This window comes from Leclercia sp. AS011 (genome assembly GCF_037152535.1).
In the GTDB taxonomy this organism is placed as follows: domain Bacteria; phylum Pseudomonadota; class Gammaproteobacteria; order Enterobacterales; family Enterobacteriaceae; genus Enterobacter.
The window spans coordinates 286,989-517,674 of record NZ_JBBCMA010000001.1; the positions used below are offsets into that span (position 1 = coordinate 286,989).

Sequence of the window (230,686 nt, forward strand, 5' to 3'; positions counted from 1 at the left end):
TTGATTGTTGATCGGGCGCAACCTAACCGGACTCAATCTGTTTCTCTGGATTTAACATTGTTAAAACCTGTAAGTATCAACTCGTTACAATCTAATTTTTTTATTAGGTTACCTCAGCGTTGATCGCAGGCCGACTCACGTTAAAATCACGCGTTTTTGGCGTTTATCTAATAATTGTGCGGATCACGATAATGAAAAAAGTGGCATTACTGGGCCTCGGCGGCCTGATGTTTGTTTCTGCGGCAGCGAACGCAATTTCTATCAGCGGCCAGGCCGGTGAGGATTACACCAACGTTGGCGTCGGTTTCGGCACGGAAACGTCGGGCCTGGCGGCGACCGGCAACTGGACCAATAACGACGATGAAGGTGACGTGGCCAGCATCGGCCTGGGCCTGAACGTACCTCTCGGTCCGTTCCTCGCTACCGTTGGCGGTAAAGGTATCTACACCCACCCGAAAGACAGTGATGAAGGCTATGCCGCAGCGGTAGGCGGTGGTCTGCAATGGAAAATTGGCAGCAGCTTCGGTCTGTTTGGTGAGTACTACTACTCCCCGGATTCCCTCTCCAGCGGCATCGATAGCTATGAAGAGGCCAACGCCGGTGCGCGCTGGACCATCATGCGTCCGATCACCATCGAAGCGGGCTACCGTTACCTGAACCTGGCGGGCAAAGACGGCAACCGCGACAACGCCATTGCCGATGGTCCGTACGTGGGCGTGAGCGCAGGCTTCTGATCACCCGGCGCGGCGTTCTGTCGCGCCTGTTTCTCTCTTCCCCCTACAGCCGATTGCGCTATAGTGTTTTCACCACAAATGCGGGAGAACACAATGATAAACGTGGAGATGCTGTCCACTGGCGATGAAGTGCTGCATGGACAAATCACTGATACCAATGCGGCCTGGCTGGCGGATATTTTCTTTGAACAGGGATTACCGTTAACGCGGCGTAACACGGTGGGCGACTCGCTGGAGGCGCTGGTCAACGTCCTGCGTGAGCGTAGCGAACAGGCGGATGTGCTGATTGTGAACGGTGGCCTCGGCCCCACCAGCGACGACCTGAGCGCACTGGCCGCCGCTACCGCGAAAGGCGAAGAACTGGTGCTGCATACCGAGTGGCTCAGCCAGATGGAGCGTTTCTTCAGCGATCGCGGCAAGGTGATGGCCCCCAGCAATCGCAAACAGGCAGAAATTCCGGCCAGCGCGGAGCTGGTTAATAACCCGGTCGGCACCGCCTGCGGCTTTGCCGTTCAGCTTAATCGCTGCCTGATGTTCTTCACCCCCGGCGTCCCGTCCGAATTTAAGGTGATGGTGGAAAAAGAGATCCTGCCGCGCCTGCGTCAGCGTTTTACCCTGCCGGAACCCCCAGTCTGTTTACGTCTTACCACCTTTGGCCGTTCGGAGAGCGAGCTGGCGCAGAGCCTCGATCACCTGAGCTTGCCGCCAGGCGTGACGATGGGCTATCGCTCCTCCATGCCGATTATCGAACTGAAATTAACCGGCCCGGCGACCGAGAAAGCCGCGATGCTGGCCCTGTGGCCTGAGGTGCAGCGCGTGGCGGGCGAGAACCTGATCTTCGAAGGCACCGAAGGACTCCCGGCGCAAATCGCCCGCAATTTGCAGGCCCGCCAGCTGAGCCTGACCCTGAGCGAGCAATTTACCGGTGGCCTGCTGGCGTTACAGCTCTCACGGGTAAGCGCTCCGCTGCTGGCAAGCGAGGTGGTGCCGTCCCAGGAGGAGACTCTGGCGCAAACCGCCCACTGGGTGGCCGAGCGTCGGGTTAAACATTTTGCCGGTCTGGCGCTGGCGGTATCGGGTGTGGAAGAGGATCACCTCAACTTTGCCCTGGCCACTCCGGAAGGCACCCATGCCCTGCGGGTGAAAATGAGCACAACGCGCTACAGCCTGGCGGTGCGTCAGGAGGTATGTGCGATGATGGCGCTGAACATGCTGCGCCGCTGGCTGAATGGCAAAGAGGTTGCCAGCGAACATGGCTGGATCAACGTCGTCGAGTCGCTGTTCCTGCCGTGATTTTTGCGCGCCGGGCTCCCCGCCCGGCGCGTTGTTGTCCAACCTGTTGTACTCGCTCTGATTTTTTCTGCGCTGTTCGTCACAATTTTATCCTGCTGTTTGTCCAGCTGGCTGGAACCCGCTGGCGATTTGAACTCGCTCACAAATAAACCCGCCCTCAGCCGCAACACTGATTCCAGTATTCAGGACTGGAGTCCAGCATGTTGGAATCAACCAAAGTACCGGCGCTGACCCGCGCCATCGATATTCTCGACACCATTGCCCGTCTGGGGCCCTGCAGCGCCGCGACCCTTATTGATGAGCTGGGGATCCCGAAGAGCACCGCCTACCTCCTGCTGGGCGAACTGCGAAGACAGCGTTTTCTCAGCCTCGACAGCCAGGACAACTACTGCCTGTGGACCCGGCTGGTGGAGCTGGCGGGCCACGCGGTGAGCCGGATGGATCTCCGTGAGATGGCGCGCCCGCGCCTGACGCAGCTGATGGACGAGAGCGGCCTGCTGTGTCATCTCGGCATTATTGATAACGGCAGCGCCTACTACATCCTCAAAATCGAGTCGCCCGCCACCATCAGTGTCCGTTCCCACGAGGGGAAAAGCCTGTCGCTTTCCCGCTCGGGCATTGGCAAATGCCTGCTGGCGTGGCAACCCGACAGGGTGCAGGAGACCATCATCGCCAGCCTGGACTGGGAGCGGGTCACCCCGACCACCCTCACCAGTGCGCAGCAGATGCGCGACGAGCTGGCACGCATTCGCGCCAGAGGCTGGAGTTTTGACAACGGCGAAGACTACCCCGACGTGCGCTGCGTGGCGGCCCCGGTCTTTAACGCCAATAACGATCTCACCGCTGCCATCTCGGTGGTGGGCACCCGACTGCAAATCAACGAAGACAACCGCGACTACCTGGCCGGTAAAGCGATTGCCTGTGCGAAAGATATTTCCCGTTTACTGGGCTGGAAAAGCCCCTTCGAGCAAGCCTCATAATATGGAGAAGATCATGACCCTACCGAAGATTAAACAGATCCGTGCCTGGTTTACCGGCGGCGCAACGGCAGAGAAGGGCGCGGGTGGCGGCGATTATCACGACCAGGGGGCCAACCACTGGATCGACGACCATATCGCCACCCCGATGAGTAAATATCCGCAGTATGAACAGTCGCGCCAGTCGTTCGGCATTAACGTCCTCGGCACGCTGGTAGTCGAAGTGGAGGCCGATAACGGCCAGACCGGTTTTGCGGTCTCCACCGCCGGGGAGATGGGCTGTTTTATCGTTGAGAAACACCTCAGCCGCTTTATCGAGGGCAGGTGCGTTAGCGATATCAAGCTGATCCACGATCAGATGCTCGGGGCGACCATGTATTACGCCGGTTCCGGCGGCCTGGTGCTGAACACCATCTCCTGCATTGACCTGGCGCTGTGGGATCTGTTCGGCAAGGTGGTGGGGCTGCCGGTCTACAAGCTGCTCGGCGGCGCGGTGCGGGATGAGATCCGTTTTTACGCCACCGGTGCCCGCCCGGACCTGGCGAAAGAGATGGGCTTTATCGGTGGCAAAATGCCGACCCACCGGGGGCCGCACGACGGCGACGCCGGGATCCGCCAGGACGCGGCGATGGTGGCGGAGTACCGGGAGAAATGCGGTCCGGACTTCTGGCTGATGCTTGACTGCTGGATGAGCCAGGACGTGAATTACGCCACTAAACTGGCCCACGCCTGCGCGCCGTACAACCTGAAGTGGATTGAGGAGTGTCTGCCGCCGCAGCAGTACGAAGGCTATCGCGAACTGAAGCGCAACGCTCCGCCGGGGATGATGGTCACCAGCGGGGAGCACCACGGTACCCTGCAATCCTTCCGCACGCTGTCCGAAACCGGGATCGACATCATGCAGCCGGACGTCGGCTGGTGCGGCGGTCTGACTACCCTGGTGGAGATTGCGGCCATCGCGAAAGCCCGGGGGCAGCTGGTGGTGCCGCACGGTTCGTCGGTCTACTCCCATCACGCGGTGATCACCTTCACTAACACGCCGTTCAGTGAATTCCTGATGACCAGCCCGGACTGCGCCACGCTGCGTCCGCAGTTTGACCCGATCCTGCTCGATGAGCCGGTGCCGGTGAACGGCCGCATCCACAAATCGGTGCTGGATAAACCCGGCTTTGGCGTCGAGCTGAACCGCGATTGTGCCCTGAAGCGTCCTTACAGCCACTAATCCATCGCGCCGCGCGCTAGCGTGGCGTCACCCTTTACTGAGGATTGTCTATGAATATGACTCTGCTCGACAGCGTGGTCAGGAAAAACCGTGCCCGCCTGATCCCCTTCATGCTGGCGCTCTACGTGCTGGCATTTCTGGATCGCTCTAATATCGGCTTTGCCAAAGAGAGCTACCAGATCGATACCGGGCTCAGTAACGAAGCCTATGCCCTGGGGGCCGGGATCTTCTTTGTGATTTACGCCCTGCTGGGCGTTCCCGCCAACCTGCTGATGCGCAAGTTTGGCGCCCGGACGTGGATTGGCACCACCACGCTGCTGTGGGGATTTCTCTCGGCGGCGATGGCGTGGGCCGATACCGAGAGTAAATTTCTGCTGATCCGCACCCTGCTGGGGGCGGCGGAGGCAGGCTTCTTCCCCGGCATGATCTACCTCACCTCCCAGTGGTTCCCCCAGCGCAACCGCGCCAGCATTATGGGGCTGTTTTACATGGGGGCACCGCTGGCGTTGTCGCTCGGGTCGCCGCTCTCGGGGGCGCTGCTGGAGATGCACGGCTTCATGGGCCATCCCGGCTGGTTCTGGATGTTTATCATCGAGGGGCTTATCGCCGTAGGGGCCGGGGTCTTTACCTTCTTCTGGCTGGACGATACCCCGCAACAGGCACGGTTCCTCACCGCGCAGGAGAAACAGGTACTCATCGACCAGCTGGCAGGGGAGGAGCAGAGCAAAGCCACCTCGCGGCTGAGCGATGCCCTGCGCAATGGCCGGGTCTGGCAGCTGGCGTTTATCTACATGACCATCCAGATCGCCGTCTACGGGCTGATCTTCTTCCTGCCCACCCAGGTGGCGGCTCTCCTCGGCACCAAAGTGGGCTTCACCGCCTCGGTGGTGACGGCGATTCCGTGGGTGGCGGCGCTGTTTGGTACCTGGCTGATCCCGCGCTACTCCGACCGCACCGGCGAGCGGCGTAACATTGCCACGCTGACGCTGCTGGCCGCCGGTATTGGGGTGGGCGTCTCTGGGCTGGTGTCGCCGGTACTGGCGATAGTGGCGCTGTGCGTGGCCGCGGTGGGGTTCATCGCCGTACAGCCGGTCTTCTGGACCATGCCGACGCAGTTGCTCTCCGGCACCGCGCTGGCGGCAGGGATTGGCTTCGTCAATCTGTTTGGCGCGGTGGGCGGTTTTCTCGCCCCGCTTATCCGGGTCAAAGCCCAGACCCTGTTTGGCAGCGATGCGGCCGGGCTGCTGGCGCTGGCCGGGATTGCCGTTCTCGGCGCGCTGGCGATCCTGGTGCTGGGCGTGACCCGCACCACGCCGCAGGCCAACCGCGTACCTCATTAACATCAGGGAGTTTTTATGCAAAACCTTCTTTCCAACCCCTTTAAGCAGGCCCTGCTGAAGGGTGAAGCGCAGATCGGACTGTGGCTCAGCTCCACCTCGTCCTACATGGCGGAGATCGCCGCGACCTCAGGCTATGACTGGCTGTTAATCGACGGGGAACATGCGCCCAATACGCTTCAGGATCTCTACCACCAGCTGCAGGCGATCGCCCCTTATGTCAGCCAGCCGGTGATCCGCCCGGTTGATGGCGACCGCAGTCTGATCAAGCAGGTGCTGGATATTGGTGCCAGGACGCTGCTAATCCCGATGGTCGACAGCGCCGAACAGGCGCGGGAGATCGTCTCCGCCACCCGCTATCCCCCGCTGGGCGTTCGCGGCGTGGGGGCAGGGGTGGCACGGGCGGCACGCTGGGGGCGGGTAGAGAACTACATGGCCCGGGCCAACGACGAGCTGTGCCTGCTCATTCAGGTAGAGAGCAAAGCCGCGCTGGATAACCTCGATGCGATCCTGGACGTTGAAGGAATTGACGGGGTATTTATCGGCCCGGCCGATCTGTCGGCTTCGCTGGGCTATCCGGACAACGCCGGGCACCCGGAAGTCCAGGCGATTATTGAGCGCAGCATTCGCCGCATTTGTGCTGCGGGTAAAGCCGCAGGCTTTCTTGCGGTCGATCCACAGATGGCGCAAAAGGCGCTGCGCTGGGGGGCGACCTTTGTTGCGGTAGGAGTGGACACCATGCTCTACACCGACGCCCTCGACAGGCGACTGGCGATGTTCAAAACGCCGTTATCCGCAGCCAGTAAAACCAGTTATTAATCAGGGAGCAGTCCGGCAGAGACGTTCTGCCGGGCGCTGGCTTAAACCAGCGCCTGTGCCAGCAGGCTAATGGGATGTTCGCAGCGCTTGCTGGTGGACATCTCAATCTGCCACTTGCAGGTTTCGCAGTCCGTTACCACGATATCCGCGCCGCTCTCTTCTATCTGGCGGAACAGCGGGGCGCCAATCGCCTGTGACGTTTCGTAGTTTTCACGCTTGAAGCCGTAGGTTCCCGCAATCCCGCAGCAGCGCGAATCCAGAACCCTCAGCTCCAGCCCCGGAATAAGCCGCAGCAGCTCCAGCGTATAGAGCGACCAGCCCATTTTCTCCATATGACACGGCGTGTGGTACACCACTTTCAGGGGCAGTTCCCCCAGCGGTAACGTCTGCCCGCTATCCAGTTTGCGCCACAGGAAACGCGTCGCCAGCTCGATGTGCTCGCGCAGACCGCTATTATCCACGTCCAGCAGATGCGGGTACTCGTCGCGCAGGGTGAAGGTGCAGGTGGACGAGGTCGCCAGCACCGGAATCCCCTTGTCGACTATGGCTTCGCGCAGCGACGTGACGTTGCTTTTTGCCTGCCTGCGTGCTTTATCGGTAAACCCGTTGGCAATCAGCGGTACGCCGCAGCACTTCTCCTTGTTCAGTAGCTGAACGCCCGTTCCCATGGCGTTGAGCACCTTCAGCAGATCCTTACCCAGCTGCGGGTGGTTGTAGTTCACATAGCAGCCGTGGAAAAAGGCCACCTGCTCGGCATACTTCGCCTGCTCCGCGGCGACGGACTTGTACCAGCGGCGGAAGGTGCCGTGAGAATATTTCGGCAGGCTGCGGTGATGGTCAATTTTAAGCGTGGCATCCAGCAGCTGGCGCACCGGCTTGAGAGAGGTCGCGGCATTCACCAGCGGGGCGAACGGCGTAGAGACGCTGCCCATCAGATCGGTGTGGCTCAGAATGGCGTCCCGCAGCGACGGTTTTTGCGTGCTATAGCGTGCCCGGGCGCGCTGAATAATGTCGCCGATTTTAACATCCGACGGGCAGGCCACCTCGCAGCGTTTACAGTTGATGCAGTATTTCAGCGCCTCGTCGTACAGCCTGCCGTCCTTCAGGCGCAGACGCTCGCCGTCCGGCCCGGCCTGTTTCGGACCAGGGTAGCGGGGATTAACGCCGCTGACCGGGCAGACGGTGGTGCAGACCGTGCATTTGATGCAGCTTTCAAAACGGGTATCGTTCATTGTTCAGCCTCCATGCTCTGGCTAATCTGCTCTGCCACATACAGCGCGGTGACGGCGCAGACGCCACCCCCGCAGCCCTGAGCGATAGGGTCGTACCCGCCCAGCAGCGAGCCGATGGCAAAGAGATTGCTGACGGGCTTACCGGAAAGCTGCGGGTGTAGCTGGTTATCGACAATCACGCCGAACTGTTGCCAGGGCTGCGGCGAGAAGAAATCACTCTGATACCAGTCCGCGCGGGAGGCGTTTTGCCGCACATCCAGCCCCATAATGGCTTCCCGAATGCCCTCCCGGCTGCTCAGCAGTCCGTTACTGAAGAAACTGCCGCTGGCCAGCACCGTATAGCGGGCGCGAAGCGGAATATCATCGTGGTTACGCGTCCAGACTTCGCTGACCGCGCCGTCCGTGAGGGTGATTTTTTTCACCTCGTCACCCGCCATCCAGACGCCGCCCTGCGCAACAAACTGCCGCTGGAGCTGGGTATGCAGGCGAATACCGGGTACGGAAGGGGGCAGCGTTGGCAGCAGGCCGAGCGTGCAGGGCAGACGATCCGAAAGCCAGCACCAGAGCCGGTTGTCGCGTAAGCCAAAGCAGGCGGGCATCAAGAGGGCATCGCATCCTGCCGCAAGCGGGATGAGCGCCTCATACAGCAGCGACCACTTATCTTCGTTATCCAGATAACGGGCGATGTTCACCGCGCGAAACTCACTCGGGTTGTCGCGCAGGACATCAAGCTCGGGCAGCTCTATCTCTGCCGCTTCGGCATTAACCCCCTGGCGGCAGAGCGATGCCGCCGCGAGATGGGGCTGAAAATCAAGAAACCCGCTAATCCCCACGACCCGCACGCGCTCGCCGCTGAAAGGGGCAACGGGCACCTCCTCCGGACTGAGCCAGGCGGAACGCAGGGTGCCGAGCGGCGTGACGCGCTGATGATTTTGCCTGGCGCTCCCCTGCAGACGCGCACCGCAGTCCGCCAGTAGCGCTTCGGTTTCCAGCGCAAAGCGGTCAATGTTATGCGCGCCGATCAGGTGATAAGGATGCTCGGCCGGCAGTTTTTCGCGATACCTGTCATCCACCAGATCCAGCGAGCCCGACGAGAAGTGCAGGGCGCTCTGTCCCCGGGTGATAATGGCGCAGCGCAGCCCCCGCTTTGTGAGTTTGATTCCACAAAGCAGGCCTGCCAGCCCGCCGCCGACAATCACGGTATCAAATTTCATCGCGTTGCTCCTTCTCAAGACCGCAAAGCCCCTGGTAGACCCAGCGGGTAAACTCGTTTTCACGCAGAGCATCTCCCCAGGCAACAGGCTGAATCCCTTTCCAGCGCTCGTTTAAAAACGCGCTGAGCTGATCGAGCGACTGGGTGGCGGTGGTGGTATGAAAACGTTGCAGCAGACCGGCGGCACGGCAGGCGCACAGCTCGCCCTGGCAGGTCCCCATTCCGACGCGGGTGCGGCGGCGGAGATCGAGCAGGCTATTGACCGTCAGGTTTTCCACCGCGTACTGCACCTCACCAGCGGTGACGGCTTCGCATTCGCATACGAGGCTGCGGCTCAGCCGCCCTTCGCCCAGCCACTCCGGCGTCCTGTCGCCATGGCGATAGATGGCCGACCCGCGCAGGGGGGCGGGCAGCGAGATAATTTTTTGCAGCGTCTTTTCGGTGGACTGCCGCGAACCGGGCAGGGGCTGTTCTGCCGTGACGCACGGTTCGGTATTGCCCAGCTTGCGGCAGACGGCATCCGTTGCCCACTCCGCCATCAGACGGTAGGTCATCAGCTTGCCGCCGGTAATGGTGATAAACCCGTCCAGGCCGTCACGCGCGGCATGGTCGAGCAGCACAATGCCGCGGCTGACGTTACGCCCACTTGGATCGTTATCGCTGGCGACCAGCGGACGTACGCCCGCATAGGCGCGCAGGATCCGGGTCTGTGCCATCACCGGGGCCAGTTTTTCCCCTTCGCGCAGCAGGATATCCACCTCTTCGGCGGTAACGCGGTTGTAATCAATCTCGCTGTAGTCCACGTGCGTTGAGGTGGTACCTATTAACGAAATGGTATCGCCGGGGACGAGGATATCGGCGTCGGACGGTTTACGGCAGCGGTTAATCACGTGGTTATTAATGCGGTGGTCGAGGATCAGCAGGGAGCCTTTCGCCGGGAACATGCGCACCGACAGGTCGGCGTACTCTGCAATGCGCTGCCCCCAGATCCCCGCGGCATTGACGACCACGGAGGCAAACAGCTCGCTGTGTTCGTGGTATTGCGTGTCAAACACCCGCACGCCGCAGACGCGGTGGCCTTCGCGGATAAGCCCGGTCACTTCGTGCCCGGTCAGAATGCGCGCGCCATGCTCGCGGGCGTCCAGCATGTTGGCGGCGGTCAGGCGAAAAGGATCAACGGTGCCGTCAGGCACTTTTACCGCGCCCGTCAGGGTTGGGTTGACGGCGGGCTCAATGCGGCGCGCGAGGGCCGGGTCGATGGCCTCGGCCTGAATCCCCGCCGCACGGCAGGCGGTAATAAAGGTTGACTGAAAGGCGAGATCGTCTTCGGGAAGCGTAATAAAAAGGCCGTCGGTGGGTTCAATGCAGTGGCGGGCTATACGCCGCAGGATCTGATTTTCGGCGATACATTCGCGCGCGGATTCACCGTCGGTCACGGCGTAGCGGGCACCGCTGTGAAGCAGTCCATGATTGCGGCCGGTAGCGCCTGTCGCGATGTCATGGCGTTCCAGCAGCGTGACGCTTAATCCCCGCAGGGCGCAATCACGTGCGATACCAGCGCCGGTTGCGCCACCGCCAATGATAATCACATCGCTGTAACGAGGATCGTGAATGGTCATTGCTATCCCTCTGTGTTCGTTTTCTATCATTTAGCCACACTAAAACTGTGGTTTGTTTGATTTCGAGCACAAACGAGCGTAATTCGAAAATGAAACGTGATTTCATGCGCTTTTTTGCGCATTCTGTCATATTTCTGTAACAATCTGTGCGTTGATTCACAGTAACAATCACTCTGATTTCTTAACATCCCCGCCTCTGGAATTCAGGTGCGAGCCACCTGCCCATTCAATACAAGGCCACGGAGGCTGTCATGCTCAGTATCTTCAAACCTGCGCCGCATCAGGCGCGTCTGCCAGAGGCAGAAATTGATCCGCTATACCGTCGTCTGCGTTGGCAAATTTTCCTGGGGATCTTCTTCGGGTACGCGGCGTACTACCTCGTTCGTAAAAACTTTGCGCTCGCCATGCCTTATCTGGTGGAGCAGGGCTTTTCCCGTGGCGATCTGGGGTTCGCGCTGTCGGGGATCTCCATCGCCTACGGTTTTTCAAAATTCATTATGGGTTCGGTGTCCGACCGCTCGAATCCGCGCGTATTCCTGCCCGCCGGTCTGATCCTGGCGGCAGCGGTTATGCTGTTCATGGGCTTTGTGCCCTGGGCAACCTCCAGTATTGCCGTCATGTTCGTGCTGCTGTTCCTCTGCGGCTGGTTCCAGGGCATGGGGTGGCCACCGTGTGGACGTACCATGGTGCACTGGTGGTCGCAGAAAGAGCGCGGCGGCATCGTGTCGGTGTGGAACTGTGCCCATAACGTGGGTGGCGGCATTCCGCCTCTGCTGTTCCTGCTGGGGATGGCCTGGTTCAACGACTGGCACGCGGCGCTCTATATGCCTGCCTTTGGCGCCATCGTGGTGGCGATTATTGCCTTCGCCCTGATGCGCGACACGCCGCAGTCCTGCGGTCTGCCGCCGATCGAAGAGTACAAAAACGACTATCCGGATGATTACAGCAAGGAGCATGAAGAAGAGCTGACCGCAAAACAGATCTTCATGAAGTACGTCCTGCCGAACAAGCTGCTGTGGTACATCGCAGTCGCCAACGTGTTCGTTTACCTGCTGCGCTACGGCATCCTCGACTGGTCACCAACCTACCTGAAAGAGGTGAAGCACTTCGCGCTGGATAAATCCTCCTGGGCCTATTTCCTGTATGAATATGCCGGGATCCCGGGCACGCTGCTTTGTGGCTGGATGTCGGACAAAGTGTTTAAAGGCAACCGCGGTGCGACGGGCGTCTTCTTTATGACTCTGGTGACCATCGCCACCGTCGTTTACTGGCTCAACCCGCCGGGCAACCCGTCAGTAGATATGGCCTGTATGATCGTCATCGGCTTCCTGATTTATGGTCCGGTTATGCTGATCGGTCTGCACGCGCTGGAGCTGGCACCGAAGAAAGCGGCAGGCACGGCGGCAGGCTTTACCGGTCTGTTCGGCTACCTGGGTGGGTCGGTCGCGGCGAGCGCCATCGTGGGCTATACCGTTGACTTCTTCGGCTGGGACGGTGGCTTTATGGTGATGATCGGCGGTAGCGTGCTGGCGGTGCTGCTATTGATTGTCGTGATGATCGGCGAGAAACGTCACCACGCGGAAGTGCAGGCGCGTCGTCAATAAGGAACATGGCCATGAAATTATCTTACTTAACCACCGGCCTGTTGCTGGCGGGCCTGATGACCGGGTCCGCGCTGGCGGCAGATAAAATCGTCATCGCCCACCGCGGCGCGAGCGGCTATCTGCCGGAGCACACGCTGCCGGCGAAAGCGATGGCCTATGCGCAGGGCGCGGATTACCTGGAGCAGGACCTGGTGATGACCAGGGACGACCAACTGGTCGTCCTGCATGACCACTATCTCGATCGCGTGACGGACGTGGCGGAGCGCTTCCCGTACCGCGCCCGCAAAGATGGTCGCTTCTACGCCATTGATTTTACCCTGGATGAGATCCGCTCCCTGAAGTTCACCGAAGGCTTCGAGATTGAAAATGGCAAGAAGGTGCAGGTCTATCCGGGACGCTTCCCGATGGGCAAATCTGACTTCCGGATCCACACCTTCCAGGAAGAGATTGAGTTTGTTCAGGGGCTGAACCACTCCACCGGGAAAAACATCGGTATCTACCCGGAGATCAAAGCGCCGTGGTTCCACCACCAGGAAGGGAAAGACATTGCCGCGAAGACGCTCGACGTGCTGAAGCAGTACGGCTACACCAGCAAGCAGGACAAGGTGTATCTGCAGTGCTTTGACGCCGCCGAGCTGAAGCGCATCAAAACCGAGCTGGAGCCGAAGAGGGGGATGGATCTCAATCTGGTGCAGCTGATTGCCTATACCGACTGGAATGAAACCCAGGAGAAGCAGCCGGACGGCAAGTGGGTAAACTACAACTACGACTGGATGTTTAAGCCGGGCGCGATGAAGCAGATTGCGCAGTACGCCGACGGCCTCGGGCCGGATTACCATATGCTGGTGGCGGAAGGCTCCACGCCGGGCCACGTGACGCTGACGGCGATGGTGAAAGAGGCGCATGCGAGCAAGATGCAGGTGCATCCGTACACGGTGCGTGCAGACCAGCTGCCGCCGTACGCCACGGACGTGAATCAGCTTTATGAGATGTTGTATAACCAGGCGGGTGTGGACGGACTGTTTACGGATTTCCCGGATAAAGCGGTGACGTTCTTAAAGGATAAACGCTGACATTACCGGGTGGCGGCTGCGCCTTACCCGGCCTACGAACTGCGGTTTTGTAGGTCGGGTAAGCAAAGCGCCACCCGGCACAATCACATCTCGATTTCTATATCGCCTTTTGCCCGGCAGCAGCAGGGCAAAATTTCCCCTTCATTAATGAAGGCCAGCGGCTCGGTGATCCAGTCGACCTGGCCCATCACCAGACGGCAGCGGCAGGAGCCGCAGTAGCCTTCACGGCACTGGTATTCGACTTCAATCTGGTGGGATTCCAGCGCAATCAGCAGGGAAGGGTGCTCTTCCTGGCACAGAAGCTCTGTGCCAGAAAGACGAAGCGTCACGCGGCTCATCAGAGCTGGAAGTCGCTCAGGTCGTCGGTGTTGACTTCAGAGTCAATCTGACCGACCAGGTAGGAGCTCACTTCCACTTCCTGCGGCGCAACCTGCACGTTATCGGACACCAGCCAGGTGTTGATCCACGGGATCGGGTTGGAGCGGGTCTGGAACGGCAGATCAAGGCCCACCGCCTGCATGCGGATGTTGGTGATGTACTCCACGTACTGGCAGAGAATATCTTTGTTCAGGCCGATCATGGAGCCGCCCTGGAACAGGTACTCTGCCCACTCTTTCTCCTGCTGTGCCGCCTGGACAAACAGGTCATAGCTTGCCTGCTTGCACTCTTCCGCAATCTCGGCCATCTCCGGATCGTCCACGCCGCTGCGCAGCAGGTTCAGCATATGCTGGGTGCCGGTCAGGTGCAGGGCTTCATCGCGGGCGATCAGACGGATGATTTTAGCGTTGCCTTCCATCAGCTCGCGTTCTGCGAAGGCGAAGGAGCAGGCGAAGCTGACGTAGAAGCGGATCGCTTCCAGCGCGTTGACGCTCATCAGGCACAGGTAGAGCTTTTTCTTCAGCTCACGCAGGTTCACGGTGACGGTTTTACCGTTCACGGTGTGGGTGCCTTCGCCCAGCAGATGCCAGTAGCTGGTCATCTCGATCAGATCGTCATAGAAGTGGGCAATACCCTGCGCACGCTTCAGGATCTGATCGTTGGTGACGATATCATCGAACACAATCGCCGGATCGTTGACGATGTTACGGATGATATGGGTGTAGGAGCGGGAGTGGATCGTCTCAGAGAACGCCCAGGTCTCGACCCAGGTTTCCAGCTCCGGGATGGAGATCAGCGGCAGCAGCGCAACGTTCGGGCTACGACCCTGAATGGAGTCCAGCAGCGTCTGATACTTCAGGTTGCTGAGGAAGATGTGCTTTTCATGCTCCGGCAGGGCCTGGAAGTCGATGCGGTCGCGGGAAACATCCACTTCTTCCGGACGCCAGAAGAAGGAGAGTTGCTTTTCAATCAGCTTTTCGAAGATGTCATATTTTTGCTGATCGTAGCGTGCCACGTTGACCGGCTGGCCGAAGAACATCGGCTCTTTGAGCTGGTCGTTTTTCGTCTGTGAAAAGGTGGTGTATGCCATGAGTGTGTCCTGTGAGAGATTTTGTAGATCGGGCAAACAAAATCGTAGGCCGGGTAAGCGTAGCGCCACCCGGCATTTACATTAAATCTTACAAGCGCCGCTTTCGCAGCCGTCATCCTGAATGTACGGGGCCAGATCGTCCTGCGCATCTTCCGCACCGTCACGGGTGTTTTGATAGTACAGGGTCTTCACGCCAAATTTGTACGCGGTAAGCAGGTCTTTCAGCAGCTGCTGCATCGGCACTTTCCCTGACGGGAAGCGTGACGGATCGTAGTTGGTATTCGCAGAGATCGACTGGTCGATAAACTTCTGCATGATGCCCACCAGCTGCAGATAGCCGTCGTTATTTGGCATCTCCCACAGCAGCTCGTAGTTGTTTTTCAGCAGCTCGTAGTCCGGCACCACCTGGCGCAGGATCCCGTCTTTCGACGCTTTGATGCTGACGTGGCCGCGCGGCGGCTCGATGCCGTTGGTGGCGTTGGAGATCTGCGAGGAGGTCTCGGACGGCATCAGGGCAGAGAGCGTGGAGTTACGCAGGCCGTGGGTCTTGATGGATTCACGCAGGGCTTCCCAGTCAAGGTGCAGCGGCTCGTTGGCGATCGCGTCCAGGTCTTTCTTATAGGTGTCGATCGGCAGAATGCCTTTGGCGTAGGTGGTTTCGTTGAACCACGGGCAGGCACCCTGTTCGATAGCCAGATCGTTAGAGGCTTTCAGCAGGTAATACTGAATGGCTTCAAACGTCTGGTGCGTCAGGTTGTTGGCGCTGCCGTCGGAATAACGCTTGCCGTTTTTCGCCAGCCAGTAGGCATAGTTGATCACGCCAATGCCCAGAGTACGACGACCCATTGCACCGCGTTTTGCCGCCGGGATTGGGTAATCCTGATAATCCAGCAGGGCATCCAGAGCACGTACCGCCAGCACCGCCAGCTCTTCCAGCTCGTCGAGGCTGTTAATCGCACCCAGGTTGAACGCGGAGAGCGTACATAGCGCGATTTCGCCGTTTTCGTCGTTCACATCTTCCAGCGGTTTGGTCGGCAGGGCGATCTCCAGGCACAGGTTGGACTGGCGCACCGGGGCAACGACCGGATCGAACGGGCTGTGGGTGTTGCAGTGGTCAACGTTCTGGATGTAGATACGACCAGTAGAGGCGCGCTCCTGCATCATCAGTGAGAACAGCTCAACCGCTTTAACACGCTGCTTACGGATGCTGTCGTCCTGCTCGTACTGAACGTACAGGCGCTCGAACTCATCCTGATCGGCAAAGAAGGCGTCGTACAGGCCCGGGACGTCGGACGGGCTGAACAGGGTGATGTCGCCGCCTTTCAGCAGACGGGTGTACATCAGCTTGTTGATCTGCACGCCGTAGTCCATATGACGCACGCGGTTACCTTCCACGCCACGGTTGTTTTTCAGTACCAGCAGGCTTTCCACTTCCAGATGCCACATCGGGTAGAACAGGGTCGCTGCACCACCGCGCACGCCGCCCTGAGAGCAGGATTTAACTGCTGTCTGGAAGTGTTTGTAGAACGGGATACAGCCGGTGTGGAACGCTTCACCGCCGCGGATTGGGCTACCCAGCGCACGAATGCGACCGGCGTTAATGCCGATACCGGCGCGCTGGGAAACGTATTTCACAATGGCGCTGGAGGTGGCGTTAATGGAGTCCAGGCTGTCGCCGCACTCGATCAGCACGCAGGAGCTGAACTGGCGGGTAGGGGTACGCACGCCGGACATGATTGGCGTCGGCAGAGAGATCTTGAACGTCGAAACCGCATCGTAGAAACGCTTCACGTACTCCAGACGGGTAGCACGCGGGTAGTTCGAGAACAGGCAGGCGGCGACCAGAATGTAGAGGAACTGGGCGCTCTCGTAGATTTCGCCGGTCACACGGTTCTGGACCAGGTATTTACCTTCGAGCTGCTTCACCGCCGCGTAAGAGAAGTTCATGTCGCGCCAGTGATCGATAAAACCGTTCATCTGCTCGAACTCTTCTTCCGTATAGTCTTCCAGCAGATGCATGTCGTATTTGCCCAGTTCGACCATTTTCACCACGTGATCGTACAGCTTAGGCGGCTCAAACTGGCCGTAGGCTTTTTTACGCAGGTGGAAAATCGCCAGACGTGCAGCGAGGTACTGATAATCCGGCGCTTCGCGGGAGATCAGATCCGCCGCGGCTTTGATGATGGTTTCATGGATATCAGACGTTTTGATGCCGTCATAGAACTGAATGTGGGAACGCAGTTCAACCTGGGAAATGGATACGTTGTTCAGTCCTTCTGCTGCCCAGTCGAGAACTCGATGGATTTTGTCCAGATTGATACGCTCGGTAGTACCGTCGCGCTTTGTCACCAGCAGACTCTGATTCATGTGGGTTTTACCTGTCCGTGAAAAAAGAAAATATCCCCCGCTTATCCACAGACCTCTGTGGATAAATACTACATGTAGGGGTTATATGATAAGGATAACGCAAGATGGTGAGTATTCTAGTAAGGATTCTTTTCAGTACAAGAGTTGATTTTGAGGTTAAATTGAGGTTGTGAAAGAGTAAAAAAGCGTAAGTCCTCGTACCGTAAGGCCTGGACGTCATGTCAATAATCTAGAAAAAAAAATGAAAATTTGATCGACTGCTGATTTCTTCAACGGGTGGTCAAAAATGCGCAACAAAGGGTTGCGCATTCGTTAGAAAAAGAGTGGCTAACCTTAGTCTTTTTTTGCGGTGGTATGGAGCATGTAGTTCACGTCCACGCCCGGCGCCAGTTTGAACTTGTCGGTCAGGGGATTGTAATGCAGACCGGTCATGTGCTGCTCTTTCAGCCATGTGCCATCGACCCAGCTCAGTAATTCGGCTGGCTTGATAAATTTTTTCACGTCGTGGGTACCTTTGGGCACCATCCGCAGCACGTATTCTGCGCCGACAACCGCCATCAGCCACGCCTTGCCGTTGCGGTTGATGGTGGAGAAGAACACCTGGCCGCCCGGTTTAACCAGTTTTGCGCAGGCAGTGACCACCGATTGCGGATCGGGAACGTGCTCCAGCATCTCCATGCAGGTGACGACGTCATACTGATGCGCGTGCTTTGCGGCGTGCTCTTCAACCGTTTCCTGCACGTACTCGACCTGCACGCCGGACTCCAGCGCATGAAGGCGGGCGACCTGCAGAGGTTCAAATCCCATGTCCAGGCCCGTAACGGTTGCCCCTTCGCGCGCCATGCTCTCGGCGAGGATGCCACCTCCGCAGCCGACGTCCAGCACCTTCTTACCGAACAGACCGCCGGAGCGCTCCGCGATATAGCCCAGACGCAGGGGGTTAATGCGGTGCAGGGGTTTAAACTCACCTTCGAGATCCCACCATCGGGACGCCACCGCTTCGAATTTGGCGATCTCTTCATGGTCAACGTTGTGAGCCACCGGGGATTTTTCCGCATTCATGGACGCTTTTACTCCGTAATTTAAAGACGAGGAAGTATATCAGGATAACAAAGCAAATTAGTTTAAACCTAAGCGGGTGTGTTATAATTTCCGACCTTTGAATCCGGGATACAGTAGAGGGATAGCGGTTAGATGAGCGACCTTGCGAGAGAAATTACACCGGTTAACATCGAGGAAGAGCTGAAGAGCTCCTATCTGGATTATGCGATGTCGGTCATTGTTGGCCGTGCGCTGCCGGATGTCCGCGATGGACTTAAGCCGGTACACCGTCGCGTACTATACGCCATGAACGTATTGGGCAATGACTGGAATAAAGCCTACAAAAAATCTGCCCGTGTCGTTGGTGACGTAATCGGTAAATATCACCCGCATGGTGATACAGCAGTTTATGACACCATCGTCCGTATGGCGCAGCCATTCTCACTGCGTTACATGCTGGTTGATGGTCAGGGTAACTTCGGTTCAGTTGACGGCGACTCCGCCGCGGCGATGCGTTATACGGAAATCCGTATGTCGAAAATCGCCCATGAGCTGATGGCCGATCTGGAAAAAGAGACCGTTGATTTCGTCGATAACTACGACGGCACCGAGCGCATTCCGGATGTGATGCCAACCAAGATCCCTAACCTGCTGGTAAACGGTGCCTCCGGTATCGCCGTAGGTATGGCGACCAACATTCCGCCGCACAACATCACGGAAGTGATCAACGGCTGCCTGGCCTATATCGACGATGAAGAGATCAGCATTGAAGGGCTGATGGAACACATCCCGGGTCCGGACTTCCCGACCGCCGCCATTATTAATGGCCGTCGCGGCATTGAAGAAGCGTACCGCACCGGCCGCGGCAAGATCTATATTCGCGCCCGCGCCGAAGTGGAAGCCGACGCCAAAACCGGCCGTGAAACCATCATCGTCCACGAAATTCCGTATCAGGTGAACAAAGCGCGCCTGATCGAGAAGATTGCCGAGCTGGTTAAAGAGAAACGCATTGAAGGTATCAGTGCGCTGCGTGATGAGTCTGATAAAGACGGCATGCGCGTCGTGATTGAGATCAAACGTGACGCGGTAGGGGAAGTGGTGCTTAACAACCTCTACTCCCTGACCCAGCTTCAGGTCTCCTTCGGCATCAACATGGTTGCGCTGCACCATGGTCAGCCGAAGATCATGAACCTGAAAGATATTCTGAGCGCGTTCGTCCGTCACCGCCGTGAAGTGGTGACCCGTCGTACCATTTTCGAACTGCGTAAAGCCCGCGATCGCGCGCACATCCTTGAAGCGCTGGCGGTTGCCCTGGCGAACATCGATCCGATCATCGAGCTGATTCGTCGTGCCCCAACCCCTGCTGAAGCGAAAGCGGCGTTAGTGGCGCAGCCATGGGCGCTGGGGAATGTCTCTGCGATGCTGGAACGTGCGGGCGATGATGCTGCGCGTCCGGAGTGGCTGGAGCCCGAGTTCGGCGTGCGCGACGGTCAGTACTACCTGACCGAGCAGCAGGCTCAGGCGATTCTGGATCTGCGTCTGCAGAAACTGACCGGCCTTGAGCACGAAAAACTGCTCGACGAGTATAAAGAGCTGCTGGAACAGATTGCCGAGCTGCTGCATATCCTTGGCAGCGCCGATCGTCTGATGGAAGTGATCCGCGAAGAGCTGGAGCTGGTCCGCGATCAGTTCGGCGATGAGCGTCGCACCGAAATCACGGCCAACACCGCTGATATCAACATCGAAGACCTGATTAACCAGGAAGACGTTGTTGTGACCCTGTCTCACCAGGGCTACGTGAAGTACCAGCCGTTAACCGACTACGAAGCACAGCGTCGTGGCGGCAAAGGCAAGTCAGCGGCACGTATTAAAGAAGAAGACTTTATCGACCGCCTGCTGGTGGCCAACACCCACGACACCATCCTCTGCTTCTCCAGCCGGGGCCGTCTGTACTGGATGAAGGTTTACCAGCTGCCGGAAGCGAGCCGTGGCGCGCGTGGACGTCCTATCGTCAACCTGCTGCCGCTGGAGCAGAACGAGCGTATCACCGCTATCCTGCCGGTTCGCGAGTACGCTGAAGGCGTGAACGTCTTTATGGCGACCGCCAGCGGTACGGTGAAGAAGACCGCCCTGACCGAGTTCAGCCGTCCACGTTCTGCCGGCATTATCGCCGTCAACCTGAACGAAGGCGACGAACTGATTGGCGTGGATCTGACCTCCGGTTCCGACGAAGTGATGCTGTTCTCTGCCGCCGGTAAAGTGGTGCGCTTTAAAGAGAGCGCAGTGCGCGCCATGGGTCGTACCGCGACCGGCGTGCGCGGCATCAAACTGGCGGGCGAAGACAGCGTGGTCTCCCTGATTGTTCCGCGCGGCGAGGGCGCGATCCTGACCGTGACGCAGAACGGCTACGGTAAACGTACCGCTCAGGACGAGTATCCAACCAAGTCCCGCGGCACCCAGGGCGTTATTTCGATCAAAGTGACCGAGCGCAACGGCTCCGTTGTTGGCGCGGTCCAGGTTGATGATGCTGACCAGATCATGATGATCACCGATGCCGGTACCCTGGTGCGTACCCGCGTATCCGAGATCAGCGTGGTAGGCCGTAACACTCAGGGCGTGATTCTCATCCGTACCGCGGAAGATGAAAACGTAGTGGGGCTGCAGCGCGTCGCTGAGCCGGTGGATGACGAAGAGCTCGACTCTATCGACGGCAGCGTAGCGGAAGGTGACGATGAGATCGCACCGGAAGCGGACACCGACGACGATGCAGCGGATGACGCTGAAGAGTAACGTCTCCTGACGATAAAGGGCCGGTCTCCGGCCCTTTTCTTATGCTGGCACACGCAATTGCAGACAACCGAACATTGCGACCGCGCCCTTTTACCGCTACCTTAAGCCATTCCTTTTGACCCTGATGGCGGAGCCTCGCCCCCTTGAAATACCTCGTCTCCTTCCGAACCACGCTGAAAGTCTCTCGCTATCTATTTCGGGCGCTGGCGCTCCTGATCTGGGTGCTGATCGCCCTGTTTTCGGTGTTCTACATCGTCAACGCGCTGCACCAGAAGGAGTCGGAGATCCGTCAGGAGTTTAACCTCAGCTACGATCAGTCCCAGCGCTACATCCAGCGCACCGCCGACGTCATGAAAGAGCTCAAGTACATCGCAGAGAACCGTCTGACGGCAGAAAACGGCGTGCTGGCTAACCGCGGGCGCGACAGCAAAACTGAGGTGCCTAACTTTGAGCCGCTGTTCCCGGATTCTGACTGCTCGACGATGGGCCCGGCATGGCGGGGGTCGCTGGAGTCGCTGGCCTGGTTTATGCGCTACTGGCGCGATAACTTCTCGGCAGCCTACGATCTCAACCGCGTCTTTTTAATTGGTAGCGAAAACCTCTGTATGGCCAATTTTGGCCTGCGTGACGTGCCGGTAGATCGTGAAAATGCCATGAAAAGCCTGCACGAGCGGATCATGAAATACCGCAATGCGCCGCAGGATGAACGCGGCAACAACCTGTTCTGGATCGGTCAGGGCCCACGTCCGGGAGTGGGGTACTTCTACGCCATGACGCCGGTCTATCTGGCTAACCGCCTGCAGGCGATGCTCGGCACCGAGCAGACTATCCGCATGGAGAACTTTTTCACCCCCGGCAACCTGCCGATGGGCGTGACCATTCTTGATGAAAATGGCCATTCGCTTATCTCGCTGGTGGGGCCGGAAACCCGTCTCAAGGTTGACCCCCGCTGGATGCAGGAGCGTTCGTGGTTTGGTTATACCTCCGGTTTCCGCGAGCTGGTGCTGAAAAAGAGCCTGCCGCCATCGTCCCTGAGCATCGTCTATTCCGTGCCGGTGGACATGGTGCTGGAGCGTATCCGCATGTTGATCCTCAACTCGGTACTGCTCAACGTGCTGGTGGGGATTGCACTCTTTACCCTTGCGCGGATGTACGAGCGCAAAATCTTTATCCCGGCGGAGATCGACGCCCAGCGCCTCGAAGAGCATGAGCAGTTCAACCGCAAGATTGTCGCCTCTGCCCCGGTGGGGATCTGTATTCTGCGTACCCTGGATGGCACTAACATCCTCAGTAACGAGCTGGCGCATAACTATCTGAATATGCTGACTCACGAGGACCGCCAGCGGTTAACGCAGATCATTTGCGGGCAGCAGGTTAACTTTGTCGACGTGCTGACCAGCAACAACACCAACCTGCAGATCAGCTTTGTGCACTCGCGCTATCGCAATGAGAACGTCGCCATCTGCGTGCTGGTGGATGTCTCCGCGCGCGTCAAAATGGAAGAGTCGTTGCAGGATATGGCCCAGTCGGCAGAACAGGCCAGCCAGTCGAAATCGATGTTCCTCGCCACCGTCAGCCACGAGCTGCGCACTCCGCTGTACGGGATTATCGGTAACCTCGATCTGCTCCAGACCAAAGAGCTGCCCCGGGGCGTTGACCGCCTGGTGACGGCGATGAATAACTCCTCGAGCCTGCTGTTAAAAATCATCAGCGATATTCTCGACTTCTCCAAGATTGAGTCCGAGCAGCTGAAAATTGAACCGCGAGAATTCTCCCCGCGGGAGGTGATGAACCATATCAGCGCCAACTACCTGCCGCTGGTGGTGCGTAAGCAGCTGGGGCTGTACTGCTTTATCGAGCCGGACGTGCCGGTCTCGCTGCAGGGCGATCCGATGCGTCTGCAGCAGGTGATCTCCAACCTGCTCAGCAACGCCATTAAATTCACCGACATGGGCTGCATTGTGATGCATGTCGCCAAAGCAGGGGACTACCTGAGCATCCGCGTGCGCGACACCGGGGTGGGTATTCCGGCCAAAGAGGTGGTCAAACTCTTCGACCCGTTCTTCCAGGTGGGGACGGGGGTTCAGCGTAACTTCCAGGGCACCGGGCTGGGGCTGGCGATTTGTGAAAAACTGATCAGCATGATGGACGGCGATATCTCGGTGGATACCGAGCCGGGTATGGGTAGCCAGTTCACCATCCGCATACCTCTCTATGCGGCGCAGTCCCCGACCAACGGGCTGATAGAGGGATTGAGCGATAAACGCTGCTGGCTGGCGGTCAACAACGCCTCGCTGCATGCCTATCTGGAGTCCCTGCTGACGCCGCACGGTATTCGCGTGGCGCGCTACAGGGGGCAAACACCGGACGCGGAAGACATTCTCATCACCGACGATGAGCTGACGCAGCCGTGGCAGGGCAAAGCGGCGGTGATCTTCTGCCGTCGCCATATCGGCATCGCTCAGGAGCGCGCCCATGGCGAGTGGGTGAACAGCGTGGCTGCACCGCACGAACTCATTGCCCTGCTGGCGCGCATCTACCGTATAGAGTTGGACGCAGGCGATGGCTCGACGGCGCTGCCGTCACCGGAATCGGCGCAGTCGCTGAATGAAGACATGATGATCCTGGTGGTGGATGACCATCCAATTAACCGCCGTCTGCTGGCCGACCAGCTGGGCTCGCTGGGCTATCAGTGCAAAACCGCCAACGATGGCGTGGACGCGCTGAACGTGCTCAGTAAAAATCACATTGATATCGTTCTGAGCGACGTGAACATGCCGAACATGGATGGCTATCGCCTGACCCAGCGTATTCGCCAGCTGGGCCTGACGCTGCCGGTAGTGGGCGTCACCGCCAACGCGCTGGCAGAAGAGAAGCAGCGTTGTCTGGAGTCGGGGATGGACAGCTGTCTCTCCAAGCCGGTCACCCTGGACGTGCTGAAACAGACCCTGTCGGTGTACGCAGAGCGGGTGAGGAAGACGCGAGGATAAAAAAAAGCCCAGAAATGGGCTTTTTTATTGCCCGGCGGCGCTTCGCTTGCGCGGGCCTGCGGGCATTTTAGGCCGGGTAAGCGTCAGCTCCACCCGGCGTTTCGCACAATCAATCTTTATCAGCCGGACTCAGGGTCACGGATGAGAGATAGTTCAGCAGGGCGATATCATTTTCCACGCCCAGTTTCATCATCGCCGATTTTTTCTGGCTACTGATGGTCTTGATGCTGCGGTTCAGCTTCTTGGCAATTTCCGTTACCAGGAAACCTTCTGCGAACAGACGCAACACTTCGCTCTCTTTCGGTGACAGGCGTTTGTCACCGTAACCGCCAGCGCTGATTTTTTCCAGCAGACGGGAGACGCTTTCCGGGGTGAATTTCTTCCCTTTCTGCAGCGCAGCCAGCGCTTTAGGCAGATCGGTAGGTGCGCCCTGTTTCAGGACAATCCCTTCGATATCGAGATCCAGAACGGCACTTAAGATGGCCGGGTTATTGTTCATGGTCAGCACGATGATCGAAATGCTTGGGAAGTGACGCTTGATGTATTTGATCAGCGTGATCCCGTCACCGTATTTATCTCCAGGCATGGAAAGGTCGGTGATGAGCACGTGCGCATCAAGTTTTGGCAGGTTATTAATCAGTGCTGTGGAATCTTCAAATTCGCCGACTACATTCACCCACTCGATCTGTTCAAGTGATTTGCGAATACCGAACAGTACAATCGGATGGTCATCGGCAATAATTACGTTCATATTGTTCATGTATAGGGCTACCTTGCTACAGCAAGCTTTTGACATAGTCGTCAATGTCGCTGATGTATTTTTCTATGCTGGCGGCATCTTTCTCACGAATAAGATGTTCCAGCGTTTCACATAATTGCTTGCCTGGAACCAGATTAAGCATGGCAAACACCCCTTTGAGCCGGTGTGCTGTCTGAGCCAGCGCTGCGAAGTCGTTCGCGGCGGCTTCAGTATACAACCTCTTAACATCATCTGGTACTGTGTCTACGAAGAGAGAATAATAGCCGCTGGCCTGCAGTTCGGCATTTTCATTGCCGCCCAGTGGGGATTCCGGGACCGTTTCCTGCGCCAGTTGCTCCTCTATTAGTTGTAGTACAGCTTCCTGCATCGCATTGCTCATATTAAAGTTGACGCGCACCTGGCCGGGGCCAATTTTTCGCACGCCTGGCTCATCATCGCTTAAAAGCAAGCCCGAGGCAGTAAGATTAGACGGATTATCCGTTAAAAAGAGATCATATTCTTGACTTGCCAGCCTTTCGTCCGGGGAGATACAGGTTGCTCCCCAGTTTTCGAGCTGGCGCACCACAATACTGCGGATCTCATTTGACGTTACATCCACCATGATCACCACTTCGTCCAGCAGGCCCTCATCGTCCTCGGTTTCCTGCGGGGTGGCTGGCATTTTTACATGCAATGAATAACGGGTGCCCAGCGATTCACGGGCTTTAATATTCAGGTGACCGCCAAGCTTACGCGCCAGCTGATCGCAGAGCCAGAAGGTGAGGGCGTTGGCTTTGCCGTAATTGTCACCCTGGGTATCGTTGAGGAACGGGAAGTGCAGATTATCGATTTCACTGGCTGTAACCCCTTCACCGGTATCAAGGATACGGAAGGTGAGGCGATCTTCAGCCGATTCATCGCTGCTGACTTCGAGCGTAATTTTGCCGATCTGGGTGGTGGTGACCGCGTACTGGATCAGCATCAGCAGAATGCGACGCAGCGCGTCACGGTCGCCGTGGCGCTCATCATTGGCCCGCAGAGGGTTGTTGATCAGCAGCTGCAGCCCTTTACGTTTGATAACCGGCAGCACTTCCGGCACCACCTCATCGATCAGATCCTGAATTGAGAACTGGGTTGTGGTGCTCTTCCAGCTGTCGTTTTCCAGCATATTGGCGAGCTGGATCTCATCTACCAGCCGCACCAGCGTATCGGCATGACCCGACAGTTGCAGGCTTTCCGGGCTGGTTAACTGAGCGGCTTCGCTGGCCAGCGCCTTCAGCGGCAGTTTGAAAGCATCGCCAATATTCTGCATAAAGGCCGCCCGGCCCTGCTGGTTCTTCTCATACAGCCTTTGCGCCTGTTTGAGCTTTTTATTGACCATCACCTCGCGATCCTGATCGCGAATGATAAAGATCTGCGTGCGCGATGCCACCTGGCTGCGGAACTGGCGGATCTCGTAGAGCTCATTATTAATGGTGGCCTGAATCACGCCCTGATGCTGATCGGCCATGCTGGTGATGTTTTGCAGGTTGAGGTGCGGCAGCAGGTGATCGGCGATTTTGTTGCTGATCACCGTGCGGTTGGCCTCCTGGTCGTGCACCAGCAGGCCGAGCGGCAGCACCGAGACAATCTCTTCATTGAGGGCGCGCAGAACGCGCAGTTCGTTGTTGGTGCCGGCGGCAACCGGGGCATCGCTCTGGCGGCCCGGCTGCGAGCGGAAGGTGCTGTAGCCAAACAGCGCCAGCGCCAGCAGACCGATATTAAGCAGCAGCGGCAGCAGGATGTTTTGCAGGGTGTCCAGCAGCAGCGTACCGAAAGGCACCTGCCAGACCAGACGCATGCCGGTAGTGTTCAGCGAGGAGGCAATCTCGATTTTCGAGCCATTAAAGGAGATAGAGACGCTTTCCGGGCTCTCTTTGTCCGTCGGCGCACGCAGGTTTTGACCCGAGGTGTCCTGCTCCAGGCGGAAGCTCTCGAGCGGCATGTCCGGTGGGATCAGATCGTTGATCGGCAGATCGAAGGCCACCACCGTCGCCAGATGGCCTGGCTGATTGAAGGTCGTGCGCAGGGTAAAATAGTAGCCATTTTGCCAGGCCAGGCGGCGCAGGGAAGAGAAGCTTTCGCGCTCATCCAGCGCATTGGCCTGCTGCAACATCTCCGCGCGGCGGGAATCCACCACGGTGCCCACGGAGGACTCTTTAAAACCGGAGGAGAGATCTTTCAGCGGCAGGGTGGAGATCAGGATCATGCTGTTGTCCTGACCGTTGAGATAGTACATCGACCAGGGAACGGTCTCCGCGCCCCACAGCGTATCGAGATAGGTCGACATTCGCTGGGTCATATCCAGCGTGGCGCTGTCGTGCGAACCAAAAATCAGGGCTTCTGTTTTGCGGCGCGTTTTCTCGAGATAGTAGACATCCTGCTTCAGGCGCGTCTCCTGCAGCCCTTCGGCAGAAGCGGTCGTTGGCGTGGCGGCGATGTTGTCGTATATCTGCCAGGTCGCGTAGCGCCAGGTGTCGATGCGTTTATGCAGGGCGTGGCTGATATCAACAATCTGATAGCTTCTGTCTTTTAACCAGGTGTTCACCGCGCTTTGCACCATTACGCCCATGGTTACCAAAAGCACAACGATCAATAGAAGAAAGTAACGGGTAATACTGCCCGGAAGCAGGGAAAATTTGTTCGCGGCTGTGGTTTCAGACTGACTCATTGATGTGGTTAACCCGTTATGGCTGCGCTTCAGGCGAATAGGGCAGTATAAAGCGTAATAATCGAATTTCCAGCCTCACGCCACTTCCGGGACTGACTTTTTCATCCTGTTGCGCAAGTCGAAATGGATTGTCTTAAATCTGTACGCTTAAAGCATTATTGTACAAATAACTAACAATACAGTGAAAAAATAGCACGAATAAACAAGAAATTGAATTACCCATTAACTTTTCGGGACTAAAAATAGCAGGCTAAGATTTAATTAATAGTCGTTATAGTTTCGGGTGGGTAGCACAAATATTCTGGATTTGCGTAAAGAAAGGTAAAAAAAAACCGAATGCGTTGCACTCGGTTCAATTCGGGATAAACAGACATTCAAATTTGAATGACGGTAATAAATAAAGTTAATGATGATAGCGAGAGATATTTTAGTAGCCGGGTGACTTTTTGTTTTGGCAATCAGTGCTATAATTTATTTTTTCTTAAGTTGTTGATTTTGCTTAATTATATTAAGTTTTTGATTTTTGGTGCTTTATTTTTTAACTAAATGTGCGGCAAAAAAGTTCCCTGAAATTTACAAAATGAAACATCTATACGGCAATATGAAACATCTTAAAAGTTTTCGTATCATATTCTTGTTGGATTATTCTGTATTTTTGCGGAGAATGAACTTGCCGACTGGTTAAGAGGGTTAATCAGTAAGCAGTGGTAATAAAAGACATATAACAGAGGGTTAAAATAATGAAAGTTAAAGTACTGTCCCTCCTGGTACCAGCACTGCTGGTAGCAGGCGCAGCAAATGCGGCTGAAATTTACAACAAAGACGGCAACAAATTAGATCTCTACGGCAAAGTAGACGGTCTGCACTATTTCTCTGATGACGACGGCGCTGATGGCGATCAGACCTACATGCGTCTCGGCTTTAAAGGCGAAACTCAGGTTAACGACCAGATCACTGGCTACGGTCAGTGGGAATACCAGATTCAGGGCAACACCACCGAGAGCGACAACCAGTCCTGGACGCGTGTGGCCTTCGCGGGTCTGAAGTTCGCTGAAGCAGGTTCTTTCGACTACGGTCGTAACTACGGCGTGATCTACGACGTGACCTCCTGGACCGACGTTCTGCCAGAATTCGGCGGCGACACCTACGGTTCTGATAACTTCCTGCAATCCCGTGGTAACGGCGTTGCAACCTACCGTAACCAGGACTTCTTCGGTCTGGTTGATGGCCTGAACTTTGCTCTGCAGTATCAGGGTAAAAACGGTAGCGTCAGCGGTGAAAACGACACCGGTCGTAGCCTGCTGAAACAGAACGGTGACGGCTTCGGCGGCTCCCTGACCTATGATCTGGGCGAAGGCTTCAGCATTGGTGCAGCAGCAGCGTCTTCCAAACGTACCGCAGACCAGAACGGCCCACGCGTTTACGGTCGTGGTGACCACGCTGAAGTATACAGCGGTGGCCTGAAATATGACGCAAACAACCTGTATCTGGCAGCGCAGTACACCCAGACTTACAACGCGACCCGTTTCGGTAACTCTCAGTCCAGCAGCGACAACGCGGTTTATGGCTTTGCTAACAAAGCACAGAACTTCGAAGTGGTTGCACAGTACCAGTTCGACTTCGGTCTGCGTCCATCCGTGGCTTACCTGCAGTCCAAAGGTAAGGACATCGAAGGTAACGGCGACCAGGATCTGCTGAAATATGTTGATGTTGGCGCGACTTACTACTTCAACAAAAACATGTCCACCTATGTTGATTACAAAATCAACCTGCTGGATGAAAATGCCTTCACCGACCGTGCAGGCATCAGCACTGATGACATCGTAGCCCTGGGTCTGGTTTACCAGTTCTAAGTCTTACGCAGTCGTGCAAGAAGGGGCCAATTGGCCCCTTTTTTTGGTCTGACTATCAGGCCCTTACAAAGCCTGCTTTTTAGTGTACTCTTGCCGGTCTCAGGCTTGAGGATAATAACGAATGGAAATTACTTTTCTGCGCGCCGGCTTTCTGGCGACACTGTTTATGCTGTCTGCGTGCGATGCACCCACCCCTGCGGAAAAAAGCGAAACCGCTGCCGCGACGGTGCTGGAAGGCAAAACCATGGGTACCTTCTGGCGCGTTAGCGTGATTGATCTTTCGGCTGCCCGGGCAGAAGAGCTGCGCGGGAAGATCCAGTCCCAGCTGGATGGCGACGACCAGCTGATGTCCACCTATAAAAACGACTCGGCCCTGATGCGCTTTAACCAGTCCCAGAGCACCTCACCCTGGCCGGTGAGTGAAGCCATGGCAGATATTGTCACCGAGGCGCTGCGGGTGGGTTATAAAACCCAGGGCGCAATGGATATCACCGTCGGTCCGCTGGTTAACCTGTGGGGCTTTGGCCCGAACAAGCAGCCGGTGAAAACCCCCGATCAGGCGCAGATCGACGATGCCCGGGCGCAAACGGGCCTGCAGCATCTGACGGTCATCAACCAGTCCGGTCAGCAATACCTCGAAAAAGATATCCCCGATCTGTTTGTCGATCTCTCTACGGTCGGGGAGGGCTATGCCGCCGATCACCTGGCCCAACTGATGGCCGAGGAGGGGATCTCGCGCTATCTGGTATCGGTGGGCGGGGCGCTGGTCAGCCGCGGCATGAACGCCAGCGATAAGCCCTGGCGCGTGGCGATCCAGAAACCGACCGATCGGCAAAACGCCGTTCAGGCCATTGTCGATATTAACGGGCACGGCATCAGCACCTCCGGCAGCTACCGTAACTATTACGAGCTGGATGGAAAACGCATCTCCCATGTGATCGACCCCCAGACCGGGCGTCCGATTACGCATAATCTGGTGTCGGTGACGGTGATCGCTCCTACGGCGCTGGAAGCCGATGCCTGGGATACCGGCCTGATGGTGCTGGGGACCGAGAAAGCGAAAGAGATCGTGCGCGAGCAGGGTCTGGCGGTCTATATGATCATACGCGAAGGAGAGGAGTTCAAAACCTGGATGTCCCCGCAGTTCTCCAGCTTCCTCGTCAACGGGGCAAATTAAAAAGCAAGGTTGCGGGTTTTTGTCGGGTGGCGTTCAGGCAGGCTAGGGGTATGCTTATAGAAGGAGCCGATCATGAAAAAGCCGAACCTGATGAATGACGATCAACGCTGGCTGGCCGTGCTGGCCCGCGATGAGGGTGCCGATGGTCAGTTTGTATTTGCCGTACAGACCACCGGCATCTTCTGCCGCCCCTCCTGCCGCGCGCGCCACGCCCTCCGTGAAAATGTTCGCTTTTATCCCGATGCCCACCAGGCGGCACAGGCGGGGTTTCGTCCCTGTAAACGCTGCCGGCCGGAGCAACAGGATCCTCAGGCGCAGCGGATCGCCACCATCGAAAAAGCCTGCCGGTTACTGGAGCAGGAGCAGCCCCTGACTCTGGAGACGCTGGCCCAGGCGGTAGCGATGAGTCCGTATCACCTTCATCGCCTGTTCAAATCCTTTACCGGCATGACGCCAAAAGCCTGGCAACAGGCGGCCCGGGCGAAACGACTGCGCCATGCCCTGGCGCAGGGTGAAAACATTACCGACTCCGTGCTGGCGGCAGGTTTCCCCGACAGCAGCAGCTACTATCGCAACGCCGACGCCAGCCTGGGAATGACCGCGAAGCAGTACCGCAGCGGCGGGGAAGATATCACCGTGCGCTATGCGTTGAGCGACTGCACGCTGGGCCGGTGCCTGGTGGCGGAAAGCGCGCGGGGGATCTGCGCGATTCTCCCCGGGGATGACGATAGCGCCCTGATTGCCGAACTGGAGACGCTCTTTCCACATGCTCGCCGGGAGCAGGCGGATGCCCACTTCGCCGGGCGCGTCGCCCAGGTGATCGCCAGCGTGGATAACCACACCGTGGCGCTGGCCCTGCCGCTGGATATTCGCGGCACCGCCTTCCAGCGCCAGGTCTGGCAGGCCCTGCGCGCCATTCCTGGCGGCGAGACCGCCAGCTACCAGCAGGTGGCCAACGCCATGGGCCACCCTGGTGCAGTGCGGGCGGTGGCCCGGGCCTGCGCCGCCAACAAACTGGCGATTATTATTCCCTGTCACCGGGTGGTACGCAGCGACGGTGGGCTCTCGGGCTACCGCTGGGGTACAGCCCGCAAAGCAGCGCTGCTGCGTCGGGAAGCCAAAAAAGAGGAGGTGTAATGCTCGATCTATTTGCGGATGCTGAACCCTGGCAGGAGCCGCTGGCTCCCGGAGCGGTGATCCTGCGCCGCTTCGCCCTGGCGCGGGACGCTGCTTTAATGCAGGGCATCGAACAGGTTGCCAGCGCTTCGCCGTTCCGCCAGATGGTCACCCCCGGGGGCTACACCATGTCGGTGGCGATGACCAACTGCGGCGGGCTGGGCTGGACCACTAACCAACGGGGTTACCTCTATTCTCCGGAGGATCCCCTGACCGAGGCTCACTGGCCGCCGATGCCGGACGCTTTTGCCACGATGTGCCACGCCGCTGCCCGGGAAGCGGGTTATCCCGATTTTCAGCCGGATGCCTGTCTGATCAATCGCTACGCGGTGGGGGCCAAACTCTCCCTGCATCAGGATAAGGACGAGGCGGATCTGCGGGCACCCATTGTTTCGGTGTCGCTCGGCCTGCCCGCCATCTTCCAGTTCGGCGGGTTACGCCGCAACGATCCCCTGCAACGCCTGCTGCTGGAGCACGGTGATGTGGTGGTGTGGGGCGGCCCGTCCCGCCTGTTTTATCACGGCATTCAGCCGCTTAAACCGGGGTTACATCCCCTCACCGGGGAGTACCGCTACAACCTGACCTTCCGCCAGGCGGCGAATAACGAATAAAAATAAGAATTATTCTTGATGTAAGTGGCGGGCAGTTTACACTGCTGGCTGTTTTTTCTTGTCTGGATTGCTTTGTATGGAACTCCTGTTACTGGTCTGGCGGCAATACCGCTGGCCGTTTATCGCGGTGATGGCATTAAGCCTGCTGAGCGCCGCGCTGGGCATTGGCCTTATTGCCTTTATTAACCTGCGTTTAATTGAAACGGTCGATACCACCCTGATGGTGCTGCCAGAGTTTCTCGGCCTGCTGGTGCTGCTGATGGCCGTCACCCTGGGGTCGCAGCTGGCGCTCACCACCCTCGGCCACCACTTCGTCTACCGCCTGCGCAGCGAGTTCATCAAGCGTATTCTGGATACCCAGGTTGAACGTGTCGAGCAGCTGGGCAGCGCCTCGCTGCTGGCCGGTTTGACCAGCGATGTCCGCTCCATCACCATCGCCTTTGTGCGTCTGCCGGAGCTGGTGCAGGGGATTATCCTGACCTTCGGTTCGGCGGCGTACCTGGCCTGGCTCTCCACCAAAATGCTGGCGATCACCGCTCTGTGGATTGCGATCACCATCTGGGGCGGCTATCTGCTGGTATCCCGGGTGTACAAGCACATGGCGGTACTGCGTGAAACCGAAGATAAGCTCTATAACGACTACCAGACGGTGCTGGAAGGGCGCAAAGAGCTGACCCTCAACCGCGAGCGCGCCGAGCACATCTTCAATAACCTCTATATCCCGGATGCCCGCGAATATCGCCATCACATTGTGCGTGCCGATACCTTCCACCTGAGCGCGGTCAACTGGTCAAATATCATGATGCTGGGGGCGATTGGCCTGGTCTTCTGGATGGCGAACAGCCTCGGCTGGGCGGATACCAACGTCGCCGCCACCTACTCCCTGACCCTGCTGTTCCTGCGCACGCCGCTGCTCTCCGCCGTGGGCGCGCTGCCGACTCTGCTCAGCGCCCAGGTGGCCTTTAACAAGCTGCGCAAGTTTGCCCTCGCGCCGTACAAAGCCGGGTTCCCGCGCCCCCAGGCCTTCCCGGACTGGCAGACGCTTGAGCTGCGCAACGTCACCTTCAAATATCAGGACAACGACTTCTCCGTCGGGCCGGTGAACCTGACCCTCAACCGCGGCGAGCTGCTGTTCCTGATTGGCGGCAACGGCAGCGGCAAATCGACGCTGGCGATGCTGCTGACCGGCCTGTATCAGCCCCAGTCCGGCGAGATCCTGCTGGACGGTAAACCGTTGAGCGCCGAAAAACCGGAAGACTACCGCAAGCTGTTCTCGGCGGTGTTTACCGACGTCTGGCTGTTCGATCAGCTGCTGGGCCCGGAAGGCAAGCAGGCCGATCCGGCGCTGGTGGAGAAGTGGCTGGCGCATCTGCAGATGTCGCACAAGCTGGAGCTGCAGGATGGCAAGATCCTCAACCTCAAGCTGTCGAAAGGGCAGAAGAAGCGCGTGGCGCTGCTGCTGGCGCTGGCGGAAGAGCGTGACATCATTCTGCTGGATGAGTGGGCCGCCGATCAGGACCCGCATTTCCGCCGCGAGTTTTACCAGGTGCTGCTGCCGCTGATGCAGCAGATGGGCAAAACCATCTTCGCCATCAGCCATGACGATCACTACTTTATCCATGCCGACCGCCTGCTGGAGATGCGCAGCGGCCAGCTGAGCGAGCTGACCGGTGCCGAGCGCGATGCCGCATCGCGGGACGCGGTGGCCCGTACCGCGTAATCTTTCTGCCCGGCGGCACCGCGCCTGCCGGGCAATTTCCACCGCATCGCTGCTTTTTTATCCATCCCCCTCCGCCGTTTATTCTTATTTACATATCGTCACGCTATGCTTAATGCCATCACATTTAATGGATATATGATTGATGGCATTTACTAAGAAACACAGCGCAAGGCTGCGCGATGAAGAGCGTGCCCGTCTGATCTGGCTGCTCACCACCGATAAAGCGGTGGTCTCCACCCTGTTAGGCAAGCTGACCCTGGCTGAGCAATATGACGTTGGCGCCTTATCCGACAATATTGCTGAGGTAGGGGCGCTGGTGGCGCATCTGCCACCGCCCGACCTGGCCGATACCCTGGAAGCCTTACCCTCGGAAGAGCGCCACGCCCTGTGGCGGCTGGTGGAGGATCACGAGCGCGGCCAGGTGCTGCTCGAGGCCTCTGAAAACGTCTGGGACGATCTGATCGACGAGATGAGCGACAGCGCCATCCTCGATGCCCTGCAAACCCTCGATATCGACGATCAGATCTACCTGGTGCAGCATCTGCCCCGCGATCTGACGGGCCGCCTGCTGGCCTCGATGCCGGCCGACGAGCGCGCCCGCGTGCGTCAGGTCATGAACTACGAGAAAAACAGCGTTGGCGCGATTATGGAGTTCGGCGTCATCCTCGTGCGCCCGGACGTTACCCTGGGCACGGTCCAGCGCTACCTGCGTCGGCTCGGCAAAATGCCGAAGAACACCGACAAGCTCTTTGTCACCTCCCGGGATAAAACCCTGCTGGGGGAGCTGGAGCTGCAAACGATTCTGCTCAACGACGCCCACAGCCGGGTGAGCGAGGTGATGGATCCCGAGCCGACGATCTTCCTTCCCGAAGATAATGCCGAAAAAACCGCGCGCACCTTCGAGCGTGACAACCTGCTCAGCGCCGCGGTGGTGGACTCAACCGGCAAAATAATGGGCCGCTTAACCATCGATGAGATTGTCGACGTGGTGTATGAAGAAACGGGGAACGATATGCGCGCTATGGGCGGCGTGAGCGCGGAAGAGGATGTTTACGCCCCGGTCAGCAAGGCAGTGAAAACCCGCTGGGCGTGGCTGGCGATCAACCTCTGCACCGCCTTTATCGCCTCGCGGGTGATTGACGGCTTTGAACACACGATCTCCCAGCTGGTGGCGCTGGCCTCGCTGATGCCCATCGTGGCGGGCATCGGCGGCAATACCGGCAACCAGACCATCACCATGATCGTCCGCGCGCTGGCGCTGCAAAATATTCAGCCGGGCAACTTCCGCTTCCTGATCCTGCGCGAACTGGGGGTGGCGTTAATCAACGGCCTGGTGTGGGGCGGGATTATGGGTGGCATCACCTGGTGGCTGTACGACGACATGGCGCTCGGCGGGGTGATGACCCTGGCGATGGTACTGAACCTGCTGGTGGCGGCGATGATGGGGGTGATCATCCCGATGGTGATGACCCGTCTCGGGCGCGACCCCGCCGTGGGGTCGAGCGTGATGATCACCGCCATCACCGATACCGGTGGTTTCTTTATTTTTCTTGGGCTGGCGACGCTGTTTCTGCTGTAGCGGCGTTCTGGCGTCGCAGGCGGGCAGGGAGGATCGCCATGACGATAATCCCGCCCACCACGCCAATTGCCAGATTGCCGGTTGAGACGGTGGCCGCAACGGTCACCAGCATCACCAGGGTTTCCGCCACGGGCGCGCCTTTCACCGCGGCAGGGCGGATGCTCTGCCAGTTGAAGGTTTTCACCGCCACAATCGCCATGATCCCCGCCAGTACCGCCATCGGAATCCTCGCCATCACTTCACTCAGGGCGGTGACCAGCAACAGCAGCACCAGGCCTGCGGCGAACGTAGAGACGCGGCTGCGCCCTTTGCCCATTTCGACGTTAACGATGGTCTGACCGATCATCGCGCACCCGGCGATCCCGCCAAAGAAGCCCGCCATGATATTGGCCACGCCCAGCCCCATGCTCTCCCGGCGCTTGCTGGATGGAGTGGCTGTCAGCTCATCCACCAGTTTTGCCGTCAGCAGCGACTCCATCAGGCCGACAAAGGCAATGCTCAGCGCGCAGGGCCAGATAATGCTCAGGGTGTGCAGGTTAAGGGGCACCAGCATCTGGCTGATCCCCGGCAGGCCGCCACCGATAGCGCCTTCGTCGCCCACGGTCGGCAGCAGCTGGCCGCTGGTGACGGTAAACAGGGTCAGGACCACGATCGCAATCAGCGGGGAAGGAATACTTTTAATGTAGCGGGGTGCCCACAGCACAATCAGCAGGGTCAGGACAAACAGGCCGACAATCAGCGGGCTTGTGCTCCAGAAGTGCGGCACCTGGGCAAAGAAAATCAAAATCCCCAGCGCGTTCACAAACCCGGTCATTACCGCCTGGGGAATAAAGCGCATCAGGCGCGCCATCCCCAGCGCGCCGAACAGGATCTGAATCAGCCCCGCCAGCAGCACTGCCGGCAGAATATACTGCGCGCCATGCTGATGGACCATCGGCCCAATCACCAGCGCCACCGAGCCCGCGGCGGCGGTCACCATCGCCGGACGTCCGCCCATCACCGACAGCGCCAGACACAGCACCACCGAGGCGAACAGGCTCACTTTCGGATCGACGCCCGCCACCACCGAGAAGGAGATCACCTCGGGAATAAGCGCCAGGGCGGTGATCACACCGGCAAGGATTTCGCGCGTTAACAGCGAGGGCGCGCGCAGGACGGCAAGCGTCGAGGGAGAAGCGTGTGCTGGAGACATAGTTCTTCGCAGGTTAGTGGCGCAAGGCAGGATCTGTGCGCCCGATCACAAAGGGCAGCATAGTAGCGGGAAAACGCGCGCCTTGCCAGCGCAGCAGGGCTATGTCCCTACAAATTCCGCGACATTAATTATCATAATTACAATAATTATTTAACCTTTAAACAATATTTAAATATTGCTACCGTGGCGCCGCACTCGACTTCATCTGCATAAATAGCGAACAACACGCTTATTACGAAGGCATTAATTATGAAAAAAATGACTGCCCTGTTGCTGGCTGCGGCGGCAAGCCTTAGTGCTGCCCCGATGGCGGCGAAGGCTCAGGCATCGCAGGATCAGGAAACGGACGTTCTGTTAATTGGCGGCGGGATCATGAGCGCCACGCTCGGAACCTATCTGCAGGAGCTTCAGCCGGACTGGTCCATGACCATGGTGGAACGCCTGGACGGCGTGGCGCAGGAGAGCTCAAACGGCTGGAACAACGCCGGGACCGGCCACTCGGCCTTAATGGAGCTGAACTACACCCCGCAGAAAAAAGACGGCTCCATCAGTATCGAAAAAGCCGTGGAGATCAACGAAGCGTTCCAGATCTCCCGTCAGTTCTGGTCTCACCAGGTGAACAGCGGCGTGATGCACGATCCGCACAGCTTTATTAACACCGTGCCGCACATGAGCTTTGTCTGGGGCGACGACAACGTCAACTTCCTGCGCGGTCGTTATGCTGCCCTGCAGCAAAGCTCGCTGTTCCGCGGCATGAAGTATTCCGAAGATCACGCCCAGATCAAAGAATGGGCGCCGCTGGTGATGGAAGGGCGTGACCCGAACCAGAAAGTGGCTGCAACCCGCACCGAAATCGGCACCGACGTGAACTACGGTGAAATTACTCGTCAGCTGGTGGGCTCTTTGCAGAAAAAAGAGAACTTCAACCTGTCGCTGAGCACGGAAGTACGCGGCTTTAAGCGTAACGCGGACAACTCCTGGAGCGTGACCGTTGCCGATCTGAAGCACAATGAAGAAGAGCACGTCATCAAGGCGAAGTTCGTCTTTATCGGTGCGGGCGGCGCGGCGCTGAAGCTGCTGCAGGAGACCGGCATCCCGGAAGCGGATAATTATGCCGGCTTCCCGGTTGGCGGCCAGTTCCTGGTGTCGGAAAACCCGGAAGTGGTGAACCGTCATCTGGCGAAAGTGTATGGTCAGGCCTCCGTGGGCGCGCCGCCGATGTCGGTGCCGCATATTGACACCCGTATCCTCGACGGCAAACGCGTGGTGCTCTTTGGGCCGTTCGCCACCTTCTCGACCAAGTTCCTGAAGAACGGTTCCCTGTGGGATCTGCTGAGTGCTACCACCACCTCGAACGTCGGACCGATGATGGATGTGGGTCTGGATAACTTCGACCTGGTGAAGTACCTGATTAGCCAGGTGCTGCTCTCCGATGACGATCGCTTTGAGGCGCTGAAAGAGTACTATCCGGAAGCGAAGAAAGCGGACTGGCGTCTGTGGCAGGCGGGCCAGCGCGTGCAGATCATCAAGCGTGATGAGGACAAAGGCGGCGTCCTGCGTCTGGGCACCGAAGTGGTCAGCGATAAAGAAGGGACCGTGGCTGCGCTGTTAGGGGCATCCCCGGGGGCATCCACCGCGGCACCGATCATGCTGCATCTGATGGAAAAAGTGTTCAAAGATAAAGTCGCCAGCCCGGAATGGCAGGCGAAGCTGAAGACCATTATTCCGTCCTACGGCACGGCGCTGAACGGCAACGTTGATGCCACCGAGCAGGAGCTGGAGTACACCAGCCGCGTGCTGCAGCTGAAGTATGAAAAGCCGCAGGCACCGGATGTTGCGCCTCAGGCGCAGGCGACATCCCAGCCGGAAAGCAAACCGGTGGCGGATATCGCGCTCTGATACAAAAAAGCCGGGTCATCTGACCCGGCTTTTTTATTAACGCGCGACGGCGTTTTCGATTTTCTCATCTGCCTGCCAGACGCGGTATTTCACCTCAACGTTGTCCGGCGTATAAACCACAATCGGCAGCTTGCTGTTGTAGCGCAGCAGACTGTGCTCACCCAGGTTAGCGGTTACAAATTTGGCGGTCTTTTTCCCTTCCGGGCAGGCCATCATGGTGGAGACCGGCGAGGTGACCTTATCAAAGACGTAATAGTCATAGCCCCAGCCTTCCAGCGTCTTGCTGGTTAACTGCCCGCCGAGGCGGTGCACGTTGCAGTCCACTTCCAGCGTCTGGCCGATCAGCAGTTCAACTTTATAATTTGCTTCATCTTTTTGCGCCGGCAGGTCGATAACCTGACGCTTCATGCCGTGCTCCGCCTGCGGATACGGGGCCGTTTTCTCAAGCGGTTGAGCGGCAGGGGCGGCACAGGCACTGGCGGAGGCCAACGCCAGCAGGGCGACGATGCTTTTAGGTGCGTTTTTCACAGTCATTCCTTTTTATGTCAAACGAATCATGCCTACACTACCATAACTGGTGTTTTTTGCCTTTATTTTATTTTTATCTGGTTTATATCACTGATAATTTGCCTTTATTATGGTTTTAAATTCTGAGTTGGTGCTAAGGGAGCGATCGTGGTAGGGTGAGCGGCAAACATTGTTATTCATCTGTGAAGGAATAAATGCATGGTACGCCAAAAACTTAACACCCCGGCGGGGAAAAAATTTCTGCTGGCACTGCTGACGGTATTTCTCATCGCGGTGATTGGGGTGGGGCGTGTAACGATCGTCGGCGTGGTTGAGCAGTACAACATTCCGCTGACGGCGTGGACCACCAGCATGTACGTTCTGCAATCGGCAATGGTGTTGGTTTACAGCACGGTCTTTACCGTTCTGCTGGCTATTCCGCTGGGGATCTTTTTCCTCGGCGGCAGCGATAAGCACTGAGTTTCGGCATGCTCTCCCGGTTCTCTACCCTAAGCCGGATCCCGAAAGGGGTCTGGGTCGTTGGCGGCGTCAGCATGTTGATGGATATCTCCTCTGAGATCATCCATAGCCTGTTACCGCTGTTTATGGTGACCACCCTCGGTGCCAGCGTGATTTTCATCGGCCTTATCGAAGGGCTGGCGGAAGCCACGGCGCTGATTATCAAGGTCTTCTCCGGCGCTATCAGCGACTATCTCGGAAAACGCAAAGGGCTGGCGCTGCTGGGCTACGGGCTGGGTGCTGCCAGCAAGCCGCTGTTTGCCATCGCCTCGTCGTCGGGGATGATCCTCGGGGCACGCTTAATCGACCGGGTTGGGAAGGGGATCCGCGGCGCACCCCGCGATGCGCTGGTGGCTGATGTTACCCCGCCTGAACTGCGTGGAGCGGCCTACGGGCTGCGGCAGTCGATGGATACCGTCGGCGCGTTTCTGGGCCCGCTGCTGGCGGTCGGCATGATGCTGCTGTGGAACGATGATTTCCGCACCATCTTCTGGATCGCCGTTATCCCCGGCGTGCTTGCCGTCGCGCTGCTCTTTTTTGGCCTGCATGAACCCGCCTCGCCCGTCACCCATAAACGCAGCAACCCGATTAAAAAAGAGAACCTGAAACGCCTCGGCAACAGCTGCTGGTGGGTCATTGGCCTCGGTGCGGTCTTTACCCTGGCCCGTTTCAGCGAGGCATTCCTGGTGCTCCGGGCGCAGCAGTCCGGTATTCCGCTGGCGCTGATCCCGCTGGTGATGGTCGCCATGAACCTGCTTTATGCCTTTTCCGCCTATCCGTTCGGCAAACTCTCCGATGCCATGAGCCACACCCGTCTGCTGCAGTGGGGGCTGGCGGTATTGATAGCTGCGGATATCGTGCTGGCCCTGACCACCCACTGGGCGGGGATCATCCTCGGCGTGGCGCTGTGGGGCATCCATATGGGGATGACCCAGGGGTTGCTGACCGCGATGATTGCGAAAACGGCACCTGCCGACCTGCGCGGTACCGCCTTTGGCCTGTTCAGCATGGTGAGCGGCGTGGCGCTGCTGATTGCCAGCCTGGGGGCGGGCATTATCTGGGAGACGTGGGGCGCGGAGTACACCTTCTACGCCGGGGCGGCTATCTGCCTCGTGACCCTGGCTTACCTGCTCAAGCGTCCGGCGGCGTTGTAAAGCAGGCGATAGCGGAAAAGTATTCCGTAAATAATTCGGAGAGTTAGCGCCGTTTTGTTACCAATGTGGTCCTTTCTACCAGGAGATATTTATGAAAAGGACCACAGTGTATACCGCGCTGGCGTCAGCTCTGCTGCTGCCGTCACTTTACGCTCATGCCGGCCCGCAGGCGCACGTCGTCTGCGCCTACAACCACACCCTGGGCGATGATGCCGTGATGATGTTCGGCCAGGCCAACCAGGCAATGTGGCACGACTTTTTTGGCAACACCCGCACCGATGCTTACTCAACCTACGCCTCCCTGCGTCAGCAGCCAGAAACCACCTGCGATAACAAAGCCGACAGTTCGGCCTACTGGGCACCCTCCCTGCGTCTGCCGGACGGCACGGTGGTGAAGCCGGCCTATCAGAAAACCTACTATCAGGCCAGTAATGTCGATCAGTACCCGCTCAGCCCGCTCCCTGCCGGGCTGGCGATGGTGGCGGGGGATCATCACGGCAGTAAACCCAACTCGCGGATCACCTTTTTATGCGCCAACGGCAAAGGCTACAGCAACAAAATCGGTGAAGTGTGCGGCCTGAGAAAAGCCAAAGATGCGGTGCAGTTTAATATCGGCATCCAGTTCCCCAACTGCTGGGACGGCATCAACCTGAAGCCACATCACGGAATAGCCAACGCGGCCTATGATGTGAAAGGGCAGTGTCCTTCCGGCTTCCCGGTGAAGATCCCGACGGTGAATATGAACGTGGCTTACGTACTGCACGGCATTACCTCCCTGGATACCGCTAAAGCGCAGCTGTCGCTTGACCCCACCATGAATGGCGATGTACGTGAGGAGCACTGGGGCAGCCTCTATACCGCCCACGCCGACTTTATCAACGGCTGGACCGAAGACGCTGCCCGCTTTATGACCGGGATGTGCATGAATCAGGGCATGGACTGCGGCAGCAACGTGCCTTACGGCTATTCGAAGGCGCTGGCTAACGTCTGGGTGAGCAGCGAGACGCCGTCCACCCCGGTGCCGACGGCGCAGACCCTGTTAGTCCAGGATAACTGGAAAAACGGTGGCCGCACCCGTAACGTCGAGACCCTGAGCCTGGTGAAATTTAAGATCCCTGCGCTGCCGACCGGTCAGGATGCTTCTCTGTTCAAGTACAAAATCCGCATCTATGGCGGGAAAGTGGAAGCCAACGGCGCGGATCAGATCTTCTTCTATCCAGCCAGCAACGACTGGGATCCCGCTACCCTGACCTGGAGAAAACGGCCATCCTGCAATTACAGCTCAGATGCGATCCTGTATCTCAACAACAAGCGTGAGTACCGGATGGTGGATGTCGACAAGGCGGTGCGTAAAGCGCTGGCTGCAGGGAAGACGGAGATCTCGTGGTATATCGGTGGCGACCGTCAGGGCAACCACTATCAGTTCAGCCCGGCGGACTCAAAAGAGAGCCTGATGCTGATGCTGACCGGGTACAAACATACTCCGGAAATCTGACAGGCATAAAAAAACCAACCCTATGGGTTGGTTTTTTTTGGGATTTTGGTCGGCACGGAGAGATTCGAACTCTCGACCCTCGCCACCCCATGACGATGCGCTACCAGGCTGCGCTACGTGCCGAAACAGAAAATTTATACTACCCATTTCCACGTTTAATGCAAGGCCAGTTCAGGCTAACTGATTAATTTTAAATCAGTTAGCAATAAACCGTTTTTCATCCGTTAACACCTGCAACAGCAGGCTGAGCTGCGGCGTCTGGTCGTTAAGCTTCTCGCCCTGCGGATTATAGGTTTTGTAGCTGCCGTTGCTGTTCAGGACCAGCGTCAGGGTTGGGGTCGTGACGGCCAGCGTGTTGTTGCTGGCAGCGGTCACCCAGTTATGACGACGCGTGGCGCTGAACAGATCCTGCCCCTGGGAATACTCATTCGCTGGCGTGCTGACGTGAAGCAGACGCTGCATCAGGGTGGTCATCACATCTTTATGATCGGTCAGCATGTTGATGCGTTGCGATGGCGTGCCCGGCCAGTGGATTACCAGCGGAACGTGCAGGCGAGGGCGCGACCAGTCGACATCATTGCCTTCGTTGCCCAGCGGCACCCCGTGCCCCCCGGTGATCACCACCACCGTATTCTCCAGCTTGCCGGATTCACGCAGGGCGTCCAGCACCCGGGCGATCTGCGCATCCACATTCCCTGCAGCCTGGGCATAGCGGCGGGCAAAGGTTTTCTGGTTGCTGTCATCCAGGGTGGTGCCGTTGAGGGCAATCCACGAGAACCAGCGGTTATCGTCCTGGGCATAGCGGTTCAGCCAGCTGATCCACTGTCCGGCGGTCTGCGCGTCGGACTGGCTCTGGGTAGCCGGCAGGGAGAAGTCGGACAGCAAGGCCTGGCGGTACAGCGGGCTGCTGAAGCCATCAGAGGAGAACAGCCCCAGCTGATAGCCCTGTTGGTTCAGGCCGGTGATCAGCGCCGCAGGGATACGCGACGACAGGACGCCGTCCATATAGCCCGGCGAAATACCGTAGAACAGGCCGAAGAGCCCGGTATCGGTGGCGTTACCGGAACTCATATGTTGGGTAAAGTTGATGTTCTTATCGGCAAACTCCGCCAGCGCAGGCATCTGCTTCTCAAAGCGGGAGTAGTTCAGCCCGTCAACGGTGATCAGCAGGACGTTCTGACCCTGGCCCATATCACGGTAGCGCAGATCGCTGAGCGGATACTGCACGGATACCGCTTCGGGATTACCTTGCTCAATCAGGCGGCGCTGATACTCCTGCGCATCCAGCAGGCCGTGTTTCTCGAGGAAACGACGGGCGGTCATTGGATAGGAGAGGGGCAGGTTCGCGCGCTGCATGGTGATCGGCCGATAGAAGTTAGCATCAGCCCAGATATACATAAAGTGTGAGCCGATAAAGGCCACAAAAAACAGGGCCGCGACCGGTTTGGCGTAGCGGCGACGGCGCGTCAGGCTGCGCAGTTTTTGCCAGCTCCAGGTGGCAAACAGCATCTCAATCAGCAGAATAATCGGCACGCTGATAAACATCAGCTGCCAGTCGCGTGCCGTTTCGTTCTGGTCGGGGTTAATCACCAGCTCCCAGACGACAGGATTAAGATGCAGGTGGAAACGGGTAAAGACCTCGCTGTCGATGAGCAGAAGCGTCATGCCGACCGTAGCAAGGATGGCGGAGACAAACCGCATCAGCCGCTGGGACATGACGACAAACGTCAGCGGGAACAGGATCAGGAGATAGGTCGAGAACACCAGAAAGCTGAAATGGCCAATGACGCTCATCCAGGAGTAGATACGCCCGGCAAGCGTGGTCGGCCAGTCGGCGACAAACAGATAACGACTGCCAAGCACCATCGCCAACAGAATGTTGAACAGGGCAAACCAGTGCCCCCAGCTAACCATCTGGGAGACTTTTTCGCGGTAGCGCTGACGATTCGTCACCATAAACTGTCGTTCGTTTCCCTTAGTGCGCCTGGTCGTCGTTAACCGAGGACTGTAAAGCCTGAGCGAAAGATTTTGCGATCGCCTGGCGCTGGGCCGGCGCAACGCTGGTATTGATAAGGTTAGTCACCATATTGCCCAGAACCATCAGGGAAAGGTCGGTGGGTGCCTTATGTTTTTCCAGTACGTTGAGCAGCTCACTGAGCATTTGTTCAACGTGTTCATCACTATAGCGGGAGAGTTGTGGCATAAATCGAAATCTGTTTGTGGAGGAAAGGGCAACATATTACCGTAGCAACAGCTTTTTTTCCCCTTTTTTATCTTCGGTTGCATACATGACTGGCGGGTGGTTGAATACGGCCCGGTCTAAAAGGAGAGTTTATCATGAGTCTGGATATCAACCAGATTGCCCTGCACCAGCTTATCAAGCGTGATGAGCAAACCCTTGAGCTGGTGCTGCGCGATTCGTTACTGGAACCTACACCTACCGCCGTCGACATGATCGCGGAGCTGCACCGGGTTTACAGCGCTAAAAACAAAGCCTACGGCCTGTTCAGCGAAGAGAGTGAACTGGCGCAGGCGCTGCGCCTGCAGCGTCAGGGCGAAGAGGATTTTCTCGCCTTCAGCCGGGCCGCTACCGGTCGTCTGCGCGATGAGCTGGCGAAATACCCCTTTGCCGATGGCGGGATCGTCCTGTTCTGTCACTATCGTTACCTGGCGGTGGAGTATCTGCTGGTGGCGGTGCTGAACAACTTAAGCAGCATGCGCGTCAATGAGCAGCTGGATATCAGCTCCACCCACTATCTGGACATCAACCACGCGGATATCGTGGCGCGTATCGATTTGACCGAATGGGAAACCAATCCGGAATCGACCCGCTATCTGACCTTCCTGAAAGGGCGGGTAGGGCGCAAGGTGGCCGACTTCTTTATGGATTTCCTCGGTGCCAGCGAAGGGCTGAACGCCAAAGCGCAGAACAAAGGCCTGCTGCAGGCGGTGGATGACTTCACCGCGGAAGCCGAGCTGGACAAATCCGAGCGCCAGAACGTGCGTCAGCAGGTGTACGCCTACTGCAACGAGCAGCTGCAGGCGGGGGAAGAGATCGAGCTGGAGTCGCTGTCCAAAGAGCTGGCGGGTGTCAGCGAGGTGAGTTTCCAGGACTTTACGGCAGAGAAAGGCTACGAGCTGGAAGAGAGCTTCCCGGCGGATCGCAGCACCCTGCGTCAGCTCACCAAATTTGCCGGTAGCGGCGGCGGGTTAACCATTAACTTTGACGCCATGCTGCTGGGCGAGCGCATTTTCTGGGATCCGGCGACCGACACGCTGACCATTAAAGGCACCCCGCCAAACCTGCGCGACCAGCTGCAGCGTCGTACGTCCGGCGGTAAATAACGGCCATAAAAAAACCCCGCAATGCGGGGTTTTTTCTCAACCTGTAAGCGATTACGCGCGAACGAAGTCGATGTGAGCCAGTTTAGGCTTGAACGGGTGACGCTGAACAGCCTGAACCTTCACTTTTTCTTCTTTACCGTCAACAACCAGGGTCAGAACTTCGCCGTAAAAACCAGGCTTGTCCTGCAGGTTCCACACTTTGTCGTGGTCCAGTTCGATTGCGATCGGAGCAGCTTCGCCGCCATAGATGATGGCCGGGAATTTGTTTGCTGTACGCAGGCGGCGGCTCGCACCCTTGCCCTGCTCTTTACGTGCTTCTACATTGATAGTTAACATTGATTTCTCTCTGTACATATTATTCCTGCTACAGGCGACCCAGCAGCAGGTAAGTGTTCAGCCTCACGGATGTGAAGCGGGCGGCATTTTATACTCAAACGGCCCGCACATCAATGAAAAGTCCCGTTATCCGCGTAATTCATTGGCCCGGCGATAGCGGCCTTCGTAATCAAAAACTTTCTCGCGCACCTGCCAGAACTGCCCTTTTTTGCGCGCCACCACAAAGTCAGGATGGCGCAGCAGCGGCTGCTGATGCACGATGTCCGCCGCGCTGATCCAGCGCAGCGGCACCCCCGGCGTGCGGGTATGGGGGCGGATAAACAGCTGCTCAAAGGCGGTACGCTGGGCGGGCGTCTGTAGACGGAAGCGCTCACTTACATCGGCACCGTCTTCATCGTAATAGGTGATCTTCAGCCATTCGCCTTTCTCATCCGTACCATGAGCCAGCACCATCCCGCTGCAGCGCAGCACCAGCGCGTCTTTCAGCTTCAGGGCCGCTTTCAGCATATCGTCGGGATCCACCAGCACCGTATCGCAGGCGCGGCAGCGGCGGGCGGCAATGTCGTTTTCGGCGTTGCACTGCGGGCAGTTTTTAAAGCGGAAGCGGTAGTCGCACTGCTCGCGATGGCCCTCGTCATCTTCAAACCAGCCCTGACAGCGGCGGCCAAAGTGTTCAATCAGGGTGCCGTCGGCGGTGGTTTTGCCCCAGAAGGTGTTGGCAAAGCCGCAGCCGGGGCAAAACACCTGCACGGGGACGTTGTCACTTTTCCCCTTTGGCGCACCCACTTCCGGGGCGTATAGGTCGTGCGGGTTGCCGGCGTAATCCAGAATCAGGCAGTCGGTTTTGCCAGGGGCCAGACGCAGGCCGCGACCGACAATCTGTTGATACAGGCTGACGGATTCGGTCGGGCGAAGAATGGCAATCAGATCGACGTGCGGGGCGTCAAAGCCAGTAGTAAGCACTGACACATTGACCAGGTAGCGGAACTGCTGCGCCTTAAACGTTTCGATCAGCTGGTCGCGCTCGCTGCCCGGCGTTTCGCCGGTGATAAGCCGGGCCTCGCTGGGGGGCAGCAGGCCGGTGATCTCCCGGGCGTGCTCGACGGTGGCGGCAAAAATCATCACCCCTTTACGTTCGGCAGCAAACTCCATTATCTGGCTGACGATATGCGGGGTAATACGATCCTGCTTTTTCAGCTCGCGGTTGAGATCCGCCTCGCTGAACAGGCCGTTGCTCTGCACCTGTAGCCGGCTGAAATCGTACTGTACCACCGGCATGTCCAGCCGCTCCGGCGGCGTCAGGTAGCCATGTTTGATCATGTAGCGCAGCGGCAGCTCGTAAATGCAGTCGCGGAACAGCGCCTTCTCATTGCCGCGCACCATCCCGTGATAGTGAAAGCGGTAGATCCAGCCTTTACCGAGACGGAACGGGGTGGCGGTCAGCCCCAGCAGACGGATCTGCGGATTCACGCTCTTCAGGTGGGTCAGGATCTGCTGGTACTGGCTGTCGTCGTCATCGCTGATGCGATGGCACTCGTCGACGATCAGCAGCGAGAACTCGCTCTGAAATTTATCCAGATTGCGCGCCACCGACTGCACGCTGCCAAACACCACCTTGCCGTGGCTCTCTTTACGCTGTAACCCAGCGGCAAAAATATCGGCCTCAAGACCCAGCGCCAGATACTTGGCGTGGTTCTGCGCCACCAGCTCTTTGACGTGCGCCAGCACCAGCACGCGACCGCGCGCCAGCCGTGCCAGCTCAGCGATCACCAGGCTTTTGCCTGCCCCCGTGGGCAGGACGATGGCGGCCGGTTCTTTATGCTGACGAAAGTGGGCGAGGGTGGCGTCCACGGCTTCCTGTTGATAGGGGCGAAGTGTAAAGGTCATGGTTACTCAGCTTGGTTATCTCGCATATAGTATGCCACGAAACTTTTTCCCTTGAGTGGCGCACAGAGCCCGTTATACTGGGCTGTTGTTAACTGCTTCTTTTCCGGGCGCCTCGTCCGGCTCCTGGCACCTTTAAGGCTAAAATTATTTCATGCGACTTGATAAGTTTATCGCTCAGCAACTCGGCGTAAGCCGCGCTATTGCTGCGCGTCTGATTCGCGGCAGCCACGTAACCGTGGATGACGATATTGTGCGAGACAGCGCGTTCAAACTCCAGCCTGAGCATCAGGTGGAATATGAAGGCAATTCGCTGACCCAGCAGAACGGCCCGCGTTACTTCATGCTCAATAAGCCGCAAGGCTATGTCTGCTCGACCGACGATCCCGATCATCCGACCGTGCTCTATTTCCTTGATGAGCCTGTGGCGCACAAGCTGCACGCTGCCGGGCGTCTGGATATCGACACCACCGGTCTGGTGCTGATGACCGACGATGGCCAGTGGTCGCATCGTATTACCTCCCCGCGCCACCATTGCGAGAAGACCTATCTGGTGACCCTCGAATCGCCGGTGAGTGACAGCACGGCAGAACAATTTGCCCATGGCGTCCAGCTGCATAATGAAAAAGATCTGACCAAACCCGCCGTGCTGGAAGTGATCACCCCTACCGAAGTGCGTCTGACCATCAGCGAAGGGCGCTACCATCAGGTAAAACGCATGTTTGCGGCCGTGGGTAACCACGTTGTCGGTCTGCATCGCGAACGGATCGGAGAGATCGCTCTCGACCCGGAACTTGCGCCAGGCGAATACCGCCCGTTGACGGATGAAGAAATTGCCAGCGTTGGCCTCTCTTCACGCTAATCTCAGGAGTTCACTGTGACCACCAGGCCACACTCGTCGTTAAGCATTGTCTTTATCCTTGGCCTGCTGGCCATGCTGATGCCGCTGTCTATCGACATGTATCTGCCCGCACTGCCGGTGATCGCTGAGCAATTTGGCGTACCGGCAGGTAGCGCACAAATGACCCTCAGCACCTATATCCTTGGCTTTGCCCTCGGCCAGCTGCTGTACGGGCCGATGGCCGACAGCCTGGGCCGCAAACCGGTGATTCTGGGCGGGACGCTGGTGTTTGCGGCGGCGGCGGCGGCCTGTGCCATGTCGCAGTCCATCGATCACCTGATCGTGATGCGTTTCTTCCACGGCCTGGCGGCAGCGGCGGCCAGCGTGGTCATCAACGCCCTGATGCGTGATATCTACCCAAAAGAAGAGTTCTCCCGCATGATGTCCTTCGTCATGCTGGTCACCACCGTTGCGCCGCTGGTGGCACCGATGGTCGGGGGCGCGGTGCTGGTGTGGTTCAGCTGGCACGCGATTTTCTGGATCCTGGCGCTGGCGGCTCTGCTGGCCTCGGCGATGATCTTCTTCTTTATTAAAGAAACCTTGCCTGCTGAGCATCGGCAGAAGTTTCATATCCGCACTACGCTCGGCAACTTTGCCTCACTGTTTCGCCATAAGCGGGTGCTAAGCTATATGCTGGCCAGCGGCTTCAGCTTTGCCGGGATGTTCTCTTTCCTCAGCGCCGGGCCTTTCGTCTACATCGAGCTTAACCACGTCTCTCCGCAGCACTTTGGCTACTACTTTGCCCTGAACGTGGTCTTCATCTTTGTGCTGACCATGATTAATAGCCGCTTTGTCCGCCGGGTGGGAGCGCTGAACATGTTCCGCATCGGGCTGTGGATCCAGTTTGTGATGGCGATATGGATGGTAGTCACCGCCTTCTTCGACGTCGGCTTCTGGACCCTGGTGGTGGGGATTGCGGCCTTTGTCGGCTGTATTTCGATGGTGTCGTCCAATGCGATGGCGGTGATCCTCGATGAGTTCCCGCATATGGCCGGAACGGCCTCTTCCCTGGCGGGCACTTTCCGTTTCGGGATTGGTGCCATTGTCGGGGCGCTGCTGTCGCTGGCGACCTTTACCACCGCCTGGCCGATGCTCTGGGCCATTGCCCTGTGCGCTACCGGCTCAATTCTTTTCTGCCTCTACGCCAGTCGACCCCGAAAAGCGGTGAAATAACGCACAAAAAAGGGTCCCGGCGGGACCCTTTTTTGATACCGGTCAATCAAAACAGGTTTCATTAAGGCTATGTTTGTTTCTTTTATGTAAAATCTATTTGTGTAAATAGTCACAGCTTTGTAGTTAAAAAGGTTGTGTTAGATCACAGAAACGGGTACATATAGCGCCGCCAACGCGCTAAGACACTGATAAAAAGCCCTGATAAACAAGACGCCAGCGCCCGTGACAACTGGGTGTAAGCGTTTTCTTACTAAAACAGAGCAAGTGTTTAATGATGTGTTACTATAAATGTAAATAGATTGTGAAGTATATTTTCTTCCGGGGAACAAACGTGAATACATTACAGCTCTCGATTATTCATCGCTTGCCGCAGAGCTACCGCTGGTCAGCGGGTTTTGCAGGCTCGAAGGTTGAACCGATTCCGCAAAATGCCGCCAATAGCGATAACTGTCTGGTGGCGCTCAAGCTGCTGGGTCCGGAAGAGGGCAACGCATGGCCGGTAATGGAAAAGCTGAGCCAGGCGCTGACCGATATTGAGCTTTACAGCTCGGTCCTGGAGTGCGAAGGCGAGCCGTGCCTGTTCGTGAAAAGCCAGGACGAGTTCGCGGCAACCTGCCGCCTGAAAAACTTCGGCGTGGCGATCGCTGAATCCGTAGCAGGTCAGGCCCCTGTCTGAGCGTCAGCGTAACGCTAATAGCTGACGCGTGTACTCTTGCGTCGGCGCGGCAAACACGCGCTGACACTCCCCTTGTTCGACCACCTCTCCCTGACGTAACACAATCACCTGGTGACACAGCGCCCTGACCACCTGTAAATCGTGGCTGATGAAGATATAGGCCAGCCGGTGCTTCTCCTGCAGATCCTTCAGCAGCGCCAGAATCTGCGCCTGCACGGTTTTATCCAGCGATGAGGTGGGCTCATCCAGAATAATCAGCTCCGGGCGGAGGATCAGCGCGCGGGCAATGGCGATACGCTGACGCTGGCCACCGGAAAAGGCGGCGGGATAGCGATGCCGGGTCTGCGGATCCAGCCCCACTTCACTCATCACCCGAATCACCTCCTCTTCACGCGCCTGCAGGCTGAGCTCGGGCTGATGCACCCGCAACCCCTCTTCAATAATTTGCTGCACGTTAAGACGTGGATTCAGGGAGGAGTTGGGATCCTGAAACACCACCTGCATCCGGTGGCGGACGGGGAGCATCTGACGGCGATCCCAGCGGTGCAGCGGCTGGCCGTCAAACTCAATTTCCCCCTGCGAGGCGATCAGGCGCAGCAGCGCCAGCCCGGTGGTGCTCTTCCCGGAGCCGGATTCGCCCACCAGCCCCAGGGTTTCACCGGGGCGCAGGCTAAAGCTGACGTTGTTCAGCACCTGCTTGTTGTCCACCACCCGACGCAGAAGGCCCTTACGCACCGGAAACGCCACGGATAACGCTTTTACGCTCAGCAGCGGTTGCGCTGAATCAGGCAGCGGAACGGGATCCCCGGCAGGCTCGCTGTTGAGCAGCCGCTGGGTGTAGGGATGCTGTGGGGCGGCTAACAGCGTCGCGGCGCGGTTCTGTTCCACACAGCGGCCGTTCTGCATCACCGCCACCTGGTCGGCCAGCTTTTTCACGATGCTGAGGTTGTGGGTGATAAACAGCAGGCTCATGTTCAGCTCGTCGCGCAGCTCGCGTAACAGCTGCAGGATCTGCGCCTGTACCGTAACGTCCAGCGCGGTGGTCGGTTCATCGGCGATCAGCAGTTCCGGGCGGGTGAGCAACGCCATGGCAATCATCACCCGCTGGCGTTCACCGCCGGAGAGCTGATGAGGGAAATCACCCAGCCTTTTGGCGGCGTTGCGGATCCCGGTGCGCTCAAGGCAGTCGAGCATCTCCCCGCGCGCCGCCTCTTTGCGCATCCCGCGGTGCAGGGAGAGCACCTCATAGAGCTGTTTTTCGAGGGTGTGCAGTGGGTTCAGCGACACCATCGGCTCCTGGAAAATCATGGCGATTTTGTTACCACGCACCCCGCGCAGGGTGCGCTCGTCTGCATGCAGCAGCGACTGACCGTGAAACAGGATATCGCCCTGCGGGTAGACTACCGGCGGGGCAGGGAGCAGGCGCAGGACCGAAAGGGCAGTAACACTCTTCCCGGAGCCCGATTCCCCCACCAGCGCCAGCGTTTCCCCGGCATCGATTTGCAGGGAGATGTCGTTGACCACGGTGCGCAGCTCGCCCTGCTGGCGAAACGCGATGGAGAGGGCATCGATATGAAGCAGAGGCTGGGTCATCTTACACCGCCTTATTCGGGTCAAAGGCATCGCGCACCGCTTCGCCAATAAAAATCAGCAATGAGAGCAGCACGGCGACGGAGAGAAAGGCGGCGATCCCGAGCCAGGGCGCCTGCAGGTTGTTTTTGCCCTGCAACAGCAGCTCGCCCAGTGAAGGCGACCCCAGCGGCAGGCCGAAACCGAGAAAATCGAGCGAGGTCAGGGTGGTAATGGAGCTGCACAGAATAAACGGCAGGAAGGTCAGGGTCGCCACCATGGCGTTCGGCAGCATGTGGCGGAAGATGATCCCGCGATCGCTCACCCCCAGCGCCTGGGCGGCGCGGATGTAGTCGAAGTTGCGGGTGCGCAGGAACTCGGCCCGCACCACCCCCACCAGCGCCATCCAGCCAAACAACACCGTGATCGCCAGCAGCCACCAGAAGTTAGGCTGAACCACGCTGGAGAGCAGAATGATCAGGAACAGCGTCGGCATCCCGGACCAGACTTCAATGAAGCGCTGCCCCCAGAGGTCAATTTTACCGCCGTAATAGCCCTGAATCGCCCCGGCCAGCACGCCCATCACGCTGGAAAACAGGGTCAGCATCAGGCCAAACAGAATGGAGATCCGCGTCCCGTACAGAATACGCGCCAGCACATCCCCGCCGTTGGCATCGGTGCCAAGCCAGTTTTGCGCCGAGGGAGGAGAGGGGAACGGGGTCGTGGTGGCAAAGTTAATGCTGGTGGCACCAAAGCGAACCGGGGTCCACAGCACCCAGCCGTGTTTGTCGAGCTGGGCCTGCAACCACGGGTCCTGATAATCTGCCGCGGTGGCGAAGGGGCCGCCAAAATCGCTTTCGCTGTACGTTTTCACCACCGGGAAATACCAGCGATCGTTAAAGTGCACCAGCAGCGGCTTGTCGTTGGCAATCAGCTCTGAGCACAGGCTGAGGACGAAGAACAGGGCGAAGATCCACAGCGACCAGTAGCCGCGGCGATTGTGACGAAAGCGAGCCCAGCGGGCCTGATTGATGGGGCTTAAGCGCGGCATCAGCGACCCTCAAAATCAATACGCGGATCGACCAGCGTATAGCAGATATCGCTGAGGATATTCAGCAGCAGGCCAATCAGGGTGAAAATATAGAGCGTGCCAAACATCACCGGATAATCCCGCGAGACGGTGGCCTCGTAGCCGAGCAGCCCCAGCCCGTTGAGGGAGAACATTACCTCAATGAGCAGGGAGCCGGTAAAGAACATGCTGATGAAGGTGGCCGGGAAACCCGCGATCACCAGCAGCATGGCGTTGCGAAAAATGTGTTTCCACAGGATGCGCCGCTCGCTCACCCCTTTGGCGCGGGCGGTGACCACGTACTGCTTGCGGATCTCATCGAGGAAGGCATTTTTAGTCAGCATGGTCAGGGCCGCAAAACCGCCGATCACCGTCGCCAGCACCGGCAGGGTGATGTGCCACAGATAGTCGGTGATCTTCTTGTACCACGGCAGGCTGCTGAAGTCGGTCGACACCAGGCCGCGCAGGGGGAAGAGATCGAAGTAGCTCCCGCCGGCAAAAAAGACGATCAGCAGGACGGCAAACAGAAACGCCGGGATCGCATAGCCAATAATAATGAAGGTACTGCTCCAGATATCGAACCGGCTGCCGTTGTCCATTGCTTTGCGGATGCCGAGCGGGATCGAGACCAGGTAAATAATCAGGGTGCCCCACAGCCCCAGGGTGATGGACACCGGCAGGCTCTCTTTGATCAGATGCAGCACCGAGGCGCTACGGAACAGGCTGTCGCCAAAATCAAAGCGCAGATAGTCACTCAGCATTTTGAAGTAGCGTTCGTGGATCGGTTTATCAAAGCCGTAGCGCTGGGTGATCTCGGCGATCACCTCCGGATCCAAGCCGCGCCCGCCGCGATAGTGGCTCTCATTGATATTGCCCACCCCGGTGCGGGCGTGGCTGGCGCGCATCCCTTCATCGCCCCCGCCCCCGCCGGGCATTGCCCCGCTGTTACCGAACTCGATGGCGGCAATGGCCTGATCCACTGGGCCGCCCGGGGCGATCTGCACGATAAAAAAGTTGATGGTGATGATCGCCCACAGGGTGGGGATCACCAGCAGTAAACGACGAAGTAAATAAGCGCCCATTGCGTATCCTCAACGCCGCTCGGCGGGTAATTTCGCCGCTTTGTTAACGTCATACCACCAGTTTTCAAATCCGAGCGCGTAGACCGGGCGCTGGGCCGGCAGGGCGAATTTATCCCAGCGGGCTACGCGATCCTGGGCCATAAACCACATTGGTAGCATGTAATAGTTCCAGGTCAGCACCCGATCCAGCGCCCGCCCGAGAGGCAGCAGCTTCTCTTTATCGCCCTGAGCAGCCACGATCTGCACAATCAGGGCGTCGACGGCCGGGTTTTTTACCCCCGGCGCATTATAGGTTGAGTCAATATACTGTGAGGCCCAGGAGATCTGCAGGTCGGTGCCTGGCCAGGGCATGGCCCGCCACAGGCGCGGCATCATATCGTAATCGCGGCTGCGCATCCGGTTGGTGATCTGTGAATTATCCACCTGGCGAATGTTCATGGTAATGCCCAGCCGTTCAAGATTGTGCTGGAACGGCAACACCCACTGGTTATTGCCGCCGGAGGGCAGCAGCAGTTCAAAGCTGAGCGGTTTACCGGTTTGCCTGTTGACCCGCTGCCTGTTTTTGATTTCCCACCCGGCCTCGTCCAGCAGCTGGCTGGCCTTCAGCAGGTTATTACGATCGTAGCCGTCGCCCTTTGAGACCGGCGGCTGGAAGATGCTGGTAAACACCTCGGCGGGAACGGCGCTTTTCAGGGGCCCGAGGAGCGTCAGTTCCGCAGCATCCGGATAACCCTTCGCAGCGTACTCCGTGTTCTGGAAATAGCTGTTAACCCGGCTGTAGGCCCCGTAGAACAGCGCCTTATTCATCCACTCGAAATCAAAGGCGAGGGTGATGGCCTGACGCACGCGGCGATCGCTGAATACCGGGCGCTGAATATTAAACGCCAGCCAGCGGGTATCCTGAGCGGAATCGTTTTTCAGCGCCTCTTTTACGATAAAGCCGCGGTCAAAGTTTTTCCCGGTGTAGCGCGTGGCCCAGTTTTTGGCGCTGCTCTCCACCCGCATATCAAAGGCACCCGCTTTAAACGCCTCGAAGGCCACGTTGTCGTCCAGATAGTAGTCGTAGCGCAGGGTGTCAAAATTCCAGCGGCCCCGGTTCACCGGCAGGTTGGCCGCCCAGTAATCTTTCACCCGGGAGTAGATCAGATACTGACCCATCCGCCAGCTGGTGATGCGATACGGCCCGCCTGCCAGCGGTGGAGTGGAGAGCGGATCGCTGAGCTTATGGTCTTTCCAGAACTTTTCGGGCATCACCGGCAGGGTCAGCAGGCTCAGCATGTCCTCTTTATTGGGGTTAGCGAGGGTAATGCGCACCGTCAGCGGGGCGATAGCCGTCACCGTTGCCCCTTTATAGACCAGCCGGAACTGCGGCACCCCTTCGGTCATAAATTTATGGAAGGTGAAGGCCACGTCGCTGGCCTTCACCGGCGTGCCGTCATGGAAGCGCGCCTGCGGGTTAATGGTCAGCTCCATCCAGGAAAAATCATCGGCGTAGCGCGCCATCTCCGCCACCAGCGGATAGTAGCTGCCCGGCTCATCGTCAGAGGTGGTAAAGAGGGTATCGTAGAGGGCGTCGGTACGCTCGGCCGCCACGCCGCGCAGGGCGTAGCGGTTGAAGTTATCGAAGGTGCCAATAGCCGCAAGGGTAAGGCTACCTCCCTTTGGCGCGGCGGGGTTCACATAGTCGTAGTGATCGAAGTTAATGGCATATTTCGGCTCGCCAATCACCGCGAACGCGTAGCTCTCTTTGATGGTTTGCGCCTGGCTGAGTCCACTCATCATCACCAACAGCAGCACTATCATGCGCACAATCATTCCGCTACGTTTTCCTCTTCCAGTCTGGCCGGGCCGAATACCTGAATAATAAGTGACGTAGCGGTGGTTGGGAAATTATTCGCTATCCAGATGGACATCCGGTTTCCAGGTCATCAGCTGCTGCAGGCCCATCGGGCGGCTGATCCAGTAGCCCTGCAGATACCTGACCCCATGCTCGCGCAGCCATTTCGCCTGCTCGGGGGTCTCGACACCTTCGGCGACGGTCACCATATTGAGCCGCCGGGCGAGGGTCAGCACCGCGTCCAGCACCGGGGAGGTGACGGTCTCCATGCCGATAGCGTTGACGAAGCCCCGATCGATTTTGAGATAGTCCATGGTAAAACGCTCAAGATAGATCAGCGCGCTGTGCCCGGTACCAAAATCATCCACCGCGATTTCAAATCCTTCCAGATGCAGCCATTCAAAGAGCTTTGTTGCTTCCCGCTGGTTCAGCATATCGCGCTCGGTAATTTCGAGCACAATCTGGAAGTGATTCGGCGGCAGCGAGGCGGCGAATTTACGCATATCGTCCTTGAAGCTGTCGGCATGCAGATGGCCCGGAGCGATATTAATCCCCAGCTTGGAACCCGGCGGGAGGCATTTTTTCAACGCCGGGGCGTCGCGCAGGATCAGGTCGAAGAGATGCAGCGTCAGGGGCACGATCAGCTTCTGCGCCTCCGCGTAGCCTATAAAGGCATCCGGCGGGATCTCCCCGGCGCCGGGATGGTGCCAGCGCATCAGCACCTCTACACCGCCCGGCTGCAGGGTAGCCGCGTCCACGACCGGCTGATAGACCACGTGAAACTGATTCTGCTTGATGCCGGTGAGGATCTCTTTACGCGGGTTGGCGCGGTTCATCAGCCCGTAGAAGCAGAGCACCCCGATGCTGGAGCCGCACATCAGACCAAACAGCAGCGCAAATTGTAGATCGGCCAGCGTCCAGGTTTCGGCATACAGATTAATGGTCAACGGCAACCCTTCGATCCGGCTTGTGCGCGCAGGGTGGTCTTCCAGGTTCGAAATGTGGATTAAACGATTTGAATAGGTCGAAAAAGAGGTGTTGCCAATGATAAGGGCAATACCGGCAAACTCATCCTGACGGGCGGTATAGAGCAGATAAGGGGTCAGGTTGAGATTGATTGAGGTAAACACTCCGCCGTTATCCAGCAGCGGATTGCGATGCCATAACACAATAGCCGGTTTTTTCGGCATCATCGGCGTGCCGGGCAGCAGGGCCATATCGACCTCTTTAGTGATGTCGATATCCGGCACCAGCTCGCTGAGCGGAACATGCATCGGACCGGTCGCTGACGAGCAGAAGGCCATTTTATCTTTCACCAGCAGAAAGGCACGGACGTTGAGGCTGAATGCGGCGCGGGAGGTTAATTCGGAACTGACCTCGTGGCACTGGCTTAAGGTCAGCGGCTGCAGTTCATCAATAGAGACGCGCAGCTCTTTGAAATAATCCGCCATATAGTCATGGAGGTCAGTAATCAGGTTATCGTATTTCACTTGCCGTTTGTGATAACTGAAAAAAAACTGCATACCGCCGCAGAGCAGGGCGACAATAAGACCGGCAAGCACGCTGAGCATCAGCACTTTGCGACGGGTTGATAAATGGCGGGTAAACATAACTGTTATGGGATCCTGATGCGCCGCCCGCGTTATCATGACGGCAAAACACACGCTACTACCAGACTATAGCCTGGAACGACCAGACCTGAATCTCATGTTGAGATACAAAAAAAAGCACTGCCGTAGCAGTGCTTTTTTACCATGCTGTCAGCCAAGGGAAACGGACAGCACAGGCGGTTAACTGCGAGTCAGTACACGACGCGCTTCATTGTAGCGCTTCTTCCAGTAAGGCTCGTTCATATTGGAGATCGTCACACCACTGCTGGTGGACGCGTGGACAAACTGGTCGTTACCAATATAGATGCCGACATGACGGCCGGTAGAACCCGCACGGAACAGAACTAAATCGCCGGTACGTAAGCTGCTACGCGAGATCGATTTGCCCATTTCCTGTTGTTCATAGGTTGAACGCGGAAGTTCTAAACCAAACTGTTCGCGGAAAGTACGCTGTACGAAGCCGGAACAATCAATCCCTTTACGTGTGTCGCCGCCAAGGCGATAGCGCACGCCTTTCCAGCTAGCATACTGGTCCATTAATCGGGATTTAATATCCAGATTGCTGACCATCTTTTCAAATTCATCCTGAGAAGCTTGCAGTGAAGAGGCGTCTTCTGACCCCACAACACGCGTCTCAGGATGCATATTCTTTGCGGTATTCGATGCGCTACAAGCTGAAAGCAGAACCGCTACTGCAATCGCCGGGATCACCCGTGAGAAGTATCTCAAGATCGGTTGAGATTTGACCATGTTGTTTATTATCCCTTGAAGTCCTTAACGACAAATATCGTTATAAAAAATGCCAAGCGAGACGAGACTAAATACCTGCGCACTATCAGACAATTCTTTATGGTCAAATCTGTGGCGAATCGCACAAATTTATTTACAACGATAATAATTGCAGCGCTGAGGTAAAACGAGTCTGAGAGTACCCGATCGGGGCGGCCATTGCGAGCAAAAATATCCAATTTTTTATAAGAAAATGTGATACCGAAAGATGACAGGCGGGATAGCAATAGGGCGGGCTAATTTAGGTTAAGTATTGTACAACGCGTTAATTTCTAACGTGATTATTATTACAGGAAGATGACGACGGCGATATCTGCAACAAGAAAATCAATCAGGGATCGAAACTAATCCCTGACTGAAACTATTAATTTGTGTTAGTAACTTGTTTTAAGATTGTTGAATTACCCGGGGCAGGTAGCGATCAAAAAAGCCTATTAACCGCTCGCTCAAAGGGGTCATCAGACACCATGGAAGCCCAATCAACGCCACTGAAAGGGATCCAACGGCAATATCGCTGAACCAGTGCGCGCCGATCATTACCCGTGGAAAAGAGAAAACCATAAAAATAATCAGGGCTAATGCGAAAGTCTTATGACCAAAATAGCGCCACATAAAAGCGGTGAAAATAAGCAGCATCATCCCGTGATCGCCCGGGAAACTGTCTTTTGAGGCGTCTTTTGTTGAAATATGCAGCAATTCACTGACGCGGTAGATATCCGGGAAAAAGAGCGTCGGACTGGCGCGTTTCACCGGGATCAGGGCCTGCGCCAGCTGGTTCAGCACCACTGCGGTCAGCAGCATCACCAGGCCAATCATCAGAATGCGACGACGTCCGGCAGCACTCTCGTTGCGCCAGAAGGTCAGCATCAGGTAACCCATCGCCAGCAGGGAGCAGACGTCAAAGGCGCGGTTGTTGGTGATCGCCACCAGCCACAGGAAGGCGCGGCTTTCAACTAACTTGTGGTTGAAAAAGTGGAATATCCCGCTGTCCAGCGGGAACCAGAAACCATGGTTAGCCGGCAGATACCAGGACAAAAACAGGGCCAGGCCAGCAATGTTAAGCAGTAAAATAGGTAATAGTCGGGTTTTCATCATCACGCCGTAAGCAGTTAAAACAGGGCAACGTTAGTTGCCCGAACTTAAACGAAGCTTCAACAAGCTGGACTGTAAGGCGTTCCAGTCGGTGTTAACCGCACTAATTAACTCTATTCGGCTATCCGGGGGGGCCACACCCTGCGTCTCGATGTGAAAATCGGCCCCCTGGCGATTAACCTGCAGCAGCCCCTCAGGAATACGCATCACCCCTTTCACCCGTTCAACCGGTGCCAGCCGCACCCACTCCAGCAAACCGATGGTGTCGAAGCAGGTGTCGGCGTCGAACACCCAGCCGCAGGCCTGATGTCCCTGGCCGCTGTTCAGGCTGCGACGCCAGCGCTGGTGGGCTGGCAGGCTCAGCGCGGCCAGGCCCTGTTTTTCGCCGTGGCTGTGGGCGTGGGCGGCGCTGGCGGGCAGTTCAGCCAGATTACGCCGCGGCAGGTCGAGCAGGGCATTATCAATATTCCCCTGCGTGGTGTACGAAAGCTGGCGTTCGCCGCCGAAGTGCTGCCACCAGACATCCAGCGCGGCGCGGCTTTCCGCGGTGGCGCGGTCCTCTTTATTGGCGATGATGATGTCGGCGGCGGCAAGCTGATCGCGGAAATTCTCGTTCTGGACATATTTTTCGTCCAGCAGCTGGCGCGGGTCGAGCAGGCACAGGGTGGCGCGCAAATCGATCCACGGCTCATAGACCGGGGCGGTCAGCAGGTCGAGGATCTGTTTCGGATGGCCCAGCCCGGTGGGTTCAATCAGCAGCCGGTCGGGCTTGCTCTGACGCAGCAGGGTGTTCAGCCCCACCTGCATCGGCAGGCCGTTCACGCAGCACATGCAGCCCCCCGGGATCTCCTTCACCAGCGCCCCGTTATCGGCCAGCAGCGCGCCATCAATGCCGATCTCGCCAAATTCATTGACCAGCACGGCCCATTTTTCAGCAGGATCTTTATTCGCCAGCAGATGCAGTATCGACGTGGTTTTCCCGCTGCCGAGAAAGCCAGTAATGAGATTGGTTTTAGTCACAGGTGCTCCAGGGGTGATAAATGTAATGCTATAACAATTATCAGTAATCCTGCCGCAAAAGAACAGCCCCGGAAAGGGGGAGGGCGAACGGGAGGCCTCCCGCTCGCCTGAACGCACCGGTTAACCCTGAAGCGTATCGATAATGGCCTGACGCGCGCCCGACTGGCGGATGCGCTGGTAAGCCGCGCTGACGGCCTCCACGAAGGATGGATCCTGCGGCAGGTCGGTGCCGAAAATTTCAGTAAGTGCCAGCAGGGCGACGACGCGCTCCTCTTCGCTGCTGGTTTCGACAATGGCGCGGATTTTATCGCTCAGCGGATCGCGGACATCGATGGCATGACCGGCATCGTCCACGCCGCTGACGTAGCGCATCCAGCCCGCAACCCCGAGGGCCAGCAGCGGCCAGGCGGTGTCGCGCTGGCGGTGAAGACGAATGCTCTCCAGCATTCGCTGGGGCAGCTTCTGACTGCCGTCCATCGCAATCTGCCAGGTGCGGTGTTGCAGCGCCGGGTTAGCGAAGCGCGCGATCAGGCTGTCGGCATAGGCGGTGAGATCCACCCCGGTGATGCGCAGCGTCGGGGCCTGTTCTTCCAGCATCAGGCGACGGGCGGCGTCACGCAGGGCGCTGTCCGCCATGCAGTCGTTGATATGCGCGTAACCGGCCAGATAGCCGAGATACGCCAGGAACGAATGGCTGCCGTTAAGCATGCGCAGCTTCATCTGCTCCCACGGCAGGACGTCCTGCACCATCTGTACCCCGGCCACTTCCCACTCCGGGCGACCGGCGACAAAGTTGTCCTCGATCACCCACTGGATAAAGGGCTCGCAGCTGATGGCGCACGGATCCTCAACGCCCACTTCACGGGCGATCTCCGCAAGGGAGTCGTCGGTGGCGGCGGGCACGATCCGGTCCACCATGGTGCCTGGGAAGCTGACGTTGGCGGCGATCCACTCCGCCAGCTCTGGCGAACGCTTGTGGGCCATGCCCAGCACCGCGTTTTTCACCACGTGGCCATTATCGGGAATGTTATCGCAGGAGAGCACGCTGAACGGTGCCAGGCCCCGTTCGCGACGGCGATGCAGGGCTTCGACGAGGATCCCCGGCGCGGAGTGCGGCGTATCCGGATTTTCCAGATCGTGAATGATGCGTTCATTGCGGGTATCCAGCTTGCCGGTGGCCGGATCGATGCAGTAGCCCTTTTCAGTAATGGTCAGGGAGACAATCGCCACCTGCGGCTCGCAAAATTTCTCAATAATGGCCGCCAGGGAATCCAGCTTCGCGTTCAGGCATTCATGCACCGCGCCGACGATAATCGGCTGATTACCTTCGGCCCCTTTTTCCAGCACCGTAAACAGATGATCCTGCGCGCGTAGCTGGCTCATCAGCGTATCGCCGCTAAACAGGCTAATCTCACATATCCCCCAGTCGCCGCCGTTGGCGTTCAGCACCCGATCGGTCAGGAGCGCCTGATGCGCGCGATGGAAGGCACCAAAGCCGAAATGGACGATACGGGAGCGTAACGCCTGGCGATCGTACTGCGGCTGTAACACGTGAGCGGGTAGCGCGGTGGAGGCAATTGTCTTCATGAAATACACACCTGATTAACCATTAATTAACAATGCCAGTGTAAAGTTATATGACAACAAATTGAATTGGTGAGCCGTAAATATCCGGGATCTGTGAGATGGATCAATCAATATAGCGAGACACATTGACCTCTCCGGGCAGGCATGTATGGTAGTCGTCATCTTTGTAGATAATATTGGTATAACAACTTTAGAGGGTGAATCAATGGAACAAACCTGGCGTTGGTACGGGCCGAAAGACCCGGTTTCTCTTGATGATGTGCGTCAGGCTGGCGCAACGGGCGTTGTCACCGCACTGCACCATATTCCCAACGGCCAGGTGTGGCCGGTAGAGGAGATCAAAGCGCGTCAGGCGCTGCTGGCCGAGAAAGGGCTGACCTGGTCGGTGGTCGAAAGTATTCCGGTTCACGAAGAGATCAAAACCCACTCCGGGGACTACCAGACCTGGATTGCTAACTACCAGCAGAGCATTCGCAACCTGGCGGCCTGCGGCATTGATACCGTGTGCTACAACTTTATGCCGATCCTCGACTGGACGCGTACCGACCTGGAATACGAAATGCCGGACGGCTCAAAAGCGCTGCGCTTTGACCAGATCGCCTTTGCCGCTTTCGAGCTGCACATCCTGAAACGCGACGGCGCGGCGGCAGACTACAGCGCAGAGGAGCAGCAGCAGGCGCAGGCATGGTTCGACAACGCCAGCGATGCTGATATTGAAAAACTGACCCGCAACATTATTGCCGGCCTGCCGGGTGCGGAAGAGGGCTATACCCTCGACCAGTTCCGCGCGCGTCTGGCAGAGTATGGCAACATCGACAAAGCCCAGCTGCGGGAAAACATGGCCGTCTTCCTGCGCGCCATCGTACCGGTAGCGGAAGAGGTGGGCGTGCGGCTGGCGGTCCACCCGGACGATCCGCCGCGTCCGATCCTCGGCCTGCCGCGTATCGTCTCCACCATTGAGGATATGCAGTGGCTGAAAGAGACGGTCGACAGCATTTATAACGGCTTCACCATGTGTACCGGCTCCTACGGCGTGCGTGCTGATAACGACCTGGTGCAGATGATTGAGACCTTCGGCGACCGCATCCACTTCACCCACCTGCGGGCCACCTGCCGGGAAGATAACCCGAAAACCTTCCACGAAGCGGCACATCTTGGCGGTGACGTGAACATGGTGGCGGTAGTCGATGCGATTCTGGGTGAAGAGCAGCGCCGCAAGCGGGCGGGCGATCTGCGTCCGATTCCGTTCCGTCCGGATCACGGGCACCAGATGCTGGACGACCTGCGTAAGAAAACCAACCCGGGTTATTCCGCGATTGGGCGTCTGAAAGGGATGGCGGAAGTACGCGGCGTGGAGCTGGCGCTGAAGATGACGAAGTATCCAGAACTTCTGTAGGTTCAGTTGCCGGATGGCGGCTTCGCCTTACCCGGCCTACAACAGCACGAATAAAAAAACCGGCTCAATGGCCGGTTTTTTTGTAGGCCCGGTAAGCGCAGCGCCACCGGGCAAATGCCAAATTAGTCAGCACGACCCATATAGCGTTTTTCTTCGATATGGATGCGGATTTTCTCGCCTGCGGAGAGGTATTCCGGCACCTGCACTACCAGACCGGTGGTCAGGGTCGCGGGTTTGTTACGTGCGGAAGCAGAGGCACCTTTAATGCCCGGTGCGGTTTCCACGATCTCCAGATCGACGGTCTGCGGCAGCTCCAGCGCCAGCAGGACGCCGTCCCAGGTCAGGACCTGCATATCCGGCATCCCGCCTTCAGGGATAAACAGCAGCTCTTCTTCGATCTGATCTTTGGTGAAGATGTACGGGGTGTAGTCTTCTTTATCCATAAACACGTATTCGTTGCCGTCAACGTAGGAGAAGTCGACATAACGACGGGTCAGGGTAACGGTATCCACGATATCGTCGCCTTTGAAACGCTCTTCAACTTTCAGACCGGTACGCACATCAGCAAAACGCATTTTGTACAGCGTTGCTGCGCCACGGGCGCTTGGTGCCTGAATATCGATGTCTTTCACAATCAGCAGCTTGCCGTTGTAATTCAGCACCATACCTTTCTTAATTTCGTTCGCTCTTGGCATTGCAGTAATCCTGTTCACGGGAAGGTCAAAAATATCGCGTCAAAGTACTCGCGCGCGGCATTTCAGGCAAGAGGATTTCGCGGCTTTTGCTATCAATACGCAAAAGGTGTTACTGTGCGCGTCACGCCCGCGGGAGCGGCTTTCTTACAGGTTAAGTACGAATATGGATTGCCGTCCGGACTGCGGAGCATGTTGCACCGCGCCCTCCATCTCCAGCCCCATTCCCGGGATGCCCAACGGCAAGCCTGCCAACACTCCCTGCGTCCAGCTGGATGCACAACAGCGCTGTAAAATCTTCGGCTCGAGCTTGCGGCCTAAAGTCTGTGCTGGCCTTCAGCCTTCGCCCGAGATGTGCAGCACCTCGCGCGGACAGGCCATGACCTGGCTACTCGAACTCGAGGCGCTCACTGCGCCTTAAATATCTTTGATACGCGTCAGGCAAAGCGTGGTGAGGATGCACATCCCCAGCGCGATCCAGAATACCGCGTGATAGCTCCAGATCTCGGCCACTACCCCGGCCAGCGAACCGGCAATAATCCAGCCCACGCGGGTAGTATTCGTGTAAAGCGTGGTGGCGGCACCCGCCTGGCCCGGCATCAGATCCTGGAAGTAGAGCATGCCAATCCCGGCGAGAATGCCAATATAGATAGCGTTCAGCAGCTGTAACCCCAGCAGCACCGCAGGCGTGTGCGCCGTCAGCATGCCGACATAAAATAGCAGACCCGCGACGGCGGCAACGCGCATCAGGAAGCGTTTACCGAAGCGTTTTGCGTAGTAGCCGGCAATCAGCATCGTCGGGATCTCCAGCCCGGCGGCCGTCCCCATCATCACCCCCGCCAGCTTCTCGGACAGATGCAGCTCATTAATGATAAACAGCGGCATATTGATGATGTACAGGCTGTTGGTGCCCCACATTAAGGTGCAAACCGTAAACAGCAGCAGGGCGTCGCGCCGGTTGCGGCGGGGGGATTCCAGCACGCCGGTCGCCAGCTTCGGCTCTTTGCGCATCGTCGGCAGGAAAAACCACACCATCGCGCCGCAGACCACAAACGCTACGGCGGCGCTGAGATACATCGCCGTGAAACCAAACCCCATCGCCAGAGCGTAGGCCAGCGGCGGGCCGACGACCCAGGCCAGCGACACCTGGGCGCGCAGGATCGAGCTGAACATCACCGCCTCGCGCCCGGTATGGTCGGCATGCTCACGCGCTAAAGCAAAAAGCTGCGGGTTGGCGGTGGAGCCAAAGCTGCTGAGAAACACGCCGATAAACAGCAGCACAAAATAGTTACGGTTCCAGGCGAACAGCACGCAGGCAAACACGCCCATCAGGCAGCAAAAGACGATCAGCGATTTGCGGTCGCCTTTCTTGTCCGAACGCCCGGCCAGAAACTGGCTGACCAGGATGCCGATGATGGCGCTGCCGGTAAAGAAGAAGCCGACCATGGCCGGACGGACGTGCACCTCGTTGGAGAGGAACAGGCTCAGGGTAGGGGTTTGTAACGCCCCGGCAATCCCGGTAAGGAAGGCAACAATTAAAAACGCCGAGGAGGTCAAATCAAATGACTTCGGGGAGGCGGCGGCGGGGGTCGTGTGCATGTTTCTGTATCAGTGATATGAAGAGAGGCGGAGTTTACGCCGCTTGTCAGGAAATAGACAGCTATCCACATCTTCAATCCCACAAAAAATCAAAAGGGTATTTCACCCTGTCGCTGCGCTTGCTGAAGTTGCTGAAGCCGAGCGGTTGCATCCGCCCTGGCAGCGTCCGCCTGAAGCAAAAATGTGCTGTAACTCTAAATTCTGCAAGCTGAAATGACGCATTACTTGCAAGCTGACGGAGAAAGCGCAAGACTTCTTGAAACGTTTCAGCGCTAATTGGTTTATCTAACTCAAACGGATTGGCGCCTTTTTTCACAGTTAAGCTGAAACGATTCAATTTCAGCAGGAGTGGAGAACCATGTTCCAGTTATCCGTGCAGGACATTCATCCCGGCGAACAGGCCGGTAGTAAAGAAGAGGCTATCCGGCAGATCGCCGCTGCGCTGGTGCAGGCGGGCAACGTCGCCAACGGCTACGTTGACGGCATGCTGGCGCGCGAGCTGCAGACCTCAACCTTCCTTGGCAATGGCATCGCCATTCCCCATGGCACCACCGATACCCGCGATCAGGTGCTGAAAACCGGCGTTCAGGTTTATCAGTTCCCGCAGGGCGTGCTCTGGGGCGAAGGCCAGGTGGCCTATGTCGCCATCGGGATTGCCGCCAGCAGCGATGAACACCTCGGCCTGCTGCGTCAGCTGACGCACGTCCTGAGCGACGACGCGGTGGCTGAACAGCTGAAATCCGCGACGACCGCTGAAGAGCTGCGTGCCCTGCTGATGGGTGAAAAGCAGAGCGAAGCCCTGAAGCTGGATAACGACACCCTGACTATGGACGTAGTAGCGTCCGATCTGGTGACCCTGCAGGCGCTCAACGCCGGTCGCCTGAAGGAGGCCGGTGCCGTGGATACCGCCTTCGTGGCGCATGCCGTTAACGATAAACCGCTGAACCTCGGTCAGGGCGTCTGGCTGAACGACAGTGCTGAAGGCAACCTGCGCAGCGCTATCGCCGTCAGCCGTGCGGCCACCGCATTTGATACCGCCGGGGAAACCACCGCCATGCTGGTTACCGTGGCCATGGCCGATGAGCAGCCGGTTGAGGTGCTGAAGCGACTGAGCGACCTGCTGCTGAACAAAAAAGCTGAACAGCTGCTGAAAGCCGATGCCGCAACCCTGCTGGCGCTGCTGACCAGCGACGATGTGAATACCGATGAACTGCTGAGCGCCGAGTTTGTGGTGCGTAACGAACATGGCCTGCACGCCCGTCCGGGCACCATGCTGGTCAATACCATTAAGCAGTTCAACAGCGAGGTGACCGTCACCAACCTCGACGGCAGTGGCAAACCGGCCAACGGTCGCAGCCTGATGAAGGTGGTAGCGCTGGGGGTGAAGAAAGGCCACCGTCTGCGTTTCACCGCGCAGGGTGCAGATGCTGAACAGGCGCTGAAAGCGATTGGCGAGGCCATCGCGGCCGGTCTGGGGGAGGGCGCATAATGAGCAGACGTGTTGCCACTATTACGCTGAACCCGGCTTACGACCTCGTGGGCTTTTGCCCGGAGATTGAACGCGGCGAAGTTAACCTCGTGCGTACCACTGGCCTGCACGCCGCAGGTAAAGGGATCAACGTTGCGAAAGTGCTGAAGGATCTCGGGATCGACGTCACCGTCGGCGGCTTCCTCGGCAAAGATAACCAGGATGGTTTCCAGCAGCTGTTCAGCGAGTTGGGGATCGCCAACCGTTTTCAGGTAGTGCAGGGCCGTACCCGCATCAACGTGAAAATGACCGAGAAAGATGGCGAAGTGACCGACCTGAACTTCTCCGGTTTTGAAGTCACCCAGGCCGACTGGGAGCGTTTTGTGAATGACTCCCTGACCTGGCTGGGCCAGTTCGACATGGTCTGCGTCAGCGGCAGCCTGCCGTCCGGCGTCAGCCCGGAAGCCTTTACCGACTGGATGACGCGCCTGCGCAGCCAGTGCCCGTGCATCATCTTTGACAGCAGCCGCGATGCGCTGGTGGCTGGTCTGAAAGCCGCGCCGTGGCTGGTGAAACCAAATCGTCGCGAACTTGAGATCTGGGCTGGCCGTAAGCTGCCAGAATTAAAGGATGTCATTGAGGCTGCCCATGCCTTACGTGAGCAGGGTATCGCGCACGTCGTGATCTCTCTGGGCGCAGAGGGCGCGCTGTGGGTTAACGCCTCCGGCGAATGGATCGCCAAACCGCCGTCGATGGAAGTGGTCAGCACCGTTGGTGCCGGCGATTCGATGGTGGGCGGGCTGATTTACGGCCTGCTGATGCGTGAATCCAGTGAACACACTTTACGTCTTGCTACCGCCGTTGCTGCCCTGGCCGTCAGCCAGAGCAATGTCGGGATTACCGATCGTACCCAGTTAGCCGCGATGATGGCGCGCGTTGACTTGAAACCCTTTAACTGACAGCAGGAGAGGCATAATGAAAACGCTGCTGATTATTGACTCTGCCCTCGGACAGGCACGCGCCTATATGGCGAAAACCTTGCTGGGTTCGGCAGGACATAAAGCACACCTTGATTTCATCGACAACCCGGGCGATGCCGAACTGGTTATCGTGCTGGGCGACAAAATTCCGGCCGACAGCTCGCTGAACGGCAAAAAAGTGTGGCTGGGCGATATCAATCGTGCCGTTGCTCACCCGGAACTGTTCCTGAGCGAAGCCAAAGGCCATGCGGCGCTGTATACCGCCCCTGTCGCGGCGGCTGCGGCAACGGCGGTAACCAGCGGTCCAAAACGCGTGGTTGCCGTCACTGCCTGCCCGACCGGCGTGGCGCACACCTTTATGGCGGCAGAAGCCATTGAAACCGAAGCCAAAAAACGCGGCTGGTGGGTGAAGGTTGAAACCCGCGGCTCCGTGGGCGCAGGCAATGCTATCACCCCGGAAGAGGTGGCGGCAGCGGACCTGGTGATCGTGGCGGCGGATATCGAAGTGGATCTGGCGAAGTTTGCCGGTAAGCCGATGTACCGCACCTCAACCGGTCTGGCGCTGAAGAAAACTGCTCAGGAGCTGGATAAAGCCCAGGTCGAAGCGAAACCCTTCCAGCCTGCGGGCAACACCGCATCTTCGGCTTCCGAAGGCAAAAAAGAGTCCGCCGGGGCTTACCGTCACCTGCTGACGGGCGTCTCTTACATGCTGCCGATGGTGGTGGCGGGTGGTCTCTGTATCGCGCTCTCCTTCGCCTTTGGTATCGAGGCTTTCAAAGAGCCAGGTACTCTGGCGGCGGCGCTGATGCAGATTGGCGGCGGCTCGGCGTTCGCGCTGATGGTGCCGGTGCTGGCCGGTTATATTGCCTTCTCCATCGCTGACCGTCCGGGTCTGACCCCGGGTCTGATCGGCGGTATGCTGGCCGTAAGCACCGGCTCGGGCTTTATCGGCGGGATCATCGCCGGCTTCCTCGCCGGGTATGTGGCGAAGCTGATCAGCTCGAAGCTGAAACTGCCGCAGAGTATGGAAGCGCTGAAACCGATCCTGATCATTCCGCTGTTCTCCAGCCTGATTGTTGGTCTGGCTATGATCTACCTGATCGGTAAGCCGGTTGCGGGTATCCTCGAAGGCCTGACCCACTGGCTGCAGACCATGGGCACCGCCAACGCGGTCCTGCTGGGTGCTATCCTCGGCGCAATGATGTGTACCGATATGGGTGGTCCGGTGAACAAAGCCGCTTACGCCTTCGGTGTTGGTCTGCTGAGTACCCAGACCTACGCACCAATGGCGGCCATTATGGCGGCAGGTATGGTGCCACCGCTGGCCCTGGGCCTGGCGACTATTGTTGCCCGTCGTAAGTTCGACAAGGCGCAGCAGGAAGGCGGTAAAGCGGCGCTGGTTCTGGGTCTGTGCTTTATCACCGAAGGGGCCATCCCGTTTGCTGCCCGTGACCCGATGCGCGTTCTGCCGTGCTGTATCGTTGGCGGCGCAGTGACCGGTGCCATCTCCATGGCGATTGGCGCAAAACTGATGGCGCCGCACGGCGGTCTGTTTGTCCTGCTGATCCCGGGTGCGATTACGCCGGTGCTGGGTTACCTGTTTGCGATTATCGCCGGTACGCTGGTGGCAGGTCTCTCTTACGCGGTGGTGAAACGCCCGGAAGCAGAAGTGGTTGCCGCGAAAGCTGCATAATCCTTCTTCATCCGAAAAGGGCAGAGGCAACTCTGCCCTTTTTTTGCATTTAAACGTGCCGCCGATCGCACTATTTTGTCGCAGCAAAAACTGTATCTACAAATAACTGTGATTCTGTTCATATTCATTTAACGATCCTCGCTTTGCCCGCTTTACTTCCCCCTTTTACGGCATAACATAAACACATGTTTGTAAGTAAACATGTGCTCTAATAACTTTTAATGTTAACACCTCGCTTAATTATCATTGCGATGGCCAGCGTGCCAGAGGATGTTCTATGCGTGAAAAGGATTATATTGTTGTTATTGGTTCTGCAAATATGGACGTGGCGGGATATTCACATGCCTCATTGAATTACGCCGACTCTAATCCAGGGAAAATTAAATTCACCCCCGGCGGCGTAGGTCGCAATATTGCGCAAAATCTGGCGCTACTGGGTAAACAGGTCTGGCTCCTCTCCGCGGTAGGCGATGATTTTTATGGTCAGTCTCTGCTGTCACAAACCCAGGCCGCCGGGGTGCAGGTCGACAAGTGCCTGGTTATTCCCGGGGAGGGCACCTCCAGCTATTTATCCTTGCTCGACAACACCGGAGAGATGCTGGTAGCCATCAACGATATGGCGATTTCTGATCACATTAATCCGCACTATCTGGCCCAGCATCTGGCGTTTATCCGTGCCGCAAAAGCGGTGGTGGTGGACTGTAACCTCAGCGAATCCGCCCTCGCCTGGATCTTTGAGAATGCAGGCCAGACGCCGGTTTTCGTTGATCCGGTCTCGGCCTGGAAATGCAGCAAGATTAGCGACTGGCTGGGACATATCCACACCCTGAAGCCCAACCGGCTGGAGGCCGAAACCCTGAGTGGCATTCCGCTCTCCTGCGCGGCGGATGCGCCAAAGGTGGCGGCCTGGTTTCACCAGCATGGCCTGTTCCGGCTGGTACTGAGCATGGGCGGCGACGGTGTGTATTACAGCGAGAAGGCGGGCGAAAGCGGCTGGTCAGCGCCGTTTAAAACCCAGGTAGTGAACGTCACCGGTGCGGGAGACGCCATGATGGCGGGGCTCGCCTTTTGCTGGCTGGAAGAGGCCAGATTTAAAGATTCCGTTCGTTTTTCCCAGGGCTGCTCTTCGCTGGCGCTGGCTTCCGTCTTTACCAATAACCCTGATTTATCGTCTGAAAACGTTAACGCATTAATGGAGAGAGAACATGTCTGAATTAAAATTATCTGCCGGGTTCCTGCAAATTTCTCCTGAGGTTCAGGACGCTTTAAATAATAACCAACCGATTGTGGCGCTTGAATCCACTATTATTTCTCACGGCATGCCTTTCCCGCAAAATGCCCAGACGGCGCTGGAAGTTGAAGATGCGATCCGCCAGCAGGGCGTTATTCCGGCCACCATTGCCATTATTCGCGGCGTAATGAAAGTCGGGCTCAGTAAAGAAGAGATTGAATTATTGGGCCGCGAAGGCCATGCGGTGACCAAAGTCAGCCGCCGGGATCTGCCTTTCGTGGTGGCGGCGGGCATCAACGGCGCAACCACAGTGGCCTCGACCATGATCATTGCGGCGATGGCCGGGATTAAGGTCTTTGCCACCGGCGGTATTGGCGGCGTGCACCGTGGCGCAGAGCACACCTTTGATATTTCTGCCGATTTACAGGAGCTGGCGAAAACCAACGTCGCCGTGGTCTGCGCAGGGGCGAAATCCATTCTCGACCTCGGCTTAACCACAGAATATTTAGAAACCAACGGCGTGCCGCTGATTGGCTACCAGACCCAGTCCCTGCCGGCCTTTTTCTGCCGCACCAGCCCGTTTGAGGTCAGCATTCGTCTCGACAGCGCTGAGGCTATCGCCCGGGCAATGGCGGTGAAATGGCAGACCGGCCTCAACGGTGGCCTGGTGGTGGCGAATCCCATCCCGGAACAGTTTGCCATGGCGGAAGAGTCCATCAACGCGGCTATCGACCAGGCGGTGAGAGAAGCAGAAGAGCAGGGCGTGACCGGCAAAGCCAGTACCCCGTTCCTGCTCGCTCGCGTCGCGGAGCTGACCGGCGGCGACAGTCTGAAATCGAATATTCAGCTGGTCTTTAACAACGCCCGTCTGGCCTGCGATATCGCGAAAGCCTATCAGCGTATGGCGTAACCCTTTCACAGGCAGTTTGCGGTCGCCTGTCTACACAGTGGAATCAAGGATACCCGGCCCGTCGCCGGGTTTTCAGGTAAGGAAATCATTATGGACGTAATGAGAAGTCTGCTGGGTATGGCGGTACTGTTGGCGATCGCCTTCCTTCTGTCGGTTAATAAACGCCGTATCAGCCTGCGCACCGTCGGCGCCGCCTTCCTGTTGCAGGTGGCGATCGGCGGCATCATGCTCTATTTCCCACCCGGTAAATGGCTGGTGGAGCAGGCCGCCATCGGGGTGAGTAAGGTCATGTCCTACAGCGATGCCGGCAGCGCCTTTATCTTCGGCGCGCTGGTCGGGCCGAAGATGGACACCCTGTTTGACGGGGCCGGGTTCGTGTTTGCCTTCCGGGTGCTGCCCGCCATTATCTTTGTCACCGCGCTGATCAGCCTGCTGTACTACATCGGGGTGATGGGGCTGCTGATCCGCGTGCTGGGCGGTATTTTCCAGAGAGCGCTGCGCATCAGCAAAATCGAATCCTTTGTGGCGGTGACCACCATCTTCCTCGGGCAAAACGAGATCCCGGCGATCGTGAAACCCTTTGTCGATAAGCTGAACCGCAACGAGCTGTTTACCGCCCTTTGCAGCGGGATGGCGTCCATTGCCGGTTCGATGCTGATTGGCTACGCGGGGATGGGGGTGCCGATTGATTACCTGCTGGCCGCCTCGCTGATGGCGATCCCCGGCGGGATCCTCTTTGCCCGTCTGCTGAGCCCGGCCACTGAAGAATCGCAGGTCACCTTCGATAATCTGTCCTTCAGCGATACCCCGCCAAAAAGCATTATCGAAGCTGCGGCGACCGGGGCGATGACCGGGCTGAAAATTGCCGCCGGGGTCGCGACGGTGGTGATGGCGTTTGTGGCCATCATTGCGTTGTTGAACGGTATGCTGGGCGGTATCGGCGGCTGGTTTGGCATTGAAAGCCTGAGCCTGGAAGGGCTGTTTGGCTATGCCCTTGCGCCGCTGGCGTGGATCATGGGCGTTGAATGGCAGGATGCAACCCTGGCAGGCAGCCTGATTGGGCAGAAGCTGGCGATTAACGAATTCGTCGCCTATCTCAACTTCTCACCTTATCTGCAAACCGCCGGTCAGCTGGACGTGAAGACCATCGCCATTATCTCGTTCGCCTTGTGCGGTTTCGCCAACTTCGGCTCCATTGGCGTGGTGGTCGGGGCCTTTTCGGCGGTATCTCCCCAGCGTGCCCCGGAGATTGCCCAGCTTGGCGTGCGGGCGCTGGTGGCGGCGACACTCTCTAACCTGATGAGCGCCACCATTGCCGGATTCTTTATCGGTTTAGCGGGGTAGAGGGAACAGGCCGGGTAGCGACGCAACCCGGCTTTTTTACTGCGCAGTCTCCAGCAGAGACCAGGCGTTCTCCACCGACAGGGTCGGATTATTAATGCTTTCACTGGCGCGGGAGAGCGCGGCACAGGCGAGGGCAAACCGGGCCGCATCGGCAAAATCGCTCCCGTCGAGGTAGCCGTAGACCAGCCCCGCCATAAAGGCATCATCGGCACCAAAGCGGTCGACCACCGGGTGCGCAGGCGGCGTCAGCTGGAACGGCTCCGCGCCTTGCTCGCTGCACAGCACCGAATCATCTTCCAGACACACCACGATCCGCTGCACCCCTTTGTCATGCAGGACAGCCAGCGCTGCCTGACGATCGTCGCACTCCGCCAGAATCTGCAGCTCTTTCAGCGTTGGCTTGAGGGTATGGATCCGCGACAGCCAGGGCTTGATTCTGTCAGCTTTAAACTCTGACACCGTGTCGACAAACACCGGCACATCCCCGGCGAGGGTAAAGACCCACTCCAGGGATTCCGCGGTGAGATTACAGTCGGCCAGCACCACCCCGGCATGGGCCAGCAGCTCGCGCGACTGATTCAGCAGCTGCGGCGTCAGCCCCTGCAAAATATGCGTGTCGTTGATGGCCAGCACGGTGTCGTCCTGCGGGTTGGCAATCGACAGGTAGGTCGCCGTGCTTTGTCCGTGCAGGCGGATGGTGCTCTGGACGTTCACCCCCGCCAGCCGGGTTTGCTCCAGGAGGGTTTCGCCATAAAAATCGCTGCCGACGGCGGAGATCAAATGCACCTCGCGGCCCAGCAGCGCCAGATTATGGGCAATATTCCGCGCCACGCCGCCCGCGGCGCACTGAATGGCACCCGGATGGGAGGAGGGCTGAGGGAAGCGAATATCGGCCACGCCGCGAATATCCATATTGATGGCACCCAGCGCCACGCAGTAATCCTGTTCGGTAAGGATATAGCCCTTGCCCTTGATCGCCCCCTTGCGCATCAGATCCATGATGTGCGCCGCCACGCGCGAGCGGCTGATATCGAGGATCTGGGCGATTTCATGCTGCTGAATAAGAGGGTTACGCCGCAGGATCTTCAGGATCTGCTTTTCCCTTTCGTTCATCATTATGCGGTGGCCTCGGCGTGCTGTTGTGCTTTCAGCCAGGCGATCTCTTCCGCCCAGATATCCGGGTTGATGGTTTCCAGCACCATCGGAATGCCGTCGAAACGCGGGTCCTGCATGATAAAGCGGAACGCGTCGTGGCCGATGTTGCCTTCCCCCAGGCTGTGGTGACGGTCAACGCGGCTGGCAAAGGCGCTTTTCGCATCGTTAAGGTGCATGCCGCGCAGGTACTTAAAGCCCACGATGCGTTCGAATTCGGCGAAGGTTTTTGCACAGGCTTCAACGCTGCGCAGGTCGTAACCGGCGGCAAAGGCGTGGCAGGTATCAATGCAGACGCCAACGCGGGATTTATCCTCCACGCCGTCGATGATGGCCGCCAGATGCTCAAAGCGGAAACCGAGGTTGCTGCCCTGTCCGGCGGTATTTTCAATCACCGCCGTTACCCCTTGCGTCTGTTCCAGCACGATATTAATCGACTCGGCAATCCGCGCCAGGCAGGCGTCTTCGTCAATCTGCGCTAAATGGCTGCCAGGGTGAAAATTCAGCAGGGTCAGGCCGAGCTGCTCGCAGCGCTGCACTTCATCGAGGAAGGCCTCGCGGGATTTCTCCAGCGCCTCCTGAACCGGATGGCCGAGGTTAATCAGGTAGCTGTCGTGGGGCAGGATCTGGCCGGGAGTGAAATGGTATTTTTCGCAGGCCGCTTTGAACTCATCAATTACCTGAGGGGTTAACGGCGCGGCGCGCCACTGGCGCTGATTTTTGGTGAACAGGGCGAAGGCGGTCGCCTCGATTTTGGCGGCACGAATGGCGGCATTCGCCAGACCGCCAGCAGCGCTGACGTGCGCTCCAACATATTTCATAAAGGGACTCCTGTTAACCCGCAAACGCTTATGATAGCGGGTTAACAGGAGAAGGATGAAGTGGTTTATGCCAGCAGGCTATGAACCGCCAGGTTAATCGCACCCCCGCCAACAATCAGCCAGATGAAGAGCACCAGCGCCATCAGCAGCGGTTTGGCTCCGGCTTTTTTCAGGGCGCTGACGTGGGTGGTTAAGCCCAGCGCCGCCATCGCCATCGCCAGCAGCACCGTGTCCAGGGTCACCAGCATATCGACCACAGCTTTGGGCAGCAGATGGAACGAGTTGAACACCGCCACCACAATAAACAGGATCGCAAACCACGGAATGGTGATTTTGCTCTTCTCGCCGCTGCCCACCGGGGCAAGCTGTTTCACCCGCGCCGCCAGGATCAGCAGGAAGGGGGCCAGCATCATCACCCGCAGCATTTTGGCGATCACCGCCGCATTCTCTGCGTCCGGGCTGATGGCGTGCCCGGCTGCCACCACCTGGGCCACCTCATGCATTGTCGAACCAATGTAAATCCCGTAGGTCTCCGGGCTAAACCAGTGCGCCACCAGCGGATACATCGCCGGATAGAGGAAGATCGCCAGAGTACCGAAGATCACCACCGTCGCCACGGCTACCGTCACCTTGCTGGCTTCGGCCTTCACCACCGGCTCGGTCGCCAGCACTGCCGCCGCGCCGCAAATGCTGCTGCCCGCGCCAATCAGCCAGCTGGTCTGCTTGTCGAGGCCGAACACCTTCTGGCCGATAACGCAGGCCAGCAGGAAGGTACTGGTCAGGGTTAATACGTCGATAGCGATGCCGCTGACGCCTACGTCCGCAATCTGCGCAAAGGTCAGGCGGAAACCGTACAGGATGATCCCGAGGCGCAGCAGATGCTGCTTGGCGAAGATCACCCCGCTGTCGCAAGGCTTGTAGATGTGCGGATAGACCGTATTCCCGACGACCATCCCCAGCAGGATCGCCAGCGTCAGGGCGCTGAAGCCCGCCCCGGCTACCGCCGGAATACTGCCACCCCATAACGCCACGCCGGTGACCAGCGCGCTCAGCGCCAGGCCCGGAATGTAGTGCCACACTGTACGGTGATGCTGCAAAGTGAGTGTTGTCATAACCTTCTCCTTTTCTGTGGCTAAAGGTTACGGCGCTCTGGCTTAAAAATAAAATTGATTATATATTTATAATTAATCTTTATAAGTGGTAAGTGGGGCGCTTACCGTACCGGATGGTGACTATGCACATTACGTTACGCCAGCTTGAGGTCTTCGCTGAAGTGCTGAAAAGCGGGTCGACTACCCAGGCTTCCCAGATGCTGGCCCTGTCCCAGTCTGCGGTCAGCGCCGCGCTGACCGATCTCGAAGGCCAACTGGGGGTTCAGCTCTTTGACAGGGTAGGGAAGCGGCTGGTGGTGAACGAGCACGGGCGCTTGCTCTATCCCCGCGCGCTGGCGCTGCTGGAGCAGACCGTCGAGATCGAACAGCTGTTTCGTGAGGATAACGGCGCCATTCGCGTCTATGCCAGTAGCACTATCGGCAACTACATCCTGCCGGAGGTGATTGCCCGCTACCGCCGCGATTTCCCGGGTTTGCCGCTGGAGATGAGCGTCGGCAACAGCCAGGACGTCATCACCGCGGTCATCGACTTTCGGGTGGATATCGGCCTTATCGAAGGCCCGTGCCACAACGCCGACATCATTGCCGAGCCCTGGCTGGAGGATGAGTTGGTGGTCTTCGCCTCGCCGGCCTCTTCTTTATTACAGCAGGAGGTGACGCTGGAACGACTGGCGCAGGCCCCGTGGATCCTGCGCGAGCAGGGGTCCGGCACGCGCGAGATTGTCGATTATCTGCTGCTGTCACACCTGCCGCAGTTTCATATGGGTATGGAGCTGGGCAATTCGGAGGCGATCAAACATGCGGTGCGCCATGGCCTCGGCATCAGCTGCCTGTCGCGCCGGGTGATTGCCGAACAGCTGGAGAGCGGCACCCTGGTGGAGATCCCTGTTCCCCTGCCGAAGCTGGTGCGTACCCTGTGGCGCATCCATCACCGCCAGAAGCACCTCTCTAACTCCCTGCAGCGTTTTCTGCGTTACTGCGAAATGTAAGCCCGCCCGGTGGCATTTGTCCGCCGGGATCTCTTCCGCACACCAGTATCATTCTCTGCTTTACTTATAATCCTGGCCCGGTCATGAAGCTCTCTTATAACTGGGTATTTCTGCCGGAAGAGCGGACGATCGTCTGCTACAATCGCGCCTCATTTTTTGAATGGACAGCATTTTCATATGGTTTCCGAAAATAAAACCACAGAAGCGCCCGCGCTACGTCGCGAACTCAAGGCGCGTCACCTGACGATGATTGCCATTGGCGGTTCTATTGGTACAGGTCTTTTTGTCGCCTCTGGTGCGACCATTTCTGCAGCGGGTCCTGGCGGCGCGCTCTTTTCCTATATCCTGATCGGTTTGATGGTTTACTTCCTGATGACCAGCCTGGGCGAACTGGCGGCGTACATGCCGGTATCCGGTTCTTTCTCCACCTACGGTCAGAAATACGTGGAAGAAGGCTTCGGCTTCGCGCTGGGCTGGAACTACTGGTACAACTGGGCGGTGACCATCGCCGTGGATCTGGTGGCTTCGCAGCTGGTAATGACCTGGTGGTTCCCGGATACGCCGGGCTGGATCTGGAGCGCGCTCTTCCTCGGGGTGATCTTCCTGCTGAACTACATCTCCGTGCGCGGTTTTGGCGAAGCGGAATACTGGTTCTCGCTGATCAAGGTCGCGACGGTGATCATCTTTATCGTCGTCGGCGTGGCGATGATTGTCGGCATTTTCAAAGGCACCGAACCGGCGGGCTGGAGCAACTGGGCCATTGGCGACGCGCCTTTTGCCGGGGGCTTCTCGGCGATGATTGGCGTGGCGATGATCGTCGGCTTCTCCTTCCAGGGGACGGAGCTTATCGGCATTGCCGCCGGTGAATCCGAAAACCCGGAGAAGAACATTCCGCGCGCGGTGCGGCAGGTCTTCTGGCGTATCCTGCTGTTCTATGTGTTCGCGATCCTGATTATCAGCCTGATCATTCCGTATACCGATCCGAGCCTGCTGCGTAACGATGTGAAAGACATCAGCGTCAGCCCGTTCACTCTGGTATTCCAGCATGCCGGTCTGCTCTCTGCGGCGGCGGTGATGAATGCGGTGATCCTGACGGCGGTGCTGTCGGCGGGTAACTCCGGGATGTATGCCTCCACCCGTATGCTCTACTCGCTGGCCTGCGACGGCAAAGCGCCGCGTATTTTCGCGAAGCTGTCCCGTGGCGGCGTGCCGCGTAACGCGCTCTATGCCACCACCGTGATTGCCTGCCTGTGCTTCCTGACCTCGATGTTCGGCAACCAGACGGTCTACCTGTGGCTGCTGAATACCTCCGGCATGACGGGCTTTATCGCCTGGCTGGGGATCGCCATCAGCCACTACCGTTTCCGCCGCGGCTATGTGAAGCAGGGTTACGACATTAATAACCTGCCGTACCGCTCCGGGTTCTTCCCGCTGGGGCCGATCTTCGCCTTTGTGCTGTGTCTGATCATCACTCTGGGTCAGAACTACGAAGCCTTCCTGGCCGACACCATTGACTGGGGCGGCGTGGCAGCGACCTATATCGGTATCCCGCTGTTCCTGATCATCTGGTTTGGCTACAAGCTGGCGAAGGGCACGAAGTTTGTCAGCTATCGCGACATGGAATTCCCGAATAGCTTCAAAAAATAACCGCAACGCCTCTCTTTAAACCCGCTCATCCGAGCGGGTTTTTTTGTTTCCATAATCTGCACAATTGACATAACTTTTAACAATTGAATTGATAATGGTTATCGTTTGCTTTATCATTAGCGCACTAATAAAAAAGCAATAGTGAGCAGTACCTCTTTGATTTTGTAGTGTGTTTACCTCATGGAGATAGGAAATGTTTAGGTTGAATCCCTTCGTTCGGGGAGGGCTGTGTGCGTCTGCTCTGTCCCTGGCCCTGCCGGTTGTGGCGGCGGAATCTGGCGACACCCTGGTGGTGACCGCCTCGGCCAACGAGCAAAACCTGAAGGATGCCCCGGCCAGTATCAGCGTCATCACCCAGCAGGACCTGCAGCGCAAGCCGGTGCAGAACCTGAAGGATGTGTTAAAAGACGTGCCGGGCGTGCAATTAACTGACGAAGGGGACAACCGTAAGGGCGTCAGTATTCGCGGTCTGGACAGCAGCTACACGCTGATCCTGGTTGACGGCAAACGCGTCAACTCCCGCAACGCCGTTTTCCGCCATAACGACTTCGACCTCAACTGGGTGCCGGTTGACGCCATCGAACGTATCGAAGTGGTGCGCGGGCCGATGTCCTCGCTATACGGCTCCGACGCCCTGGGCGGCGTGGTTAACATCATCACCAAAAAGATCGGCCAGAAATGGACCGGCACCCTCACCGCCGACACCACCCTTCAGGAGCACCGCGACCGCGGCGATACTTACGGCGGCCAGTTCTATACCAGCGGCCCGCTGGTGGATGGCGTCCTCGGCCTGAAGGCCTTTGGCAGCCTGACGAAACGCGATAAGGACGATCCGCAGGAATCATCAACCAGCGCTACCGGGGAAACCCCGCGCATCGAGGGCTTTACCAGCCGCGATGCCAACGTGGAATTTGCCTGGACTCCGAACGAGAACCACGATTTCACCGCGGGCTACGGCTTTGACCGTCAGGATCGTGATTCCGACTCGCTGGATCAGAACCGCCTTGAGCGCCAGAACTACTCCCTGAGCCATAACGGCCGCTGGGGTGTGGGTAACAGCGAGCTGAAATTCTACGGCGAGAAGGTCGATAACAAGAATCCGGGTAACAGCAACCCCATCACCTCTGAGAGCAACTCCGTTGACGGCAAATACGTTTTGCCGCTGGGCGAGATAAATCAGCTCCTGACCTTCGGCGGGGAATGGCGTCACGACAAGCTGAAGGATCCGGTGAACATCACCGGCGGTAGCAGCAGTACGACCTCGGCCAGCCAGTATGCGCTGTTCCTCGAGGACGAATGGCGGATCTTCGAGCCGCTGGCCCTGACCACCGGCGTGCGTATGGATGACCATGAGACCTACGGCGACCACTGGAGCCCGCGTGCTTATCTGGTCTATAACGCCACCGATACCCTGACGGTAAAAGGCGGCTGGGCAACAGCGTTCAAAGCGCCATCCCTGCTGCAGCTCAGCCCGGACTGGACCACCGGCTCCTGCCGTGGTGCCTGCGAAATCGTCGGTAGCCCGGATCTGAAGCCGGAAACCAGCGAAAGTTTCGAGCTGGGCCTCTACTACAACGGGGAGGAGGGCTGGTTAGAGGGCGTGCAGGGCAGCATTACCGCCTTCCAGAACGACGTGGATGACCGCATCAGCATCCTGCGCACGGCGAACGTTAACCAGGCGCAGGGCTATCCGAACTATGTTGGACTGAATGCCGACGGCGAGCCGATTTTCCGCTACTACAACGTCAATAAGGCGCGTATCCGCGGTCTGGAGACCGAGGTTAAGTTCCCGATTGCCGAAGACTGGCGCATGACGCTGAATTACACCTATAACGATGGACGTGATATCAGCAACGGCGGGAACAAGCCGCTCTCCGAGCTGCCGTTCCATACCGCCAACGGTACGCTGGACTGGCAGGCAAGCCAGGCGTGGTCCTTCTATGTGCAGGGGAATTATACCGGTGAGAAACGCACCGTCACCGATGGCGCAGCAACGCCGGGCGGTTACGTGGTGTGGAATACCGGTGGCGCATGGCAGGCCACGAAAAACGTCAAGCTGCGTGCGGGGGTGATGAACCTGCTGGATAAAGATCTCAGCCGTGACGACTACAGCTACACCGAAGAAGGGCGCCGTTACTTTATGGCGGTGGATTACCAGTTCTGATAGTGGGTTTGCCGGGGGCGCTGCGCTTGCCCGGCCTACGGGTTCGGTGCGGTCTGTTGCCCGGCCTACGGACTACCGGCTGGTGGGGTTTTGTAGGCCCGGTAAGCGAAGCGCCACCGGGCATGAAGCTGGCACTTACTTCAACAACTGCTGCGCATGGAAGCGCAGATGATCTTCAATAAACGACGCAATAAAGTAATAGCTGTGATCGTAGCCTGGCTGGATGCGTAACGTCAGCGGCCAGTCCTTCTGGCGTGCGGCTTCCGCCAGTACTGCCGGCTGTAACTGGCTGGCGAGGAACTGGTCCGCATCACCCTGATCGATAAGCGTCGGGATCGCCTGGTCCGGCTGGCTGGCCAGCATCAGCGCGCAGCTGTCCCACGCTTGCCAGGTCCCGGCATCCTCACCCAGGTAATTCGTGAAGGCTTTCTGCCCCCATGGCACCTGGGACGGGTTCACGATTGGCGCAAAGGCCGACACGCTGACGTATTTCCCCGGATTTTTCAGCGCCATCACCAGCGCACCGTGGCCGCCCATGGAGTGGCCGCTGATGGCACAGCGATCGGCTACCGCGAACTCCGCCTGGATCAGCGCCGGTAGCTCATCGCGCAGATAATCGTACATCCGGTAATGCTGCGCCCAGGGTTGCTGGGTGGCATTCAGGTAGAACCCGGCACCTTTGCCCAGGTCGTAACCGGCATCGTCCGCTACCTCATCCCCGCGCGGGCTGGTATCGGGCATCACCAGGGCGATCCCTAACTCTGCCGCCACCCGCTGGGCACCCGCCTTGGTGGTGAAGTTCTCATCGTTGCAGGTCAGGCCGGAGAGCCAGTACAGCACCGGCGGTTTTGCCCCACCGGTAGTCGGGGGCAGAAAGATACTGAACGTCATCGCGCAGTTCAGCACCGCGGAGTCGTGACGCCAGCGCTGCTGTCGACCTTCAAAACAGTGGTGCTCTTCGAGCAGTTCCATGCAGGGCTCCTTCAGGAAGGTTGTATAAAGAGATGAAGGTCATAATACAGATAATTCAATAACGAGTGAGTAACTTTCACTTCCGCATTAACCACATATCCTGCATCATGAATTTACGAAACTTTAACAACTGGAGTGGTCATGGCGCTGCGTATCGCGCTCAGCGGATTTGTGGTTCTGGTGGTGGCGATGGGAATAGGGCGCTTTGCCTTTACCCCGCAGGTGCCGCTGATGATTGCGGCAGGGCAACTGACTCTGACCAGCGCCGGGCTGGTGGCGGCAATGAACTACCTCGGCTATCTGGTGGGGGCCTGGGATGCCATGCGAGCGCACCGGTTTGTCGAGGGCCGTCTGTGGCTGGGGATTGTGGGCGCGGTGGCGCTGACCCTGCTCTCAGCCGTTGCGGATAACGCCATCGTCCACGGGCTGCTGCGGTTTGTGATTGGCTGCATGAGCGGCTGGTCGATGGTGCTGGTGGCCGCCTGGACCAACGAGCGGCTGGCCCATTTCGGCAAGCCGGGCCTGAGCGCTGCGGTCTTCGCCGGGCCGGGGGCGGGGATCACCATCAGCGGTCTGCTGGCGGTGTGGATCCAGGCGCACGGGCTGTCGGCCAGCGCCGCCTGGCAAATCTACGGCGTGCTGGCGCTGGTGCTGATCGCGCTGGTGGCCCGCTACCTGCCGCGTGCCGGGCAGCTGCATCGCCCGGGCACCACCCCGGAGCCGCTGACCCTGACCCGCGATCTGCGGCGTCTGGTCTGGAGCTACAGCCTCGCCGGGTTTGGCTACATCCTCCCGGCGACCTTTTTGTCGCAGATGGCGGCGCTGCGCTTTCCGGGTAGCGCGTTTGCTCAGTTTGTCTGGCCGGTTTTCGGCGTGGCCTCGGTGCTGGGCATTGCCCTGAGTATCGCCCTGCGCCATGTCTCTACTTCAAACCGCAGGCTGGCGCTGGTGCTCTGGCTGCAGGCGGTGGGGGTGATTGCCGCCTGGCTGTTGCCGGGGATGGCCGGTCTGGTGACAGGTGCGCTGCTGGTCGGCGGCGGATTTTTATGTGCGGTGCAGCTCTCGTTGCTCTACGGGCGCGAGCTGGCACCGAATCACACGCGGTACATGGCCGGGTTACTCACTACTGGCTATGCGGTCGGGCAGTTGATTGGCCCGATGACCTCGGCGTTGTCGAGCTGGCTCACCCATCAGCTGGAGCCCGCTCTGGGCCTTGCGGGTATCGCCCTTTTGGTGGCGGGCGGGCTGGTCTGGCAGCGTCAGGTTGAAAGGTAACGGCAATTGGAATAATTATCGCGGTGAATACTGGATTATGCTCGCCGCCTCACGCACAATGAGTGCACATTTTGCCCCACGGAGGGCAGAAGAGCACCGCACCTGCAGGAGAAAAGAATGTCATCAATGAGTAAAGAAGCAGCTCTCGTCCACGAAGCGCTGGTTGCACACGGTCTCGAAACCCCGTTGCGTCCACCGGTTCAGGATCTGGACAACGAAACGCGTAAACGTCTTATTTCCGGGCATATGACCGAAATCATGCAGCTGCTGAATCTCGATTTGAGCGATGACAGTCTGATGGAGACCCCACGCCGCATCGCCAAAATGTATGTCGATGAGATTTTCTCCGGGCTTGATTACGCGAACTTCCCGAAAATCACCGTCATTGAAAACAAAATGAAGGTGGATGAGATGGTGACGGTACGTGATATCACCCTGACCAGCACCTGTGAACACCACTTTGTGACCATCGATGGCAAAGCGACCGTGGCCTATATTCCAAAAGACGCGGTCATTGGTCTGTCGAAGATTAACCGCATCGTGCAGTTCTTTGCCCAGCGTCCGCAGGTGCAGGAGCGTTTAACCCAGCAGATCCTTATCGCGCTGCAAACGCTGCTTGGTACCAACAACGTGGCGGTATCCATTGACGCGGTGCATTACTGCGTGAAAGCGCGCGGCATTCGCGATGCCACCAGCGCCACCACCACCACCTCGCTGGGCGGCCTGTTTAAATCCAGCCAGAACACCCGTCAGGAGTTCCTGCGCGCCGTGCGTCACCACGACTGATCGTCAGGGCAGAATAGACATGGAAAGAAATGTCACGCTGGATTTCGTTCGTGGCGTCGCTATTCTGGGTATTCTGCTACTCAATATAAGCGGCTTCGGTCTGCCGAAAGCCGCTTACCTTAATCCCGCCTGGTATGGCGATATTACCCTCAGCGACGCCTGGACATGGGCGGTGCTGGATCTGTTCGCCCAGGTTAAATTCCTCACCCTGTTTGCTCTGCTGTTCGGAGCCGGTCTTCAGCTGCTGCTGAAACGCGGTAAACGCTGGATCCAGGCCCGCCTGTCGCTGTTGGTCCTGCTCGGGTTTATTCATGGTCTGCTGTTCTGGGACGGCGATATTCTGCTGGCCTACGGGCTGGTGGGGCTCATCTGCTGGCGCATCATCCGCGATGCGCAGGATATCAAAAATCTCTTCAATACTGGCGTGGTGCTGTTCATCATCGGCGTCGCCATCCTGCTGCTGCTGGGCGTGATATCGGGCGGCTCCACCAATCGCTCCTGGGTGCCGGACGCCGCCAACCTGCAGTATGAGCAGTACTGGAAGCTGGGCGGGGGGATGGAGGCCATCAGCAACCGCGCCGATATGATTGGTAACAGCCTGCTGGCGCTTGGGGCGCAATACGGCTGGCAGCTGGCGGGAATGATGCTGATCGGCGCTGCGCTGATGCGTACCGGCTGGCTGAAAGGCGAGTTTAGCCTGCGTCACTACCGGCGTACCGGGCTGTGGCTGGTGCTGCTCGGCCTGGCGATTAATCTCCCGGCGGTGATCGCCCAGTGGTATGTCAGCTGGGACTACCGCTGGTGTGCGTTTCTGTTACAGGCCCCGCGCGAACTGAGCGCACCCTTTCAGACCATCGGCTATGCTGCGCTGATATACGGCTTCTGGCCGCAGCTCTGCCGTTTCCGGCTGGTGATGGCGATAGCCTGCGTCGGGCGCATGGCGCTCAGCAATTACCTTCTCCAGACGCTGATCTGCACTACATTGTTCTACCACCTCGGCCTGTTTATGCATTTTGATCGCCTGCAGCTGTTGGGCTTCGTCCTGCCCATCTGGCTGGTGAATATTCTGTTCTCCGTTTTCTGGCTGCGTCATTTCCGCCAGGGGCCGCTGGAGTGGCTGTGGCGACAATTGACCGCACGTGCTGCAGGGGTTTCATTAAGTAATACATCCGGATAACGATCTGGATCACAATCATTAACAAAACGGATGTAACCGTTTTCATCCTTGTGAGCTTCTTCACGTAGTCCTCCCTCTCTCGCTGCCAGAATAGTCACCTTGCTAAACACAGGGGGTGTCTGTGAGTTGCTGCAATCTAAATAAGGGTGGTGAATATGATCACCATTCGTGACGTCGCGCGTCAGGCGGGCGTTTCTGTCGCCACCGTTTCCCGGGTCCTCAACAACAGCGCGCTGGTCAGTCCGGAGACGCGCGAGAGCGTGATGAAAGCCGTCACCGCGCTGGGCTACCGGCCAAACGCTAACGCTCAGGCGCTGGCAACCCAGGTCAGCGACACCATCGGCGTGGTGGTGATGGACGTGTCGGATGCCTTCTTTGGTGCCCTGGTGAAAGCCGTAGACATGGTCGCCCAGGAGCACCAGAAAAACGTGCTGATCGGCAACAGCTATCACGAGGCGGAAAAAGAGCGTAACGCCATTGAGGTGCTGATTCGTCAGCGCTGTAACGCCCTGATCGTCCACTCAAAAGCCTTAAGCGATGAGGAGCTGTCGGCCCTGATGGAGCAGATCCCCGGCATGGTGCTGATCAACCGCATCGTGCCCGGCTATGCCCACCGCTGCGTCTGCCTTGATAACGTCAGCGGCGCGATGATGGCGACGCGGATGCTGGTGAATAACGGACATCAACGCATCGGCTATCTTGCTTCAAGCCACCGCATTGAAGATGACGAAATGCGGCGTGAAGGCTGGCAGAAAGCGTTACTGGAGCAGGGCATTACCGCCTCGGACAGCTGGATCGGCACCGGCGCGCCGGACATGCAGGGCGGGGAGGCGGCTATGGTGGAGCTGCTTGGCCGCAACCTGCAGCTGACCGCGGTCTTTGCCTATAACGACAGCATGGCCGCAGGCGCGCTGACGGCATTGAAGGACAACGGCATTGCGGTGCCACAGCATCTGTCATTGATTGGTTTCGATGATATTCCGATTGCCCGTTACACGGACCCGCAGCTGACCACGGTGCGCTACCCGATCGCCTCGATGGCCCGGCTGGCCACGGAGCTGGCGTTACAGGGTGCCGCAGGGAAGCTGGATATCTCCGCAACCCACTGTTTCATGCCGACTTTAGTGCGTCGCCATTCGGTTGCCATTCGGCAAATTGTGGCGCCGATCACTAACTAATAATCAGCGGTGATGTAACCGTTTTCAATTTGTGAGTAAATTCACAGTAAGTTAACAATGCGCTGTCTATGATGTCAGCGTTTTAGTGACTGAAACGCTATGTAACGGTGAATAATCACTTTCACTATAGCCAGGGCACGTTAAACATCCAAAAAAACGCATTCTGGAGCGTTACCGACCAAGGAAGATAGAAATTTTATAAGTGGACTTCGGCCGGCATTAACGTTTCCTTAACACTTGCCCGCCGATCGTTATTCACACGAACTACCCTGCATAAAAACCGGAGATATCATGAATAAGAAGGTGTTGACTCTGTCTGCTCTTATGGCAAGCATGCTTTTTGGTGCGACCGCTCACGCTGCAGATAGCCGTATTGGTGTGACTATCTATAAATACGACGACAACTTTATGTCTGTTGTGCGTAAGGCCATCGAAAAAGAGGGTAAATCAGCGCCAGACGTGCAGCTGCTGATGAATGACTCCCAGAATGACCAGTCAAAACAGAACGACCAGATTGACGTTCTGCTGGCAAAAGGCGTGAAAGCGCTGGCTATCAACCTGGTTGACCCGGCGGCTGCAGGCACCGTTATTGAGAAAGCGCGTGGTCAGAATGTGCCAATTGTCTTCTTCAACAAAGAACCTTCCCGTAAGGCGCTGGATAGCTACGACAAAGCCTTCTACGTGGGCACCGACTCTAAAGAATCCGGCATCATTCAGGGCGACCTGATTGCTAAACACTGGGCGGCTAACCCGAACTGGGATCTGAACAAAGACGGTCAGGTGCAGTTCGTTCTGCTGAAAGGCGAGCCAGGCCACCCGGATGCTGAAGCACGTACCACTTACGTGATCAAAGAGCTGAACGACAAGGGTCTGAAAACCCAGCAGCTGGCATTAGATACCGCCATGTGGGATACCGCCCAGGCGAAAGATAAGATGGACGCATGGCTGTCCGGCCCGAACGCTGACAAAATCGAAGTGGTTATCGCCAACAACGATGCGATGGCTATGGGTGCAGTAGAAGCCCTGAAAGCACACAACAAATCCTCTATTCCGGTATTTGGCGTGGATGCGCTGCCAGAAGCGCTGGCACTGGTTAAATCTGGCGCCATGGCCGGTACCGTTCTTAACGATGCCAACAACCAGGCAAAAGCCACCTTCGATCTGGCGAAAAACCTGGCAGAAGGCAAAGGCGCAGCTGACGGCACCAACTGGAAAATCGACAACAAAGTTGTTCGCGTACCTTACGTTGGCGTAGATCAGGAAAACCTGGCGCAGTTCACCGGTAAATAAGTTTTAGCATTCCACTGGGCGCAGTTTCTGCGCCCTTTTATCACGCGACGCGAGGCCGAGAAGGTATAATTATGGTCAGCACAACGACTCAGTCGTCCGGTGAATACTTGTTGGAAATGAGCGGTATCAACAAGTCTTTTCCCGGGGTTAAAGCACTGGATAATGTTAATTTAAAAGTACGGCCTCACTCCATTCACGCCTTAATGGGTGAAAATGGTGCGGGTAAATCAACATTATTGAAATGCTTATTTGGGATCTATCAAAAAGATTCTGGCAGCATTCTTTTTCAGGGGAAAGAGATCGATTTCCATTCTGCCAAAGAGGCACTGGAAAACGGTATTTCGATGGTTCACCAGGAACTTAACCTGGTTCTTCAACGTTCTGTTATGGACAATATGTGGCTGGGTCGTTATCCGACCAAAGGCGTATTTGTCGATCAGGACAAAATGTATCGTGATACCAAAGCGATTTTTGATGAACTGGATATTGATATCGATCCGCGTGCGCGCGTCGGTACGTTATCCGTTTCACAAATGCAGATGATTGAAATTGCCAAGGCCTTCTCCTATAACGCGAAAATCGTGATTATGGATGAGCCTACCTCTTCGTTAACGGAAAAAGAGGTGAATCACCTGTTCACCATTATCCGTAAGCTGAAGGATCGCGGCTGCGGCATCGTCTATATCTCGCACAAAATGGAAGAGATCTTCCAGCTGTGTGATGAGATCACGGTCCTGCGTGACGGCCAGTGGATCGCCACCCAGCCGCTGGAAGGGCTGGACATGGACAAGATCATCGCCATGATGGTCGGTCGCTCCCTGAACCAGCGTTTCCCGAATAAAGAGAACAAGCCGGGCGAAGTGATTCTGGAAGTGCGCAACCTGACGTCGCTGCGTCAGCCCTCCATCCGCGATATCTCCTTCGACCTGCATAAAGGCGAAATCCTTGGGATTGCCGGTCTGGTGGGGGCCAAGCGTACCGATATCGTGGAGACCCTGTTCGGGATCCGTGAGAAATCCGGCGGGACCATCACCCTGCACGGCAAAAAGATCAATAACCATAACGCCAACGAAGCCATTAACCATGGTTTTGCGCTGGTGACGGAAGAGCGTCGCTCGACCGGTATTTACGCTTACCTGGATATTAACTTTAACTCCTTAATTTCTAATATTCATAATTACAAAAACAAAATCGGTCTGTTGGATAATTCCCGCATGAAGAGCGATACCCAGTGGGTAATTGACTCGATGCGCGTAAAAACCCCAGGACACCGCACGCAAATTGGCTCGCTCTCCGGTGGTAACCAGCAAAAGGTTATTATTGGCCGCTGGTTATTAACTCAACCTGAAATTCTGATGCTGGATGAACCCACCCGCGGTATCGACGTTGGTGCAAAGTTTGAAATTTATCAGCTGATTGCTGAATTAGCCAAGAAAGATAAAGGGATTATTATTATTTCGTCCGAAATGCCGGAATTGTTAGGGATCACAGATCGTATTCTGGTCATGAGCAATGGTCTCGTTGCCGGAATTGTTGAAACCAAAACGACAACGCAAAACGAAATTTTGCGTCTTGCGTCTTTGCACCTTTAAGATCAGGGGCTCCTCATGAGTGCGTTAAATAAGAAAAGTTTTCTTACTTATCTGAAAGAAGGCGGTATTTACGTTGTTCTTTTAGTCTTGCTGGCCATTATTATTTTCCAGGATCCAACCTTCTTAAGTCTGCTGAACTTAAGTAACATTCTGACTCAGTCTTCGGTACGTATCATTATCGCGCTGGGCGTGGCGGGTCTGATTGTCACCCAGGGTACTGACCTGTCAGCCGGTCGTCAGGTCGGTCTGGCGGCAGTTGTCGCGGCAACGCTTTTGCAGTCGATGGAAAACGCCAACAAGGTGTTCCCGGAAATGGCGACCATGCCCATTATCCTGGTGGTCCTGATTGTCTGCGTTATCGGTGCGGTCATTGGTCTGATTAACGGCATCATCATCGCCTACCTGAACGTCACACCGTTCATCACTACCCTGGGCACGATGATCATCGTTTACGGTATCAACTCCCTGTACTACGACTTCGTGGGTGCCTCGCCGATTTCTGGTTTCGACAGCGGCTTCTCCACCTTTGCGCAGGGCTTTATCGCGCTGGGCAGCTTCCGTCTCTCTTACATCACCTTCTATGCCCTGATTGCGGTGGCCTTTGTCTGGGTGCTGTGGAACAAAACCCGCTTCGGTAAGAACATCTTCGCTATCGGCGGTAACCCGGAAGCGGCGAAAGTCTCCGGTGTTAACGTGGCGCTGAACCTGCTGGTGATCTATGCCCTGTCCGGCGTGTTCTACGCGTTCGGTGGTTTGCTGGAAGCAGGCCGTATCGGCTCAGCCACCAACAACCTCGGCTTTATGTATGAGCTGGATGCGATTGCCGCGTGCGTCGTGGGTGGCGTGTCGTTCAGCGGGGGTGTAGGTACCGTTCTGGGCGTGGTAACCGGTGTGATCATCTTCACCGTTATCAACTACGGCCTGACCTATATCGGCGTCAACCCGTACTGGCAGTACATCATCAAGGGCGCGATCATTATCTTCGCTGTTGCGCTCGACTCCCTGAAGTACGCGCGTAAGAAGTAATCATCCTATTGCAAAAAAAACCCGCTTATCATAAGCGGGTTTTTTTATGCTAGATAAATCTATGAGTATTTTTGATATCGGCCCACACCTTAACATCTGCTCTTTGGCATGTTTTCACCGATATTCATCCCAGCGAGCGTGAAGGCTAGCAAAAATATTAATGTCACTTATATTACTCATTAGCGAAGATAATAGAGGCTAATGTGTAGTATATCACGCATTAGTTATGGTTAGATTGCTTTCCAGTCCTGATAAAATTAACAAAAATTTTTATGATTTCAAATAGTCTATATTCATATCCTTTACGTCAGTTTAACTAATATGCATGCCACACCATTTAATATTAATTATATCTATTTGATTACGATCAACCGCACACAATGAAAATTCATCCATTCTGCCATTTTAAGATATGGGAATGCTATTTATGTGGCTGATGTTTTGCATTTTTCTAATTGTTATTATCTATTTATGTATCAAATTGACGCCCACCAGGCGTGAGCGGGAAGAAGCCAAAATGGCTAATTCTCGGGCAGAAGCTAGTAGACGCATTCTGGCTGCAGAGAAAAACCTGTACAAAGTTTTCCCTCAAAATAAAACAATCAAACCTCAGTCTGAACCAAGATCTTCTAAGAAAAAAGTCAAAGAAAAACTTTCGGTTAGAGATGCTGAGATCGAGATTTACTATGAAGACGCCAAAGGCGATATAACTCAACGCGAGATTCGAGTGATGACCTACATAGTTCGGACAGGAAGAATTACAGCGTGGTGCCATCTCAGAAACGGGTTGCGGACATTTTATATTGACAGAATAATTAGCGCTGTTGATATGAATACGGGTGAAATCATTAACGATATTGATTTATACCTCGCAGACCACATTGGCTAAAATAGCTGACTTGATAGCAGATACTGTCGTGAATGTCACTTTTCAGCTTGATAGTGCAAAACCCATCTTATTTACATCTAAGATGGGTTATTTCTATATATGTATTGAAAATGTTAAGTTTTGTTTAAATGTACTTTAGGCGGAAATACCTTAATACATACGCCATCATTATCTTCGTAGTTGAGTCAGATTGCCTAAGCATGCGTGCAATGCGGTTTTTTAAGCCCGGCGGCGCTGCGCTTGCACGGGCCTACGGTATTGCGGGTTTTGTAGGCCGGGTAAGGCGAAGCCGCCACCCGGCGGGGTTTATTTCTTCTTCTGCATTTCCAGCAGCTGCTCTGGCGTCACCGCCGGATAGCCTTGGGCGTCTTCCGGTACTTCCAGCATCGCCGGGATCGGCACCAGCGGGCCTAAGAAGCGGGGTTCGCGTTTGAAGACGTAGAGGTCGGCCAGCGCCCCCAGGCGGGCACCAAACTCGCGCACCCGGACGGTGAGCATGTCTTTCGGTGAGGGGACTGCATAGCACTGGGCCTGAATGCCCATATGCAGGGCGATAAACAGCGCGCGCTCGCAGTGGAAGCGCTGGGTGATGATGATGAAATCGTTGGTATCGAACACCTTACGGGTACGGACAATCGAATCGAGAGTTCGGAAACCGGCGTAGTCGAGCACGATATCTGCCGGATCCACGCCGGCGGCAATCAGGTCTTTACGCATGGTAACCGGTTCGTTATAGCTCTGCAGGGCGTTGTCGCCGCTCAGCAGCAGGTAGTTGACCTTGCCGCTGTTGTAGGCGTTGAGCGCCCCCTGAATGCGGTAACGGTAATACTGGTTGATCACCCCGGTGCGGTAGTACTTGGCGGTGCCGAGCACCACGCCCACCTGGCGGTAGGGCAGATCCTGAAGGTCATCAAAGATATAGGGAGCCGTTTTCCAGCTCATCCAGCGGTCGAGGCCCAGCGCAGTCAGCAGCACGATGGCGATCAGGGCAACCAGGCTGTAAAACATGCGCTTTAACATACAGATGACTCGTACCAAAGGTGAAATTTCACTCAGGCTACTTTACCCGTCTGGTAAGCGCAAGAAACGGCGGTTTAATTGGGGGGATTTTCATCAATTGTGCGGGCATTGCTGCCCGCATCAGAGACTTACGCCAGCAGCACGCGGTCGATGCTGGTACAGCCCAGCGCGCGCAGCGTGGCCGCGGTAGCGTCCCACTGGATCAGCGGAGCGTCGGCTTTTTCCGCCAGAATGGCGCGCTGGATATCCGGGTAGTCATAACCGTTGAGGCTGAGCAGGTTCAGTGCGCCCTGCAACGGCGGCAGCGTCGGGTTAAAGGCGGCGTTCTCGGCATAGCTGCCGGTGAAGATGCGGCCATCGCGACACTCCAGCGCCACCCCGCTTGGGGAGTTGCTGTACGGCGCGTGGGACTTGTTCGCAGCAAGGATAGCGGCCTGAGCCAGCGCGTCGCCGCTGACGGCGTAACCATGATCCTGCTCGTCCATCAGCAGGGATTTGATCTCCAGATCCTTCGGTCCGAAGGCGTCCGGCAGGTAATCCGCCAGAGTATGGGGATCGCGGCCCGGCAGGTTGATACGCAGCTGCAACCCGCTGTTAAGCTCGTTCATAAACTGACGACAGTGCCCGCACGGGGTGTAGTTCACGGTAATGGCCTGCAGGGATTTTTCACCGCGCAGCCAGGCGTGGCTGATGGCGCTCTGTTCCGCATGCACGGTCTGCTGCATGGTCGCCCCGAGAAACTCCATATTGCCGCCGAAGTACCAGGTGCCGCTCACGCCGCGCGCGATGGCACCCACGTTGAAATGGGACAGGTCGGCGCGGGCGCAGGCCGCCGCCAGTGGCAGAAGCGCAAAGGCCAGCGCGTCATCATCCAGATCGGTGGCACCTTTCAGTGCGGTGACCTGTTCAGCCGTCAGCAGGGCGGGGAAGTGTGCATCCGCCAGAACCGGAGCCAGGGCTGACTGCAAATTCTCTGCAAGCTGAGCGAAAGCTGATTGAAAACGTGGATGCATGGCGTTGCCTCATAAAGGTTAATGGATCGGTAGTGTACGGAGCCGTTAAGGCTTTATATGTGACTTAGATCTCATTATGTGTGCAACTTATGAAACTCAAATGAAAAATGCGCGACGCGTCGCAAATTTTAGCCCAACACCGCCAGAATAATCGGGAACAGGAACGGCGCTATCAACGAGGTCATGATCCCGCAGATCACCAGCGCCAGGGAGCTGAATGCCCCTTCCTGATAATCCAGCTCCGCGCAGCGGGCGGTACCCAGGGCGTGCGACGCGGTACCCATCGCCAGACCGCGGGCAGATTTGGTGCGAATGCGCATGGCGTTCAGCAGGGTATGGCCTAACACCGCCCCGAGAATACCGACATAAATGACGCACACGGCGCTGATAGCAGGAATGCCGCCAAGACTGCCCCCCACCGCCATTGCAATAGGGGTAGTCACCGATTTAGGTAAAATAGAGGCCGCAATTTCCGGGGTGGCCCCCATCAGCAGCGCCACCGAGGTGCCGGTGATCATTGCCACCACGCTACCCACCAGGCAGATGGTAATGATCGACTTCCAGCGGGCGCGGATCTGGTGCAGTTGCTCATATAAAGGGAAGGCCAGCGCCACCACCGCAGGCTGCAACAGATCGTTCAGCACCTTGCTGCCCTGGAAATATTTTGCGTAGGGAATGCCGGTCAGCAGCAGGAACGGAATAATCACCACCATCGCCACCAGCAGGGGGTTAAGCAGCGGGAACTTCAGGCGCACCGCCAGCTTGCGGGCGGCGAAGAATACCGCCACGCTGAGCGGCAGCGACCACCAGATATTGGCCATCATTTTTTCTGTCCTTTTTGCCCAACCAGGTTACGTTCCCCATGCGCCAGATGCGTGCTCCAGCTCACCACTAAAAATACCACCAGCGTACTGACGGTGCAGGAAACAAATATCGGACCAAACTGGGCGCTCAGCAGGTCGTAATACTGCATCACCCCCACCCCAATCGGCACGAACAGCAGCGCCATGTAGCGGATCAGCACCGAGCAGCCGGGCTTCACCCAGTTTGCCGGGAGGATTTGCAGCGCAAGCAGCACGAACAGGATCAGCATGCCAATAATGCTGCCGGGGATGGTGATGGGCAGCAGGGAGGCGAGAAAGATCCCCGCATACAGGCAGGCATAAATAAGGATGAAGGCGCGAAGGTATTGCCAGACAACGATCAGTGATTTCTTCATGGTGAAAGTCCTTAGTGGAACGCATTCATCATACAATTAAAACTGGAAACGTGCTACGGATCACATCATGACTTTTGAGCATACCAGACATTACTTTCTGGAACCCTGGGCATTTCCCCAAACCAGAAGAGACAATGCGGCGCTGACAGGATACGATCAACAGCTCAAGCTGGTGCTGTTGCAATCCGGCTTCGCCCCTTTACTGGAGATGAACAATGCCCTCAATTCTCATTAAAACCGCCGATGAGCTCGCCCGTCAGCGCCACGCGGGCGAACTGCTGGCCTCGGTGTTTACCATGCTGGACGAATTTATTAAGCCTGGCGTATCAACCATGGAGATCAATAATCGCGCAGAGGCGTTTATTGTCGACCAGCTAAAGTCTCGCCCGGCCAGCAAAGGGCAGTATGATTACCCTTACGTGCTGAACACCTCGGTGAACGACGTGGTCTGCCACGGGATCCCTAAGGAGTCGGAACACCTTAAGTCGGGTGCCATCGTTAACGTCGACATTACCCTCGAGAACGCGGGCATGATCGCCGACTCCAGTAAAATGTATCTTATTGGTGAGGTTTCGCCTCTGGCCCGCCGGCTGGTCAAAGCGACCTACGAGGGGATGTGGAAGGGGATTAAGGCCGTAAAACCGGGCGCGACGCTGGGGGATATCGGCCACGCCATTCAGTCATACGTTGAGAGCCAGGGCTACAGCGTCGTACGCGAGTATTGCGGCCACGGCATTGGCAAAGAGATGCACGAAGAGCCGCAGATCCTGCACTACGGCAAACCCGGCGAAGGCCCGGTGTTGCAGGAAGGGATGGTCTTTACCATCGAACCGATGATCAACCAGGGCGACAGCCGCATTAAAACGAAGAAGGACGGCTGGACGGTGGTCACCCGGGACAAAAAGCTCTCTGCACAGTGGGAACATACCGTCGCCGTGACGGCGGACGGGTTTGAGGTGCTGACCCTGCGCCCGGAAGAGACCCTCCCCGATTAAGACCCTAACCTACCCCTGACGCTTCCCACCTTTGGCGGGAGCGGCTACTATAGCGCGTCTTTTTTTACGGGTACTGATATGCGTGTATTACTGGCACCGATGGAAGGCGTGCTCGATTCGCTGGTGCGTGAGCTGCTGACCGACGTTAACGATTATGACCACTGCATCACCGAGTTCCTGCGGGTGGTGGATATGTTGTTGCCGGTAAAGTCGTTTTACAGGCTCTGCCCGGAGCTGCATCACCAGAGCCGCACCCCCTCCGGCACTCTGGTGCGGGTGCAACTGCTGGGGCAATATCCCGAGTGGCTGGCGGAAAACGCCGCCCGCGCCGTCGAGCTGGGCTCGTGGGGCGTGGATCTGAACTGCGGCTGCCCATCGAAAATGGTCAACGGCAGCGGCGGCGGGGCCACGCTGCTTAAAGATCCCGAGCTGATCTACCGCGGCGCGAAAGCGATGCGCGAGGCGGTGCCCTCCCATCTGCCGGTCACGGTGAAGGTGCGCCTGGGCTGGGACAGCGGCGACAGGCAGTTTGAAATTGCCGATGCGGTCCAGCAGGCGGGTGCCAGCGAGCTGGTGGTTCATGGCCGCACCAAAGAAGATGGCTACAAAGCCGAGCGCATTAACTGGCAGGCCATCGGCCAGATCCGCCAGCGGCTGACCATTCCGGTGGTGGCGAATGGCGAAATCTGGGATCGCGAAAGCGCGCTGGCCTGTATGAAGGAGACCGGCTGCGATTCAGTGATGATTGGGCGCGGGGCGCTGAACGTGCCAAACCTCAGTCGGGTGATCAAATACAACGAGCCGCGCATGCCCTGGCCGGAGGTGGTGACGCTGCTGAAGAAGTACACCCGCCTCGAAAAGCAGGGCGACACCGGCCTGTATCACGTGGCGCGCATCAAGCAGTGGCTGAGCTACCTGCGTAAAGAGTACGACGACGCCCTGGACCTGTTTCAGGAGATCCGCGCCCTGCAATCCTCGGCGGAGATCGCCCGGGTCATTCAGGCGAAATAGGCCAGATTCGATCTGCGTCACGTTTTTCAGCGGGGCGCATTGTGGCGTCGAACGAAACTGGTAAAGTGCGCTAACTGGATTGTTACTGCTGCGGCAGGCAAAACCTGATTTTCTGGCATCTGCCGGAGGTCAGGTTTTTTTGTTTCTGGGGCATGGAATGAAAATCGCCAAAATACTGAATAACAATGTGGTGGTTGTTCTGGATGAGCAGGGGCGCGAGCAGGTGGTGATGGGCCGTGGGCTGGCCTTTCAGAAGAGCCCTGGCGACCTGGTCCTGAAAGAGAACATCGAGAAGGTGTTTGCCCTGCAAAGTGACGAGCTGGTGCAGCGGCTGGGGGAGTTACTCAGCCAGATCCCGCTGGAAGTGATGACCACCTGCGACCGCATTATCGGACTGGCGGCGCAGCGGCTGGGGAAACTGCAGGAGAGTTTGTACATCACCTTAACCGACCACTGCTACTTTGCGATTGAGCGGCAGAAGAAGGGGCTGGCGATCAAAAACGTGCTGCTGTGGGACATTAAGCGGCTCTACCCGAAAGAGTTTGAGCTGGGCCAGCAGGCCCGGGCCATCATCGCTAAACGACTGGAGGTAGAGCTGGGCGAAGATGAAGCCGGGTTTATCGCGCTGCATCTGGTCACCGCCCAGCTGCACAGCGAGATGCCCGAGGTGATGCACGTCACCCGGGTGATGCAGGAGATTTTGCAGCTGGTGAAGTACAGCTTTCAGCTGGAGTATGACGAGGAGTCGCTAAGCTATCAGCGCTTCGTCACCCACCTGAAGTTCTTTGCCCAGCGGATGCTGACCCGCACCGTGGTGGAAGACGATGATGTCTCCCTGCACACGGCGGTAAAAGATAACTACGCCAAAGCGTGGAGATGCGCGGAGAAAATCGCGCAGCATCTGCAAACGCGTTATCAGCGCGAGCTGACCACTGAAGAAATTATGTTTCTCACCATTCATATTGAGCGCGTGAGAAAAGAGGGGCGCTAGGCCTCCCACAAACGGATTGTTACTGCACTGTGCAGGCAAAACCTGAGCGCGGCTCCCGAAAGGGCGTCGTTCTCGGGTTTTTTTATTTTTACGACTCAGTCAAACCCTGCCTGCGGGCAGTGAGGAAGGAAACAGAGATGGAATATCAGGCACTGGCGAAGGATATTCTCAGCCACATCGGCGGCAAAGAGAACATAGTCAGTCTGGTGCATTGCGCCACCCGACTGCGTTTTAAACTCAAAGAGAATCAAAAAGCGGACGCCGAAGGGCTGAAGAAAAACCCGGGCGTGATTATGGTGGTGGAAAGCGGCGGCCAGTTCCAGGTGGTGATTGGCAACCATGTGAACGATGTGTGGCGCGCGGTACGCAGCGAAGCCGGGCTGAGCGACGATACGCCGGTTGTGCAGGAGGGCGGAGACCAGGGCAGTCTGTTTGGCCGCCTGATCGACATCGTTTCTGGCATTTTTACGCCGTTTATTAGCATCCTGGCAGCCTCCGGTATTCTGAAGGGGCTACTGGCGCTGGCCGTCGTCTGCGGCTGGCTGACCCCCGACAGCGGCACGTACAAAATCTGGTTCGCGGCCAGCGATGCGCTGTTCTTCTTCTTCCCGCTGGTGCTGGGCTATACCGCCGGAAAAAAATTTGGCGGCAACCCGTTTATCACCATGGTGATTGGCGGCGCGCTGGTTCATCCGGTGATGATTCAGGCATTTGATGCCAGTCAGCAGGCCGGGGCGGCGGCAGAAACCTTCCTCGGGCTGCCGGTGACCTGGTTTAACTACAGCTCATCGGTCATTCCGATCATCCTCGCCGCCTGGGTCAGCTGCTGGCTGGAGAAACAGAGCGCCAGCCGCCTGCCATCCTCGATGAAAAACTTTTTCACCCCGTTGATCTGTCTGGCGGTGACCGTGCCGCTCACCTTCCTGATCATCGGTCCGGTCGCCACCTGGCTAAGCCAGCTGCTTGCCAACGGCTACCAGTGGATTTACGTGCTCGCCCCGTGGCTGGCGGGGGCTGCCATGGGGGCCTTGTGGCAGGTGTGCGTGATCTTTGGCCTGCACTGGGGGCTGGTGCCCCTGATGATCAACAATCTGGCGGTGCTGGGCCATGACTCAATGCTGCCGATGCTGCTCCCTGCGGTCTTTGGTCAGGTGGGTGCCGCGCTGGGGATCTTCCTGCGCACCCGCGATGCCCGCCAGAAGATGCTGGCGGGCTCCTCTGTGACGGCGGGGATCTTCGGCATCACTGAGCCTGCGGTGTATGGCGTTAACCTGCCGCTGCGCCGTCCGTTTATCTTTGGCTGCGTGGCGGGGGCGATTGGCGGGGCGATTGTCGGCTTCAGCAATACTCACGTTTACTCCTTTGGCTTCGCCAACATCTTCACCGTCGCGCAGATGATCCCGCCGGGCGGCGTGGATGCCACGTTATGGGGCGGCCTCCTCGGCACCCTGGTGGCGCTGGTGATCAGCTGCGGCCTGACGCTGGTGGCCGGTATGCCAGGGCGTGCGACCGCGGCAACGCCGGTGGCGGCGACCGCGGGTGAAAACGATGTCCTGTCACCCATGAGCGGAACCGTTATGGCACTGGAGCAGGTGCCGGATGCCACCTTCGCCAGCGGCCTGCTCGGTCAGGGCACGGCGATTATTCCTGCGGATAACAAAGTGATAGCCCCCTTTGCCGGGGAAGTGGCCTCGATCTTCGCCACCAAACATGCCATCGGCCTGCTCAGCGACAGCGGCATCGAAGTGCTGATCCACGTTGGGATCGACACCGTGAAGCTCGACGGCAAGCCGTTTACCGCCCACGTGAAGGTGGGGGACAAAGTTCAGCCGGGGGATCTGCTGCTGGAGTTCGATCGCCAGGCGATCCTCGATGCCGGATACGATCTGGCGACCCCGATTATTATCAGCAATAGCGACGACTACCGTCATGTGGCGACCCTGGCGGCGTCCGCCGTCCAGGCCGGCGCGCCGTTGCTTTGCGTCAGCCATCAATAACAGGAGAACCGAATGAAAACTTTCCCGGACGATTTCTTATGGGGCGGCGCGGTTGCCGCGAATCAGGTAGAAGGCGCTTACCTGGACGATGGCAAAGGCTTGTCCACCTCTGACGTGCAGCCGCAGGGGGTGTTTGGCCCGGTGGTGGAGCGCGTGGCGGGCGACAGCGGTATTAAAGATGTGGCGATCGATTTCTATCATCGCTACCCGGAGGACATCAAGCTGTTCGCCGAGATGGGCTTCAGCTGCCTGCGCGTCTCCATTGCCTGGACGCGCATCTTTCCGAACGGTGATGAACAGCAGCCGAACGAGGCCGGTCTGGCCTTCTACGACAGGCTGTTTGACGAGCTGGCGGCGCACAACATCACCCCGCTGGTGACCCTCTCACACTACGAGATGCCGTGGGGGCTGGTGAAGCAGTACGGCGGCTGGGGCAGCCGTCAGGTGATTGGCTTCTTCGAGCGCTATGCCCGCACCGTCTTTACCCGCTATCAGCACAAGGTGAAGCTGTGGCTCACCTTCAACGAGATCAACATGTCCCTGCACGCGCCGATGACCGGCGTCGGCCTGCCGGAAACCAGCAGCAAGGCAGAGGTCTATCAGGCGATCCACCATCAGCTGGTGGCGAGCGCCCTGGCGGTGAAAGCCTGCCACGAGATCGTTGCGGAGGCGAAAATCGGCAACATGCTGCTGGGTGGCCTGGTCTACCCACTGACCTGCAAGCCGGACGACGTGCTGGAAGCCCTGCAGGAGAACCGCGCCTGGCAGTTCTTCGGCGATGTGCAGTGCCGCGGGGCGTACCCGGGCTATATGCTGCGCTTCTTCCGCGATAACGGCATTCAGCTTGAGATCACCGATGCCGATCGCGAGGCGCTGAAATCGACCATCGACTTTATCTCCTTCAGCTACTACATGACCGGCTGCGTCACCACCGACGAAGCGCTGAACCAGCAGGCGCGCGGCAACATCCTGAGCATGGTGCCTAACCCGCATCTCGCCAGCTCGGAGTGGGGCTGGCAGATCGACCCGGTGGGCCTGCGCACCCTGCTGAACGTGCTCTGGGATCGCTATCAGAAGCCGCTGTTTATCGTTGAGAACGGGCTGGGGGCGAAGGACAAGCCGGACGCCGACGGCGTGGTGCAGGATGATTACCGCATCAGCTACCTCAACGACCACCTGGTGCAGGTGCGCGAGGCGATTGATGACGGCGTGGAGGTGATGGGCTACACCAGCTGGGGGCCGATCGATCTGGTGAGCGCCTCTAAGGCGGAGCTGTCTAAACGCTACGGCTTTATCTATGTCGATCGCGATGACAGCGGGGCAGGCACCCTGGCGCGCAGTCGTAAGAAGAGTTTTTACTGGTATCAGAAGGTGATTGCTACCAGAGGCGCTTCGCTGAAAGCCTGATGACCGCAGGGGCGCCCGGCAACACGGGCGCCTTTTCTGTCTGTGTAAAGGTATGACAAATTGTGCATTGCCACCGATTCCTAAAAAAATAGAGCGCAGCGGGCGTATTTTGCAGCCTTCTTTTTAATGTGAATAACACGATGAAACCTTCACGTTTTTACTGCCTCTGCCTGCCTGTTTCCCTTTTACTGGTTGCCTGTGCACCTCAACACGACACGGCGGCATCGCTGAATCAACAGATCCCCGCAGCAAAAATAGAGACCGGGCTGGCGTCCGGCCAGTGGCCAAAAAATGCCTGGTGGGAGGATTTCCACGATCCGCAGCTGACGGCCCTGATCGTCAAAGCGCAGGCCGACGCCCCGGATATGCAAATTGCCCGCCAGCGAATTGCCCTCGCTGAGGCGCAGGCCAAAATGGCGATGGCCGCAGACGGGCCCGAAGTGAATTTTTCAGCCGATGCTGAACGGCAGAAAATGTCCGCCGAAGGGCTGATGGGGCCCTTTGCCATCACCGATCCGGCGGCGGGCACCACCGGCCCCTGGTACACCAACGGCACCTTTGGCCTGACCGCCGGCTGGGATCTGGATTTGTGGGGTAAAAACCGCGCCCAGGTGGAGGCCCGCATCGGTAAGGTCAACGCCCAACAGGCGGAGCTGCAGCAGACCCGCCAGCTGCTGGCCAGCAGCGTGGCGCGCCTGTACTGGGAGTGGCAGACGCAGGCGGCCATGGGAAATGTGTTACACGCCATCAAACAGGAGCAGGAGGCGATAATCGGGACGGACCGTGAGCTGTATCAGCACGGGATCACCTCGTCGGTTGAAGGGGTCGAAACCGATATCAATGCCAGTAAAACCGAAGAGCGGCTGGCGGAGGTAAACGGCACCATGAAAGCCATTACGGCCCGTCTGGAAGCCCTGACCAATACCCCGTCGATAACTCTCAAACCGCACGCCTTACCTGCCGTTGAGACAAAACTGCCTTCCTCGCTGGGTTATGACCTGCTGGCCCGCCGTCCCGATCTGCAGGAGGCGCACTGGTATATCGAGGCGTCAATGAGTGAAGTGGAGGCGGCGAAAGCGGCGTTCTATCCCGATGTGAATCTGATGGCTTTTCTGCAACAGGATGCGCTGCACTTAAGCGATCTGTTCCGCTCTTCGGCGCAGCAGATGGGCGTTACCGCCGGTCTGACCCTGCCGATTTTTGACAGCGGACGCCTGAATGCGAACCTTGATATCGCCCAGGCGCAAAGCAACCTGTCGGTGGCTAACTACAACAAAGCGGTGGTGGAGGCGGTGAATCAGGTTGCCCACTGTGCAAGCGACGTTGAAACGCTGATGGCGAAAAACCATCATCAGCAGCAGGTTGAGGCCGATGCCGCGCGCGTTGTCGCCCTGGCGCAGGCGCGTTTCCACGCCGGGATCGTGGCGGGTTCACGCGTCAGCGAGGCCAGAATACCGGCCCTGCAGGAACGGCTCGCCGGACTCACACTCCAGGGACAGTACATTGACGCCTCCCTGCAGCTTACCTCCGCGCTCGGTGGCGGCTATCAGCACGGGTAGAAAACGAGAATTATCTATACTTACCTCTTTGCAGTTTTCTGGAGGTGAGTATGGGTTCAACCAATCGTGTGGCTATTGTGACAGCATCGGATTCGGGGATCGGCAAAACCACGGCTCTGATGCTGGCGGAGCGTGGGTTTGATATTGGCGTGACCTGGCATTCGGATGAGGAAGGGGCGTTAAAAACCTGCCGCGAGATCGAAGCGCGCGGGCAGCGGGCAGAGGCTATTCAGCTGGATCTCAGCCAGCTCCCGGAGGGGGCATCGGCAATAGAGAAGCTGATTGAACGCTTCGGGCGTATCGACGTGCTGGTTAACAACGCCGGGGCGATGGTCAAAGCCTCGTTCCTTGAGATGGAGTACGACCAGTGGCGCTCCATTTTCAGCGTCGATGTGGATGGCGCATTTCTCTGCTCGCAAATTGCCGCCCGGCAGATGGTCAAGCAGGGGGAGGGCGGACGCATCGTCAATATCACCTCGGTGCATGAGCATACCCCGCTGCCGGAGGCCAGCGCCTACACCTCGGCCAAGCATGCCCTCGGGGGCCTGACCAAGTCGATGGCGATGGAGCTGGTGCATCACAATATTCTGGTTAACGCCGTCGCGCCCGGGGCCATCGCCACGCCGATGAACGATATGGACGACAGCGAAGTGAAGCCGGGATCCATGCCGAATATCCCGCTGGCCAGGCCGGGACACACCAAAGAGATCGCCAGCCTGGTGGCCTGGCTGTGCGACAGCGACGCCAGCTATGCCACCGGACAATCCTTTATCGTCGACGGTGGCTTTATGCTCGGCAATCCACAGTTCAAACCCGCAGAGTAGTTAACTGCGATCCCGGCGTTTCAGCCACCAGCGTATCGCGAGGACCAGCACCACCACCAGGATCAGCCAGATCCAGTGGCGCAGGTGCTGGTTGAGCGAATGCAGCCATGGCTCCAGCACTTCACCCCCGACGTAACCTAAGGTGGTGAAGATCAGCGCCCAGGCGATAGCGCCGATAATATTCAGCGGCAGGAAAATTTTCGGCGGCAGGCGGCTGGCACCGATCAGCAGCGGGCCGATGATGCGGAAACCGTACATAAAGCGGGTGCCGATAACGAACAGGTAGGGGTGACGCTGGATCAGCTGCTGGGCGCGGTCGATTTTCTTCTGATGGCGAGCAAAACGGCGCAGGATCGTTGGACCAAAACGCACGCCAGCCAGGTAGAGCAGCTGGTCACCGATCATGCCCCCCAGCGCCACGGCGGCCACCACCAGCGGAAAACGGAGTAATCCCTGATGCGCCGCCACGCCCCCCAGCAGGGTAATGGTTTCGCCTTCCGCTATGCTGCCAATGACCAACGCGGCATAGCCATACTGTGCAATGAGAGTATTGATATCCATGAGGTAAGCGTAGCGCAGGAAACGCTAGTTGCCGAACAGATACCCCACAACCAGCATAATAATGAACACTGCCGCGACAAAGGCAGGCCAGGTCATAAAGGCACGTTCCGTAAGGATTTCTTCTTTTTTGATATCGGCCAGACGGGCCAGGGCATGGTGGCCGTCAGGGGCAATAATCTCTTCAAACAGCTTGTCATAGCCCTGCTCAAGCAACAATCTGGCCCCCTGCACGTCGCGCTTCTCAAGCGCAGTGGTTTTATTGCCTTTTTTGAAAAAAATGAATTCCGGCATCAGCGACTCCTTTCTGTAAGACCCTGTTTAACAGGGATTAACATACCAGAATCTCAACCCATCAGCGGCATTTTTATACTGTACAAAAAATAATCTCAGCCCTGCATTATACTTGAGTTATCGCTAGCGGGCCGACAACAAGGGGGCGTTATGAACCATGTCTGGGGACTCTTTTCCCATCCCGATCGTGAAATGCACGTTATCAGAGGCGAAAACGAAACGGTCAGTCATCACTATACGCACCACGTGTTGCTGATGGCCGCCGTGCCGGTGATTTGCGCGTTTATTGGGACCACGCAAATTGGCTGGGATTTTGACGACGGCAACGTTGTGAAGCTCTCATGGATGACCGGTCTGGCACTGGCCGTGGTGTTTTACGCGCTGATGCTGGCGGGGGTGGCGGCAATGGGGCGGGTGATTTACTGGATGGCGCGTAAATATCCGCAGCGCCCTTCGCTGACGCACTGCATGGTGTTCGGCGGTTACGTGGCGACGCCGCTGTTCCTGAGCGGAATTGTGGCGCTCTATCCGATAGTCTGGCTGTGTGCGCTGGTGGGGACGCTGGCGCTCTGTTACACCGGCTATCTGCTCTATATCGGCATTCCAACCTTCCTGAGTATCAATAAAGAAGAGGGCCGCAGCTTCTCCGGTTCGACGCTCGCCATCGGCGTGCTGTTGCTGGAGGTGCTGCTGGCGCTGACAGTTATTCTTTGGGGTTATGGATACCGTCTCTTCTGAGGTCACTGCATTGCTGGCGTAAATGCCAGCAATGCAGCATCTGTTCATGATTATCTACTGGCAGCAGGGCATCCGGACGGCTATGATGCCTAAGCCAGCCCGCGTTCGCGCCATGACCCGGGCGGTGTACGTTATTACGTGCATGAATAATTATCAGAAATCTCACCATGCTGAAATTCCGCGTTTCTTTACTGAGTCTTGCGCTGTTGCTGGCTGTGCCAGTGGCGACCCCGGCGATCTCCAAACCTGCCGCTGCGGCTACGGCGGCCCAGCCGGAGATTGCCTCCGGCAGCGCCATGATCGTCGATCTGAATACCAACAAAGTGATCTACTCCAGCCACCCGAATCTGGTGCGCCCGATCGCTTCGATTACCAAATTAATGACCGCGATGGTGGTGCTGGATGCACGACTGCCGCTGGATGAAAAACTGCGCGTGGATATCAGCCATACGCCGGAGATGAAAGGGATCTACTCCCGCGTGCGCCTGAACAGTGAAATCAGCCGCAAAAATATGCTGCTGCTGGCGCTGATGTCCTCTGAGAATCGCGCTGCGGCAAGCCTGGCGCACCACTATCCAGGCGGCTATGACGCGTTTATCCGGGCGATGAATGCCAAAGCGAAGGCATTGGGAATGGTTCAGACGCGCTTTGTGGAGCCCACCGGCCTGTCGATTCATAACGTCTCGACGGCGCAGGATCTGACGAGGCTGCTGATTGCCACTAAGCAGTATCCGCTGCTCGGCCAGCTCAGCACCACCCGCGAAGAGATGGCGACCTTCTCGAACCCGGCGTATACCCTGCCGTTTCGTAACACCAACCATCTGGTCTACCGCGATAACTGGAATATCCAGCTGACCAAAACCGGCTTTACCAACGCCGCGGGCCACTGCCTGGTGATGCGCACGGTGATTAATGGCAAGCCGGTCGCGCTGGTGGTGATGGATGCCTTTGGCAAATATACCCACTTTGCCGATGCCAGCCGTCTGCGTACATGGATTGAAACCGGGAAGGCGCAGCCGGTGCCGGCCGCGGCCCTGAGCTATAAAAAGCAAAAAGCCGCCCAGATGGCGACCGCGCAAAACGATTGAGTTTTTATTAATCGCCCGGCGGCGCTTCGCTTGCACGGGCCTACGGTTTTGTAGGCCGGGTAAGCGCAGCGCCACCCGGCAATACCGCTTTACTCAGGTGGCGTCCAGTCACCGTCGTTGAGGGGGCGCTGCAAAATCAGCGTATCGCGCCAGTCCCCTTTCTTGTATCCCACGCTTCTCAGCTGTCCCGCCACTTCGAATCCGTGCTTTTTATGCAGGCGTAACGAACTGGCATTGTTTGGCCCGTCTCCGACGATAGCGATCATCTGCCGCCACGGCCCCTCTTCGCTGCGGGCAATCAGGGCGCTCAGCAGCGCGCTGCCAAAGCCGCGTCCGGGCGTGCTGGCCTCCACGTAAATCGACTCTTCAATGGTGTAACGGTACCCGGGGCGGGGACGATAGTGAGTGGCGTAACAGTAGCCCACGACAATCCCCCGATAGAGCGCCACCAGCCACGGCAAACCCTGGCTGGTCACCGCGTTCATACGCTGGCGCATTTCGTCTACGGTAGGGGGAACCTCTTCAAAGGATGCGCGCCCGTTAAGGACGTGCCAGGCGTAGATGCCCGCAATAGCATGCGCGTCCTCCGCCTCAGCATCGCGAACCTGAACGTCAGTTTCGGAGAAAGTTTCAACAGCCGACATAATATGTCCGCTCCTCATCAAAAAAAGCCAGAGAAACGATTCTCTGGCGACCCGTGGCTACTCTAGTACGATTTGAATGGGCTTAACAGCGGGCCCAATCGGGCTAACTGGTTTGATCAGTGGCTTGCAGGTCATTACTTACTGTTTCAGGTTCCCCTTTCCAGTTTTTCTGCTTGCTTGTTTTGCCAATCCCCGGGTTCATGCTGTTTGTCGGGTCATTTTCGCGATAAAACTGCTTTAATGCGGCCGGGGCTTCGTAAATGTGACCCACATTATGTTCCGCCGGATATTGCGCCCCACGCGCCTGCAATAACGTCAGCATCTGCGCCTTCAGGGCATGGGCATCGACCCCTTTCTTGACGATGTAATCCTGATGGAAGACGTAACACATAAAGTGGCCGTAATAGAGCTTATGCACCAGCTGGCTGTCGATCTCCGGCGGCAGTTTCTCGAACCAGTCGGTATCGTTGCGGCGCAGGGCGATATCCAGCGCCAGAATGTCTTCCACCTCGTCGGCGTGTACCGCCTGATAGCGGATCGCAGCCCCTGCGGCGGCAAAGCGGTGTAAAAAGGCCTTGCTGCCCTCTTCAGGGGTACAGGCAAAGAAGTCGCCCTCGGCGTCTTTAAAGAACTCTGCCAGCCAGGTCTGCGCTTCGGCAATGCCGTCGCCCGCCATCTTCAACAGCAGGTGATGCTCGTACTTGTCCCGCCAGCTTTTCATCCGCGGCGGCAGGTGTGCCGGGAAGGCGTTGCCCAGCTTTTGCATAAAGCGGTCGGTAAAGTGCGGCTTGAACAGCGACACCTTCTCCAGCATCGCATCGGTGCGCCCCTTCATGGTGAAGAAGAAGGGCATCTTGTCGGTGCCGAGCTTGTCGATCATCAGGAAGGTATCTTTGCCGTAGCGTTCGGCGATGTCGTAAATATCCCGGTGCATATACTCACCGGCGACCGGCAGGTGGGTGAACTCCCCGAGGATGTGGCGACGGATCCTGGTCAGCACTTCAGGCTGGTTAGTGCCGATATAAAATACCTGCTGGCGTTTCTCCGCCGGGAAGGTGTCGAGGCGCACGGCGAAGACCGCCAGCTTGCCCGCGCAGCCGGAGGATTCAAACAGGCGATCCGGATCGGCGTTATAGCGCGCCGGGGTATCGGCGTCGATCTCGCGTACCCGGCTGATGTAATCATGATCGTGGGCATGACGCCCGTCGTGCAGCACATCGCTGTCCCTGATGCGATCGTCATCCAGCTTGCTGAGGATCTGCTCCGGCGTGACGCCCAGATCGATTCCCAGGTGGTTCACCAGGGTCAGCTTGCCCTGCTCATCAATACGGGCGAACAGCGACATTTCGGTGTAGGCCGGGCCGCGCTGCACCAGCGAGCCGCCGGAGTTGTTGCAGATCCCGCCGATGACGGAAGCGCCGATACAGGACGAGCCAATCACCGAGTGCGGCTCCCGGCCCAGCGGCTTGAGCGCCTTTTCCAGCGAGTAGAGCGTGGTGCCCGGGAAGGCCAGCACCTGCTCGCCCTTGTCCAGCAGATGCAGCTTGTCGAGGCGCAGGGTGCTGATAATCACAATATCGCGGTCGTAATCATTGCCGTTCGGCGTGGAGCCTTCGGTCAGGCCGGTATTCGCCGCCTGCATCAGAATAATTTTGTCTGCCGCCACGCAGGCGTTCAGCACCCGCCACAGCTCCAGCAGGGTGCCAGGGAACACCACCGCCAGCGCGTCCCCTTGTCCGGAGCGAAAGCCCTTGCGGTAGCGGGCGGTTTTCGCGGCGTCGGTCAGCAGGTGCGCAGAGCCCACCAGTCGCGTCAGGTCATTAATAAAGTCGGTGTTATTGTGCGGTTGTTCAAAAGACATCATCCACCCCTTGTGGTCAGTCGAATACGTCGTCCAAAATCATAGCGCGATTAATGTTTAAGCGAACCAGTATTCACCAGAAAAATCAGAGAATAAACCCTGCAAGGTTCACAGGGTTTATGGCACACTGCGCTTTTCGTAATGTCTGGCCGCGACTATCCGGCGGTTATTGATGAGAGAGTAAACGAGATGAAATGGCTTTGTTCTGTAGGGATAGCTGTAAGTCTGGCGCTGCAACCTGCGCTGGCTGACGACCTGTTTGGCAATCATCCACTGACGCCGGAAGCCCGCGACGCATTTGTCACCGATCTGCTCACGAAGATGTCGGTCGATGAGAAAATCGGCCAGCTGCGCCTGATCAGCGTCGGACCGGACAATCCGAAAGAAGCCATTCGCGAGATGATTAAAAACGGCCAGGTGGGGGCGATTTTTAACACCGTCACCCGCCAGGATATCCGCAAGATGCAGGATCAGGTGATGGAACTCAGCCACCTGAAAATCCCGTTATTCTTCGCCTATGACGTGGTCCACGGCCAGCGTACCGTCTTCCCGATTAGCCTCGGTCTGGCCTCCTCCTTTAACCTCGACGCGGTGAAAACCGTTGGGCGCGTGTCGGCTTATGAAGCCGCGGACGATGGCCTGAACATGACCTGGGCACCGATGGTTGACGTCTCCCGCGATCCGCGCTGGGGCCGCGGCTCAGAAGGCTTCGGGGAAGATACTTACCTGACCGCAACCATGGGCAAAACCATGGTTGAAGCGATGCAGGGCAAAAGCCCGGCCGACCGCTACTCGGTGATGACCAGCGTCAAGCACTTCGCCGCCTATGGCGCCGTAGAGGGCGGGAAAGAGTACAACACCGTCGACATGAGCCCGCAGCGCCTGTTTAACGACTACATGCCGCCGTACAAAGCCGGTCTTGATGCCGGGAGCGGCGCGGTGATGGTGGCCCTGAACTCCCTCAACGGCACGCCGGCCACCTCGGATTCCTGGCTGCTGAAAGACGTGCTGCGCGACCAGTGGGGCTTCAAAGGCATTACCGTTTCCGACCACGGCGCAATTAAAGAGCTGATCAAGCACGGCACGGCATCTGACCCGGAAGACGCGGTGCGCGTGGCGCTGAAGTCCGGCATCAACATGAGCATGAGCGACGAGTATTACAGCAAATACCTGCCGGGGCTGGTGAAGAGCGGCAAAGTCACCATGGCGGAGCTGGACGACGCCACGCGCCACGTGCTGAACGTGAAATATGACATGGGGCTGTTTAACGATCCGTACAGCCACCTGGGGCCAAAAGAGTCCGACCCGACCGACACCAACGCCGAAAGCCGCCTGCACCGTAAGGAAGCCCGCGACGTAGCGCGCGAAAGCCTGGTGCTGCTGAAAAACCGTCTGGACACGCTGCCGCTGGCGAAATCCGGCACCGTGGCAGTGGTGGGGCCGCTGGCTGACAGCAAGCGCGACGTGATGGGCAGCTGGTCTGCGGCAGGGGTGGCCGATCAGTCCGTTACCGTGCTGACCGGCATTAAAGACGCGCTGGGTGACAAGGGCAAGGTGATTTACGCCAAAGGTGCCAACGTCACCAGCGACAAGGATATCGTCACCTTCCTCAACCAGTATGAAGAGGCGGTGAAGGTCGATCCGCGCCCGGCGCAGGAGATGATCGACGAAGCGGTTAATGCGGCGAAGCAATCCGACGTCGTGGTTGCCGTGGTGGGTGAAGCTCAGGGCATGGCCCATGAAGCCTCCAGCCGCACCGATATCACTCTGCCACAGAGCCAGAAGGCGCTGATTACCGCGCTGAAAGCCACCGGCAAACCGCTGGTGCTGGTGCTGATGAACGGCCGTCCGCTGGCACTGGTTGACGAAAACCAGCAGGCTGACGCCATTCTGGAAACCTGGTTCGCCGGTACCGAAGGCGGTAACGCCATCGCCGACGTGCTGTTTGGCGATTACAACCCGTCGGGCAAACTGCCGATGTCCTTCCCGCGCTCCGTCGGGCAGCTCCCGGTGTACTACAGCCACCTGAATACCGGTCGTCCGTACAACGCGGATAAACCGAACAAGTACACCTCGCGCTATTTCGACGAAGCCAATGGCCCGCTCTATCCGTTTGGCTATGGCCTGAGTTACACCACCTTCACCCTTTCCGACGTGAAAATGTCGGCCCCGACGATGAAAGCGGACGCTAGCGTCACCGCCAGCGTCGAGGTGACCAACAGCGGCAAGCGCGAAGGGGATACGGTGATCCAGATGTACGTTCAGGATGTCACCGCCTCCATGAGCCGTCCGGTGAAACAGCTGCGTGGCTTCGAGAAGGTGCACCTGAAACCTGGCGAAACCAAAACCGTCAGCTTCCCGATTGACGTGGATGCGCTCAAGTTCTGGAATCAGCAGATGAAATACGCCGCCGAGCCGGGCAAGTTTAACGTCTTTATCGGCCTCGATTCCGCCCGCGTGAATAAAGGCGAGTTCGAGCTGCTGTAACCTTCCTCCCTTTGCCTCCCCCTCCTGCGGGGGAGGCGTCTTACCTTATGCTAAAAAGGCATTTTGACGGTTAATTCCGCCGTTTTAAGCTACGCTTTTCTCTCAAGCCTCTGAAAAAGGCAGCAAAAAAATGAGGATAGCGGAATGACGATTGCAAAGGGGATGTTGGGATCTGCGGTGTTGCTGGCGGCGGTGAGTCTGCCGTTACAGGCGGCGGAGCCGGTGAAGGTGGGCTCAAAGATCGATACCGAAGGCGCGCTGCTCGGCAATATTATTTTGCAGGTGCTGGAAAGCCACGGCGTGAAAACCGTCAATAAAGTCCAGCTCGGCACCACGCCCGTGGTGCGCGGTGCGATCACCTCCGGCGAGCTGGATATCTATCCGGAATACACCGGCAACGGGGCCTTCTTCTTTAAAGATGAAAAGGATCCGGCGTGGAAAAATGCCCAGGCCGGATATGAAAAAGTCAAAAAGCTGGATGCTGAACAGAACAAACTGGTCTGGCTCACCCCGGCTCCGGCCAACAATACCTGGACCATCGCCGTGCGCAAAGACGTGGCGGAGAAAGGTAAACTCACTACCCTCGACGATCTCAGCCGCTACCTGAAAGAGAATGGCGATTTTAAACTCGCCGCCTCGGCGGAGTTTATAGAGCGCCCGGATGCCCTGCCGGCCTTTGAAAAAGCCTATGACTTCAAGCTGGATCAAAGCCAGCTGCTCTCCCTGGCGGGCGGTGATACGGCAGTCACCATCAAAGCGGCGGCCCAGCAAACCTCCGGCGTGAATGCGGCGATGGCCTACGGCACCGATGGCCCGGTGGCGGCGCTGGGTCTGCAAACCCTCACCGATCCTAAAGGCGTTCAGCCAATCTATGCCCCGACCCCGGTGGTGCGCGAAGCGGTGCTGAAGGCCTACCCGGAGCTGGACGCCTGGCTGAAGCCGGTATTTGAAACGCTGGATGAGAAAACCCTGCAACAGCTGAATGCCAGCATTGCGGTGGAAGGGCTGGATGCCAAAAAAGTGGCGGCAGATTACCTGAAGCAGAAAGGGCTGGTGAAGTAGCCCCCAGGATAGTTCAGTGCCGATAAGATGTCATAACCGCGTCCTGCTGCTGCTGGCGATCGTTGCCCTGGCTGCGGGCGCGTTACCTTTCGTCAATTTCGCCCCTAACCGGCTGGTGTCCGGGGAGGGGCGTGCTCTCTGGCAGGTGTGGTCGTTTTCCCCTGCGTTACTTTTACTTCCGCTGTGCCTGCTGCTGGGGTTATCCGTTGCCCGCGGACGCTGGGCGCTGGTGGCCACACTTGTGGCGTGCGAGCTGCTGTTTGCCGGCCTGATCTGGAGCGTCGGGCTGGCGGCGACCCATCTCGCCACCAGCGAGAGTCCGCTGGCGCGTACCGCGGTGGGTAGCGGCCTGTGGCTGTGGCTGGCGCTCTGCCTGCTGGCCTGCAGCGATGCCATTCGTCGGCTCAGCCTCCAGCCGCTCTGGCGCTGGCTGTTGCAGGCGCAAATCTGGATCCTGCCGCTGCTGTTGTTATTCAGCGGTGAACTCAATGCTCTCTCCCTGTTGAAAGAGTATGCCAACCGCGAGGATGTCTTTGATGCGGCCCTCGCGCAGCATTTGACTCTACTGGTGGGCACCCTGGTGCCAGCGCTGCTGATCGGCGTGCCGCTGGGGATGCTCTGTTATCGCCGTCCGACAACGCAGGGACCGGTGTTTGCGGTGCTCAACGTGATTCAGACCGTGCCCTCTGTGGCGCTGTTTGGCCTGCTGATTGCCCCGCTGGCCGGGCTGACCCGTGCCTGGCCGTGGCTGTCGTCCCTGGGAATTGCCGGAACCGGCCTGACCCCGGCGCTGATCGCCCTGGTGCTCTATGCCCTGCTGCCGCTGGCGCGCGGGGTGCTGGCGGGGCTGAGCCAGGTCCCTGCCGAAGTGCTGGAGAGCGCCGACGCGATGGGGATGAACACCCGCCAGCGCTTCTGGCAGATCCAGCTCCCGCTGGCGCTGCCGGTACTGCTGCGCGGACTCAGGGTCGTCGCAGTACAGACGGTGGGGATGGCGGTGATCGCGGCGTTAATCGGTGCCGGAGGATTTGGGGCGCTGGTGTTCCAGGGGCTGCTGAGCAGCGCCCTGGATCTGGTGCTGCTGGGCGTGATCCCGACCATCGTGCTGGCGGTGGTGGTGGATGCGCTGTTTGCCCTGTGGATCGCCCTGCTGCGAAGGAGAACCAATGATTGAATTTCATGACGTAAACAAAACCTTTGCCGGGGAGCCTGCGGTCAGCGATCTGAACCTGACCTTTGCCGAAGGGGCTTTTACGGTACTGATTGGCACCTCGGGGTCGGGTAAATCCACCACCCTGAAGATGATTAACCGGCTGGTGGAGCACGACAGCGGCCTGATCCGCTTTGCCGGCGAGGAGATCCGCAGCCTGCCGGTGCTGGAGCTGCGCCGCCGGATGGGCTATGCCATTCAGTCCATCGGGCTGTTTCCGCACTGGACGGTGGCGCGCAATATCGCCACCGTGCCGCAGCTGCAAAAATGGTCTCAGCAAAAAATCAACGATCGGGTGGACGAGCTGATGGCCCTGCTGGGGCTGGAGCCCGGGCTGCGCGAGCGCTACCCGCATCAGCTCTCCGGCGGGCAGCAGCAGCGGGTGGGGGTGGCGCGCGCTCTGGCCGCTAACCCGGAGGTGCTGCTGATGGATGAACCCTTTGGCGCTCTCGATCCGGTGACCCGCGGCGCGCTGCAGCTGGAGATGACCCGTATCCACCGCATTCTGGGCCGCACCATTATTCTGGTGACCCACGATATCGACGAGGCCCTGCGGCTGGCGGACCATCTGGTACTGATGGATCACGGCAGAGTGGTGCAGCAGGGGACGCCGCTGACGCTGCTGACCCAGCCCGAGAATGCGTTTGTGCGTGAGTTTTTTGGCCGCAGCGAGCTGGGCGTGCGCCTCCTGTCGCTGCGCACGGTGGGTGAGTCGATGCGCCGGGAGGTCGCCGCCAGTGGAGAAGGTCCGCTGCGGGCCTCCATGAGTCTGCGGGATGCGCTCTCGGCCTTTGTCAGCAGCGGCAGCGAAAGCCTGCCGGTGGTGGACGACCAGGATCGGCCCTGCGGGACGCTGTGGTTTCGCGATCTGCTGGCCCGGGAGGCGTCATGAGTCGCTTACGCGATCCGCTCCTGTGGCTGGTGGCGCTGTTTGTCGCGCTGTTGCTGGTGATGCCTTACAGCGCACCGCTGTTTAGCGCGCTGTTCCCCGAGCTGCCGCGCCCGGTCTATCAGCAAGAGAGCTTTGTCAGCCTGACACTGTCCCACCTCTGGCTGGTGGGGATCTCCAGCCTGATCGCGATTGTGCTGGGGGCAGGGGCCGGGATTGCCGTCACCCGCCCGGCTGGCCGTGAGTTTCGCCCGCTGGTAGAGACCATCGCCGCGGTCGGGCAGACTTTCCCGCCGGTGGCGGTGCTGGCGATTGCGGTGCCGGTTATGGGGTTTGGACAACAGCCTGCGATCATCGCGCTGATCCTGTACGGGGTACTGCCCATTTTGCAGGCGACGCTGGCGGGGCTGGCGTCAGTGCCCGCAGCGGCTATCAGCGTGGCGGAAGGGATGGGGATGAGCGGCTGGCAGCGTCTGCGCAACGTTGAGCTGCCGCTTGCCGCGCCGGTGATGCTGGCAGGGATCCGCACCTCGGTGATTATCAATATCGGTACGGCGGCCATCGCCTCAACGGTAGGGGCCAACACCCTGGGGACGCCGATCATTATCGGCTTAAGCGGGTTTAATACGGCCTATATCATCCAGGGGGCGCTGCTGGTGGCGCTGGCGGCGATTGTGGTGGATCGGGCGTTTGAGCGGCTGGCGCAGAGCCTCAGCCGACACCGCCACGGACAATAAACGAATACCCTGCCAGCATCACGCCGCCAATACCGCTGACGGCCATGAGAATGAACAGGGTGATAACCGCGACTTTGGTTGCCTTCATAATGTGCTCCTGATGTTAACAGGGCGATTATACGGTGAAGCGCGGCTGTTAATGAACCATTAATTGCCTTTCAGCGGGAACACGGGATACCCGTGGGCCTGCCACTGGGTGAGCTGCTGCTGCTGCGCCGCCGTCGGCGATTCGCCGCACCAGACCAGCAGCGTCTGCCCGTCGAACAGCTCCGGACGCAGCTGCACCAGCGAGTGCGCCAGCACGTCGACGCGCCAGCCATCCTGCGCGGCAATCCACGCCTCCAGCCACAGACGGGTGGTGTCCTGCACGTTCCAGCCGACGACCAGCGCATCCTTGCTGTTCTTCTTTCGCGCGGTGGCCAGACAGATGCAGATGTAGTTGATCAGCACCCCGTCGAGCGCACTCAGCAGCGCCTGCAGGGTGGGCTGCTGGGACTGCAGCCGTCGACGTAACGGGATGAACAGATGCGAAATCAAGGTTTGCGCAGGGTATTCGCTGCCGCGATCCTTGAGCCACACCCGCAGGCGATGCAGATGGCCGGACTGCAGGTAACGCAGCAGCACCTCCTGCTGTTCGCGCCAGATGTCCTGCTCCTCCTGACCCTCCGGGCTCAGTAGCGTTTTAACTTTGCCGACCTGAACGCCGTTATCGATCCAGCCCTTGATCTCACGGATGCGGTCGATATCCGCATCGGTAAACAACCGGTGTCCGCCGTCGGTTCGCTGTGGTTTCAGTAATCCATAACGTCGTTGCCATGCGCGTAACGTTACAGGATTGATATCACACAGCAGTGCCACTTCCCCTATCGTGTAGAGCGCCATGTTATCCCCCGGCTTGCACATACCCAGATTAACTGTAGACGCAGATTGACGAACCAGGAAGGATCCCTCTTTTTTTGGATTATTTACGTGAATTTAAGATTACATTGGGCAAAAGGTGTGATGCCTGACACGAAAACACATTTTTATCCTCGCGCTGCCAGGAAAGTTAATGCGCTTCGGTGTATGTTACGCGGTTTTACAGCGTGTGGTTGTGGGCATGTACGAATTTAATCTGGTGTTGCTGCTGCTTCAGCAGATGTGTGTGTTTCTGGTCATCGCCTGGCTGATGAGTAAAACACGCCTGTTCATTCCCCTGATGCAGGTCACGGTTCGCCTGCCGCACAAGCTGCTCTGCTACGTCACCTTCTCCATCTTCTGCATTCTCGGCACCTATCTCGGCCTGCACATTGAAGACTCCATCGCTAACACCCGGGCGATTGGCGCGGTGATGGGGGGCCTGCTCGGCGGCCCGGTGGTCGGCGGACTGGTAGGGCTGACCGGGGGACTGCACCGCTACTCGATGGGCGGCATGACGGCACTGAGCTGTATGATTTCGACCATCGTCGAAGGGCTGCTCGGTGGACTGATCCACAGCGTGATGGTCCGGCGCGGTCGCCCGGATAAGGTCTTCAGCCCGCTTACCGCAGGCATGGTCACCCTGGTGGCCGAGCTGGTACAGATGCTGATCATTTTGCTGATTGCCCGCCCGTTCGAGGATGCCCTGCATCTGGTCAGCAGCATTGCCGCGCCGATGATGGTCACCAACACCCTGGGCGCCGCGCTGTTTATGCGCATTCTGCTCGACAAACGGGCAATGTTTGAAAAATACACCTCCGCTTTTTCGGCGACGGCACTGAAGGTGGCGGCCTCGACGGAGGGGATTCTGCGCCAGGGCTTCAACGAAGAGAACAGCATGAAGGTGGCCCTGGTGCTGCACCAGGAGCTGGATATCAGCGCCGTCGCTATCACCGATCGCGAAAAGCTGCTGGCCTTTACCGGCACCGGCGACGATCACCATCTGCCCGGCAGACCGATTTCGTCCGCTTATACGCTTCGCGCCATTGAGACCGGTGAGGTAGTCTACGCCGACGGTAACGAAGTGCCGTACCGCTGCTCGCTGCATCCGCAGTGCAAGCTGGGCTCGACGCTGGTGATCCCCCTGCGCGGCGAAAATCAGCGGGTGATGGGGACCATCAAACTGTACGAGGCGAAAAACCGCCTGTTCAGCTCCATCAACCGCACCCTGGGGGAGGGGATTGCTCAGCTGCTCTCTGCCCAAATTCTTGCCGGGCAATACGAGCGGCAGAAGGCGCTGCTGACCCAGTCGGAGATCAAGCTGCTGCATGCACAGGTCAACCCGCATTTCCTGTTTAATGCGCTGAATACCCTGAAGGCGGTGATCCGCCGTGACAGCGAGCAGGCGACGCAGCTGGTGCAGTTCCTCTCAACCTTTTTCCGCAAGAACCTGAAGCGGCCATCGGAGATCGTCACCCTGGCCGATGAGATTGAGCATGTGAACGCCTATCTGCAAATTGAGCAGGCCCGGTTCCAGTCGCGCCTGCAGGTGACGCTCTCGGTGCCGGACGAACTGGCCTGGCAGCAGCTGCCGGCCTTTACCCTGCAGCCCATCGTCGAGAATGCGATTAAGCACGGTACCTCGCAGCTGCTGGGTACCGGAGAGATTGCCATCACCGCCAGCCGCTTTAACCGCTATCTGGTGCTGGATATTGAAGATAACGCCGGGCTCTATACCTCCGCCAAAGAGGGCGGCGGCCTGGGGATGGGGCTGGTGGATAAACGCCTGCGCGCCCATTTTGGTGAGGATTGCGGCATCACCGTCGCCTGCGAACCCGACTGCTTTACCCGCATAACCTTGAGACTGCCTCTGGAGGAACACGCATGATGAACGTGCTGATTGTCGATGATGAGCCTTTGGCGCGGGAAAACCTGCGGTTTTTGCTGCAGGAGCAGAGCGATATTGAGATTGTGGGTGAGTGCGCCAACGCCATCGAAGCCATCGGGGCGGTGCACAAGCTGCGCCCGGACGTGCTGTTTCTGGATATCCAGATGCCGCGCATCAGCGGTCTGGAGATGGTTGGGATGCTCGACCCGGAGCATCGGCCCTACATCGTGTTTCTCACCGCCTTTGACGAGTACGCGGTTAAGGCGTTTGAAGAGCACGCCTTTGACTATCTGCTGAAGCCCATTGAAGAGCAGCGGCTGGAAAAGACCCTCAACCGCCTGCGTCAGGAGCGCAACGTGCAGGATGTAACCCTGCTGGCGGAGCATCAGCAGCCGCTGAAGTTTATCCCCTGTACCGGTCACAGCCGCATCTATCTTCTGCAAATGGACGACGTGGCCTTTGTCAGCAGCCGGATGAGCGGGGTGTTTGTCACCAGCGGTGAAGGCAAAGAGGGCTTTACCGAGCTGACGCTGCGCACGCTCGAGAGCCGCACGCCGCTGCTACGCTGTCACCGCCAGTATCTGGTGAACATGGCGCACCTGAAAGAGATCCGCCTCGAAGAAAACGGTCAGGCCGAGCTGGTGCTGCGGGCCGGGCAGACGGTGCCGGTCAGCCGTCGCTATCTGAAAAGTTTGAAAGAGGCGATAGGGCTGTAAAACTGGTACACTGCGCGGCATAGCATCATCGACAGTTAAAGGCACACATGATTAGCAACGACATTCTTCGTAGCCTGCGCTACACCCTGAAAGCCAACAATAACGACATGGTGCGCATTCTTGCGCTCTCCGATATGGAATCCACGTCCGCCGGTTTCGACACCTGGATGACCAAAGAAGATGAAGAGGGCTTTGTTCGCTGTCCGGACATCATTCTGTCGGGTTTCCTGAACGGCCTGATTTACGATAAGCGTGGCAAAGATCCGGCCGCGCCAGAGCTGGCGCTGGAGCGTCGGGTGAATAACAACACGGTGCTGAAGAAGCTGCGTATCGCCTTTTCCCTGAAGACCGACGATATTCTGGCGATCATGACCGAGCAGAAATACCGCGTCTCGATGCCGGAAATCACCGCCATGATGCGCGCCCCGGACCACAAAAATTACCGCGAGTGTGGGGACCAGTTCCTGCGTAATTTCCTGCGCGGGTTGACCCACCGGGTGCATCATCCGAAGGCGTGATTTTTTGCCCGGCGGCGCTGCGCTTGCACGGGCCTACGGGTTGTGTAGGCCGGGTAAGGCGAAGCCGCCACCCGGCAAAAAGGCAAAAAAAAGCCGGAGATTATCTCCGGCTTTTTTGTTATTTCACCTGCTGACCCGGCTTCGCGCCTTCGTCAGGGCTTAACAGGAAGATATCCTTCCCGCCAGGGCCTGCCGCCATCACCATCCCTTCCGAGATGCCGAAGCGCATTTTGCGCGGAGCGAGGTTAGCCACCATCACCGTCTGGCGACCAATCAGCACCTGCGGGTCCGGATATGCAGAACGGATGCCGGAGAAGACGTTGCGCTTCTCGCCGCCCAGATCCAGGGTCAGGCGCAGCAGTTTGTCAGAGCCTTCAACGAATTCCGCGTTCTCAATCAGCGCCACGCGCAGATCGACTTTGGCGAAATCGTCAAAAGTGATGGTCTCCTGAATCGGATCGTCCGCCAGCGGGCCGGTAACCGGTGCGGCTGCGGCTTTCACCTCTTCTTTCGAGGCGTCAACCAGGGCTTCTACCTGCTTCATCTCGATGCGGTTGTACAGCGCCTTGAAGGCGTTCAGCTTATGGCCGAGCAGCGGCTGGTTGATGCTGTCCCAGCTCAGTTCGGTATTCAGGAACGCTTCGGTACGCGCGGCCAGCTGCGGCAGAACCGGCTTCAGATAAGACATCAGTACGCGGAACAGGTTGATGCCCATGGAGCAGATCGCCTGCAGGTCGGCGTCGCGGCCTTCCTGTTTTGCGACAACCCAAGGGGCCTGCTCGTCAACGTAGCGGTTAGCCAGATCGGCCAGGGCCATGATCTCACGCACCGCTTTGCCGAACTCGCGGCTTTCCCAGGCTTCGCCAATCACGGCTGCCGCGTCGGTGAAGGTCTTGTACAGCGCGGGATCCGCCAGTTCAGCCGCCATCACGCCGTCAAAACGCTTAGCGATAAAGCCCGCGTTACGGGAAGCCAGGTTCACCACCTTGTTGACGATGTCGGCGTTCACGCGCTGGACGAAATCTTCCAGGTTCAGGTCGATGTCGTCGATACGGGAAGAGAGCTTCGCCGCGTAGTAGTAGCGCAGGCTGTCGGCGTCAAAGTGGTTCAGCCAGGTGCTGGCCTTGATGAAGGTGCCGCGTGATTTGGACATCTTCGCGCCGTTCACCGTCACATAGCCGTGCACGAACAGGTTGGTAGGCTTGCGGAAGCCGCTGCCTTCCAGCATGGCAGGCCAGAACAGGCTGTGGAAGTAGACGATGTCTTTACCGATGAAGTGATACAGCTCGGCGTCGGAATCTTTTTTCCAGTACTCGTCAAAGCTGGTGGTATCCCCGCGCTTATCGCACAGGTTCTTGAAGGAGCCCATGTAGCCGATTGGTGCGTCCAGCCAGACGTAGAAGTATTTGCCCGGTGCGTTCGGGATTTCAAAGCCAAAGTACGGCGCATCGCGGGAGATATCCCACTGCTGCAGACCGGACTCAAACCACTCCTGCATCTTGTTCGCCACCTGCTCCTGCAGCGCGCCGCTGCGGGTCCACGCCTGCAGCATTTCGCTGAACGACGGCAGATCGAAGAAGAAGTGCTCGGAGTCACGCATCACAGGCGTTGCGCCGGAAACCACGGATTTCGGCTCAATCAGCTCGGTCGGGCTATAGGTCGCGCCGCACACTTCGCAGTTATCGCCGTACTGGTCCGGGGATTTACATTTCGGACAGGTGCCTTTCACAAAACGGTCCGGCAGGAACATGCCTTTTTCCGGATCGTAGAGCTGAGAGATGGTGCGGTTTTTAATAAAACCGTTCTCTTTCAGACGGGTGTAGATCAGCTCCGACAGCTCGCGGTTTTCGTCGCTGTGCGTGGAGTGATAGTTGTCATAGCTGATGTCAAAGCCAGCAAAGTCCGTCTGATGCTCCTGACTCATATCAGCAATCATCTGCTCCGGGCTGATACCGAGCTGCTGTGCTTTCAGCATGATCGGCGTGCCGTGTGCGTCGTCTGCACAGATGAAGTTTACCTGATGGCCGCGCATTCGCTGGTAACGGACCCAGACATCAGCCTGGATATGCTCCAGCATGTGGCCGAGGTGGATTGAGCCGTTAGCGTACGGCAGAGCGCACGTCACCAGAATTTTTTTCGCGACTTGAGTCATAGTGGACATTACTTCTTTTGTAGTGAAAAGGGTTTTGATAGTACCAAAAGGGGCATTATTAAGTAAGCACAAACCATGGCCTTTCAGGTAAACTTGTTCAACAAAGCTCTTATCCACAATAACAAAAGGAGTCGGGATGAGTTCTCAATCCCAGGCCAAATCACCGGAAGCCTTGCGTGCAATGGTCGCCGGGACGCTGGCTAATTTTCAGCACCCCACCCTGAAGCATAATCTCACCGCCCTGAAGGCGTTGCACCACGTGGCGTGGCTGGATGATACCCTGCATGTTGAGCTGCAGATGCCGTTCGTCTGGAACAACGCGTTCGAGACGCTGAAAGAGGAAACCAGCGCTGAGCTGCTGCGCATCACCGGGGCGAAGGCGATTGACTGGAAATTGTCCCACGCCATCGCCACCCTGAAGCGGGTGAAAAACCAGCCGGGCATCAATGGCGTGAAAAATATTATCGCCATCAGCTCCGGCAAGGGTGGGGTGGGTAAATCCTCCACCGCCGTAAACCTGGCCCTGGCGCTGGCCGCCGAAGGGGCGAAGGTCGGTATTCTGGATGCCGATATTTATGGTCCGTCGATCCCGAACATGCTGGGCGCGGAAAATCAGCGTCCGACCTCGCCGGATGGCACCCATATGGCACCGATCATGGCTTACGGGCTGGCAACCAACTCAATCGGTTATCTGGTGACTGACGACAACGCTATGGTGTGGCGCGGGCCGATGGCCAGCAAAGCGCTGTTGCAGATGTTGCAGGAGACAATGTGGCCGGATCTCGATTATCTGGTACTGGATATGCCGCCGGGTACCGGTGACATTCAGCTGACGCTGGCGCAGAACATTCCGGTAACGGGTGCGGTTGTGGTCACCACGCCGCAGGATATCGCGCTGATCGACGCCAAAAAAGGCATCGTGATGTTCGAGAAGGTTGAAGTGCCGGTGCTGGGCGTGGTCGAAAATATGAGCATGCATATCTGCAGCAACTGTGGTCATCATGAGGCGATCTTTGGTGCAGGCGGGGCAGAGAAGCTTGCGGCGCAGTATCACACCCAACTGCTGGGCCAGATGCCGCTGCACATTACCCTGCGTGAAGATCTCGACAGCGGGAAGCCGACCGTGGTCAACCGTCCTGAAAGTGAGTTTGCTGAGATGTATCGCCAGCTGGCAGATCGCGTCGCGGCCCAGCTCTACTGGCAGGGCGAAGTGATCCCGGGCGATATCGCGTTCCGCGCGGTGTAGTTGTTTTGCCGGGGGCCGCTGCGCTTACCCGGCAAAACAAGCGATTAACGGTGGTAGAAGATATCGCCGTTATACGCTTTGTAGATCTTACCGTCAGTATCACCCACTAACACGTAGTTCTCGCCCATATAGGTCCAGTGCGTGCCAGCCTGGGGTTCAGGCAGATTGCGCAGCTTATACTGCTTAATGGTGTACTCAGGTGTCAGATACTGCGCCGGGGCGAAATCACCAATCTTGAATTTCGTAAAATCGGCTACAAACTCCTGTTCCTCATAGGCCTGGATGCCAGAGGGTGCCGCTGTGGCTTGCGGTGCAGCAAAGGCCGCGCTCGCCAGGGACATCAGTACGCCCAGAAGTAGAATTTTACCTTTAGTCATTTTTTCTCCAGATTAACCGTGGCCATTACTCGTGGTCTGCTGATCCTTGACCGAGCAACAGATACTCCATTTTATGTTTTGCCGGCTGGCTGAGTGGGTAAAAAATGTAACAAATCAACACATCCCTGCACATGCCGGTGCGCCTTTAATTATATTTACCATGAATGCTTCGTTATTTAAAATCTATATTAATTATAGTTCCTTTTATAAAATCTTAAAGTAACCCCTCATCCAAATATATTCGCATACGTACTATGTTATTTCTTTTGCGGAATGATTATGATACGGCCTAATTTACTGGTTCTGTTTTTTCTTTTTGCTGCTAAAAGAAACTTCCAAACAAATGTTAGCCCGGATGGTGTATTTCTTTAATCAGGTTATTTAACTATAACCGTCTGATATTTTGTGATTTTTATTACTTATTAGAATTATCGGAGTTATCCAGAAAATAATGGGCTATAAACGTATTTTGTAGGGTGTTATTTATTAATGATAATTCCATTCCGCCGCGGTGCGGTTTTTTTTGCCGCTCTTATATTAACAGGCTGCACAATTACGCCTGGCCAACATATAAATACTTCTGGAAAAAATAACGTTGCTGTTGCCGACAATTCCGTTGATTTGGATAAAAAAGTGGACGTCTGGCCGTTAACGCCTTCCGTTATTGACAAGCTCCGGGGCGAGCGGGAGAAATCTCGGGCAAATCCGAAGCTGGACGAGGAACTAAAGCGCTGGGAATACCGGATTGGCCCCGGGGATGTGCTGATGATCACCGTCTGGGATCACCCGGAACTGACCACCCCTGCCGGGCAGTACCGCAGCGCCAGCGACACCGGTAACTGGGTCGGTGCCGACGGCACGCTCTTCTATCCCTATGTCGGTAAGCTTCAGGTGGCGGGTAAAACCCTCGCCGAGGTACGCAAAGAGATCACCGATCGGCTGGACAGGGTGATTGAAAGCCCGCAGGTCGATGTCAGTATCGCGGCGTTTCGGTCGCAGAAAGCCTACATCACCGGCGAAGTGGTCAAATCCGGCCAACAGCCGATTACGAATATTCCGCTGACCATTATGGACGCGATCAACGCGGCAGGCGGTCTGTCGGCCGATGCCGACTGGCGCAACGTGGTGCTCACCCATGATGGCCAGGATACGCGGATATCGCTCTATGCCCTGATGCAGCACGGCGACCTGACGCAAAACCGGCTGCTGTGGCCGGGGGATATTCTGTTTATCCCGCGCAATGATGCCCTGAAAGTCTTTGTGATGGGGGAGGTGGTGAAGCAGAGCACCCTCAAAATGGATCGCAGCGGCATGACGCTGGCGGAAGCCTTAGCCAGCGCTGGCGGCCTGAATCAGTCTATGGCTGATGCGAGCGGCATCTTCGTGATCCGCTCCAGCACCGGCAAAAGCCAGGACGGCAAAATTGCCCGCATCTGGCAGCTGAATGCCCGCGACGCGTCCGCCATGGTGCTCGGCACGGAATTCCAGCTCCAGCCCTACGATATTGTCTACGTGACAACGGCACCGATCTCACGCTGGAACCGGGTTGTGGCGCAGCTGGTGCCAACTATCAACGGGGTTCATGACCTCACGGAAACCGTGCGTTTTATCAAGTCGTGGCCCGAATAATGATCCAGTCCATTCTGGTGGTGTGTACAGGAAATATTTGCCGCTCCCCGCTCGGGGAACGGCTCTTACAGCAGCAACTCCCCACATTGTCTATCGCATCGGCAGGCATCTGCGGCCTGGCCGGTCATCCGGCAGACAGCCATGCCCGGCAGATCGCGGCTATGCATGGTCTGTCGCTGGCCGATCACGTTGCCCGACCGCTGACGGCGGCAATGATGCGGGAATACGATCTGATCCTTGCTATGGAGTCAGGACAAATTAACCGGATCTCGCTCATCGCCCCGGAGGTGCGCGGCAAAGCCTTGCTGTTTGGGCAGTGGCTCAGGGAAAAGGAGATCCCCGATCCGTACGGTAAAAGCATGGAAGCGTTTGACTATGTTTTTCGCCTGCTTGGTGAAGCATGTCAGGAATGGACCAACCGACTTACAGTTAAGGGATCACGTACATGTCGTCAAAAAGCGTAAATGCACAGGATTATGCTGCTGATAATCATGAGCTGGATCTGGCGCGTCTTCTGGGAGAGTTAATTGATCATCGCGTGTGTATTCTTGGCGTCACGCTATTTTTTGCGCTCTGCGGAACGATGTATGCGTTACTGGCATCGCCGGTATACGTCGCAGATGCCATGGTACAAATCGAAAGTAAACCGCAGAACAGCATTCTTAAAACCTTAAGCCAGCTGGCCCCGGAGCGGTCATCCGATTCCGGCGCGGAAATTCAGCTGCTGCGATCGCGGATGATCCTTGGTGAAACCGTAGAGGCACTGCGCTTACGCGATGAGATAACCCAGGTTCGCCTGCCGTTAATCGGCAAGGGGTGGGCGAGGCTTACCGGGCAACCCGAAGCCACGCTGATCCTCGATAAGCTGATCCTTCCCGCCGCTCAGGGCAACGGGATGGCGCTGCTCCTCACCGCTGAAGAGAACGGACACTACCGGCTGGAAGGGGAGGGCGTTAGCGCCCGCGGCACCGTCGGTGCGCCGTTACAGCACGCCGGAGTGACGATAACCGTTCGCGAGTTAACTGCGCCCCCAGGCACGCGTTTCAGGGTGCGGCAGCTTGCCCGGCTGGAGGCGATAAACACCCTGAGTCGCCAGTTTAGCGTGACGGAGCAGGGCAAAGAGAGTGGGATCCTCTCCCTGAGCCTGACGGGCGAGGATCCCGGGAACATTGCTACCGTGCTGAACCACATTGCCCAGAGCTATCTGCAACAGAACATTGCCCGTCAGGCCGCGCAGGACTCGCAGAGCCTCAACTTCCTGCAACGCCAGCTTCCGCAAGTTCGCGGCGAGCTGGAGTTGGCTGAAGAGCGTCTGAACAGCTACCGCAAGCAGCGCGACTCGGTGGATTTGAGCCTGGAAGCGAAATCGGTGCTGGAGCAGATCGTTAACGCTGATAATCAGCTGAACGAGCTGACCTTCCGCGAAGCCGAGATCTCCCAGCTCTTTAAAAAAGACCACCCGACCTATCGGGCGCTGCGTGAAAAACGGCACACCCTCGAGAGCGAGCGGGAGCGCCTGAACAAAAGGGTGGGGACGATGCCGGCCACGCAGCAGGAGATCCTGCGTCTCAGCCGCGATGTCGATTCTGGCCGGGCGGTTTACCTGCAGCTTCTTACCCGCCAGCAGGAGTTAAACATCTCCCGTTCGAGCACCATCGGTAACGTGCGCATTATCGATTCGGCGGTGACGCAGCCTGCGCCGATCAAGCCGCGCAAGGCGTTGATCCTGATCGTTACCACCCTGTTTGGCTTCCTGGTGGCGACTGGCGGGGTACTGGCAAGATCGGCACTGCGACGCGGCATCACGGCCCCGGAGCAGCTCGAAAGAGAAGGGATGAACGTCTATGCCACCTTGCCGCATTCGGCCTGGCTGCACGGTAAAACCCGGGTGGGCAACCGCTATTTCTTCCACTACTGCAAAGGGCATAAAATCACCGACGTGCCCTTCTTGCCCATAGACCGACCGCTGGATAATTTTGTCGAAGCGGTGCGCGGGTTACGCACCAGCCTGCACTTCGCCATGATGGATGCTGAAAACAACATTTTGATGTTCAGCGGCCCGGCCCAGGACTGCGGAAAAACGCTGGTCAGTACCTCGCTGGCGGCGCTGGTGACCCAGGTCGATCGGCGGGTGCTGTTTATCGATGCCGATATGCGTAAGGGCTACGTGCACAATATTTTTGGCCTGCGCAACGACGCCGGTCTGTCGGACGTGCTGTCAGGAAAAGTGGCCTTCAATGAAGCGGTTCAGACTTACGCCAGCGGGCAGTTTGATGTGGTGACCTGCGGGCACTATCCGCCTAACCCCTCAGAGCTGCTGATGCATGACCGTTTTCGCGCGTTCATGGCCTGGGCCAGCAAGCAGTACGACATGGTGATCGTCGATACGCCGCCGATTCTGGCAGTGACGGATGCCGCGCTGGTCGGGCGGGTTGCAGCCTCCACGCTGCTGGTGGCACGGTTTAACGTCACCAGCGTTCGCGAGATAGCGGTCAGCCAGCACCGTCTGCAGCAGATGAGGGTCAACATCAAAGGGGTCATTCTTAACGACGTCATGAAATCGGCGGCCAGCTACTATGCTTCCGGCTACGATGCTTACGGCTATTTCGCTACGCAGGGCGCAAACGCGAAGAAGAGATAAGGGGAATAAAGACCCGGCAGCGAGTGCTGCCGGGTTGAACAACTTACTTCGCCAGCAGCTCGTGCGCCGTGCGTTCCACCAGTGACAGCAGGACTTTGACATCCTCCAGGTTCACGATTGGGTTCAGCAGGGTCAGCTTCAGGCAGGTGATACCGTTATGCTCGGTCACGCCGACGTTGGCGCGGCCTGATTCCAGCAGCGCGTCACCGATCTTCTGGTTGAGCAGCGCAATGGCCGCATCGTCCAGATTCAGCTCAGGGCGGAAGCGGAACAGCACGCTCGCCAGCTGCGGTGGCATCACCAGCTCCAGCAGCGGCTGTTCGGTCACGTACGCGGCAACCTGCTGCGCCATGGTCACACCGTGATCGATGATCTCAGCGTATTTCTTCTGGCCCAGCGCCTCCAGGCTCATCCACAGCTTCAGCGCGTCGAAACGACGGGTGGTCTGCAGGGATTTGGACACCAGGTTCGGTACGCCAGCCTCTTCGTCAAACTCAGAGTTCAGGTACGCCGCCTGATAGCGCATCAGCTCATAGTGACGCGCCTCTTTCAGCAGGAATGCGCCGCAGCTGATGGTCTGGAAGAACTGCTTGTGGAAGTCCAGAGTAACGGAATCCACCAGCTCGATACCGTCGAGGTAATCGCGGTACTTCTCGGACATCAGCAGCGCGCCGCCCCAGGCCGCATCCACGTGAACCCAGATATTCTGCTTCGCCGCCAGCTCTGCAATCGCACGCAGCGGATCGATAGCGCCCGCGTCGGTGGTTCCTGCGGTGGCAACGATCGCCAGAATCTGTTCGCCGTTAGCATTGCACTGCTCGATTTTCGCTGCCAGATCGGTCAGATCCATACGCGAACATGCGTCAGTTTTCACCTGGATAACGGACTGGTAGCCGAGACCCATCAGCGCCATGTTTTTCTGCACGGAGAAGTGCGCGCTGTCGGAGCACAGCACCCGGATCTTACGCAGATCGCCCACCAGACCATCCTGCTGGACGGAGTGGCCCTGACGCGCGAAGAACGCATCACGCGCCAGCATCAGACCCATCATGTTGCTCTGGGTGCCGCCGCTGGTGAAGACACCGGCGTCGCCTGACTGGTAACCCAGACGGGTACGCAGCCACTCGATCAGTTTTATCTCGATAATGGTCGCAGACGGGCTCTGATCCCAGGAGTCCATGCTCTGGTTAGTGGCGTTGATCATCACTTCCGCCGCCTGGCTTACCACCAGGCTCGGGCAGTGGAGGTGCGCCACGCACTGCGGATGGTGCACCGCCAGGCTGTCTTTCAGGAAATATTCAACGGCACGCTCGATGGCGGTCTCGTTGCCCAGCCCTTCCGGGCTGAACTCCAGGTTAATACGTTCGCGCAGCTCGGCGACCGTTTTACCCTGGTACATTTCCGGCTGTTTCAGCCACTGCATAACCGCCTGGGTGCTCTGCTCGATGGCCTGCTGATAGGCTTCGATGCTTTGCGCCGACGACGACAAAATCGGGTTTAAATCTGACATTGTATCCATTGTCTCCGGTTAGACTGGGCGAACGCCCGCAGCAAGCAGCGCCTGCTCAAATTTGTCCAGGAACACGTTCAGCTCCTGATCGCTGATCAGCAGAGAAGGCAGAAGACGCACAACGTTACCGTTACGGCCGCCACGCTCCAGAATCAGACCGGTTTCGAAGCACTTCTTCTGGATCAGCGCAGATAGCTCGCCATCGCCCGGGAAGCAGCCCATATGGTCGGCAGCTTCGTGCGGTTTAACGATCTCGATACCAATCATCATGCCCAGACCGCGAACGTGACCGATAACCGGATAGCGTTTCTGCAGTTCAACCAGCTTCGCTTTCAGCCACTCGCCCTGGGCGGCAACTTTATCAGCGATGTTCTGCTCTTTGAGGATCTGCAGGGTGGTGAGGCCGGTGGCCATCGCCAGCTGGTTACCACGGAAGGTACCGGTATGGTGACCCGGAGACCATGCGTCGAACTGCTTTTTGATACCGAGAACGGCCAGCGGCAGACCGCCACCGACAGCTTTGGACATCACTACGATGTCTGGCTGGATACCCGCGTGTTCGAAGGCGAAGAATTTACCGGTACGGGCAAAGCCTGCCTGGACTTCGTCGAGGATCAGCAGAATGCCGTGCTCTTCGGTCACTTTACGGATGCGCTGCAGCCACTCAACCGGCGCCGGGTTCACGCCGCCTTCGCCCTGGACTGCTTCCAGGATCACGGCAGCAGGTTTACGCACGCCGCTCTCGACGTCGTTGATCAGGTTTTCGAAGTAGTAGGTCAGGGCTTTCACACCCGCTTCACCGCCGATACCCAGCGGGCAGCGGTACTGGTGCGGGTAAGGCATGAACTGCACTTCCGGCATCATGCCGTCAACCGCTTCTTTTGGAGACAGGTTGCCGGTTACGGACAGCGCGCCGTGGGTCATGCCGTGATAGGCACCGGAGAAGCTGATAATGCCGCTACGGCCGGTCACTTTTTTCGCCAGCTTCAGCGCGGCTTCAACGGCGTCCGCACCGGACGGACCGGTAAACTGCAGGCAGTACTCTTTGCCCTGACCTGGCAGCAAGGAGAGCAGGTATTCTGAGAACGCGTCTTTCAACGGCGTGGTCAGATCCAGGGTATGTAACGGCAAGCCGCTGGTAATGACACTTTGGATGCTTTTCAGCACATCAGGATGGTTATGACCCAGCGCCAGCGTTCCCGCACCGGCCAGGCAATCAAGATACTCTTTGTTATCCGCATCGGTGATCCACACCCCATCCGCCTTAGTGATGGCTAAAGGCAGCTTGCGCGGATAACTCCTGACATTGGATTCCATTTCGGCCTGACGAGCCAGATAGGTTTCGTTGGTTTTGAAAGAAGAGGCATTCAAAGTATCAATACGGACTTTATCCGTCATCATATCACTCCTACAACCGCAGCTCAGCACGTGGCCACGATTGAATAATTAATTAAGAAAATGAGAAGGGCATCAAAAATCGCGGCCAATATAGAGCCTTTTTGCGCGGGGCTCAATGGTTAATTGTTTGTCCTTTTGTTACGCGCGTTGAAACAACGCGCGTAAGCCGTAACCCCGCATGGCAACTGAGGTTTCCTGGGGGGCACTCCGGGTAAAAAAGTGGGGTGTTTTTGAATGCTTTAGGACTACTTTTGAACGACGTTCAGAATGCCATGATCGCGGCCATGGGTTTTATTCCATGAGGCATCGGTAACGCCGTTTGCATCCAGCGAGATCGACAGGATATAACCCGCGCCTGTAATCTCGTAGAAATTCGCATTAGAACGCTTCACCGTGGCTTTTTTGCCATTGATGGTGGCCTGAGTGAAACCATTGTTTACGGTAGCTTTGATGCCGTTTGCGCTAAAAGAGGCCTCACGCAGCGGATCGGCAACGTGGGCCGCCTGCGCATGTTGTGTTGCAGCCTGGGCATTCTCCAGAGCCTGTTTTTCAGCGGCGGCATTGATGGTGGCCTGGCGGTTCTGGTCGGCCACATAGCAGGCATCACGACTGACGCCTTTGGCTTCACACTGGGCTAAACGTTGCTCTTCTGAGACGCAGCCTGCAAGAAGCGCAGCCACCACACCCACCAACAGAATCTTTTTCATACATTAACCTTATTGAGTTGAGGAATTTCTCATTCCCTAATCATTGTTTTATTAAGTCTATCAAGCCAGCCGTAAACTGCCGGTTTCTATAGTAGTAACGCAGTAATCGCGCCGGACGACTATCGTGGAAGACGGGATTTTGCTATTTGACGAAGATCACATTTAGCACGAATAGCTAAAAAGATGGGAGGAGTCCTGGTGAGTGAGTGCAGCAACAGAAAGGCTCTTGCTATTGCCAGACGCATCCTCTACGCTGCCGGAGTTACATTATTTCATGTAATTTGACTCGGGGTGCCCTTCCACGTGAAGGCTGAGAAATACCCGTACCACCTGATCTGGATAATGCCAGCGTAGGGAAGTCAGATGCCCTCCGGGCTATCGCTTCTTCGCGCCAGGCAGGAGCGATACCATGCAGCCTGACCTGCTCAATTTACACGCCTTACACCACTTCCGAACCCGTTCTCCGCTGACCCATTGCATGACCAATGACGTGGTGCAGACCTTTACCGCCAACGTTTTACTGGCTCTCGGCGCATCACCTGCGATGGTGATTGAAGCCGAAGAGGCGGAACAGTTTTCCGCTATCGCCGATGCGCTGTTGATCAACGTCGGAACCCTGACCGCACCGCGTGCGCAGGCGATGCGCCGGGCGATTGAAAGTGCGGTGGCGGCAGGCAAACCCTGGACGCTCGATCCGGTTGCCGTTGGCCCGCTGGCGTACCGGACCCGCTTTTGTCAGCAAATTCTCGCCCTCAAACCGGCGGCCATTCGCGGCAATGCATCGGAAATACTTGCCCTGGCCGGGATGAGCGCAGGCGGGCGCGGCGTGGACACCACCGATACGGCAGCCAGTGCCCTGCCAGCGGCGCAAGCTCTGGCGCGGCAGACCAACGCCGTGGTGGCGGTGACCGGGGAGGTGGATTACGTCACTGACGGGCTGCGTACCCAGACCATCACCGGCGGCGACCCACTGATGACCCGGGTGGTGGGCACCGGCTGCGCCCTGTCAGCGGTGGTAGCGGCCAGCTGTTCGCTCCCGGGCGACCGGCTGGATAACATCGCTGCGGCCTGCGGCTGGATAAAACGCGCTGGCGCGCTGGCGGCGGCGCAAAGTCGTGGGCCGGGCAGTTTTTCCCCGGCGTTTCTGGATGCCCTGTGGCAACTGGGGGCGCAGCCATGAAACGGATTAATGCCCTGACTATCGCCGGCACCGACCCCAGCGGCGGGGCGGGGATCCAGGCCGACCTGAAAACCTTCTCCGCGCTGGGCGCATACGGCTGCTCGGTGATCACCGCCCTGGTGGCGCAAAATACCCGCGGGGTGCAGTCGGTCTACCGCATCGAACCTGATTTCGTGGCGGCGCAGCTGGAGTCGGTATTCAGCGATGTGCGCATCGACACCACCAAGATCGGCATGCTCGCTGAAACCGATATTGTCGAGGCCGTGGCGGAGCAGCTCCTGCGTCATCAGGTCAAAAACGTGGTGCTGGACACGGTGATGCTGGCGAAAAGCGGCGATCCGCTCCTGTCGCCGGCTGCCGTCGACACGCTGCGTAAAAAGCTGCTGCCGCAGGTGGCGCTGATCACCCCGAATCTGCCCGAAGCAGCCGCTTTACTGGATGCGCCCCATGCCCGCAGCGAACAGGAGATGAAAGCGCAGGGCCAGGCATTGCTGGCGATGGGGTGCGAGGCGGTGCTGATGAAAGGCGGTCATCTGGACGATCCCGAGAGCCCAGACTGGCTGTTCACCCGCGACGGGGCCACGCGCTTTACCGCCCCGCGGGTGAACACCAAAAACACCCACGGCACCGGCTGCACTCTTTCGGCGGCGCTGGCGGCGCTGCGTCCGCGCCACGCTGGCTGGGCGGATACGGTGCGCGAGGCCAAAGCCTGGCTCTCCTGCGCCCTGGCTCAGGCTGACACCCTGGAGGTCGGGCAGGGCATTGGTCCGGTGCATCATTTTCATGCATGGTGGTAGACGGCTGGCAATTTGACGGCCCGCAGACCAGGCTTATGGGGCTTGCAATCCTGTAAGCCTGGATAAAACACGCCGACGCTCGGTCGGCACTGACGGGAGGAAAACCATGACTGATATTACGCAATTGCTTGGCAAAGACGCCGACAGCCTGTTACAGCATCGTTGTATGACCATTCCAGCCGACCAGCTTTACCTGCCTGGCCACGACTACGTCGACCGCGTGATGGTGGACAACAACCGCCCGCCCGCGGTACTGCGAAACATGCAGACGCTGTATAACACCGGGCGTCTGGGTGGAACCGGCTATCTGTCGATCCTGCCGGTAGACCAGGGGGTAGAACACTCTGCGGGGGCCTCCTTTGCCGCCAACCCACTCTATTTTGATCCGAAGAATATCGTGGAGCTGGCGATTGAGGCGGGCTGTAACTGTGTGGCCTCCACCTACGGCGTACTGGCGTCCGTCTCCCGCCGTTACGCGCACCGCATTCCGTTCCTGGTGAAGCTTAACCACAACGAGACCCTGAGCTATCCCACCGAGTATGACCAGACCCTCTACGCCAGCGTTGAGCAGGCCTTTAACCTCGGTGCCGTGGCGGTAGGGGCTACCATCTATTTCGGCTCGGAGCAGTCGCGCCGTCAGATTGAAGAGATCTCCGCCGCCTTCGAGCGCGCCCACGAACTGGGGCTGGTGACCGTGTTGTGGGCCTACCTGCGTAACCCAGCTTTCAACAAAGACGGCACCGACTATCACGTGTCCGCCGACTTAACCGGCCAGGCTAACCATCTGGCGGCAACCATCGGGGCGGATATCGTCAAGCAGAAAATGGCCGAAAATAACGGCGGCTACAGGGCGGTGAAATTCGGCTATACCGACGATCGGGTCTACAGCAAACTGACCAGCGATAACCCTATTGATCTGGTGCGCTACCAGCTGGCGAACTGCTATATGGGCCGCGCCGGGTTGATTAACTCCGGCGGGGCGGCAGGCGGGGAAACCGATCTCACCGATGCGGTGCGCACGGCGGTGATCAACAAACGCGCTGGCGGGATGGGGCTGATCCTCGGTCGCAAGGCGTTTAAGAAATCGATGGCCGACGGCGTGAAGCTGATTAATGCGGTGCAGGATGTCTATCTGGATAAGAAAGTGACGATCGCGTAACCCTAATGCCGGGTGACGGCTACGCCTTACCCGGCCTACCACTTAAAACCCCATTTCATTTCATTCAACGATCCCTCCCGATCCACTTCACACTTCCCCATGCTTTTGTGAAAAGTATCACTCCCCCCCGTGCAGATGCACAAAAAACGGTCGACGCTTAGCGGAATTTGTCTAAGGCAGTGGATGAATTTTGCGCTTACAGTTAGTTTCGAAACAGCTTTTCAAAATGACAGAACATGCTGAACCTACGTTGTTTTAAGGACTGAAAATGAAAATCGAATCTGTAAACGTCACCGTCTTTCAGTATCCCACGCGCCGGGTCTCCGACACCGCCGGGCACTCCCATCCGGGGCCGGAGAGTCTGGCAAAAATGGCGATGCTGACCATTACCGCAGACGATGGCACCAAAGGGTATTCATTTGCGCCGCCGGAAGTGGTGCGCCCTTTTGTGGTCAACACCTTCTTTCGTAAAGTCATGGTCGGCCAGGACGCGTTCAATCGCGAGAAGATCTGGCAGGAGCTGGCCCACTGGCAGCGCGGCAGCGCCCACCAGCTGACCGAACGCGCGCTGGGGTTTGTTGAGCAGGCGCTGTGGGATCTGATTGGTCGCAAACTGAATATGCCGGTGTGGAAACTGCTCGGCGGCTACCGCGACAAAGTCCCGGCCTACGGCAGCACCATGTGCGGCGACGATCTGCCCGGCGGCCTCTCGACGCCGGAAGAGTACGCCAGCTTTGCCGAGACGCTGGTCGCCCGCGGATACAAAGCGATTAAGCTGCACACCTGGATGCCGCCGGTCTCCTTCGCCCCCAATCCAAAGATGGACGTCAAAGCCTGTGCCGCAGTGCGTGAAGCGGTCGGCCCGGACATCGACCTGATGATCGACGGCTACCACTGGTACAGTCGCACCGAAGCGCTGTACATCGGCAAGGAGCTGGAGAAACTCAACTTCGCGTGGTTTGAAGAGCCAATGGAAGAGGAGAGCATGTCCTCCTACGCCTGGCTGGCGGAAAACCTCTCCATTCCGATCATCGGGCCGGAAAGCCTGGGCGGGAAGCACCACAGCCGCGCCGACTGGGTCAAAGCCGGGGCCTGCGATATCCTGCGCGCCGGATCGAACGGCGTCGGCGGCATCTCGCCGACCCTGAAAGTGGCGAACCTCGCGGAGTCGTTCGGGATGGACTGCGAAGTGCATGGCAACGGCGCGGCGAGCCTGGCGGTGATTGGTGCCATCAAGAATTGCCGCTGGTACGAGCGCGGCCTGTTGCACCCGTTCCTCGATTACGACGAACCGGCGGCGTATCTGCACAGCCTGATCGACCCGATGGATGACGAGGGCATGGTCAGTCTGCCGACGCGCCCGGGACTCGGCGAAGACATTAATTTTGCGTATATCGAAGCCAATACCGTCAGCCACGACTGACAGATAAAAACGTACCCTACAGGCGATATATACATGAAACGAACCTCTCTGGCTGGAGCGTGTTTACTCGCGCTCTCGCTGATGATGGGGAGCGGTGCGGCGTACGCGAAAACGCCGCCCGATCAGCTCATCATCGGCATGAACATGAACAACCTGCTGACCCTCGATCCGGCCGCGATGACCGGTAACGAAGTGGTCGGCATCGTGGTCAATCTCTACGATTCGCTGGTGGAGCTGGATCCCAATACCCTCACCAACGTCAAACCGGCGCTGGCGAAATCCTGGGACATCTCCCCGGACGGCAAAACCCTGACCTTCCACCTTCGCGACAACGTGACCTTCCACTCCGGCAATCCGCTGACCGCCGAGGACGTGGTGTGGTCGATGCGCCGCCTGCTGCATCTCAACCTCGCTCAGGCCTCGGTATGGAAATCCTACGGCTTTTCTAAGAAGAATATCGACCAGCAGATCAAAGCCCTCGATGACCACACCGTGCAGCTCACCCTGCCGAAGGCCAACGATCCGCAGCTGGTGATCTACTCCCTCGGCGCGCTGGGCAACCTCGGCGTGCTGGACCGCAAAACGGTACTCAGCCACGAGGTCAACAGCGACTGGGGCAACCGCTGGCTGACCACCAATGAAGCCGGTTCCGGCCCCTTTATGCTGGAGACCTGGCAGGCCAAAGACGTTCTGCGCATGCAGCGCAATCCGAAATACTGGCGTGAAGAGCCGAAGATGAACCGCGTGGTCCTGCGCCATTTTCAGGAGTCGCAAACCCTGCGCCTGATGGTGGAGAAGGGCGATCTGGATATCGCCAGCAACATGGCGGTGGCCGACATCAACGCCCTGCGTAAGGATCCGCAGCTGACGGTGGAAGCCGTGCAGAAGGGCACGGTCTACTACGTGGCAATGAGCATGAAGGAGGCGCACTTCGCCAACCCGAAAGTGCGTGAAGCGGTGCGCTACTTGATTGACTATCAGGGCATCAACAAGGCGCTGATGCCGGGTTACGGCGTGCTGCACCAGCGGCCAATCAAGGCGGGGATGCCGTCAACCCTGCCGGACCCGGGCTACAGGCTCGACATCGCCCGCGCCAAAAAGCTGCTGGCGGAAGCGGGCTATCCGGATGGTTTCGACACCACCCTGCGGGTGCTAGCGGACCAGCCGTTCCTCAATATCGCCATTGCGGTGCAGTCCACCCTGATGCAGGCGGGGATTAACGCCAAAATCATCACCGGCACCGGGAACCAGATCTACGGCGCGATGCGCGAGCGTAAGTTCGACATGCTGGTCGGGCGCGGCGGCAGCGGCGTGGAGCCGCATCCGCACTCCAGCCTGCGCGCGCTGGTCTACAACCCGGACAACAGCGACGAAGCCCGGCTGACCAACTTCCAGGGCTGGCGCACCGGTTTTTACGACAAGCCGCTGAACGAGATGATCGACAAGGCCCTGCTGGAGCGCGATCCGCAGAAGCAGATCGCCGATTATCAGCAGATTCAGGTGCGTTATGACCAGCTGATCCCGGCCCTGATCCCCCTGTCGCAGATGGTCGATTCGGTGGTGGTGCGTAACGAGGTGAAAAACTTCCAGTCGCATCCGTCGGCCACCACCTTCCTGCGGGAAGTGTACAAAACCGGAGGTGAAAAATGAGCGTTGCGATCCTCGCCCCGGGCTCCCGCACCCGGCGTTTCTCGAAACGACTGACCCAGGTGCTGGTGACCCTGTTCGGCCTGCTGGTGCTGACCTTCTTTATCGGCCGCGTGATGCCGGTGGATCCGGTGCTGGCGATTGTCGGCCCGGACGCCGATCACAGCACCTATCAGCAGGTGTATCACCAGCTGGGCTTTGATAAATCCCTGCTGACCCAGTTCGGCATTTATCTTAACAACCTGCTGCACGGCGACCTGGGCAATGCCCTGCTGACCGGCAAGCCGGTGCTGGATGACATTCTGCGCGTCTTCCCGGCGACCCTGGAGCTGGCGACGATGGCGATTATCGTCGGGGCCGGTCTGGGCATTCCGCTGGGGGTGCTGGCCGCCGCGCGCCGCAACAGCGTCTCGGATTACGTGGTGCGCATCATCAGCCTCGCCGGTTACTCCACGCCGATCTTCTGGGTGGGGATGATGGGGCTGCTGCTGTTCTACGCCTGGCTCGGCTGGGTAGGCGGTGCCGGACGGCTGGATCTGGGCCTGGATGGTCTGGTGCCGCGCCGTACCGGCCTGATGACCGTGGATGCCCTGCTGGCAGGCAACAGCGCGGTGTTCTGGAATGCCATTAATCACCTGGTGCTGCCGGCCTCGCTGCTGGGCTTCCACTCCCTGGCCTACATCAGCCGCATGACCCGCAGCTTTATGCTGGCCCAGCTGTCGCAGGAGTTCATCATCACCGCCCGGGTAAAAGGCCTGACCGAGCGCCAGGTGATCTGGAACCACGCGTTCCGCAATATCCTCGTGCAGCTGCTGACGGTGGTGGCACTGGCCTACGGCTCGCTGCTGGAAGGCGCGGTGCTGATTGAAACCGTCTTCTCCTGGCCGGGCTTTGGCTCATACCTCACCGGCAGCCTGCTGCTGGGGGACATGAACGCGGTGATGGGCTGCGTCCTGCTGGTGGGGATCATCTTCGTGATGCTCAACCTGCTCTCCGACATGCTGTATCAACTCTTTGACCCGAGGACGAAATCATGACCGTTTCTCTGGATACACCCCTGCAACCCGTGCGCGGCGAAGGACGTCAGCGGCTGGCGCGGATGGCCCGTCGCACCTTCGGGTTTGTCGGGCAGATGGCGCGCAACCCGCTGACGGCCATTGGTGGCGGCATCATTCTGCTGCTGCTGATCGTCGCGGCCTTCGCGCCCTGGATCGCCCCCTACAACCCGCTGGTACAGGATCTCAATAACGCCCTGGTGGCGCCGAACGCGCAGCACTGGTTCGGCACCGACGAGTTTGGCCGGGATATCTTCAGCCGCCTGGTGTATGGCTCGCGGATCACGCTCTATATCGTGCTGCTGGTGTCGGTCACCGTCGGTCCGCTGGGGCTGCTGCTGGGCGTCACCGCCGGGTACTTTGGCGGCAAGGTGGATGCGGTGCTGATGCGCGTCACCGATATCTTTATCTCCTTTCCGAGCCTGGTGCTGGCGCTGGCCTTTGTCGCGGCCCTCGGCCCGGGGCTGGAACACGTGGTGATTGCGATTACGATCACCGCCTGGCCGCCGATTGCCCGTCTGGCCCGCGCTGAAACGCTGTCACTGCGTCAGGCTGATTTTATCTCCGCCGTGCGTCTGCAGGGGGCCTCCCCGGTGCGGGTGCTGTGGCGGCACATTGTGCCCCTGTGCCTGCCGTCGGTGATTATCCGTATCACCATGAACATGGCCGGGATCATCCTGACCGCCGCCGGTCTCGGCTTCCTCGGCCTCGGGGCGCAGCCGCCGGAGCCGGAGTGGGGGGCAATGATCTCCAGCGGCCGCACCTACATGATGGAGTGCTGGTGGGTGGTAACTATTCCGGGGCTGGCGATCCTGATCAACAGCCTGGCGTTCAATTTCTTAGGAGATGGCTTACGTGACATCCTCGATCCTCGCAGCAACTAATGAGCCGCTGCTCGACGTGCGCGATCTGCACGTCGACTTTATCAACGGACGCGCGGTGACCAACGCGGTGCGCGGCGTCTCCTTTCAGCTCGGGCGCGAGAAGCTGGCGATTGTCGGCGAGTCGGGCTCGGGGAAATCCACCGTCGGAAGGGCGCTGCTGCGCCTGCATCCGGCAAAGGCGCGGATCACCGCCACCCGGATGCAGTTTGGCGATGTTGATCTTCGCAGCGTCAGCGAGGCGCAGATGCGCGGTATTCGCGGCAAGCGCATCTCGATGATCATGCAGGATCCCAAGTACTCCCTGAACCCGGTGGTCTGCGTCGGGGATCAGATTGCCGAGGCCTGGCTGACCCACCATCCGGGGCGCAAGGCGGAGGCGAAAGCCAAAGTGCTGGAGATGCTCGACGTGGTGCGCATCCGCCAGCCTGAGCGGGTGTATCAGCTCTATCCGCATGAGATCTCCGGCGGGCAGGGGCAACGCATCATGATCGCCATGATGCTGATCACCGACCCGGAGCTGGTGATCGCCGATGAACCGACCTCGGCGCTGGACGTCTCGGTGCGCCTTCAGGTGCTGGGACTGCTCGACGACCTGGTCCAGTCCCGCGGGCTGGGGCTGATCTTTATCAGCCACGACATCAACCTGGTGCGCAGCTTCTGCGACCGGGTGCTGGTGATGTACGCCGGGCGGGTGGTGGAGTCCATTGCCGCCTGCGACCTGCACAACGCGCAGCACCCCTACACGCAGGGGCTGATCGATGCCCTGCCGGAGATGAATCACCGCCGTCCGGTGCTGCCGGTGTTGCAGCGCCAGGCCAGCTGGCTGACCGAATAAGGAGCGAAAGATGATCGAGGTAAAAAACCTGAATCTGGCGTTCGGCGAAGGCGAGAAACGCAGCCAGGTGCTGTATGACGTCAATATTAACGTCCAGCCAGGAGAGATTTACGGCCTGGTGGGGGAGTCGGGATCCGGCAAAACCACGGTATTGAAGTGTCTGGCCGGGCTGTTCACCCACTGGGACGGGGCGCTGGCGATCAACGGGCAGCCGCTGGAGCGGCGCATCAGCCCCCAGCGCTGTCGGCTGGTGCAGATGGTGTTTCAGGATCCCTACGGTTCGCTGCATCCGCGGCATACCATCGGCGATATTCTGGAAGAGCCGCTGCAGATCCACGGCATCAACGACCGGGATCGGCGCATTCATGCCCTGCTGGATAAAGTCGGCCTCAACCGCGCCTTCCGCGACCGTTATCCGCATCAGCTCTCCGGCGGCCAGCGTCAGCGCGTGGCGATTGCCCGGGCGCTGATCCTTGAGCCGCAGGTGCTGCTGCTCGACGAGCCCACCTCGGCGCTGGACGTCTCGGTGCAGGCGGAGATCTTAAACCTGCTGGCGGAGCTGCAGCGGGAGTCGAAGCTGACCTACCTGATGGTGACCCACGACCTCGGGGTGATTGCCCACCTGTGCCAGAAGGTGGCGGTGATGCAGTACGGGAAAATCCTCGAAACGCTGACGGTGGACGATCTGGTAGCGGGGCAGGCGCAAACCGATTACACCCGGATGCTGGTCAATGCCAGCCAGCAGTATTCCCGCGAGATGGCGAGGGAGGTGGCAGTGTATTAGTGCGGTTTGTTTGCCGGGTGGCGGAGGTAAAAGTTTTGTAGGCCGGGTAAGCGCAGCGCCACCCGGCAATACTCAGCGCAGAAGCGGGCAATCCGGCGGCAGCCGACACCGGATTGCGCCCGGTAACAGGGCAATGCGGAAATGGTCGCCGCTCAGCGGTTCGCCGTCCAGGTTAAAGGTCATCCCGTGCGGAGCGACGACCTCGAACCAGGCGGACTGTCCATCAATCACGTTCGGGCTCTCCTCCGGTTTGGTCAGGGTGGTCAGCAGGGCCGGAAGCAGCTCATTGGCAGAAAAAATCCGCAGCTGCAGCTGCCCGTCATTTATCAGCGCATCCGGACAGAGCTGCTGCCCACCGCCCGCCTGACGGCCATTACCGATACCAATCACCAGCGCATCACCCTGCCAGCGAAAGTTCTCGCCGCGAATTTCACAGGTGTCGGGTTTGAGCAAATCCATGCGCGCCAGCCCGTGGATCAGGTACGACACGCCGCCGAGCGCGGCTTTCAGTTTCTCCGGGGTTTCGCTGGTAATGCGGGTGCCAAATCCGCCCGTCGCCATATTGATAAAGCAGGTTTCATCATTCACCCGGGCAATATCCACCGCCGTGGCTTTACCGGCGATCGCCAGTTGCAGGGCTTTATCGAGCGCCTCCGGGATCCCCGCGCTGGTGGCAAAATCGTTGGCGGTGCCGAGAGGCAGAATGCCCAGCGCCGGACGCTGCGCCTCTGGCAGGTCAATCAGTGCCGTCGCCACTTCATTAATGGTGCCATCGCCGCCGCCCGCAATGACGGTCTCCACCCCGAGGTCGCAGGCTTCCTGAATATAACGGGCTGCATCACCTTTCTCCCATGTCACGCGGACATGGATCACCACCCCTTCTTCACGAAGAAGCGTCACGGCTTCGCGCAACAGATCGTTGCCTGTTCCTTTGCCGTTCAGAATTAATAAACTTGCCGGATAGGTCGCCATCCACATTGCTCCTGTGCTGATCTTTCAAAAGTGTATCGCAGCGCGGGGAAAAGCGGGTAAGAAGAGGATGAAAGGGTAAAAATTAAATGAGTGGCGAGCCAAAACGTGCGCCACTCGGACACTAACCGTTATGGCGCAATGGCACCATACGGGCATAACGCGAAGACACAATCAGGGTGATGCTTGCAGCGTGTCATCAAAGTGCCATCGTTACCCGGGCAGCCGGATTTGGTGACAAATGAGGACCAAAAGGTGGCGTTATAAGGAAAAGTGCGCAGGATATGTAGCTTTTTGAGTTTGCCATCAATGGCAATCCCGAAGGGACCAGTAACAAGAACCGAGCCGGTGCTGATAAAATAATCGCCTTTATACCAGATTATCAGTCTCAAATTTTTAACAGTCAGAACGTGAATGAATATGGTTCCGGTACGAGGGCACACCATCCTGTTTTCGACCACCCAGTACATAGATTTCTCCTTCTCCTTAAGTGAAATTTCATTCACATGAAGAATAGCATCATGTACGTCCTTGAATACCCAGCCTTTAATAAATTGATGATTAAACTTACTTCTCCTTGAAAATAAAGATTAATTTACATTAAGGACACTGATGGATGATGGCGGCAGGAGGGATTTTCAGGCAAAAAAATTAGCCTGCGTAAGGGAGATTACACAGGCTAAGGAGGTGGTTCCTGGTACAGCTAGCATTTATGGGTTATGTTTTTCAGCGTCATGGATAATACCCGTATCAAACGCAGCGGTATGTGATCGAATTCTAAGAATCATCTCATACCAAAAAATAACCCTTCACGCTTAGCCAACGTGCGGATTACGGGTGTTTTCCCCGGTGAAATTGCGCATCAGCAGGGCATAGTCCAGGGAAATATCCTCCGGTACCGGCAGCCAGACGGTATGACCGTCTCCCGGCGCGACGTCTACCGCTTCCCCTTTGCCATTTTCCATATGTTCGAGGGTGAAATTGACGTTGCCCTGTGGGGTCATCAACTCCAGGCTGTTGCCCACGAGGAATTTGTTTTTCACCGCTACCGCTGCCAGAGGCCCTTTGCGCTCGCCGGTGAACTCACCGACAAACTGCTGGCGCTCGGAAAGGGAGTGGCCGTAGTCATAGTTCTGATAATCATCATGGGTATGACGACGCAGGAAGCCTTCGGTATAGCCGCGGTGCGCCAGCCCTTCCAGGGTTTCCAGCAGGGTCGGGTCGAACGGTTTACCCGCCGCCGCATCGTCAATCGCCTTGCGATAGACCTGGGCGGTACGCGCGCAGTAGTAATAGGATTTGGTGCGGCCTTCAATCTTCAGGGAGTGGACGCCCATCTGGGTCAGGCGTTCAACGTGGGCGATGGCGCGCAGATCTTTCGAGTTCATGATGTAGGTGCCGTGCTCGTCTTCAAACGCGGTCATGTACTCGCCCGGGCGCTGGGCCTCTTCAATCATAAATACGCTGTCGGTCGGCGCACCGATGCCCAGCGTCGGCTCAATGGTCTGCACCGGGATCGGCTCGTGCTTATGCACGATGTTGCCCACCTCATCCTGCTTACCTTCCTGGACCTTATATTCCCAGCGGCAGGCGTTGGTGCAGGTACCCTGATTAGGGTCACGCTTGTTGATGTAGCCAGAGAGCAGGCAGCGGCCGGAGTAGGCCATGCACAGCGCGCCGTGGACGAAAATCTCAAGCTCCATTTCCGGCACCTGGCTGCGGATCTCTTCGATCTCTTCCAGCGACAGCTCGCGGGAGAGGATCACGCGGGTCAGCCCCATCTGCTGCCAGAATTTCACCGTCGCCCAGTTAACGGCATTCGCCTGTACCGAGAGGTGAATGTCCATCTCCGGGAAGTTCTCCCGCACCAGCATGATTAAACCCGGGTCCGACATGATTAACGCATCCGGTCCCATCTCCACCACCGGTTTCAGGTCGCGAATAAAGGTCTTCAGCTTGGCGTTATGCGGGGCGATGTTCACCACCACGTAGAATTTTTTCCCCTGCGCGTGGGCTTCGTTGATGCCGAGCTGCAGATTCTCGTGGTTGAATTCGTTGTTACGCACGCGCAGCGAGTAACGCGGCTGGCCCGCATAGACGGCATCGGCGCCATAGGCGAAGGCGTAACGCATATTTTTCAGCGTTCCCGCCGGGGAGAGGAGTTCCGGTTTAAACATGTTTGTTCTCGTTCTGATGACAGGTCAGATGCGCTCACAGGTGGGCGCCGGGAGGAGATCCCATACTTTAAGGGCGGGCATTGTAACGCTGTGGGGCAGGGAGGTAAACCATTCAGATAACGAAACGCCGACGGCAGGGCAGTACCGTCGGCGTTTTATTCAGCGGGGGACTCAGAGGTCGTCCTGGGTGTGATCGACAATAATTTCCAGCGTCTTACGAATGATATCGGCTTTCACGACGTCGTGAGTAGCCTCAATCTGCTTGATCAGTCGTAAAATAATCGCTTTGTTGGTCAGCGGTTCCTTCGCATCCAGAATCGCGTTCACAACAGTTTCCAGCAGCGCCCACTCTTCGGCTAACAGACCGCCAGCGCTACGAAAATAGTTGGCCAACGCTTCGTTTGGCAGTTCTTCATAAAAGTCTGATTTCTGGAGCATAGCCTGGCTCATAGGTGTCACACCGGTTAAGTTAAGGAATGAATAGTACAGTCAGTGTTTTTTGCTGTTGGCTTGCTGGCTATTGCCAAACAGGGGGTACACATTGCTGTTGTGTCGACCATCCGTGTCCCAATCCTGCTGTTCACTCACCGGTTTACGCCTTGTGCCATCCTTTCCGTCATTGGAAATCTCCAGAATGATTTGGGAAAGCACGTTGCGACGCTGGCCGTCCTGCTCTGCGGATAACATCTGTTGTAACCGTTGCAGCAAGAGCTTCATGCTGATCGGGCCGTTATCCTTAAGCAGAGAAAGGGTGGCTTCGCCAATAAGTTCATCAGTAAGTCGTTCATGGTCACTTCTGTTCATAACTACGTCTCTGTCGCCACCTTCACATGCAGGGTGAATGCGGCATTAAGTCAGTCTGTGGCGACAGTATAAAAAAACTGTCCGGAAGAAAGAACTGACTTGAAAACAATTCAATTAGCGGCTGTGGGCGTACGTCTCTTAACGATCAAACAGCAGGCCAATCAGCGTTTGGTAACGGCTCTCCTCTTCCCGATCCGATGCCTGTTCCATTCGGTAAAGCAGTCGGGTGCAGATGGCTTTACGGTTGAGGATTTTACCTTCCCGCAGGATCTCCACCACGATTTGTCCCAGCATCTCCTGCTGGGAAGGCAGGTTTGCTTTATTAAAGTATTGTGCGATGGCATTGGCTGTATTCGGTGCAAACCCGTTCTGGCGCATCTGTCACTCCTGAAATCAGCAATGCTGAAAATGGTTAATGTCTTGTTAACTGCTAAATACTGTACATACTAATTGTACAACTTAACAAATATATTTTGATCATTATGTGCTAACTTAAAGTAATCAATGTGTTAACTGTAAAATATATGGAAATAAAGAAAGGAATTATTGTACATTTTCGCTAATTTTAACCTTTACACCCGTAACAGGAACAGGGCGCAGCAGCCCCCGGGTGGGTTAACAAGACGTACAGTCAACCATCTGATACTGTGGACTTTCATTCACCTCCTCTATTGGAAACCCTATGCTCACTACCATCATTTACCGGAGTCACTTTCGTGACCACGTGCCGGTTACTGTGCTGGAAGACATGGTTGTTGCAGCAAACAAAAAGAACAGGGAAGCCGATGTCAGCGGCATTCTACTGTTTAACGGCAAGCTCTTTTTTCAGCTGCTCGAAGGACCTGAGGAGAACGTAAGAGCCATTTATGACGCAATATGCAAAGACCCGCGCCATCACAACGTAGTGGAACTGCTGTGTGATTACTCCCCTGCGCGGCGTTTCGGTAAATGCGGAATGGAACTCTTTGATTTACGTAAATATATTCCCCGCGAAGTACTGCAAAACGTGCTGGATAAAGGCACCACCAGGTACCAGCTAACCTATAACGACAGGGCGCTACAGTTCTTCAGAACCTTTGTCGAGGAGAGTGAAAAAGAGAACTATTTTGAGCTGCCGTCAGGGGATCACTGGGAGTTTATTGCCGATACTGAGGCTGCCAGCGTTCGCTCCCTGCCGCAGCGCTACAGCGAGGTATGCAACTTCGCCTTCCAGCCAATTATCGATCCGCTGGCGCGGGAAATTGTCGCTCTGGAAGCCCTGGTCCGCACCCCGGAAGGGGAGATCGCCCGACACTGGTTCGAAGGGTTGGTGGGCAATGAACTCTACGAAGCCGACCTCAAAAGCAAGAGCGTCGCCTTTGCAATGGCCCGCGAGCTGGGGCTGGGAGAGCAGAGCCTGTCCGTAAACCTGCTCCCGATGACCCTGGTCAACGTGCCTGATGCAGTGAGCTATCTGATTCAGGAGATAGAGGCTAACGGGCTGGTGGCCGAGCAGATCATCGTGGAATTTACCGAGAACGAAGTCATCTCCCGTCTCGACGAATTCACCGGCGCGGTGCGTGAGTTGAAGGCTGCGGGCATCGGCGTGGCGATTGACCACTTTGGCGGCGGTTTTGCCGGGCTGCTGCTGCTGGCACAGTTCCAGCCGGACCGGATTAAGATCAACCGCGACCTGATCCGCGACGTGCACAAGAGCGGTCCACGCCAGGCCATCGTGCTGGCCATCATCAAATGTTGTACAGCTTTGGAAATTCTGATCTCTGCAGTGGGTATTGAGCAGCCAGAAGAGTGGATGTGGCTCGAATCGGCAGGCGTTTCTCACTTCCAGGGGCACCTGTTTGCCCACCCCCAGCTGGCTGGCATCCCGCCTGTTTGCTGGCCTGAGCCGCGCGATCCCCTGTTAAAGTGATACAAACCCGCCAGTGATACAATTCTGTTGTACAATATAACGGGTTGTACAGCCCGATGAGATTCGTTACTTTGTTTACAGAATATATCGATCAGGCATGGGGAATCGATGGCCGCTTACAGTATTGGCGATGTCGCAGAACGCTGCGGCATCAACCCCGTCACACTACGCGCATGGCAGCGCCGATATGGTCTGCTCAAACCGCAGCGCAGTGAAGGCGGGCATCGACAATTTGACGACGACGACATCCAGCGCATTGAGGAGATCAAGCGCTGGATTGAGCGTGGCGTGCCGGTGGGTAAGGTCAAAGCCCTGCTCGATCAGGACAAAGCGCCCGAGCCAGGAGACTGGCGTACGCTGCAGGAAGAGATGATGGGGACGCTGCGCCAGGTCAGCCCTGGGAAATGCCGGGCCCAGATCCTGGCGTTTTGCCAGCATCATCCTGTGGATGCGCTCATCGACCAGGTATTTATTCCCGTCCGGGAAACCCTCAGTCTCGATCACAACACCGCCGGCATAATGGGCAGCATGCTGGACGGCATTCTCATTGAGCAGGCGGTCACCAGCCTGAGCGAATCACGCGTCAAAGCGGGCCGGGATGCACTACTGATTGGCTGGAGCGTAGAGGATCGTACCCGTCTGTGGCTGGAGGCGTGGCGTCTTTCCCAGCGCGGCTGGCGCATCAACGTGTTTGCTGAACCGCTGGAGATACCCCATCCGGAGTTCTTCCCCGGTCAGCATATCCTTGTCTGGGCCGGGCAAAGGCTATCGCCGCAACAGCGTCTGCAGCTGGAGCACTGGCAAAAGCAGGGATACAGCATTACCGCCCACGGAGCAGCCGACGCTGCCTGATGAGATCGCCCGCCGCAGCGGGTCACTTTTTACCTGTCACGCGCCGATCCGGCACGCATCCGCTTCCCAGCGATACCCAACACCATACACCGCACGAATAAACGACTGATCCGCGTCGAGGGACTCCAGTTTGCGCCGCAGGTTTTTGATATGGCTGTCGATAGTCCGGTCGGTCACCACCCGGTAGTCATCATACAGATGGTTCAGCAGCTGCTCGCGGGAGAAGACCTTGCCCGGCTCGTGCGACAGGGTTTTCAGCAGGCGGAACTCGGCGGGGGTCAAATCCAGCAGCTTGCTGCGCCAGCTGGCCTGAAAACGACTTTCATCGATGATTAACGGACTTTCAGCATCCAGCGCCTGCAGCTCGCGCTGCGGTTTGCAGCGGCGCAGAATGGTTTTCACCCGGGCCACCACTTCACGCGGGCTGTAGGGTTTGCAGATGTAGTCATCGGCGCCAATCTCCAGCCCCAGCAGGCGGTCGATCTCTTCGATTTTGGCGGTCACCATCACAATCGGCACTTCGGAGAAGCGGCGGATCTCGCGGCATAGGGTCAGGCCGTCGGTGCCGGGCAGCATCAGATCGAGCAGGATCAGATCCGGCGGCGTCTGGCGCACGTAGGGCAGGACCTGATCCCCGTGGCTGATAAGCGACGGGGCATAACTTGCCGCCCGCAGATAGTCGATGAGTAACTGCCCAAGCTTAGGCTCATCCTCTACGATCAGGATGCGGGGGGTATTTTCGTCAATGGGTAACTCAGTCATATTTCTCTCGATAAATCGCGTTCCAGCGGTAGCTCTACTGTAATGCTAACCCCGCCAAAAGGCGAATGGGCGGCACGGAGGGTCCCGCCGTGGGCCTCGACGATGTTAACGCAGATCGCAAGCCCCAGCCCGGATCCGCCGCTGGCCCGGTTGCGGGAGCCTTCGGTGCGATAAAAACGCTCAAACAGCTTGCTCAGCTGCTCATCAGAGACGCCGGGGGCGGTGTCGGCAAAGGTTAGCGCGAAGCGGTGATCTTCACATTTGCCGGAAATACGCAGCGCGCCGCCCGCGTCGGTATAGCGCAGGCAGTTTTCCAGCAGGTTGTTAAAGAGCTGCATCAGCCGGTCGCGATCGCCAAACACCACCGCGTGCTCCGGCAGCGACAGCTCAATGCGCAGGTCGCGGCTGGCGAAGCGTTCCCGGAAGACGCCGCTAGCCATTTCCAGAATGTTAATCACGTCGACGGGCGCTTTCTGGTAGGCCAGCGCCCCCTCGTCGGACATCGACAGCTGATGCAGATCGTCCACCAGCTTGGTGAGCGTGCCGACTTCCGCCTGCAGGGAGGTGACGGATTCCGGGGTGAACTTGCGCACGCCGTCCTGAATCGCCTCCAGCTCGCCGCGCAGCACCGCCAGCGGGGTGCGCAGCTCGTGGGAGATATCGGCCATAAAGTCCCGGCGCATCTGCTGGTTCTTCTCGAGCGTGCTGGCCAGCTGGTTAAAGTCCTGCGCCAGCTTGCCCAGTTCGTCCTGGCTACGGGTATCCACCCGGGTCGAGAAATTGCCCGCCGCCAGCTGGTGGGTGCCGTCCACCAGCCGTTTAACCGGAGCCAGCAGGCCGCGCGCCAGCGGGAAGGTCGCCAGCGCCGCCAGCAGGGTGGAAAGGGCGACAATCAGCCAGCTGGTCTGACGCTGCTGTCGGTCAAAGTTAATGTCGGTATTGCGCGTCAGCCGTTCCACCGGAGAGGCAATCACCCAGCCGACCGCCGCCCCGTTCACCGTGATGGCCCGCTTTGTGCCGTCCGGCGGCACCGGGGCGCGAGGGCCAACCAGCACCCGCATCTCCTGGTCGATCACCCAGAACTGGGTGCGCCAGCCGTGAGGCGGCATACCGGGGCCGGGACGATCGTCGTCGGTGTCGTGCTCCAGCGAGCGCAGGATCTGGAAGATAAAGCGGTCATTGTTGCGTAAAAAGCGCCAGTTGCCGTGCAGGGCATACTGCTCGGCCAGCGCATCGCTTAAGCCCTGTAACCGCTGCTCGTTACCGTGCTTGATGTAGTCGATAAAGCCGCGCTCAAAGCTGACCCGCACCGCCCAGTGCATGGTGATCAGCAGCACGATGCAGGTGGCAAAAATAGCCAGAAACAGCTTGCCGGTAATGCCGGGCCGCCAGAACTTCATGGTTCACTCCTTTTGCGCCGCCTGATGACGACATTCTTGCTGGTATCATTTGGGACCCGGGCGAAAACAAAGGCCGGCAGGGCGATAATCACCGCCATGCTCAGGTAGGTGTAGAGGAACACCTGATGAACGACGGGGCTGTCGGCGGTCAGGTGGTGCTGGCCGTACATGCCCAGCAGCAGCCCGGCGATGGTGACGCCGACGCTCATCGACAGCTGCATGATCATCGACAGCAGGCTGTTGCCGCTGCTCGCCAGCTCATCGGGCAGATCCTTCAGGGTCAGGGTGTTCATGGAGGAGAAGCGGATGGAGTTGATCATCCCCTGGCAGAACAGCACCAGCGGCAGGACGTAGTACCAGCCGAGCAGCGCCACGGCCATAAACAGCAGGCTCACCAGCGCCAGCCCGAGGGTGGCGGCCACCAGCACCCGGCGATAGCCCAGCGCATTCACCACCTGGACCACAATGCGCTTCATCCCCATGCTGCCGAGCACCATCGGGATCATCATCAGCCCGGCGTGGAACGGCGAAAAGCCAAGGCCAATCTGCAAGAAGACCGGGGTCATAAACGGCAGCATTCCGCTGCCGATGCGCCCGACAAAGCTCCCAAGCAGCCCCAGCCGGTAGGTGGTATTGCGAAACAGGCTCAGGCTGAACAGCGCGCGATCGTTATCCCGCGCATGCCACAGATACCAGAGAACAGACATCACGCCGATGGCGATCAGCCCCACCAGCGACAGGGTGGAGATCCCCAGCCCTTTCTGACCGTCGAGGGCTAGCGTAAGGGTTGCCATGCCCGCCGCCAGCAGGACGAAGCCCCCCAGATCGAAGCGCCGGGTCTGCATCTTGTAGTTCGGCATCAGCGAGAGGGTGGCAATGGCGCCGATAATGCCCACCGGCAGGTTGATCAGGAAGATCCAGTGCCAGGAGGCATACTCCACCAGCATCCCGCCGAGGGCCGGGCCGAGCAGCGGCCCCACCTGGCCGGGCAGGGTGACGAAGGTCATCGCCGCCATGTACTGCTCGCGCGGGACGATCTTCATCACCGTCAGCCTGCCGACCGGCACCATCATCGCCCCGCCGACGCCCTGCAACACCCGGGACATTACCAGCTCGTTGAGGGTCTCCGCCCGGGCGCAGAACAGCGACCCGGCGGTAAACAGCACGATGGCGGTAAAGAAGATATTACGCACCCCGACCTTATCCGCCAGCCAGCCGCTGGCGGGCAGCATCACCGCCACCGTCAGCACGTAGGCGACGATCACCATATGCATATGCAGCGGGCTCTCCCCCAGGCTTTGCGCCATTGAGGGGAGGGCGGTATTGACGATGGTCGTATCCAGGGCCTGCATAAAGAAGCCGAAGGCGACAATCCACAACTGCCAGCGAACGTTAGCGGGGAGATCCGTCATTAGCCGTTTACCGTCTCTTTCTGTTTACGTGAAAAACGCACCCGTAAGCGGTCAAAGAACAGATAGACCACCGGGGTGGTGTAGAGCGTCAGCAGCTGGCTCATCACCAGCCCGCCGACAATGGTGATCCCCAGCGGCTGGCGCAGCTCCGCGCCATCACCGCTGGAAATTACCAGCGGCAGGGCACCGAACAGCGCCGCCAGGGTTGTCATCATGATCGGGCGAAAACGCAGCAGGCAGGCCTGGAAGATCGCCTCCTGCGGGGTCATGTTGCCGTTGCGCTGCGCTTCCAGGGCAAAGTCCACCATCATGATGGCGTTTTTCTTCACGATCCCGATTAACAGCATAATGCCAATTAGCGCAATCAGGCTGAAGGGCGCGCCAAACAGCTCCAGCGCCAGCAACGCCCCCACGCCCGCCGAGGGCAGGGTGGAGAGAATAGTCAGCGGATGGACATAGCTCTCGTAGAGCACCCCAAGCACGATATAGACCGTGGCGATTGCCGCCAGGATCAGGATCACCTGCGAGTTCATGGTCTCCTGGAATACCTGAGCGGTCCCGGCGAAGCTGCCGCGCACCGTTGACGGCACGCCGAGCTGGGTCATGGCGCGGTTAATGGCATCGCTGGCTTCCGACAGGGATTTGCCGGTGGGCAGGTTAAAAGACACCGTCGAGGCCGCCGACAGCCCCTGGTGATTGACCGACAGCGGCGCGTTCGACGGCTGCCAGCGGGCGAAGTACGACAGCGGGATCGCCTTGCCGTCGTTATTAATCACGAACATCTTATCCAGGGCGCTGATGTCCTGGGTATAGCGCGGATCGACCTCCATCACCACCTTGTACTGGTTCATTGGCTGATAGATGGTCGAAATCTGCCGCTGGCCGAAGGCGTTGTTCAGCAGGCTGTTGGCGGCGTTCACATCAATGCCCAGCCGGGACATGGTTTCGCGGTCGTAGGTCAGGGCCATCTCCGCCCCATTGTCCTGCTGGTCGGAGTTAACGTCCGCCAGCTCCGGCAGGGCCGCCAGCGCCTTGCGGATCTTCGGCTCCCACTCCCTGAGTGCCGCCAGATCGTCCGACAGCAGCGTGTACTGGTAGCTGGCGTTCGACTGACGCCCGCCGACGCGGATATCCTGCACCGCCACCAGGAACATGTTTGCCCCCGGCTCTTTGGCGAGCTTGCCCCGCAGGCGGTCGATCACCTGTTGGGCGGTTTCGTTACGCTCGTCGCGCGGCTTGAGGGTGATAAACATCATCCCGCTGTTGACCCGCGAGCCGCCGGTAAAGCCGGTGACGTTATCCACGGCTTTATCTTCGCGGATGATCTTCATAAAGTCCTGCAGCTTGCCGCGCATCGCCTGGAAGGAGATGCTCTGGTCGGCCTGGATCCCGCCCATCAGCACCCCGGTGTCCTGCTCCGGGAAGAAGGTTTTCGGGATGGTGATGTACATCCAGACGTTAAGCGCGATGGTGCCGATCAGCACCAGACCGACGATCCGGGTGTGGTTCAGCACCCATTTCAGGGATTTGCCGTAGCTTGCCTGCAATGCCATCAGCAACCGGCCAAAACCTCTCTTGCGCGGCTGCGACTGGGGCGGGCTGCGCTTGAGCATCCAGCCGCACATCATCGGCGTCAGGGTTAAGGAGACTAACAGCGAAATGCCGATCGCCACCGACAGGGTGACGGCGAACTCCCGCAGCAGACGCCCCGGCAGGCCGTCCATCAGCAGCAGCGGCAGGAACACCGCCACCAGCGACAGGCTCATGGAGAGCACGGTAAAGCCCACCTCCCGCGAGCCCTGCAACGCCGCCTGCAGCGGCTTCATCCCCGCTTCGAGGTGGCGGGAGATGTTCTCCAGCACCACGATGGCGTCATCCACCACAAAGCCGGTGGCGATGGTCAGGGCCATCAGCGACAGGTTGTTCAGGCTAAAGCCGCACAGGTACATGGCGGCGAAGGTGCCGATCAGCGATACCGGGACCGCCACCGCCGGGATCAGCGTCGCGCGCCCGGAGCGCAGGAACAGGAACACCACCAGGATCACCAGCGCCACCGAGATAATCAGCGACTGCTCCACCTCCTCCAGCGAGGCGCGAATGGTCGGGGAGCGATCCTGGGCGATCTGCAGATCGATGGCCGCCGGAATGGTCTCCTGCAGCTCCGGCAGACGGGCGCGGATGCTGTTCACCGTCTCAATAATGTTGGCTTCCGGCAGCTTGCGGATCATCAGCAAAATGGCCGGTTTGGCGTTGGTCATCCCGGCGTTACGCACGTCCTGCACCGAGTCGGTGACGCTCGCCACATCGCTTAAGCGCACCGCCGCGCCGTTGTTGTAGTGGATGATTAAGGGCTGATATTCCGCCGCGGTTTTCAGCTCGTCGTTGGTCTGGATCTGCCAGCGGCGGCTGCCGTCCTCCACGGAACCTTGCGGTTTACGCACGTTGGCGTTGCTGATGGCGCTGCGCACGTCATCCAGCGAGACCCCCTGATTAAACAGCGCCTGGGGGTTGAGCCCCACGCGCACCGCGGGCAGGGAGCTGCCGCCGACGTCCACATCGCCCACGCCGTCGATCTGGGCGATGGTCTGCGCCAGCTGGGTGGAGGCGAAGTCGTACAGCTGCCCCTGGGAGTAAGTGTCCGAGGTAAGCGTCAGGATCATGATCGGCGCATCGGACGGGTTAGCTTTGCGGTAGGTCGGCCGGCTCGGCATCCCGCTCGGGAGCAGGCTCTGCGCGGCGTTGATCGCCGCCTGCACGTCGCGCGCCGCGCCGTTGATGTCGCGGTTAAAGTTAAATTCCAGAATGATGCGGGTGCTGCCGAGCGAGCTGCTGGAGGTCATCTCGTTGACCCCGGCGATGCGCCCCAGCGAGCGCTCCAGCGGCGTCGCCACCGACGAGGCCATGGTCTCCGGCGAAGCCCCGGGCAGCGAGGCGCTGACCATGATCACCGGGAAATCCACCTGCGGCAGCGGGGCCACCGGCAGCAGCCGGAAGCCGAGCACGCCGCAGAGGGTAATGGCCAGCGAAATCAAAATCGTCGCCACCGGGCGGTAAATGAAGAGGGCAAAGAACTTCACTTACGCCTCCTCTTCTTCACGTTTCGGGAAGCGGCTTTTGCCCCACAGCGCCAGTCGGTCAAACAGCAGATAGATCACCGGGGTGGTGAACAGGGTTAACACCTGGCTCACCAGCAGACCGCCGACCATACCGATGCCTAACGGACGACGCAGCTCGGCCCCGACCCCGGTGCTGAGCATCAGTGGCAGGGCACCGAGCAGCGCGGCGAGGGTGGTCATCAGAATCGGACGGAAACGCAGCAGGCAGGCCTGATAGATCGCCTCCCGCGGTGCCATGCCCTGCTCGCGCTCGGCGGCGAGGGCAAAGTCGATCATCATGATGGCGTTCTTCTTGACGATGCCGATGAGCAGAATGATGCCGATGATTGCAATCACGTCCAGCTCGCTGCCCGCCAGCATCAGCGCCAGCAGGGCCCCCACGCCCGCCGTCGGCAGGGTCGAGAGGATGGTGATCGGGTGGATAAAGCTCTCGTACAGCACCCCCAGCACGATGTACATCGCCACCACCGCGGCGATAATCAACCAGATGGTGCTCCCGAGCGCCGCCTGGAAGGCGAGGGTGCTGCCCTGGAATTTGGTCTGGATATCGGTCGGGAAGCTGAGGTTTTTCTCCGCATCGGTGATCGCCTGCACCGCTTCGCCCAGCGAGTATTCATCCGGGACGTTAAACGAGATGGTTGTGGACGGGAACTGATCCAGATGGTTCACCGCCAGCGGGGTATAGCGCTCCTCCACTTTGGCAATGGCGCTCAGCGGCACAATACCGCCGCTGCTGCTGGTCAGGCGCACCGAATCCAGCGCTGCCAGCCCGGGCGTCTGCCGGGTGTCGTGCTCCAGCACCACCCGGTACTGGTTGGCCTGGGTGTAGATGGTGGAGATCAGGCGCTGGCCGAAGGCGTTGTACAGGGCGTTATCCACGTCCGCCATGGAGATCCCCAGACGGCTGGCGCTGTCGCGATCGACGTTGATATAAGCCGCCAGCCCTTTGTCCTGCCAGTCGCTGCTGACGTCGGAGAGCTGGGGCAGCTGCTGGAGCTCATCCACCAGCTGCGGTACCCAGGTGCTGAGGGCGTCGAGGCTGGTGGCCTGCAGGGTGAACTGATACTGGGTGCGGCTCACCGTGGTGTCGATGGTCAGATCCTGCGTCGGCTGCAGGTACAGCTCCACGCCCGGCACCTTCGCCACCGCGTTCTGCAACCGCGTGATGACGGTGTTAACCCGGTCGTCGCGATCGTCCAGCGGCTTGAGGTTGATCTGCAGGCGGGCGCTGTTGAGCGACGGGTTGGTGCCATCGACGCCGACAAAGGACGTCAGGCTCTCCACCGCCGGGTCCTGCATAATCACTTCCGAGACCGCCTGCTGGCGCTGGGCCATGCTGGCGAAGGAGACTGACTGCGGGGCCTGTAGGGTGCCCTGAATAATGCCGTTATCCTGGATCGGGAAGAAGCCTTTCGGGATCATCACCCACAGCAGCATGCTCAGGGCCAGGGTGCCCAGCGCCACGCCAAGGGTCGCCCAGGGGTGGTTCAGCACTTTCGCCAGCAGGCGGCCATAGGCGGCAATAATGCGCTCGAACATGCGCTCCGAGGCGCGGGAGAAGCGGTTCTGCTTGCGCAGGGATTCATGGCTGAGCATGCGGGCGCACATCATCGGGGTCAGGGTCAGGGAGACCACCGCCGAGATGAGGATCGCCACCGCCAGGGTCACGGCAAACTCGCGGAACAGGCGTCCGACGATATCGCCCATAAACAGCAGCGGGATCAGCACCGCAATCAGCGAGAAGGTGAGGGAGATAATGGTAAAGCCAATCTCACCGGCCCCTTTAAGGGCTGCGGCCAGCGGCTTTTCGCCCTTTTCGATGTAGCGGGAGATGTTCTCAATCACCACGATGGCATCATCCACCACGAAGCCGGTGGCGATGGTCAGGGCCATCAGCGTCAGGTTGTTGATCGAAAAATCGAGGAACACCATCACCGCGAAGGTCCCCACCAGCGACAGCGGTACCGCCACGGCGGGAATAATGGTCGCCGGAACGTTGCGCAGGAACAGGTAGATGATCATCACCACCAGCGCAATCGCCAGCATCAGCTCAAACTGGGTGTCGCTGACCGAGGCGCGAATGTTGGTGGTGCGATCCGACAGCACCTTAACGCTCACCGACTTCGGCAGGCTGTCAATCAGCGTGGGCAGCATGGTGCGAATGCTGTCGGCGGTATCAATGATATTCGCCCCCGGCTGGCGCTGGACGTTCATCACGATCGCCTGCTGCTTGTTGGCCCACGCCCCGAGCCAGCTGTTTTCCGCCCCTTGTTCGACGGTCGCCACATCCCCCAGGCGGATCGCCGCCCCGTTCTGATAAGCAACGATCAGCTGACGATACTCGTCGGCGGACTGCATCTGGTCGTTGGCGGAGAGCGTCACCGCCCGGGTCGGGCCATCGAGCGAGCCTTTCGCCGAGTTGACGTTGGCGTTAGTGATGGCGGTGCGGATGGTTTCGCTGGTCAGCCCGAGGGCGGCAATCGCCTGGGCGTTGAGCTTGACGCGCACTGCCGGGCGCTGGCCGCCGGAGAGGGTCACCAGCCCGACGCCGGAGACCTGGGAGATCTTCTGCGCCACCCGGGTTTCTACCATGTCTTCGACCTGGGTCATCGGCATGGCGGAGGAGGTGACGGCGAGGGTCATGAGCGGCGGATCCGCCGGGTTAACCTTGCTGTAGACCGGCGGGTTAGGCAGGTCGGACGGCAGCAGGTTGGTGGCGGCATTGATCGCGGCCTGCACCTCCTGCTCGGCAACGTCCAGCGACAGGCTGAGCTGGAACTGCAGCGTGACGACCGACGCGCCGCCGGAACTCTGGGAAGACATCTGCTTCAGGCCTGACATCTGGCCAAACTGGCGCTCCAGCGGGGCGGTGATGGCGGAGGTGACCACATCCGGGCTGGCGCCTGGATAGAGCGTCACCACCTGAATGGTCGGGTAATCCACTTCCGGCAGGGCGGAGACCGGCAGGAAGCGGTAGCCAATGATCCCCGCCAGCAGGATCGCCACCATCAACAGGGTGGTGGCGACAGGGCGGAGGATAAACAGACGTGACGGCCCGCCTGTAGCGCTCGGGGGCATCACCTGCATCAGGCGTTCTCTCCCTGTTTTTTATGCTCGCGTTTTGCCGGCTGGGCAGGGGTGTCGGCGTGGGCTTCCACCACCTCTACTTTGGCCCCTTCGGTCAGACGGTCGATGCCGTCGGTGACCACCCGGTCGCCTGCCGACAGCCCGGCGGCAATGACCACGCTCTGGCTGTCCTGAATGCCCGGTTTCACCAGGTGTTTGCTGACTTTGTTGTCGCTGTTCAGCACCCAGACGAAGTTGCCTTCGTTACCCATCTGCAGGGCCGCGGTTGGGATCACTACCGCGTTCTCTTCGGTAGCCACCAGCATCCGGGCGTTAACAAACTGGTTCGGGAACAGGGCGTCGTCCTGATTGTTGAAGCGCGCTTTCAGCTTGATGGTGCCGGTGGTGGTATCGATCTGGTTGTCGAGGCTCAGCAGGGTGCCGTCGCTCAGCTTCTGCTTGTTGGCCCGATCCCAGGCTTCCACCGTTAAGCTCTGCCCGGCTTTCTGGGCCTGGATCACGGTGGCGATATCGCTCTCCGGCAGGGTGAAGACCAGATCGATAGGGTGGGTCTGGGTCAGTACCACAATGCCGGTGGTATCGCCGCTGGAGATTTGGTTGCCGATATCCACCTGCTTTAAGCCGACACGCCCGTCGATTGGGGCGGTGATACGGCTCCAGTCGAGCTGGAGCTGCGCGCTGGCCACCGCGGCCTGATCCGCTTTGATGGTGCCGAGGCTTTCGCTGACCAGCGCCTGCTGGGCGTCAAGCTCCTGGCGGGAGACGAGGTTGGTTTTCACCAGTTGCTGATAACGGGCCAGATCGCGGCGGGCATTGGCGAGGGTGGCGGTGTCTTTCGCCAGCTGTCCTTGTGCCTGGGCCAGCGCCACTTTGAACTGGCTGGGATCGATTTCCGCCAGCAGATCGCCGGCTTTTACCTGTTGCCCTTCCTGGAAGTGCAGGGCGATCAGCTGCCCGTCGACGCGGCTGCGCACGGTGACGGTGTTGGCGGCGGTTATGGTGCCGAGCCCGGAGAGATAGCGCGGCACGGATTTACTCACCGCCGTGGCGGCCTGCACCGGGGCCAGCGGGCCGCTGCGCATGCCGTGGCGACCACCACCGCCCGCCGGGCGCTGCGCCTGGCTGGACGTACCGGCAGGGGCCGAAGCGTGTTGATGCCAGTACCACGCGGCGGCAAGGGCCACCACAATGATGCCAGCGGCGATTACCCAGCGGGATTTATTGCGGCCTTTCATCGTTATACGTACTCATCCTGAAACTGTGCGGAAAATAATACTAGTTTAGTGAGGTAATGAAGCAGAAAAATGGAGGAAATATGGAAGACTGTCGGGAATTGTCTGAATGGGCGCGGTCTGGATGCCGGGTTACGGCTGCGCCTTACCCGGCCTGGGGTTGGAGGGTTTTGCCGTTGTAGGCCGGGCAAGCGCAGCGCCGCCCGGCAATTCCGCCCTAGCTAAAGACCACCTGCGCCCAGCGGGCCAGCCCGGCGGTGACGGAGCCGAAATCATCGCCCCCGGCAATCGGAATTCCCGGCAGCTGCTGCGCCAGCGCTTTTTTGATCAGCGGCGAGCGGGCGCTACCGCCGGTCAAATAGATCACGTCCGGCTTCTCGTTGCCGTTATCCAGCGCCAGCTGCACCTGTTCCAGAATGCGCTGTAACGGCTGTGCAAGCGCCGCTTCCAGCCCCTGCTGGCTAATAGCGGTCGTCAGCTCATCGCTGATAAACGGCAGCGTCACGGCGTGCTCTGCGGCCTCGGAGAGCGCAATTTTGCTCTCTTCGGCGCTGCGCACCATCCGGTAGCTCAGGCGCTGACGCCACACTTTATGCAGCAGCGCCACTTTGTCACCGTCCTGGGCGTCGCGCACCAGGTCGTTCAGGAAACGCCCGTTGGCGACGCTGTAGAAATCGCTTTGCGCCGGTACGTCGTTGATCGCCACCGCGTTCCACCACGGCAGGATCGGCAGGGCGGTGCCTTTTTCGGTCAGGCCACCCAAGCCGAGCAGCGGCATCAGGCTCCTGAAGGCCAGAGCGATGTCGAGGTCGTTACCGCCGATACGGCAGCCGCTGTGTCCCAGCAGGCTGGTTTCACGATCCCGGCGCTGGTGCCATGCCGGGCCCATCAGCAGCAGCGAGCAGTCGGTGGTCCCGCCGCCGATATCCACCACCAGCACCCGTTTTTCACTGCTCAGGGTCGCTTCGAAGTCCAGACCGGCGGCAACCGGCTCATACTGGAACACCACGTCGCGGAAGCCCGCGCGCTGGGCGGCACGCTCGAGGATCCCCTGGGCCTGCTGGTTGGCCTCATCGCCCCCCAGCCCCTGGAAGTTGATCGGACGACCAATCACCGCCTGGGTGATCTCCTCCGTCAGCTGGGACTGCGCCTGCTGGCGAATGTGCAGCATCATGGCGCAGACCAGATCTTCAAACAGCGCCACCTGCTGCGGCTTCAGACCGCTGGCACCGAGGAAGGATTTGGGGGACTTAACGAAGTACACCTCCTCCGGATCCTCAATGTAGTGACCCAGCGACGACAGACCAAACTGTACGCTGCCCGGGTTCACGTCGATATCTTCGTCGCGGTTAAAGTTGACCGCGCGGCGCAGCAGCGCCTGGGTTTCCGGGCCGGTGGCCGGAACCTGGTGATGGCGGTACAGCCACTCGCTCACCGCCTCGCGGGTCGGTGCGCAGAGCATCGACGGCAGCAGCGTGCTGTTGTTTTCCATTTTTAGCAGCTGCGGCTGCCCGTTTTGCATTACCGCTACTGAGCAGTTGGCGGTGCCATAGTCAAATCCGATAAACACGTCAGCGTCCCCATGCCATTGAGAAGGGGCGAGACTTTAGCGAAATGTCAGGCTGGCGACAACAGGAATATGAAAGCAAGGCGCAACCCGTCATCTGCGTTTATGCTGTGACAGGACAACAAAAGGAGCGACGATGTTTACCCTGACCTGGCAGCCGCCCTATGACTGGCAATGGATGTTGAAATTTCTTGGCGACCGTGCGGTCGCCGGGATTGAAATCGTCACCCCCACCGACTACACCCGTAGCTTTGCCTGGCAGGGCCACCGGGGGCTAATCCACGTGACGCCGCAACCCGGGGGGACGCTGGAGGTGGTGCTCAGCGACGGACTTTTACCGATTGCCGATCTCTGCCTGGCGCGCATCACCCGCCTGCTCGATCTGCACTGCGATCCGCAGCAGATCGCCGTTGCGCTGGGTAGCCTCGGGGCCGCACGGCCTGGCCTGCGCCTGCCGGGATCGGTTGATACCTGGGAGCAGGGCGTGCGGGCGATCCTCGGGCAGCTGGTCAGCGTGGCGATGGCCGCCAGGCTGACGGCGAAGCTGGTGGCGCTCTGCGGCGAACCTCTGACTGACGCGCCGGGCTATCGCTGTTTCCCGGAGCCTGCCGCGGTGGCGGGGGCCGATCCGCTGGCCCTGAAGGCGCTGGGTATGCCGCTTAAGCGCGCTGAATCGCTGATTCATCTCGCGCAGTCGGTGGTGGCGGGGGACTTTCCGTCGCAGGCCCCGGAGGATATCGACAGCGCGATAAAAGCCCTGCAGACCCGGCCGGGTATCGGCCGCTGGACGGCGAACTACTTCGCCCTGCGCGGCTGGCAGGCCAAAGATGTCTTTCTGGCGGATGATTATCTGATCAAGCAGCGCTTTGCCGGGATGACCCCGGCGCAGATACGTCGCTATGCCGAACGCTGGCAGCCCTGGCGCTCGTACGCCCTGCTGCATATCTGGTACACCGACGGCTGGTCGCCGTCAGTTGATGGCGAAATAACTGGTATTTAGCAGGAGCTCCAGCGGCTGCGGCTCGCCGATGGTGTTGCCGAAGATGTAGTCGATGCCAATGCCGGAGAGGGTGTCCATCATGATCGGCTGATTGCTCGGCCCGGCAATGGTTTTGATGCCCAGACGGCGGGCATGTCCCTGAATGATGGTTACCAGCATCTCATCCATCAGGTTACCGTGGACGTTGACCACCAGCTCCGGATCGAGGAGCAGGTAATCGGCCATCTGCGCGCTCAGGTGGTTGAACACCTCCATATCGCGGCCCACGTGGCTGAGGATAATCTGGCATCCGGCCTGGCGCAGCTTATACAGGTTGTTGTGGGTGTGCTCATCCTCCAGCGTCAGCACGCTGACGTGCACCACCAGATGCAGCAGCCGCGGCTGTAGCGGACTGGTGCTCAGCATCTCCAGCAGTTCATCCACCAGCGTGGCGCTGGCGAGTCCGGCCATCGACAGCGGCAGGGCGACCCCGGTGCCTTTGCTGGTCAGCGGCGTGGCGAAATTGCGGAAAAACTCCTGCAGAATACGTCTGTCGAGGGCGTGAATCAGTTCAGGCTCTGCCAGCCCGGCCCGGAAGGCCTGCTCTTCAAGCATCTCGCCGTCATTGGTCCACAGGCGCAGGGTCAGCATCCAGAAGGTACTGCTTTCCGGGATCCGCGGTGAGGCGACGCTGCGGGCGATCATCAACAGATGGTTGTCTTTGATCATGTGCCACTGCTCGTCGAGGGAGATAGTGCCCGGCTCGCTGTGCAAGCGTTCCTGCTGCGGTTCATACACCGTCACCACGCCGCGACCGTTGTTTTTCGAGGAGTAGCAGGCGATATCGGCCTGCGACATCACCTCGGAGGCCTGATTGTTGCGCTCGTCAATCTGGGTGATCCCGGCGCTGGCGCCAATCCGGTGCAGGCGGCCTTCCCACATAAAGTGATAGTCGTTGATGGCGTCAATGATGCGACCGGCAATGTAGCGCGCGCTTTCGGTATTGCAATCCGGCAGCAGCAGGCCAAATTCATCCCCGCCGAGGCGCGCCAGCATATCGGTGGAGCGCAGCATGCTGAGCATCAGCGACGACAGTTCCCGCAGCAGGGCATCCCCCGCCGCGTGGCCTGCGGTGTCGTTGACCGCCTTAAAGCGGTCGAGGTCGATAAACACCAGCGCATGCCGCTGACGGGTATCCTGCACGGTGTGCAACATCCGCTTGAGATAGGCCTCAAAGCTGACGCGGTTCGCCAGGTGAGTGAGGGCATCGTGCGAGGCGTTATAGCTCAGCTCGCGCAGCATTTTGCGCGACTCGGTGACGTCCTGGATGACCAGCACCGAGCCGATGTTTTGCCCGTCGAGGGTGCTGAGCGGGGTAATGCTGTAGTGAATGTCGTAGCTGCCGCCGTTGCGGCTGTGTAGCACCACATCCTGTTCGATGTCGGTCCGGGACATATCCCCGCTGTGAATGTTCTCCATCAGCGGGCCGTTATCCCCGAAGGTGATGTGCAGTACCGAGAGGATCGGCTGCCCCAGTGCATCCTGCTGTAGCCAGCCGCTCATCTTCTCCGCCACCGGGTTCATAAAGGTGACGTTCATATTCACATCGGTACAGAGCACCGCTTCGCCGATGGAATCGAGGGTAATGTGCAGACGCTCTTTTTCCTGGAACAGCGCCTCATTCAACTCCTTGACCTCGGTCATGTCCATATTGATGCCGAGCACGCGTTCCACTTCACCCTGTTTATTCAACACCCGGTTCGCCAGAGCGCGGATGTGGCGAATGCCGTCTTTCACCCGGATGCGGAACTCCAGCTTGAACGGGACGCGGGCCGCCAGGGAGTCCCGCACCACCTGTTCCGCCTGGGCGCGATCTTCCGGCAGCATGCACTCGTGCCACAGCTGCCAGGTGGGCTTAACGTGGGCAGGCACTTCGTACAGCTCGAACATGCGCTTGTCCCAGCTGATAACGTCAGGTTTAACGTCCCACTCCCAGATGCCGATGCCGCCCGCTTCGTTGGCGAGGGTAATACGCTCCATCAGGCGCTTATTGACCCATTCGGTATGCTTGAGATCGTTAATGTCTTCAATCTGGGCAATAAAGTAGAGCGGCGTGCCGTCGGCGTGGCGCACCAGCGACACCGCCAGCAGCGCCCAGACCACCTCGCCATTGCGAGTGTAGTAGCGTTTCTCCAGCGAGTAGCTGTTGATTTCGCCCTTTAACAGCTGGTCCAGCTGCGCCAGATCGTTTTCCAGATCTTCCGGCCAGGTTAACTGCTGGAAGTTAAGGGCGCGCAGCTCTGACTGGCTGTAGCCGAGGAACTGACACAGCGCTTTGTTGGCCTGCAGCCATTGACCGTCGGTGCTCACCAGCGCCATGCCGATAACCGAGTACTCCATGGCGTTACGGAAACGCTCTTCGCTCTCGGTAATGTGCTTACGCTCGGCGCGAAACGCGTACATCACCATGGTCATGACGTTAGCAGGCAGCAGCATCATCAGGAACGGCAGCCAGGGGGCGTTGATCATCGCGTAGGCATTCTGCGTCGCCAGCGGGGCGGGATTTTTGGCGATCATCAACGACACCGTCATCACCGTGACGAGGAAGACCAGAAAGGCCTCCAGGCGCGGCAGACGCACGGCGCTCCACATCAACAGAACGATAATGGCCGTAAACGGCCAGGGCAGGAATTTCAGGGAGATCCAGCTAAGAAGCAGCGTCACCGCCATGGTCAGCAGGGTTTCAAGCAGCAACCGGGGATTGCGATGACGCAGAAGATAGTGTGGTTTGAACAGCAGGCCTAACGGCACCAGCGCCAGCGAACCGATGGATTCCGACAGCACCCAGACCAGGAAACTGCGCAGCGGCTCGTCGTTCGGCACCAGCAGATACATCAGCATCCCGCCCAGCAGGGGAGGGAACACGGCGCTACCGATCGCCAGACGGATCCAGTCACCCAGATTTTGCAGCGGATTGTAGCTGGGCAGCAGTTTTCGCAGCAGCAGAGCCCCGACAAAGGCCTCTACAATATTGATGGTGGTGTACCAGAGGTTGATCGACTCCAGGGAGAAGATCAGACTGGATGCCAGAATGTTACCGAGGGTGCAGGCGAGGGCGATCCCAGGCCACATCTTTCCGGCGTGGCGGTAAAACGCCACCATCATAATGGAGGTCGGGAACCATAAAGGTGCCAGAAATGTTCCGAAACGCGTTAGTTCGAGCGAAAACAGAGTGAAGATGAAGGTAACCAGACCAAGACTGACAAGCCGTAGTAAAGGATGTGGCGTAGTTACCAAAACGCGCTGGTATTTTTTATTCATTACCGCTTTATCCGAAGACGCCATGCCGCCAGGAGCCAACTCCGGACGAGTTCATTTTCTAATTTGGATCATGCTAGTACAAACAATTTACAATTAATATGGTATCCGCTCATAATTTGACACCACAGAGTTATTAAATACTTATCCTGCAAAAAATTCATCTTTGGCGCTGAAAAAGTAAGCGGGCAAAGTTGTAACAGGGACGATACACGCGGACCTGGAACGCGTCTCGCATAACATTTCTATTCGACTGGTATCAGGCCCGTTAAATCCCTATAATTGCCGCGTTTGACGCTCAGGCGTCGTCCTTCCTTTACATCCAGGTTACTCAGGTCGCAAAATTTATGACTGATAAGTCTCATCAGTGCGTCATTATAGGCATCGCCGGCGCATCGGCTTCAGGTAAAAGTCTCATTGCCAGTACGCTTTACCGTGAATTACGTGAACAGGTCGGTGATGAGCACATCGGTGTCATTCCAGAAGACAGCTACTACAAAGATCAAAGCCATCTGTCGATGGAAGAGCGTGTTAAGACCAATTATGACCATCCCAGCGCGATGGATCACAGTCTGTTATTCCAGCACCTTCAGGCCCTGAAAAACGGCACCGCCATTGAGCTGCCGGTTTATAGCTATGTTGAACACACCCGTCTGCAGGAAACCGTTCGCATTGCACCGAAAAAGGTCATTATCCTCGAAGGGATCCTGCTCCTGACCGACGCTCGCCTGCGCGAGTCGATGAATTTCTCCATTTTTGTTGATACCCCGCTGGATATCTGCCTGATGCGCCGCATCAAGCGCGACGTGAACGAACGCGGCCGCTCCATGGATTCGGTCATGGCGCAGTACCAGAAAACGGTCCGCCCAATGTTCCTGCAGTTCATCGAGCCCTCCAAACAGTATGCCGATATCATCGTGCCGCGCGGGGGTAAAAACCGCATTGCCATTGATATTCTGAAAGCGAAAATCAGCCAGTTTTTTGAATAACACCCGCGAATTGTGTAACGTTCAAAGAGAATCGGGTTCGCCCTCCGGCTTGCTGGCCTGAGGGCGCGATGCACGAAAGGAGAAAGTGGCATGCGTCTTTGTGACCGAGATATTGAAGCCTGGCTGGATGAAGGCCGTCTGACCATCACCCCGCGCCCGCCGGTTGAGCGGATTAACGGCGTCACTGTCGATGTGCGTCTGGGTAATAAGTTTCGTACCTTCAGCGGTCATACCGCGCCCTTTATCGACCTTAGCGGGCCGAAAGATGAAGTCAGCGCCGCCCTCGATCGGGTGATGAGCGATGAAATCGTGCTGGCCGACGGCGACGCCTTTTACCTGCATCCGGGTGAACTGGCGCTGGCGGTCACCTTTGAGTCAATCACCCTGCCGGCGGATCTGGTGGGCTGGCTCGACGGACGCTCCTCGCTGGCGCGTCTGGGGCTGATGGTGCACGTCACCGCGCACCGTATCGATCCAGGCTGGTCCGGGCGGATCGTGCTGGAGTTTTTCAACGCGGGTAAACTGCCGCTGGCGCTGCGCCCGGGCATGATGATCGGCGCGTTGAGTTTTGAGCCATTAACCGGCCCGGCGGCCCGTCCGTATAACGCCCGCCAGGACGCAAAATATCGCGACCAGCAGGGTGCGGTCGCCAGTCGTATTGATAAAGACTGAGCTTAAATCCGGTCCATTGAGGAAGCCATGAGAAGAGTTCTGACAACGCTGATGATTTTGCTGGTGGTGCTGGTTGCGGGCCTGTCAGCGTTGGTTCTGCTGGTCAATCCCAATGACTTTCGCGCCTATATGGTGCGACAGGTCGAGGCCCGCAGCGGTTACGCTCTGAAGCTGGAGGGGCCGCTGCGCTGGCACGTCTGGCCGCAGCTCAGCATCTTATCCGGGCGCATGTCGCTGACCGCACCGGGGGCATCCGTACCGCTGGTGGCCGCCGACAATATGCGCCTCGACGTGGCACTGATCCCGCTGTTCTCGCATCAGCTGCAGGTCAATCAGGTGATGCTCAAAGGGGCGGTGATCCAGCTCACCCCGCAGTCAGAAGCGGTACGTAACGTCGATGCGCCGGTGGCCCCGCGTGAAAACACGCTCCCGGATAAAGCGGACGATACCGGCTGGTCGTTTGATATTGGTCACCTGAAAGTGGCAGACAGCCTGCTGGTGTTCCAGCATGAAGGGGCCGAGCAGGTCACGGTGCGCAATATCAACCTGCAGATGACCCAGGATGAACATCACAAAGGCAAGATCGACTTCAGCGGTCGCGTTAACCGTAACCAGCGCGATCTGACTCTCGCCCTTACGGCAAATGTGAATGCCTCTGACTATCCGCATCTGCTTAGCGCCGATATCCAGCAACTGAGCTGGCAGCTGACCGGCGTCGATCTGCCGGCGCAGGGCATCAGCGGGCAGGGCACCCTGCAGGCGCTGTGGCGTGAAGAGCAGAAGCAGCTCGAACTTAACCAGCTCAATTTACAGGCCAATGACAGCGCCCTGACCGGACAGGCCAGCGTGATCCTGAGCAACGAACCGCAGTGGAACATGAACCTGCAGTTCGACAAGCTCAACCTGGAAAATCTGCTCCCGGCGCAGGTCGCCGCAGCCGCCGATGGCGACGCGGTACAGCAGGGGCAAACGCAGGTCAAACTGCAGCGCCCGGTGATCTCTTCTAATCTGGAGCAGCCCGACTACAACGGCCTGCGCGGCTTTAGCGCCGAGATTCTGCTGAAAGCCAACAGCGTCCGCTGGCGGGGGATGGACTTCACGCAGGTCAGCAGCCAGATGTCCAACAAAAACGGCCTTCTGACCATTGCCGAGCTGAGCGGTAAGATGGGGGAAGGTCATATCTCTTTACCTGGCACGCTCGATGTGCGTAAAGCTGTCGCCCGGTCCGCTTTCCAGCCGCGTCTGGATAACATTGAGATCGGCACCATCCTGAAGGCCTTTAACTACCCGATTTCGCTGACCGGCCGCCTGACCATGGCGGGTGATTTCTCCGGCAGCAAGATCGACGCCGAGGCCTTCCGGCACCACTGGCAGGGCCAGGCCCATCTGGAGATGCAGAATACCCGCATGGAAGGACTGAACTTCCAGCAGCTGGTGCAGCAGGCGGTAGAGCGTAGCAGCAATGTGAAGGTGAAAGAGAACGTTGATAATGCAACCCGTCTCGACAGCTTTGTCACCGATCTGACCCTCAACGAGGGGCAGGTAACGCTGGACGCCATGCAGGGCGACTCACCGGTGCTGACGCTCGAAGGGAATGGCACCCTGGATCTCATTAAAGAGACGGCGGATACCCGCTTCAAAATCCGCGTGCTCGAGGGCTGGCTGGGTGAAGGTAAGCTGATCGATTTCCTGAAAACGACGCCAATCCCGCTGAACGTCTACGGCAACTGGCAGGCGCTGAACTATAGCCTGCAGGTGGATCAGCTTCTGCGTAAACATCTTCAGGACGAGGCGAAACGTCGTCTGAGCGGTTGGGCAGAGAAAAATAAAGATTCGCAGAACGGTAAAGATGTGAAGAAGCTGCTGGATAAGCTTCAGTAGCATTGTTCCCCTCACCCGGGAGGGTGAGGGGAACAGCATCACACCTCGTAATCTACATCATCCTGCGACATCAGCGGAATAAGCTGCACCTTCTGCACCCGGTGGTTCTCCACCTCCAGGGTTTTCAGCGCATAGTCACCCACCTGAACCTCTTCACCCGGCTGCGGGATCCGCTGCAGGTACTCCATCAACAGACCGGCGATGGTGTGATATTCCCGCTTATCGTCCAGCGGCAGCGGCACATACTGGACCAGATCTTCCAGCGGCATATGGCCGTTGGCGGTCCAGCTGCCGTCGGCATTCTTCTGAATATCGTGCCGGGCGTCGATCTCCTCTATCTCGTTCGGCAGATTTCCGGCGATGGTTTCCATTACGTCGCTCAGCGTCACAATCCCCTCTACGGAACCAAACTCATCCACCACGAAGGCAAAGTGAGTGCGCGCGTTGCGGAACTGCTCCAGAGCCTGCAGCAGCGGCAGTACTTCCGGGAACACAAGCGGCTGTCGGATCAGCACCCGCAGGTTGAGCGGCTCGCCGCGCAGCTGCTGATTGAGCAGGTCGATAACATGCACCACGCCCAGCAGCTCCTCCTCCTGCTCGCCGCCGGTGACCACGATGCGGGTGTGCTGGTTTTTATCCAGCAGCGCCCGGATGGTGCTCTCCGGCGTGTTCAGATCGATGTGCTCAATGTCGTGACGCGAGGTCATGATACTGCTGACCGAACGCTGGTTCAGGTGCAGTACCCGCTCAATCATCCGCCGCTCCTGTGGAGCAAAGATCGGGCTGTCGTCGTGGTCAGCAAGCAGCGAGGCGGCCTGCGCATCCAGCTCGGCATCCTCTTTCTTTCCGCTCAACAGACGGATTACCGTGTCCGCGGTGCGCTGGCGCAGCGTCTGATTGGCGGAGAGGTAACGGCGACGGTTGAAGATCGCCAGCTGGTTCAGGGCCTCGATAATTACCGAGAAGCCAATCGCGGCGTACAGATAGCCTTTCGGAATGTGGAAGCCAAAACCGTCTGCCACCAGGCTAAAGCCGATCATCAGCAGGAAGCTCAGGCATAAAATTACAATCGTCGGGTGGTCGTTAACAAAGCGGGTGAGCGCCTTGCTGGCCATCACCATCAGCGCAATGGCGATAATGACCGCGGCCATCATCACCGCCAGATGATCGACCATCCCCACGGCGGTGATCACCGAATCCAGCGAGAAAACGGCGTCCAGCACCACGATTTGCGCCACCACCGCCCAGAATTTGGCTCCGCGCCGCTGGGTGGGGTTCTCGTTGTCCTTGCCTTCCAGCCTTTCGTTGAGTTCGACGGTGGCTTTGAAGATCAGGAAAAAACCACCAAACAGCATGATCAGATCGCGGGCGCTAAAGCCAAAACCGTGGACGGTAAACAGCGGGCGGGTGAGCGTCACCAGCCAGGAGATAGAGGCCAACAGCAGCAGGCGCATCACCATGGCCATTAACAGGCCGGTGATGCGGGCGCGGTCGCGCTGAGCAGGGGGCAGTTTTTCGGCGAGAATAGCGATAAAGACCAGGTTATCGATACCGAGCACAAGTTCCAGTACCACCAGGGTGACCAGTCCGGCCCATATTGATGGATCTGCTATCCATTCCATAGTGTGAGTAATACCTTTCGTTATATGACAATTGTCACATTTCGATCATGGATACTGCGCCACAAAAATGCAATGCCAGCCGGGCATTTATCTGTACAGATTTTCCTGAATCCGGCTGGAAATAAGCCCTGCACTCTGTGGGCTAATAGTGTGATAAGTCTGAATTCCCGCAATATAAGAAATATCGCAGGCCGGAGTGTTCTCTTTAATAAAGTCAATATAAAGCTATTCCTAAAAGCGCGGAAATGTCGGCGTTAATACTAATCTTAAAAGGCGCGCCTTTGCTGTTGTTTCCTTGCCTGCTATTCCGTTAGCTGCAACAATTCTTTCAGCATTAAATGGCGCTGTCTTTTTGATGCTATTTCTGTATCGGGTTAATGACGTTAAAAACTTATATCGGGTTCGGAATTTTCCTGCCTTTTATATTTTCCGTCATGTCATATCAAAGAGGGTGTTTTCTCATAACTTACTGTTTAAACAGTAGATTGGTAACTGAAAGCCAAGGGCGGTAGCGTGCCTGAAAGCGTGTTAATCAGCCTCGATTATTCTGTCAATAGTCTGAATGCAAATAAGCCTCTTTTAGGACTGATGCCAGTTATATTTCACTTTTATTGACTGCATGCTAAAAGTAATACGCCTTCGCGCTTATTTAAATGCACAGGATAATTACTCTTCCATAGTGATAAAAATCAATGATGAAATCCAAAATGAAATTGATGCCATTATTGGTGTCTGTGACCTTGATGAGTGGTTGTACGGTCTTTCCCGGCAGCAATATGTCATCCGCGGGTAAGGATGTGATTAAACAGCAGGATGCTGATTTTGATATTAACCGCATGGTGAATGTTTATCCAATGACCCCGCAACTGGTTGAACAATTACGCCCCCGTCCGGTCGTGGCGCGACCTAACAACAGCCTCGACGAGGAGATTGCCAACTACCAGTACCGCGTGGGGCCGGGTGATGTCATTAACGTCACCGTCTGGGATCACCCGGAGCTGACCACCCCGGCGGGGCAGTATCGTAGCTCCAGCGATACCGGCAACTGGGTTCAGGCGGATGGCACCATGTTTTATCCCTATGTCGGCAAAATACGTGTTGTCGGTAAAACGCTCGCGCAGATCCGTAGTGATATTACCGGCCGTTTAGCGCAGTACATCGCTGACCCGCAGGTGGACGTTAATATCGCCGCATTCCGTTCGCAGAAAGTCTATGTCTCCGGCCAGGTGAATAAATCCGGCCAACAGGCGATCACCAACGTGCCGCTGACGGTGCTGGACGCCATCAACGCCGCGGGCGGGCTCACCGATGGCGCCGACTGGCGCAACGTGACGCTGACCCATAAAGGCAAAGAAGAGCGTATCTCCCTGCAGGCGCTGATGCAGAACGGCGATCTGAGCCAGAACCGTCTGCTCTATCCGAGCGACATCCTCTTTGTGCCGCGCAATGACGACCTGAAAGTGTTCGTGATGGGCGAAGTGAAAAAACAGAGCACCCTCAAGATGGACTTGAGCGGTATGACCCTGACCGAAGCGCTGGGCAATGCGGAAGGGCTGGATATGAGCACCTCCGACGCCAGCGGGATCTTCGTGATCCGTCCGATTACAGGCAACGGTGCGAAGGGCAAGATTGCCAATGTCTACCAGCTGGATATGTCTGATGCCACCTCGCTGGTGATGGCAACCGGGTTCCGCCTGCAGCCGTATGACGTGGTTTACGTCACCACCGCACCGATAACGCGCTGGAACCGTGTGATGAACCAGCTGATGCCGACCATCAACAATATCCATACGATGACCGACACGGTACATCAGTACCACAACTGGTGATAACGATGTTTAACAAGATTCTGGTGGTTTGTGTGGGGAACATCTGCCGTTCCCCTACCGCGGAGCGGCTTTTAAAACAGTACCAACCACAGCTGACCGTCGCGTCAGCCGGGCTGGGGGCGCTGGTCGGCAAAGGGGCCGATGAGCGTGCAAGTCAGGTTGCGGCAGAGCATCAGCTGTCCCTCGACGGGCATTGCGCCCGTCAGGTGTCAGCCAGCCTGTGCCGGGAATATGACCTGATCCTCGCCATGGAGAAACGCCATATCCACGCTTTGTGCGATATCGCACCGGAGATGCGCGGCAAGGTGATGCTGTTTGGTCACTGGGACAATGAGCGTGAGATCCCCGATCCATATCGCAAAAGCCATGAAGCGTTTGAGGCGGTTTACACCTTACTCGACCAGTCTGCCCGCCAGTGGGCACAGGCACTGAACGTTCAGCAGGGATAATAATGACAGCAAACGTAAAACCTTCTTCCTCCCCAAGTGCGGGCAGTGATGAGATTGATCTTGGTCGCCTGATCGGCACCGTGGTAGAGGCGCGCTGGTGGGTGATAGGCATCACCGCGGTGTTTGCCGTGGCGGCGGTGATTTACACCTTCTTCGCTACCCCGATCTACAGTGCCGATGCGCTGGTGCAAATTGAGCAGAACAGCGGCAGTTCGCTGGTGCAGGACATTGGTTCCGCCCTGGCGAACAAGCCGCCCGCCTCGCAGGCGGAAATTGAGCTGATCCAGTCCCGTCTGGTACTGGGTAAAACCGTGGACGATCTCGACCTCGACATCGGTGTCAGCAAAAACACCTTCCCGGTGTTTGGCGCGGGCTGGGATCGCCTGATGGGCCGTCAGAATGACACCGTCAAAGTGACCACCTTCACCCTGCCTGCCGGGGGAGCCAGCCAGGTCTTTACCCTCGAGGTGCTGGGTAAAGATCGCTACCAGCTCACCAGCGACGCCGGGTTTAGCGCCAGCGGCAAGGTGGGGGAGATGCTGACCAAAGACGGCGTGAGCATGATGGTGAGTGACATTCATGCCCAGGCCGGCAGCGAGTTCACCGTCAGCAAATTCTCGATGCTGGGGATGATCAATAACCTGCAGGGCAACCTGACGGTCACCGAAACCGGTAAAGATACCGGGGTGCTGAGTCTGACCTTTACCGGGGAAGATAAGGAAAAGATCCGCGACATTCTCAACAGCATTACCCGCAACTATCAGGCGCAGAACGTGAAGCGCAAGTCGGAAGAGGCGTCAAAAAGTCTCGACTTCCTTGCCAAACAGCTTCCGGAAGTCCGCGCTCATCTGGATGAAGCCGAGAACAAGCTCAACGCCTTCCGTCAGGATAAAGACTCTGTCGACCTGCCGCTGGAAGCCAAGTCGGTGCTGGATTCGATGGTCAACATCGACGCCCAGCTCAACGAGCTGACCTTTAAAGAAGCCGAGATTTCCAAGCTCTATACCAAACGTCACCCGGCCTACCGCACGCTGCTGGAAAAACGCCAGACCCTGGAAGAGGAAAAAGCGAAGCTCAATGGCCGCGTTACCGCGATGCCTAAAACCCAGCAGGAGATCCTGCGTCTGACCCGCGACGTGGAGTCCGGCCAGCAGGTCTATATGCAGCTGCTGAACAAACAGCAGGAGCTGAAGATCACCGAAGCGAGCACCGTTGGCGACGTGCGTATTGTCGACCCGGCTATCACCCAACCCGGCGTGCTGAAACCGAAGAAGGCGCTGATTATTCTCGGCAGCATTATTCTCGGCCTGATGCTCTCCATCGTTGGCGTGCTGCTGCGCTCCCTGTTTAACCGTGGGATCGAAAGCCCGCAGGTGCTGGAAGAGCATGGCATCAACGTCTATGCCAGCATTCCGCTCTCCGAGTGGCAGAAGTCGCGTGACAGCGTCAAAACCACGAACGGGGTTAAACGCTACAAACAGAGCCAGCTACTGGCGGTGGGCAACCCAACGGATCTGGCCATCGAAGCCATTCGTAGCCTGCGCACCAGCCTGCACTTCGCCATGATGCAGGCCAGCAACAACGTGCTGATGCTCTCCGGGGTCAGCCCGTCGATCGGGAAAACCTTCGTCTGCGCCAACCTCGCGGCCGTGGTCAGCCAGACCAACAAGCGCGTGCTGCTGATCGACTGCGACATGCGTAAGGGCTACACCCACGAGCTACTGGGCACCAACAACGTTAACGGTCTGTCGGAGATCCTGCTTGGTAAGGGCGACATCAGCCAGAGCGCGAAACCGACCTCGATCCCTAACTTTGACCTCGTCTCTCGCGGACAGGTACCGCCGAACCCGTCGGAACTGCTGATGAGCGAGCGCTTCACCCAGCTGGTGAAGTGGGCCAGCGAGAATTATGACCTGGTGATCATCGATACCCCGCCAATCCTCGCGGTCACCGATGCGGCAATCGTGGGTCGCCATGCGGGCACCACCCTGATGGTGGCTCGTTATGCGGTCAACACCCTGAAAGAGGTCGAGACCAGCCTCGGCCGCTTTGAGCAGAACGGCATTCCGGTGAAAGGGGTGATCCTCAACTCTATCTTCCGCCGCGCCACCGGGTATCAGGATTACGGGTATTACGAGTACGAATATAAGTCGGACAGCAAGTAATGAGCCATTCGGGGAATACCATGACAACACGCCCTTTGATTTCTATTTATATGCCGACATGGAACCGTCAGCAGCTGGCGATCCGTGCAATAAAGTCGGTATTGCGTCAGGATTACGACCACTGGGAGCTGATCATCGTGGATGACTGCTCCTCCTCCTGGGAACAGCTGCAGCAGTTTGTCACTGACCTCAACGATCCGCGGGTGGTCTACACCCACAACGCCATCAACTCCGGGGCCTGTGCGGTTCGCAATCAGGCGATCCTGCAGGCCAACGGTCAGTACCTGACCGGTATTGACGATGACGACGAGTGGACGCCGAACCGGCTCTCGACCTTCCTGGCGCATCAGCACCATCTGGTCACTCATGCGTTCCTGTACGCCAACGACTACGTCTGCGAAGGGGAGGTTTACTCCCAGCCGGCCAGCCTGCCGCTGTACCCGAAATCACCGTACTCGCGCCAGCTGTTCTACAAGCGCAACATCATCGGCAATCAGGTCTTTACCTGGGCGTGGCGCTTCAAGGAGTGCCTGTTCGATACCGAACTGAAGGCTGCTCAGGATTACGACATCTTCCTGCGGATGGTGATGGAGTATGGCGAGCCGTGGAAGGTGGACGAGGCGACGCAGATCCTGCACATCAACCATGGCGAGATGCAAATCACCTCCTCGCCGAAGAAGTTCTCCGGCTACTTCCACTTCTACCGCAAGCACCGGGACAAGTTCGACCGCGCCAGCCGCAAGTATCAGCTGTTTACCCTGTATCAGATCCGCAACAAGCGCATGAACTGGCGCACGCTGCTGACGCTGATCTCGGTGCGTAACGGCAAGCGTCTGGCTGACGGACTGCGGGGGAAATAATGGTGCTGGAAGATTGTCGCGCAAACAGCTGGAGCCTGCGCCCCTGCTGCATGGTGCTGGCCTATCGGGTGGCACATTTCTGCTCCGTCTGGCGCAAAAAGAACGTCCTCAATAACCTGTGGGCGGCCCCGGTGCTGGTGCTGTACCGCATCATCACCGAGTGCTTCTTCGGCTACGAAATTCAGGCCGCGGCCACCATCGGACGGCGCTTTACCATTCACCACGGCTATGCCGTGGTAATCAATAAGTTCGTGGTCGCCGGGGATGATTTTACCATCCGCCACGGCGTGACCATTGGCAACCGCGGCCCGGACAGCCTGGCCTGCCCGGTGATTGGCAACAACGTTGAGCTGGGCGCCAACGTGGTGATGATTGGTGATATCACTGTGGGTAATAACGTCACCGTGGGCGCGGGAAGCGTGGTGCTCGACAGCATCCCGGATAACGCGCTGGTGGTGGGCGAGAAGGCCCGGGTGAAGGTGATCAAATGAATATTCTGCAATTTAACGTCCGTCTCGCCGAGGGCGGGGCGGCAGGGGTGGCGCTGGATCTGCACCAGCGCGCGCTGCAAAAAGGACTTCAGTCGCGCTTTATCTACGGTTACGGCAAGGGCGGCAAGAAGAGCGTCAGCCACGACCGTTACCCGCAGGTGGTGAAACACACCCCGCGTCTGACCTCGATGGCCAATATTGCGCTGTTCCGCCTGTTTAACCGCGATCTGTTTGGCAATCTCAACAGCCTGTATCGCACCGTAACCCGCACGACGGGCCCGGTGGTGCTGCATTTTCACGTCCTGCACAGCTACTGGCTGAAGCTGGAAGAGGTGGTGGCTTTCTGTCAGAAGGTGCAGGCGCACAAGCCCGATACCACCTTCGTCTGGACGCTGCACGATCACTGGAGCGTCACCGGTCGCTGCGCCTTTACCGACGGCTGCGAAGGCTGGAAAGAGAATTGTCAGAAGTGCCCGACGCTCGGCAACTATCCGCCGGTGAAGGTGGATCGCGCCCATCAGCTGGTGGCCGGTAAACGTCAGCTGTTCCGCGACATGCTGGCGCTCGGCTGCCAGTTTATCTCGCCCAGCCAGCACGTAGCCGACGCCTTTAACAGCCTGTACGGGGCAGGGCGCTGCCGGATCATCAACAACGGCATCGATGTGGCGACAGAAGCCATTCTGGCGGAACTGACGCCAATCGCCGTCACGCCGGGCAAACCGAAAATTGCGGTCGTAGCCCACGACCTGCGCTACGACGGCAAAACCAACCAGCAGCTGGTGCGCCAGATCATGGCCCTCGGCGATAAGGTCGAGCTCCACACCTTCGGTAAGTTTTCGCCGTTTGACGGTGCCAACGTGATTAACCACGGCTTTGAAACCGACAAGCGCAAGCTGATGAGCGCCCTGAACGGCATGGATGCGCTGGTGTTCAGCTCCCGGGTTGATAACTACCCGCTGATCCTGTGCGAAGCGCTCTCCATCGGGGTACCGGTGATCGCCACCCACAGCGACGCCGCCCGGGAAGTGCTGGAGAAGTCCGGGGGCAAAACCTTCAGTGAAAACGAGGTGCTGCCGCTGGTGCAGCTGTCGAAGGCGGAGATCGCCCAGGCTGTTTTTGGCACTGACCTGGAATCGTTCCGCACCCGCAGCCGTCAGGCCTACAGTGGACAACAGATGCTGGAGGAGTATGTCTCGTTCTATCAGAATCTGTAGCTATCTGCTGCTGCCGCTGATCTACCTGCTGGTCAACGTCAAAATTGCCCAGCTGGGTGAGAGCTTCCCCATCACCATCGTGACCTTTTTACCGCTGCTGCTGTTGCTGTTCGTCGACAAGATCAGCGTGAAAAAGCTGATGATTGCGCTGGGGCTGGGGGTGGGGCTGACGGCCTTTAACTACATCTTTGGTCAGTCGCTGGACGCCAGCAAGTACGTCACCTCCACCATGCTGTTTGTCTATATCGTGATCATTATCGGTATGGTGTGGAGTATTCGCTTTAAAACCATCTCGCCGCACAATTATCGGAAGATCCTCAGGTTCTTTTATCTGGTGATTGGCATCATTGTTATGATAGCCGCGCTGGAGATGGCGCAAATTATTCTGACGGGCGGCAGTAGCCTGATGGAAATAATTTCGAAATATCTTATTTACAGTAACAGCTATGTACTGAATTTTATTAAATTTGGCGGCAAGCGTACCACAGCCCTCTATTTCGAACCGGCATTCTTCGCTCTGGCGTTAATCTCAATTTGGCTCAGCATCAAACAGTTTGGTATCAAAACCCCCAAGAGCGATGCTATGATTCTTGCAGGAATAGTCCTTTCTGGATCGTTCTCCGGGGTAATGACCTTTATTCTGTTTTACCTTCTGGAATGGGCTTTTCAGTATCTGAATAAAGAGGCGATCAAGAAAAAGTTACCTTTAGCTATCATTTCATTGTCGGTGTTCCTGGTCGGGGTGGTATTTGCTTTCCCGTATATATCCGAACGCCTGGGTGATTTAGGGACCGAAGGATCGTCATCCTATTACCGTATTATCGGTCCGCTGGTGATGGTGGGTTACTCTTTAACCCATATTGACGGCGTTGTCAGATTTGGCTCACTTTATGAATATGTCGCATCATTCGGAATCTTTAACGGTGCGGACGTCGGAAAAACCATAGACAATGGTTTGTATCTGCTAATTATTTATTTCTCATGGTTTGCAGTGTTATTAACGGCGTGGTATCTGACGAAAGTTTTCAAAATGACGATCAGCGCCTTTGGTGATAATCAGAATTTTCGCGTACAGCTTTATCTTTTTACGCCGGTGTCGCTGTTTTTTACCGGGTCAATATTTAGCCCGGAGTACGCGTTCTTAATTGTTTGCCCGTTTATTTTGCGCAAGGCGCTGAATATTACGCATTCATAACGAGGTGGTTTATGTTACTCAGCGTTATTACTGTTGCCTTCCGTAACCTTGACGGCGTGGTAAAAACCTGGCGGTCGCTGCGCAATCTGGCCCGCGATCCCAGCCTCAGCTTTGAATGGATTGTGGTGGATGGCGGCTCGAACGACGGCACGGCAGAGTTTCTCGAAAAACTGAACGGTGAGTTCAACTTACGCTACATCAGCGAGAAGGACCGCGGCATCTACGATGCGATGAATAAAGGCATTGATATGGCGCAGGGGCGTTACGCCATCTTCCTGAACTCCGGTGATATTTTTCATGAGGATGTGGCGCAGTTTGTTCGCCAGCTCGGCAACGTGCAGGGGAACGCCATCATCATGGGCGACGCTTTACTCGATTTTGGTGATGGCAATAAAGTGCGCCGGGCGGCGAAACCGGGCTGGTATATTTATCACAGCCTGCCGGCCAGCCACCAGGCGATTTTCTTTCCCGTAAGTGGATTAAAAACGTACCCGTACGATCTGCAGTACCGCGTCTCGTCGGATTACGCCCTGACCGCCAGAATGTATAAAGCCGGTTATCCGTTTAAACGTCTGCCGGGCCTGGTCTCTGAATTTTCGATGGGCGGGGTGTCAACCTCGAATAATCTTGAATTATGCCAGGACGCCAAAAAAGTGCAGCGCGAGATATTACGTATGCCAGCTGCACTGGCGGAATTATCTTATTTATTACGTCTGAAAACGACGGGTAAAACCAAAGCCTTATATAACAAAGCCTGAATATAAGGAAACACGATGCAGGAATTAAGCGGCTTCTCTGTGCCAAAAGGGTTTCGTGGCGCAGGTGGTATTAAGGTGCAACTGTGGTGGGCCGTTCAGGCAACGTTATTTGCCTGGTCGCCACAAATAATGTACCGCTGGCGTGCTTTTTTATTACGCCTGTTTGGTGCAAAAATCGGAAAAAACGCAGTGATTCGACCGTCGGTAAAAATTACCTACCCGTGGAAATTAACCTTAGGGGATAACGCCTGGGTGGGCGATGACGCGGTGTTATATACGCTGGGTGAAATTTCGATTGGCGCCAATTCTGTGGTGTCACAGAAGTGTTATCTCTGTACCGGCAGTCACGATTATATGAGTCAACATTTTGATATTAATGCGCAGCCCATCACCCTGGGTGAGAAATGCTGGCTGGCGACCGATGTCTTTGTCGCGCCGGGTGTTTCCATTGGCGATGGCACCGTGGTTGGTGCGCGCAGCAGTGTTTTTAAATCGCTTCCGGCAAATAAGCTTTGCCGTGGCAATCCCGCAGTGGTGATACGCGAACGCGTAGAAACTGAATAACTTCTGATAAGTCTGGAGAAAATAAACATGTCTAAAGTCGCTCTCATCACCGGCGTTACCGGACAGGATGGTTCTTATCTGGCGGAACTCCTGCTGGAAAAAGGCTATGAAGTGCACGGAATCAAACGTCGCGCCTCCTCTTTTAACACCGAGCGCGTGGATCATATCTACCAGGATCCGCATGCAGCAAACCCGAAATTCCACCTGCACTACGGTGACCTGACCGACAGCTCCAACCTGACCCGTATCCTGCAGGAAGTGCAGCCGGATGAGGTCTACAACCTGGGCGCGATGAGCCACGTAGCGGTCTCCTTCGAATCCCCGGAATACACCGCTGACGTGGATGCCATGGGCACCCTGCGTCTGCTGGAAGCTATTCGCTTCCTGGGCCTCGAGAAGAAGACCCGTTTCTACCAGGCATCGACCTCCGAGCTGTACGGCCTGGTGCAGGAGATCCCACAGAAAGAGACCACGCCGTTCTACCCGCGCTCTCCGTATGCCGTGGCGAAAATGTACGCCTACTGGATCACCGTGAACTACCGTGAGTCCTACGGCATCTACGCCTGTAACGGTATTCTGTTCAACCACGAATCCCCGCGCCGCGGCGAAACCTTTGTGACCCGCAAAATCACCCGCGCCATCGCCAACATTGCCCAGGGTCTGGAATCCTGCCTGCACCTCGGCAACATGGACTCCCTGCGTGACTGGGGCCATGCCAAAGACTACGTGAAAATGCAGTGGATGATGCTGCAGCAGGAAAAACCGGAAGATTTCGTCATCGCGACCGGCGTGCAGTACTCCGTGCGTCAGTTCGTTGAGATGGCTGCCGCTCAGTTGGGCATCAAGCTGCGCTTCGAAGGCACCGGCGTGGAAGAGAAGGGTATCGTGGTTTCCGTTACCGGTCATGACGCACCGGGCGTGAAGCCGGGCGATGTAATTGTCCAGGTTGACCCACGCTACTTCCGTCCTGCTGAAGTGGAAACCCTGCTCGGCGACCCAAGCAAAGCGCACGAAAAACTGGGCTGGAAGCCAGAAATCACCCTCCAGGAGATGGTGTCCGAGATGGTTGCCCACGATCTTGAAGCGGCGAAGAAACACTCCCTGCTCAAGTCCCATGGCTACGAGGTTGCCATCGCGCTGGAGTCCTGAGTATGAGCAAACAACGTATTTTTGTTGCTGGTCATCGCGGAATGGTGGGTTCCGCGATTGTTCGCCAGCTGGAACAGCGCGGCAACGTTGAACTGGTGCTGCGCACCCGTGATGAGCTGAATCTGCTGGATGCGGGCGCGGTAGAGGCCTTCTTTGCTGAACAGCGCATCGATCAGGTCTATCTGGCGGCGGCAAAGGTGGGCGGTATTGTCGCCAACAACACCTATCCGGCGGATTTCATCTACGAAAACATGATGATCGAGAGCAACATCATTCACGCGGCGCATCTGCATAACGTGAACAAGCTGCTGTTCCTCGGATCCTCCTGTATCTACCCGAAGATGGCGAAACAGCCGATTGCCGAGAGCGAGCTGTTGCAGGGCACGCTGGAAGCGACCAACGAGCCTTACGCCATCGCCAAGATTGCCGGGATCAAGCTGTGCGAGTCCTATAACCGCCAGTACGGTCGTGACTATCGCTCGGTGATGCCGACCAACCTGTACGGCCCGAACGATAACTTCCACCCGAGCAACTCGCACGTGATCCCGGCGCTACTGCGTCGTTTCCACGAGGCGACCGTCAGCAACGCGCCGGAAGTGGTGGTGTGGGGCAGCGGCACGCCGATGCGCGAGTTCCTGCATGTGGATGACATGGCTGCCGCCAGTATTCACGTGATGGAGCTGGCCCGCGAGGTGTGGCAGGAGAACACCGAGCCGATGCTGTCGCACATTAACGTCGGCACCGGGGTGGACTGCACCATTCGCGAGCTGGCAGAGACCATCGCGCAGGTGGTGGGGTACAAGGGGCGCGTGGCCTTCGACGCCAGCAAACCTGACGGCACCCCACGCAAGCTGCTGGATGTGACCCGTCTGCATCAGCTGGGCTGGTTCCACGAGGTGACGCTGGCCGCAGGGCTGGCCAGCACTTACCAGTGGTTCCTGGAAAACCAGCAGCGTTTCCGGGGGTAGATATGTTTTTAAGTCAGGAAGATTTTGCCACTGTGGTGCGTTCCACACCGCTGATCTCCATCGATCTGATTGTGGAGAACGAGCGGGGTGAGTTCCTGCTCGGGCAACGCACCAACCGTCCGGCACAGGGCTACTGGTTCGTGCCGGGCGGGCGGGTGCAGAAAGACGAGACGCTGGAAAATGCTTTCGCGCGTCTCACTGAGGCGGAGTTGGGGCTGCGCCTGCCGATGACGGCGGGGCAGTTCTACGGCGTCTGGCAGCACTTCTATGACGACAACTTTTCCGGCACCGGTTTCACCACCCACTACGTGGTGATTGGGTATCGCCTGCAGGTGAATGAGGCAGACCTGCGTCTGCCTGATTCCCAGCACGACGATTACCGCTGGCTGAAGCCGGATGCCCTGCTGGCAAGCGATAACGTGCATGACAATAGCCGCGCCTACTTCCTGAATCAGTCAGGGGTGCCGGGTCTATGAAAATATTGGTGTACGGCATCAATTACTCGCCGGAACTCACCGGTATCGGCAAATACACCGGCGAGATGGTGGAGTGGATGGCCAGCCAGGGTCATGAGGTGCGGGTCATTACGGCCCCGCCTTACTACCCGGAGTGGAAAGTCGGCGAGCGCTATTCAAGCTGGCGCTACCGCCGCGAAGAGGGGGCCGCCACCGTCTGGCGCTGCCCGCTGTACGTGCCGAAGCAGCCCTCCACCTTAAAGCGTTTGATTCATCTGGGCAGTTTTGCCCTGAGCAGTTTCTTCCCGCTGATGGCGCAACGTCGCTGGAAGCCGGATCGCATTATCGGCGTGGTGCCGACCCTGTTTTGTACCCCGGGCATGCGCCTGCTGGGCAAACTCTCCGGGGCGCGCACCCTGCTGCACATTCAGGATTATGAAGTGGACGCCATGCTCGGTCTGGGCATGGCGGGCAAAGGCAAGGGCGGCAAAGTCGCGAAACTGGCCAGCGCCTTCGAGCGCAGCGGCCTGCACAACGTGGATTATGTCTCGACCATCTCCCGCTCAATGATGAACAAGGCGCAGGAGAAGGGCGTGGCGGCGGAGAAGGTGATCTTCTTCCCTAACTGGTCTGAAGTGGCGCGTTTTCGCGACGTCACACCTGAAGACGTCGCGGCGCTGCGCGCTCAGCTGGGTCTGGCTGAAGCGCAAAAGATTGTGCTCTATTCCGGCAATATCGGTGAGAAGCAGGGGCTGGAGAACGTTATCGACGCCGCCGCAGCGCTCAGCGATAAGCCATGGCAGTTTGTGATTGTCGGCCAGGGGGGCGGTAAAGCGCGGCTGGAGAAGATGGCCCGCGAACGCGGCCTGCAGAACGTTCAGTTCTTCCCGCTGCAGTCTTACGACGCCTTACCGGCGCTGCTGAAGATGGCCGATTGCCATCTGGTGGTGCAAAAGCGCGGCGCGGCGGATGCGGTTCTGCCCTCCAAGCTGACCAATATTCTGGCGGTGGGCGGCAACGCCGTGATCACCGCCGAAGCCCACACCGAACTGGGCCAGCTGTGCGACACCCTGCCGGGGATCGCCGTGTGCGTGGAGCCCGAGTCGGTGCCCGCGCTGGTAGCCGGGATCGAACAGGCGCTGACGATGCCCAAAGAGAACAGGGTCGCCCGTGACTATGCCGAACGCACGCTCGAGAAAGAGAACGTGCTGAGCCAGTTTATTGCAGATATTCGGGGATAAATCATGAGTAAAAATACGTTGTACCCGGTGGTAATGGCAGGTGGCTCTGGTAGCCGGTTGTGGCCGCTCTCCCGCGTGCTCTATCCAAAACAGTTCCTCTGCCTGAAAGGGGAACTCACCATGCTGCAGACGACGGTGAACCGTCTGCAGGGTGTGGAGTGCGAAAGCCCGGTGGTGATCTGTAACGAACAGCACCGTTTTATCGTCGCCGAGCAGCTGCGTCAGCTGAACAAGCTGACCGAAAACATCATTCTTGAGCCTGCCGGACGCAACACCGCCCCGGCCATCGCTCTGGCAGCGCTGGCAGCCCAGCGCAGCAGCTCGGATTGCGATCCCCTGATGCTGGTGCTGGCAGCGGATCACGTGATCCAGCAGGAAGAGGCCTTCCGCGACGCCGTGCGCGCCGCCATTCCTTATGCCGAAAGCGGCAAGCTGGTGACCTTCGGCATCGTGCCGGATCTGCCGGAAACTGGCTATGGCTACATTCGCCGTGGCAACGTTACGCCGGGCGAGGGCGACAGCCTGGCCTTTGACGTGGCGCAGTTTGTCGAGAAACCGAATATGGAAACCGCCCAGGCCTACGTCGCCAGCGGTGAGTATTACTGGAACAGCGGCATGTTCCTGTTCCGCGCCGGACGTTATCTGGAAGAGCTGGAGAAGTATCGTCCGGATATCCTGAACGCCTGTCAGCAGGCCATGGCTACCGTTGACCCGGATCTGGACTTTATTCGCGTCGATGAAGCCGCGTTCCTTGCCTGCCCGGAAGAGTCGGTGGATTACGCGGTAATGGAACGTACCGCCGATGCGGTGGTGGTGCCGATGGATGCGGGCTGGAGCGACGTCGGCTCCTGGTCTTCCCTGTGGGAGATCAGCGCCCAGACGCCGGAAGGCAACGTCCATCACGGTGACGTGATCAGCCATAAAACTGAAAACAGCTACGTCTACGCCGAGTCCGGGCTGGTGACCACCGTCGGGGTTAAGGATCTTGTCGTCGTACAGACCAAAGATGCGGTGCTGATTGCCGATCGCAACGCGGTGCAGGACGTCAAAAAAGTCGTCGAGCAGATTAAGGCCGATGGCCGCCATGAGCACCACATTCACCGGGAAGTTTACCGTCCGTGGGGCAAATACGACTCCATCGACGAAGGCGATCGCTACCAGGTCAAACGCATCACCGTTAAGCCGGGCGAAGGGCTGTCGGTGCAGATGCACCATCACCGCGCCGAGCACTGGGTGGTGGTGGCGGGAACCGCCAAAGTGACCATCGACGAGGTGGTGACGCTGCTGGGTGAAAACGAATCCATTTACATCCCTTTAGGCGCGACCCACTGCCTGGAAAATCCGGGGAAAATCCCGCTCGACCTGATTGAAGTGCGCTCCGGCTCGTACCTGGAAGAGGACGATATTGTCCGCTTTGAGGACAGATACGGCCGGGTTTAGCCCCAGCGCGTGGCGTGCCGGATGCGCGTTGCTTATCCGGCCTACGGATCGCAGGCCCGGTAAGCGCAGCGCCACCGGGCGATGAATTCAACACCAATGAATAAGGCTCATTAAGAGCCAGGGCCAACTGTTGCCTGAATAAGGGGTAATGATGCAAAAATTAACCTGTTTTAAAGCCTACGATATTCGCGGCAAGCTCGGTGAAGAGCTGAATGAGGACATTGCGTGGCGCATTGGCCGCGCGTACGGCGAATACTTAAAGCCGAAAACCATCGTGCTGGGCGGCGACGTGCGCCTGACCAGCGAATCCCTGAAGCTGGCGCTGGCGAAAGGGCTGCAGGACGCGGGCGTCAACGTGCTGGACATCGGTTTGTCCGGCACCGAAGAGATCTACTTTGCCACCTTCCATTTAGGCGTTGACGGCGGGATCGAAGTGACCGCCAGCCATAACCCGATGGACTACAACGGCATGAAGCTGGTGCGCGAGGGTGCCCGCCCAATCAGCGGCGACACCGGTCTGCGCGACGTGCAGCGTCTGGCGGAAGCCAACGACTTCCCGCCGGTGAACGAAGCAAAGCGCGGCAGCTACAAAAAAATCGACCTGCGTGCGGCCTATATCGACCACCTGCTGGGCTACATCAACCTGGCGAACCTCAAGCCACTGAAGCTGGTCATCAACTCCGGTAACGGCGCGGCAGGCCCGGTGGTGGATGCCCTGGAAGCCCGCTTTAAAGCGCTTAACGTGCCGGTCACCTTCGTGAAAGTCCACAACACCCCGGACGGCAACTTCCCGAACGGCATCCCGAACCCGCTGCTGCCCGAGTGCCGGGCCGATACCCGCAACGCGGTAATTGAGCACGGCGCAGACATGGGCATCGCCTTTGATGGCGACTTCGACCGCTGTTTCCTGTTCGACGAAAAAGGGCAGTTTATCGAGGGCTACTACATTGTCGGCCTGCTGGCAGAAGCATTCCTCGAGAAAAACCCCGGCTCACGCATCATTCACGACCCGCGCCTCTCCTGGAACACGGTGGATGTGGTGTCTGCGGCGGGCGGCACTCCGGTGATGTCCAAAACCGGCCATGCGTTTATCAAGGAGCGGATGCGCGAAGAGGATGCGATTTACGGCGGCGAGATGAGCGCCCATCACTACTTCCGCGATTTTGCCTACTGCGACAGCGGGATGATCCCGTGGCTGCTGGTCACCGAACTGCTGTGCCTGAAGGGCCAGTCGCTGGGTGAACTGGTGCGTGACCGGATGGCGGCCTTCCCGGCGAGCGGGGAGATCAACAGCACTCTCGCGGCCCCGGCCGAGGCGATTGCCCGCGTGGAGCACCACTTTGCCCTGCACGCCCTGGAGATTGACCGTACCGACGGGATCAGCATGACCTTCCCTCAGTGGCGCTTTAACCTGCGCTCGTCGAACACCGAGCCGGTAGTGCGCCTGAACGTGGAATCCCGCGCCGATGCGGCGCTGATGGCGGCGCGAACGCAGGACATTATGGCGCTGTTGAATCAGTAATCCTTGCCCCTCTCCCGACGGGGGAGGGGACCCTGAAACAGGAACAACGATGACAAATCTAAAAAAGCGCGAGCGAGCCAAAACGAATGCATCGTTAATCTCTATGGTGCAGCGTTTTTCTGATATCACCATCATGTTCGGTGGCTTGTGGATGGTGTGTAAACTCAGCGGGCTGCCCTTCCTCTACATGCACCTGCTGATGGCGCTCATCGCGCTGGTCGTCTTCCAGATGATCGGCGGGATGACCGACTTCTACCGTTCATGGCGTGGCGTCAAAATCACCACCGAGCTCCTGCTGCTGTTGCAGAACTGGACTTTAAGCCAGGTCTTCAGCTTCGGGCTGGTCGCCTTCAACAACGACTTTGATAATCGCTTTGCCACCTATTTTGCCTGGTACCTGCTCACCAGCGTGGGGATGGTGGTCTGCCGCTCGCTGATCCGCTTCGGCGCGGGCTGGCTGCGTAACCGCGGCTACAACACCCGCCGGGTGGCGGTGGCCGGGAGTCTGCCAGCCGGGCTGGCGCTGCTCGACGGCTTTCGTAAAGAGCCGTGGCTGGGGTTTGATGTGGTCGGGGTCTATCACGATGCACAGCCCGGCGGCGTCTCGGCTGACTGGGCCGGTAACTATTCTCAGCTGGTGGACGATGCTAAAGCGGGCAAGATCCACAACGTCTACATCGCCATGCCGATGAGCGACGAGGCCAGAATCAAAACCCTGATGCACAAACTGGCGGATACCACCTGCTCGGTGATCCTCATCCCCGATGTCTTCACCTTTAACATCCTGCACTCCCGCATCGAAGAGGTGAACGGCGTGCCGGTAGTGCCGCTGTATGACACGCCGCTCTCCGGGCTCAACCGGGTGCTGAAACGCATGGAGGACATCGTCCTGTCGTCGATGATCCTGCTGCTGATCTCTCCGGTGCTCTGCGCCATTGCCCTGGCGGTGAAGCTCAGCTCTAAGGGGCCGGTGATCTTCCGTCAGACCCGCTACGGCATGGACGGTAAGCCGATCATGGTGTGGAAATTCCGCTCCATGAAGGTGATGGAGAACGACGAGGTGGTGACCCAGGCCACGCAGAACGACCCGCGCGTGACCCGCGTCGGTAACTTCCTGCGCCGCACCTCCCTCGACGAACTGCCGCAGTTTATTAATGTATTAACCGGGGGCATGTCGATTGTCGGCCCGCGTCCCCATGCGGTGGCGCATAACGAGCAGTATCGCACCCTGATTGAAGGCTACATGCTGCGCCACAAAGTGAAACCGGGCATTACCGGCTGGGCGCAGATCAACGGCTGGCGCGGCGAAACCGACACCCTGGAGAAGATGGAAAAACGCATTGAGTTCGACCTGGAGTACATCCGCGAGTGGAGCCTCTGGTTCGATATCAAAATCGTTTTTCTCACCGTCTTCAAGGGCTTTGTGAACAAAGCGGCGTACTAAAATGAGCTTACGTGAAAAAACCCTCAGCGGGGCAAAGTGGTCGGCTATCGCCACGGTGATCATCATCGGCCTCGGGCTGGTGCAGATGACGGTGCTGGCGCGCATTATCGATAACCACCAGTTTGGCCTGCTGACGGTCTCACTGGTGATCATCGCCCTGGCCGATACGCTGTCTGACTTCGGCATCGCCAACTCCATTATTCAGCGTAAGGAGATTAGCCAGCTGGAGCTGACTACCCTCTACTGGCTGAACGTCGGCCTTGGGGTGCTGGTATTCGTCGCACTTTTCCTGCTCAGTGATGTTATTGCTGACGCGCTGAACAACCCGGAGCTGGCGCCGCTGATGCGCGCTCTGTCGTTCGCGTTTGTGGTGATCCCTCACGGGCAGCAGTTCCGCGCCCTGATGCAAAAGGAGCTGGAGTTCAGCAAAATCGGCATGATTGAGACCAGCGCGGTACTGGCCGGATTTACCTTTACCGTGGTGAGCGCCCATTTCTGGCCGCTGGCGATGACTGCTATCCTCGGCTATCTGGTGAACTCTGCCGTGCGCACCCTGCTGTTCGGCTACTTCGGCCGCAAAATTTACCGTCCGGGGTTCCAGTTCTCGCTGGCATCGGTGTCGTCTAACCTGCGCTTCGGTGCCTGGCTGACTGCCGACAGCATCATCAACTACGTGAATACCAACCTCTCCACTCTGGTGCTGGCCCGTACCCTTGGTGCCAGCGTCGCCGGTGGCTTTAACCTCGCCTGGAACGTGGCGGTCGTCCCGCCGATGAAGCTCAACCCCATCATCACCCGGGTGCTGTTTCCGGCGTTTGCCAAAATTCAGGACGACACTGAAAAACTGCGGATCAACTTCTACAAGCTGCTGTCGGTGGTGGGGATCATTAACTTCCCGACCCTGCTGGGGCTGATGGTGGTCTCCGGCAATCTGGTGCCGCTGGTGTTTGGTGAAAAGTGGGTCAGCATTGTGCCGATCCTGCAGCTGCTGTGCGTGGTGGGGCTGCTGCGCGCGGTCGGTAACCCGATCGGTTCCCTGCTGATGGCCAAAGCCCGCGTCGATATCAGCTTCAAATTTAACGTCTTCAAGACATTCCTGTTTATTCCGGCGATCGTCATCGGCGGCCATCTGGCCGGGGCGATGGGGGTCACGCTGGGCTTCCTGCTGGTGCAGATTATCAACACCGTACTGAGCTACTTCGTGATGATTAAGCCGGTGCTGGGTTCCAGCTATCGCCAGTACATGCTCAGCCTGTGGCTACCGTTTTACCTGTCACTGCCGACGCTGGCGGTGAGCTATGGCCTGGGCCTTGCCCTTAACGGCCATCTGCCGCTGGCGGCGCTGGTGGCGGTGCAGGTCGCAGCCGGTGCGCTGGCCTTCGCGGTGATGATTGTGCTGTCGCGTAATGCGCTGGTGGTGGAAATAAAACGTCAGTTCTGCCGCAACGAAAAGATAAAAACGCTGCTTCGCGCAGGCTAATTTTAAGAGGTCATTATGAAATTACTGATTCTGGGCAACCATACCTGTGGTAACCGTGGTGACAGCGCCATTCTGCGCGGCCTGCTGGATGCTATTTACACCTTGTCCCCTGAGACCGAGGTCGATGTGATGAGCCGCTACCCGGTGAGCTCCTCCTGGCTGCTGAACCGTCCGGTGATGGGCGATCCGCTCTACAGCCAGATGAAGCAGCATAACAATGCCGCGGGCGTGATGGGCCGGGTGAAAAAGGTACTGCGCCGCCGCTACCAGCACCAGGTGCTGCTGTCGCGTGTGACCGACACCGGCAAGCTGCGCAATATCGCTATCGCCCAGGGCTTTACCGATTTTGTCCGTCTGCTCTCCGGCTACGACGCCATCATTCAGGTGGGCGGCTCCTTCTTCGTTGACCTGTACGGCGTGCCGCAGTTCGAGCATGCGCTCTGCACCTTTATGGCGAAAAAACCGCTGTTTATGGTCGGCCACAGCGTCGGGCCGTTCCAGGATCCCCAGTTTAACCAGCTGGCGAACTACGTGTTTGGCCACTGCGATGCCCTGATCCTGCGTGAGTCGGTGAGCCTGAATCTGATGCAGCGCAGCGAGATCGATACCACCAAAGTGGAGCAGGGGGTGGACACCGCCTGGCTGGTGGATCATCAGGAGGCGAACTTTACCCCCAGCTATGCCGTGCAGCACTGGCTGAACGTGGTGGGGCAGCAAAAAACCGTCGCCATCACCTTGCGCGAGCTGGCCCCGTTCGACAAGCGTCTGGGTACCACCCAGGCGGCCTATGAAAAGGCCTTTGCCGAGGTGGTTAACCGGGTGCTGGACAGCGGCTACCAGGTGCTGGCGCTCTCTACCTGTACCGGGATCGACAGCTACAACAAGGATGACCGCATGGTAGCGCTCAACCTGCGCCAGCACGTCAGCGATCCGTCCCGCTACCACGTGGTGATGGACGAACTCAACGACCTCGAGATGGGTAAACTGCTGGGAGCCTGCGATCTGACCGTGGGTACCCGTCTGCATTCGGCGATCATCTCCATGAACTTCGGCACGCCAGCCATCGCCATTAACTACGAACACAAATCTGCCGGGATCATGCAGCAGCTGGGCATGCCGGAGATGGCGGTGGATATCCGTCATCTGCTCGATGGCTCCCTGGGCGCGATGGTGGGCGACACCCTGGGCCAGCTGCCGGCCATCAACGAACGCCTGGCGGTGGCGGTGAAAGCCGAACGTGAAAACGGCATCAGAATGGTGAAATCGGTGCTGGATCGGGTCGGGGAGGGCAAATGAAGGTTGGTTTCTTCTTACTGAAATTCCCGCTGTCGTCCGAAACTTTTGTGCTGAACCAGATCACCGCGTTTATTGATATGGGTTATGACGTGGAGATCGTCGCCCTGCAGAAGGGCGACACGCAAAATACCCACGCCGCCTGGACCCAGTACGACCTGGCCAGCAAAACCCGCTGGCTGCAGGATGAGCCGCAGGGCAAGCTGGCGAAGCTGGGCTACCGCGCCCGCCAGACCCTGCGTGGGCTGCATCGCCCGGGCACCTGGAAGGCGCTGAATGTTTCCCGCTATGGCGCCGAATCCCGCAACCTGATCCTCTCCGCCATCTGCGGCCAGACGGTACGGCCCTGGCGCGCGGATGTGTTTATCGCCCACTTCGGTCCGGCAGGCGTGACCGCGGCCAAGCTGCGTGAGCTGGGGGTTATCGAGGGGAAAATCGCCACCGTCTTCCACGGGATCGACATCTCCAGCCGGGAGGTGTTGGCGCACTACACCCCCGAGTATCAACGCCTGTTTCAGCGCGGCGACATGATGCTGCCGATAAGCGATCTCTGGGCCGGACGCCTGAAAAACATGGGCTGCCCGCCGGAGAAGATCACCGTCTCGCGCATGGGCGTGGATATGCAGCGCTTTACCCAACGTCCGGTGAAGAGCCCGGGCAGCCCGCTGCAGATTATCTCGGTGGCGCGCCTGACCGAGAAAAAAGGGCTCCACGTGGCGATTGAGGCCTGCCGCCAGCTGAAAGCGCGTGGAGTGGATTTTCACTATCGCATTCTCGGCATTGGCCCCTGGGAGCGCCGTCTGCGCACCCTGATCGAACAGTATGAGCTGGAGGCGTATGTCGAGATGCCGGGGTTCAAGCCCAGCCATCAAGTCAAAGCCATGCTCGATGCCGCCGATGTCTTCTTACTCCCGTCAGTCACCGGTAAGGATGGCGATATGGAAGGCATCCCGGTGGCGCTGATGGAGGCGATGGCGGTGGGGATCCCGGTGGTCTCCACGGTACACAGCGGCATCCCTGAACTGATCGAGCCCGGTCACTCCGGCTGGCTGGTGGAAGAGAACAACCCTGAGGCGCTGGCCACGCAGCTGGAGCGCTTCGCCGCGCTGGATGACCATGCGCTCTCGCCCGTGCTGCACAATGCGCGGCGGAAAGTGGAGACCGATTTTAATCAACACCTGATCAACCGGCAGTTAGCCACTCTGCTACAGACGCTTTAAAAAGGGAGGCGATATGCCGAAAGAGATGACGCGACGCGCGTTTGTCACCACCTGTTCCGTTCTGGCCGCCGCATCGCTGACAGGCGTGCGGGCCGCCGCGAGCAGCGCCTCGGTAGACATCAGTCGCTATAATCAGCGTGACTGGATCGCGGCCTTCAAAAAGGCCTTTAACGACGCTGATACCGTGGTGGTGCCCGCCGGGCTCACCTGCGACAACATCAATACCGCCATTTTTATCCCCGAGGGCAAAACCCTGCGCATCCGCGGCGCGCTGACCGGCAACGGACGCGGGCGTTTGGTATTGCAGGATGGCAGTAAGATTATCGGCGAAGGGGAGGGGCGCAGCGAAAACATTACCCTTGACGTCCGCGGCTCCGACTGCGTGATCCAGGGGCTGGCGATGAGCGGCTATGGCCCGGTTACTCAAATCTATATCGGCGGTAAAAAACCGCGGGTGATGCGCAACCTGCTGATCGACAACCTGCGGGTGACCAAAGCCAACTACGCGATCCTGCGTCAGGGGTTCCACAACCAGGTGGATGGCGCCAGAATCACCAACTGCCACTTCAGCTATCTGCAGGGCGATGCCATTGAGTGGAACGTGGCGATCAATGACCAGAACATTCTGATCTCAGACCACGTTATCGACCACATCGACTGCACCAACGGTAAAATCAACTGGGGGATCGGCATCGGCCTGGCCGGTAGCACCTACGACAACGCCTACCCGGAAGACCAGGCGGTGAAGAACTTTGTGGTGGCCAATATCACCGGCAGCAACTGTCGCCAGCTCGTGCACGTCGAGAATGGTAAACACTTTATTATTCGTAATGTTAAAGCGCGAAATATCACCCCTGATTTCAGCAAAAAAGCGGGGATTGATAACGCCACGGTAGCCATATATGGCTGCGATAATTTTGTCATTGATAATGTCGAAATGATCGACAGCGCAGGCATGTTAATTGGTTACGGCGTGATTAAAGGCGATTATTTGTCGATACCGCAGAATTTCCGCCTTAACAATATTCATCTCAACAACCAGAAACTTGCGCGGAAATTGCGCGGAATACAGATCTCCTCCGGCAATGCCACCTCATTTGTGGCGATCACCAACCTCGAGATGAAGCGCGCCACGCTGGAGTTGCATAATAAACCTCAGCATCTTTTTATGCGTAACATCAACGTGATGCAGGATTCTAAGAACGGTCCAGCCCTGGCGCTGAATTTCGATCTGCGCAAAGACGTGCGCGGGAAATTTATGGCTCGTGAAGAGACGCTGCTGTCACTGGCGAACATTAACGCGGTTAATGAGAAAGGGCAAAGTTCGGTGGATATCGACCGCATCGATCAGCATACTATTAATACGGAACGGCTGAATTTTAAGCTGCCGAAGCGCTAAATATTAACCAGACGGCATTTTGCGAGGATTCCTGGAATTAAAGCGCCCGGATTCAGACTGCATCCACTGGTATTCGCACGGCAGCGGCGTAACATCTACGCCTGATTTGTAGCAAATCGTGCTGGCGAAACCAGGCTAAAGAGCTATAATTCGGCAACCATTTTAAGGTGGAAGAAATATGATTAATTTGAAAGCGGTTATTCCGGTAGCCGGTCTGGGCATGCATATGCTCCCGGCCACAAAAGCCATTCCTAAAGAGATGCTGCCGATCGTTGACAAGCCGATGATTCAGTACATCGTCGACGAGATTGTTGCTGCAGGGATCAAAGAAATCGTTCTGGTAACCCATTCTTCGAAGAATGCGGTAGAAAACCACTTCGACACCTCCTACGAACTTGAAGCCCTTCTGGAGCAGCGCGTTAAGCGTCAGCTGCTGGCGGAAGTGCAGTCCATCTGCCCACCGGGTGTGACCATTATGAACGTTCGTCAGGCGCAACCGCTGGGGCTGGGTCACTCTATCCTGTGCGCACGTCCTGTCGTCGGCGATAACCCGTTTGTGGTGGTGCTGCCGGACATCATTCTGGACAACGCCTCTGCCGATCCGCTGCGCTATAACCTTGCAGCCATGGTGGCGCGTTTCAACGAGACCGGGCGCAGCCAGGTGCTGGCGAAGCGCATGAAAGGCGATCTGTCCGAATATTCGGTGATTCAGACCAAAGAGCCGCTCGATTCAGAAGGTAAAGTCAGCCGTATCGTTGAGTTTATCGAGAAACCGGATCAGCCACAGACGCTTGACTCCGATCTGATGGCCGTGGGCCGCTATGTGCTCAACGCGGAAATCTGGGCTGAGCTGGAGCGTACCGAGCCGGGTGCCTGGGATCGTATTCAGCTGACGGATGCTATCGCGGAACTGGCGAAGAAGCAGTCTGTCGATGCGATGCTGATGACCGGCGACAGCTACGACTGCGGTAAGAAGATGGGATACATGCAAGCCTTTGTCCAGTACGGCCTTCGCAACCTGAAAGAAGGGCAGAAGTTCCGGGAAAGCATGAAGAAACTCTTAACCAACGACTAATTTCCGGTAGGTCGTTGCACACAACGGCAGTGGATCATTCCAGGCTTGCATTAGCCATGCGGATGACACTGCCGTTTTCGTTTTTAAATATTTTCTTAAATTTCAGGCGGTTAATCGCTGTTTTTTTGTATAGGCAGGCATGTTTTTTCCCTTGTTTCTGCACGCATTTAAGACGACAATTATTAATTGACTTGAACGCTGCCCTGACACGATTTAGCCAGGAGTTGGCGGCCAAATACCTCTCTATTAAGCCACGATCAGTGCACTGGTAGCTGTTAAGCCAGGGGCGGTAGCGTGTCTGATTTTTGAATTTTTGATTCATTAGATGTTCAGAAATTCAATAACCCAATGAACTTATTTAACGGAAATTAACGCGTGAAAATTCTTGTTACTGGTGGTGCCGGTTTTATCGGCTCTGCGGTTGTCCGACATATTATTCAAAACACCCAGGATTCAGTGGTTAATGTCGATAAATTGACCTATGCCGGTAACCTGGAATCTTTGGCGGACGTGAGCACCAGCCCGCGTTACGCTTTTGAGCATGCCGATATTTGCGATAAAGCGGCGATGGATCGTATTTTCGCCGAGCACAAGCCTGATGCAGTTATGCATCTGGCGGCGGAGAGTCACGTTGATCGTTCGATTACCGGCCCGGCTGCTTTTATCGAGACCAACATCGTCGGTACCTACGTGCTGCTGGAAGCGGCTCGCGCGTACTGGTCAACGCTCGGTGAAGAGGCGAAAAAGGCCTTCCGTTTCCACCACATCTCCACTGACGAAGTGTATGGCGACCTGCCGCACCCGGATGAACACCCCGCGTCTACCGCGCTGCCGCTGTTTACCGAGACGACGGCCTATGCGCCAAGCAGCCCGTATTCAGCCTCTAAGGCTTCCAGCGATCACCTCGTGCGTGCCTGGTTGCGTACCTACGGGTTCCCGACCATCGTGACCAACTGCTCCAATAACTACGGCCCATACCACTTCCCGGAAAAACTGATCCCGCTGGTGATCCTCAACGCGCTCGACGGAAAAGCACTGCCGATTTATGGCAAAGGCGATCAGATCCGCGACTGGCTGTATGTTGAAGATCACGCCCGTGCGCTCTATACCGTGGTGACCCAGGGTAAGCCAGGCGAGACCTACAACATCGGTGGCCACAACGAGAAACAAAACCTGGATGTGGTCCATACTATCTGCGATCTGCTTGACGAAATCGTACCGAAAGAGGGCTCTTATCGCGATCAAATCACCTATGTGACTGACCGCCCGGGCCATGACCGTCGTTATGCCATTGATGCCGATAAGATTAGCCAGACGTTAGGCTGGAAGCCGCAGGAAACCTTTGAGAGCGGGATCCGTAAAACCGTGGAGTGGTATCTGGCCAACACCCAATGGGTCGAGAACGTCAAAAGCGGCAATTACCAATCCTGGATTGAACAGAATTACGGGGAACGTCAGTAATGAATATCCTTTTGTTCGGCAAGACAGGGCAGGTGGGCTGGGAGCTGCAGCGTTCGCTCGCGCCTTTAGGTAACCTGATTGCCGTCGATGTTCACTCCAGCGAGTATTGCGGTGATTTCAGTAATCCAGAAGGTGTGGCTGAAACTGTACGTCGCATTAAGCCTGATGTGATCGTCAATGCTGCGGCGCATACCGCAGTAGATAAAGCCGAGTCAGAAGCAGAATTCGCGCAGTTGCTGAATGCCACGAGCGTTGAAGCCATTGCCAAAGAGGCCGAAAAAATCGGTGCCTGGGTTGTACATTACTCCACCGATTATGTTTTTCCGGGCAACGGTGAACAACCGTGGCGGGAAACAGATGCTACTGCACCACTGAACGTGTATGGCGAAACCAAGCTGGCCGGTGAAATCGCCCTGCAGGAAAATTGTGTCCGTCATTTAATTTTCCGCACCAGTTGGGTTTATGCGGGCAAAGGAAATAACTTTGCAAAAACCATGCTGCGTTTTGCGAAAGAACGTGCAGAGATGTCGGTTATCAACGACCAGTTTGGCGCACCAACGGGCGCAGAGTTGCTGGCGGACTGTACGGCGCATGCGATTCGCGTAGCACTGAAGCAACCTGACGTCGCAGGACTTTATCACCTGGTTGCGGGTGGCGTGACCACCTGGTACGACTATGCCGCCCTGGTATTCGACGAAGCGCGTAAGGCTGGCATTGAACTGGCCATTACTCAGCTCAACGCTGTCCCTACCAGTGCTTATCCTACCCCCGCTCGTCGCCCGAATAATTCCCGTCTGAATACCGAAAAATTCCAGCAAAACTTTGACCTCGTATTGCCTCATTGGGAAACCGGGGTTAAACGTATGCTGGCTGAGCTGTTTACGACTACTGCGGTCTGACCTTAAATTTAATGCCCGTTTACGGGCATTTTGCACATATTAGAGATGATGAAATGAAAACGCGTAAAGGGATTATTTTAGCCGGTGGCTCTGGAACCCGTCTGTATCCGGTCACTATGGCTGTCAGCAAACAACTGCTGCCTATCTATGACAAACCGATGATTTACTACCCGCTCTCCACGCTTATGCTGGCGGGTATTCGCGACATTCTGATTATCAGCACCCCTCAGGATACGCCACGCTTTGAGCAGTTGCTCGGTGATGGTAGTCAGTGGGGACTGAACCTGCAATATAAAGTCCAGCCGAGTCCGGATGGCCTGGCGCAGGCATTTATCCTGGGTGAAGAGTTCATTGGTGAGGACGACTGTGCGCTGGTGCTGGGTGACAACATCTTCTATGGCCATGATCTACCGAAGTTAATGGACGCCGCGGTGAATAAAGAGGGCGGTGCTACCGTCTTTGCTTATCATGTGAACGATCCTGAACGCTATGGCGTCGTTGAGTTTGATAAAGAAGGTACGGCTGTCAGTCTCGAAGAAAAACCGGTTGAGCCAAAAAGTAATTACGCCGTAACCGGTCTCTATTTCTATGATAACAGCGTTGTTGAGATGGCGAAGAGCCTTAAACCGTCACCGCGTGGTGAACTGGAAATTACGGACATTAACCGTCTTTATATGAAGCAGGGCCGTCTATCTGTTGCCATGATGGGACGCGGTTTTGCCTGGCTGGATACCGGTACACATCAGAGTCTGATTGAAGCCAGTAACTTCATTGCGACAATTGAAGAGCGCCAAGGATTGAAGGTTGCCTGCCCTGAAGAGATTGCTTACCGCAAAGGGTTTATTGATGCGGAGCAAGTTAAGTTACTTGCTAAACCTTTGTCGAAGAATGCTTACGGGCAGTATTTGTTGAAAATGCTTAAAGGCTATTGATTGAGTGTGACGTAGGTGCGGCCATTCAATTTTTAGATGACGCCAAAGTATCGTAAAGGATGTTCCTGGAACATCGTTTAATGAAGCACAATGTTTTTAATTAACTGAAAGCTTGTGTTATGAAAATGATTCAGGCTTTCAGTCTAAGTTAGAAATGAGAATAGTAATACGTGAAAAAAAACATATTCTTACTTTATTTTGTTCAGGCGTCTAATTATCTTTTTCCTTTGTTGACTTTACCCTATTTAATGAGGGTTCTTGGCGCTGAGCATTTCGGCATTATGGCAATGGTGCAGGCTTGGATTCAATATACTATTATTTTTGTTGATTATGGATTTAATTTTAGTGCAACCTTATTGATTACTAAAAATAAAGAAAATGTACATCTGCTAAATAAAATATACACTGAAACGACAATATCTAAGTTCTTACTTTTTTTAATATTCCTACTTGCTGCGGTAGTATATTCATTAATATTTGGACTGGATATTTACGTCAAACTATTTTTCTGCGGGATGTTTGCTGTTCTCGGTACTGTATTTTTCCCGATCTGGTTATTCCAGGGGTTGGAAAAAATGCAAGGCATAGTTGTTAGTACCACCATAGCAAAATGTTTCTCTCTGATTGCGGTATTCTTATTAGTAAGAGATTCAAATGATATTGACCTGGCGATTTTTAGTCAATCACTTGGAATGTTTGTTTCAGGGATTATCGCTATGGTGTATATACGTAAAAATAAAATGGTGGCTTTTACAAAATGCGGGTTGCCAGATGTCCTGGCTTCGTTGAAAGGTGGGTTTGATTTATTTATATCAAATATTACGATCAGTTTTTATACTACTTTAAACGTCATTATCATTGGTTATTTTGCTGGGCCGGTCTATGCAGGCTACTTCTCTGCGGCTGACAAACTTAGAGTTGCTGCCCAAGGCCTGCTTACACCAGTGCAACAGGCTCTTTTTCCAAGAGTAAGCGCGTTGGTAAGTAAAGGATCTAATTTTAAAGATATTCTGAGCTTGTATGGTAAGAAATTCATACTGTTCGGGTTGTTCGTCTCTGTTTCCATTGCTGTGGTTGGATATCCAGTATCCCTATTTTATTTTAGTGAAGAGTATCGGGTCGCATCATCTATTCTACTTTTGATGTCCCCTCTACCATTTATTGTCTCTATCGGTATAGTTTTTGGTCAATGGTGGTTAATTACCAATGATCATACTGCAGTTGTACGCAATACATATATAAGAATTAGCATATTACATATTATTATGGCGATTGCGCTTATTCATTGTGCGCCTGTTTATGGTGTGACGATCAGCGTTTTATTTACGGAGACCATTATTTCGTGTTTATTTATTCGATATTGTTATCGTTTAGCTACACAAAATAATAATCTGGCATAGTGAAGGAGTAGCCCCTGGTAATTGCGTTTTCTGTATTAGCATCAAGGGTTATTGAATTAATTTTTTGAGACATTGAATTTAAGTAGTTAATATAAAGGAAATTTTGATGAAAGTTTTAGCTTTTTATCTTCCACAATTTCATGAAATAGAAGAAAATAATAAATGGTGGGGGGAAGGTTTTACCGAATGGACTAATGTGAAAAAAGCAACACCATTATTCAAAAATCATTATCAGCCCAGAGTGCCGATGAATGCTAATTATTATAATCTTCTCGATAAAGAGACTTTGGAATGGCAAGCGTCGCTAGCTGAAAAATATCATGTGGATGGTTTTTGTTTTTATCACTACTGGTTTAACGGAAAAAGACTTCTGGATAAACCTGCTGAGCTACTGCTTGAAAATAAAGACATTAATTTGCCATTTATGTTCGCATGGGCTAATGAACCATGGACAAGAAGCTGGGATGGCAGCCATCGTGATGTCATTATGCCACAGGATTATGGCAATGAAGAGGATTGGTTAGAGCATTTCAATTATTTGAAACCCTTCTTTGAAGATGAACGGTATATGAGACAAAATGGTAAGCCGATATTTTTGCTTTACCGTTCAGCAAGTTTCGATCGTTGCGCTGACTGGATCAATTACTGGCGTAAACTTGCCAGCAAGACCTCCTTTGGTGACATTCATTTTGTTACCATGCTGACAAGCTTCTCCCGTGATGAGCGGAAACTTGATTTTGATGCCGCTGTAAATTTTGAACCTATGTGTACTTTTGGACATAGTATGGGTGGGGTAAGTGCTTTACCAAGAAAAATATTTACCCGTATTAAACAAATATCTAATGAAAAATTACAAACTAAGTTTGCTGAACAGGTGTTATCTTACCAAGCTGTGTGGAATAAAATTTTAGAAAAAGAATTTTCTAGTACTGTGTATCCAGGTGCATTCGTTGATTGGGATAATACAGCGCGTAAGAAAAATAAATATTTAGTTATGCGTGGTAGCAGTCCTGAAGTTTTCAAAGAAAACCTTGAAAAGCTGTATGATAAGTCGCAGTCCGCGGATGCACCTTATTTATTCATTAATGCATGGAATGAATGGGCAGAAGGTACATATCTGGAACCAGACGAAAAACATGGTTATGCTTATCTTGAAGCTATTAAAGATGTTGTTAGTAAAAATAAAAATTAGTCACTTATTATAACATACAAAATTACTTCATTTTAATGTGTAGCGATTAATGCAACCTTCTTATTTGAGATATTGGTTTAAGTAATGAGCCTAAATAAAAATGATATATGTGCTGTTATAGTGACGTATAATCCTAATGTTGACCATGTCATATCATTAATAAACGGATTAAAACATCAATTTTGTGATGCTATTGTTATCGATAATAGTACCTATAACAATGAAACTCTTGAAGCCAATGAAGGTTGCTCTTATATTTCTTTAGGGAGCAATAAAGGGATTGCTGAAGCTCAAAATATCGGAATTGCCGAATGTCTAAAAAATAGTTACAAATATATTATTTTCTTTGATCAGGATAGTAAGATAGAAAGTAATTTTATTGCCTCTTTAAAAGGGCCAATGGAAACAAATGAGTATGAGATTTGCGCGCCCGTATTCTATGATGAACAGAAAGGCTTCGAATACGCCATCACTGATATAAAGGAGAATGGAAGGCGTGTTAAGCATTATTCTCATGGCAAAAGCGAGATATTCACCTCCTCTACTGTAATTTCGTCAGGTACAATCGTTTGTCGTGCTATTTTCAATAAAGTAGGCGTAATGGACTCTGCTTTATTTATTGATTATGTAGATACAGAATGGTGTTTGAGATGTTTTTCGCAGGGAATAAAGGTTCATGTAATCCCTAAAGCCAAAATGCTACATTCCATTGGTGATAATAGTTTCAATTTTATGGGCTTTTGTGTGCCTGTACATAGCGCAAGTCGACGATATTACCGGGTTAGAAACTCGATTCATTTAGTAAGATATCCACATGTTCCAAAGCTTTTAGCAGTTCGGGAAGTCGTATTTTCAATAATACATTCATTCCTTCTCATTCTGACTCAAAAGAATAAAAAACAATATGCGTCAACATTTATTTATGGTGTTCTGGATGGTCTACGCAATGTGAAGGGTGAAAACCCGCGCATCTTTAAGAAATAATGTGTTTAAAATGAGTTTTTAAGCAATTTATTGAGATTTAAATGATGGAAAAAATAGCTGTATTACTTGCTGTTTACAATGGGCGAAACTGGGTAGATGAGCAAATTGAAAGTATTTTAAAGCAAAGCGATGTATCACTAGATTTATATATTAATGTCGACTTATCCACTGATAATTCATTTCATTATCTGGTAGATAAATATAGCTCATTGCCTAATGTTTATTTTTTACCTTATGGTGAGAGATATGGCTCAGCAGGAAAAAATTTTTACCATCTTTTATTGAATGTACCCTGTGAAAAATACAGTTATATCTCCTTTTCAGATCAGGATGATATTTGGAATGTTAATAAACTAGCAACTGCTGTTACTGTATTAAAAAATTATGATTATAAAGCTTACTCAAGTAATGTCATTGCTTTTGATAAGTATAATGCGAAGACTTTGGTTGACAAAGCACAGCCGCAAGTTAAATATGATCATTTTTTTGAAGCGGCAGGACCCGGATGTACTTATGTGTTTACAGCTGATTTAGCAACTCAATTCATTAGATTCCTTCGGGATAATAGTGAAGCGCAAAATGTTGAATTACATGATTGGTTATTATATGCCTATTCCAGGCAGAATAATTATGCCTGGTTTATTGATTCGAACCCATCTATGCTTTACCGTCAACATGAATCGAATCAAGTCGGTGCCAATAATTCATTTGCAGCATGGAAAAAAAGAATTAGTTTAGTAAAAAAGAAATGGTACAGAAATGAAATTAATAAAATAATGATATTGTTAGGCAACCATGATACAAAAAAAATATTTTATAAAATGAATAATGGTTATCCTGGGCGGCTGGGTCTAGCTTTTCAGGTTTGTAAATTCAGACGGCGCTTGCGTGATAAACTTACGTTAATGGTCCTCTTTATTTTAAATATCATTTAATAGGTTATTTTCTGATGAGAAAGATATTAATTAATCCCTTTCTAATGTTTGGATTAACCTTTTTATATGTTTTTATTTCTTTTAATATGGGATTATCGGATCTTTATTTAAAAACTAATGATTACTCGCTCAATCTTATTTTTGCTTGTTTTATAGTTATGTGTTTATTTCTTGGGGGGGTATATCACCTAACCCTTTTATCACGAAATAAAAATTTGTTCCAAACTTCACAGTCTATATCAAAAAGAACCTTCTCTAATTCTATTCTCATTGTGGGGTTTATTCTTGAATGCGCCAATAATGGAGGGGTTCCATTATTTTTAGTGCTTAAAGGTGCAGTGTATGATTATACACAGTTTGGTATAAAAACTTTCCATGTGTTTTATATGGGTTATTTGTCAGCTTCAGCTATAATAAATTTTGAACGGTATCTTTTGACGAGAAGTAAGTATTATTTAATCGCGCCTTTATTAGCGGTAATTATTACTATACTTATCCTAAATCGTGGCGCTCTTCTTTTAATATTATTTCCTATTGCACTAATGTACATAGCTTCATTAAGGGTTAAAATAAAAATTAAACACTTTACTTTGATTGGCGCTATGCTAATTGCCGTTATTGTCGGCTTCGGTATTTTGGGTGATAAACGATTATTGTCATCAGGTTATGAAGAAGCAGATGCGATTTTAAAAATAGGTGAGGCTAGCCCCGTATTTGAAAATTTACCAACTGGTTTCTTTTGGGTGTATTTATATTCCACGTCCCCTTTCGCAAATCTAATGCTGCAAGCAAATCAAGGAAACTTTAATCAGGGAGATATAGGCGATTTTCTGGCAACTTCTATCTATCCGGATTTTATTTCTAAATATACAAACCCAACCATGGACGAAAGATTTTCTCTTATAAAAATCACTCCTGAGCTAAATGTCGGGACTGCTTTTTGCATGCCCCTTATTACATTCGGAATCGCCGGTTTAATAATGTATTTTGCATGGTTTTTGATTTTTAACTTCCTTTTTATATGGCTTAATAAAAATAGTTATCTTCTGTCCACCGCTGCAACCTTGACATCAATAGCTATATTTTTATCATTTAATAATATGCTTACCTTTAGTTCTTGTGTTCTACAAATAATATTTATCACAGTGTTTAGCCGTTTGAGATGTGGTAGAAAAATGGTGATGTGAAAACAAAAAAATCCAATAATTTATAATTCATTACATTAAAAAAAAGCTAGGTTAAATTTATAACCCAAAAAATAGAATGCCAACATATGCAAATAATGCTTGGCTTTTCCATTGTTTTGTATTAAAAATTTGATAATAATAACTCGTCGCGCAATATTATAGGAGTAAATAATGTCCAAACAACAGATCGGCGTCGTCGGTATGGCAGTGATGGGGCGCAACCTGGCGCTGAACATCGAAAGCCGTGGTTATACCGTCTCCGTTTTCAACCGCTCCCGTGACAAAACCGAAGAAGTCATTGCCGAGAACCCGGGCAAAAAACTCGTTCCTTTCTATACGGTTCAGGAGTTCGTTGAATCTCTGGAAACGCCTCGTCGTATCCTGTTAATGGTGAAAGCAGGCGCTGGCACAGATGCGGCCATCGACTCCCTTAAGCCATATCTGGAAAAAGGCGACATCATCATCGATGGCGGTAACACCTTCTTCCACGACACCATACGTCGTAACCGCGAACTGTCTGCTGAAGGCTTTAACTTCATCGGTACCGGTGTTTCCGGTGGTGAAGAGGGCGCGCTGAAGGGCCCGTCTATCATGCCTGGCGGTCAGAAAGATGCCTATGAGCTGGTTGCGCCAATCCTGACTAAAATTGCTGCCGTGGCTGAAGATGGTGAGCCGTGTGTGACCTATATCGGTCCGGATGGTGCGGGTCACTATGTGAAGATGGTTCACAACGGTATTGAATACGGTGATATGCAGCTGATCGCAGAAGCCTATTCTCTGCTGAAAGGTGGCCTGAATCTCTCCAACGAAGAGCTGGCGCAAACCTTCACCGACTGGAACAACGGCGAGCTGAGCAGCTATCTAATCGACATCACCAAAGATATCTTCACCAAGAAAGATGAAGAGGGTAAATACCTGGTCGATGTGATTCTGGATGAAGCGGCGAACAAAGGTACCGGTAAATGGACCAGCCAGAGTTCACTGGATCTGGGCGAGCCACTGTCTCTGATCACCGAATCGGTCTTCGCACGTTATATCTCTTCTCTGAAAGAGCAGCGTGTTGCAGCATCTAAAGTGCTGACCGGTCCACAGGCGAAGCTGGCTGGCGACAAAGCGGAGTTCATCGAGAAAGTCCGTCGCGCGCTGTACCTGGGTAAAATCGTCTCTTACGCACAGGGCTTCTCTCAGTTGCGTGCCGCATCTGATGAGAACAACTGGGATCTGAACTACGGTGAAATCGCGAAGATTTTCCGTGCCGGTTGCATCATCCGTGCTCAGTTCCTGCAGAAAATCACCGATGCGTACGCTGAAAATGCGAACATCGCCAACCTGCTGCTGGCACCATACTTCAAGCAGATCGCTGATGATTATCAGCAGGCGCTGCGTGACGTTGTGGCTTACGCAGTACAGAACGGTATTCCGGTGCCAACCTTCTCTGCTGCAGTCGCTTACTACGATAGCTACCGTGCTGCCGTTCTGCCTGCCAACCTGATTCAGGCGCAGCGCGACTACTTCGGCGCACACACCTATAAACGTACCGATAAAGAAGGTGTGTTCCACACCGAGTGGCTGGATTAATCTGATTTAACTCAGTCATGTAGCGAGACCCGGTGAACGTCACCGGGTTTTTTTTATTCGTAATATCCCCGTGTTGCCTCAGCTGGTTCATTCGACAGACTATACTGCAGCATAAATCACTGTAATTGTCCCTTTCTGTAGCCAGCCATTCGCCTTGACATCAACTTGGCATACGCGGTAAAAACCCCAAAAGTTGCTTATTGCGGTGGGGCGGTTGTCGCTCCCGACACTTAACTTAAAGAAGTTAATTCAATGAAAATTACAATCTCCGGAACAGGTTATGTGGGTCTCTCCAACGGGATCCTGATTGCACAGCACCACGAAGTGGTAGCCCTTGATATCGTGCAGGCCAAAGTGGATATGCTTAACCAGAAGATCTCCCCCATTGTGGATAAAGAGATCCAGGATTATCTGACAAATAAGCCGCTGAATTTCCGCGCCACTACCGACAAAGTTGACGCTTACAGCGGTGCGGATTTTGTAATCATTGCGACGCCAACTGACTACGATCCAAAAACGAACTATTTCAACACTTCAAGCGTAGAAGCGGTGATTAAGGATGTAACGGCGATCAACCCGAACGCCGTGATGATCATCAAATCGACCATTCCTGTGGGCTTTACCCAATCGATTAAAGAAGAGCTGGGTATCGATAATGTCATCTTCTCACCTGAGTTTCTGCGTGAGGGCAGGGCATTGTACGATAACCTGCACCCGTCCCGTATCGTCATTGGTGAGCGCTCGGAGCGTGCAGAACGTTTTGCTGCCCTGCTACAGGAAGGCGCCATCAAAAAGGACATCAATGTCCTGTTCACTGATGCGACAGAAGCTGAAGCCATCAAACTCTTTGCTAATACCTACCTGGCAATGCGTGTCGCCTACTTTAACGAGCTGGACAGCTACGCAGAGAGCCTGGGGTTGAACACCCGTCAGATTATTGAAGGCGTATGTCTCGATCCGCGTATCGGCAACCACTACAACAATCCATCCTTCGGTTACGGTGGCTACTGCCTGCCGAAAGACACCAAGCAGCTGCTGGCTAACTACCAGTCCGTGCCGAATAACTTAATTTCTGCGATTGTGGATGCTAACCGCACGCGTAAGGACTTCATCTCCGACTCTATTCTGGCGCGTCAGCCGAAGGTAGTGGGCGTGTACCGTCTGATCATGAAGAGCGGTTCGGATAACTTCCGCGCTTCTTCCATTCAGGGAATTATGAAGCGTATTAAGGCGAAAGGCGTTCAGGTCATCATTTATGAACCAGTGATGAAGGAAGATGAATTCTTCCATTCGCGCGTGGTTCGCGACCTGGATGCCTTCAAGAAGGAAGCGGATGTAATTATCTCAAACCGGATGGCTGAAGAGCTGGCTGACGTGGCGGATAAAGTCTATACCCGCGATCTGTTTGGTAGCGACTGATTCATCGACGCCCAAAAAAAGCCCGGCATCATCGCCGGGCTTTTTTTATACCTTATAAAACTCGCGATACCAGTCCACGAAGTTCTTCACGCCCTCTTTAACCGAGGTCTGCGGTTTAAAGCCGATGACCTCATACAGGGCGGTAGTATCCGCGCTGGTCTCCAGCACATCGCCAGGCTGAATCGGCATCATGTTTTTATCTGCTTCAATGCCTAACGCCTCTTCCAGCGCCGTGATGTAGTCCATCAGTTCGACTGGCGAGCTATTACCGATGTTATAGACGCGATAAGGAGCGGAACTGGTTGCCGGAGAGCCAGACTCAACCGTCCATTCACTGTCAGCCTGAGGGATCACATCCTGCAGGCGAACAATAGCTTCAGCAATATCATCGACATAGGTGAAGTCGCGCTTCATCTTACCGAAGTTGTAAACGTCAATGCTTTTGCCTTCCAACATGGCTTTGGTGAACTTGAACAGCGCCATGTCGGGACGACCCCACGGGCCATAAACGGTAAAGAAGCGCAGGCCGGTGGTCGGCAGACCGTACAGATGGGAGTATGTGTGCGACATCAGCTCGTTGGCTTTTTTGGTCGCAGCGTAGAGCGAAACCGGGTGATCCACGGAGTCGTCGGTCGAGAAGGGCATCTTACGGTTAAGTCCGTAAACGGAGCTGGAAGAGGCATACAGCAGGTGCTGTACCTTATTGTGACGGCAGCCTTCCAGCACGTTCAGATGACCCACCAGATTTGCTTCGGCATAAGCATGCGGGTTGTCCAGGGAATAGCGGACGCCCGCCTGGGCGGCGAGATGAATCACCCGATCGAATTTTTCAGTGACGAAGAGGGCCGCCATACCGTCGCGGTCGGCCAGTTCTAGCTTATGAAAGCTGAAGTTCGCGGAGGTGAGCAGATCAAGACGCGCCTGCTTCAGGTTCACATCGTAATAGTCATTGAGGTTGTCGATACCCACAACCTGATGTCCGGCATCCAGAAGCCGTTTGCTGACATGAGCGCCAATAAAGCCTGCTGCGCCAGTGACCAGAAATTTCATAACTGTCCTCATCTGTGACTTATCATGCCCGGTGCGTTAAGTACCGGATTTGGGGTATGATAACGCGATGCGCAGGGTATCCAAACCTCATATTTTCGATATGCCTCATCGGATTCCTATAGAAAATCCGTCAACAATCGATAAACTATATCTGAAACTTTATTATTTGCGCTTTTTCGCCTTCGAAGGATTATATGACGCAGAACAACAATAATGTGGTCACGCGAAGCAGTGACCCTGAGCAGGTTGATTTGATTGATCTATTGGTACAGCTTTGGCGTGGGAAATGGCTAATCGCTGCATTTGTCGCCATCGCCCTAATTATCGCTGGGGTGTATTTGGTTTTTGCCAAAGAAAAGTGGACTTCTTCTGCGATCATCACCCAACCTGATGCAGCACAAATAGGCAATTACAGCACCGCACTGAATATTCTTTTTGGTGCCGCTGCACCAAAATTGTCGGATATCCAGGAGAGCGTTATTACCCGCTATAACGCCTCTTTCTCGGCGTTGTCCCAGTCGCTCGAAAATCAGGCTGAACCTGAAAAACTGACAATCGAACCTACGGTGAAAGGCCAAAACTTCCCATTAAGTATCCACTATGTGAATAGCTCGGCCGAGTCGGCGCAAAAGCAGGTGGCGCAGTACATCCAGCAGGTTGATGAACAAATTCAAAAAGAGCTTGAAGTCGATCTCAACGACAACATCAAGCAGCAGGTAGCTACCCTGAAGGACGTAATGGGTAACCAGGAAACCATTGCTCAAGAGCAAAAAGATCTGCGGATCAAACAGGTTGCTGAAGCACTGAAGTATGCCGAAGCGGCCAACATTACTACGCCTAAAATCCAGCAGACACAGGATGTGACTCAGGAAACCATGTTCCTGTTAGGTACTGATGCGCTACAAGCCATGATCGCGCGTGAAGCCTCACGTCCGCTGACGCTGTCCGACAGCTATTATCAAAACAAACAGAAACTGCTGGATATCGAGAAACTGAAGATCGATCCGACCACTATCCATGCGTATCGCTATGTGATGAAGCCGGATCTGCCGATTCGCCGTGACAGCCCGAAACGTTCTCTGGTGCTGGTTCTGGCGGTACTGCTGGGCGGTATCATCGGCTCCGGCGTCGTATTAGGCCGTAACGCTCTGCGCAACTACCAAGCCAAAGCCTAATACAGGCCTGCAAGCTAAAAAAAACCGGGTTTCCCCGGTTTTTTTTATTTGTGCCGCTGTCGCAGATTCTCAATCACTGCGGTCAAATCCAGGTCCTGATCCTGCAGCAGCACCAGCAGGTGATACATCAGGTCAGAGGCTTCATTGGTCAGCTCGTCCCGATCGTTCACGGTCGCGGCCAGAGCTGTTTCTACACCTTCTTCACCCACTTTCTGCGCGATACGCTTGGTGCCGCTGGCATAGAGCTTCGCGGTGTAGGAGCTTTGTGGGTCGGCGGTTTTGCGCTCAGCCAGCAATTGTTCCAGCTGATACAGGAACAGCCACTGGTGGCTGGCGTCGCCAAAGCAGCTGCTGGTCCCGAGGTGGCAGGTCGGTCCGATCGGATTCACCAGCACCAGCAGGGTATCGTTATCGCAGTCCGGAGTGATGCTGACCACGTTCAGAAAATGGCCGGAGGTTTCGCCTTTGGTCCACAGACGCTGTTTGGTGCGCGAGAAAAAGGTCACTTTGCCGCTGTCGATGGTGTTTGCCAGCGCGTCCTGATTCATATACCCCAGCATCAGCACTTCACCGGATACCGCGTGCTGCACCACCACCGGCATCAGGCCGTCGGTTTTTTCCCAGTCCAGCTGCGCACGTTGTTGCTCTGTTAACATACCCTGATCTCCACGCCCTGATTTGCCAGGAACGTTTTTAACTCACCAATATTAATAATCTGTTTGTGGAATACCGAGGCCGCCAGCGCGCCGTCAACGTCGGCATCGCGGAAGGCTTCGAGGAAGTGTTCCATCGTACCTGCGCCACCCGAGGCAATCAGCGGCACGTGGCATACCTCGCGCACTTTTTTCAGCTGCGCCAGGTCATAGCCGTTACGTACCCCGTCCTGATTCATCATGTTCAGCACGATCTCGCCCGCGCCGCGCTTCTGCACTTCCTGCACCCAGTCCAGCGTCTCCCATTGAGTGACGCGGGTCCGGCTCTCATCGCCGGTATACTGGTTGACGTGGTATTTGCCGGTGGCTTCGTCAAACCAGGTATCTATCCCGACCACGATGCACTGCACGCCAAAGCGATCGGCCAGGCGGGTAATGAGTTCAGGGTCGGCCAGGGCAGGGGAGTTGATGGAAATTTTGTCGGCACCGAAGGAGAGGATCTTTGCCGCGTCGTCTGCCGATTTAATCCCGCCCGCCACGCAGAAAGGAATATCGATCACTTCTGCCACGCGCGCCACCCAGCTCTTGTCCACTACCCGCCCGTCGCTTGAGGCGGTGATATCGTAAAAGACCAGTTCGTCGGCACCTTCTTCCGCATAGCGTTTTGCCAGGGGGACGATATCGCCAATGATCTCGTGATTGCGGAACTGCACGCCTTTCACGACCTGACCATCACGCACGTCGAGACAAGGAATTATCCGTTTTGCCAGCATTGAATCGCCTCCTTAACCGTAAATTTTTCTTCCAACAGGGCGCGTCCGACGATCACCCCACGTACCCCGGTCCCACGCAGGGCGGCGATATCATTCAGATCGCCAATACCGCCGGATGACTGGAACGCCACCTGCGGATAGCGGGCGCAGACCTCTTCATACAGCGACACGTTAGAACCGGCTAGCGTGCCATCGCGGGAGATATCAGTGCATAAAACGTGCTTCAGACCCACCGGCAGATAGCGTTCCACCAGCTCTTCCAGCGTCACGCCGGAGTTCTCCTGCCAGCCGCTGACCGCGACCTGTTTGTTTCCCTGTTCGTCGATACGCACATCCAGCGCCAGCACCAGCGCGTCGGCGCCAAAGCGTTTGAACCAGCCTTGTACCATCTCGGGATCTTTTACTGCGGTAGAACCTACCACCACGCGTGCCACGCCCGCTTCCAGCAGTGCCGCCACGTCCTCTTCGGTGCGCACGCCGCCGCCAACCTGAACCGGAACGTCAACGCCTGCGACCAGTTTTTTCAGCAGAGGGATCTGGCGTTGAGCCGGATCTTTCGCGCCGGTCAGGTCAACCAGGTGCAGCACCTCGGCCCCCTGCGCAGCATAGTCCTGCAGGCGCGGCAGCGGATCCTTACCATAGTCGCGCTGCTGGCCGTAATCACCCTGGTGCAGACGGACAACCGTGCCGTCAATTAAATCTAAAGCGGGAATAATCATCACATCTCCAGGAAGTTTTTCAGCAACTGCGCGCCAGCGGCTCCGGAACGCTCCGGGTGGAACTGCACGCCGTAGAAATTGTCTTTCTGCACCGCGGCGGTGAAGGGTTCGCCATAGTGGCACTGGGCAATAGTGTTCGCGTTCACCGGCATCGCATAGCTGTGCACAAAATAGAAGTAAGATCCGTCCTCGATACCGCGGAACAGCCGATCGCCCGCTTTCGGATAGACCCGGTTCCAGCCCATGTGCGGCAGCGGCAGGCCGTGGTCGGTCATTTTCGGCACGTCCTCGTCGATGATGCCCAGCAGATCCACGCCGTTGGACTCTTCGCTGCGGCGCCCCAGCAGCTGCATCCCCAGACAGATGCCCAGCACCGGCTGGGTACAGGCTTTAATCAGATCAACCAGCTCGCGCTGGTGGATCTGATCCATTGCTGCCTGCGCCGTACCGACGCCCGGTAAAAAGAGTTTGCTGGCGTGCAGCACCACATCCGGATCGCGGCTGACCAGCGGGTCGTAACCGTGGCGCATAATCGCAGATTTCACAGAGTTAAGGTTGGCGCAGCCGGTATCGAGGATCACCACGTTCATTACAGCACTCCTTTCGACGACGGCAGGGTATCGCCTTCCACGCGAATGGCCTGGCGCAGGGTACGGCCAAAGGCCTTAAACAGGCTCTCCACGCGGTGGTGATCGTTCTTACCTTTGGTTTTCAGGTGCAGCGTCAGGCCCATGGTATAGGAGAGGGAGCGGAAGAAGTGCTCAACCATCTCGGTACTCAGGTCGCCCACGCGCTGATAGGTAAAGTCGGCTTTATATTCCAGGTGCGGACGACCGGAGATATCCAGCGCACAGCGGGCCAGGCACTCATCCATCGGCAGCACAAAGCCAAAGCGGCTGATGCCGCGCTTATCGCCCAGCGCCAGCTTCAGCGCTTCGCCCAGCGCCAGGCCGGTATCTTCCACGGTGTGGTGATCGTCAATGTAGAGGTCGCCTTTAACGGCAATCTCCATGCGGAAACCGCCGTGGGTGGCGATCTGATCCAGCATATGATCGAAGAAGCCCACGCCAGTGTGGATCTTGCTGCCGCCTTCGCGATCCAGCCACACTTTAACGTCGATCTGCGTCTCTTTGGTATTGCGCTCCACGTGGGAGTAGCGGTCACGTTTGGTCAGCTGATCGCCAATCATCGCCCAGTTCAAACCCTCACGCTGATAGCGCAGGCCGGTGATGCCCATGTTGTTCGCCAGCTCGATGTCCGTGGCGCGATCGCCGATGACATAGCTGTTGGCTTTATCCAGCGCGGCTTCGGCCAGATACTGCTCAACCAGCTTCACTTTCGGCTTACGGCAGTCGCAGTTGTCGGCAGGCAGGTGTGGACAAATCAGCACCTCATCAAACACCACGCCCTGGGAGGTAAGGATCTGCATCATCAGGTCGTGTGGGCCGTCAAAATCCGCCTGCGGGAAGCTGTCGGTGCCGAGGCCATCCTGATTGGTGATCATAACCAGCTTAAAACCGGCTTTCTGCAGCTTCAGCAGCACCGGGATCACGTCGGCTTCAAAGGCCAGTTTGTCGAAACGATCGACCTGATAATCGCTGGGTGGTTCCGAAATGATAGTGCCGTCACGATCGATAAAGAGGTACTTCTGGCTCATACTTTCTCCGCATTCAGGGCGTCGATAACGCGCTGGCTCTCTTCACGGGTGCCCACGGTAATGCGTAAGCAGCCACTTAAAGAGGGTTGTTTGTTCTGGTCTCGTAAGATAATGCCCTGATCCCACAAAGATTTAAACACTGCACTCGAGGCGGTAAAACGCACCAGAATATAGTTGGTTTCCGAATCGAAGACCTGTTCTACACAGGCAATGTTTTTAAGGGCGCTGACAAGATATTGACGCTCGTCGACGATCTGCGCCACGCGACTCCGCATGGCCGTAATGCCTTCTGGCGACAGCGCCTGCGCGGCGATATCTGCTACCGGCGTCGAGAGCGGATAAGGGGCAATGACCTTCATCAGCAGGTCAATCACCTCTTTATTGGCCAGCGTAAAGCCGCAGCGCAGCCCGGCCAGGGCAAAGGCTTTGGACAGCGTACGCAGGATCACCAGGTGCGGATACTCCGCCAGCCAGCCGGCGAGCGTCGCCTGCGGGCAAAACTCGATATAGGCTTCATCGGCCACCACCAGGGCTTTACCGCGGGTCATCTCCAGCAGCGTGCGGATATCCTGGGGATTAATCAGCTGGCCGGTAGGGTTATTCGGACTGCAGACAAACACCACCTTCACGCCGTCGAGATTGTCGGCAATACCCTGCAAATCGAGCTGCCAGTTTTCCAGCGCGGGCACTTTACGCAGTTCAACGTTAAAGGTTTCGGTGCTGACGCTATACATACCGTAGGTCGGCGGGCAGTAGAGCACCGCGTCTTTGCCCGGCTCGCAGAAGGCGCGGATCAGCAGTTCGATGCCTTCATCCGCCCCGCGGCTGACCAGCACTTGCTCCGGCTGTACACCGGCATAGGCCGCATAGTTCTCGATCACCGCTTTTGGCTGACACTCCGGGTAGCGGTTCAGCGACTGCTGGGTCAGATCGAAGCTAACGGCAGTGGGGAATTCGTTGGCGTTCAGCCACACATCGCCCTTGCCACCCAGGCGGCGGGCAGACTGATACGGGGTCAGGGCGCGAACGTTGTCGCGGGCTAACTCTTCAATACTCATGCTTGCTCCTTGAGGGCGGCAACGCGCAGCGTTACGGCATTTTTATGGGCGGTGAGACGCTCGGCAGCGGCCAGCGTTTCGATGGTAGAGGCCAGTGAGGCAAAGCCCTCGCGGGAAAGCTCCTGCACGGTCATGCGCTTCTGGAAATCCGCCAGTCCAAGACTTGAACAGGTGGCGGTGTAGCCATAGGTCGGCAGCACGTGGTTGGTGCCAGAAGCGTAATCCCCTGCGGATTCCGGCGACCAGTCGCCGAGGAACACCGAACCGGCGCTGGTGATGCTGTCCACCAGCTCACGGGCATTGCGGGTCTGAATGATCAGATGCTCCGGGCCGTAGAGGTTTGAAATGGCGATGCACTGGGCCAGATCCCGGGCCACAATCAGGCGGCTGGCGGAGAGCGCCTGGCGGGCAGTGTCGGCCCGCGGCAGATCGGCCAGCTGGCGTTCCACCGCTTCGCCGACCCGTTTTGCCATATCGGCATCCGGCGTCAGCAGGATCACCTGTGAGTCCGGGCCGTGCTCGGCCTGGGAGAGCAGATCCGAGGCCACGAAATCCGGCGTTGCGCCGCTGTCGGCAATAACCAGCACTTCCGACGGGCCGGCCGGCATGTCGATGGCCGCGCCGTCCAGCCGCTGGCTGACCTGACGCTTGGCTTCGGTCACAAAGGCGTTGCCCGGCCCGAAGATTTTATCCACCCGCGGCACAGATTCGGTGCCCAGCGCCAGCGCCGCGATGGCCTGCGCCCCGCCGACGTTGAAAATCTCCTGCACGCCGCACAGCTGTGCGGCATAGAGAATTTCATCGGCAATTGGTGGTGGCGAGCAGAGCACCACTTTACGGCAACCGGCGATACGGGCAGGGGTTGCCAGCATCAATACGGTTGAAAAGAGGGGGGCGGAGCCACCCGGAATATACAAGCCCACCGAGTCGACCGGACGGGTCACCTGCTGGCAGCGCACGCCGGGGAGGGTTTCCACATCGACGGTTTGCAGCTTCTGTGCGGTGTGGAAGGTATCGATGTTCTGCACTGCGACGGCCATCGCCTGCTTTAACTCATCGCTCAGGCGTGCTGCGGCCTCGGCAATTGTCTGCTCGCTCACCTTCAGCGCGCCAACCTCGGTTTTATCGAATTTCGCGCTGTACTCCCGCAGGGCATCGTCGCCACGGGTTTTCACATTTTCCAGAATCTCCGCCACGGTGCGGGTAATGCTTTCCGATGCGGAGATGGCCGGGCGCATCAGCAGGTCGCGCTGCTGTTCGGCGCTACAGGTGTTCCAGTCGATAACGGTGTTAAAGGTCATGGTTGTTACTCCATCATCTTCTCAATTGGCAACACCAGGATCGAACTGGCACCCAGCGCCTTCAGTTTTTCCATGGTCTCCCAGAACAGGGTTTCGCTGCTGACCATATGCATCGCCACGCGCTGCTGATCCCCGGCCAGCGGCAGAATGGTCGGACGTTCCGCTCCTGGCAGCAGGGCAATCACTTCATCAAGACGTTCGGTCGGCGCGTGCATCATGATGTATTTCGATTCACGGGCCTGGATCACCCCCTGAATACGGGTCAGGAGACGGTCAATCAGCTGCTGCTTGGCTTCCGGCATCTCGCCGTCGCGCTGGATCAGGCAGGCTTTGGAGCGGTAGATCACCTCAACTTCGCGCAGGCCGTTGGCTTCCAGGGTGGCACCGGTGGAGACCAGGTCGCAAATCGCGTCAGCCAGACCGGCACGCGGAGCCACTTCGACGGAGCCGTTCAGCAGGCAGGACTTGAACTGCACCCCTTTCTGATCGAGGTAACGCTTCAGCAGGTGAGGGTAGGAGGTGGCGATACGCTTGCCGTTCAGCCCGGCCGGGCCGTCCCAGGCTTCGTCAGCAGAGGTGGCCAGCGACAGGCGGCAGCCGCCAAAGTCGAGACGGCGCAGGGTGAAATAGCGCGGATCCTCGCCCTGCGCACGGCGGGTCAGGAGCTCTTCTTCCAGCACGTTTTCGCCAATGATGCCCAGATCCACCACGCCGTCCATCACCAGGCCCGGAATGTCGTCGTCACGCACGCGCAGAATATCAATCGGCATGTTCTCTGCCAGCGCGATCAGGCGCTGCGTGTGCAGGTTAATTTTAATGCCGCAGCGGGCCAGCAGCTCGCGGGAATCATCGCTAAGACGACCTGATTTCTGCATAGCTATGCGTAAACGTGAATTATCTAACATTGTCGGTTCCTCATGATCCTGTTGTAACTTGCCTGAACACGGTCCAAAAAAAAGCCCCCGGAAGGTGATCTTCCGGGGGCTTTTTCTTGCGTTCATGCACCGCTGGAAGATCTAACTGTCTTCCAGCACACATCGCCTGAAAGACTAGTCAGGATGATGGTGATGATGGTGGTGTTTAAATTGAACGCGTGTCATAAAATTCTCGATGAATGCTTATTCATGTGATGTCGTTTAACCTAAACCACTTGCGCTACATAAAGCAAGGGCTTTTTTTTATCATTAAATGATTTCATATTGGCGCTATCAATTGTCAGTTGCCCATGGCTGGCGTAGCCTTAAAGCAGAGGCGTAAAAGTCAGGAGAAAACGCATGAAAAAGGTCGCCATTGTTGGTCTGGGATGGCTTGGAATGCCGCTGGCCATGTCGCTACTGGCGCGGGGCTGGGAGGTCACCGGCAGTAAAACCACAGCGGATGGGGTAGAGGCGGCGCGGATGTGCGGCATTGAAAGCGTTCAGTTGCGCCTGGAGCCAGAGCTGGTGTGCGACACCGACGATCTGGATACGCTGATGAGTGATGTGGATGCGCTGGTGATCACGCTGCCGGCGCGACGCACCGGGCCGGGCGAGACGTATTATCTGCAGGCGGTACAGGAAATTGTCGACAGCGCCCTCGCGCACCATATTCCCCGCATTATTTTCACCAGTTCCACCTCGGTATATGGCGATGTCGAAGGGGCCGTGAAAGAGAATATGCCGCGCCAGCCGGTGACGGCCAGCGGACGGGTATTAAAAGAGCTGGAAGACTGGCTGCATAATTTACCCGGCACCCAGGTGGATATATTACGCCTCGCGGGGCTGGTGGGGCCCGGTCGTCATCCCGGACGTTTTTTTGCCGGAAAATCAGCGCCTGACGGACAACATGGCGTCAATCTGGTGCATCTTGAAGACGTGATCGGCGCAATTACCCTGTTATTACAGGCTCCAAAGGGCGGGCACATCTATAATATATGTGCGCCCTCTCATCCAACACGCAGTACATTCTACCCGGTGATGGCGCGTCAGCTTGGCCTGGCGCCACCGCACTTCCACGACGCCCCTGGAGAGGGGAAGGGCAAATTGATTGATGGGAACCGCATCTGTCATGAACTGGGATTTGAGTATCTCTTTCCCGATCCGCTGGTTATGCCTATGGAGTAATGCCGCTGGCGGAGCGTAAGCGCACCACAAGGGGGTGAGCATGAAACCGCTGCTGGATGTCCTTATTATCCTTGATGCACTGGAAAAGGAGGGGAGCTTTGCTGCGGCCTCGGCGAAGCTCTTTAAAACCCCCTCAGCGCTCAGCTACACCGTTCACAAGCTCGAAAGCGATCTTAATATTCAGATCCTCGACCGCTCCGGCCACCGGGCGCGCTTTACCCGCACCGGGCAGATGCTGCTGGAGAAAGGCCGGGACGTGTTGCATACGGTACGCGAGCTGGAAAAGCAGGCCGTCAAACTGCACCAGGGCTGGGAAAACGAGCTTATTATCGGGGTGGATGACACCTTTCCATTTTCCCTGCTGGCGCCGCTTATCGAGGCCTTTTACGAGCGGCACAGCGTAACCCGTCTTAAGTTTATCAATGGCGTGCTGGCCGGATCCTGGGAGTCGCTGGTCCAGGGGCGGGCGGATATCGTCGTCGGCGCGCTGCACGAGCCGCCTCAGCTTAGCGATTTTGGCTTTGCCTGTCTCGGGCAACTGGAGCAGGTGTTCGTCATCGCGCCACACCATCCGCTGGCTCAGGAGCCGGAGCCGGTGAACCGCCGGACGATCAAAAATTATCGCGCGATTGTGGTAGGGGACAGCTCCTTACCCGGCTGTGCGGCCTCTTCCCAGCTGCTGGACGATCAGGAGGCCATCACCGTATTCGATTTTAAAACCAAGCTGGAACTGCAAATTAGCGGCTTAGGCTGTGGCTATCTGCCGCGTTATTTAGCCCAGCGTTTTATCGAAAGCGGTGCGCTGGTCGAAAAACAGGTGATTGCGCAATCCAGTTATGATTCCGTATGGATAGGCTGGAATGAGCAGACTGCCGGGCTTGCCAGTGCATGGTGGCGACAAGAAATTTTAGCAAATAGTGCTATCGCTGCCGTTTATGCGCAGGGCATCGCTGAGAAATCAGCTGAATGAATAAAAATTTAACTTTAGGATGCCTTTCGATCTCTTGCATTTTTACTATCATTTAGGGAAAATGCGCCGCAGCAAACATGGAATAATCGACGATATAAAAGGCGTCGATTATTTTTTTTTGCATGTAAGAAAACCATTAAATCCAAGAGGCCGGGCTTCGTACCGGATAGATATTTACTAAAATCCGACAGTTGTTGTCGCTGAGGAAGAAAGAAATGGGGCAATCATTCGCTTACGTGGCGGTATTCACCGTAAAGGAGAATAACTATGTCGCATAACGCAACTCCAAAAACCTCTCGCGTGGAATTACGTAAAACGCTTACGTTGATTCCGGTTGTAATGATGGGCCTTGCCTATATGCAGCCGATGACGCTGTTCGATACATTTGGTATCGTTTCAGGCCTCACTGACGGTCACGTTGCAACGGCGTATGCCTTTGCGCTGATCGCGATCCTCTTTACCGCGCTGAGCTACGGCAAGCTGGTTCGCCGCTTCCCGTCCGCAGGCTCTGCGTACACCTATGCTCAGAAGTCCATTAGCCCGGCTGTCGGCTTTATGGTGGGCTGGTCATCCCTGCTGGACTATCTGTTCATGCCGATGATCAACATCCTTCTGGCAAAAATTTACTTCGAAGCGCTGGTGCCTTCCGTACCGTCGTGGATCTTCGTTGTGGCGCTGGTGGCCTTCATGACCATCTCTAACCTGCGCAGCATCAAGACCGTTGCCAACTTCAACACCCTGATTGTTATTCTGCAGATGGGTATTGTGGCGGTTATCGTCGGTCTGATCATTTACGGCGTTTCGCACGGTGAAGGCGCAGGTACGCTGACCAGCACCCGTCCGTTCTGGTCTGAAGGCGCGCACGTGGTGCCAATGATCACCGGTGCGACTATCCTGTGCTTCTCGTTCCTCGGCTTCGACGGCATCTCTTCTCTGTCTGAAGAGACCAAAGACGCTGAGCGGGTGATCCCGCGCGCTATTTTCCTGACGGCGTTGATTGGCGGCATTATCTTTATCGGTGCCTCTTACTTCCTGCAGCTGTACTTCCCGGATATCTCTCGCTTTAAAGATCCGGATGCGTCACAGCCAGAAATCATGCTGTATGTTGCCGGTAAAACCTTCCAGTGGGGCGTGCTGATCTTCTCCAGCGTTACCGTTCTGGCATCCGGTATGGCGGCGCACGCCGGCGTTTCCCGTCTGATGTACGTGATGGGCCGTGATGGCGTGTTCCCGACTCGCTTCTTCGGTTATGTTCATCCGAAATGGCGTACCCCGGCATGGAACGTGCTGCTGGTGGGTGCCATTGCGCTGATGGCGATTAAGTTTGACCTGGTTACCGCGACAGCCCTGATCAACTTCGGTGCGCTGGTTGCCTTTACCTTTGTTAACCTTTCCGTGATCTCTCAGTTCTGGATCCGTGAGAAGCGCAACAAAACGCTGAAAGACCACTTCAACTACCTGCTGCTGCCGGTATGTGGTGCGCTGACTGTTGGTGCGCTGTGGATCAACCTGGAAGAGAGCTCCATGGTTCTGGGTCTGATCTGGGGTGGTATCGGCCTGATTTACCTGGCGTGCGTAACCAAAAGCTTCCGCAACCCGGTTCCTCAGTACGAAGACGTAGTCTAATAAATATGTTGGTCCGGCAAGCATAGCGCTGCCGGGCAAAGCAAAAAAAAGCCGGAGACATCGCCTCCGGCTTTTTTATTTTTTCAAATCACACAATTGCCTGTGCATACTGATACAGCGCCTTCAACAGCGCCTGCTTTTCCGCATTCCCTTCATACTCACCGTAGAGCATCTCCAGCTCCTGGGCGTAAGCCTGCAAATACTCAGGGGTAAACACGTTGCGGCGATGCTGCAGCCACCGTTCCTGCTCGGCTTCATCCAGCGTGCCGGGGAAATTACGCGCCCGGTAGTTAAAGATCAGCTTGTTGATGCGCTGGTCGGCAAAGGTGATATCCAGCGCGGGCAGATTGCGGGGATCGGTCTGCAACACGATATTCATGGCGGAGCGATCGGCGTCGCTGAAAAAGCCGTTATAGAGCTGGGCATCGACGTTCTCTGACGGGACGAACGGCTCTGCTTCGGCAAATATCGCCACGACTTTTTCGCGCACCTGCGGGTTTTCCCGCAGCCGTTTCAGGTTGTCCAGGCAGTGCTGACGGTCAATTCCCAGCCGTTCGGCATCCTCCGGGCGCAGGGTGTTGGCGGGGGCCAGCACCGGGCATTTGTTGATATGCACCAGCTTCACCGGCACGGCGGCCTCGTCACCCAGTTCGCTTTTGGGGGTGTACAGTCGTTCGCGCAGGCTGTCGCTGTCCAGGGTCAGCAGGGGAGTAATATCCCCGGCCAGATCCACCATAATCACCGCGTTGCGGTTTTCCGGGTGCCAGGCCAGCGGAGCCACCCAGCTGGTATTCCCGCGCCAGGCACCGAACATCCCGGAGATGTGCATCAGCGGCTTCATCTGCGGCACGTCAATCAGGGTGGTGAGTTTCTGCTTGCTGCGATGGCTCAGCAGGTACTCGAACAGCTTCGGCTGCCGGGTCTTGACCAGCTTTGCCATGGCGATGGTGGCATAGACATCCGCCATCGCATCATGGGCGTTGCTGTGTTCAATGCCGTTCGCGCGGGTCAGATGTTCAAGGCGGAAGCTGGGGAGCCCATCTTCGTTGTCGGGCCAGTTGATCCCTTCAGGGCGCAGGGCATAGCAGGCGCGCATCACATCCAGCAGATCCCAGCGCGAGTTCTTGTTTTGCCAGCTCCAGGCATAGGGATCGTAGAAGTTGCGGTAAAAAATATGCCGGGTCACTTCGTCATCGAAGCGCACGTTGTTATAGCCCACCACGCAGGTGTTGGGCACGGTAAACAGGTCATGAATGCGACGGGCAAACTCCGCTTCATTTACCCCTTTCTCAAGGGCTTCCTGCGGAGTGATGCCGGTGACCATTACCGCGCCGGGCTGGGGCAAATAGTCATCGGCGGGCTTGCAATAAAACACCTCCGGCTCGCCGATAATATTGAAATCGGCATCGGTGCGGATCGCGGCGAACTGGGCAGGGCGATCCAGCGAGGGGCTGGTGCCAAAGGTTTCGTAGTCGTGGAATAAAAATGTAGGCAGCGCGGCGGAGTCAGACACCAGTAATACCATCCTGTTTATGAGTGACACCCCTATGGTAAACCATCCAGCCTGGCACGCCGAAGGAAAAGCGCCCCCGGCCTGCAAATTTGCGAGTCATCTTCCAGGAAAAACCTGCGTGCTGTCACATTTTTTTGCAATTATTCCAGGTATCCAGCGGAAAAGTTCCGTAAAAAGGGCAACGATTTTAAATGACCTGAGGATATACCGTTGAAACGCCGTCTGTTTATTGCTGTTTCTTTACTCACTTTGAGCATTTCTTCCGCGCTGGCTGCCGATCCGATTAACTATGCGCCGCAGCCGCCAGCCGTCCAGGCAGGCTCCTGGGTGCTGATGGATTACACGACGGGGCAGATTTTAACGGCGGGCAATGAACACGTGCAGCGCAATCCGGCCAGCCTGACCAAGCTGATGACCGGCTATGTAGTGGATCGCGCCATCGACAGCCATCGCATCACCCCGGACGATATGGTCACGGTCGGGCAGGATGCCTGGGCCAAAGGCAATCCGGTTTTTGACGGCTCCTCGCTGATGTTCCTGAAGGCGGGTGAGCAGGTTTCGGTACGCGACCTCAGCCGCGGCCTGATTGTCGACTCCGGCAACGACGCCTGTGTGGCGCTGGCCGATTACGTAGCGGGCGGGCAGCCGCAGTTCGTCACTATGATGAATGACTACGTTAAAAAGCTGAATCTGCGCGATACCCATTTTGAAACGGTGCACGGTCTGGACGCCCCGGGCCAGCACAGCTCGGCGTATGACCTGGCGGTGCTTTCACGGGCCATCATCCACGGTGAGCCGGCGTTTTATCACATGTACAGCGAGAAGAGCCTGACCTGGAACGGCATCACCCAGCAGAACCGTAACGGCCTGCTGTGGGATAAATCCCTCAGCGTCGATGGTCTGAAAACCGGGCACACTTCCGGGGCCGGTTTTAACCTTATTGCCTCGGCCGTGGACGGTCAGCGCCGCCTGATTGCCGTTATCATGGGTGCCGACAGTCCAAAAGGCCGCGAGGATCAGGCGCGCAAGCTCCTGCACTGGGGACAGCAGAACTTCGATACCGTGCAGATCCTGCGTAACGGTAAGCAGGTCGGCATCGAACGCATCTGGTACGGCGATAAAGAGCAGATTTCGCTGGGGACCGATCAGGACTTCTGGCTGGCGCTGCCGAAAGCGGAGCTGCCGAACATCAAAGCTAAATATGTACTGGATAAAAAAGAGCTGGAAGCACCGATTGCCGCGCATCAGCGGGTCGGGGAGATTGAGCTTTACGATCGCGATAAGGTGGTCGCCCACTGGCCACTGGTGACGCTGGAAAGCGTCGGGAAAGGCGGGATGTTCTCACGCCTGAGCGACTATCTGCATCACAAAGCCTGACGGTGAGATGAGCAGGCTGGCCACTGTGCGAGCCTGCTCGCATAATAGACAGATCGTCATTGTTAAACCGCTTTTCTCTGCATTATAGTGTATGTATATACAGTAACCAATCGGAGGCAGCATGGACTACAGCATCAAGCACCAGAATAAACGCAAAATCGCCGGTTTTCATATGGTTGGCCCCTGGGAGCAAACGGTTAAGCAGGGCTTTGAGCAGCTGGTGATGTGGGTGGATGGCAAGCACATTCAGCCGCTGGAGTGGGTGGCGGTCTATTATGATAATCCTGATGAAGTCCCGGCTGAAAAGTTACGCTGCGATACGGTTGTCACCGTACCGGACGATTTTGTCATCCCCGCCAACAGCGAAGGGGTGATCCTCACCGAAGTGGCCGAAGGTGAGTACGCGGTCGCCACTGCCCGCGTTGAGAACCATGATTTCGCCACGCCGTGGAACCTGTTTTTCGACAGCCTGCTCGAAGATGTAGATCGTCAGATCGCGCCGAAACCCTGCTTCGAACGTTATCTGAATAATGGTAACGCCGATGGTTACTGGGATATCGAGATGTTTATTCCGGTACAAAACCGGGTCGCGTAACGCCACAGGTATGCTCACTCTTCACAGGGTTTTTCTGCCGGGTGCCACCACACCGGCAGAAAACACAGTACAATCAGGGTTTGCCGTAATGCTGGAGAGCCTGTGCGCCCCGACAAAACTCTGACGCCTTTTGAAATTCGACTGTATCGCCATTACCGCACCGTACATGGCTGCCGTATCGCGCTGGCGTTTATCCTCACCTTTTTGCTGGTGCGTCTGCTGGACGTGCCGGAAGGCACATGGCCACTGATTACCCTGGTGGTGATCATGGGGCCCATCTCCTTCTGGGGCAACGTGGTGCCGCGCGCCTTTGAGCGTATTGGCGGCACTATTCTGGGTTCGGCGCTGGGGCTGATTGCCCTCAAGCTGGAGCTTATCTCCCTGCCGCTGATGCTGCTGTGGTGCGCGGCGGCGATGTTCCTCTGCGGCTGGCTGGCGCTGGGCAAACGGCCCTATCAGGCGTTGCTTATTGGCATCACCCTGGCGGTGGTGATCGGTGCGCCGACCGGGGATATGCACACCGCGCTGTGGCGAAGCGGCGACGTGATCCTCGGTTCCCTGCTGGCGATGCTGTTTACCGGTATCTGGCCGCAGCGGGCGTTTCTGCACTGGCGCATCCAGATGGCGAACTACGTCACTGCCTTTAACCGGGTCTATCAGGCGGGCTTTTCCCCTAACCTGGTGGAGCGTCCGCGCCTGGAAAAACACCTGCAAACCATCCTTAACGACGTCGTCAAAATGCGCGGCCTGATCACTCCGGCCAGCAAAGAGACCCATATCCAGAAAGCCATCTTCGAAGCCATTCAGACCGTCAGCCGCAACCTGGTCTGCATGCTGGAGCTGCAAATCAACGCCCACTGGGCTTCCCGGGCCAGCCATTTTGTGATGCTGAACGCCCGGACCTTAAAAGAGACCCAGCAGATGACGCAGCAGACGCTGCTCACCATCGCCCATGCGCTTTACGAAGGTAATCCGCAGCCCATTCTGGCAAATACCGAGCGGCTGAATGAAATTGTTGCCGAGCTGCGCCAGTTGATTAACGATCGAACCAGCGAAAACGTGGCGGAAACGCCCATTCATGGCTATGTATGGTTGAGCATGGAACTTGCGCGGCAGCTGGAGCTGTTGTCACATCTTATCTGCCGGGCATTGCGCAAATAAAAAGCGGCTATGCGCGGTTGTGTTGCCTGCTGCTTCGATTCAGCAGAAATTGAGGTTATGATAGGGACAAAGGAAAAATTATTGTCATCAGCAATCGCTGTCAGTAAGGTTAACGGCATCGCGGTTGTTTAAACGAATCCGAATCTCACATTATCAGGGGTGTAAAAATGGAAACTACCAAGCCTTCTTTCCAGGATGTTCTGGAATTCGTCCGCCTGTTCCGCCGCAAGAACAAACTGCAACGTGAAATCCAGGACGTTGAGAAGAAGATCCGTGACAACCAGAAGCGTGTCCTGCTGCTGGACAACCTGAGCGATTACATCAAACCTGGCATGAGCGTTGAAGCCATCCAGGGCATCATCGCCAGCATGAAAAGTGACTATGAAGACCGCGTCGACGACTACATCATCAAGAATGCTGAGATCTCTAAAGAACGCCGTGAAATCTCGAAAAAGCTGAAAGTGATGGGTGAAATGAAGCACGCCGAAGCTAAAGGCGAATAATCGCCGCTGAATCAAAAAAGGCCCTCTGATGACAGAGGGCCTTTTTGTTGCTGTTGCTGATTCACAAAAGCAAAAAGCCTGCTCGAAAGCAGGCTTCTTAAATGTGGCTCCTCTGACTGGACTCGAACCAGTGACATACGGATTAACAGTCCGCCGTTCTACCGACTGAACTACAGAGGAATCGTTGTGGAGCGTTATCTTAGCGGCGAAAAAACTTTTGTCAAACCTGATCTTACCCGATTTCGATCAACTGCTGATTCCGTCGTCAGTTTGACGTAATTACCAACATATTTTTGTGGGAAATACTTTGCAGGATCTGCATTTCTCCCTCATCATTTGAAATGGAGTTTCAACTTTTCTCGCTAAGGTCCATTTTGAACGTCACCTCCGCTTTACGCCAGGCCGTGATGCGCACCCCCTGGTATACCAAACGTAAGAGCTACAAGGTTCTCTTCTGGCGCGAAATCACCCCCCTTGCCGTGCCTATCTTTCTGGAAAACACCTGCGTCCTGCTGATGGGCGTGCTCAGCACCTTCCTGGTCAGCTGGCTCGGTAAAGAGGCGATGGCGGGCGTCGGGCTGGCCGACAGCTTCAACATGGTGATCATTTCATTCTTTGCGGCCATCGATCTCGGAACCACGGTGGTGGTGGCCTTTAGCCTCGGGAAACGCGATCCCCGACGGGCGAGGGCTGCCGCCCGCCAGTCGCTGGTGATCATGACCCTGTTCTCCATCGTGCTGGCGGCGGTGATCCACTATTTCGGTGAACAGATTATCGATGTGGTAGCCGGCGAGGCGACCGGTGAGGTGAAAGCCCTGGCGCTATCGTATCTCGAAATGACGGTCCTCAGCTATCCGGCTGCGGCAATTGCGCTGATTGGCAGCGGGGCGCTGCGCGGGGCAGGGAACACCAAAATTCCGCTACTGATTAACGGCGGGATGAACATCCTCAATATTATGATCAGCAGCGTGCTGATTTACGGCATCTTCTCCTGGGACGGGCTCGGCTTTGTCGGGGCGGGTCTCGGGCTGACTATTTCGCGCTATATCGGTGCCATCGCCATTATCGTAGTGCTCGCGGTTGGTTTTAACCCGTCGCTGCGTATCAGCCTCAAGAGCTATTTCAAGCCGCTCAACTTCGCCATTATCTGGGAAGTAATGGGCATCGGCGTGCCTGCCAGCATTGAGTCCGTGCTGTTCAACGGCGGTAAACTCCTGACCCAGATGTTTGTGGCCGGTATGGGCACCGACGTGATTGCCGGGAACTTTATCGCCTTTTCCGTCGCGGCGTTGATCAACCTGCCGGGTAACGCCCTCGGGTCCGCTTCCACCATTATCACCGGTAAACGGCTCGGTAAGGGGCAGATCGGCCAGGCGGAGCGCCAGTTGCGCCACGTATTCTGGCTCTCGACGATTGGCCTGACCGCCATCGCCTGGGGGACTGCCCCCTTCGCCGGGCTACTGGCGTCGTTCTATACCCATGAGCAGGACGTTAAGGACGTCGTCGTGATCCTTCTCTGGCTGAACGCCGCCTTTATGCCTATCTGGGCCGCCTCGTGGGTCTTGCCTGCCGGACTGAAAGGGGCGCGCGATGCCCGATTTGCGATGTGGGTCTCGATGCTCGGGATGTGGGGCTGCCGTGTCGTCGCGGGTTATACCCTGGGGATCATGCTGGGTATGGGCGTGGTCGGGGTCTGGCTGGGGATGTTCCTCGACTGGGCGGTACGCGGGGCGCTGTTCTACTGGCGCATGGTCAGCGGACGCTGGCTGAAGAAATATCCGCGACCACAGCGCGATAATGTGGCGGTTGTTACCCCGGAACGGGTAGCAAATGTGCAAACTGGGGAATAAATCGGCAAACGATGCAAAATCTGCATTCTGCCTTTGACAACGCCAGGTGGCATCGCTAATATTCGCCCCGTTCACACGATTCCTCTGTAGTTCAGTCGGTAGAACGGCGGACTGTTAATCCGTATGTCACTGGTTCGAGTCCAGTCAGAGGAGCCATATTTAAGAAGCCCGCTTAAGGAAACTTAAGCGGGCTTTTTGCTTTTGTACATTTATCCTCTCCCGGTGGGAGAGGATGAACCCAGACTACCTGCGCACCGCTGCTGTCGCCGCCTCCAGCCACGCACGTGCCTCGCTGTTAACGTGCGGCGAGAGCGTCTCGCGTACCTGCTGGTGATACGCATCCAGCCACTGGATCTCTTTTTCGCTCAGCAGATGCAGCTCCACCTGGCTCAGGTCGATGGGTGCCAGAGTCAGAGACGCGAAGCGGCAGAAGCCCGGCTGGCTCTCCACAATCTCCACCTGATTTTCAATGCGGATCCCATACTCATCCGCCAGGTAATAGCCCGGCTCGATGGTGATGATATTGCCTGCTACCAGCGGCCACGGGTTGACCTTCTTCGCAATCCGCTGCGGATTCTCATGGATCAGCAGTTGATGGCCCACGCCGTGTCCGGTGCCATGATCAAAATCGAGCCCCAGCTCCCACAGCCCACGCCGCGCAAAGGCATCAATCTGATGTCCGCAGGTGCCGGACGGGAACTGCAGGGAGATGAGCGATAAAAAGCCTTTCAGTACCGCGGTATAGTGCAGACGACACTGGGCGCTCAGCGGGCCGAAGGCCAGGGTGCGCGTGGCATCGGTAGTGCCGTTATGATACTGACCGCCGGAATCGTTCAGATAAAAATGGCCGCGGGTAATGGCTGCATTAGTCTGCTCGCTGGCGTGGTAATGGCACATCGCCGCATTGCTGGCGGAAGCGGAAATGGTGGCAAAACTCTGCTCGATAAAGCCTGGTCTCTGCTGGCGGAACACCAGCTGCTGCGCCTGGGCTTCCAGCTCGGTAAGTGGATTACCCGCGGCCTCGCGGCGGGGGACCTCGTGCGCCAGCCAGGCCAGGAAGTTGACCCAGGCCACGCCATCCTGCTGGTGGCTGTCCCGGTAGCCCGCCAGCTCGACCGGGTTTTTATGGGCTTTCATGTTGGTGATGGGATCAGCGTGCCAGAGGATCTCCCCCTGAGGCTCAACGGCAAAGCGCAGGGCGACAGGGGCTGAATCGGCATCCACCATCACCCGTTTACCCGCGCACAGCTGCTGGCTGCGCGGTAAAAACCCGCTTTCCGGGGCCAGCGTCAGGCTCTCCAGCAGGGATGCAGAGAGCCCGGCGGTTTTCTCAGGCGTAACAAACCACTCCACCGCGCCGTCGCGGCTCAGCAGGGCAAACGAGTTCGGCACCGGGCTCATCGGAATATCGCTCCCGCGCACGTTCAGCAGCCAGGCAATGTTGTCTGGCTGGGTGATAGCCAGGTAATCGGCATTTTGCCCGGCGAGAATGGCGGCGACGCGCTGGCGCTTGTCGGCGCTGCTTTCGCCGCTGATGGCAACCGGCATCTCTCGGATCGCGCCCACGGGCGGAGCCGGGCGATCCTGCCACAGGCTGTCGAACGGGGAATCCTGCAGGGCGATGAATTTACAATGGCTGGCGTTCAGCGCCTCGTACTGGGCGTTGGTCATCAGCAGGGCTTCAAAGGCAATCCGGGTGCCAGTACCGACATGCCGATCCAGCCATTCCGGCAGCGGATCGTTGTGCAGATGCAGGATCTCAACTTCTGCCAGATCGACCTGTTCGCGGGCCTGCACCTGATAGCGTCCGTCGACAAACAGCAGGGCGCGATCGCGCAGGATCAGGGCGTGACCCGCCGAGCCGTCAAAGCCGGTCAGCCAGGCGAGCACGTCGTCATGGGGGTGGCAATATTCGCTCTGAAAGGCATCGGTACGCGGAACGATGATGCCGTCCAGCGCCTGGGTTTCCAGCCACTGGCGCAGGGCAGAGAGCGGGGATATGGTTTGCATAACTTTCCTTTTTTATGATTAGCGGAACGGCGGCTCGTTGAAGGTACGCAGTTTGCGCGAGTGCAACTTATCCCCCTCGGCCCGCAGCAGGTCGATGGCCCGAATGCCAATTTGCAGATGCTCGGAGATCGCCCCCTCGTAAAAACGGTTCGCCTGGCCGGGGAGCTTAATTTCACCGTGCAACGGCTTATCGGAGACGCACAGCAGGGTGCCGTAAGGCACGCGGAAGCGGTAACCCTGGGCGGCGATGGTGGCGCTCTCCATATCGATAGCGACCGCGCGGCTTAAGTTAAAGCGCAGCGCCGAGGCCGAGTAGCGCAGCTCCCAGTTCCGGTCATCGGTAGTGACTACTGTCCCGGTGCGCAGGCGTTGTTTGACCTCTTCGCCCGGCATGCCGCTCACCTCTTTGGTGGCGTCGTACAGCGCCCGCTGCACTTCGGCAATGCTCGGGATCGGAATGTCCGGCGGCAGCACCGCATCCAGCACGTGATCGTCACGCAGGTAGGCGTGGGCCAGCACGTAATCACCAATCAACTGGCTTTCACGCAGCCCGCCGCAGTGGCCGATCATCAGCCAGACGTCCGGGCGCAGTACCGCCAGGTGATCGCAGATGGTTTTGGCGTTCGACGGGCCCACGCCGATGTTGATCAGGGTAATGCCCTGGCCGTCGGCGGTGACCAGGTGCCAGGCCGGCATCTGATGCTTCTTCCACGCCAGATCGGAGATGGCCTGTTCCGGGGCTTCGGTTTCGGCGGTGATCCAGATCCCCCCCGCGCAGGAGAGGGCGATGTACGGACTATCCGGATCGAGGATCTGGCTGCAACCCCAGCGCACAAACTCATCCACATAGCGGGTGTAGTTAGTGAACAGCACGAACGGCTGGAAATGTTCTGCCGGGGTGCCGGTGTAGTGCCGCAGGCGGGCCAGCGAGAAATCGACGCGACGGGCGTCAAAGTGCGACAGCGGTGAAAACTCCGCCGGATGATAGATCCCGTCGGCGGTCTCATCACCGATCTGCGACAGCTCGGTGGTGGGGAAGTGGCGCGTCAGGCCCGCGCTCATGGAGCGGTCGAGCGTCAGCTCGGAGCCGTCAATCACGTACGGATAGGGGATCTCATGGCGCGACGGCTCCACGTTGATGTGGGCGCCGTAATCCTGATACAGCAGCGTCAGCTGCTCTTCCAGATACGGGCGAAACAGCGCCGGGCGGGTCACGGTTGTGGAGTAGCATCCCGCATGGGTAAAGCGCGCATAGGCGCGGGTCTTCGGCGTATTGGTGGCGCTACCATCCCAGGTCACGGAAAGGGAAGGATAAACAAAGAGGCCATTCATTCTGGCCTCTGCATCGGGGAGCGTTCCGTCTTGTATATAGTCGCTGATGGCGCTGCGCAGGGCGTTGACCGCCTGGTCGTACAGCGCATCCAGCATATCCAGTGCCTGAGCCGGGGTCAGGCTGGAGCCCTTATTATTCATCTCTGTCTCCTTGTTCCACAGGTGTACGGCGTTCACCGATAGTATGTCACCTGGATGTGAAACAAAAGTATCAGGATGAAGGCTGTTTCATCAGCAACGCCGTGGCGGCAGAGAGCAGACATCCGGCCAGCAGATAGATCGCCACGCTGTGCCAGTCCCCGCCGGAGAAGGTCACCAGCGCGGCGGCAATAAAGGGCGTAAACCCGCCGCCGACCACGCTCGCCACCTGATAGCCGACGCCCGCGCCGCTGTAGCGGTAGCTTGCGCCAAACATCTCGGTGAACATCGGCTGCTGGACGCACACCACCATGTCATGGGCGATATTTGCCAGCAGGATGGCGAACACCACAATCCAGAATACCGACTGGGCTTCCAGGGCCATAAAGAACGGGAAAGTGCTCAGAGCGCCCGTGAGCGCGCCGGTGATATAGACCCGGCGGCGGCCAAAGCGGTCTGCCAGCCAGGCAAAGCAGGGGATGGTCAGGCAGCTGATACCGCCCACCAGCAGACCAATATTGAGAAACAGCTCGCGGGGCAGGCCGAGGTTCTGGGTGGAGTAGCTCAGGGCAAAGGCGGTGACGATATACATGGTCAGCAGTTCGCACAGGCGCAGGGCGATAATTTTCAAAAAGGCCCCCGGATGGCGGATCAATGCGTCCATCACCGGCAGACGGCGCTTCTCAGCGGGCTGCTGACGCTGCTGCTCGAACTCGGCGGACTCGTCCATCCCTTTACGCACCCACAGGGCGCCCAGCACCAGCACGATGCTGAACAGGAACGGGAGCCGCCATCCCCAGCTGAGGAACTGCTCGTCGGTGGTGAAGGTGCTGATCAGCGACACCAGCCCGGTAGAGAGCAGCAGGCCAACGCCATACCCCACCTGCACGCCGCTGCTGTAAAACGCCTTTTTTCGCGCCGGGGCGCTTTCTACTGAGAGCAGCGCCGCGCCGCCCCATTCGCCGCCGACGGCGAAGCCCTGAACGGCGCGCAGGGTAACCAGCAGCACCGGAGCCCACCAGCCAATTGCAGAAAACGAGGGCAGGATACCAATCAGCGCGGTAGCGATACCCATCATCCATACCGTCAGCATCAGCATCCGCTTGCGGCCCAGCTTGTCGCCAAAGTGGCCGAAGATCACCCCGCCGAGCGGGCGGAACAGAAAGCCGACGCCGAAGGTGGCAAAGGCGGCGAGGGTGCCCATCGCCGGACTAATCTGCGGGAAAAATTCGCGGTTAAAGACCAGCGCGGCGGTAATGCCGTACAGCAAAAAATCGTACCAGTCGACGACTGCCCCGGCAAAACTGCCGAGAGCCGCGCGGCGCGCGCGATTGAGCGATGGTGTGGCCCCGTCGGGGGACGAGGAAGCGAGGGTGGTGTCCATAGTGATCCTGTCTGACGTTATTTTCTTATAGGTATAGGAAAAAGATCGCTCACATTGCGGTCGCCTGAAAAAAGCGACGGGTATGAGACTACCCCGACAGCGGACAGCTGAAAACGTTTTTATCCCCGGGTGAGCTAAACGGGTAATATTTATCGACATGATGATTTGTTATCTGGCTATAAACGCAGCAGCAAGGCTATGCTTGTCAGATACGTGGAGCGACAGAGGAAGGGAATGATGCGTCGAAGTACGATTCTGGGCTGTTTTGCAGCTTTACTGGTCA

Annotated in this window: 195 protein-coding genes, 3 tRNA genes, 3 pseudogenes, 1 riboswitch and 1 other annotated feature (1 of these 203 running past the window's edge); of the genes and pseudogenes, 123 read left to right on the forward strand and 78 right to left on the reverse strand. The window is 57.1% G+C overall.

Translation table 11 applies throughout. The annotated features are described in order from the left end of the window. Positions 1-191 precede the first annotated feature (191 nt). From WFO70_RS01325 to yfaU, 6 genes are all read left to right on the forward strand, one after another. Complete coding sequence (locus WFO70_RS01325; RefSeq protein WP_337014251.1) at positions 192-734, forward strand: YfaZ family outer membrane protein; 543 nt, start codon at positions 192-194, stop codon at positions 732-734. Positions 735-827: 93 nt separating this feature from the next. After that, entirely contained in the window at positions 828-2,027 is a 1,200-nt protein-coding gene (locus WFO70_RS01330) for a nicotinamide mononucleotide deamidase-related protein YfaY (RefSeq protein WP_337014253.1), read from the forward strand. A gap of 200 nt (positions 2,028-2,227) precedes the next feature. Beyond that, positions 2,228-3,007, forward strand: coding sequence for an IclR family transcriptional regulator (locus WFO70_RS01335; protein WP_337014255.1), 780 nt, complete (start codon positions 2,228-2,230; stop codon positions 3,005-3,007). Between the two features lie 13 nt (positions 3,008-3,020). Beyond that, positions 3,021-4,226 (forward strand): L-rhamnonate dehydratase, encoded by a 1,206-nt coding sequence (rhmD, locus tag WFO70_RS01340; protein WP_337014257.1) that lies wholly within the window; start codon positions 3,021-3,023, stop codon positions 4,224-4,226. A 50-nt stretch (positions 4,227-4,276) separates the two neighbouring features. Next, positions 4,277-5,566, forward strand: a complete 1,290-nt coding sequence (locus tag WFO70_RS01345) for an MFS transporter (RefSeq protein WP_337014259.1) — start codon at positions 4,277-4,279, stop codon at positions 5,564-5,566. Between the two features lie 15 nt (positions 5,567-5,581). After that, positions 5,582-6,382 (forward strand): 2-keto-3-deoxy-L-rhamnonate aldolase, encoded by an 801-nt coding sequence (gene yfaU, locus WFO70_RS01350; RefSeq protein ID WP_337014261.1) that lies wholly within the window; start codon positions 5,582-5,584, stop codon positions 6,380-6,382. Between the two features lie 41 nt (positions 6,383-6,423). On the opposite strand, the gene glpC is transcribed toward yfaU, so the two are convergent. The 3 genes from glpC to glpA are packed head-to-tail and all read right to left on the reverse strand — an operon-like array spanning position 6,424 to position 10,446. Then, the gene (gene glpC, locus WFO70_RS01355; protein ID WP_337014263.1) at positions 6,424-7,614 is read right to left on the reverse strand and encodes an anaerobic glycerol-3-phosphate dehydrogenase subunit GlpC; all 1,191 of its coding nucleotides are present in this window, start codon (positions 7,612-7,614) and stop codon (positions 6,424-6,426) included. Further along, positions 7,611-8,828: a glycerol-3-phosphate dehydrogenase subunit GlpB gene (gene glpB / locus WFO70_RS01360; RefSeq protein ID WP_337014265.1), complete on the reverse strand. Its 1,218-nt coding sequence runs from the start codon at positions 8,826-8,828 to the stop codon at positions 7,611-7,613. The genes glpC and glpB overlap by 4 nt, the downstream gene beginning before the upstream one ends. Next, positions 8,818-10,446: an anaerobic glycerol-3-phosphate dehydrogenase subunit A gene (glpA, locus tag WFO70_RS01365; RefSeq protein ID WP_337014266.1), complete on the reverse strand. Its 1,629-nt coding sequence runs from the start codon at positions 10,444-10,446 to the stop codon at positions 8,818-8,820. Before glpA ends, glpB begins: the two co-directional genes overlap by 11 nt. 251 nt (positions 10,447-10,697) lie before the next feature. Here glpA and glpT point away from each other — a divergent pair, with 251 nt between their 5' ends. Both glpT and glpQ read left to right on the forward strand, forming a co-directional pair. After that, positions 10,698-12,050, forward strand: a complete 1,353-nt coding sequence (gene glpT / locus WFO70_RS01370) for a glycerol-3-phosphate transporter (RefSeq protein WP_337014268.1) — start codon at positions 10,698-10,700, stop codon at positions 12,048-12,050. Positions 12,051-12,061: 11 nt separating this feature from the next. Continuing rightward, a complete protein-coding gene (gene glpQ / locus WFO70_RS01375; protein ID WP_337014269.1) occupies positions 12,062-13,123 on the forward strand; it encodes a glycerophosphodiester phosphodiesterase in 1,062 nt (353 codons plus the stop codon). Positions 13,124-13,206: 83 nt separating this feature from the next. Here the strand turns inward: glpQ and yfaE are convergent, their stop codons facing one another. From yfaE to ubiG, 4 genes are all read right to left on the reverse strand, one after another. After that, positions 13,207-13,461 (reverse strand): class I ribonucleotide reductase maintenance protein YfaE, encoded by a 255-nt coding sequence (gene yfaE, locus WFO70_RS01380; protein ID WP_337014271.1) that lies wholly within the window; start codon positions 13,459-13,461, stop codon positions 13,207-13,209. Beyond that, the gene (nrdB, locus tag WFO70_RS01385; RefSeq protein ID WP_337014273.1) at positions 13,461-14,591 is read right to left on the reverse strand and encodes a class Ia ribonucleoside-diphosphate reductase subunit beta; all 1,131 of its coding nucleotides are present in this window, start codon (positions 14,589-14,591) and stop codon (positions 13,461-13,463) included. Before nrdB ends, yfaE begins: the two co-directional genes overlap by 1 nt. 81 nt (positions 14,592-14,672) lie before the next feature. Further along, positions 14,673-16,958: a class 1a ribonucleoside-diphosphate reductase subunit alpha gene (nrdA, locus tag WFO70_RS01390; protein ID WP_337014275.1), complete on the reverse strand. Its 2,286-nt coding sequence runs from the start codon at positions 16,956-16,958 to the stop codon at positions 14,673-14,675. 333 nt (positions 16,959-17,291) lie between these two features. Continuing rightward, positions 17,292-18,020: a bifunctional 2-polyprenyl-6-hydroxyphenol methylase/3-demethylubiquinol 3-O-methyltransferase UbiG gene (gene ubiG / locus WFO70_RS01395; RefSeq protein WP_337014277.1), complete on the reverse strand. Its 729-nt coding sequence runs from the start codon at positions 18,018-18,020 to the stop codon at positions 17,292-17,294. A 132-nt stretch (positions 18,021-18,152) separates the two neighbouring features. Here ubiG and gyrA point away from each other — a divergent pair, with 132 nt between their 5' ends. Both gyrA and rcsC read left to right on the forward strand, forming a co-directional pair. Beyond that, positions 18,153-20,789 (forward strand): DNA topoisomerase (ATP-hydrolyzing) subunit A, encoded by a 2,637-nt coding sequence (gyrA, locus tag WFO70_RS01400; RefSeq protein WP_337014279.1) that lies wholly within the window; start codon positions 18,153-18,155, stop codon positions 20,787-20,789. Between the two features lie 143 nt (positions 20,790-20,932). Beyond that, positions 20,933-23,779, forward strand: coding sequence for a two-component system sensor histidine kinase RcsC (gene rcsC, locus WFO70_RS01405; protein WP_337014281.1), 2,847 nt, complete (start codon positions 20,933-20,935; stop codon positions 23,777-23,779). Positions 23,780-23,888: 109 nt separating this feature from the next. Here the strand turns inward: rcsC and rcsB are convergent, their stop codons facing one another. Both rcsB and rcsD read right to left on the reverse strand, forming a co-directional pair. After that, positions 23,889-24,539 carry a response regulator transcription factor RcsB gene (gene rcsB, locus WFO70_RS01410; protein WP_106995396.1) on the reverse strand — a complete coding sequence of 217 codons (651 nt, stop codon included), beginning with the start codon at positions 24,537-24,539 and terminating at the stop codon, positions 23,889-23,891. A 16-nt stretch (positions 24,540-24,555) separates the two neighbouring features. After that, positions 24,556-27,228 (reverse strand): phosphotransferase RcsD, encoded by a 2,673-nt coding sequence (rcsD, locus tag WFO70_RS01415; protein ID WP_337014287.1) that lies wholly within the window; start codon positions 27,226-27,228, stop codon positions 24,556-24,558. 740 nt (positions 27,229-27,968) lie between these two features. Here rcsD and WFO70_RS01420 point away from each other — a divergent pair. The 6 genes from WFO70_RS01420 (at position 27,969) to mgtE (ending at position 35,344) form a co-directional block, all read left to right on the forward strand. Further along, positions 27,969-29,081, forward strand: coding sequence for a porin OmpC (locus WFO70_RS01420; protein WP_337014289.1), 1,113 nt, complete (start codon positions 27,969-27,971; stop codon positions 29,079-29,081). Positions 29,082-29,202: 121 nt separating this feature from the next. Next, on the forward strand, positions 29,203-30,258 hold the full coding sequence (apbE, locus tag WFO70_RS01425) for an FAD:protein FMN transferase ApbE (protein WP_337014291.1): 1,056 nt from the start codon (positions 29,203-29,205) through the stop codon (positions 30,256-30,258). Between the two features lie 72 nt (positions 30,259-30,330). Beyond that, positions 30,331-31,395 carry a bifunctional DNA-binding transcriptional regulator/O6-methylguanine-DNA methyltransferase Ada gene (ada, locus tag WFO70_RS01430; protein WP_337014293.1) on the forward strand — a complete coding sequence of 355 codons (1,065 nt, stop codon included), beginning with the start codon at positions 30,331-30,333 and terminating at the stop codon, positions 31,393-31,395. Further along, complete coding sequence (alkB, locus tag WFO70_RS01435) at positions 31,395-32,045, forward strand: DNA oxidative demethylase AlkB (RefSeq protein WP_337014295.1); 651 nt, start codon at positions 31,395-31,397, stop codon at positions 32,043-32,045. Before ada ends, alkB begins: the two co-directional genes overlap by 1 nt. A 76-nt stretch (positions 32,046-32,121) precedes the next feature. Next, positions 32,122-33,765: a multidrug ABC transporter permease/ATP-binding protein gene (locus tag WFO70_RS01440; RefSeq protein ID WP_337014297.1), complete on the forward strand. Its 1,644-nt coding sequence runs from the start codon at positions 32,122-32,124 to the stop codon at positions 33,763-33,765. A gap of 142 nt (positions 33,766-33,907) precedes the next feature. After that, a complete protein-coding gene (mgtE, locus tag WFO70_RS01445; protein WP_337014299.1) occupies positions 33,908-35,344 on the forward strand; it encodes a magnesium transporter in 1,437 nt (478 codons plus the stop codon). Here the strand turns inward: mgtE and WFO70_RS01450 are convergent. After that, positions 35,307-36,671 (reverse strand): annotated as a pseudogene (locus WFO70_RS01450) (SulP family inorganic anion transporter). The gene mgtE and the pseudogene WFO70_RS01450 sit on opposite strands and share 38 nt — an antisense overlap. 114 nt (positions 36,672-36,785) lie before the next feature. Between WFO70_RS01450 and mqo the strand changes: the two are divergent. After that, positions 36,786-38,435, forward strand: a complete 1,650-nt coding sequence (gene mqo / locus WFO70_RS01455) for a malate dehydrogenase (quinone) (protein ID WP_337014302.1) — start codon at positions 36,786-36,788, stop codon at positions 38,433-38,435. Between the two features lie 36 nt (positions 38,436-38,471). Here the strand turns inward: mqo and eco are convergent, their stop codons facing one another. Next, positions 38,472-38,969 carry a serine protease inhibitor ecotin gene (gene eco / locus WFO70_RS01460; RefSeq protein WP_337014304.1) on the reverse strand — a complete coding sequence of 166 codons (498 nt, stop codon included), beginning with the start codon at positions 38,967-38,969 and terminating at the stop codon, positions 38,472-38,474. A 192-nt stretch (positions 38,970-39,161) separates the two neighbouring features. Between eco and WFO70_RS01465 the strand changes: the two genes are divergently transcribed. The 3 genes from WFO70_RS01465 (at position 39,162) to WFO70_RS01475 (ending at position 42,110) form a co-directional block, all read left to right on the forward strand. Further along, on the forward strand, positions 39,162-39,422 hold the full coding sequence (locus WFO70_RS01465) for a DUF2534 family protein (protein ID WP_337014306.1): 261 nt from the start codon (positions 39,162-39,164) through the stop codon (positions 39,420-39,422). Between the two features lie 8 nt (positions 39,423-39,430). After that, positions 39,431-40,615, forward strand: a complete 1,185-nt coding sequence (locus WFO70_RS01470; RefSeq protein WP_337014308.1) for an MFS transporter — start codon at positions 39,431-39,433, stop codon at positions 40,613-40,615. Positions 40,616-40,706: 91 nt separating this feature from the next. Next, complete coding sequence (locus WFO70_RS01475) at positions 40,707-42,110, forward strand: CBM96 family carbohydrate-binding protein (RefSeq protein ID WP_337014310.1); 1,404 nt, start codon at positions 40,707-40,709, stop codon at positions 42,108-42,110. A gap of 46 nt (positions 42,111-42,156) precedes the next feature. Here the strand turns inward: WFO70_RS01475 and WFO70_RS01480 are convergent. From WFO70_RS01480 to WFO70_RS01490, 3 genes are all read right to left on the reverse strand, one after another. Continuing rightward, positions 42,157-42,233 (reverse strand) — tRNA-Pro (locus WFO70_RS01480). 72 nt (positions 42,234-42,305) lie between these two features. Continuing rightward, positions 42,306-44,066: an LPS biosynthesis-modulating metalloenzyme YejM gene (gene yejM, locus WFO70_RS01485; RefSeq protein WP_337014312.1), complete on the reverse strand. Its 1,761-nt coding sequence runs from the start codon at positions 44,064-44,066 to the stop codon at positions 42,306-42,308. Between the two features lie 19 nt (positions 44,067-44,085). Beyond that, entirely contained in the window at positions 44,086-44,313 is a 228-nt protein-coding gene (locus WFO70_RS01490; protein WP_032612681.1) for a YejL family protein, read from the reverse strand. Between the two features lie 134 nt (positions 44,314-44,447). Between WFO70_RS01490 and yejK the strand changes: the two genes are divergently transcribed. Then, positions 44,448-45,455, forward strand: coding sequence for a nucleoid-associated protein YejK (gene yejK, locus WFO70_RS01495; protein ID WP_337014314.1), 1,008 nt, complete (start codon positions 44,448-44,450; stop codon positions 45,453-45,455). A 51-nt stretch (positions 45,456-45,506) separates the two neighbouring features. On the opposite strand, the gene rplY is transcribed toward yejK, so the two are convergent. Both rplY and WFO70_RS01505 read right to left on the reverse strand, forming a co-directional pair. Beyond that, entirely contained in the window at positions 45,507-45,791 is a 285-nt protein-coding gene (gene rplY / locus WFO70_RS01500; protein ID WP_337014316.1) for a 50S ribosomal protein L25, read from the reverse strand. Between the two features lie 126 nt (positions 45,792-45,917). Further along, positions 45,918-47,678: a DEAD/DEAH box helicase gene (locus WFO70_RS01505; protein ID WP_337014318.1), complete on the reverse strand. Its 1,761-nt coding sequence runs from the start codon at positions 47,676-47,678 to the stop codon at positions 45,918-45,920. A gap of 151 nt (positions 47,679-47,829) precedes the next feature. Between WFO70_RS01505 and rsuA the strand changes: the two genes are divergently transcribed. The 3 genes from rsuA (at position 47,830) to WFO70_RS01520 (ending at position 50,425) form a co-directional block, all read left to right on the forward strand. Next, positions 47,830-48,537, forward strand: coding sequence for a 16S rRNA pseudouridine(516) synthase RsuA (gene rsuA, locus WFO70_RS01510; RefSeq protein WP_337014320.1), 708 nt, complete (start codon positions 47,830-47,832; stop codon positions 48,535-48,537). Positions 48,538-48,552: 15 nt separating this feature from the next. Continuing rightward, positions 48,553-49,749 (forward strand): Bcr/CflA family multidrug efflux MFS transporter, encoded by a 1,197-nt coding sequence (locus tag WFO70_RS01515; RefSeq protein ID WP_337014322.1) that lies wholly within the window; start codon positions 48,553-48,555, stop codon positions 49,747-49,749. A gap of 331 nt (positions 49,750-50,080) precedes the next feature. After that, entirely contained in the window at positions 50,081-50,425 is a 345-nt protein-coding gene (locus tag WFO70_RS01520; RefSeq protein ID WP_337014325.1) for a YejG family protein, read from the forward strand. Between the two features lie 3 nt (positions 50,426-50,428). Here WFO70_RS01520 and yejF read toward each other — a convergent pair whose 3' ends face one another. The 9 genes from yejF to WFO70_RS01565 form a co-directional block, all read right to left on the reverse strand. Further along, complete coding sequence (gene yejF, locus WFO70_RS01525; protein ID WP_337014327.1) at positions 50,429-52,018, reverse strand: microcin C ABC transporter ATP-binding protein YejF; 1,590 nt, start codon at positions 52,016-52,018, stop codon at positions 50,429-50,431. Between the two features lies 1 nt (position 52,019). Continuing rightward, positions 52,020-53,045, reverse strand: coding sequence for an ABC transporter permease (locus WFO70_RS01530; RefSeq protein ID WP_337014329.1), 1,026 nt, complete (start codon positions 53,043-53,045; stop codon positions 52,020-52,022). After that, positions 53,045-54,145, reverse strand: coding sequence for a microcin C ABC transporter permease YejB (locus tag WFO70_RS01535; protein ID WP_337014331.1), 1,101 nt, complete (start codon positions 54,143-54,145; stop codon positions 53,045-53,047). Before WFO70_RS01535 ends, WFO70_RS01530 begins: the two co-directional genes overlap by 1 nt. 9 nt (positions 54,146-54,154) lie before the next feature. Next, positions 54,155-55,960, reverse strand: a complete 1,806-nt coding sequence (locus WFO70_RS01540; protein ID WP_337014333.1) for an extracellular solute-binding protein — start codon at positions 55,958-55,960, stop codon at positions 54,155-54,157. A 75-nt stretch (positions 55,961-56,035) separates the two neighbouring features. Then, positions 56,036-57,592 carry a cyclic di-GMP phosphodiesterase gene (locus WFO70_RS01545; protein WP_337014335.1) on the reverse strand — a complete coding sequence of 519 codons (1,557 nt, stop codon included), beginning with the start codon at positions 57,590-57,592 and terminating at the stop codon, positions 56,036-56,038. A 180-nt stretch (positions 57,593-57,772) separates the two neighbouring features. Next, entirely contained in the window at positions 57,773-58,342 is a 570-nt protein-coding gene (mepS, locus tag WFO70_RS01550; RefSeq protein WP_337014337.1) for a bifunctional murein DD-endopeptidase/murein LD-carboxypeptidase, read from the reverse strand. Positions 58,343-58,768: 426 nt separating this feature from the next. Beyond that, a complete protein-coding gene (locus WFO70_RS01555; protein WP_337014339.1) occupies positions 58,769-59,473 on the reverse strand; it encodes a phosphatase PAP2 family protein in 705 nt (234 codons plus the stop codon). Between the two features lie 33 nt (positions 59,474-59,506). Continuing rightward, the gene (locus tag WFO70_RS01560; protein ID WP_337014341.1) at positions 59,507-60,493 is read right to left on the reverse strand and encodes a CobW family GTP-binding protein; all 987 of its coding nucleotides are present in this window, start codon (positions 60,491-60,493) and stop codon (positions 59,507-59,509) included. 120 nt (positions 60,494-60,613) lie between these two features. Next, positions 60,614-62,080 carry a mannitol dehydrogenase family protein gene (locus tag WFO70_RS01565; protein ID WP_337014343.1) on the reverse strand — a complete coding sequence of 489 codons (1,467 nt, stop codon included), beginning with the start codon at positions 62,078-62,080 and terminating at the stop codon, positions 60,614-60,616. 205 nt (positions 62,081-62,285) lie between these two features. Here WFO70_RS01565 and uxuA point away from each other — a divergent pair, with 205 nt between their 5' ends. Then, positions 62,286-63,476 (forward strand): mannonate dehydratase, encoded by a 1,191-nt coding sequence (uxuA, locus tag WFO70_RS01570; protein WP_337014345.1) that lies wholly within the window; start codon positions 62,286-62,288, stop codon positions 63,474-63,476. Between the two features lie 122 nt (positions 63,477-63,598). Here the strand turns inward: uxuA and yeiP are convergent, their stop codons facing one another. After that, a complete protein-coding gene (gene yeiP / locus WFO70_RS01575) occupies positions 63,599-64,171 on the reverse strand; it encodes an elongation factor P-like protein YeiP (RefSeq protein ID WP_014884579.1) in 573 nt (190 codons plus the stop codon). Positions 64,172-64,334: 163 nt separating this feature from the next. Here yeiP and WFO70_RS01580 point away from each other — a divergent pair, with 163 nt between their 5' ends. Next, the gene (locus tag WFO70_RS01580; RefSeq protein ID WP_166183005.1) at positions 64,335-64,589 is read left to right on the forward strand and encodes a YkgJ family cysteine cluster protein; all 255 of its coding nucleotides are present in this window, start codon (positions 64,335-64,337) and stop codon (positions 64,587-64,589) included. Here the strand turns inward: WFO70_RS01580 and setB are convergent. Next, entirely contained in the window at positions 64,586-65,767 is a 1,182-nt protein-coding gene (setB, locus tag WFO70_RS01585; protein WP_337014348.1) for a sugar efflux transporter SetB, read from the reverse strand. The two genes, WFO70_RS01580 and setB, sit on opposite strands and share 4 nt — an antisense overlap. Positions 65,768-65,840: 73 nt before the next feature. Next, complete coding sequence (locus tag WFO70_RS01590) at positions 65,841-66,083, reverse strand: hypothetical protein (protein ID WP_337014350.1); 243 nt, start codon at positions 66,081-66,083, stop codon at positions 65,841-65,843. A 42-nt stretch (positions 66,084-66,125) separates the two neighbouring features. Here WFO70_RS01590 and fruB point away from each other — a divergent pair, with 42 nt between their 5' ends. The 6 genes from fruB to WFO70_RS01620 all read left to right on the forward strand — a co-directional run bounded on the left by fruB (position 66,126) and on the right by WFO70_RS01620 (position 73,393). Next, a complete protein-coding gene (fruB, locus tag WFO70_RS01595) occupies positions 66,126-67,256 on the forward strand; it encodes a fused PTS fructose transporter subunit IIA/HPr protein (RefSeq protein WP_337014352.1) in 1,131 nt (376 codons plus the stop codon). Continuing rightward, the gene (gene fruK, locus WFO70_RS01600) at positions 67,256-68,194 is read left to right on the forward strand and encodes a 1-phosphofructokinase (RefSeq protein WP_039031046.1); all 939 of its coding nucleotides are present in this window, start codon (positions 67,256-67,258) and stop codon (positions 68,192-68,194) included. Before fruB ends, fruK begins: the two co-directional genes overlap by 1 nt. 16 nt (positions 68,195-68,210) lie before the next feature. Next, positions 68,211-69,908, forward strand: a complete 1,698-nt coding sequence (gene fruA / locus WFO70_RS01605) for a PTS fructose transporter subunit IIBC (RefSeq protein ID WP_337014355.1) — start codon at positions 68,211-68,213, stop codon at positions 69,906-69,908. Between the two features lie 277 nt (positions 69,909-70,185). Beyond that, positions 70,186-71,121, forward strand: coding sequence for a pseudouridine kinase (locus tag WFO70_RS01610; RefSeq protein WP_337014356.1), 936 nt, complete (start codon positions 70,186-70,188; stop codon positions 71,119-71,121). Continuing rightward, positions 71,114-72,049: a pseudouridine-5'-phosphate glycosidase gene (locus WFO70_RS01615; RefSeq protein ID WP_337014358.1), complete on the forward strand. Its 936-nt coding sequence runs from the start codon at positions 71,114-71,116 to the stop codon at positions 72,047-72,049. The genes WFO70_RS01610 and WFO70_RS01615 overlap by 8 nt, the downstream gene beginning before the upstream one ends. 90 nt (positions 72,050-72,139) lie before the next feature. Continuing rightward, positions 72,140-73,393 carry a NupC/NupG family nucleoside CNT transporter gene (locus tag WFO70_RS01620; RefSeq protein WP_337014360.1) on the forward strand — a complete coding sequence of 418 codons (1,254 nt, stop codon included), beginning with the start codon at positions 72,140-72,142 and terminating at the stop codon, positions 73,391-73,393. A gap of 36 nt (positions 73,394-73,429) precedes the next feature. Here WFO70_RS01620 and WFO70_RS01625 read toward each other — a convergent pair whose 3' ends face one another. The 3 genes from WFO70_RS01625 to WFO70_RS01635 form a co-directional block, all read right to left on the reverse strand. Continuing rightward, positions 73,430-74,506 (reverse strand): sugar kinase, encoded by a 1,077-nt coding sequence (locus tag WFO70_RS01625; RefSeq protein WP_337016556.1) that lies wholly within the window; start codon positions 74,504-74,506, stop codon positions 73,430-73,432. A 2-nt stretch (positions 74,507-74,508) separates the two neighbouring features. After that, the gene (nfo, locus tag WFO70_RS01630) at positions 74,509-75,366 is read right to left on the reverse strand and encodes a deoxyribonuclease IV (protein ID WP_337014362.1); all 858 of its coding nucleotides are present in this window, start codon (positions 75,364-75,366) and stop codon (positions 74,509-74,511) included. A 65-nt stretch (positions 75,367-75,431) separates the two neighbouring features. Continuing rightward, entirely contained in the window at positions 75,432-76,478 is a 1,047-nt protein-coding gene (locus WFO70_RS01635; RefSeq protein WP_337014364.1) for a YeiH family protein, read from the reverse strand. A 122-nt stretch (positions 76,479-76,600) separates the two neighbouring features. On the opposite strand from WFO70_RS01635, the gene yieE reads away from it, so the two are divergent. The 3 genes from yieE to cirA all read left to right on the forward strand — a co-directional run bounded on the left by yieE (position 76,601) and on the right by cirA (position 81,278). After that, the gene (yieE, locus tag WFO70_RS01640) at positions 76,601-77,467 is read left to right on the forward strand and encodes a DNA-binding transcriptional regulator YeiE (RefSeq protein ID WP_337014366.1); all 867 of its coding nucleotides are present in this window, start codon (positions 76,601-76,603) and stop codon (positions 77,465-77,467) included. 177 nt (positions 77,468-77,644) lie between these two features. Continuing rightward, positions 77,645-79,114 (forward strand): amino acid permease, encoded by a 1,470-nt coding sequence (locus WFO70_RS01645; protein ID WP_337014368.1) that lies wholly within the window; start codon positions 77,645-77,647, stop codon positions 79,112-79,114. 193 nt (positions 79,115-79,307) lie between these two features. Further along, positions 79,308-81,278 (forward strand): catecholate siderophore receptor CirA, encoded by a 1,971-nt coding sequence (gene cirA / locus WFO70_RS01650; RefSeq protein WP_337014370.1) that lies wholly within the window; start codon positions 79,308-79,310, stop codon positions 81,276-81,278. 135 nt (positions 81,279-81,413) lie between these two features. Here cirA and fghA read toward each other — a convergent pair whose 3' ends face one another. Further along, positions 81,414-82,250, reverse strand: coding sequence for an S-formylglutathione hydrolase (gene fghA / locus WFO70_RS01655; RefSeq protein WP_337014372.1), 837 nt, complete (start codon positions 82,248-82,250; stop codon positions 81,414-81,416). A 141-nt stretch (positions 82,251-82,391) separates the two neighbouring features. On the opposite strand from fghA, the gene WFO70_RS01660 reads away from it, so the two are divergent. From WFO70_RS01660 to WFO70_RS01695, 8 genes are all read left to right on the forward strand, one after another. Next, complete coding sequence (locus tag WFO70_RS01660) at positions 82,392-83,525, forward strand: YbfB/YjiJ family MFS transporter (protein WP_337014374.1); 1,134 nt, start codon at positions 82,392-82,394, stop codon at positions 83,523-83,525. 117 nt (positions 83,526-83,642) lie between these two features. Then, entirely contained in the window at positions 83,643-84,311 is a 669-nt protein-coding gene (gene folE, locus WFO70_RS01665; RefSeq protein WP_106995351.1) for a GTP cyclohydrolase I FolE, read from the forward strand. 19 nt (positions 84,312-84,330) lie between these two features. Continuing rightward, positions 84,331-85,488 carry a DUF418 domain-containing protein YeiB gene (yeiB, locus tag WFO70_RS01670; RefSeq protein ID WP_337014377.1) on the forward strand — a complete coding sequence of 386 codons (1,158 nt, stop codon included), beginning with the start codon at positions 84,331-84,333 and terminating at the stop codon, positions 85,486-85,488. Between the two features lie 155 nt (positions 85,489-85,643). Next, positions 85,644-86,666, forward strand: a complete 1,023-nt coding sequence (gene galS, locus WFO70_RS01675; RefSeq protein WP_337014379.1) for an HTH-type transcriptional regulator GalS — start codon at positions 85,644-85,646, stop codon at positions 86,664-86,666. A 291-nt stretch (positions 86,667-86,957) separates the two neighbouring features. Further along, complete coding sequence (mglB, locus tag WFO70_RS01680) at positions 86,958-87,956, forward strand: galactose/glucose ABC transporter substrate-binding protein MglB (protein ID WP_337014381.1); 999 nt, start codon at positions 86,958-86,960, stop codon at positions 87,954-87,956. Between the two features lie 71 nt (positions 87,957-88,027). Further along, entirely contained in the window at positions 88,028-89,548 is a 1,521-nt protein-coding gene (mglA, locus tag WFO70_RS01685; protein ID WP_142486479.1) for a galactose/methyl galactoside ABC transporter ATP-binding protein MglA, read from the forward strand. 15 nt (positions 89,549-89,563) lie between these two features. Continuing rightward, positions 89,564-90,574 carry a galactose/methyl galactoside ABC transporter permease MglC gene (gene mglC / locus WFO70_RS01690; protein WP_333848850.1) on the forward strand — a complete coding sequence of 337 codons (1,011 nt, stop codon included), beginning with the start codon at positions 89,564-89,566 and terminating at the stop codon, positions 90,572-90,574. A gap of 517 nt (positions 90,575-91,091) precedes the next feature. Then, positions 91,092-91,463 (forward strand): WYL domain-containing protein, encoded by a 372-nt coding sequence (locus WFO70_RS01695; RefSeq protein ID WP_337014385.1) that lies wholly within the window; start codon positions 91,092-91,094, stop codon positions 91,461-91,463. A gap of 306 nt (positions 91,464-91,769) precedes the next feature. On the opposite strand, the gene sanA is transcribed toward WFO70_RS01695, so the two are convergent. From sanA to WFO70_RS01715, 4 genes are all read right to left on the reverse strand, one after another. After that, entirely contained in the window at positions 91,770-92,483 is a 714-nt protein-coding gene (gene sanA / locus WFO70_RS01700) for an outer membrane permeability protein SanA (RefSeq protein ID WP_333848854.1), read from the reverse strand. Between the two features lie 128 nt (positions 92,484-92,611). Next, entirely contained in the window at positions 92,612-93,496 is an 885-nt protein-coding gene (gene cdd, locus WFO70_RS01705; RefSeq protein ID WP_337014388.1) for a cytidine deaminase, read from the reverse strand. 128 nt (positions 93,497-93,624) lie between these two features. Next, positions 93,625-94,320: a CidB/LrgB family autolysis modulator gene (locus tag WFO70_RS01710; protein ID WP_337014390.1), complete on the reverse strand. Its 696-nt coding sequence runs from the start codon at positions 94,318-94,320 to the stop codon at positions 93,625-93,627. After that, on the reverse strand, positions 94,317-94,715 hold the full coding sequence (locus WFO70_RS01715) for a CidA/LrgA family protein (RefSeq protein WP_337014391.1): 399 nt from the start codon (positions 94,713-94,715) through the stop codon (positions 94,317-94,319). The genes WFO70_RS01710 and WFO70_RS01715 overlap by 4 nt, the downstream gene beginning before the upstream one ends. Positions 94,716-94,782: 67 nt before the next feature. Between WFO70_RS01715 and WFO70_RS01720 the strand changes: the two genes are divergently transcribed. From WFO70_RS01720 to WFO70_RS01755, 8 genes and pseudogenes are all read left to right on the forward strand, one after another. Next, positions 94,783-94,950, forward strand: a complete 168-nt coding sequence (locus WFO70_RS01720) for a hypothetical protein (RefSeq protein ID WP_337014392.1) — start codon at positions 94,783-94,785, stop codon at positions 94,948-94,950. After that, the gene (gene map / locus WFO70_RS01725) at positions 94,931-95,710 is read left to right on the forward strand and encodes a type I methionyl aminopeptidase (RefSeq protein WP_337014394.1); all 780 of its coding nucleotides are present in this window, start codon (positions 94,931-94,933) and stop codon (positions 95,708-95,710) included. The genes WFO70_RS01720 and map overlap by 20 nt, the downstream gene beginning before the upstream one ends. A gap of 78 nt (positions 95,711-95,788) precedes the next feature. After that, positions 95,789-96,721 (forward strand): tRNA dihydrouridine(16) synthase DusC, encoded by a 933-nt coding sequence (gene dusC, locus WFO70_RS01730; protein WP_337014396.1) that lies wholly within the window; start codon positions 95,789-95,791, stop codon positions 96,719-96,721. Positions 96,722-96,878: 157 nt separating this feature from the next. Next, positions 96,879-97,712, forward strand: a complete 834-nt coding sequence (licT, locus tag WFO70_RS01735) for a BglG family transcription antiterminator LicT (protein WP_337014398.1) — start codon at positions 96,879-96,881, stop codon at positions 97,710-97,712. A gap of 29 nt (positions 97,713-97,741) precedes the next feature. Next, positions 97,742-99,709, forward strand: a pseudogene (bglF, locus tag WFO70_RS01740) (PTS beta-glucoside transporter subunit IIABC). 12 nt (positions 99,710-99,721) lie between these two features. Continuing rightward, positions 99,722-101,116 carry a glycoside hydrolase family 1 protein gene (locus tag WFO70_RS01745; RefSeq protein WP_337014400.1) on the forward strand — a complete coding sequence of 465 codons (1,395 nt, stop codon included), beginning with the start codon at positions 99,722-99,724 and terminating at the stop codon, positions 101,114-101,116. 140 nt (positions 101,117-101,256) lie between these two features. Next, the gene (mdtQ, locus tag WFO70_RS01750; RefSeq protein ID WP_337014402.1) at positions 101,257-102,675 is read left to right on the forward strand and encodes a multidrug resistance outer membrane protein MdtQ; all 1,419 of its coding nucleotides are present in this window, start codon (positions 101,257-101,259) and stop codon (positions 102,673-102,675) included. Positions 102,676-102,725: 50 nt separating this feature from the next. Beyond that, positions 102,726-103,499 (forward strand): SDR family oxidoreductase, encoded by a 774-nt coding sequence (locus WFO70_RS01755; protein ID WP_337014404.1) that lies wholly within the window; start codon positions 102,726-102,728, stop codon positions 103,497-103,499. Here WFO70_RS01755 and WFO70_RS01760 read toward each other — a convergent pair whose 3' ends face one another. Both WFO70_RS01760 and WFO70_RS01765 read right to left on the reverse strand, forming a co-directional pair. Continuing rightward, the gene (locus tag WFO70_RS01760; protein WP_337014406.1) at positions 103,500-104,060 is read right to left on the reverse strand and encodes a DedA family protein; all 561 of its coding nucleotides are present in this window, start codon (positions 104,058-104,060) and stop codon (positions 103,500-103,502) included. A gap of 24 nt (positions 104,061-104,084) precedes the next feature. Next, positions 104,085-104,351 (reverse strand): hypothetical protein, encoded by a 267-nt coding sequence (locus WFO70_RS01765; RefSeq protein ID WP_337014408.1) that lies wholly within the window; start codon positions 104,349-104,351, stop codon positions 104,085-104,087. Between the two features lie 150 nt (positions 104,352-104,501). On the opposite strand from WFO70_RS01765, the gene WFO70_RS01770 reads away from it, so the two are divergent. Together WFO70_RS01770 and pbpG are read left to right on the forward strand one after the other, a co-directional pair. Further along, a complete protein-coding gene (locus WFO70_RS01770; RefSeq protein WP_337014410.1) occupies positions 104,502-105,089 on the forward strand; it encodes a Yip1 family protein in 588 nt (195 codons plus the stop codon). A 167-nt stretch (positions 105,090-105,256) separates the two neighbouring features. Then, a complete protein-coding gene (pbpG, locus tag WFO70_RS01775) occupies positions 105,257-106,177 on the forward strand; it encodes a D-alanyl-D-alanine endopeptidase (RefSeq protein WP_337014412.1) in 921 nt (306 codons plus the stop codon). A gap of 89 nt (positions 106,178-106,266) precedes the next feature. Here the strand turns inward: pbpG and WFO70_RS01780 are convergent, their stop codons facing one another. Continuing rightward, complete coding sequence (locus tag WFO70_RS01780; protein ID WP_337014414.1) at positions 106,267-106,821, reverse strand: GNAT family N-acetyltransferase; 555 nt, start codon at positions 106,819-106,821, stop codon at positions 106,267-106,269. A gap of 103 nt (positions 106,822-106,924) precedes the next feature. Next, the gene (gene dld / locus WFO70_RS01785) at positions 106,925-108,682 is read right to left on the reverse strand and encodes a D-lactate dehydrogenase (RefSeq protein WP_337014416.1); all 1,758 of its coding nucleotides are present in this window, start codon (positions 108,680-108,682) and stop codon (positions 106,925-106,927) included. A gap of 189 nt (positions 108,683-108,871) precedes the next feature. Here dld and bglX point away from each other — a divergent pair, with 189 nt between their 5' ends. From bglX to WFO70_RS01810, 5 genes are all read left to right on the forward strand, one after another. Next, a complete protein-coding gene (gene bglX / locus WFO70_RS01790) occupies positions 108,872-111,169 on the forward strand; it encodes a beta-glucosidase BglX (protein WP_337016558.1) in 2,298 nt (765 codons plus the stop codon). Positions 111,170-111,313: 144 nt separating this feature from the next. Then, on the forward strand, positions 111,314-112,231 hold the full coding sequence (gene osmF / locus WFO70_RS01795; RefSeq protein WP_337014417.1) for a glycine betaine ABC transporter substrate-binding protein OsmF: 918 nt from the start codon (positions 111,314-111,316) through the stop codon (positions 112,229-112,231). A 16-nt stretch (positions 112,232-112,247) separates the two neighbouring features. Further along, a complete protein-coding gene (locus tag WFO70_RS01800; RefSeq protein WP_337014418.1) occupies positions 112,248-113,405 on the forward strand; it encodes an ABC transporter permease in 1,158 nt (385 codons plus the stop codon). After that, positions 113,398-114,333: an ABC transporter ATP-binding protein gene (locus WFO70_RS01805; protein ID WP_337014419.1), complete on the forward strand. Its 936-nt coding sequence runs from the start codon at positions 113,398-113,400 to the stop codon at positions 114,331-114,333. Before WFO70_RS01800 ends, WFO70_RS01805 begins: the two co-directional genes overlap by 8 nt. After that, positions 114,330-115,067 (forward strand): ABC transporter permease, encoded by a 738-nt coding sequence (locus tag WFO70_RS01810; RefSeq protein ID WP_337014420.1) that lies wholly within the window; start codon positions 114,330-114,332, stop codon positions 115,065-115,067. The genes WFO70_RS01805 and WFO70_RS01810 overlap by 4 nt, the downstream gene beginning before the upstream one ends. Here WFO70_RS01810 and WFO70_RS01815 read toward each other — a convergent pair. Together WFO70_RS01815 and mlrA are read right to left on the reverse strand one after the other, a co-directional pair. Next, entirely contained in the window at positions 115,042-115,155 is a 114-nt protein-coding gene (locus WFO70_RS01815) for a protein YohO (protein ID WP_106995318.1), read from the reverse strand. The two genes, WFO70_RS01810 and WFO70_RS01815, sit on opposite strands and share 26 nt — an antisense overlap. 59 nt (positions 115,156-115,214) lie before the next feature. After that, positions 115,215-115,949 (reverse strand): HTH-type transcriptional regulator MlrA, encoded by a 735-nt coding sequence (mlrA, locus tag WFO70_RS01820; RefSeq protein WP_337014421.1) that lies wholly within the window; start codon positions 115,947-115,949, stop codon positions 115,215-115,217. 217 nt (positions 115,950-116,166) lie between these two features. Between mlrA and WFO70_RS01825 the strand changes: the two genes are divergently transcribed. Genes WFO70_RS01825 through WFO70_RS01835 form a run of 3 tightly spaced genes read left to right on the forward strand, consistent with a single transcriptional unit; the run spans position 116,167 to position 119,086 of the window. Next, on the forward strand, positions 116,167-117,852 hold the full coding sequence (locus tag WFO70_RS01825; RefSeq protein ID WP_337014422.1) for a sensor histidine kinase: 1,686 nt from the start codon (positions 116,167-116,169) through the stop codon (positions 117,850-117,852). Continuing rightward, positions 117,849-118,568, forward strand: coding sequence for a two-component system response regulator BtsR (gene btsR, locus WFO70_RS01830; protein WP_337014423.1), 720 nt, complete (start codon positions 117,849-117,851; stop codon positions 118,566-118,568). Before WFO70_RS01825 ends, btsR begins: the two co-directional genes overlap by 4 nt. Before the next feature lie 47 nt (positions 118,569-118,615). Continuing rightward, positions 118,616-119,086, forward strand: coding sequence for a DUF1456 family protein (locus WFO70_RS01835; RefSeq protein ID WP_337014424.1), 471 nt, complete (start codon positions 118,616-118,618; stop codon positions 119,084-119,086). A 118-nt stretch (positions 119,087-119,204) separates the two neighbouring features. Here WFO70_RS01835 and metG read toward each other — a convergent pair whose 3' ends face one another. Then, positions 119,205-121,238, reverse strand: coding sequence for a methionine--tRNA ligase (gene metG, locus WFO70_RS01840; protein WP_337014425.1), 2,034 nt, complete (start codon positions 121,236-121,238; stop codon positions 119,205-119,207). Between the two features lie 136 nt (positions 121,239-121,374). Here metG and apbC point away from each other — a divergent pair, with 136 nt between their 5' ends. Further along, a complete protein-coding gene (gene apbC, locus WFO70_RS01845; protein WP_337014426.1) occupies positions 121,375-122,484 on the forward strand; it encodes an iron-sulfur cluster carrier protein ApbC in 1,110 nt (369 codons plus the stop codon). 44 nt (positions 122,485-122,528) lie between these two features. On the opposite strand, the gene WFO70_RS01850 is transcribed toward apbC, so the two are convergent. Further along, complete coding sequence (locus tag WFO70_RS01850) at positions 122,529-122,861, reverse strand: RcnB family protein (protein ID WP_337014427.1); 333 nt, start codon at positions 122,859-122,861, stop codon at positions 122,529-122,531. Between the two features lie 489 nt (positions 122,862-123,350). On the opposite strand from WFO70_RS01850, the gene WFO70_RS01855 reads away from it, so the two are divergent. Genes WFO70_RS01855 through WFO70_RS01865 form a run of 3 tightly spaced genes read left to right on the forward strand, consistent with a single transcriptional unit; the run spans position 123,351 to position 127,131 of the window. Then, a complete protein-coding gene (locus WFO70_RS01855; RefSeq protein ID WP_337014428.1) occupies positions 123,351-124,490 on the forward strand; it encodes a polysaccharide export protein in 1,140 nt (379 codons plus the stop codon). After that, complete coding sequence (locus WFO70_RS01860; RefSeq protein ID WP_442913343.1) at positions 124,478-124,954, forward strand: arsenate reductase/protein-tyrosine-phosphatase family protein; 477 nt, start codon at positions 124,478-124,480, stop codon at positions 124,952-124,954. Before WFO70_RS01855 ends, WFO70_RS01860 begins: the two co-directional genes overlap by 13 nt. After that, positions 124,936-127,131 (forward strand): polysaccharide biosynthesis tyrosine autokinase, encoded by a 2,196-nt coding sequence (locus WFO70_RS01865; protein WP_337014430.1) that lies wholly within the window; start codon positions 124,936-124,938, stop codon positions 127,129-127,131. The genes WFO70_RS01860 and WFO70_RS01865 overlap by 19 nt, the downstream gene beginning before the upstream one ends. Positions 127,132-127,174: 43 nt before the next feature. On the opposite strand, the gene WFO70_RS01870 is transcribed toward WFO70_RS01865, so the two are convergent. The 3 genes from WFO70_RS01870 to WFO70_RS01880 all read right to left on the reverse strand — a co-directional run bounded on the left by WFO70_RS01870 (position 127,175) and on the right by WFO70_RS01880 (position 130,746). Continuing rightward, complete coding sequence (locus tag WFO70_RS01870; RefSeq protein ID WP_337014431.1) at positions 127,175-128,641, reverse strand: pyridoxal phosphate-dependent decarboxylase family protein; 1,467 nt, start codon at positions 128,639-128,641, stop codon at positions 127,175-127,177. An 18-nt stretch (positions 128,642-128,659) separates the two neighbouring features. Then, positions 128,660-130,042, reverse strand: a complete 1,383-nt coding sequence (locus WFO70_RS01875; protein ID WP_337014432.1) for a diaminobutyrate--2-oxoglutarate transaminase — start codon at positions 130,040-130,042, stop codon at positions 128,660-128,662. Between the two features lie 242 nt (positions 130,043-130,284). Next, complete coding sequence (locus WFO70_RS01880) at positions 130,285-130,746, reverse strand: hypothetical protein (protein ID WP_337014433.1); 462 nt, start codon at positions 130,744-130,746, stop codon at positions 130,285-130,287. A gap of 277 nt (positions 130,747-131,023) precedes the next feature. Further along, positions 131,024-131,120: riboswitch (TPP riboswitch) on the forward strand. A gap of 35 nt (positions 131,121-131,155) precedes the next feature. Here WFO70_RS01880 and thiM point away from each other — a divergent pair. The 9 genes from thiM (at position 131,156) to WFO70_RS01925 (ending at position 140,510) form a co-directional block, all read left to right on the forward strand. Beyond that, positions 131,156-131,926: a hydroxyethylthiazole kinase gene (gene thiM, locus WFO70_RS01885; protein WP_337014434.1), complete on the forward strand. Its 771-nt coding sequence runs from the start codon at positions 131,156-131,158 to the stop codon at positions 131,924-131,926. Beyond that, positions 131,923-132,723: a bifunctional hydroxymethylpyrimidine kinase/phosphomethylpyrimidine kinase gene (gene thiD / locus WFO70_RS01890; protein WP_337014435.1), complete on the forward strand. Its 801-nt coding sequence runs from the start codon at positions 131,923-131,925 to the stop codon at positions 132,721-132,723. Before thiM ends, thiD begins: the two co-directional genes overlap by 4 nt. Before the next feature lie 106 nt (positions 132,724-132,829). Further along, positions 132,830-133,882 (forward strand): class I fructose-bisphosphate aldolase, encoded by a 1,053-nt coding sequence (gene fbaB / locus WFO70_RS01895; protein WP_337014436.1) that lies wholly within the window; start codon positions 132,830-132,832, stop codon positions 133,880-133,882. Between the two features lie 268 nt (positions 133,883-134,150). Continuing rightward, complete coding sequence (locus WFO70_RS01900) at positions 134,151-135,305, forward strand: mandelate racemase family protein (RefSeq protein ID WP_337014437.1); 1,155 nt, start codon at positions 134,151-134,153, stop codon at positions 135,303-135,305. Between the two features lie 33 nt (positions 135,306-135,338). Next, complete coding sequence (locus WFO70_RS01905) at positions 135,339-136,955, forward strand: ABC transporter substrate-binding protein (RefSeq protein ID WP_337014438.1); 1,617 nt, start codon at positions 135,339-135,341, stop codon at positions 136,953-136,955. Continuing rightward, positions 136,952-137,989 (forward strand): ABC transporter permease, encoded by a 1,038-nt coding sequence (locus WFO70_RS01910; RefSeq protein WP_337014439.1) that lies wholly within the window; start codon positions 136,952-136,954, stop codon positions 137,987-137,989. The genes WFO70_RS01905 and WFO70_RS01910 overlap by 4 nt, the downstream gene beginning before the upstream one ends. Beyond that, the gene (locus WFO70_RS01915; protein ID WP_337014440.1) at positions 137,986-138,891 is read left to right on the forward strand and encodes an ABC transporter permease; all 906 of its coding nucleotides are present in this window, start codon (positions 137,986-137,988) and stop codon (positions 138,889-138,891) included. The genes WFO70_RS01910 and WFO70_RS01915 overlap by 4 nt, the downstream gene beginning before the upstream one ends. Next, on the forward strand, positions 138,863-139,726 hold the full coding sequence (locus tag WFO70_RS01920) for an ABC transporter ATP-binding protein (RefSeq protein WP_337016560.1): 864 nt from the start codon (positions 138,863-138,865) through the stop codon (positions 139,724-139,726). Before WFO70_RS01915 ends, WFO70_RS01920 begins: the two co-directional genes overlap by 29 nt. A gap of 10 nt (positions 139,727-139,736) precedes the next feature. After that, positions 139,737-140,510 carry an ABC transporter ATP-binding protein gene (locus WFO70_RS01925; protein ID WP_106993524.1) on the forward strand — a complete coding sequence of 258 codons (774 nt, stop codon included), beginning with the start codon at positions 139,737-139,739 and terminating at the stop codon, positions 140,508-140,510. A 72-nt stretch (positions 140,511-140,582) separates the two neighbouring features. Here the strand turns inward: WFO70_RS01925 and yegS are convergent, their stop codons facing one another. From yegS to ycgZ, 6 genes are all read right to left on the reverse strand, one after another. Further along, on the reverse strand, positions 140,583-141,482 hold the full coding sequence (gene yegS / locus WFO70_RS01930) for a lipid kinase YegS (protein WP_337014441.1): 900 nt from the start codon (positions 141,480-141,482) through the stop codon (positions 140,583-140,585). A gap of 128 nt (positions 141,483-141,610) precedes the next feature. Continuing rightward, the gene (locus WFO70_RS01935; protein ID WP_337014442.1) at positions 141,611-141,949 is read right to left on the reverse strand and encodes an anti-adapter protein iraM; all 339 of its coding nucleotides are present in this window, start codon (positions 141,947-141,949) and stop codon (positions 141,611-141,613) included. 345 nt (positions 141,950-142,294) lie between these two features. Continuing rightward, the gene (gene trhP, locus WFO70_RS01940) at positions 142,295-143,656 is read right to left on the reverse strand and encodes a prephenate-dependent tRNA uridine(34) hydroxylase TrhP (RefSeq protein ID WP_337014443.1); all 1,362 of its coding nucleotides are present in this window, start codon (positions 143,654-143,656) and stop codon (positions 142,295-142,297) included. A gap of 171 nt (positions 143,657-143,827) precedes the next feature. Next, complete coding sequence (locus tag WFO70_RS01945) at positions 143,828-144,094, reverse strand: biofilm development regulator YmgB/AriR family protein (protein WP_337016562.1); 267 nt, start codon at positions 144,092-144,094, stop codon at positions 143,828-143,830. A 51-nt stretch (positions 144,095-144,145) separates the two neighbouring features. After that, the gene (locus tag WFO70_RS01950; protein ID WP_337014444.1) at positions 144,146-144,460 is read right to left on the reverse strand and encodes a hypothetical protein; all 315 of its coding nucleotides are present in this window, start codon (positions 144,458-144,460) and stop codon (positions 144,146-144,148) included. 138 nt (positions 144,461-144,598) lie between these two features. Further along, positions 144,599-144,838, reverse strand: a complete 240-nt coding sequence (gene ycgZ / locus WFO70_RS01955) for a regulatory protein YcgZ (RefSeq protein WP_337014445.1) — start codon at positions 144,836-144,838, stop codon at positions 144,599-144,601. Positions 144,839-145,142: 304 nt separating this feature from the next. Between ycgZ and WFO70_RS01960 the strand changes: the two genes are divergently transcribed. Together WFO70_RS01960 and WFO70_RS01965 are read left to right on the forward strand one after the other, a co-directional pair. Beyond that, the gene (locus WFO70_RS01960; protein WP_337014446.1) at positions 145,143-146,369 is read left to right on the forward strand and encodes a diguanylate phosphodiesterase; all 1,227 of its coding nucleotides are present in this window, start codon (positions 145,143-145,145) and stop codon (positions 146,367-146,369) included. 108 nt (positions 146,370-146,477) lie between these two features. Beyond that, positions 146,478-147,221 (forward strand): MerR family transcriptional regulator, encoded by a 744-nt coding sequence (locus WFO70_RS01965; RefSeq protein ID WP_337014447.1) that lies wholly within the window; start codon positions 146,478-146,480, stop codon positions 147,219-147,221. A gap of 36 nt (positions 147,222-147,257) precedes the next feature. Here WFO70_RS01965 and baeR read toward each other — a convergent pair whose 3' ends face one another. From baeR to yegD, 7 genes are all read right to left on the reverse strand, one after another. Then, positions 147,258-147,983, reverse strand: coding sequence for a two-component system response regulator BaeR (baeR, locus tag WFO70_RS01970; protein ID WP_307761929.1), 726 nt, complete (start codon positions 147,981-147,983; stop codon positions 147,258-147,260). After that, positions 147,980-149,383, reverse strand: coding sequence for a two-component system sensor histidine kinase BaeS (gene baeS / locus WFO70_RS01975; protein WP_337014448.1), 1,404 nt, complete (start codon positions 149,381-149,383; stop codon positions 147,980-147,982). The genes baeR and baeS overlap by 4 nt, the downstream gene beginning before the upstream one ends. Continuing rightward, complete coding sequence (locus WFO70_RS01980; protein WP_337014449.1) at positions 149,380-150,795, reverse strand: MFS transporter; 1,416 nt, start codon at positions 150,793-150,795, stop codon at positions 149,380-149,382. Before WFO70_RS01980 ends, baeS begins: the two co-directional genes overlap by 4 nt. After that, positions 150,795-153,872: a multidrug efflux RND transporter permease subunit MdtC gene (gene mdtC, locus WFO70_RS01985; RefSeq protein ID WP_337014450.1), complete on the reverse strand. Its 3,078-nt coding sequence runs from the start codon at positions 153,870-153,872 to the stop codon at positions 150,795-150,797. Before mdtC ends, WFO70_RS01980 begins: the two co-directional genes overlap by 1 nt. After that, on the reverse strand, positions 153,873-156,998 hold the full coding sequence (locus WFO70_RS01990; RefSeq protein ID WP_337014451.1) for an MdtB/MuxB family multidrug efflux RND transporter permease subunit: 3,126 nt from the start codon (positions 156,996-156,998) through the stop codon (positions 153,873-153,875). It abuts the gene before it with no gap. Continuing rightward, positions 156,998-158,233, reverse strand: coding sequence for an MdtA/MuxA family multidrug efflux RND transporter periplasmic adaptor subunit (locus WFO70_RS01995; RefSeq protein WP_337014452.1), 1,236 nt, complete (start codon positions 158,231-158,233; stop codon positions 156,998-157,000). Before WFO70_RS01995 ends, WFO70_RS01990 begins: the two co-directional genes overlap by 1 nt. Positions 158,234-158,447: 214 nt before the next feature. Then, positions 158,448-159,800, reverse strand: coding sequence for a molecular chaperone (yegD, locus tag WFO70_RS02000; protein WP_337014453.1), 1,353 nt, complete (start codon positions 159,798-159,800; stop codon positions 158,448-158,450). A 133-nt stretch (positions 159,801-159,933) separates the two neighbouring features. Here yegD and alkA point away from each other — a divergent pair, with 133 nt between their 5' ends. Next, on the forward strand, positions 159,934-160,797 hold the full coding sequence (alkA, locus tag WFO70_RS02005) for a DNA-3-methyladenine glycosylase 2 (RefSeq protein WP_337014454.1): 864 nt from the start codon (positions 159,934-159,936) through the stop codon (positions 160,795-160,797). On the opposite strand, the gene WFO70_RS02010 is transcribed toward alkA, so the two are convergent. After that, positions 160,768-164,097: a diguanylate cyclase gene (locus tag WFO70_RS02010; protein ID WP_337014455.1), complete on the reverse strand. Its 3,330-nt coding sequence runs from the start codon at positions 164,095-164,097 to the stop codon at positions 160,768-160,770. The two genes, alkA and WFO70_RS02010, sit on opposite strands and share 30 nt — an antisense overlap. Before the next feature lie 344 nt (positions 164,098-164,441). On the opposite strand from WFO70_RS02010, the gene udk reads away from it, so the two are divergent. The 3 genes from udk (at position 164,442) to asmA (ending at position 167,636) form a co-directional block, all read left to right on the forward strand. Then, positions 164,442-165,083: a uridine kinase gene (gene udk / locus WFO70_RS02015; RefSeq protein WP_032612454.1), complete on the forward strand. Its 642-nt coding sequence runs from the start codon at positions 164,442-164,444 to the stop codon at positions 165,081-165,083. Between the two features lie 90 nt (positions 165,084-165,173). After that, positions 165,174-165,755 carry a dCTP deaminase gene (gene dcd, locus WFO70_RS02020; RefSeq protein ID WP_106993508.1) on the forward strand — a complete coding sequence of 194 codons (582 nt, stop codon included), beginning with the start codon at positions 165,174-165,176 and terminating at the stop codon, positions 165,753-165,755. A 27-nt stretch (positions 165,756-165,782) separates the two neighbouring features. Then, a complete protein-coding gene (gene asmA / locus WFO70_RS02025) occupies positions 165,783-167,636 on the forward strand; it encodes an outer membrane assembly protein AsmA (RefSeq protein ID WP_337014456.1) in 1,854 nt (617 codons plus the stop codon). A gap of 38 nt (positions 167,637-167,674) precedes the next feature. Here asmA and WFO70_RS02030 read toward each other — a convergent pair whose 3' ends face one another. Then, the gene (locus WFO70_RS02030; RefSeq protein ID WP_337014457.1) at positions 167,675-169,258 is read right to left on the reverse strand and encodes a TerC family protein; all 1,584 of its coding nucleotides are present in this window, start codon (positions 169,256-169,258) and stop codon (positions 167,675-167,677) included. Between the two features lie 692 nt (positions 169,259-169,950). On the opposite strand from WFO70_RS02030, the gene WFO70_RS02035 reads away from it, so the two are divergent. The 21 genes from WFO70_RS02035 (at position 169,951) to galF (ending at position 193,469) form a co-directional block, all read left to right on the forward strand. Further along, a complete protein-coding gene (locus WFO70_RS02035; RefSeq protein WP_337014458.1) occupies positions 169,951-171,087 on the forward strand; it encodes a polysaccharide export protein in 1,137 nt (378 codons plus the stop codon). A 5-nt stretch (positions 171,088-171,092) separates the two neighbouring features. Continuing rightward, positions 171,093-171,536 (forward strand): low molecular weight protein-tyrosine-phosphatase Wzb, encoded by a 444-nt coding sequence (gene wzb / locus WFO70_RS02040; RefSeq protein WP_337014459.1) that lies wholly within the window; start codon positions 171,093-171,095, stop codon positions 171,534-171,536. 2 nt (positions 171,537-171,538) lie between these two features. Then, complete coding sequence (gene wzc / locus WFO70_RS02045; protein ID WP_337014460.1) at positions 171,539-173,701, forward strand: tyrosine-protein kinase Wzc; 2,163 nt, start codon at positions 171,539-171,541, stop codon at positions 173,699-173,701. Between the two features lie 20 nt (positions 173,702-173,721). Then, complete coding sequence (wcaA, locus tag WFO70_RS02050; protein ID WP_337014461.1) at positions 173,722-174,561, forward strand: colanic acid biosynthesis glycosyltransferase WcaA; 840 nt, start codon at positions 173,722-173,724, stop codon at positions 174,559-174,561. A gap of 2 nt (positions 174,562-174,563) precedes the next feature. Beyond that, entirely contained in the window at positions 174,564-175,052 is a 489-nt protein-coding gene (gene wcaB, locus WFO70_RS02055) for a colanic acid biosynthesis acetyltransferase WcaB (RefSeq protein WP_333850462.1), read from the forward strand. Beyond that, positions 175,049-176,266 (forward strand): colanic acid biosynthesis glycosyltransferase WcaC, encoded by a 1,218-nt coding sequence (gene wcaC / locus WFO70_RS02060; RefSeq protein ID WP_337014462.1) that lies wholly within the window; start codon positions 175,049-175,051, stop codon positions 176,264-176,266. Before wcaB ends, wcaC begins: the two co-directional genes overlap by 4 nt. Further along, positions 176,241-177,461, forward strand: coding sequence for a colanic acid polymerase WcaD (gene wcaD / locus WFO70_RS02065; RefSeq protein WP_337016565.1), 1,221 nt, complete (start codon positions 176,241-176,243; stop codon positions 177,459-177,461). The genes wcaC and wcaD overlap by 26 nt, the downstream gene beginning before the upstream one ends. 11 nt (positions 177,462-177,472) lie before the next feature. After that, the gene (gene wcaE / locus WFO70_RS02070; protein ID WP_337014463.1) at positions 177,473-178,219 is read left to right on the forward strand and encodes a colanic acid biosynthesis glycosyltransferase WcaE; all 747 of its coding nucleotides are present in this window, start codon (positions 177,473-177,475) and stop codon (positions 178,217-178,219) included. 15 nt (positions 178,220-178,234) lie between these two features. After that, the gene (gene wcaF, locus WFO70_RS02075) at positions 178,235-178,783 is read left to right on the forward strand and encodes a colanic acid biosynthesis acetyltransferase WcaF (protein WP_337014464.1); all 549 of its coding nucleotides are present in this window, start codon (positions 178,235-178,237) and stop codon (positions 178,781-178,783) included. Positions 178,784-178,810: 27 nt separating this feature from the next. Further along, the gene (gene gmd / locus WFO70_RS02080; protein WP_106993498.1) at positions 178,811-179,932 is read left to right on the forward strand and encodes a GDP-mannose 4,6-dehydratase; all 1,122 of its coding nucleotides are present in this window, start codon (positions 178,811-178,813) and stop codon (positions 179,930-179,932) included. Between the two features lie 2 nt (positions 179,933-179,934). Continuing rightward, positions 179,935-180,900, forward strand: a complete 966-nt coding sequence (gene fcl / locus WFO70_RS02085; RefSeq protein WP_337014465.1) for a GDP-L-fucose synthase — start codon at positions 179,935-179,937, stop codon at positions 180,898-180,900. Positions 180,901-180,902: 2 nt separating this feature from the next. After that, the gene (locus WFO70_RS02090) at positions 180,903-181,376 is read left to right on the forward strand and encodes a GDP-mannose mannosyl hydrolase (RefSeq protein ID WP_337014466.1); all 474 of its coding nucleotides are present in this window, start codon (positions 180,903-180,905) and stop codon (positions 181,374-181,376) included. Continuing rightward, positions 181,373-182,596: a colanic acid biosynthesis fucosyltransferase WcaI gene (wcaI, locus tag WFO70_RS02095; protein WP_156264205.1), complete on the forward strand. Its 1,224-nt coding sequence runs from the start codon at positions 181,373-181,375 to the stop codon at positions 182,594-182,596. Before WFO70_RS02090 ends, wcaI begins: the two co-directional genes overlap by 4 nt. A gap of 3 nt (positions 182,597-182,599) precedes the next feature. Further along, entirely contained in the window at positions 182,600-184,036 is a 1,437-nt protein-coding gene (gene cpsB / locus WFO70_RS02100) for a mannose-1-phosphate guanyltransferase (protein WP_337014467.1), read from the forward strand. A 151-nt stretch (positions 184,037-184,187) separates the two neighbouring features. Then, on the forward strand, positions 184,188-185,558 hold the full coding sequence (cpsG, locus tag WFO70_RS02105; protein WP_337014468.1) for a colanic acid biosynthesis phosphomannomutase CpsG: 1,371 nt from the start codon (positions 184,188-184,190) through the stop codon (positions 185,556-185,558). Between the two features lie 49 nt (positions 185,559-185,607). Continuing rightward, positions 185,608-187,002 carry an undecaprenyl-phosphate glucose phosphotransferase gene (gene wcaJ, locus WFO70_RS02110; RefSeq protein WP_337014469.1) on the forward strand — a complete coding sequence of 465 codons (1,395 nt, stop codon included), beginning with the start codon at positions 185,608-185,610 and terminating at the stop codon, positions 187,000-187,002. 1 nt (position 187,003) lies between these two features. Beyond that, on the forward strand, positions 187,004-188,482 hold the full coding sequence (wzxC, locus tag WFO70_RS02115; RefSeq protein WP_337014470.1) for a colanic acid undecaprenyl disphosphate flippase WzxC: 1,479 nt from the start codon (positions 187,004-187,006) through the stop codon (positions 188,480-188,482). Between the two features lie 15 nt (positions 188,483-188,497). Then, on the forward strand, positions 188,498-189,778 hold the full coding sequence (gene wcaK, locus WFO70_RS02120) for a colanic acid biosynthesis pyruvyl transferase WcaK (RefSeq protein WP_337014471.1): 1,281 nt from the start codon (positions 188,498-188,500) through the stop codon (positions 189,776-189,778). After that, entirely contained in the window at positions 189,775-190,995 is a 1,221-nt protein-coding gene (wcaL, locus tag WFO70_RS02125) for a colanic acid biosynthesis glycosyltransferase WcaL (RefSeq protein WP_337014472.1), read from the forward strand. The genes wcaK and wcaL overlap by 4 nt, the downstream gene beginning before the upstream one ends. A gap of 13 nt (positions 190,996-191,008) precedes the next feature. Continuing rightward, complete coding sequence (wcaM, locus tag WFO70_RS02130; protein ID WP_337014473.1) at positions 191,009-192,394, forward strand: colanic acid biosynthesis protein WcaM; 1,386 nt, start codon at positions 191,009-191,011, stop codon at positions 192,392-192,394. Positions 192,395-192,572: 178 nt separating this feature from the next. Next, the gene (gene galF, locus WFO70_RS02135; RefSeq protein WP_142486370.1) at positions 192,573-193,469 is read left to right on the forward strand and encodes a GalU regulator GalF; all 897 of its coding nucleotides are present in this window, start codon (positions 192,573-192,575) and stop codon (positions 193,467-193,469) included. Positions 193,470-193,503: 34 nt separating this feature from the next. Here galF and WFO70_RS02140 read toward each other — a convergent pair whose 3' ends face one another. After that, positions 193,504-193,791 (reverse strand): hypothetical protein, encoded by a 288-nt coding sequence (locus WFO70_RS02140; protein ID WP_337014474.1) that lies wholly within the window; start codon positions 193,789-193,791, stop codon positions 193,504-193,506. 53 nt (positions 193,792-193,844) lie between these two features. On the opposite strand from WFO70_RS02140, the gene rfbB reads away from it, so the two are divergent. The 10 genes from rfbB to ugd all read left to right on the forward strand — a co-directional run bounded on the left by rfbB (position 193,845) and on the right by ugd (position 205,456). Next, the gene (rfbB, locus tag WFO70_RS02145) at positions 193,845-194,930 is read left to right on the forward strand and encodes a dTDP-glucose 4,6-dehydratase (protein WP_337014475.1); all 1,086 of its coding nucleotides are present in this window, start codon (positions 193,845-193,847) and stop codon (positions 194,928-194,930) included. Then, complete coding sequence (gene rfbD / locus WFO70_RS02150) at positions 194,930-195,829, forward strand: dTDP-4-dehydrorhamnose reductase (RefSeq protein ID WP_337014476.1); 900 nt, start codon at positions 194,930-194,932, stop codon at positions 195,827-195,829. Before rfbB ends, rfbD begins: the two co-directional genes overlap by 1 nt. A gap of 53 nt (positions 195,830-195,882) precedes the next feature. After that, positions 195,883-196,761 carry a glucose-1-phosphate thymidylyltransferase RfbA gene (gene rfbA / locus WFO70_RS02155; protein WP_337014477.1) on the forward strand — a complete coding sequence of 293 codons (879 nt, stop codon included), beginning with the start codon at positions 195,883-195,885 and terminating at the stop codon, positions 196,759-196,761. Between the two features lie 170 nt (positions 196,762-196,931). Then, positions 196,932-198,161, forward strand: a complete 1,230-nt coding sequence (locus WFO70_RS02160; protein WP_337014478.1) for an oligosaccharide flippase family protein — start codon at positions 196,932-196,934, stop codon at positions 198,159-198,161. Positions 198,162-198,267: 106 nt separating this feature from the next. Further along, the gene (locus WFO70_RS02165) at positions 198,268-199,353 is read left to right on the forward strand and encodes a glycosyltransferase WbsX family protein (RefSeq protein WP_337014479.1); all 1,086 of its coding nucleotides are present in this window, start codon (positions 198,268-198,270) and stop codon (positions 199,351-199,353) included. A gap of 84 nt (positions 199,354-199,437) precedes the next feature. Further along, positions 199,438-200,337 (forward strand): rhamnosyltransferase, encoded by a 900-nt coding sequence (locus tag WFO70_RS02170; RefSeq protein WP_337014480.1) that lies wholly within the window; start codon positions 199,438-199,440, stop codon positions 200,335-200,337. A gap of 41 nt (positions 200,338-200,378) precedes the next feature. Further along, positions 200,379-201,272, forward strand: coding sequence for a glycosyltransferase (locus WFO70_RS02175; protein ID WP_337014481.1), 894 nt, complete (start codon positions 200,379-200,381; stop codon positions 201,270-201,272). Positions 201,273-201,286: 14 nt separating this feature from the next. Continuing rightward, positions 201,287-202,459 (forward strand): O-antigen polymerase, encoded by a 1,173-nt coding sequence (locus WFO70_RS02180; RefSeq protein WP_337014482.1) that lies wholly within the window; start codon positions 201,287-201,289, stop codon positions 202,457-202,459. A gap of 171 nt (positions 202,460-202,630) precedes the next feature. Beyond that, complete coding sequence (gene gndA, locus WFO70_RS02185; RefSeq protein ID WP_166182926.1) at positions 202,631-204,037, forward strand: NADP-dependent phosphogluconate dehydrogenase; 1,407 nt, start codon at positions 202,631-202,633, stop codon at positions 204,035-204,037. Positions 204,038-204,289: 252 nt separating this feature from the next. Beyond that, positions 204,290-205,456: a UDP-glucose 6-dehydrogenase gene (gene ugd, locus WFO70_RS02190; RefSeq protein ID WP_337014483.1), complete on the forward strand. Its 1,167-nt coding sequence runs from the start codon at positions 204,290-204,292 to the stop codon at positions 205,454-205,456. A 45-nt stretch (positions 205,457-205,501) separates the two neighbouring features. On the opposite strand, the gene WFO70_RS02195 is transcribed toward ugd, so the two are convergent. Beyond that, positions 205,502-206,506: an NAD-dependent epimerase gene (locus tag WFO70_RS02195; protein WP_337014484.1), complete on the reverse strand. Its 1,005-nt coding sequence runs from the start codon at positions 206,504-206,506 to the stop codon at positions 205,502-205,504. Positions 206,507-206,700: 194 nt separating this feature from the next. On the opposite strand from WFO70_RS02195, the gene wzzB reads away from it, so the two are divergent. Continuing rightward, positions 206,701-207,681: an LPS O-antigen chain length determinant protein WzzB gene (gene wzzB / locus WFO70_RS02200; protein WP_337014485.1), complete on the forward strand. Its 981-nt coding sequence runs from the start codon at positions 206,701-206,703 to the stop codon at positions 207,679-207,681. A gap of 44 nt (positions 207,682-207,725) precedes the next feature. On the opposite strand, the gene hisIE is transcribed toward wzzB, so the two are convergent. The 9 genes from hisIE to hisL all read right to left on the reverse strand — a co-directional run bounded on the left by hisIE (position 207,726) and on the right by hisL (position 214,942). After that, positions 207,726-208,337 carry a bifunctional phosphoribosyl-AMP cyclohydrolase/phosphoribosyl-ATP diphosphatase HisIE gene (gene hisIE / locus WFO70_RS02205; protein ID WP_337014486.1) on the reverse strand — a complete coding sequence of 204 codons (612 nt, stop codon included), beginning with the start codon at positions 208,335-208,337 and terminating at the stop codon, positions 207,726-207,728. Continuing rightward, the gene (hisF, locus tag WFO70_RS02210; protein WP_114314531.1) at positions 208,331-209,107 is read right to left on the reverse strand and encodes an imidazole glycerol phosphate synthase subunit HisF; all 777 of its coding nucleotides are present in this window, start codon (positions 209,105-209,107) and stop codon (positions 208,331-208,333) included. Before hisF ends, hisIE begins: the two co-directional genes overlap by 7 nt. Then, positions 209,089-209,826 carry a 1-(5-phosphoribosyl)-5-[(5-phosphoribosylamino)methylideneamino]imidazole-4-carboxamide isomerase gene (hisA, locus tag WFO70_RS02215; protein WP_337014487.1) on the reverse strand — a complete coding sequence of 246 codons (738 nt, stop codon included), beginning with the start codon at positions 209,824-209,826 and terminating at the stop codon, positions 209,089-209,091. Before hisA ends, hisF begins: the two co-directional genes overlap by 19 nt. Then, positions 209,826-210,416 (reverse strand): imidazole glycerol phosphate synthase subunit HisH, encoded by a 591-nt coding sequence (gene hisH / locus WFO70_RS02220; protein ID WP_337014488.1) that lies wholly within the window; start codon positions 210,414-210,416, stop codon positions 209,826-209,828. The genes hisA and hisH overlap by 1 nt, the downstream gene beginning before the upstream one ends. Next, the gene (hisB, locus tag WFO70_RS02225) at positions 210,416-211,483 is read right to left on the reverse strand and encodes a bifunctional histidinol-phosphatase/imidazoleglycerol-phosphate dehydratase HisB (RefSeq protein WP_337014489.1); all 1,068 of its coding nucleotides are present in this window, start codon (positions 211,481-211,483) and stop codon (positions 210,416-210,418) included. Before hisB ends, hisH begins: the two co-directional genes overlap by 1 nt. Then, positions 211,480-212,541 (reverse strand): histidinol-phosphate transaminase, encoded by a 1,062-nt coding sequence (gene hisC, locus WFO70_RS02230; protein ID WP_337014490.1) that lies wholly within the window; start codon positions 212,539-212,541, stop codon positions 211,480-211,482. The genes hisB and hisC overlap by 4 nt, the downstream gene beginning before the upstream one ends. Continuing rightward, complete coding sequence (gene hisD, locus WFO70_RS02235; protein ID WP_337014491.1) at positions 212,538-213,842, reverse strand: histidinol dehydrogenase; 1,305 nt, start codon at positions 213,840-213,842, stop codon at positions 212,538-212,540. The genes hisC and hisD overlap by 4 nt, the downstream gene beginning before the upstream one ends. Positions 213,843-213,847: 5 nt before the next feature. Continuing rightward, on the reverse strand, positions 213,848-214,747 hold the full coding sequence (gene hisG, locus WFO70_RS02240) for an ATP phosphoribosyltransferase (protein WP_191152451.1): 900 nt from the start codon (positions 214,745-214,747) through the stop codon (positions 213,848-213,850). 45 nt (positions 214,748-214,792) lie between these two features. Continuing rightward, positions 214,793-214,916: a sequence feature (His leader region), on the reverse strand. Further along, positions 214,892-214,942 (reverse strand): his operon leader peptide, encoded by a 51-nt coding sequence (hisL, locus tag WFO70_RS02245; protein WP_001364200.1) that lies wholly within the window; start codon positions 214,940-214,942, stop codon positions 214,892-214,894. (Overlaps the previous feature by 25 nt.) Before the next feature lie 174 nt (positions 214,943-215,116). On the opposite strand from hisL, the gene WFO70_RS02250 reads away from it, so the two are divergent. The 4 genes and pseudogenes from WFO70_RS02250 (at position 215,117) to WFO70_RS02260 (ending at position 218,540) form a co-directional block, all read left to right on the forward strand. Next, complete coding sequence (locus tag WFO70_RS02250; protein WP_337014492.1) at positions 215,117-215,944, forward strand: SDR family oxidoreductase; 828 nt, start codon at positions 215,117-215,119, stop codon at positions 215,942-215,944. 40 nt (positions 215,945-215,984) lie between these two features. Then, a pseudogene (locus WFO70_RS02255) lies at positions 215,985-216,970 on the forward strand (LysR family transcriptional regulator). 159 nt (positions 216,971-217,129) lie between these two features. After that, the gene (gene yoeI / locus WFO70_RS22455) at positions 217,130-217,192 is read left to right on the forward strand and encodes a membrane protein YoeI (RefSeq protein WP_138370007.1); all 63 of its coding nucleotides are present in this window, start codon (positions 217,130-217,132) and stop codon (positions 217,190-217,192) included. Then, positions 217,182-218,540, forward strand: a complete 1,359-nt coding sequence (locus WFO70_RS02260; RefSeq protein ID WP_337014493.1) for an APC family permease — start codon at positions 217,182-217,184, stop codon at positions 218,538-218,540. Before yoeI ends, WFO70_RS02260 begins: the two co-directional genes overlap by 11 nt. Before the next feature lie 88 nt (positions 218,541-218,628). Here the strand turns inward: WFO70_RS02260 and sbcB are convergent, their stop codons facing one another. Further along, positions 218,629-220,065, reverse strand: coding sequence for an exodeoxyribonuclease I (gene sbcB, locus WFO70_RS02265; RefSeq protein ID WP_337014494.1), 1,437 nt, complete (start codon positions 220,063-220,065; stop codon positions 218,629-218,631). Between the two features lie 192 nt (positions 220,066-220,257). Between sbcB and dacD the strand changes: the two genes are divergently transcribed. The 4 genes from dacD to WFO70_RS02285 all read left to right on the forward strand — a co-directional run bounded on the left by dacD (position 220,258) and on the right by WFO70_RS02285 (position 223,689). Beyond that, entirely contained in the window at positions 220,258-221,430 is a 1,173-nt protein-coding gene (dacD, locus tag WFO70_RS02270; protein ID WP_337016567.1) for a serine-type D-Ala-D-Ala carboxypeptidase DacD, read from the forward strand. A gap of 121 nt (positions 221,431-221,551) precedes the next feature. Further along, entirely contained in the window at positions 221,552-222,025 is a 474-nt protein-coding gene (sbmC, locus tag WFO70_RS02275; protein ID WP_337014495.1) for a DNA gyrase inhibitor SbmC, read from the forward strand. Positions 222,026-222,127: 102 nt separating this feature from the next. Beyond that, the gene (locus WFO70_RS02280; RefSeq protein ID WP_337014496.1) at positions 222,128-223,186 is read left to right on the forward strand and encodes an FUSC family protein; all 1,059 of its coding nucleotides are present in this window, start codon (positions 222,128-222,130) and stop codon (positions 223,184-223,186) included. A gap of 167 nt (positions 223,187-223,353) precedes the next feature. Further along, the gene (locus tag WFO70_RS02285; RefSeq protein WP_103180181.1) at positions 223,354-223,689 is read left to right on the forward strand and encodes a DUF496 family protein; all 336 of its coding nucleotides are present in this window, start codon (positions 223,354-223,356) and stop codon (positions 223,687-223,689) included. Between the two features lie 104 nt (positions 223,690-223,793). On the opposite strand, the gene WFO70_RS02290 is transcribed toward WFO70_RS02285, so the two are convergent. Then, positions 223,794-223,869, reverse strand: a tRNA-Asn gene (locus WFO70_RS02290). A gap of 161 nt (positions 223,870-224,030) precedes the next feature. Between WFO70_RS02290 and WFO70_RS02295 the strand changes: the two genes are divergently transcribed. Both WFO70_RS02295 and WFO70_RS02300 read left to right on the forward strand, forming a co-directional pair. Further along, positions 224,031-225,539 (forward strand): EmmdR/YeeO family multidrug/toxin efflux MATE transporter, encoded by a 1,509-nt coding sequence (locus WFO70_RS02295; protein WP_337014497.1) that lies wholly within the window; start codon positions 224,031-224,033, stop codon positions 225,537-225,539. Positions 225,540-225,619: 80 nt separating this feature from the next. Then, positions 225,620-225,695: transfer RNA gene (locus WFO70_RS02300), tRNA-Asn, on the forward strand. Between the two features lie 87 nt (positions 225,696-225,782). Here the strand turns inward: WFO70_RS02300 and WFO70_RS02305 are convergent. The 3 genes from WFO70_RS02305 to shiA form a co-directional block, all read right to left on the reverse strand. Continuing rightward, on the reverse strand, positions 225,783-227,549 hold the full coding sequence (locus tag WFO70_RS02305; RefSeq protein ID WP_337014498.1) for an aminopeptidase P family protein: 1,767 nt from the start codon (positions 227,547-227,549) through the stop codon (positions 225,783-225,785). Between the two features lie 18 nt (positions 227,550-227,567). Beyond that, complete coding sequence (locus WFO70_RS02310; protein ID WP_337014499.1) at positions 227,568-229,022, reverse strand: AMP nucleosidase; 1,455 nt, start codon at positions 229,020-229,022, stop codon at positions 227,568-227,570. Between the two features lie 70 nt (positions 229,023-229,092). Further along, the gene (gene shiA, locus WFO70_RS02315) at positions 229,093-230,403 is read right to left on the reverse strand and encodes a shikimate transporter (protein ID WP_337014500.1); all 1,311 of its coding nucleotides are present in this window, start codon (positions 230,401-230,403) and stop codon (positions 229,093-229,095) included. Positions 230,404-230,637: 234 nt separating this feature from the next. Between shiA and ldtA the strand changes: the two genes are divergently transcribed. Next, positions 230,638-230,686, forward strand: partial view of a L,D-transpeptidase gene (gene ldtA, locus WFO70_RS02320; RefSeq protein ID WP_337014501.1) — the beginning only. It continues 908 nt past the right edge of the window; only the first 49 of its 957 coding nucleotides appear in the window; the start codon lies at positions 230,638-230,640; the stop codon falls past the right edge of the window.

Bases quoted from the DNA above. Each gene is read 5' to 3' on its own strand.
- WFO70_RS01325 (WP_337014251.1), top strand. From the start codon at position 192: ATGAAAAAAGTGGCATTACTGGGCCTCGGCGGCCTGATGTTTGTTTCT.
- WFO70_RS01330 (WP_337014253.1), top strand. From the start codon at position 828: ATGATAAACGTGGAGATGCTGTCCACTGGCGATGAAGTGCTGCATGGA.
- WFO70_RS01335 (WP_337014255.1), top strand. From the start codon at position 2,228: ATGTTGGAATCAACCAAAGTACCGGCGCTGACCCGCGCCATCGATATT.
- rhmD (WP_337014257.1), top strand. From the start codon at position 3,021: ATGACCCTACCGAAGATTAAACAGATCCGTGCCTGGTTTACCGGCGGC.
- WFO70_RS01345 (WP_337014259.1), top strand. From the start codon at position 4,277: ATGAATATGACTCTGCTCGACAGCGTGGTCAGGAAAAACCGTGCCCGC.
- yfaU (WP_337014261.1), top strand. From the start codon at position 5,582: ATGCAAAACCTTCTTTCCAACCCCTTTAAGCAGGCCCTGCTGAAGGGT.
- glpC (WP_337014263.1), bottom strand. From the start codon at position 7,614: ATGAACGATACCCGTTTTGAAAGCTGCATCAAATGCACGGTCTGCACC.
- glpB (WP_337014265.1), bottom strand. From the start codon at position 8,828: ATGAAATTTGATACCGTGATTGTCGGCGGCGGGCTGGCAGGCCTGCTT.
- glpA (WP_337014266.1), bottom strand. From the start codon at position 10,446: ATGACCATTCACGATCCTCGTTACAGCGATGTGATTATCATTGGCGGT.
- glpT (WP_337014268.1), top strand. From the start codon at position 10,698: ATGCTCAGTATCTTCAAACCTGCGCCGCATCAGGCGCGTCTGCCAGAG.
- glpQ (WP_337014269.1), top strand. From the start codon at position 12,062: ATGAAATTATCTTACTTAACCACCGGCCTGTTGCTGGCGGGCCTGATG.
- yfaE (WP_337014271.1), bottom strand. From the start codon at position 13,461: ATGAGCCGCGTGACGCTTCGTCTTTCTGGCACAGAGCTTCTGTGCCAG.
- nrdB (WP_337014273.1), bottom strand. From the start codon at position 14,591: ATGGCATACACCACCTTTTCACAGACGAAAAACGACCAGCTCAAAGAG.
- nrdA (WP_337014275.1), bottom strand. From the start codon at position 16,958: ATGAATCAGAGTCTGCTGGTGACAAAGCGCGACGGTACTACCGAGCGT.
- ubiG (WP_337014277.1), bottom strand. From the start codon at position 18,020: ATGAATGCGGAAAAATCCCCGGTGGCTCACAACGTTGACCATGAAGAG.
- gyrA (WP_337014279.1), top strand. From the start codon at position 18,153: ATGAGCGACCTTGCGAGAGAAATTACACCGGTTAACATCGAGGAAGAG.
- rcsB (WP_106995396.1), bottom strand. From the start codon at position 24,539: ATGAACAATATGAACGTAATTATTGCCGATGACCATCCGATTGTACTG.
- rcsD (WP_337014287.1), bottom strand. From the start codon at position 27,228: ATGAGTCAGTCTGAAACCACAGCCGCGAACAAATTTTCCCTGCTTCCG.
- WFO70_RS01420 (WP_337014289.1), top strand. From the start codon at position 27,969: ATGAAAGTTAAAGTACTGTCCCTCCTGGTACCAGCACTGCTGGTAGCA.
- apbE (WP_337014291.1), top strand. From the start codon at position 29,203: ATGGAAATTACTTTTCTGCGCGCCGGCTTTCTGGCGACACTGTTTATG.
- ada (WP_337014293.1), top strand. From the start codon at position 30,331: ATGAAAAAGCCGAACCTGATGAATGACGATCAACGCTGGCTGGCCGTG.
- alkB (WP_337014295.1), top strand. From the start codon at position 31,395: ATGCTCGATCTATTTGCGGATGCTGAACCCTGGCAGGAGCCGCTGGCT.
- WFO70_RS01440 (WP_337014297.1), top strand. From the start codon at position 32,122: ATGGAACTCCTGTTACTGGTCTGGCGGCAATACCGCTGGCCGTTTATC.
- mgtE (WP_337014299.1), top strand. From the start codon at position 33,908: ATGGCATTTACTAAGAAACACAGCGCAAGGCTGCGCGATGAAGAGCGT.
- mqo (WP_337014302.1), top strand. From the start codon at position 36,786: ATGAAAAAAATGACTGCCCTGTTGCTGGCTGCGGCGGCAAGCCTTAGT.
- eco (WP_337014304.1), bottom strand. From the start codon at position 38,969: ATGACTGTGAAAAACGCACCTAAAAGCATCGTCGCCCTGCTGGCGTTG.
- WFO70_RS01465 (WP_337014306.1), top strand. From the start codon at position 39,162: ATGGTACGCCAAAAACTTAACACCCCGGCGGGGAAAAAATTTCTGCTG.
- WFO70_RS01470 (WP_337014308.1), top strand. From the start codon at position 39,431: ATGCTCTCCCGGTTCTCTACCCTAAGCCGGATCCCGAAAGGGGTCTGG.
- WFO70_RS01475 (WP_337014310.1), top strand. From the start codon at position 40,707: ATGAAAAGGACCACAGTGTATACCGCGCTGGCGTCAGCTCTGCTGCTG.
- yejM (WP_337014312.1), bottom strand. From the start codon at position 44,066: ATGGTGACGAATCGTCAGCGCTACCGCGAAAAAGTCTCCCAGATGGTT.
- WFO70_RS01490 (WP_032612681.1), bottom strand. From the start codon at position 44,313: ATGCCACAACTCTCCCGCTATAGTGATGAACACGTTGAACAAATGCTC.
- yejK (WP_337014314.1), top strand. From the start codon at position 44,448: ATGAGTCTGGATATCAACCAGATTGCCCTGCACCAGCTTATCAAGCGT.
- rplY (WP_337014316.1), bottom strand. From the start codon at position 45,791: ATGTTAACTATCAATGTAGAAGCACGTAAAGAGCAGGGCAAGGGTGCG.
- WFO70_RS01505 (WP_337014318.1), bottom strand. From the start codon at position 47,678: ATGACCTTTACACTTCGCCCCTATCAACAGGAAGCCGTGGACGCCACC.
- rsuA (WP_337014320.1), top strand. From the start codon at position 47,830: ATGCGACTTGATAAGTTTATCGCTCAGCAACTCGGCGTAAGCCGCGCT.
- yejF (WP_337014327.1), bottom strand. From the start codon at position 52,018: ATGACCCAGCCTCTGCTTCATATCGATGCCCTCTCCATCGCGTTTCGC.
- WFO70_RS01530 (WP_337014329.1), bottom strand. From the start codon at position 53,045: ATGCCGCGCTTAAGCCCCATCAATCAGGCCCGCTGGGCTCGCTTTCGT.
- WFO70_RS01535 (WP_337014331.1), bottom strand. From the start codon at position 54,145: ATGGGCGCTTATTTACTTCGTCGTTTACTGCTGGTGATCCCCACCCTG.
- WFO70_RS01540 (WP_337014333.1), bottom strand. From the start codon at position 55,960: ATGATTGTGCGCATGATAGTGCTGCTGTTGGTGATGATGAGTGGACTC.
- WFO70_RS01545 (WP_337014335.1), bottom strand. From the start codon at position 57,592: ATGTTTACCCGCCATTTATCAACCCGTCGCAAAGTGCTGATGCTCAGC.
- mepS (WP_337014337.1), bottom strand. From the start codon at position 58,342: ATGGTCAAATCTCAACCGATCTTGAGATACTTCTCACGGGTGATCCCG.
- WFO70_RS01555 (WP_337014339.1), bottom strand. From the start codon at position 59,473: ATGAAAACCCGACTATTACCTATTTTACTGCTTAACATTGCTGGCCTG.
- WFO70_RS01565 (WP_337014343.1), bottom strand. From the start codon at position 62,080: ATGAAGACAATTGCCTCCACCGCGCTACCCGCTCACGTGTTACAGCCG.
- uxuA (WP_337014345.1), top strand. From the start codon at position 62,286: ATGGAACAAACCTGGCGTTGGTACGGGCCGAAAGACCCGGTTTCTCTT.
- yeiP (WP_014884579.1), bottom strand. From the start codon at position 64,171: ATGCCAAGAGCGAACGAAATTAAGAAAGGTATGGTGCTGAATTACAAC.
- WFO70_RS01580 (WP_166183005.1), top strand. From the start codon at position 64,335: ATGGATTGCCGTCCGGACTGCGGAGCATGTTGCACCGCGCCCTCCATC.
- setB (WP_337014348.1), bottom strand. From the start codon at position 65,767: ATGCACACGACCCCCGCCGCCGCCTCCCCGAAGTCATTTGATTTGACC.
- fruB (WP_337014352.1), top strand. From the start codon at position 66,126: ATGTTCCAGTTATCCGTGCAGGACATTCATCCCGGCGAACAGGCCGGT.
- fruK (WP_039031046.1), top strand. From the start codon at position 67,256: ATGAGCAGACGTGTTGCCACTATTACGCTGAACCCGGCTTACGACCTC.
- fruA (WP_337014355.1), top strand. From the start codon at position 68,211: ATGAAAACGCTGCTGATTATTGACTCTGCCCTCGGACAGGCACGCGCC.
- WFO70_RS01610 (WP_337014356.1), top strand. From the start codon at position 70,186: ATGCGTGAAAAGGATTATATTGTTGTTATTGGTTCTGCAAATATGGAC.
- WFO70_RS01615 (WP_337014358.1), top strand. From the start codon at position 71,114: ATGTCTGAATTAAAATTATCTGCCGGGTTCCTGCAAATTTCTCCTGAG.
- WFO70_RS01620 (WP_337014360.1), top strand. From the start codon at position 72,140: ATGGACGTAATGAGAAGTCTGCTGGGTATGGCGGTACTGTTGGCGATC.
- WFO70_RS01625 (WP_337016556.1), bottom strand. From the start codon at position 74,506: ATGAACGAAAGGGAAAAGCAGATCCTGAAGATCCTGCGGCGTAACCCT.
- nfo (WP_337014362.1), bottom strand. From the start codon at position 75,366: ATGAAATATGTTGGAGCGCACGTCAGCGCTGCTGGCGGTCTGGCGAAT.
- WFO70_RS01635 (WP_337014364.1), bottom strand. From the start codon at position 76,478: ATGACAACACTCACTTTGCAGCATCACCGTACAGTGTGGCACTACATT.
- yieE (WP_337014366.1), top strand. From the start codon at position 76,601: ATGCACATTACGTTACGCCAGCTTGAGGTCTTCGCTGAAGTGCTGAAA.
- WFO70_RS01645 (WP_337014368.1), top strand. From the start codon at position 77,645: ATGGTTTCCGAAAATAAAACCACAGAAGCGCCCGCGCTACGTCGCGAA.
- cirA (WP_337014370.1), top strand. From the start codon at position 79,308: ATGTTTAGGTTGAATCCCTTCGTTCGGGGAGGGCTGTGTGCGTCTGCT.
- fghA (WP_337014372.1), bottom strand. From the start codon at position 82,250: ATGGAACTGCTCGAAGAGCACCACTGTTTTGAAGGTCGACAGCAGCGC.
- WFO70_RS01660 (WP_337014374.1), top strand. From the start codon at position 82,392: ATGGCGCTGCGTATCGCGCTCAGCGGATTTGTGGTTCTGGTGGTGGCG.
- folE (WP_106995351.1), top strand. From the start codon at position 83,643: ATGTCATCAATGAGTAAAGAAGCAGCTCTCGTCCACGAAGCGCTGGTT.
- yeiB (WP_337014377.1), top strand. From the start codon at position 84,331: ATGGAAAGAAATGTCACGCTGGATTTCGTTCGTGGCGTCGCTATTCTG.
- galS (WP_337014379.1), top strand. From the start codon at position 85,644: ATGATCACCATTCGTGACGTCGCGCGTCAGGCGGGCGTTTCTGTCGCC.
- mglB (WP_337014381.1), top strand. From the start codon at position 86,958: ATGAATAAGAAGGTGTTGACTCTGTCTGCTCTTATGGCAAGCATGCTT.
- mglA (WP_142486479.1), top strand. From the start codon at position 88,028: ATGGTCAGCACAACGACTCAGTCGTCCGGTGAATACTTGTTGGAAATG.
- mglC (WP_333848850.1), top strand. From the start codon at position 89,564: ATGAGTGCGTTAAATAAGAAAAGTTTTCTTACTTATCTGAAAGAAGGC.
- WFO70_RS01695 (WP_337014385.1), top strand. From the start codon at position 91,092: ATGGCTAATTCTCGGGCAGAAGCTAGTAGACGCATTCTGGCTGCAGAG.
- sanA (WP_333848854.1), bottom strand. From the start codon at position 92,483: ATGTTAAAGCGCATGTTTTACAGCCTGGTTGCCCTGATCGCCATCGTG.
- cdd (WP_337014388.1), bottom strand. From the start codon at position 93,496: ATGCATCCACGTTTTCAATCAGCTTTCGCTCAGCTTGCAGAGAATTTG.
- WFO70_RS01710 (WP_337014390.1), bottom strand. From the start codon at position 94,320: ATGATGGCCAATATCTGGTGGTCGCTGCCGCTCAGCGTGGCGGTATTC.
- WFO70_RS01715 (WP_337014391.1), bottom strand. From the start codon at position 94,715: ATGAAGAAATCACTGATCGTTGTCTGGCAATACCTTCGCGCCTTCATC.
- WFO70_RS01720 (WP_337014392.1), top strand. From the start codon at position 94,783: ATGACTTTTGAGCATACCAGACATTACTTTCTGGAACCCTGGGCATTT.
- map (WP_337014394.1), top strand. From the start codon at position 94,931: ATGCCCTCAATTCTCATTAAAACCGCCGATGAGCTCGCCCGTCAGCGC.
- dusC (WP_337014396.1), top strand. From the start codon at position 95,789: ATGCGTGTATTACTGGCACCGATGGAAGGCGTGCTCGATTCGCTGGTG.
- licT (WP_337014398.1), top strand. From the start codon at position 96,879: ATGAAAATCGCCAAAATACTGAATAACAATGTGGTGGTTGTTCTGGAT.
- WFO70_RS01745 (WP_337014400.1), top strand. From the start codon at position 99,722: ATGAAAACTTTCCCGGACGATTTCTTATGGGGCGGCGCGGTTGCCGCG.
- mdtQ (WP_337014402.1), top strand. From the start codon at position 101,257: ATGAAACCTTCACGTTTTTACTGCCTCTGCCTGCCTGTTTCCCTTTTA.
- WFO70_RS01755 (WP_337014404.1), top strand. From the start codon at position 102,726: ATGGGTTCAACCAATCGTGTGGCTATTGTGACAGCATCGGATTCGGGG.
- WFO70_RS01760 (WP_337014406.1), bottom strand. From the start codon at position 104,060: ATGGATATCAATACTCTCATTGCACAGTATGGCTATGCCGCGTTGGTC.
- WFO70_RS01765 (WP_337014408.1), bottom strand. From the start codon at position 104,351: ATGCCGGAATTCATTTTTTTCAAAAAAGGCAATAAAACCACTGCGCTT.
- WFO70_RS01770 (WP_337014410.1), top strand. From the start codon at position 104,502: ATGAACCATGTCTGGGGACTCTTTTCCCATCCCGATCGTGAAATGCAC.
- pbpG (WP_337014412.1), top strand. From the start codon at position 105,257: ATGCTGAAATTCCGCGTTTCTTTACTGAGTCTTGCGCTGTTGCTGGCT.
- WFO70_RS01780 (WP_337014414.1), bottom strand. From the start codon at position 106,821: ATGTCGGCTGTTGAAACTTTCTCCGAAACTGACGTTCAGGTTCGCGAT.
- dld (WP_337014416.1), bottom strand. From the start codon at position 108,682: ATGTCTTTTGAACAACCGCACAATAACACCGACTTTATTAATGACCTG.
- bglX (WP_337016558.1), top strand. From the start codon at position 108,872: ATGAAATGGCTTTGTTCTGTAGGGATAGCTGTAAGTCTGGCGCTGCAA.
- osmF (WP_337014417.1), top strand. From the start codon at position 111,314: ATGACGATTGCAAAGGGGATGTTGGGATCTGCGGTGTTGCTGGCGGCG.
- WFO70_RS01805 (WP_337014419.1), top strand. From the start codon at position 113,398: ATGATTGAATTTCATGACGTAAACAAAACCTTTGCCGGGGAGCCTGCG.
- WFO70_RS01810 (WP_337014420.1), top strand. From the start codon at position 114,330: ATGAGTCGCTTACGCGATCCGCTCCTGTGGCTGGTGGCGCTGTTTGTC.
- WFO70_RS01815 (WP_106995318.1), bottom strand. From the start codon at position 115,155: ATGAAGGCAACCAAAGTCGCGGTTATCACCCTGTTCATTCTCATGGCC.
- mlrA (WP_337014421.1), bottom strand. From the start codon at position 115,949: ATGGCGCTCTACACGATAGGGGAAGTGGCACTGCTGTGTGATATCAAT.
- WFO70_RS01825 (WP_337014422.1), top strand. From the start codon at position 116,167: ATGTACGAATTTAATCTGGTGTTGCTGCTGCTTCAGCAGATGTGTGTG.
- btsR (WP_337014423.1), top strand. From the start codon at position 117,849: ATGATGAACGTGCTGATTGTCGATGATGAGCCTTTGGCGCGGGAAAAC.
- WFO70_RS01835 (WP_337014424.1), top strand. From the start codon at position 118,616: ATGATTAGCAACGACATTCTTCGTAGCCTGCGCTACACCCTGAAAGCC.
- metG (WP_337014425.1), bottom strand. From the start codon at position 121,238: ATGACTCAAGTCGCGAAAAAAATTCTGGTGACGTGCGCTCTGCCGTAC.
- apbC (WP_337014426.1), top strand. From the start codon at position 121,375: ATGAGTTCTCAATCCCAGGCCAAATCACCGGAAGCCTTGCGTGCAATG.
- WFO70_RS01850 (WP_337014427.1), bottom strand. From the start codon at position 122,861: ATGACTAAAGGTAAAATTCTACTTCTGGGCGTACTGATGTCCCTGGCG.
- WFO70_RS01855 (WP_337014428.1), top strand. From the start codon at position 123,351: ATGATAATTCCATTCCGCCGCGGTGCGGTTTTTTTTGCCGCTCTTATA.
- WFO70_RS01865 (WP_337014430.1), top strand. From the start codon at position 124,936: ATGTCGTCAAAAAGCGTAAATGCACAGGATTATGCTGCTGATAATCAT.
- WFO70_RS01870 (WP_337014431.1), bottom strand. From the start codon at position 128,641: ATGTCAGATTTAAACCCGATTTTGTCGTCGTCGGCGCAAAGCATCGAA.
- WFO70_RS01875 (WP_337014432.1), bottom strand. From the start codon at position 130,042: ATGATGACGGATAAAGTCCGTATTGATACTTTGAATGCCTCTTCTTTC.
- WFO70_RS01880 (WP_337014433.1), bottom strand. From the start codon at position 130,746: ATGAAAAAGATTCTGTTGGTGGGTGTGGTGGCTGCGCTTCTTGCAGGC.
- thiM (WP_337014434.1), top strand. From the start codon at position 131,156: ATGCAGCCTGACCTGCTCAATTTACACGCCTTACACCACTTCCGAACC.
- thiD (WP_337014435.1), top strand. From the start codon at position 131,923: ATGAAACGGATTAATGCCCTGACTATCGCCGGCACCGACCCCAGCGGC.
- fbaB (WP_337014436.1), top strand. From the start codon at position 132,830: ATGACTGATATTACGCAATTGCTTGGCAAAGACGCCGACAGCCTGTTA.
- WFO70_RS01900 (WP_337014437.1), top strand. From the start codon at position 134,151: ATGAAAATCGAATCTGTAAACGTCACCGTCTTTCAGTATCCCACGCGC.
- WFO70_RS01905 (WP_337014438.1), top strand. From the start codon at position 135,339: ATGAAACGAACCTCTCTGGCTGGAGCGTGTTTACTCGCGCTCTCGCTG.
- WFO70_RS01910 (WP_337014439.1), top strand. From the start codon at position 136,952: ATGAGCGTTGCGATCCTCGCCCCGGGCTCCCGCACCCGGCGTTTCTCG.
- WFO70_RS01915 (WP_337014440.1), top strand. From the start codon at position 137,986: ATGACCGTTTCTCTGGATACACCCCTGCAACCCGTGCGCGGCGAAGGA.
- WFO70_RS01925 (WP_106993524.1), top strand. From the start codon at position 139,737: ATGATCGAGGTAAAAAACCTGAATCTGGCGTTCGGCGAAGGCGAGAAA.
- yegS (WP_337014441.1), bottom strand. From the start codon at position 141,482: ATGGCGACCTATCCGGCAAGTTTATTAATTCTGAACGGCAAAGGAACA.
- WFO70_RS01935 (WP_337014442.1), bottom strand. From the start codon at position 141,949: ATGTACTGGGTGGTCGAAAACAGGATGGTGTGCCCTCGTACCGGAACC.
- trhP (WP_337014443.1), bottom strand. From the start codon at position 143,656: ATGTTTAAACCGGAACTCCTCTCCCCGGCGGGAACGCTGAAAAATATG.
- WFO70_RS01945 (WP_337016562.1), bottom strand. From the start codon at position 144,094: ATGCTCCAGAAATCAGACTTTTATGAAGAACTGCCAAACGAAGCGTTG.
- WFO70_RS01950 (WP_337014444.1), bottom strand. From the start codon at position 144,460: ATGAACAGAAGTGACCATGAACGACTTACTGATGAACTTATTGGCGAA.
- ycgZ (WP_337014445.1), bottom strand. From the start codon at position 144,838: ATGCGCCAGAACGGGTTTGCACCGAATACAGCCAATGCCATCGCACAA.
- WFO70_RS01960 (WP_337014446.1), top strand. From the start codon at position 145,143: ATGCTCACTACCATCATTTACCGGAGTCACTTTCGTGACCACGTGCCG.
- WFO70_RS01965 (WP_337014447.1), top strand. From the start codon at position 146,478: ATGGCCGCTTACAGTATTGGCGATGTCGCAGAACGCTGCGGCATCAAC.
- baeR (WP_307761929.1), bottom strand. From the start codon at position 147,983: ATGACTGAGTTACCCATTGACGAAAATACCCCCCGCATCCTGATCGTA.
- baeS (WP_337014448.1), bottom strand. From the start codon at position 149,383: ATGAAGTTCTGGCGGCCCGGCATTACCGGCAAGCTGTTTCTGGCTATT.
- WFO70_RS01980 (WP_337014449.1), bottom strand. From the start codon at position 150,795: ATGACGGATCTCCCCGCTAACGTTCGCTGGCAGTTGTGGATTGTCGCC.
- WFO70_RS01990 (WP_337014451.1), bottom strand. From the start codon at position 156,998: ATGCAGGTGATGCCCCCGAGCGCTACAGGCGGGCCGTCACGTCTGTTT.
- WFO70_RS01995 (WP_337014452.1), bottom strand. From the start codon at position 158,233: ATGAAAGGCCGCAATAAATCCCGCTGGGTAATCGCCGCTGGCATCATT.
- alkA (WP_337014454.1), top strand. From the start codon at position 159,934: ATGTTTACCCTGACCTGGCAGCCGCCCTATGACTGGCAATGGATGTTG.
- WFO70_RS02010 (WP_337014455.1), bottom strand. From the start codon at position 164,097: ATGAATAAAAAATACCAGCGCGTTTTGGTAACTACGCCACATCCTTTA.
- udk (WP_032612454.1), top strand. From the start codon at position 164,442: ATGACTGATAAGTCTCATCAGTGCGTCATTATAGGCATCGCCGGCGCA.
- dcd (WP_106993508.1), top strand. From the start codon at position 165,174: ATGCGTCTTTGTGACCGAGATATTGAAGCCTGGCTGGATGAAGGCCGT.
- asmA (WP_337014456.1), top strand. From the start codon at position 165,783: ATGAGAAGAGTTCTGACAACGCTGATGATTTTGCTGGTGGTGCTGGTT.
- WFO70_RS02030 (WP_337014457.1), bottom strand. From the start codon at position 169,258: ATGGAATGGATAGCAGATCCATCAATATGGGCCGGACTGGTCACCCTG.
- WFO70_RS02035 (WP_337014458.1), top strand. From the start codon at position 169,951: ATGATGAAATCCAAAATGAAATTGATGCCATTATTGGTGTCTGTGACC.
- wzb (WP_337014459.1), top strand. From the start codon at position 171,093: ATGTTTAACAAGATTCTGGTGGTTTGTGTGGGGAACATCTGCCGTTCC.
- wzc (WP_337014460.1), top strand. From the start codon at position 171,539: ATGACAGCAAACGTAAAACCTTCTTCCTCCCCAAGTGCGGGCAGTGAT.
- wcaA (WP_337014461.1), top strand. From the start codon at position 173,722: ATGACAACACGCCCTTTGATTTCTATTTATATGCCGACATGGAACCGT.
- wcaC (WP_337014462.1), top strand. From the start codon at position 175,049: ATGAATATTCTGCAATTTAACGTCCGTCTCGCCGAGGGCGGGGCGGCA.
- wcaD (WP_337016565.1), top strand. From the start codon at position 176,241: ATGTCTCGTTCTATCAGAATCTGTAGCTATCTGCTGCTGCCGCTGATC.
- wcaE (WP_337014463.1), top strand. From the start codon at position 177,473: ATGTTACTCAGCGTTATTACTGTTGCCTTCCGTAACCTTGACGGCGTG.
- wcaF (WP_337014464.1), top strand. From the start codon at position 178,235: ATGCAGGAATTAAGCGGCTTCTCTGTGCCAAAAGGGTTTCGTGGCGCA.
- gmd (WP_106993498.1), top strand. From the start codon at position 178,811: ATGTCTAAAGTCGCTCTCATCACCGGCGTTACCGGACAGGATGGTTCT.
- fcl (WP_337014465.1), top strand. From the start codon at position 179,935: ATGAGCAAACAACGTATTTTTGTTGCTGGTCATCGCGGAATGGTGGGT.
- WFO70_RS02090 (WP_337014466.1), top strand. From the start codon at position 180,903: ATGTTTTTAAGTCAGGAAGATTTTGCCACTGTGGTGCGTTCCACACCG.
- wcaI (WP_156264205.1), top strand. From the start codon at position 181,373: ATGAAAATATTGGTGTACGGCATCAATTACTCGCCGGAACTCACCGGT.
- cpsB (WP_337014467.1), top strand. From the start codon at position 182,600: ATGAGTAAAAATACGTTGTACCCGGTGGTAATGGCAGGTGGCTCTGGT.
- cpsG (WP_337014468.1), top strand. From the start codon at position 184,188: ATGCAAAAATTAACCTGTTTTAAAGCCTACGATATTCGCGGCAAGCTC.
- wcaJ (WP_337014469.1), top strand. From the start codon at position 185,608: ATGACAAATCTAAAAAAGCGCGAGCGAGCCAAAACGAATGCATCGTTA.
- wzxC (WP_337014470.1), top strand. From the start codon at position 187,004: ATGAGCTTACGTGAAAAAACCCTCAGCGGGGCAAAGTGGTCGGCTATC.
- wcaK (WP_337014471.1), top strand. From the start codon at position 188,498: ATGAAATTACTGATTCTGGGCAACCATACCTGTGGTAACCGTGGTGAC.
- wcaL (WP_337014472.1), top strand. From the start codon at position 189,775: ATGAAGGTTGGTTTCTTCTTACTGAAATTCCCGCTGTCGTCCGAAACT.
- wcaM (WP_337014473.1), top strand. From the start codon at position 191,009: ATGCCGAAAGAGATGACGCGACGCGCGTTTGTCACCACCTGTTCCGTT.
- galF (WP_142486370.1), top strand. From the start codon at position 192,573: ATGATTAATTTGAAAGCGGTTATTCCGGTAGCCGGTCTGGGCATGCAT.
- WFO70_RS02140 (WP_337014474.1), bottom strand. From the start codon at position 193,791: ATGAATCAAAAATTCAAAAATCAGACACGCTACCGCCCCTGGCTTAAC.
- rfbD (WP_337014476.1), top strand. From the start codon at position 194,930: ATGAATATCCTTTTGTTCGGCAAGACAGGGCAGGTGGGCTGGGAGCTG.
- rfbA (WP_337014477.1), top strand. From the start codon at position 195,883: ATGAAAACGCGTAAAGGGATTATTTTAGCCGGTGGCTCTGGAACCCGT.
- WFO70_RS02165 (WP_337014479.1), top strand. From the start codon at position 198,268: ATGAAAGTTTTAGCTTTTTATCTTCCACAATTTCATGAAATAGAAGAA.
- WFO70_RS02170 (WP_337014480.1), top strand. From the start codon at position 199,438: ATGAGCCTAAATAAAAATGATATATGTGCTGTTATAGTGACGTATAAT.
- WFO70_RS02175 (WP_337014481.1), top strand. From the start codon at position 200,379: ATGATGGAAAAAATAGCTGTATTACTTGCTGTTTACAATGGGCGAAAC.
- WFO70_RS02180 (WP_337014482.1), top strand. From the start codon at position 201,287: ATGAGAAAGATATTAATTAATCCCTTTCTAATGTTTGGATTAACCTTT.
- gndA (WP_166182926.1), top strand. From the start codon at position 202,631: ATGTCCAAACAACAGATCGGCGTCGTCGGTATGGCAGTGATGGGGCGC.
- ugd (WP_337014483.1), top strand. From the start codon at position 204,290: ATGAAAATTACAATCTCCGGAACAGGTTATGTGGGTCTCTCCAACGGG.
- WFO70_RS02195 (WP_337014484.1), bottom strand. From the start codon at position 206,506: ATGAAATTTCTGGTCACTGGCGCAGCAGGCTTTATTGGCGCTCATGTC.
- wzzB (WP_337014485.1), top strand. From the start codon at position 206,701: ATGACGCAGAACAACAATAATGTGGTCACGCGAAGCAGTGACCCTGAG.
- hisIE (WP_337014486.1), bottom strand. From the start codon at position 208,337: ATGTTAACAGAGCAACAACGTGCGCAGCTGGACTGGGAAAAAACCGAC.
- hisF (WP_114314531.1), bottom strand. From the start codon at position 209,107: ATGCTGGCAAAACGGATAATTCCTTGTCTCGACGTGCGTGATGGTCAG.
- hisA (WP_337014487.1), bottom strand. From the start codon at position 209,826: ATGATTATTCCCGCTTTAGATTTAATTGACGGCACGGTTGTCCGTCTG.
- hisH (WP_337014488.1), bottom strand. From the start codon at position 210,416: ATGAACGTGGTGATCCTCGATACCGGCTGCGCCAACCTTAACTCTGTG.
- hisB (WP_337014489.1), bottom strand. From the start codon at position 211,483: ATGAGCCAGAAGTACCTCTTTATCGATCGTGACGGCACTATCATTTCG.
- hisC (WP_337014490.1), bottom strand. From the start codon at position 212,541: ATGAGTATTGAAGAGTTAGCCCGCGACAACGTTCGCGCCCTGACCCCG.
- hisD (WP_337014491.1), bottom strand. From the start codon at position 213,842: ATGACCTTTAACACCGTTATCGACTGGAACACCTGTAGCGCCGAACAG.
- hisG (WP_191152451.1), bottom strand. From the start codon at position 214,747: ATGTTAGATAATTCACGTTTACGCATAGCTATGCAGAAATCAGGTCGT.
- WFO70_RS02250 (WP_337014492.1), top strand. From the start codon at position 215,117: ATGAAAAAGGTCGCCATTGTTGGTCTGGGATGGCTTGGAATGCCGCTG.
- WFO70_RS02260 (WP_337014493.1), top strand. From the start codon at position 217,182: ATGTCGCATAACGCAACTCCAAAAACCTCTCGCGTGGAATTACGTAAA.
- sbcB (WP_337014494.1), bottom strand. From the start codon at position 220,065: ATGGTATTACTGGTGTCTGACTCCGCCGCGCTGCCTACATTTTTATTC.
- sbmC (WP_337014495.1), top strand. From the start codon at position 221,552: ATGGACTACAGCATCAAGCACCAGAATAAACGCAAAATCGCCGGTTTT.
- WFO70_RS02285 (WP_103180181.1), top strand. From the start codon at position 223,354: ATGGAAACTACCAAGCCTTCTTTCCAGGATGTTCTGGAATTCGTCCGC.
- WFO70_RS02295 (WP_337014497.1), top strand. From the start codon at position 224,031: ATGGAGTTTCAACTTTTCTCGCTAAGGTCCATTTTGAACGTCACCTCC.
- WFO70_RS02305 (WP_337014498.1), bottom strand. From the start codon at position 227,549: ATGCAAACCATATCCCCGCTCTCTGCCCTGCGCCAGTGGCTGGAAACC.
- WFO70_RS02310 (WP_337014499.1), bottom strand. From the start codon at position 229,022: ATGAATAATAAGGGCTCCAGCCTGACCCCGGCTCAGGCACTGGATATG.
- shiA (WP_337014500.1), bottom strand. From the start codon at position 230,403: ATGGACACCACCCTCGCTTCCTCGTCCCCCGACGGGGCCACACCATCG.